This window comes from Xanthomonas sp. DAR33341 (genome assembly GCF_003992815.1).
GTDB classification, from domain to species: Bacteria; Pseudomonadota; Gammaproteobacteria; order Xanthomonadales; family Xanthomonadaceae; genus Xanthomonas; species Xanthomonas cissicola.
Genome location: NZ_QEYV01000023.1, coordinates 55,917 through 280,508 on the forward strand (window position 1 = coordinate 55,917; position 224,592 = coordinate 280,508).

Genomic DNA, 224,592 nt, shown 5'->3' on the forward strand with positions numbered 1-224,592 from the left:
CTGCGCGCCGCACTGGCGACCGCCACGCCGCTGCAACATTCCATCGATGCGCTGGACGATGCGGCACTGATGGCCCGGCTGGGAGTTGCCAGGCAGCATCCGGAAGGGCGCTTCCTGCCGGAAACCTATGTGTACCAGCGTGGCGACAGCGATATCGATGTACTCAAGCGCGCGCATGCGGCCATGGACAAGGCATTGGCGCAGGCCTGGGAGCAGCGCGCCCCGAACCTGCCACTCGCCTCGCCGGAGCAGGCATTGATCCTGGCCTCGATCATCGAAAAAGAAACGGCCCTGGCCTCCGAGCGCCCGCTCATCGCCGGGGTGTTCCTGCGCCGCTTGCAGCTGGGCATGAAGCTGCAGACCGACCCCACCGTGATCTACGGCATCGGCAGCAGCTACGACGGCAATATCCGTCGCCGCGACCTGACCACCGATACGCCGTACAACACCTACACCCGTACCGGCCTGACGCCGACGCCGATCGCCATGCCGGGCCGCGAGGCGCTGCTGGCGGCGGTGCGGCCGGCGCCCGGCGAGGCGCTGTATTTCGTGGCGGTGGGCGATGGCACCGGGGCGCACGCGTTCTCGGCCACGTTGGCCGAACATAACGCAGCGGTGGCGCGCTATCTGCAGCGCCGCCGGCTGCCGAGCACGCCGCAGACGGAGCCTATGCCATGACCGCCGCATTTTCGCCCTGGCAGCAGCGCGCCTTCGACCAGACCGTGGCTGCACTGGATGCGGGGCGCCTTGGACATGGGTTGCTGATCTGCGGCCCGGAAGGTCTGGGCAAGCGTGCCGTCGCCCTGGCCCTGGCCGAGCACGTCCTGGCCAGCTCGCCAGACCCGGCACTGGCGCAGCGCACGCGCCAGCTGATTGCCGCCGGTACCCATCCGGACCTGCAACTGGTCTCGTTCATTCCCAATCGCACCGGCGACAAGCTGCGTACCGAGATCGTCATCGAGCAGGTGCGCGAGATTTCGCAGAAGCTCGCGCTGACCCCGCAGTACGGCATTGCCCAGGTCGTGATCGTCGACCCGGCCGATGCGATCAATCGCTCGGCCTGCAACGCCTTGCTCAAGACCCTGGAAGAGCCGTCGCCGGGGCGCTACCTGTGGTTGATCAGCGCGCAGCCAGCGCGTCTACCGGCGACCATCCGTAGCCGCTGCCAGCGCCTGGAATTCAAGTTGCCGCCTGCGCACGAGGCGCTGGCCTGGTTGCTCTCGCAAGGTGTGAGCGAGCGCGCCGCACAGGAAGCGCTGGACGCCGCGCGCGGCCACCCCGGTCTGGCCGCGCAGTGGTTGCGCGAAGATGGCCTGGCCGTCCGGCGTGCGGTTGCGCAGGATCTGGAGCAGATCGCCAATGGACGCGCCGGCGCAGTCGATGTCGCGCAGCGTTGGACCAACGATGGCCAGGCCGACCAGCGCCTGCGCCATGCCGCCGATCTGGCATTGGCACAGGCATCGGCCGGCTTGACCGATCCATCGCGGTTGCACAAGCTTGCGACCTGGTTCGACGCTGCCAACCGCACCCGCGATCTGCTGCGCACCACCGTCCGCGCCGACCTGGCGGTGACGGAATTGTTGCTGTCCTGGCGCGAGGGAGAGCGCCAGCCACGTTCTAGGGGAACTCGATGAGTGCAATGAATGCACGCCAAGGCATTTTGTCGCTGGCGTTGAAAGACAAGCCAGCGCTCTACAGCGCCTACATGCCGTTCGTGAAAGGCGGCGGCATCTTCGTGCCCACGCCCAAGCGCTACATGTTGGGCGATGAAGTCTTCCTGCTGCTGACCCTGCCGGACTCCAGCGAGCGTCTGCCGGTCGCCGGCAAGGTCATCTGGACCACGCCTGCCGGCGCACAGGGCAACCGCGCCGCCGGCATCGGCGTGCAGTTCCCCGACGGCCCGGAAGGCGAGGCGGTGCGCAACAAGATCGAGACGCTGCTGGCCGGATTGACCACCTCGGACAAGCCGACGCATACGATGTAAGCGGCAGAGGCGCGGCAAGACGGCAGCGAGGCTTGCGGTGGAGCCGCTAGGTCATCGCGGCAGACCGGCGCGATGGAGGTGCCATCTCGCTGGCGTGAAAGAGGGCAAGTAAACAATTGTTGACGACCGCCGCCGCTGCCCTATAATGTGCGGCTCGCGTCACCGGGCGGTTAGCTCAGCGGTAGAGCATTGCCTTCACACGGCAAGGGTCACAGGTTCGAACCCTGTACCGCCCACCAACGCAATCAAAGTGTTGCGACCAAGCCGGCCTAAAGCCGGTTTTTTTCGTAAGTGCGTTGTAAGTGCGAAGCACGGCTCGTAGCCCTCCTTGCCTATGTGCGATAAAGTGATGTGCACAGGGGGAAGTATGAGAAAGCAGGGAAAGCGCAGTCCTCGCACGCGCTGGATCCAGGTGCGGCTGTCACGGGAGCGTGGCCGACGCCGCGCTGCGCGACGAGCCAAACTCTATAACCCTCCCCCCATTGAGCTAGCCCATTCACCGAAGCTGAATCCGAACTATCGGATGGGCGGAGGAAGAAAGTTCAAGGGCTCGAGCTTCATTGAGATTCCGTTGCGACTTGAGTGCCACACGCCGGACGATTGGGACATCCTGCTGGCCTTGCTGCGCCATATCCGCCGCGCTGCACTGGTCGATCATCTGCGCCGGGTAGTGCTGAATTTTCACGACGTGCAGTTCATTGCCCCAGAAGCTGCGGTAACTATCGTGGCTGAGATTCAGCGGTGCAAAGAATTTTGCGACAAGCGGACGACGATCACCGGCACCTATCCATCTTCGCATAACGTCGCGTCGCTGCTATGCGATGTGGGGTTCTTCAAGGCGCTGCAAATAAAGCCGCCGGCGCTGCCAAAGGCATTCCTGCGAAGAACCTACCTTCAGATTGAGCGACACAATCAGACAATCGCTGAGGTGGCAGACCAGCTCCTGGACTGCTTTTCAGAGGTCTTTGATTTTGAGGGTGGGGACCGCAAGCGACTGCATGTCGCCTTGGTTGAGTCGATGGATAACGTCTTTGAGCACGCGTATCTGCCCCACTCAACTCGTCCGGACCTGATTCGGGAATGGTGGCTTGCCGGCTATGCCGACAAGGACGAAGGCACAATCAGCTTTACGTTCTACGATCAGGGCGCAGGCATTCCTAGCACCATCCGCGCACGGCAAGGGGATAGAATTCGCAGCTACCTGAGCAACTGGACTGATGGGCGTTGGATCGAGCGGGCGTTGTCGAAGGGCGTCTCCAGGCACGGGTCTAAGCGTCGTGGACATGGCTTGTTGAAGTTGAGGGAATTTATCGACCGCATTGATGTCGAAGGTTCACTCCGCGTTATCGCGAATCGTGGTTTCGTAACGTTCAATTCTGACGGTCGGAGCGCCGTTAGTAATACGACTAAGGATCTTCATGGAACTCTCGTCAGCTGGCAGCTTCGCGGGATCACAGTTCAGGTTCCTGGCGCGACACCAGGGGAAGTCGGACATGCTACCTAGCACTCGTTACGTCATAGCAAGTCAGTTCTCCAAGTTTCCAGGAGGCCGTAGGCGTGTTCATGGGCGCCATTCTGGCGAGGAGTTCCGCGAGGACATCGTTAGGGCTTTGCTGGCCCAATACGAGCGCGTGACGTTCGATTTGAGCGGTAGCGCCGGCTATTCTTCCGGCTTCCTCGACGAGGCCTTCGGCGGGCTCCTTGCCTATTTCACGTTCGATGACCTACGCAAGCGGGTAGTCATTGAAGCTGAAGATGACCCGGATGCCATTGACATCGCTTGGAAGCGCATGCGGGAAGCGTCTCAAGAGCGAGCCTGAGAAGGATGGCGTCTGCCGGCACGCCTCTATGGGCGACGTTTGTCATCTCGTTTGGTGCAGCAACGATTACCCATTTGCTGACCCTATGGCGTGAAACGCGGAAGCGTGATGCCGATGCAATCAGTGCTTGGAAGAAAGAATGCGATGCCCTCATTACCCAAATCACTGACGAAGCCAACGCCTATTACTTTGATCCCAAGCTTGTCGACAGCACCGTACCCGCCTCACAGAGGTTGGTTGTAAAGCTCCGCCGGCTTGGGAAGAAAGTCCGAGAAGTTCACTGTGTGGAACCGCGGGACACAAAGCAATGTGGTGACCTACTGCAGGAGTTGAGGGACCTCATCACGCTGCCAGAGGATTTCCAACTCCCCAAGCGAACGATTCGGGAGCACACTGATCCACTGATGGCGCAGATCATGGATTGCGAGGAACGTCTCCGCGCTAATCTCGATCTACGTCGGAAGACGCGCAAGTAGGGATAGGATTTCTCGTTAGGGAGCCATGCCGTGTGGGACTCTCGCTGTCGCTGCGTTCGGTGAATTTAGCCAAGTCGAGTGGCGGCCACATTCTTGTTGACGCCGCTCGGCGAGATCTCATAGGACACCGCGCGGCCGCCAATCGGGGCTTGCGGATCGATGAGGTTAAACGCTGCAACTTGGGCTCTCATAACCTCAAGCATGGCGGACACGTAGAACATATCTGGGATCGACTCTGGTGACCATGCACCTGGCGCGGCGCGGACGCTCTCGATTCTCCCGATGACCACTCCAGGCTGTGCGGCGCGGAATGTCGGGCAGGTGTCTAGCATGCGTTGGAAGATATCGGACCAATCGGCCACGGTGACTTCGCACTCTGCGACCATAGTGGTGATTGGGGCCCCTTACAGGGCCGTAGCACGAAAATGCTCGATCATCGCTCCGGCGGCGACGCAGGTGGTCTCCAAGTCTCGAATGAGGATCTCCGATTCTCAGCCGCTTCGGATCTGCTTGGACCGCCCTAATGAGGTATTGCAGCATTGCGGCGTTGGGGCGCAGCGGCGCATTGACGAGATGTCGGTGCAATGGACGAACCTGGCTGACCGCAATTGCCGACGCTGTGCGCCGTGACAACGCAGTTGGGCGATCAGCACGATGCCATCGTTGGCTTTCTAGACGATCCGGTGTTCGTCATTGCTGGTGGGCGACAGGTGCATTCAAGCCGCCGATGGCTTGGTCAATCGCTTGTGTCTGCTTGTTGCGGGCTCAGCAAGGACTTGCCATCCTTCGATGCCCCGCGTTGAAGAAGGTGTAGCGATGAAGGCGCCGCTTGGAAGTGCTCTGGTTGCGATGGCGTTGCTGGCTGGCTGTGCCCGCGATGTGGGCGAGCAGTACGTGGGCAAGTGGGTCGATGTGAAGTCGGAAAAGCACGTGCTGAGCATCGAGCACAATGGCGAAAGTTTCATTATTCGCGACACCCAGCCGGAACTGTTCGGCAATGGCGTCAAGACGCGCAATCATCCGGCGCTGCTGACCAAGGGGGTGCTGCAGGTGTCCAACGGGGGCGGCACTGTCAACTACGCGATCGATGAGGCGACCGGCAAGCTGAGCACGGGCGATACCGAATACACGCGGGTGAAGTGACGGCGAGACGCTTGGTCAACGGCGTGCGATGGGCATGCGGCGCTGCGGTAGGCGAGGTGATCGATTCACCAGATAGCTGCCTCATGTCGTTTGGATTGCGGCGCATACGGCGATGAGCGTGGGCTGCGCATCCATGCGCTGAGTGCGCATACCATGTCTTCACTTACCGCCTGAGTGTGGAAGTCGTGCATGCATGCGTCGCCTGACCAGTCGTGTAAGTTCGCGCTTGCCCTATGCACGCGCCGCCGCCTGCGCCTGCATCCAGCGCCACAGCGTGGTGCGCGAGACGCCGAGCGCTTGCGCGGCAAGGGCGCGGTTGCCGTTGGCGCGGTCGAGCGCGACGCGGACTGCACTGGCAGTGAGCTGCAGGCGAGAGGTCGCTAAATCGGCATGCTCACGTGGTGCGCCGCGGTTGTCGGCAGGCGTATCGAATAATTCCGGCGCCCAGCGTTCGAGTTGCTCCAGGCTCAGGCTGTCGTGCGCTTGGGCTTTCCAGTGAATGCACAGGCGTTCGACCAGGTTGCGCAGTTCGCGCACGTTGCCGGGCCAGGGGTGTTGCTGGAGGCGTTGCAATGCAGATGGCGACAACGGCGATGGAATGCTGCCGAGTTGCTGGAAATAATGCGCAAGCAATAGGGCGATGTCGTGGTTGCGGTCTCGCAACGGCGGTAGTGCAATGCGCAGCGCGGCAAGGCGATAGAACAGGTCGCGGCGGAAGCGGCCTTGTTCGACCAACTGCTGCAGTTCCTGCAGGCTGGCGGCGACCACGCGCACGTCGATCGCGACGGGCATGGTTGCGCCGACACGCAGCACTTCGCGCTCTTCCAATACGCGCAATAGCCGCGTTTGCAACGGCATCGGTAACTCGCCGATTTCGTCGAGGAATAGCGTGCCGTCCTGCGCGGTTTCGATCAGGCCGGTGTGGCCGCCGCGGCGGGCTCCGGTGAAGGCGCCGTCGCTGTAGCCGAACAGTTCCGCCTCCAGCAACGATTCGCTGATGGCGCCACAATTGATCGCCACGAAACGGCCGCGGCGGCGACTGCCGGCATGCAGTTGTCGTGCGACCAGTTCTTTGCCGGTGCCGGTTTCGCCGCTGATCAACACGGTGCCGGCATGCGGTGCGTACAGTTGCACCAACTCGCGCACGTGCAGCATTGCGCTGTCGTCGCCCAGCAGGGCGTCGGCCCGTCGTGCGCGGCGCGTGGCGGTACGGCCGGCAACGCGATCCGTGCCTGGAGCAGTGCCCAGCGTGATGGCCTGTTCCAGCGCATGACGCACCGAATCGGCCGAATACAGCAGCACGCCAGGCAGCCCGGCCTGCTCGGCGAAGTCGATCGCCATGCCGGTGCCGACAATGACCTGGATGCCGCTGGCGCGCAGATCGGCGATGCAATCGCGTGCGTCTTCGGCGGTGACGAAACGGCGGTGTTCGATCTCCAGGTCGAAGCTGTGCTGGAAGGCGTGAAACGACGGCACATCGGTGGCATGGGTGACCACGCCGATGCGCGGCGCAATGCGGCGCGCCCGCGCCAGCGCTTCCATCAGATCGAACCCGGTGGCCTGGATGGGCGCGAAGGGCAGCGCGAGCCGGCTGCGCAGGTACGCTGCATTGGATCCGCCCGCCACCAGCGCGTCGCAGCGCTCGCGTCGCAGCCGCTGGCCGATGACCTCGACCGCTTCGGCAAAGCCGAGGTTGATCTGCTCGATGCGTGCGCGCTGGTCGAACTCGGGGATGACATCGGCCAGCAGGCCGGTCAGGCGCGAGACGCTGACGGTCCAGATGATGGGCAAGGAAGCGTCCGCGGTTTCCGGAAGGGTAGGGCTGCGCATGACGTTGTCGCGTTTCAAGAGTGTTTCAGGGTGAATCAGTCGTTGCAATTTTGCAACAATCGATGCCCTGGGTGGTATGAAAATCAACGAGTTACGCTTGGCATGGTGTTTGCGGCTACACGGTCATCCCATCCAAGGAACCGCCATGACGTTCTCGTCCGCTCCCTCTGCCGGCACGCGGTTTCGCGCCGCACTGGCTGCCGAATCGCCGCTGCAGGTAATCGGCGCGATCAATGCCAACCATGCGCTGCTGGCGCAGCGCGCAGGCTATCAGGCGATTTATCTGTCAGGCGGCGGCGTGGCGGCCGGGTCGCTGGGGTTGCCGGATCTGGGCATCAACACGCTGGAAGACGTGCTGATCGACGTGCGCCGTATCACCGACGTGTGCGAGCTGCCGCTGTTGGTGGATGTGGACACCGGTTTTGGCCCGAGCGCATTCAACATCGAGCGCACCATCAAGTCGCTGATCAAGGCGGGCGCGGGCGGTTGCCATATCGAAGACCAGGTTGGTGCCAAGCGCTGCGGTCACCGGCCGGGCAAGGAAATCGTGAGCCAGGGCGAGATGGCGGATCGGGTCAAGGCCGCAGCCGATGCCAAGACCGATGCGGCGTTCTTCCTGATTGCGCGTACCGACGCAATCCAGATGGAAGGCGTGGAGGCGGCGATCGAACGCGCCATCGCCTGCGTGGAAGCGGGTGCGGACGGCATCTTCGCCGAAGCCGCCTACGACCTGGATACCTACAAGCGTTTTGTCGATGCAGTGCGCGTGCCGGTGCTGGCCAACATCACCGAGTTCGGCAAGACCCCGCTGTTTACGCGCGACCAGCTGGCGCAAGCCGGCGTGGCGATCCAGCTGTTTCCGCTGTCGGCATTTCGCGCCGCCAACAAGGCGGCTGAGGCGGTTTATACGGCGATTCGGCGCGACGGTCATCAGCAGGGCGTGCTGGACAGCATGCAGACGCGCGAAGAGCTGTACGAACGCATCGGCTATCACGAGTACGAGCAGCGGCTGGACGCGTTGTTTGCGCGCAAAGGCGCATGATGACGCGTTGCTGATCATCTTCATTGCCACCTCGCACGCCATCCCGCGACACCACACAGTTTGGGAGCTCATCGCATGAACGACACTGCCACTCCTGGTTTCAAGCCGAAAAAGTCCGTCGCCTTGTCCGGCACTGCTGCCGGTAACACGGCCCTGTGCACGGTGGGGCGCAGCGGCAACGATCTGCATTACCGCGGTTACGACATTCTCGATCTGGCCACCACCAGCGAGTTCGAAGAGATTGCGTATCTGCTGGTGCACGGCAAGCTGCCCAACCGCGGCGAGCTGCGCGGTTACAAGGCTAAGCTGCGCTCGCTGCGCGGCGTTCCGGCTGCGGTCAAAACCGCGCTGGAACAGTTGCCTCCGTCGGCGCATCCGATGGACGTGATGCGCACCGGCGTGTCGGTGCTGGGCTGCCTGCAGCCGGAAAAAGACGACCATAACCACCCTGGTGCGCGCGACATCGCCGACAAGCTGATGGCCTCGCTCGGTTCGATGCTGCTGTACTGGTATCACTACAGCCACAACGGCAAGCGCATCGAGGTAGAGACCGAGGACGATTCCATCGGCGGGCATTTCCTGCACCTGCTGCATGGTTTCGCGCCCAAGGATTCGTGGGTGCGTGCGATGCATACCAGCCTGATCCTGTATGCCGAGCACGAATTCAATGCGTCCACCTTTGCGAGCCGCGTGATTGCCGGGACCGGCAGCGATATGTACAGCGCCATCGCCGGTGGCATCGGTGCGCTGCGTGGGCCCAAGCATGGCGGCGCCAACGAAGTGGCGTTCGAAGTGCAGAAGCGCTACGACACCCCGGACGAAGCAGAAGCCGATATCAAGGCGCGCGTGGAACGCAAGGAAGTGGTGATTGGCTTTGGGCACCCTGTGTACACGGTATCGGATCCGCGCAACAAGGTGATCAAGGAGGTGGCGCGCGAGCTGTCCGATGAACAGGGCAGCCGCAAGATGTACGACATCGCCGAGCGTTTGGAGAGCGTGATGTGGGACATCAAGAAGATGTTCCCGAACCTGGATTGGTTCAGTGCGGTGAGCTACCACATGATGGGCGTGCCGACAGCGATGTTCACCCCCTTGTTCGTGCTGGCGCGCACAGCCGGCTGGAGCGCGCACATCATCGAGCAGCGCGTGGACGGCAAGATCATTCGCCCCTCGGCCAATTACACCGGGCCGGAAGATCAGGTGTTCGTGCCGCTGGATCAGCGCAGCTAAGAGCGTGGGGGCATTGGCCCTCATCCGCCCTTCGGGCGCCTTCTCCCGCTTGCGGGAGAAGGGCGCAACCGCAAAAACCCCCGCCCGCTTCGATATCGCCAGCCATGAATAGCCAGTACCGCAAGCCCTTGCCGGGCACCTCGTTGGATTACTTCGATGCACGCGCTGCCGTCGATGCGCTGCAGCCCGGTGCGTATGCGACCTTGCCGTACACCGCACGCGTGCATGCGGAAAATCTGGTGCGGCGTGCAGAGCCACAACTGCTGGAGGCGTACCTGCGGCAGTTGATCGAGCGCAAGCGCGAGCTGGATTTTCCGTGGTTTCCGGCACGTGTGGTGTGTCACGACATCCTGGGCCAGACCGCATTGGTCGATCTTGCCGGCTTGCGCGATGCCATTGCCGAGCAGGGCGGCGACCCGGCACAAGTCAATCCGGTGGTGCCGGTGCAGTTGATCGTGGATCACTCGCTGGCAGTGGAATACGCCGGCTTCGACAAGCAGGCGTTCGCCAAGAATCGCAGCGTGGAAGATCGCCGCAACGCCGATCGCTTCCACTTCATCGAATGGACCAAGCGTGCGTTCGAGAACATGGAAGTGATTCCGCCAGGCAACGGGATCATGCATCAGATCAATCTGGAGAAGATGTCGCCAGTGATCTACACGCTCGATGGCGTGGCGTTCCCGGATACCTGTGTGGGCACCGACAGCCACACGCCGCATGTGGATGCGCTGGGCGTGATCGCGGTGGGCGTCGGCGGGTTGGAAGCGGAGAACGTGATGCTGGGCCGCGCCTCGTGGATGCGCCTGCCGGACATCATCGGCGTGGAATTGACCGGCCGGCCGGCGCCTGGCATCACCGCCACCGACATCGTGCTGGCATTGACCGAATTCCTGCGCGCGCAACGCGTGGTTGGGGCGTATCTCGAGTTTTACGGGGATGGTGCGCGGGCGCTGACCATCGGCGACCGCGCGACCATTTCCAACATGACGCCGGAATTCGGTGCGACGGCGGCGATGTTCTCTATCGACCAGCAGACCATCGACTACCTGCGGCTCACTGGTCGCGACGATGCGCAGGTCGCATTGGTGGAGACCTATGCGCGGCATACCGGCCTATGGGCAGACGATCTGGCCACCGCGCAGTACGAGCGCGTGCTGCAGTTCGATCTGGCGAGCGTGGTGCGCAACATGGCCGGGCCGTCCAATCCGCACAAACGCGTGGCCACCACCGCACTGGCGGATCGTGGCATTGCCGGTGCGTGGGAGCAGGTGCCGGGGAAGATGCCCGATGGCGCAGTAATCATCGCAGCGATCACCTCGTGCACCAATACCTCGAACCCGCGCAACGTGATCGCTGCCGGTTTGCTGGCGCGCAATGCCAATGCGCGTGGCTTGACCCGCAAGCCGTGGGTGAAAAGCTCGCTGGCGCCGGGATCCAAGGCAGTGCAACTGTACCTGGAAGAAGCCGGTTTACTGAGCGAGCTGGAACAATTGGGCTTCGGCATCGTGGCGTTTGCCTGCACCACCTGCAATGGCATGAGCGGGGCGCTGGATCCTGCGATCCAGCAGGAAGTCATCGATCGCGATCTGTATGCCACGGCGGTGCTGTCGGGCAACCGGAATTTCGATGGGCGCATCCATCCGTATGCCAAACAGGCGTTTCTTGCTTCGCCGCCGCTGGTGATTGCCTATGCCATTGCCGGCACCGTGCGCTTCGATATCGAGAAGGATGTGTTGGGCATCGACGCCGACGGCGTGCCGGTCACGCTCAAGGATCTGTGGCCGAGCGATGTCGAGATCGACGCAGTGGTGGCGCGCAGCGTCAAGCCGGAACACTTCCGCAGCGTGTACGACCCGATGTTCAAGCGCAGCGCGGGGCAGGGGATCAGCGTGAACCCGTTGTACGAGTGGCGCCCGGCCAGCACGTATATTCGGCGCCCGCCGTACTGGGAAGGCGCGTTGGCCGGCGCGCGCACGCTGCGCGGCATGCGCCCGTTGGCCGTGCTGGGCGACAACATCACCACCGATCACCTGTCGCCGTCGAACGCGATCATGGCCGGCAGTGCCGCCGGGCAATATCTGGCGCAAATGGGCGTGCCGGAGGAGGACTTCAATTCCTACGCCACCCATCGCGGCGACCACCTCACCGCCCAGCGTGCGACGTTTGCCAACCCCAAGTTGATCAACGAAATGGCAGTGGTCGATGGGCAGATCAAAGCCGGCTCGCTGGCCCGGCTGGAGCCGGAGGGCCAGGTGCTGCGCATGTGGGAGGCGATCGAAACCTATATGACGCGCAAGCAGCCGTTGATCATCATTGCCGGCGCCGATTACGGGCAGGGCTCGTCGCGCGACTGGGCAGCCAAGGGTGTGCGGCTTGCCGGTGTGGAAGTGATTGTCGCCGAAGGCTTCGAGCGGATTCACCGTACCAACTTGATCGGCATGGGCGTGCTGCCGCTGGAGTTCAAGCCGGGCACCGACCGCAGGACCTTGGGCATCGATGGCAGCGAAACTTTCGACGTGGTGGGTGAGCGCACGCCGGGCGCCACGCTGACGTTGTCGATCCATCGGCGTGATGGCGAGCAGCTGCAGGTGCCGGTGACCTGCCGACTGGATACCGCAGAGGAAGTGTCGATTTACGAAGCCGGTGGCGTGTTGCAGCGGTTTGCGCAGGATTTTCTGGAAGCCTCGGCTGCCTGAGAGCGCTGATTGAAACGCCCCAGTCGGCTTGCACCTGCCGAACGGGGCGCGCGCACTTTGGCAATCTTTGCCATCCGGAGGCGGTATGGCCACCATGAACATTTCTTTGCCTGACGAGCTCAAGCAGTTCGTCGATCAGCAGGTGGCGGAGCATGCTTACGGTTCCAGCAGCGAGTACTTACGTGAGTTGATTCGCAAGCAACGCGATATCGAACAGCTGCGTGGTGTGTTGCTTGGTGGAGCGAACTCCGGACCGGCAGTGGCGGCCGACGCCGGCTTCTTCAACGCGATGCGAGCGCGTGCCAACGCGCGTGCCAGCGAGCAGTGAAGCCTGCGCACTGGCGTCCGTTGGCGCTGCGCGATGTCGAGGCCGCAGCCGCGTGGTACGGCGAACAGGCGGGGCTGGAGGTCGAACTGGCGTTTGTTGACGCACTGGAATCGGCGGTCGACATGCTCGTGCAGCATCCTAGCGCTGGTCCAAGTCGCTATGCGGTGATGTGAAGCTGCAGGATGTGCGCGTGTGGCCGCTCGACGGATTTCCCTACCTACTTTTCTACGTTGAGCGTGATACCAGCATTGTGATCTGGCGTGTGCTGCGGATGCAGCGCGACCTCCCCGCATGGATGAGCGAAGCACAATGAACTGCATAACGCACGCGTGGTGCTGAGCGCTTGCACTGCTGCAATCGATATCCCCTTTGCTGCGACTCCATCCAGTGAGCTAACCGAGGTTCCATGCCGCATCTTCCCCAACTCCGCATCCCCGCCACCTACATGCGCGGGGGCACCAGCAAAGGCGTGTTTTTCCGTCTGCAGGATCTGCCGACCGCCGCGCAGCAGCCGGGGGCTGCACGCGATGCGCTGTTGTTGCGGGTGATCGGCAGCCCGGATCCGTATGCCAAGCAGATCGATGGCATGGGCGGGGCCACATCGAGCACCAGCAAGAGCGTGATCGTGTCGGCCAGCACGCGCGATGGGCATGATGTGGACTACCTGTTCGGGCAGGTGTCCATCGATAGCGCGTTCGTGGATTGGAGCGGTAACTGCGGCAATCTGTCGGCGGCGGTGGGGCCATTCGCCATCGCCAGCGGCTTGATCGATCCCGCACGCGTGCCACGCGATGGTGTGGCCACGGTGCGGATCTGGCAGGCCAATATCGGCAAGACCATCGTGGCGCATGTGCCGATGACCGGTGGGCTGGTGCAGGAGACCGGCGACTTTGAACTGGATGGGGTGACCTTTCCGGCGGCGGAAGTGCAGCTGGAATTTCTCGACCCGGCCGACGATGCCGAAGGCGACGGCGGGGCGATGTTTCCCACCGGCAACGTCATCGATCAACTGGAGATTCCCGGGCTGGGCACGCTCGATGCCACGCTGATCAATGCAGGCATTCCCACCATCTTCGTCAACGCGCGCGACCTGGGTTACACCGGGACCGAGCTGCAGGACGCCATCAATGGCGACCCGCGCGCCTTGACCATGTTCGAGACATTGCGCGCGCACGGTGCGGTGCGGATGGGTCTGATTGCGAAGGTGGAAGACGCCGCGACGCGGCAACACACGCCCAAGGTCGCCTTCGTGGCACCGCCGGCCGACTACACCGCGTCCAGCGGCAAGCCGGTGCACGCGGCAGAAATCGATCTGCTGGTGCGTGCGATGTCGATGGGCAAATTGCATCACGCGATGATGGGCACTGCAGCAGTTGCGATCGGCACCGCTGCGGCCGTGCCGGGCACGCTGGTCAATCTGGCTGCCGGCGGTGCGGCGCGCTCGGCGGTGCGATTCGGGCATCCGTCCGGCACCTTGCGGGTCGGCGCGCAGGCGCAGCTGGTCGAGGGCCAGTGGCAGGTGACCAAGGCGCTGATGAGTCGCAGTGCGCGGGTGTTGATGGAGGGTTGGGTCAGGGTGCCGGCGCCTGTTACCGAGGTTGGATAAGCCTGTAAAGGGGGATATGGCCAGCGCTGCTAACGGAGCTTCCCACTTGCCGTCGTATAAATCGCAAGACTGCGTTGCATTAATTCGAACACGTTTTCGAATTCCGGAAACTTTTTCGCACGCGCTCTGCCATATTTGTGTAAATCGTGTTAATTCTGTTGCACCGCGGCACGCAGGCCGGGCCGCCCCGCCACCAGAATCCGGAGTTCTTCCCATGTCCGCCAGCCGGTCGCTCAAGATCAGCGCGCTTGCCGTTGCCGTCGTTTCCCTTCTTCCGCTCCATGCCGTTGCCCAGCAGACGCCCAGCGACGACGGCGTCGTGCGTCTGGATGCGGTCAAGGTCACGGTCGAGCGGCGTTCGGAAGACTCCAAGGACGTGCCGGTATCGGCATCGGTGTTGCGTCCGGAATTCCTGGATGCCATCTCCACCAGCGGTTCGGACATCCGCGTGCTGGCCGGCAAGGCGCCCAGCCTGAACATCGAATCGTCCAACGGCCGTGTGTTCCCGCGCGTGTACATCCGCGGCTACGGCAATACCGACTTCAACACCTACGCCTCGCAGCCGGTATCGTTGATCTATGACGACGTAGTGCAGGAAAACGCGTTCCTGAAGGGCTTCCCGATCTTCGATCTGGAAGGCCTGGAAGTGCTGCGCGGCCCGCAAGGCACGCTGTTCGGCCGCAACACGCCGGCAGGCGTGGTCAAGTTCAATTCGGTCAAGCCGACCATCGGCGCCAATGACGGCTACGCCAGCCTGTCCTACGGCACCTACGGCACCATGACCCTGGAAAGCGGCCTGAGCATCGCGATGGGCGACCATTGGGCGGCGCGTCTGTCCACGCTGGGCCAGCGCCGCGACGATTGGGTGGAAAACCGCGACGGCCGCGATCTGGAAGGCTATACCGATTCGGCCGTGCGCCTGCAGCTGCTGTACCAGGCCAGCGACGACTTCAGCGCGTTGTTCAATGCGCATGCGCGCCATCTGGACGGCACCGCGCGCCTGTTCCGCGCCAACATCATCCAGCCCGGTACCAATCAGCTGGTGGATGGCTTCGATGCGGATAAGTCCTTCATCGACGGCGCCAACCGCCAGGAACTGCAGACCTACGGCGGCAGCGCCAACCTGAGCTGGGATCTGGGCGACATCGCGCTGCACTCGATCACCGCATACGAAGGCATCGGCAAGTACTACAGCCGTGGCGATATCGACGGTGGCTTCGGTGCGGTGTTCGCACCGCCGTCGGGCCCGGGCGTGATTCCGTTCCCGGTGGAAACCGCCGGCGGCATCAAGAGCCTGGATCAGTACAGCCAGGAAGTGCGCGCCGAATCGCAGTACGACGGCCCGCTCAATTGGCAGGCCGGCCTGTACTACTTCCATGACGATGTGGAAGGCGAAAATTACACCTACAACACCCTCAGCGGCGGCGATCTGGCCAGCTACCAACTGACCCGCCAGCGCAATACCTCCTGGGCGGCGTTCGGCTCGTTGAACTACGCGGCCACCGACCGTTTGAACCTGCGCGCCGGTATCCGCTACACCTACGACAAGAAGACATTCGACGTGCTGGCGCTGGACCGCGTCACCCTGGTCGAACCGTCCAGCGGGCAGACCGACAACTCCAAGGTCACCGGCGATCTGGCGGCAACCTTCTCCATCAACGACGACGTCAATGTGTATGCACGTGCCGCACGCGGTTTCCGCGGCGCCAGCTTCGGCGTGCCGTCGGGCACCGCGCCGCTGACCGTGGCCGAGCCGGAGACGGTGGATTCGTTCGAGCTCGGCATCAAGTCGGACCTGTTCGACAACCGCGCGCGCCTGAGCTTCGATATCTACGATTTCCGGGTGAAGAACCAGCAGCTCACGGCGGTGGGTGGTGCGTCCAACGACGTACGTCTGCTCAACGCCGACAAGACCAAGGCCCGCGGTGCGGAGTTCGATTTCGAAGCCTTGCTGACCCAGAACCTGCGCGTTACCGCAGGCGGCGCCTACAACTGGACCCGCATCGACGACCCGAACCTGTCGGTGGGCATCTGCCGCACCTGCACCGTCACCGACCCGATCAACGCGGCCGGCCGCGCAGTGATCGACGGCAACGATTTGCCGCAGGCGGCGAAGTGGATGGCCAACGCCACCCTGCGTTACGGCATTCCGATGGGCAACGACGGCGAGCTGTTCTTCTACACCGACTGGTCGTACCGCAGCGAGGTGAACTTCTTCCTGTACGACTCCAAGGAATTCACCGGCCAGCCGCTGGTCGAAGGTGGCGCCAAGATCGGCTACAACTGGGGCGCGGGTGCGTACGAGTTGTCGGTGTTCTGCCGCAACTGCACCAACCAGATCCGCGTGACCGGTGCGATCGACTTCAACAACCTCACCGGCTTCATCAACGACCCGCGCATCGTGGGTGCGCAGTTCCGCGCCAACTTCTGATCGGCGCTTTGGTGTAGCACTATCGAACCGCCGGCGATCATGCCGGCGGTTTTTTTATGGCAGCAGGAGTGGGCAGATGCGGCGGACCTGGCAGCGCGCGTGGGGATTGGTAGCGATGTGGTGCGTGTCCACTGCCGCGTCGGCGCAGCAGTCCGTCGCGGCCGTGCCATCCATGCCGGCATCGGTGCAGACCGAGAAAGTGGTGGTCTCCACCGACATCGGCGACGATATCGACGATGCGTTCGCGTTGGGATTGCTGCTGCGTCGTCCGCAGTTGCAGGTGCTGGGCATCGCATCGGCATGGGGCGACACCACGTTGCGCGTGCAGTTGCTGCAGCGGTTGTTGCAGCAGGCCGGGCGCAGCGAGATCCCGCTGGCGGTGGGCGCGCGTACCACCAGCAGCATTGCGTTTAGCCAGGCAGGCTGGGCGGCCAAGGGACAGATGCCGGCGGCACTGCCTGATGCGGCCGCGATGATCCTGCAGCAGGCGCGCCAGCATCCGGGCGAGGTCACCTTGCTGGTGCTGGGGCCGATGACCGATGCGGCGCTGGCGCAACAACGCGACCCGGCCGGCTTTGCCAAGCTCAAGCGTGTGGTGGCGATGGGCGGATCTGTGCGGGTGGGCTATGGCAAGTCTGCGTATCGTCCGGTCAGTACGCCGGCGCCGGAGTACAACATCCTGGCCGACGTGCCGGCAGCGCAGCGCGTGTTCTCATCTGGTGTGCCCATCGTGTTGTTGCCGCTGGATGCCACGCAGATCACGCTGGAAGAGCCCGAGCGCGTGGCCTTGTTCGCGCACGGTGATGGACTGACCGATGCGCTGACGCAGCTGTACTACCAGTGGCGCAACACCGACCAGCCCTGGGCCAGTGCCACGCCCACATTGTTCGACGTAGTGCCGGTGGCCTGGCTGCTACGCCCGGCGCTGTGCCCGACCACGCCGCTGCATCTGGACGTGGATGCGCAAGGCTATACCCGCGAAGGCGCTGGTGCGCCCAATGTGCAGGCCTGTCTGCGCGTGGATAAGCCGGCGCTGATCGAACTGTACATGCGTGCGTTGCTGGAGTTGCCCTGATAGCGGGGAACAAATGTCGTCAATGCCTGTGCCCCGCGGCGAGTGCTTTTTTTGCAGCTCTTTGTGAGCTAGTCAAAAGCCTGGCTGGTCGACAGCGCGATGCCCTCACCGCTTGCGGGACACGCCGTGAATCCAGCCTTGGAGGCCCGATGGCGGCATCCATGCCGCCAACTGTCCCGCAATCGGCGAGGTCACCGTGCCAGACAGTCAGCTGGCGACCAACTGAAAGCGGGTCATTTCGACTCGGCTAGCGTGCTGTCGCGGATCGATTGTTTGGCATTCGATGGACGCGACGACAGAACGAGCGAGGGGCGATCAAAAAAGCGCTTTGAGCACTGCCCTCAGAGACACCGGCCAATCGTCATTGGTCCTTGCCCGCTCACCGTCGCGGGACCTTTGGCGTGTCCTGCGATGAGGGGCGGGCAAGAGCCCTGCAGCCAAGTCTCAGCCCAGTTGCTCTGTAACAAAACCACTGCGCTCGCCACAGCCGAGCGCACCGTTGCCATCGCAACGCTCGCCAGCAGCGCACGCTTGCCGCCCATCGGCAAGCAGCCAGGTCGTCGCTTTGGCGCCATCAGCCAGATGCGCGGCGTCGCTATACTTGCGTTCTCACATTGCGAGTAGCACGAATGGACAGCCAGGGATCACGGATGATGCGGTCGGGCACACGGCGGATGTTGCTGTGGGCGGTGTTGCTGGCCGTGGCAATCGGCGCGGTGGCGTGCAAGCGCAACGAAAGCGGTCAGCTGCCCGCGGCAAGCGGCGAGGCGATCAAGGCCGACAAGCAGGCCATCACCGGTTTCGCGCTGGCGCGTGCCTATCCCGACCAGACCAGCGACGGCCTGTCGCTGGCACTGGAATTCTCGCGGCCGCTGGTCGGTACGCAGGATTTCGATGCGCTGGTGCGCTTCGAAGAGAAGGTCGGCACGGGCGACAGCAGCTGGACGCTGTCCGAGGACGGCAAGACGCTGCGCTACCCGTACGTCGAAGCGGCCAAGGACTACACCGTACTGGTCGACGCCAACCTGCTGGCCGCCGACGGCAGCCGCCTGGGCAAGCCGCTCAAGCAGAAGGTCTACACCGGCGAACTCAAGCCGGTGGCCGGGTTCGCTTCGCAGGGCAGCGTGCTGCCGGCGCGCGAGAGTCGTGGCCTGCCGGTGGTGTCGGTGAACGTGCCGGAGGTGGATGTCGAGTTCCTGCGCGTGCGCGAAAAATCGCTGCCGGCATTCTTCCAGCAGTTCCAGCGTGGCGGGCGCCGCGGCAGCTGGGATCTGGAGAGCGAGTACAGCGGCAACCAGCTGTTGTCCCAACTGGCCGACCCGGTGTACGTCAATCGCTTCATCCTTGGCGGCAAGCAGAACGAGCGCGTGCTGACCTACCTGCCGACGCAGGACATCAAGGAGCTGCAGGAACCGGGTCTGTATTTCGCGGTGATGAAGCGCGCCGGCAGTTTCGAAAACGAATTCGACACCGCGTTCTTTACCGTCAGCGACATCGGCCTGCATACGCGCGCCTACAAGGACAAGTTGTTCGTCCACACCGCCTCGTTGCAGAGCGGCGAGCCGATCAAGAACGTGGAGCTGCGCATCCTCGACGCCAAGGGCGAGTTGTTCCTGAAAGGTGCGACCGACGGCAACGGCAATGCGCTGCTCAACTACACGCTCGACGCCGGCCATGTGCTGACCGCACGCAGCAAGACCGACATTTCGCTACTGCCGTTCAACCAGCCGGCATTGGATCTGAGCGAGTTCGCCGTGGCCGGGCGCCAGGGCGCGTGGTTCGATGTGTTCGCCTGGGCCGGTCGCGATCTGTATCGCCCCGGCGAAACCATGCGGGTGTCGGCGATCCTGCGCGACAACGACGGCAAACCGACCAAGCCGCAACCGGTGTTCCTGCGCCTGAAGCAGCCGGACGGCAAGATCTTCCGCGAGACCAAACTGCTGCCGGGCGAGCAGGGCTATTTCGAATTCGCCCAGCAGATTCCGGCCGATGCGCCGACCGGCCGCTGGCAGGTGGAATTCCGCACCGATCCGGCCAGCAAGGACGCCGTGCAGGGCATGACCGTGCGCGTGGAAGAGTTCCTGCCCGAGCGCATGAAGCTGGACCTGGACAGCACGCAAAAGATCTTGAGCGCCGGCCAGCCGTTCAAGCTGGTGGCCAATGCCGCGTATCTTTACGGCGCACCGGCCGCTGGCAACCGTTTCACCGCCAAGCTGGCAGTCAGCGTCGAGCAGCATCCGCTTGAAACGCTGCCCGGCTGGTTCTTCGGCGACCCCACACTGGAGCTGCCGCGCGAAGCCAAGGACGTGATCGATACCGAGTTCGGTGGCGACGGCATCCTGCGCGAAGACATCGCATTGCCGGCCGAGGCCAAGCCGGTCAGCACGATTGCCGCGGTCGTCTCCGGCAGCGTGTACGAAACCGGCGGGCGCACGGTCACCCGCACCCTCAAGCGCGTGCTGTGGCCGGCCAAGGCCCTGGTCGGCGTGCGTCCGTTGTTCGACGACGAAGACGGCGCCGATGCCAATGGGACGGCGCGCTTCGAAGTCACCCGCGTGGATGCCGATGGCAAGCCGCAGCCGGCCAAGGGCCTGAAGGTCACGTTGGTGCGAGAGCTGCGCGACTACCACTGGAACTACACCGACAATCACTGGGATTACGACTTCACCCGGCGCTTCGAAAACAAGGACACGCGCACGCTCGATGTGGGCAGCGTCAATGCCAAGATCGATTTCCCGGTGGAATGGGGCGAATACCGCCTGGACGTCTTCGACCCGGCGAGCGGGCTGACCACGCGTTACCCGTTCCGCGCCGGCTGGAGCTGGAACGATGAAAACCGTGGCCTGGATGCGCGCCCGGACAAGGTCAAGCTGGCGCTGGACAAGACCGGCTACCGCGCCGGCGATACGCTCACCGTCACGCTGACCCCGCCGCATGCCGGCAAGGGCGTGCTGCTGGTGGAAAGCGACAAGCTGCTGTACGTGCAGGACATCGACGTCAAGCCGGGCAGCAGCTTCGAGATTCCGGTGACCGAGGCGTGGGAGCGCCACGATGTGTATGTCACCGCACTGGTCTTCCGCGGCGGCAGTGCGCCCAGCAAGATCACCCCGGCACGTGCGGTGGGTGTGGCTTATGTGCCCATGGACCGCAAGGCGCGGCGGGTGGCGGTGGGCGTGTCCGCACCCAAGCAGATGCGCCCCGAGCAGCCCCTGCCGGTGACGGTGAGCGTGCCCGAGCTGGCGGGCAAGGCCGCGCACGTGACCATTTCGGCAGTGGACGTGGGCATCCTCAACATCACCCGTTTCCCGGTGCCCGATGCCAACGCGCAGTTCTTCGCGCAGCGTCGTCTGGGGACCGATGCGTACGACATCTATGGGCGGGTGATCGAGAGTTTCGAAGGCGCCAGCGGCAAGCTCAAGTTCGGCGGCGACATGGCGCTGGAAGCCCTGCCGCAGGCCAAGCGCCCGACCGCGCGCGTGCAGACGGTTGACCTGTTTTCCGGCTCGGTGAAACTCGACGCCCGAGGCAACGCGCGCGTGCAACTGCCGGTGCCGGATTTCAACGGCACCTTGCGGGTGTCGGCGTTGGTGTACTCGGACACGCGTTACGGCAATCGCGACATGGAAACCATCGTGCGTGCGCCGATCCTGGCCGAAGCCAGCATGCCGCGCGTGATGGCCCCAGGCGACCGCAGTACGGTGACGCTGGACGTGCAGAACTTCACCGGCAAGCCGGGCGAGTTCAACGTGCGTGTGGAGGGCATTGGCCCGCTCGCCATCGGTGAGGCGTCGCGCAGCGTCAAGCTCGGCGTGGACGCCAAGCAGACGCTGAGCTTCCCGCTGAGCGCTACCGAAGGCTATAGCGTGGCCAAGGTGCGCGTGCGCGTGGACGGCAACGGATTCAAGGCCGACCGCAGCTACGAGTTGCCGGTGCGCGCCGGCTGGCCGCAGGTGTTGCGTGCGCAGACCCGCGTGCTCGATCCGCTGGCGCCGATCACCCTGGACAGCGGATTTGCCGATGGCCTGATGGCCGGCTCGGTGACCGCACGCATGGTGGTCAGCGCGTTGCCGCCGATTCCGTTCGCCAGCGCATTGCAGGGTGCATTGGAGTATCCGTACGGCTGCGCCGAGCAGACCACCAGCAAGGGTTATGCGGCGCTGCTGCTCGACGATGCCACCGCCAGGGCGCTCGGCACCAAGGGGCTGGAGCCGGCCAAGCGCCGCGAGCGCATGGAAGGCGCGTTCGGGCGTTTGGCGTCGATGCAGATCGCCAGCGGGCATTTTTCGATGTGGGGCGACGATGGCTACGTCAATCCGGGCCTGAGCCCATACATTGCCGAATTCCTGCTCGACGCCAAGGACGCCGGTTTTGCGGTGCCCGACAACGTGTTGCAAAAGGCGCTCAATCGCCTGAGCGAAGATCTGTTGTCCGGTGGCAACGAGTTTTACGGGCAGGACCGTCGCGACAACTTGAAGTTCGCCAATCAGGCTTGGTCCGGGTACGTGCTGGCACGCGTCAACCGCGCGCCGCTGGGCACGCTGCGCGCGCTGTACGACAACCAGCGCGACAAAGCGCTGACGGGCCTGTCGTTGGTCCATCTGGGCATCGCCTTATCGCTGCAGGGCGATACCAAGCGTGGCGAAGCGGCGATCAAGGCCGGGTTTGCCAAGGACAGCAGCGAGCGCCCGCCCTACTTCGGCGATTACGGCAGCGCGATCCGGGACGATGCCTTGATGATGGCGTTGCTGCACGAACGCGGTTTGTCCAAGCCCGAGTACGACACCCGCGCGGTGGCCCTGGGCCGCGCCCTGGATGCGCGTCGCGCGACCGGCTGGCTATGGCTGAGCACGCAGGAGCAAGTGGCGCTTGCGCGGTTGGGCAAGGCCTTGATGGTCGGGCAGGGCAAGCAGGTGTCCGGTACCTTGACGGTGGGCGACCAGGTGCAGCAGATCGCACCTGCACGTCTGTTTGGGCGTAGCTTCGACAGCGCCGCCCTGGCGCGCGGTGTGCAGTTCGCACCACAAGGCGAGGCGCCGATGTACGCCAGTCTGGAAGTGGCCGGCATTCCGCGCAGCGCACCGGAACCGGATACGCGCAATCTCAGCGTGGAGCGCAGCTGGTACACCACCGACGGCAAGCCGTGGACCCCGCGCCCACTCAAGGAAGGCGAAGCGTTGATCGTGCGCGTCAGCATCACTGCCAACAGCAGCATGCCCGACGCCTTGCTCACCGACCTGTTGCCGGCCGGCCTGGAGATCGAGAATTTCAATCTCGGCGATGCCAAGCAATGGTCCGACGTGGTGGTGGACGGCATCGGCATCAGCGAGCGGTCCAGCGCCGCCGACGTCAAGCACGAAGAGTTCCGCGACGATCGCTATGTGGCCGCGCTTGCGCTGTCATCTGGCAGCAAGGCGCAGGTGTATTACCTGGTGCGTGCCGTCACGCCGGGTACCTACACGGTTCCGCCATCGCTGGTGGAAGACATGTACCGGCCGGAGCTGCGTGGTGTGGGGCGCAGCACGCCAGCCACGATGACGGTGGTGCAGCCGTAAGGTGACGCGTTCGCCCTTCTCCCGTCGGGAGAAGGTGCCCCGCTAGGGGCGGATGAGGGTACGAGCGAAGCCTCGTGTAGTTGGCGTGGCATGAGTGGTTTCGCCCGTACCCTCATCCCAACCCCTCTCCCGCAGGGAGAGGGGCTTTGCAGGGCGCTTGCGACGTTTCCCGGTAGCCGCTGAGTGCTTGCTTCGCATACCGCGACATCGCTGCGCATTGTCTTTTCTCTGCGACGCAGGCGACACGCGAAGGTCATTTTTACGCTTTACGGTGGCGTGCTTTCTCATCGGCGCAGCGTTAGTGCTGCGCAACTCACGGGATTCCATGCAGCGCTTCGATCCGTACCGTATGCACCTGTCCGTTCTCGCCGTGGCCATTGCCGCATGCTCGCCTGCAGTGCAGGCGCAAACCGTCGGCGCGTCATCCGACGCCGTGGGTCTTGCGTCACCAATACGCCCGGACACGGCGTCATCCAATGAGAGTCAGGGTCCCACAGAGACGGCGTCGGTGGCAGAGCATCCCTCCAACACCGCCTCCACAACCTCGCGCAACGATGCAGCCGGCCGCGGGGCGCCCGCCGCAGACGCGCCTGAAAGCGGCGTAATGACCCTCGATGCCATGCACGTCACCGGCGTGCGTCGCGCCAACGCGGCTGCGGTGGAAAGCAAGCGCGCGGCGACCAATATCACCGATGTGATCAGCGCCACCGACGTGCGTGCCTTGCCCGACAGCACCATCGTCGAGGCATTGCGGCGCGTGCCTGGCTTGTCCGTCCTGCCTGCCACCGATAACGAGCATCCGCGCGATGAAGCAGCCACGCCGGTATTGCGTGGCCTGGGGCCCTCGTACAACAACGTCACCATCGACGGGCTCACCATCGCCTCGCCCGGCACACCGAACGGCACGCTCGGTTCGATCACGCGCGGCGTGCGCCTGGACCTGTTGCCGGCCTCGATGGTCAGCGAATTGCAGGTGGTCAAGACCTTCACCCCCGACCTGGATCCCAACGCCACCGGCGGTGCGATCAACCTGAAAACCCGCAGCGCCTTCGAAAACGGCGGCAAACCGTTCTTCAGCGCCGAGGCGGCGCTAGGCCACGCCAACGATGTGGGCAAGCCGCGCGATCAGGACGATCCTGGCTATCGCCTCAACGCCACCGGCAGCCGCACCTTCGGTAGCGAGCAGCAATACGGTGTCACCGTGTCTGCCAACTATCAAACGCTGAGCAGCTACACCGAAACCCATATGACCACCGACACGGTGCACTACGGGTTCTACGACAACAGCGGTGTCTTGCAGACCGGCGACAGTCTCGGCAATGGCTGGGCGGTGCCGCAGCAGGATAAATATTGGTACGTGCAGGATCAGCGCGACCGTTATGGCCTCACCGGCAAGTTCGAGATGCGGCCCAGCGCGGCGCTCGAAGCCTACGCGATGGCCGGCTACTACTATTTCAAGGACGACATGGAGCGCAACGAGGTCATCATCGATCCGCGCAACCGTGGCCGTGTCTTCAATCAAACCGCAACGTCCGGCAGTTATCCCGGTGGCGACATCGAGGTGGGCTATTCAAACCAGGTCGTCACCACGCGTACCAAGGTTGCGCAGCTGGGAACCATCTGGCGGCCCACCGATCGCCAACAGTTTTCCGCACGCGGAGCGTGGTCGGACGCGACCTACGACGAGCCGATTCGCATGATCAAGTACGCCACCGGCATCACGCGCCCGGCACCGGTGCCGGTGGGCCAGACCGGCAGTGGCGTAACCGTCAATGCCACGCCCAACTATGCGTTCAATTACGACACCTCCGGCTTCGATCAACGGTTCGGCGTGTCGCCGCAGGCATATGACAATCTCGACAATTACAGCCTGTCGTACTGGCGCCCGGACTATCAGCGCACCGCGTCCGATCGCATCCTGACCGGTCGGCTCGATTACGGTTTCAACCAAGGCGAAAGCGATCAAGGCATCGGTTTTGCGGCAGGCGTGTCGTATACCACCGACAAGCCGTCCTACGAGATCTATCGCGTCGAGTATCAGCCTAATACGACGGCGCCGGCGTTCGGCCTGGCCGACGTGGTGGGCACCGGCAGGGCGCCGATGCGCTATGCCGGTTTGAATCTGCTGAGCATCGATCCGAACAAGGCCAATCGCGTGCTGGCGGCCGCGCCGTTGAGCGCGTTCAACAGCACCGACCAGCAGGCCTTCAGCAATCAGGATAATTTCACGCATACCGAAAAGACCTTCGGTAGCTATGGCTTGATCAGCTATCGCAGCGATCGTTTGAATGTGCAGGCCGGTGTGCATTTCGACAGCACCAAGCTCGACACGGTGGGCCGCCAACGGCAGCTGGATGCGGCAACCAATCACTACGTGTACGTCGATAACCCGACCAGTGCGGACTACGACTACCTACTGCCGTCGGCGGTGATGACCTATCACCTGACCGATGCGCTGGATCTGCGCGCCGGTGCAAGCCGCACGTTGGGCCGCCCGCCGTACGATGCCTATGCGGCGCGTACCTCCATCGGCTTCGTCAATACGACAGACGCCGGCAACCCGAACGCGCAGGGCGTCACCGTCACCATCGGCAACCCAGACATCAAGCCGCGTGTGTCCAACAACCTGGATCTATCGCTGGAATGGCGCCTTCCCGGGGATTTCGATGCGTTCGCGTCCGCTGCCGTCTTCGACAAACATATCCAGGACGAGATCTTCACGCTCTCGCGCACCGACAGCTTCACCTTCGACGGCACCACGTATGCGAATGCGTTGATCAGCACGCCGGCCAATGCCGCCAAGGCGCGTATCCGCGGTGTGGAGTTCAACGGCATCGTCAACACGTTGGGGCCGATCGCGCCGTGGTTGAGTGGCGTCGGTTTCAGCGCAAACCTCGCATTGCTGGATGGCAGCCTGGATGTGCCTTACAGCGTCGGCAGCGGCAGCAGCCTGACCCAGCGCGAGCGCAAGCTCGACAATTTGGTCGGTCAGCCCGATTACACCGCCAACGCAACGCTGTTCTACAACGCCGGCGGGCTGGAACTGCGTGCGGCCTACAACCGGCAAGGCAAGGCGCTGCGTTCCATCGTCAGCAACATCGATTGGCAGGATCTGTATTGGTCGCCGCGTTCGCAACTGGATTTCACCGCCACCTATGCGGTGAGCAAGCAGTTGAGCGTGATCGGCCAGGTCAGCAATATCACCCACAGCCGCATCACCAGCGTGACCGGCCCGGGGCAGAATCTGCTCAAGGACAGTTATTCGGTGCCCACCACCTATTGGGTGGGTTTGCGGTTCACGCCGACGCTGTGAGCGCGGCCCGGGCGACAGGTGGGCAATGCCTGCCAGCCTGAAATCGATGCCTGCCGTTTACCCGCTTGATTTCACCAGCGTGTGCGAAGCGCGGCAACGCCCGTCTGCCGCGCTACCGTATTGCAAACATCTGATTGGAGCTGTTCGATGACATCACGCCCTATTACCGTCCTCGCCGCCGTGCTGTGCGCGGTCGTGGCCACTTCGGCGAGCGCCGCACCGACAGGCGTGGCCGCGATCCAGGCGCGCCTGACCAATCCGCAGGGCGGCCTCGTGGTGGTTGCGCACCGCGGGTGTCATGCCGCCGCGCCACAGCATGGCTTCACCGAGACCGCGCCGGAAAATTCGCTGGCGGCGTTGGAGCGCTGCATCGCCATCGGCGCCGATGTGATGGAAACCGATGTGCGGCGTGCCGCCGATGGCAGCCTGGTGATGCTGCATGACGCCACCGTGGACCGCACCACCGATGGCACCGGCAAGCTGTCCGAGTTGACCTTGGCCGATCTGCAGAAGCTGCGCCTGCGCAGCGACGAAGGTGGCGCACAGGCACCGTTGACCGACCAGCGCGTGGTCACGCTCGATCAGATGCTGGCCAGGGCCAAGGGGCACATCCTGCTCAACCTGGATGTCAAGGACGCGATCTACGTGCAGGTGATCGATGCGGTCGCACGCGCCGGCATGCAGCATCAGGTGATCGTCAAGGCCGAAGCCGGCATGTTCACCGCGCCACTGGCGGCGATGCCGCCGTTCGATACGGTGTACTTCTTCCCGATCCTGATCAACGCGCATGGCAAGGCCGATCTTGCTGCCATTGCAACGGCACAGACACGCAATGCACGCCCGATGGCATTCGAGTTGCCCAAGATGACCGCCGCGCAATTGCCGGCACTGGCAGCGGTAAGCAAGGCCCATAACGTGCGGCTGATGGTCAATTCGTTGTGGGAAGGCTTCATTGCCGGCTATGGCGGCGATGCGGACGCCGAGCGCGATCCCGACAAGGTCTGGGGCCGGATGTACCGCGACGGTGTGTCGATCATCCAGACCGATGCGCCGGAAGCCTTGCTGCGCTATCGCGCCACGTTGGAAAAGCGCTGAGCGGAAGCGACCAGGCCGCCGTCCCAAGCGGTGGCAACGAGGTCTAGCACGGCGCGCCGCGCACCAAACAACTCGACGGACGAGATGTCACGTCTAAACGAGTGCATTGGCGGGGTATCGCGACCACCTGCCGATGATGCGTGCTGCTGCCGAATGGTGCCGTCCGCACCTTCGGTGTGAGTGCCCTGATCATCGCAGGCACCTGCATGCGGCGACCACAGGTGGGAGTAAACGGTTGCCGCGCAAGGATGTCCGCATGTCGCTCAGGGTCTGCGCCTGTCCTTGGGCCAGTCGCTTGTCCGGCTGGCCGTGCAGTTGGTCGTGCGGCTGATCGCGCTGCAGATACGCCGGCCTGGAATCGCGCAGCGGTAGCCGAAACGCGTTTTGCCCTGCATGCTTTGCGCGATGGATGAACAGCCGCAGGCACCAACAGGGATGGATCGGACGCAGTCGCGCCCGCAAACGCCGAACCATCAGGCCCGCAACGGACGCCGCTGGCTGCGGTGGCTGCGCTTGGGTGCGGCTGCCTTGCTGAGCGTCATGCTGCTGCTCGATCTGGCCTTCCCGTTGCCGTTGCCCAAGTCCCGCGACACCTCCGCCTTGGTGGTTGCGCGCGACGGCACGCCCTTACGTACATTCGCCGACCGCAATGGCGTATGGCGCTACCCCGCCACGCCGCAGAGCGTGTCGCCGTTGTATTTGCAGGCACTGCTGAACTACGAAGATCGCTGGTTCTGGCGTCACCCCGGCGTCAATCCCTGGGGTCTGCTGCGTGCCGGTGGGCAGTGGATCGGGCAGGGCCACATCGTGTCCGGCGGCTCCACGCTGACCATGCAGGTGGCGCGCATCCTGGACCCGCATACGCGTACGCCGTGGGGCAAGGCCAAGCAGTTGTTGCGCGCATTGCAGCTGGAAGCGCACCTGAGCAAGCACGAGATTCTCATGCTGTATCTGGAGCGCGCGCCCTATGGCGGTACCATCGAAGGGGTGGAGGCGGCCAGCTGGGCGTATCTGGGCAAGCCGGCCAAGGCCTTGTCGCACGCCGAGGCCGCGTTGCTGGCGGTATTGCCGCAATCGCCCAGCCGCCTGCGCCCGGACCGGCACCCGGAAGCGGCGCAGCGCGCACGCGACAAGGTGCTCGACCGCATGGTCGAGCTGGGCGTGTGGTCGCGCGCGCAGGTGGACGATGCGCGCATCGAACCGGTGGTCACACGCTCGCTCAAGCCACCGTTGCATGCGGCCTTGCTGGCACAGCGCCTGCACAGTGCGCAGCCGCGTGCGGCGCGTATCGTCACCACGCTGGATGTGGAATTGCAGCGCACGCTGGAAGAGCGCGTGGCCACGTATTTTTCGCAGTTGCCCGAGCGCACCTCCGCGGCATTGTTGGTGGTGGACAACGCCACGATGGAGGCCCGCGCCTACGTGGGCTCGGCCAGTTTCGGCGACCGCAAGCGCCTGGGTCATGTCGACATGGTGCAGGCATGGCGCTCGCCCGGCTCCACGCTCAAGCCGTTCCTGTATGGCATGGCGCTGGACGATGGCCTGATCCATTCCGAGAGCCTGTTGGTGGATGCGCCGCAGAGTTTCGGCGACTACCGGCCCGGCAACTTCGATGCGGCGTTCAATGGTCCGGTGAGCGCGGCCACGGCGTTGCGGCTGTCGTTGAACGTGCCGGCGGTGGATCTGCTCGAGCGCATCGGCCCGGCACGCTTCGCTGCGCGGTTGTCCAATGCCGGGATCGCGCTGCATTTTCCTTCCGGCAGCACGCCATCGCTGGCGTTGATACTGGGCGGCACCGGCGCACAGTTGCAGGAGTTGGTGGGCGCGTTCGCCGCGCTCAATCGCGGCGGTATTGCCGGACGTGTGCGCTACACGCCAGACGATGCGCGCATCGATCGCCGCTTGATGTCGCCGGGTGCGGCCTGGATCGTGCGCGAAATTTTGCAAAGTAATCCGCGCCCCGGATACGGCAGCGGTACCTTCGACACCACTGCACGCCCCGGCGTGGCGTGGAAGACCGGCACAAGTTATGGCTACCGCGATGCATGGGCCATTGGCGGGACGCGGCGTTATACCGTCGGCGTCTGGGTAGGACGGCCGGATGGCACGCCGTTGCCGGGCCAATACGGTGCGGTCACCGCATTGCCGTTGATGTTCGAAGTCATCGATGCCTTGCCGCGCAGCGCCGGCGACAGCGCCCCGTTGCCGATGCCCGCCACCGTGCAGGCAATCAACATCTGCTGGCCGCTGGGCGGCGCTGCCGATCAAACGCCACCGGCTCTGTGCGCACGTCGTGCCGATGCGTATGCACTCGACGGTGCTGTGCCCCCCACCTTTGCCGAACGCGATGCGCGTCTTTGGCAAAGCGGGCAAGTGCGCTTCGAGGTCGATGCGCGCAGCGGTCAGCGGTTGTCGCAGGAATGCAGCCAACCGCATGAGCGTGTGCCGCGCGCGGTGGCGCGCTGGCCGGCGTTGGTCTCGCCCTGGCTCAGTACATCCGAACGCGCCGCCGCGCAACTTCCGCCCTTGGCTGAAGATTGTGCGCCGGACGGGCGCATGACCGGTGGCGGGATGCTACGCATCGATGGGTTGAGCGACCGCGCCACGCTTGCGCGGGCCAACGACGCCGCACGCCCGGTGCGGTTGCAGTTACGTGCGTTGGGCAGCGAGGCGCGCATCGATTGGCTGCTGGATGGCCGCTGGATTGCACAGACCAACGGAAGACAAGGATTTCAGCGCGATTTCGAAGAGGTTGGGTTGCACACGCTCACCGCACTGGCCAGCGATGGCGCATGGACGCAGGTGCGCTTTCGGGTGTTGCGTTGATCGGGTCGCCAACGAAGTGCTACCGCCCCGTGCTCAGCAGCAGACACCTGCTGCTTGCGACAACCCCTGTAGAAGCGCACCTGGGCGCGAGGAGGCGTTACCGGGGATGCTCCTCGCGCCCGGCTGCGCTCCGACATATGCGTGGGCGAGGGCGGCGGCGCGTCGGGATCTGGCCACCTCGTAGGGTCGTTGCTCCTACGGGGCGCAATCGTATACGCGCAATCTAGCGGCAAAAAAAACAGACAGGGCGCTCAAGGCGCTGCCCTGTCTGTTTCATCATCGAGTCGATTCCGATGTCAACTCGCTGCGATCTTTCATCGCAACGCATCGCTACATCGCAAAACTCAACTCACTCGCCGATCCAGCCTTCCAGCATGTCGGCGAATTCATCGGCATGCTCTTCTTCCTGGGCCAGGATGCTTTCGAGAATGCGCTTGGTGGTGGTGTCCTTGTCGCCGATGAAATCGATCATCTCCCGGTAGCTATCGATGGCGATGCGTTCGGCGATGAGATTTTCCTTGACCATGTCGCGCAGGTCGGTGCCTTCCTTGTATTCGGCATGCGAGCGCTTGGTCAGGGTGTCCGGATTGAGATCCGGTTCGCCGCCCAGCTGCACGATGCGCTCGGCCAGCTTGTGCGCGTGTTCTTGTTCCTGTTGCGCGTGCTCCAGGAACTCGCCCTTCACTGCGTCGGCAAGCATGCCCTTGGCCATGAAGTAGTGGCGGTAGTAGCGCAACGTGCACACGTATTCGGTGGCAAGCGCGGTATTGAGCAACTCGATCACCTTCTCGCGATCGGCGTGGTAGCTCTCGGTGATGGCGCCGTCTTCGATGCTCTGGCGCGCGCGGGCGCGCAAGGTGGCAGTGTCGGTGATACCGGCGGGAGTGTTGGTGGCTGGCTGATCAGACATGGCTGGCCGTCTTCCTTCTGAGTGGATGGGAGAAAGGGGTATTCAATCCGGCAGATGCTGCAGCACGTAATCGGCTGCAGAGACTTTGAATTCGCCGGGTTCTTCAACAAACAACGCCTTGACCACCGCGTCGTCTGCATACAGCGCGTAGCGGCGCGAGCGCAGGCCCATGCCCGAGCCGCTGGCGTCGATTTCAAGGCCCAGGGCGCGCGCTAGTTCGGCGTTGCCGTCGGGTAACAGGTGCAGGCCGTCGGGAATCAACTGGCTGCGTCCCCAGGCCTGCATCACGAATGGGTCGTTGACCGCGGTGCACAGCACTTCGATACCGCGCTTGCGGAATTGCTCGAAGTGTTCCACATAGCCCGGCAGGTGCTTGGCCGAGCAGGTGGGGGTAAAGGCCCCCGGCACCGCGAACAGCAGCACCTTGCGGCCTGCGAACAGGCTATGGGTGTCGACGGCCGCGATGCCGTCGCGCAGGCGCTTGAGCACGACTTCGGGAATGCGGTCACCAACGTGGATGGTCATGCGGCAGGCTCCTGTGGCTGAACGGATTCTAGAAAGGGGCAGGGGAAAAGCGCGTCAACGCGCTTGAAATCCGTCCGGTCACGCCTATCTGACGCGCATGGCCGATGCAGCTGCGCACCTTGCAGGCGCCGGTCCCGTCATCAACCTTTTTGGAGGCTTGCAATGAACATCGTTCGTTATCCCCAATTTCCCACCCACGCGCTGCAGAACGAGATCAAGCATGTGTTCGATCGCTTCTTCGAGCAGAACGGCGACACCGACGAATCGGCCGTGGTGACCGCGCAGTGGGTGCCGCGCGTTGACATCAAGGAAGAGGCGAATCACTTCGTGCTGTACGCCGACTTGCCGGGCATCGATCCGAGCCAGATCGAGGTGCAGATGGACAAGGGCATCCTGTCGATCAGGGGGGAGCGCAAGAGCGAATCCAGCACCGAGACCGAACGCTTCTCGCGCATCGAGCGCCGCTACGGCAGCTTCCATCGCCGCTTCGCGCTGCCCGACAGCGCCGACGCCGATGGCATCACGGCTGCAGGCCATAACGGCGTGCTGGAAATCCGCATTCCCAAGCGCCCGGCCGCCACGCCGCGCCGTATCCAGGTTGGCAACGGTCAGAACACCAGCGGCAGCACGGTGCAGTAAGCGCAAGAAACGTCGCGGCGGCGCGCGATGCAGGCGCGTGGTGTTCGCCTGGCCGGCCTGTACTGTGCGTGCAGGCTGGCCAGGCGACCGGCAGTTCCGACCGGCACCTCTGCCAGCCGGAACTGGCCGCCGCAGGACGCCGGACCTGGGGCGAGGCCACGGCTTCGCTCCCCGGCGACAGTCGCGCCGTAGAATAGGCGCGGTTGCCCGCCCGGCTGCGAATAGATTGGCCAACAGCTCTATGGCGTGACCGCTTGCGGACGCGGCTGGTATGCGAATTCGGCACGTACGCCCGTACGGTGCAGGGTTGCACGCCTTCCGCGCCGCACACGCGCTGTCCGCCGGAGTGCTGGCCGTTCGAACTGGCTCGTGGCCTCGGCTGCGGGCCGTTTTTTTTCCAGAGGTGATTAGATGGAATTCAAGGATTACTACGCAACGCTCGGCGTGGAGCCCAGTGCAGGCGATGCGGAGATCAAGACCGCCTACCGCCGGCTCGCGCGCAAATATCACCCCGACGTCAGCAAGGAAGCCGGCGCCGAAGACAAGTTCAAGGCGATCAACGAAGCCTACGAAGCGCTGCGCGACCCGGCCAAGCGCAAGGCCTACGACCAGTTGAAGGCGCAGGGATTCCGCCCGGGCGACGAGTTCCAGGCCCCGCCCAATTACGGCGGCGGGCAGGGCTTCGATTTCGAAGAAGTGTTCGGCAACGGCGGCGCTGGTGGCGGCTTCAGCGATTTCTTCGAGAGCCTGTTCGCCGGCCAGCGCGGTGGCCGTCCGCGCGGCCCGGGTGCCGGGCCTGGTGCAGGTGCCGGCCCGCAGGCGCGCGGCGACACCCGCGCCAAGCTTGCGGTGCCGCTGGAAGCGGTGTATTCGGGCGACAGTGTGCGCATCACCATCAACGGCAAGCAGCTGGATGTGCGCGTGCCCAAGGGCGTGCAGCCCGGCCAGGTGATCCGCTTGAGCGGGCAGGGCAACGGCGGCGGCAACCTGTTGCTGGAGATCGAATACGCGGCGCATCCGCATTTCGAGGTGGACGGGCGCAACATCCTGTACACCTTGCAGGTCATGCCCTGGCAGGCCGCGCTGGGCACGACCATCAGCGTGCCCACCCTGGGCGGCTCGGTCGAATTGAAGGTGCCGGCCGACTCGGACGCCGGGCGCAAGCTGCGGCTGCGCGGTCGCGGCCTGCCGGGCACCACCCCGGGCGACCAGATCGTGGAACTGGAAATCCTCGCCCCGGCCCCCACCGACGATGCGCAGAAGAAGGCCTACCGCAATCTGGCCAAGGCGTTCGGCGAGACCGTGAGCTGAGCAGCGCGGGCCAGATCAGCTTTGCGCGCGCAAGGGTTGGGTGAGGCCACGCGCGCTCAGCGCTGAGGCGGTTGATGTCGATCCGCATCGTCGAGTCTTGGCCGCTGGCTCAGCCGGCGCTGGAGAAGGGGGCCAGGCCCTCTCCTTTGGAAGAGGGGCTGGGGTGAGGGTTTGGCTGCCCCGCAACGTGATCATCAACTCGATCAGGATCCCACCTCCTCCAGCGCTACGCGCTCCTTCCCTGCCAAAAAAGGGAGTAGGCAGGAGAGCGAATCAACGCGGCCGCTCGGTGAGTCCTGTATTGAATCCAGTCTGTGCTATTGGACGTAATGGCTCCAGCTACTCAAAAACAGCGCGTCGCTCCATACATGTCTGGCCACGCTCGCCGACCACGAACCCTCCAGCAACTCACCTGGCCCAGCTACCGAAAGCGCGGCCGGCGCACTACACTCGCCGCGCATACTAGGGGAAACACATGGCACGTATTTTGATCGTCGACGACTCGCCGTCGCAGCTGCTGGGGATTCAGCGCATCGTCGAGAAGCTGGGGCACGAAACCATCACCGCCACCGATGGTGCCGCCGGCGTGGAAGCGGCCAAGCAATCGCTGCCGGATCTGGTGCTGATGGACGTGGTGATGCCCAACCTCAACGGATTCCAGGCCACGCGCACGCTCAAGCGCGAGCCCACCACCCAGCATATTCCGGTCATCCTGGTCACCACCAAGGATCAGGACACCGACCGCATGTGGGGCATGCGCCAGGGGGCCCGCGCCTACATCACCAAGCCGTTCTCCGAAGACGAGCTGCTGGAAGTGATGGAGCGTGTGTTCAACCAGAAAGAAGAGCCGCCGAAAGCGTAAGTGCACCGGCCAGGCGTGATCGACGTCGGATTTCGGCAACGCAGATGTGGGATTAGCGGGAGACGGTCCAACCCTCTCCCGGGGGAGGGAGTCCGATGAGGACTCTGCAATCGGGCGATGCGGACGTCGACGTCGTCTCGCGCCATCGCATCGCAGCTAGACCTTCAGCCTATGCCGAGCGCCACCTTCTGCCGATGGGCCAGGGCAGAGCAGTTGGGGTGACGCCCGCGGCGCAGCCGTCGTCGCCTTGGAACAACGTGTGGTTGAAAGGATGGGTGCCAAGGACGCAATCGCCGCTTGGCACGCACGCTTTCCGCCTCCCATCGCCTCCCGTGCCCGAAATCCTGCCAAGCAGGCACGCGCCCGGTAAACGGTCTTCAGCCGCCAAGACCAATCATGTGCCCGGCCGCGCGCATTAGACGCGTGCGCAGCGCTCGACAGGGGCAGCCCGTGCCTGCCGCCGGCACGTCGCATCCTGGTCTTCAGGTCCTCAGCGCGAAGGCCCTCGCCGGACAACCATTGCCTGTGTCCCAGCCCCGCCCGATCCGCCCCGCCGGCTAAACCAACAATGCATCGCACCGGGCCTTTCAAAACGGTGTGTCTGCCCCATCTAGTAGAATCGGCGAATCAAACAACATGGCGGCACTGCGGGACTGGCCCGCACAGCCCCTCGATCATGGAGCGTGCATGGCCTGGAACACACCCGGCAACAAGGGCGGAGACGGCCCGGATCCCAACCGTCGCAGGTCCTGGGGCCCGCGCGGTGGTGGCAACGGTGGCGGTTGGGGCAATCTGCCCGCTCCGTTGAAGGAGCTGTTCGATGGCGGCGTGGGGCGCTGGATCCTGGTCGCGGTGGTGCTGATGGTGCTGTTCTCCAGCTTCCAGCTCATCGGCGAGCAGCAGCGTGGCGTGGTGCTGCGCTTCGGCCAGTTCTCGCGCATCCTGCAGCCCGGCCCGAACTTCAAGCTGCCCTGGCCGATCGAGTCGGTGCGCAAGGTCAATGCCACCGAGATCAAGACCTTCAGCAACCAGGTGCCGGTGCTGACGCGCGACGAAAACATCGTCAACGTGTCGCTCAACGTGCAGTACCAGATCAGCGACCCGCGCAAATACCTGTTCGGTTCGCGCAATGCCGATCTGGTGCTGGAGCAGGCCGCGCAAAGTGCCGTGCGTGAGCAGGTGGGGCGTTCGGACCTCAATACCGTGCTCAACAATCGCGGCCCGCTGGCGATCGCGTCCAAGGATCGTCTGCAGGCGGCGCTGGATGCCTATAACACCGGCCTGGCGGTCACCGGCGTGACCTTGCCGGATGCGCGCCCGCCGGAAGAAGTGAAGCCGGCCTTCGACGAGGTCAATGGTGCCCAGCAGGTGCGCGAGCGCCTGATCAACGAAGCGCAGGCCTACGCCGCCAAGGTGGTGCCCGAAGCGCGCGGCCAGGGTGCACGCACCCGTACCGGTGCCGAAGGCTACAAGCAGGCCACCATTTCGAAGGCCGAGGGTGATGCCGACCGCTTCACGCTGTTGCAGGCCCAGTACGCCGGCGCGCCGGAAGTCACCCGCAAGCGGCTGTGGCTGGAAACCGTGCAGAAGGTGCTGTCGGAGAACCGCAAGGTCATCGGTAGCGATGGCCGCCAGGTCATCTACGTGCCATTGCCGGCCGATGCCAGCAAGCCGGCCGCTTCCGGCGGCACTGCCAGCATGCCGTCGATGGTGCCCCAGGACGTGCTGTTGAATCCGCCGCAAAGCGCCAGTAGCGAGGCCATCCGCAACCCGGAGCGCGGCCCGCGCCCGACCGGCCGTGAGGGAACCGAATAATGAAGAATTCGCTAGTCATCGGCCTGATCATCGCCCTGTTGCTGACCCTGATGGGCTCGGTATTCGTCGTGCGCGAAGACCAGACCGCCATGGTGCTCAACCTGGGCCGTGTGGTGCGTGCCGACCTCAAGCCCGGCCTGCATTTCAAGATTCCGGTGGTGGAATCGGTACGCGTGTTCGACCGCCGCTTCCAGGTGCTGGACACCGCTCCGGCGCGTTACTTCACTGCCGAGCAGAAAGACGTGAGCGTGGATTTCTTCGCCATCGGTTACATCTCCGACGTGCGGGCGTTCTATCGTGCGACCGGTGGCGAGGAATCGGTGGCCAACTCGCGCCTGGCCCCGATCATCACCGACTCGCTGCGCAACCAGATCAACTCGCGCACGCTGCAACAGCTGGTCTCCGGCGATCGCAGCGAGCTGATCGCCAACCAGCTCAAGGGCATCAACGGCGCCATCAAGGGCCTGGGGATGCAGATCACCGACCTGCGCATCAAGCAGATCGACCTGCCGACCGACAGCCAGGTGATCACCGACGTGTACGAGCGCATGCGCGCCCAGCGCAAGCAGGAAGCCAGCAAGCTGCGCGCCGAAGGCGAAGAGCAGGCCCTGACCATCCGCGCGCAAGCCGACCGCGAGTCCACCGTGATCGTGGCCGCCGCCGAGCGCGACGCCCAGAAGCTGCGTGGCGAAGGCGATGCCGAAGCGGCGCGCATCTACGGCCAGGCCGGTTCCAAGGACCCGTCGTTCTATGCGTTCTACCGCAGCCTGGAGGCCTACCGCAGCTCCATGACCGACGGCAACGGCGTGGTGGTGCTGGACAAGAACGACCCGTTCCTGCAATACCTCAAGAGCGATCGTTGATCGCTCTGGCTTGAAACAAGAACGCCCGCGTAATGCGGGCGTTTTTGTATCTGCCTTTCACCGCCGGGCAGACAGACGCGCGCGCCCCACCGTAGGAGCGCACCCGGGCGCGACGGGCATGCCCGGTAAGGCAGTCGCGCCCGGGCGCGCTCCTACGCGGGGTATATGTGGCCGATGGATCGGGCGCTGGCGCTTCGTGCACTGCGATGCTGATGGGTATGTCCGGAATCCGCAGCTGCCTGGAGCGCCTCTTCCGTCGCGTTGGCCAGACTCGGCCCGGTAGCAACGCGCCCGGGCGCGACGGGCCTTACCGGTCGACCCCGCTGATGGCCTCTGACAGTCGGTCGCGACATGGATCCCCTAGCGCAGAATGCGGTAACCGCCGATATCCCGCGTGGTCCAAGGCCATCAGCATCGCGGCATGGCCAACATTGACTCTCCAGGGCATCGCGCGCTGCGTCGCGGCAGGCGGTCTTCGCCCAACAGCGTGTACCTGCTGACCACCACGACCTGGCAGCGTCGCGCCGTGTTCGCAGATTTTCTGTTGGCAGCAACCGCCTGCCGGGCATTCACCGCAGCAACGCCTTACGATGCCAGGCTGCTGGCCTGGGTGTTGATGCCGGATCATGCACATTGGCTGTTGCAGCTGGGGAGCGTCACCTCGTTGGCCGACGCCGTGTCTCGCATGAAAGCGTGCGCAGCGCGTTCGGTGAACGATCAGCGGCAGCATCAGGCACCGGTCTGGAGCCGTAGCTACCATGACCACGCGTTGCGCAAAGACGATGACCTGCACGCAGCCGCGCGTTACCTCATCGCCAATCCGCTCCGGGCCGGGCTGGTCACCCACATCGGCGATTATGCGTTCTGGGATGCGATCTGGCTCTGAGCTTCGAGCCGCCAGCAGAGCGACTGCGTGTCCACCGTTTGCCGCGCTCCTAGCGGGTGGGTTTGTCTGGAGTGTTGGGTCGGGCTGCCTGTCGTGGATCGGGCGATGGTGCTTTGGGCGGTCTGCAGGTTTGCCAAGGTCCGCTACGTTGCCGCGTAGGAGCGCACCTGGGCGCGACTGATTTATCGGGAATGCCGGTCGCGCCCGGGTGCGCTCCTACGGGGTGGATTTATCGGGGTGTTGGGTCGGGCTGCCTGTCGTGGATCGGGCGATGGTGCTTTGGGCGGTCTGCAGTTTGCCAAGGTTCGCTACGTTGCCGCGTAGGAGCGCACCTGGGCGCGACGGCTTCACCGGTAATGCCTGTCGCGCCCAGGTGCGCTCCTACGACCTCATTGGGATTGTCGCTACGGTGATCTTCCAGGCTAGGGGCCCCTAGGGGCCGGCAGCGCTCGGAGCACCGCGCAAACGACAGCCAGCCGCAATCTGACCCGCCCCCCGATCCGCCGTCGCCAGGGGTAGTGCACGTCACTCGAAACCCGGATAATGCACAAAAGCCGGCCGGGCGCGCTCCAACCAGAGCACTCGGTTCGGCTTTTTCCGTGTCAGGGCTATCGCGCCACTGCAACGCTCCCCGATGGAGTCGCGCGCAGGGTGTCGCGGCCAGCCCTGCAGCGGTCCCATCCCGCGGCCCCGATGGCCGCAGCAAAACTTAGGAGTTCACCCGTCATGGGTCAGTCAGTTGTCGTGCTCGGTGCCCAGTGGGGCGATGAAGGCAAAGGCAAGATCGTCGATCTGCTCACCGAGGAAATCGGTGCGGTGGTCCGCTTCCAGGGCGGCCACAACGCCGGCCACACGCTTGTCATCAACGGCAAGAAGACCGTCTTGCATCTGATTCCGTCCGGCATCCTGCGCGACGACGCGCTGTGCCTGATCGGCAATGGCGTGGTGATCTCCCCGGCCGCGTTGATCAAGGAAATCAGCGAGCTGGAAGACGCCGGCGTGGAAGTGCGTTCGCGCCTGAAGATCTCCCCGGCTGCGCCGTTGATCATGCCCTACCACATCGCCCTGGATCAGGCGCGCGAGAAGGCGGCCGGCGGCAAGGCCATCGGCACCACCGGCCGCGGCATCGGCCCGGCCTACGAAGACAAGGTGGCGCGTCGCGGCATCCGCATCGCCGACCTGCATTACCCGCCGCAGCTGGAAGAGTTGCTGCGCACTGCGCTGGACTACCACAACTTCGTGCTGACCAAGTACCTGGGCGTGGACGCGGTCGATTTCCAGAAGACCTACGACGAGGCGCTGGCCTTCGGCGAGTACGTGCAGCCGATGAAGTCGGACGTGGCCGGCATCCTGCACGACCTGCGCAAGCAGGGTAAGCGCGTGTTGTTCGAAGGCGCGCAGGGTGCGTTGCTGGACATCGACCACGGCACCTATCCGTACGTCACCAGTTCCAACACCACCGTGGGCGGCGCATTGGCCGGTACCGGCGTTGGCGCCGATGCGATCGACTACGTACTCGGCATTGCCAAAGCATATGCCACGCGCGTCGGCGGCGGCCCGTTCCCGACCGAACTGGACGACGAAGTGGGCCAGGGTATCCGCGACCGCGGTGCCGAGTACGGCGCGTCCACCGGTCGCCCGCGTCGCTGCGGCTGGATGGACATCGTGGCGCTCAAGCGTGCGGTGGCCATCAACGGCATTTCCGGCCTGTGCATCACCAAGCTCGACGTGCTCGACGGCATGGAGAAGCTGAAGATCTGCATCGCCTACGAATATCACGGCAAGCGCACCGAGTACGCGCCGCTGGACGCGCAGGGCTGGGAAGAGTGCACCCCCGTGTACCTGGAGTTCCCGGGCTGGAGCGAGAACACTCACGGCATCACCGTGTGGGACGACCTGCCGCCGGCCGCCCGCGCCTACCTGCGCGCGCTGGAGGAACTGGCCGGCTGCCCGATCTCGATCGTTTCCACCGGCCCGGACCGCGACCACACCATGGTGCTGCAGGACCCGTTCGCCTGATCGGCTGATGCGTGATTGAACCGACGAAAGCCCTGCGAAAGCGGGGCTTTTGTTTGCAGAACGCCATTGCGTTGCCTCATCCACGCGCCCCGCACCTTCCTGACGGCTGCAGATGAAGTGGTGTTGGTCGCCCTCGCCCGATCGATGCGGGGCGGGTTCAGCATGGCCGTGTAGCATGCTCGCGCCAGCCGGGATTGCTTGCCCTGGTTCGATGCAGGCGTGCCCTGTCGTTGCCGTGGCTTCTCTTTGACGTGTGTGTCTTCGCGTCTGTCAGCAGGCGCATGACTTTCGGCCGTGTGTGGTCTTGCGTGCCGGCGCCATGATGCTGGCTGCTGTACCACTTCGTTTACTTCATTACTCTTTTTAGGAATGTCATGCGCCAGATCCTGGTGACTGCTATTGCGCTGGCCCTGGCCAGCACCTGCGCCGTTGCGCCGGCTCACGCTGCTGTCGCTGCACCGGAGGCGGTCAGCGCATCGGCCGCGCAGGTCACCAGCCAGTTGCCGCGCACGGCCAAGCCCACCCACTACGCGGTGGAGATCACACCGCATGCCGACAAGATGACCTTCGACGGCAAGGTGGCCATCGACATCGTGGTGCTACAAGCCACCGACCGCATCGTATTGCAGGCGGCCAACCTCAGCTTCGCGCGCAGTACCTTGGCGCAGCGCAAGGGGGGCACGCCGCGGACGGCCAAGGTCAGCACCGATGAGCAGGCGCAGACCGCCACCTTCGCCTTCGACAGACCGCTGGCACCGGGCAACTACGTGTTGTCCATCGAGTACAGCGGTGTGATCAATACGCAGGCCAACGGTTTATTCGCGCTGGATTACGCCACCGCGCAAGGCCAGCGCCGCGCGTTGTTCACCCAGTTCGAAAACTCCGATGCACGCCGCTTCATTCCGTCGTGGGACGAGCCTGATTTCAAGGCTACCTTCGACCTGGCAGTCAATGCGCCGGCCGCGCAGATGGCGGTGAGCAACATGCCGGTTGCCTCGTCCGGCAATGGTGCCGGCGGCATGAAGCGCGTGGCCTTCCAGACCACGCCCAAGATGTCCACGTACCTGTTGTTCCTGAGTGTCGGCGACTTCGAGCGGGCGACGCGCAAGGCCGACAATGGCACCGAGATCGGCGTGATCGCGCAGAAAGGCAAGGTGGACCAGGCGCAGTTCGCACTGGATTCCGGCCGCGATGTGCTGCACGAATACAACGCCTATTTCGGCATTCCATATCCGTTGCCGAAGCTGGACAACATCGCCGCACCCGGGCAAAGCCAGTTCTTCAGCGCAATGGAAAACTGGGGGGCCATCTTCACCTTCGAATACTCGCTGCTGCTCGACCCGGCCACCTCCAACATCGACGACAAGCAGGGCGTTTTCACCGTTGCCGCGCACGAGATCGCGCATCAATGGTTCGGTAATCTGGTGACCATGGCGTGGTGGGACGACCTGTGGCTCAACGAAGGGTTCGCCAACTGGATGGAGGCGCGCACCACGCACAAGCTGCACCCGGAGTGGGACATCGACAACACCGGCGCAGCCTTCAAAAGCCGCGCGGCGATGCAGCGCGATGCCTATGTCACCACCCACCCGGTGGTGCAGCACGTCGCCACCGTGGAGCAGGCCAGCCAGGCATTCGACCAGATCACCTACGACAAGGGCGAAGCGGTGATCGCCATGCTCGAAGACTATGTGGGCGCGGACAACTGGCGCAGCGGCGTGCGCAGCTATCTCAAGCAGCACCAATACGGCAATGCCGTCACCGATGCGCTGTGGCAGCAGATCGATGCAGTGGCACCGGGCAAGCAGTTCACCCAGGTGGCGCACGACTTCACGTTGCAGCCGGGTGTGCCGTTGATCCAGGTCAGCGCCAGCTGCACGGCCGGCACCACGACCGTGCAGCTGAAACAAGGCCAATACACCGTCGACCGCCCCGACAAACAGCCATTGCGCTGGCATGTGCCCGTCACGGTGCGCGGCGCCAATGGCACGCCGGTGCGCGTATTGGTGGATGGCAGCGCGCAGCTGCAGCTAGCCGGCTGCGATGCGCCTGTCGTGGTCAATGCCGGGCAGAAGGGTTACTTCCGTACGCTGTATGCGCCGGCGCAATTCACCGCGGTCACCAAGGGGTTCGACGCGTTGCCGGTGGTCGATCAGTTGGGCGTGCTGATGGATACCGCTGCGCTGGCACCGGTGGGGCTGCAGCCCGAAGCGGACCTGCTTGAGTTCACCGCCAAGGTGCCGGTCGGTGGCTCGCCGGATCTGTGGAAAGTGGTGTCCGAAACGTATTCCAATATCGATCGTCTGTTCGCGGGCGACCTCAAGGCACAGGCCAGCTGGCGGCGCTTCGCGCGCGTGCGGCTTGCTCCCGAGTTCGCCACGCTCGGCTGGGACGAGCGCAAGGACGACAGTGCACAGACCAAGCAGCTGCGTGCCAGCCTGCTCAACAGCCTGAGCGCGCTGGACGATGCACAGGTGATTGCCGAAGCGCAGCGTCGTTTCGCTGCGTTCCAGGCCGACCCGGGCACGTTGTCGCCGGAGTTGCGTAGCACGGTGCTGCGCATCGTCGCCCGCCACGCCGACGCGGCCACCTGGGACGCATTGCATGCCATGGCGAAGAAGGAAACCTCCTCGATGCTGCGCGACCAGTCCTACGCGTTGCTCGCCTACGCCAAGGACCCGGCATTGGCGCAGCGTGCCCTTGAACTTGCGCTCACCGCCGAGCCCGGCGCCACCACTGGCGCCAGCATGATCGGCGATGTCGCCAGCGAGCACCCGGAGCTGGCATTCGACTTCGCCTTGGCGCATCGCATCCAGGTGGACACGTTGATCGACTCCACCTCGCGCGCCCGCTACTACCCGCACCTGGCTGCAGGCTCGAACAGGCTGGAGACCATCGACAAGATCAAGGCGTACGCCGATACCTACCTGGCCCCCACCTCGCGCCGCGATGCAGAAACCGCCATCAGTACCATCCAGACGCGCGTGACGTTGCGCGAACGGCGCGTGCCACAGATTGCAGCCTGGTTGAAAAAGCGCAAAGTCTGACGCGTTGCGTGGAGCAACAAAAAGCCCGGTAGTTTCCGGGCTTTTTGTTTGGTGCAGTGGCCACCAGTGCAGGTTAGGCAGATTGGCCAGCAACAGTAGAGAAGGGATCTGGCGGGTGAATGCCCGAAAAGTGCAACGCGTGCGTAGTGATTGCCGATTCCGGTGTGGAGCGATTTCGCGCGGTGCTGCGTGCTGCAACTCTGCGCGCCGCACCTGGCTCCGGCACGCCGGCCGACCGGCTGCGTGCGTTACCCCATGCGCATCGACAGAGTCTTGCGAACCCGATGGTCCATGTCTTGCTGCTGCCTCTGCGTCAGCGCCTGTTGCCGCTCCACGCTGGCTGTTTCCAGTTGCTGCAGCGACTGCGCAACCGGTGTGCGTACCGCCACATCGGTGGGCATGGCAGCACGCAATGGGCAGGCACCGGCCGGATGACATCATGCGCATCGGTCAATCCATTGCTGGGTTCGTCGCGAACGATAGGCAGCTCAGGAGCAACAGGCTCTCCAAGGTCGAGCCAGCGATTGCAGATGCAATACGGCGCAAGACATGGGAAGACGGTCAATCACGGCCAACGGCATCATGCGCGTGGATCACGACGCTTGCGATGCAACAGCAGCTCGCCATGCATGTCGACGGAGGGCGTTTGCCGCCGTCCGTCGCGATACGTGGCGAGCTGCAGCGCCATCAATGCAGGCGTCGCCGCCTCATGCCCCAAACGCACCATCGATCGTATGCATCGCGCCGGTCACGAAGCTCGCTTCCGGGCCGGCCAGCCAGGCCACCATGCCGGCCACTTCCTCGGCGCGGCCGTGGCGTTTGATCGCCATGAAGCTGTGCATCAGGTCTTTCATCGGCCCGCTTTCCGGATTGGCGTCGGTATCGATCGGCCCCGGTTGCACCACGTTGATGGTGATGCCGCGCGGCCCGAAGTCGCGGGCCAGCCCGCGCGCCAGCCCTTGCAGCGCGGATTTGCTCAGCGCGTAGGACGCCATGCCGGGCAGCGGCATGCGGTCGCCGTTGACCGAGCCGATCACGATGATCCGCCCGCCAGGCGGCATCTGCCGCGCTGCCTCCACGGCGGCGTGGTAGGGCGCGTGCACGTTGATGCGGAACAGCCGGTCCACCGCGTCCGGATCCTGGTCCAGCGCATCGCCGAACAAGGCGATGCCGGAGTTGACCACCAGCACATCCAACGGCCCGCTGCGTCGCACCGTGTCGATGACCGCATCGCGATCGGCGCTGTCGGCCAGCACCGCGGTGCTGCCGGTGTCACCGGCCAGGCGCTGCGCCGCCTCGGCAGAACCGGCATAGGTAAACATCACCCGCGCGCCCTCGGCCACGAAGCGCCGCACGATGGCGGCCCCAATCCCCCGGCTGCCACCGAGCACCAATACCGACTTGTCTTTGAACGCTGACATGCATCACCTCGCAATTAATGTAGCGAGTAATACATAATAGTTTTCGCCTGCCGTCAAGGATTTTGTAACTATGACTACAGAAAACCCCCGGGCCCGCGGCCGGCCGCGCGCATTCGACCCGGACCAAGCGGTCGCCACCGCGCAGCAGCTGTTTCATGCACGCGGCTACGACGCATTGAGCGTGGCCGACCTCACCGCGGCGCTGGGCATCAACCCGCCCAGTTTCTACGCCGCCTTCGGCAGCAAGGCCGGCCTGTATGCGCGCATCCTCGACCGCTACGCGCAGACCGGCGCCATCCCGCTGCCGCAACTCCTGGACACCGACCGACCGCTGGCCGACGCGCTGGCCGACGTACTGGAGCAGGCCGCCCGCTGCTACGCCGCAGATCCCGCCGCCACCGGCTGCCTGGTGCTGGAAGGCACGCGCAGCAACGACGCTCAGGCGCGCGAGGCGGCCTGCAGCTTTCATGTCGCGGCCCAGGAGCTGATCCGCTCCCACATCGCCAAGCAGTGCCCGCACGACGCAGACCGGCTGGCGGATTTCGTCAGCACCACCATGGCCGGCCTGTCGGCCAGCGCCCGGCATGGGCAGAGCCTGGAGCGTCTGCTGGCGAGTGCGCGGTTGGCGGGGGAGGCGCTTCGGGTGGCGCTGCGCGGCTAGGCGGGGTGCGAGTGGGCAGAAGGCTTTCGATGTTGTGAGCTGCCGCAAAGCGGGAGTGTCAGATTCGTTCTTGCGCGAGTTGGTGATCGGTTTCAGTGCCAGTGGGTACGTGCTGCTGTTTGAGGTTGCAAGCGATCAGGTCGTCACCGCTTGGCGATCAGGTATCGGCGTGAAGACGACTATCATTAGGCGGCAAGTCAATCGATAAGTGGCGTCTGTGCTGGGCGCGTCGCCAATTACGGGAAGGTAGGGGCACAGGGGATTGAATGGACAAGTCGTCGTTAACCGAGCGCGATATCTGCACGAAATTCATCATTCCGTCGATCGCCGCTGCGGGCTGGGATCTGGATCTCCAGGTGCGCGAAGAGTTCGCTTTTACCAAGGGGCGTGTCGTCGTTCGCGGCAAGCTGCACAGCCGAGGGCTGGCGCGTCGTGCAGACTTTGTGCTTTACCACCGCGCCAATCTCCCTTTGGCCGTGATCGAGGCAAAGGACAACAAGCATACCGTTGGTTCCGGCATGCAACAGGCGCTGGGGTATGCAGATGCGCTGGATGTTCCGTTTGTGTTCTCAAGCAACGGTGATGGATTCCTTTTCCACGATAGAACCGCAACCGGCGACAAGATCGAATCTGAATTGACGTTGGATCAATTTCCCTCGCCAGAGGAACTGTGGCGTCGCTATTGCCTTTGGAAAGGGCTTGGTGAGGTCGCGCGACAGGTGGTCGAGTCCCCGTATTACGATGATGGCAGCAGTCGCTCGCCGCACTACTACCAGATCAATGCAATCAATCGAACGATCGAAGCCGTGGCCAATGGTCAAAACCGCATCCTGCTGGTGATGGCCACCGGAACCGGAAAAACCTATACCGCATTCCAGATCATCTGGCGGCTTTGGAAGTCGCGCCAGAAGAAGCGCATCCTGTTCCTGGCTGATCGCAACATCTTGGTCGATCAGACAAAAAACAACGATTTCAAGCCGTTCGGCGCGGCGATGACCAAGATCACCAAGCGCCAGATTGATACGTCCTACGAGATCTACCTGTCCCTGTACCAGGCGGTGACCGGCGTAGAGGACGTCAAGAATGTCTACAAGCAGTTCTCTCCGGAATTCTTTGACCTTGTTGTCATCGATGAATGCCATCGTGGCAGCGCGGCCGAGGATTCTGCGTGGCGGGAGATCCTGGAGTATTTCTCTGGTGCCACGCATATCGGCCTGACCGCAACGCCAAAGGAGACCAAGGAAGTCTCCAGCAGTACGTACTTTGGAGAGCCCGTCTACAGCTACACGCTCAAGCAGGGCATCGATGACGGCTTCCTGGCACCGTACAAAGTGGTGCGCATCGACTTCGATGTCGATCTGCAGGGCTGGCGGCCCCCCAAGGGAATGCGCGATAAAAACGGCGAGTTGATCGAAGATCGTATCTACAACCTGCGGGATATGGATCGCCAGCTTGTCGTCGAAGCGCGGACGTATCTGGTCGCGCAAAAAGTCACCGAATTCCTCACTGCCACCGGTCCATTCCAGAAGACCATTGTGTTCTGTGACGACATCGATCATGCCGAGCGTATGCGCCAGGCTTTGGTGAATCTCAATCCGCAGCGTGTCGCGGAAAATCGCAAGTACGTCATGCGCATCACCGGCGATGACAACGAGGGAAAGGCCGAGCTCGACAATTTCATCAATCCGGAAATGCGCTACCCCGTCATCGCCACCACCAGCAAGCTGATGACGACCGGCGTTGACGCGCAAACCTGCAAGCTCATCGTTCTGGACCAGCACATCAGGTCGATGACCGAGTTCAAGCAGATCATCGGTCGCGGGACGCGCATCAATGAGGACTACGGCAAGTACTGGTTCACCATCATGGATTTCAAGAAGGCAACCGAACTGTTCGCTGATCCATCATTCGATGGAGACCCGGAGGTGATCTACAATCCCTCGCCCAATGACAGTCCGGTACCGCCTGAGATCGGGAGCGGCGAGGGTGGCGACGGCGGTGTGGTCGGCGATCCTCCAGATGGCGGTGATGACGTCACCACCGGAGGTGACGGTGAGCCGAAGCGCATCAAATACGTCATCGACAAACTGCCGGTATCGGTCGTGGCCGAGCGCGTCCTGTATTACGGATCCGATGGCAAGCTCATCACCGAGTCGCTGCGCGATTACACCCGTGAGCGCGTCCTGCGTCAGTTCGCGTCGCTCGATGACTTCCTGCGGCGCTGGAGCGATGCCCAGCAGAAGAAGGCCATCATCGATGAGTTGGCTACGCAGGGCGTGTTATGGGAAGAGCTGGCCGGCGAGGTCGAGAAGAAGCTCGGGCAGTCGCTCGATCCGTTCGATCTGATCTGTCATGTGGCCTTCGATCAACCGCCGCTGTCGCGCAGGGAGCGGGCGGAGGGCGTGCGCAAGCGCAATTACTTCGCCAGGTATCAAGGCAAGGCGCGGCAGGTACTCGAGGGCTTGCTGGACAAGTACGCCGATACCGGGGTGGAGCACATCGAGGACATCAGGATCCTGCAGCTTGACCCGTTTCGTACCCTTGGAGCACCGATCGAACTTGTGGCGGCCTTTGGCGGCAAGACGAATTACCAGCGGGCCATCCTGGACCTGGAAAGCCAGCTATACAGTAGTGCGGACGTTGCCTGACCTGCGTTCCATAGTATTCTTGTCCTCTGTTTCAGGACGTGGGACGGACCCTTTCCGTTACTCATGAAAAGTCAAGACATCCTGCTCTTGCTGAAGCTGGTCAGCCTTGAGCGCCAGCAATCGGTCCCTGTAGGCGGCGAGAAAGCAGCGCTGGGCATTCCCGATGACTGGCGCGGCTGGGCCATGTCGGCGGCTCAGGAGGATGGGGGGGCGAGCGGCTTGGCCGAAGACGCGTTCTCCGTGCGCGGCCTTGAGGAGTCCACCGGCATCAGCAAATCGGAAGTCAGTCAGGCGCTCCGGCGTTGCGCCGACGTGGGGCTGGTCGTGGCCGAGCGCGGCAGTGGCATCCCGCGCGCCAATACGCGTGCCCTGCTGGGCTTTGTGATGAACGGGCTGAAGTATGTGTTCCCGGCGCGCCCGGGCCCGATCGTCCGTGGCATTCCCACGGCACACGCAGCGCCGGTGCTGGTTGATCGCCTGTTGTCCGCAGGCCAACACATCTACGTCTGGGAGGACGGCTACGGCAGCGCGCAGGGCCAGCGCGTGGAGCCGCTCTACAAGAGCGTGCCGCGTGCCGTACGTCGCGATGCGGAGCTGTACGCCATGCTGGCGTTGGTGGACGCGATCCGGCTGGGGCGTGAGCGTGAGGCGGCGCTTGCCGGCGGTGTGCTGACCCAATACCTGCGGGAGGTGCCGTGATGGGCACGCCTGGAAACTGGGATATCCAGCAGCACATGCTGGCACGCGTGGCCGAAGCGCTTGGGCCGGACCTGCTGCCGGAAGTCGCCTTCGTCGGCGGCTGCACCACCGGTCTGCTGATGACAGACGCGGTCAGCCGGGAAGCTGTTCGCTTTACCGAAGACGTCGACCTGATCGTGCACGTCATGGGCCTGGGCAGTTGGTACCGCCTGCAGCAGGTGCTGGCCGGTAAGGGCTTTCGCACCTCGCCCAACGACGACGTCGTCTGCCGTACCCGCTTGCGCGATCAACATGCCAGCGAGCTGATCGTCGATTTCATGCCGGATGACGCTGCCGTCCTCGGATTCAGCAATCGCTGGTACGCCGATGCGCTGCGTGAGGCGTACGATCACGCACTGCCGACAGGTGTGACCATCCGCGTGGTCGCTCCAGCCTACTTTCTGGGCACCAAGCTGGAGGCCTACCGGGGCCGCGGCAACCATGATCCATTGGCCAGCCGGGATGTCGAGGACATCCTCAATGTCGTGGATGGCCGCGCCAGCCTGTGCGATGAGGTCGCGCAGGCATCTGCGACATTGCGGCTAGATATCGCTCAGGGGATCGCCGAACTCCTGCGCCACCGCGACTTCAGCTATGCCGTTCAGGCCACTTCCAACAACAATCGCCAGCGCGAGGAGTTGATCTTCACGCGGCTGGACGCACTTGCATCATTCAACAGGTAACACGATGTCGATCAGCAGTACCATCAAATCCATCCAGGACATCATGCGCAAGGACTCCGGCGTCGACGGAGACGCCCAGCGCATCGGCCAGCTGGTGTGGATGTCGTTCCTCAAGATCCTCGATGACCGAGAGCAGGAATGGGAGCTCATCCACGAGGACTACCGTTCGCCGTTGCCGCAGCGCCTGCGTTGGCGCAACTGGGCAGCTGATCCGGAAGGGATCACCGGAGAGGAGCTGAAAACCTTCATCGATATCGAGCTGTTTCCCGGGCTGCGCGACCTGAAACCGCGCCACAGCAAGCCGCTGGGCTTTGTCGTGCGTAATGTGTTCCAGGACGCCTACAACTACATGAAGTCCGGGCAACTGATCCGCCAAGTGCTCAATAAGATGCAGGGTGGCGTGGACTTTAACAAGGCGCAGGAGCGCCATGCCTTCGGCGACATGTACGAGCAGCTGCTGCGCGACCTGCAGAGCGCCGGCAACGCAGGCGAGTTCTATACGCCGCGCCCGGTGACCGAGTTCATGGTGCGCATGGTTGATCCCAAGCTGCATGAAAAGGTGATGGACCCGGCCTGTGGCACCGGTGGTTTCCTCACCTGCGCCATCGAGCACAAGCGCCAGCGTTATGTGCGCACCGCCGAGGACGAGGCCATCCTGCAGGCCAGCATCTTCGGCGTGGAAAAGAAGCCGCTGCCGCACCTGCTGGCCACCACCAACATGGTGCTGCACGGCATCGAGGTGCCCAGCCAGATCAAGCACGACAACACCCTGGCTCGCCCCTTGATCAACTGGGGGCCGGGCGAGCGGGTCGAGTGCATCGTCGCCAACCCGCCGTTCGGCGGCATGGAAGAAGACGGCATCGAAACCAACTTCCCCGCCGCCTTCCGCACCCGAGAAACCGCCGACCTGTTTCTTGTGCTGATCATGCACCTGCTCAAGGACGGCGGCCGCGCAGCTGTGGTGCTGCCCGACGGCTTCCTCTTTGGTGAAGGCATCAAGAGCCGCATCAAGGAAAAGCTGCTGACCGAGTGCAACCTGCACACCATCGTTCGCCTGCCCAATGGCGTGTTCAACCCCTACACCGGCATCAAGACCAACCTGCTGTTCTTCACCAAGGGCACGCCCACCAAGGACGTGTGGTTCTACGAGCACCAGTACCCGGCCGGCTACAAGAGCTACTCCAAGACCAAGCCCATGCGCGTCGAGGAGTTCGCCGTCGAGGAAGCCTGGTGGGGCAGCGAGGCCGATGGCTTTGCCGCGCGGCAGGAGAACGAGTTCGCCTGGAAGGTCAGCTTCGACGAGCTGCAAAACTGCAATTGGAACTTCGACTGTAAGAACCCGCATGTGGGCGAGCAGATCAGCCACGACCCGGACGAACTGCTGCGTAACTACGCGGCCCTGCAAGGCGAGATTGGCGAGCTGCGTGACCAGCTCAAGGCTGTGCTGGCCGAAGCGCTGGAGCGCCGGGCATGATGGCGCTGCTTACCGGCAACCTGCCGCTGCTGGCGGGCTCGCCCAATGGCATCAAGAAGCTGCGCGAGCTGATTCTGGAGCTGGCGGTGCGCGGCAAGCTAGTGCCGCAAGATCCGAATGATGAGCCGGCCAGTGAGTTGCTAAAGCGCATTACCGAGGAAAAGGTGCGCTTGGTAGCTATCGGGCAGATCAAAAAGCCGAAGCCGTTAGAGGGGGTTGCAGCCGAAGAGTGGCCGTTCGAACTACCTGTTGGGTGGGAGTGGAGCCGGCTTGGCGAGGTCAGCACATATATTCAGCGTGGCAAGGGGCCGGTCTATGTAGAGCAGTCAGATTTTAGAGTCGTTTCGCAAAAATGCGTTCGCTGGGCTGGTCTTGACCTTAAGCCTGCGAGATTCGTAGCGCCAGAATCACTTGTGAAATATGAGCCGATACGTTTTCTTCGCTCTGGCGACATCCTTTGGAACTCAACTGGCACTGGAACTATTGGGCGTGCCTGCGTTGTTGAGAATTGCTCGGAGGATGAAAAACTGGTTGTGGACTCTCATGTCACCATTGTGCGGCCTACTGGTCTTTTGCCGGTGTTTTTATGGCGCTGGATTCAAAGCCCTTCAGTGCAGTCTGAACTTGAGGGGAACGCATCGGGGACGACCAACCAGATTGAGCTAAATACAAGCAAAGTCATTGCTCATCTAACCCCTATTCCCCCACTCGCCGAACAACACCGCATCGTCGCCAAAGTCGATGAGCTGATGACCCTGTGCGACCGGCTGGAAGCCCGGCAGGGCGATGCCGATAGTGCCCATGCCCAACTGGTGCAGGCGCTGCTGGACAGCCTGACCCAGGCCAGCGATGCCGAGGATTTTGCGCAAAGCTGGCAGCGCCTGGCCGATCACTTCCACACCCTGTTTAGCACTGAATCCAGCATCGGCGCCCTCAAGCAAACCCTGCTGCAACTGGCGGTGATGGGCAAGCTGGTGCCGCAAGACTCGAATGAGGAACCGGCCCATGAGGCAATAGCGAGATTTTCGGCCGAAAAAAAACGCTTGTCTAAAAATAGGAAAATAAAAGAACAGCTAGAGCCTCTGGATGGGGCCGATAAGCCATTTGGATTGCCCCCGGGATGGATGTGGCAGTGGATGCCTGATGTTTCTTTCTTTCAGGAAGGTCCCGGGATCATGGCGAAGGATTTTAGGTCATCAGGGGTCCCGTTGATTAGGATCTCAGGCATGCATGGATCCTTTGTTTCATTGGATGGATGCAATTTTCTTGAGGAGGATATGGCTGAAGGTAAATGGAGCCATTTCAGACTGGAACTTGGCGACATCGTCCTTTCTGCTAGCGCGTCACTAGGGAAGGTTGCCAAAATTGGCAGTGACACGGTTGGGAGTATTGCATATACGGGACTTGTCAGATTTAAAGTTTTTGAATTTTTATTCGATGATTATTTGGTTTTATTCCTTAGGTCTAGTGAATTTGCAAGGCAGATCGATAATAGTAAGAAGGGAGCTGCAATTTCACACTTTGGCCCAACACATTTGCGAAAGATGATAATTCCAGTTCCTCCGTTCAAAGAGCAGCAGCGCATCGTCGCCAAAGTAGATCAACTGATGGCGCTCTGTGATCAGCTCAAATCGCGCCTCAGCGAAGCCCGTCAAGTGAATGAACATTTGACCAATGCATTGATTGGCCAAGCTTTAAGTGGTGAAAAGAAGTCAGGCGCCGAGGTTGTTGACTTCAGCGCTTACCTCATTTCAAAGCTCGCGTCGCAACGTACCTTTGGGCGTGTTGCGCATATGAAGTTGCTTTTCCTTGCGGATTCCCATCTGGGCTTGGGCCTGATGGATGGATATCGTCGTCATGCTGCGGGCCCGCTCGATACGTCGATTTACCGGGTGGAGGAGCGTGCCGCTCAGGAAGGGCTGTATACGACCTCAGTCGAGGTGCTCAAATCTGGGCAGGAAAAGGTTTCCTATCACATCGGGGCGAACATCAGTCGCTCTGTCGAAATGGCGGCTGCCGCACTCGGCGCTGGTCGGAAGGAGTTGGATCGTCTTATCGCGCTATTCGAAGGGCGTAAGACGGACGATCTGGAGGCCGTCGCAACGCTATACGCATTCTGGAACGATGCGCTTGCTGAGGGGCTCCATCCCGATGACGAGTGGTTGATCAACGAGTTCCGCGGCAACTGGCATGAGGCGAAGGAGCGCTTCACGCGAGACATCTTAGGTAAGTGGCTTGGCTGGATGCGCGATCATGGACTTGTCCCGACGGGTCATAGCGCGGTGACGAAGTCACAGGCAGCTTTCTTGTTCAATTGAATCTTTGGTGTGCGGGGTACGCGCTGATGGCAACGAGTCGTTTGAGCTCCGACGAGGAAACCTCGTTGCCGTTGGCTAGGTATGCGTTTCCCTGCTCGCAGCGGCGTTCGAGATTCATGCTTGACGTATGGATTTTTCGGTAGCAGTCTTGCTGCACGGAGCCTCGAAACTCCGCACACAGCGGTACCCACCTCCGACAAACCGGTGGGTTTTTTGTGCCTGCATGTTTTGCAAGTGCAACCGACGCGATGCTCTGTGTCGGGAGGGCGGCTAATACAACACCCGCAAGGGGAATACGCCCGCCGGCTGTGTGCGGTTTCGAGCCTCCCGACTTCCCGTCCGTCGCCTTGCGGCGGGCGGGGGCGATTCCATGGAATGAGGAGCAGGCCATGTCGGACGTTGTACGCGATGTGCAGTCACACCCGGGCTACTACCTGCCAGAAGGCGCGCAATACCGTTTGCAGCAACTGCGCGACCATATGCGCTTTCTGGCGCGTTTGGCGCAGCCACGCACGCAGGCCGAAGAGCAGGCTAGGCAGCCGGCTATCTGCATGGATGAGTTGGCGTTCTGCCTGGAGCTACTGGCAGAGCAGGTGGGCCGGGTGCTGGACGATGTGGAGTGCGCTGTCATCGAAGGGGCGCATCCATTGCCATGACGAGGTGTGCCGTCTGGATCTTTTGACGTCTGGATCACCGCCGAATGGACGCATGATCGGCACGCGTATGGCAGCACGCAGCGGTGCCGATTGAATACCCGAGTCAGCGCTCAGACTGTGCGCGTACGTGCACACTTGGCTCACTTGTTTTTCAATCCCGCGCTTCTAGGCCCGGCCACTACACCCTGCGTGGTCCGTCGGCTCGCGCTCGCCTGTAGCCGTGGGCGCTGCTAAAAATAATTGCTGCTAGAAAGAAGGCAAGCGCTTCAGTTTTTCGAAGGTGCGATGCATGCGATCACGGGGCGGGAGTGGCGGTTCGGTGAAAAAGGGGGCGCGCAGCAGTCTCTCGGCCTTGGTGCGTTCGCCGGTTCCATCGTCCAGCATGCTGTTGAAGAAGCCGACCACCGTGCGCTTGTGGTCGGCGGGGAGGGCCTGCAACGCATCCATGAAGGGGAAGGTGTCTGCGGTCTTGGGGCGATTGATCCCGATCATGCCCATGTTGTAGTCGGGGCGCTTGAGCACATGCACCAGCAGTTGCGCCACGCTGTAGACGTCGCGCGTATGCCTGGCGGGGGTGCTCAAGTCGTAAAAGCCCGGTGTGCCGCCGCGGTTAGGGTCGCCTTCCTCTGAACCGAGCCCCATGTCGATCAGCCGAAAGATCTTGGTGGGTTGGTCGTACATGACGTTGTTGTGCGAGATGTCCTGATGCACGATGCCGGCGTCTTCGCAGCAGGCGATGCCCACCAGTACATCGGCCATCAGCTGCCGGGCCAGGCCGAGATACTCCATTGCGCTGATGGCGCCTTGCTGCAGCGCTGTGCGTGCGCGGCCAATCATGCTGCGCACGCTGATGCCGTCGATTTTCTCCAGCAAAATTCCGAAGGTATGTTCGATCTGCACCACGCCATGGGCGTGGACGATATACGGCACTGCATCCACCGACCTGATCATTTGATACTCCTGGAAGATCATGGCTCTGCGCTCAGCGATCCGTTCCTGCAGCGTCGGTGCGTCTGCAACGGTGGCAGGGTCGTACAGTGTCAGTGGGATCGGCCGTTGCGGGTTCGTGCACAACAAGGCCTTGAAGATGAAGTCGCGTCCGCAATGTTGCTCGCCCTGCCAGAGATCTTCGGCCAGCCGCACCGCGTAGGTTGAGGCGGATGCGCCGGTGCCGACGGTGGGCATGGCGTCCAGCGTTCCTGCAGTGCCTGCGTGCCCGGTTTCCAGCGTCACCTTGAGAAAACCAGTGTCTACATCCAGGGCGCCTGGCTTCAATGCCGATAACTTCTGGATCAAGTCCGGGCGTTCGGAGCGGCTGGTCAGCGCTTTCACAAGACGCGGGCTCAGCACGACGTGCTGCCGGGCATGACGCATCTCGCTGACCAGCCGCCGTGCGTTGCGCAAGTTCTGGAATGCGTCATTGCTGTCGGCGCCGGCAAGGGCGGATGTGCGCGCCGGTGTCTCCAGCAGGCAGGCCCATGTCGGTGAGCCGGTCTGCTGGCCGAGACGGGGGCTGCGGCCGGTGACAGGCGTCGTTGGCGAATCGCTACTGGATGAGGACCAGGTGTGCGGTGCCAACGCTGCCTGCAGGTGGCGCACCACGACCTCCAGGCGCTTACGTTCATCGGCGAGCATGCCGGTGGTGCTTCTGCGTTTTTCCAGCAGGTTGAGCGGATGGTCTGCGACGGGATGGGGCGGGGTGTGTTGCTCGGGCGCCTGTGCAGTTTCTGGCGCATCGCGCTCTGCGTCTGCACGTAGCGCCGTGGAAGGGAGAGTGAAGTTGCCGGAGATCTGTTTCATGGTCGAGGCCAGTGTGGTCAACGATCAGGGGAGGTGGGTGGGCGGTTCGCTTGCAACACGCGGCCATGCGGCAACTGGCGTGCGCCCGTTGGAACCAGGAGCCGCTCAGCGGCGATGTCGGCTGCGTCACCCGGCATCATCATTGAGGCAGTGGTGCATGCGTAGGGAGCAATGCACGAAGCGGTGCAGGCGTGTGCGAAGTTGCGCCAGTGCTGCGTGTCTTGGCATCTGGGGCGGCGGGATCGCCCCGGCGGGTGTGGCCGACGCGCAATGTCCACGCGATCGCCAGCCACTCGGCTCGTTCGCCTGCAGCGATGCGCTGGTGCCGGCTGGAACGCGTGCGCGCTTTGGTAAGCGCAGTGCCGCTTGTTTCGTGTTCGGCAATGGTTTTTCGGCCGGATGCGTCATGCCCGATCACGCTGGGGAACAATGGCGGGCATCGATCGCGGAGAGGTGACCATGCGACCTTTAGCATTGACGTCTGCCACGCGCCGAGGCGCCAGGCGCGAGCAGCAAGAGGGCGCGACCGTGGCAGACGCCGGCCCGTCTGCACCGGCCAGCGACCCGCACGCCAACACGCAATTGGCCCAGAACCTGCCGCGGCGGCGCGTGCGCGAGGCGCCGCTGAGAGCGCCTGGCACGCCGCATGGCGCCCACCTCGCCAATGTGGGACGCTCGATCGCATATGTGGGCGCCGCCGGGGCCGCACTCTGCGGAGGGTTTGCGGCGCTCCAGGCACCTGCCGCGGCGGCATACGGCTATCTCAACGATGATCTGTATTACAAGAATCTCGCTGTGGTCAGTAGCTGCCAGGCAGTAGGAGCGCTGGCCGCATTCCTGGGGATGAGGCTGGCCGATGTGATGGCCGCTCGCTACGTGGAGGTGCAAGCTCGGTGGTACGAAGTGCCGACGAAGGCGCAGCGGGCAAGCGAGTTGGGAACAACCGAGGCCTGCCTGGATGAGGCGGTCGACATGGTGACCATATTCGACGCCGACCATCCTGGGCCTGCCATGGACGGAGGCGAGCAGCTGGTATTGGCCACGGATCTGCTGCACCTCATGACGGTGGAGCGTTCTCGCTTGCCGCCGGAATTGTGGCAAGCGGCCAGCGGTGTTGGCGACGATGCGCACAGGTTGGTCACCCAGCTTTTGCAGGCAGCCAGAGCCCGTGCAGCGGGTGAAGCGTCGACGTCGTCGGCAGACTGAGTGAGCGCTGGCAAATGGCGGGAGCATGCGGCCCGCAATCGCGAGCCGGTGCTGCTTGAGGATTACAGCGGCGCCGACTTGAGGATGCCCGACAAACTCTCCCGCAGGATCAGCTGCAGATGCATGCGGTTGAGTTCCATGCCGCTGGTCATCACGCTGTGCAGGCCGCCGCACATGGCAGCGACGGCGAAGACGCGGGCCTGGAATTCGTGTTCGCTGCTGGCGGTGTCGGTGTGGCCGCGGAGCAGGCGCTTGAGCAATGCGCTGAGGTGTTCGATCAGCGATGCGCTCTGCCGGCGCATGAAGGCGGCCAGCACCGGGTCGCGCAGGGTAGCCAGGTGCAGCTCCAGGTCGATGCGGGTGCGCTTGATGTTGATTTCCTGCAGCAGCCAGTCTTCGAGCAGGCCGGCGATGAAGTCCACCACGTGCACGTTGGCCGGGCGTTCCACCAGCCACATCTGACGGATGGCGCGCATGTAGTTGCGTTCGAGCAATGCGCGCACCAGCGCGTCCTTGTCTTCGAAGCGCTGCAGCAGACTGCCGCATGACAGACGGGTGCGTTCGGCGATGAGCTCGAAGCTGGTGGCCGAAAGGCCGATCTCGTCGATGCAGCGTTCGGCGGCGTCCAGTACGTCGTCTACCAGGAGCTCTTCGCGCTGTTTTGCGGTGCGCAGCTGAAGGACGTTGGACATGGGCGAGCGGTGTGTCGGGGGCCTGCAGTATACCGAGACAGGGTTATGCATCCGTTGGAGCCGCGCTGGTCCGAGCTATGGCGCATGTTCCTTGCAGCGTGCGCGGTGTGCGGGCTCATGTATGACACCGGTAGCGCGGCGGCGCATGCCGCGCGCATGGTCGACCACTTGTTCACGGCGGCTGTGCGACACGTGGTGCCGACGTGATGCAGGAGATGGGTGTGAGTGAGCACAGTGCAGTTGCGGGGGTGTCGGCGCAGTGGCCGGCGCGCCTGTGGGTGGTGCGGCATGGGCAAAGCGCAGGCAACGTGGCGCGCGATGTGGCCGAGTCCAATGGCGCGACGTTGATCGACCTGGAGCATCGCGATGCGGACGTGCCGCTCTCGGCGCTGGGCGAGCGCCAGGCCGAGGCCTTGGGCGCGTGGATGGCTGGGCTTCCCGAACACGAGCGGCCGACCTTGATCCTGAGTTCGACCTATGTGCGCGCGCGGCAAACCGCCGCTGCGGTTGCGCGTGCGCTCGGCCAGCCGACCGATGCGGTCAGCGTGGACGAGCGGCTGCGCGAGAAGGAATTCGGCGTACTCGACCGTTACACCACGGCCGGCATCCTGGCGACGTTTCCGGAGCTGGCCGAGCAGCGCAAGCTGGTGGGCAAGTTCTATTTCCGCCCGCCTGGTGGCGAGAGCTGGTGCGATGTGATCTTTCGCTTGCGCAGCATCGTGGGCGACCTGCAGCGCAATCATGTAGGTGCGCGCGTGCTGATCGTGGGGCACCAGGTGATCGTCAATTGCTTCCGTTACCTGATCGAGCGGATGGACGAGGCCACCATCCTGGCCATCGACCGCGAAGGCGACGTGCCCAATTGTGGCGTCACCGAATATGCGGCCGCGACCGATGGGCAATCGCTGCAGTTGGTGCGCACCAAGTTCGTACCGCCAGAGCTGGCCGACGAGCCGGTGACCACCGAATCCGATCGCCCGGCTGGAGCGCGCTGATGGCTGCCGCACGGCTTCGCACGCTGACCGCTGCCGCACTGCGTGCGATGCCGCTGCCATCGCCCGGCGGCGACAAGGAGCAGCGGGGGCGCGTGTTGGTGGTGGGGGGCTCGATGCGCGTGCCCGGTGCGGCATTGCTGGCCGGGGAAGCTGCATTGCGCGCGGGCGCCGGCAAATTGCAGATCGCCACCGCTGCCAGCGTGGCGCCGGCAATGGCCCTGGCGGTGCCCGAGGCATTGGTGCTGGGGCTGGGGCAGAACGGGCAGGGCGAGATTACGCGCGGGCACCGTGCATTGGACGCGGCGCTGGCAGCCTGCGACGCGGCCGTGATCGGGCCGGGCATGGCGTCGACCACGACGACAACGGCGCTGGTCAAGCTGGCCGCTGCCAAGGCGGTCTGTACCTTGGTGCTGGACGCCGGCGCGCTGTCGCGCAGCTTGCGTGCGTCGCCTGGGCGCCCATTCGTGCTGACGCCGCATGCCGGCGAAATGGCAACGCTCGCCGGCGACGACAAGGCTGCAGTGGAAGCGGCGCCCGGCCAGTACGCAGTGACCTTCGCGCGGAAGATGCGCAGCGTGGTGATCGTCAAGGGCGCGGACAGTTTCATCGCCGGGCCTGACGGTGCGCTATGGGTGCATCGCGGTGGTGTGCCTGGGCTGGGCACGTCGGGCTCGGGCGATACCTTGGCCGGATTGATCGCAGGTTTCGCTGCGCGGGGCAGCGATGCGTTGACCGCCGCGCTGTGGGGTGTATTTGTGCACGCGGTAGCGGGTAAACAGCTGTCCAGGCGGATTGGCACGGTTGGATTTCTGGCACGCGAGATTCCACAAGAAGTGCCCGGGATTTTGGATCGTTTGTCGCGCAAGTGAGTGAGCCCCTCCCTGCGGGAGAGGGGTTGGGGTGAGGGTAAGGCTGCTGGGATTGGTGAGGATTGAAGTCTTTTACGTTGTTTTGTTCGCGACGCATTACGCGCGCGGCCGGCACCTTTAAGTGCTCACGTACCCTCATCCGGCGCTGCGCGTCACCTTCTCTCCCATGAAGGGGGGCAATGTCCCGACGGGAGAAGGAAGTCTGATGTCACACCGCACTGCGCTTGCGCTCGTTTGTCCTGCAATGCTGCGGCGCGTTGGTCGGTTAGGCTTGCGCGATCTACCTGGGAGGGTGCGCGGTGAAGCGAGCGATGACGTGGTCGGTGGTGGGGATGTTAGGGATGGGGCTGGGCACAGTGATGAGCGCGAGTGCAGCAGCGACGGCTGTTGCATCCGCAGCGACGCCAACAGCGGTAGATCAGATCTCGCCAGCGGTGAGCAGCACTGGTGCACTGCGCATCTACACCAGTTCTCAAGGCGCCACGCAGCAGATGCGCGTCAGCACGGCTGCTGCTCCTGCCAACGGGCATCCGCTGACCGAAAAAGAAAACTCCATCTTCGTCAATCCGCAACGGCAATTTCAGGAACTGTTGGGCATCGGCGGCGCGATCACCGATTCCAGCGCAGAGACCTTTGCCAAGCTGCCCAAGCGTGCGCAACGTGCGCTGCTCACGGCGTACTACGATCCGCAGCAGGGCATTGGCTACACGCTGGCGCGTACCACCATCCATAGCTCGGATTTCAGCAGCGGCAGCTACACCTACATCAAGGAGGGCGATGCGGCGCTGAAGAGTTTTTCGGTCAAGCACGATGCCAAGTACCGCATCCCGATGTTGCGCCAGGCGATTGCGGCGGCCGGCGGCAAGCTCACCACGTTTGCCAGCCCATGGAGCGCGCCTGCCTTCATGAAAGACAGCAACAACATGCTCAAGGGCGGCAAGCTATTGCCCGAGTACGCGCAGGCCTGGGCAAGCTACTACACGCGGTTTATCGCGGCATACGAAAAAGCGGGCATCCCCATCTGGGGCATCAGCCTGCAGAACGAGCCGATGGCGGTGCAGACCTGGGAGTCCATGCTGTTTTCGGCCGAGGAAGAGCGCGACTTCTTGAAGCATCATCTTGGGCCCACCATGGCCAGCGCCGGCTACGGCGAGCGCAAGATCATCGTGTGGGACCACAACCGCGACATGATGGTGCACCGCGCGCATGTGATCTTCGATGACCCGGAGGCGGCAAAATATGCATGGGGCATGGGCTTCCATTGGTATGAAACCTGGGCCGGATTCGAGCCGATGGTGGAGAACGTGGCGGCAGTGGCGCAGGCGTACCCGGACAAGCACTTGCTGTTGACCGAAGCGGCGGTGGAAAAGTTCGACCCGGCCAAATTGCAGTATTGGCCCAATGGCGAACGCTACGGCACGGCCATCATCAACGACCTCAATCATGGCGCAGTGGGCTGGACGGACTGGAACATTCTGCTCGACCAGCATGGTGGGCCGAACCACGTGGGCAATTACTGCTTTGCGCCGGTGCATGCCGATACGCGCACGGGCGCGGTGATCTATACGCCGAGCTATTGGTATATCGGCCACTTTTCCAAATTCATCCGGCCGGGCGCACGGCGGGTCAGCTCAGCCAGCAGCCGTAGCAATCTGGCGACCACGGCGTTCCTCAACACCGATGGCAGCCTGGCCATGGTGGTCATGAATGCCGGCGACGTTGCGATTGCTTACAACCTGTATGTGGGCGAGGCATCCAGTACGTTGGAGATTCCGGCGCATGCGATCCAGACCGTGGTATTGGCGCAGTAAGCGACCTGCCGCAATTGGTCGAGCTGCGATCTGGCGCAGCCGCATCCGTCTAGCGTGCTCCTTCTGCCGAGTGGAGAAGGAGTTTGCTGCGATAACAACCTCATGAAGGCGACAGGTGCTGCGCTGCGCTTATTCGCCATCCACGGCTAGCGCTGCGTGGATCAGCGCGAGGTGGCTCAAGCCTTGCGGTACGTTGCCCAGGGCGGCGCGCGTGCTCGTGTCCAGCATCTCGGGCATCAGTGCGACATCGTTGCCCAACTGCTCCAGCAACTGCTCGAACAAGCGCCTGGCTTCGGCACGCTCGCCGAGCAGGCCATAGGCTTCCACCAGCCAGAACGAGCAGGCAATAAATGCCCCTTCGCGTTGTTGCATGCCACTGTAGCGGTGCAGCAAGGCATCGCTGCCGAGTTCTGAGGCAATGGCATCGCGGGTGGCGATCATGCGCTCGCGGCGCGGCCCGCCCAACCCAAAGCGCGAGGCCAACAGCAGGCTCGCGTCCAGGTCGTCGGTGCCCGCGTAGAAAGTATAAGCCTGCTTGGTGTCGGACCAGCAGTGCACATCGATCCACGCGAGAATGCGCGCCTGTTCGCGCTCCCAGCGTGGCAGCATCGCGGTGGAGAGATGGCCGGCCTTGGCCAGCTCGCTGGCGCGGCGCAGCGCCAGCCAGCATTCCACTTTGGACATGGTGTAATGCTCGGCGGCTTCCAGTTCCCAGAAGCCGGCGTCCTTGCGCATCCAGGTGTTTGCGCATTCGTTGCCGAGCTCGAACAACTGGCGTGCGGTTTCCTGGTCCAGGATGTGGCCGGCATCGAGAAAGCGCGCGGCCATTTCGAAGATGTCGCCGTACAGGCACAGCTGCAGCTGGTTGTTGGCGGTGTTGCCGACGCGCACCGGACGCGTATTGCGATAGCCGGGAAGGTCGATCACGCGCTCGTCGGGCACCAACGCGCCCTCCAGGGTGTAGCAGGGGCGCACGCCTGGCCGATGCTGGCGGATGGTGCGCATCAACCAGCTAAACGCAGCCTTGGCATCGGCCAATGCGCCTACGCGCAGGAAGGCCTTGGTGGTGTAGGCGGCATCGCGGACCCAGGCATAGCGATAATCCCAATTGCCATTTGCGCCAATCTGCTCCGGCAATGACGTGGTGACCGCGGCGGCAATGGCGCCCGTCGGCGAAAACCATAGAAATTTGAGCGCCAGCGCAGAGCGCACGACCGCATCGTGGTAACCATTGGCGTAAGACAGGTTGCCGCTCCATTCGCGCCACTCCTGGTCGCTGCGCTCGATGCGCCCACCGATGTCTTCCAGCGCGGGCACCGGTAGCGCATCTTCTTCGGCGGCCAGCAACGCGACCACCTGTGTGTCGCCTGCGCCGATCGCCAGCGTGGCGTGCACGCCGCGGTCGTCGCACTGCAACAGCTGCGCTGCATCCTTGTCGTAGCGCAGCATGGTCATGAGCGGGCCGACGTGATGCACACGGCCGTTCGGCGTCTCGCTTTGCCAGGGTGTGGCTTCGCCGGCACGGGTGCCGGGCCGGTAGATCAGGTCGAAGACCACGCTGCCTTCGATGCCTTCGATGCGTCGCGCAAGTTCCGACCACGGCAGCCGGCCGGCTTCGCCGCTGTTGAGCGACTCGGTCAGACGTGCGCTGCCGGTTGCGGTGGCGAAGGTCGTTTCGAGAATATTGCTGCCGTCGCGGTATCGGCGTTGTACATGCTGCAGCTGTTGCGGCGTGAGGGTGAAATAGCCGCCTTCGCCTGCATCCAATAGACGATCGAACAACGGCGGCGAGTCCATTTTCGGCACGCACCACCAGTCGATGCTGCCGTCCGCACCGCATAACGCCACCGTGCGCCCGTCGCCGATCGCCGCATACGCAGCAATCGGCAAGGTGCCGGTGGCATCGCGTTGGAAGTCGGCGCCGGTGCGACTCAAGACAGCAGCAGGCCGCCGGTGGCACCGAACACTTCGCCAGTGACGTAGCTCGATTCCTGCGATGCCAGAATCACGTAAAGCGGCGCCATTTCTACCGGCTGGCCGGCGCGCTTGAGCGGCGTTTCAGAGCCGAAATCGGGAATCTTCTCCGGCGGCTGACCACCGCTGGGCTGCAGCGGCGTCCATACCGGGCCGGGCGCGACTGCGTTGACGCGGATCCCCTTCTCGGCGATCTGCTGCGCCAGCCCCTTGGTGAAGTTGACGATGGCCGCCTTCGTGGAGGCGTAGTCGAGCAGTGTAGGCGAGGGCTGATACGACTGGATCGAACCGGTGTTGATGATCGATGCGCCCGGCGGCAGATGCGGGATGGCGGCCTTGCACAACCAGAACATCGCATAGACGTTGGTCTTGTAGGTGGCGTCGAACTGCTCGGTGGTGATGTCTGCGATGTCTTTCACGGCGGTCTGTTTGCCTGCGATATTGACCAGCACGTCCAGGCCGCCAAGCTCCTTCACTGCACGGTCCACCAGTTCGGTGCAAAACGCCTCGTTCTTGAGGTCGCCCGGAACGCTGATGGCTTTGCGCCCTTCTGCCTGGATCAGTTGCACCACTTCCGCGGCGTCCTGCTTTTCTTCCGGCAGGTAATTGAGCACGATGTCCGCGCCTTCGCGCGCGAACGCGATGGCGGTGGCGCGGCCGATGCCTGAATCTGCACCAGTGATCAACGCCTTGCGGCCCTGTAAGCGACCGAAGCCCTTGTAGCTCTGTTCGCAATGGTCGGCTTTGGGTTGCAGCTCATGAACAGTGCCCGGTGCTTCTTGGGTCTGTTCCGGAAACTGCGGCTGCGGAAATTGAGTCAAGGGGTTTTGCATCTCATACTGATTCTTGGTGCTGGACATGCACGCTCTCCTGCATTGGGGGATGGACAGGCACGCAATAACGCGTACCAATGACGGCTAGTGTGGAAACCGACACGATGCGCACGGGTGAACGAATGTTGTGCATCATGTGAATGCGCTTATGCCGCAGTCCTGTATTGCATTGGTCGACAGCAGCAGGCTCTGCCATAAGCCAAGCGTCTGTCATATGATGTGAGGTACGCACCAAATCTGGCGCGGGGGATCGCCGAGCAACGGCGAATAAATCAGGGGATAGAGATGTTGAAGATGCTTGCGGCCTGTGCGGTCGCTTTGGCGTTGTGCGGCTGTGTGAGTCAGAAACTCGTAAAAGCAGATCTGGCAGATCTGGAACACCGCAAGGCAAGCAAGATCACCGTGACCCGGCACGAGATGCCCGCGTTTGTCGCCACCACCGCTACAAAGGTCACGTTTGGATTGATTGGGGCACTTGCTGCTGTCAGCGCAGGTAACGCGATCGTGCGCGATAACCAGGTCGAAGATCCCGCAGACCATATTGCTTCTCATCTTGCACAGACGCTTTCGACGCAGCTCGCGATACCCGTCGAGCAGGGACGTGTTATTAAGCCAACATCGAGTGCTGCTGAAATGTCCAAGATGTTTCCGGATGGCGGTCTTGTGCTTGATGTACAGACAACCAATTGGAGTTCTATCTACTTTCCAACCGACTGGAATAACTATCGCGTGATTTATGTCGCGAAGTTGCAGCTGATTGATACTGCAAAGAAATCCAAGGTTGCCGAGGGTCTTTGCGTCCGTGTGCCGGAATACACTGCAGATGCGCCTAGCTACAAGCAGTTACTGGCGAATCAGGCTGCCGATTTGAAGATGCGCTTGCGTCGTTCCGCCGATGGGTGCATCCAAGAATTCAGCGACAAGGTGTTAGGTGTCAGGACAGGGACTTTGACGGAAAAGGCCCAGTTGCCGATCCCCGGTTCAGTTGCCAGGACAGCAGATGCTGCACCTGTACCCGGAGCAGCGACGGCCTACGCGCTTGCAGACGAAAGCGCTGTTTCGATCAAGCCAGCGGAGACTGCGGTGGCTCCGCCATCCTCTTCGCAAGCTCCTGTGTCGTCGCCAGCAAGCGGCAGCCAATGGATTGATGGATGGAACAAGCGGCGCTCCGGTAAGACCGGAACTCCATCAGGAAAGGCTGAGCAATAGCTTCAATGAAGGGCTGCGAATGCAGCCCTTCCTTTTGTTATCGCTGCGCCGACATCGAATACGGCCGCTGCGCTGGGTCGGTCGCCCACTGCTGATTCGGTGTCGCCTGCATACGGAAACGCAGTTCGCCGCCGGCCAGGATTTGTTCGTGGGTCACGTAAGCGCGGGTCAACGGTTTGCCGTTGAGCGTGGCGCTGCCCACGTAGCTGCGTGCATCGCTCAAGCCCTCGGCAATCACCGCAAAACGCTTGCCATTGGGCAGGTTGAGCGTGGCGCGTGGCAGGAAGGGGCGGCCGATGATGTACTGGTTGCTGCCAGGCGCCACCGGGTAGAAGCCCAGCGCGGTGAACACATACCACGCCGACATCTGGCCGAGGTCGTCGTTGCCGGCCAGGCCTTCGGGGCCGGCGTGATACTGGCTGCGCATGATTTGGGTCAGGCGTGCCTGCGTGCGCCACGGTTGGCCGGCATACGCGTACAGATAGGCAACGTGGTGGCTGGGTTCGTTGCCGTGCGCGTACCAGCCGATCAGGCCGGTGATGTCTTCCATATGCTCGAAGACCTTCGGGTCCACCTTGGCATCGAACACCGCATCCAGCCGGGCAAGCAATGTGTCCTCGCCGCCATGCGCGGCGGCCAGTCCGGCCACGTCCTGCGGCACGTACCAGGAGTATTGCCACGCATTGCCTTCGGTGTAGTCGCTGCCGTAGCCGCTGGCAGATGGGTCGAACGGCTCGCGGAAGTTGCCGGCGCGGGTGCGCGCGCGCATGTAGCCGGTGGCCGGGTCGAAGGCGTGCTTCCAGTTGCCGGCGCGCTTGGTGAACTCGGCGGCAATCTCGGCCTTGCCGAGCCTGTCGGCCATGCGCGCGATGGTCCAGTCGTCGAAGGCATATTCCAGCGTCTTGGATGCGGCTTCGCCTTCTTCGTCGATGGGCACGTAGCCCAGCTCGCGGTATTGCGCAATGCCATCGTAAGGGCCGTAGTTGGCGCTGGCGACCATGGCCTGCAAGGCTTCCTCTGCATCGAAGCCGCCGATGCCTTTCATGTACGCGTCGGCAATCACCGGGACGGCGTGGTAGCCGATCATGCACCAGGTTTCCAGGCCGTGGAATGCCCATATCGGCAGGATGCCGTAGGCGCTTTCGCGACGCGAGGCGAGCAGCGAATTGACCACATCGCTGCTGCGTTGCGCCGGCTGCACCAGGGTGAGCAGCGGATGCAAGGCGCGGTAGGTGTCCCACAGCGAGAAGGTGGAATAGTTGGTCCAGCCAGTTGCTTGATGCACCGCATTGTCTGGCCCGCGGTAGCGGCCGTCGCTGTCCATGAACAGCGTTGGCCCCAGCAGGGTGTGATACAGCGCAGTGTAGAGCTGGGTGCGTTGTTGCGTGGTGCCTTGTGCATCGATCGCCGACAGCGCCTGCGTCCATTGCGCGCGTGCATCGGCGCGGACGCGATCGAAATCGAAGCCAGGCACTTCGGCATCGAGGTTGGCGATGGCACCGGCCTCGCTGACCGGCGAGAGCGCCACCTTCACCACCAGCGGTGTGCCGTCGTTGGCGACATCGAACACACCGACCAGTTGCCGGCCTTCGATCTGCGCGCGCTGCGCAGGATTCTTCTCGCCCGGCGGTGGAAAGCCCTTGTACGGGATGTCCTGTTCGGTGTCATGGAGTTGGGTGGCAGTGAGCGGGCGCGAGAAACGCATGGCGAAATACAACTGCCGGCCGGGCGCCCAACCGCGTGTTTCGCGAAAGCCGGTCACCGTGCCATCGCTGCGCACACGCAGCCGCGACCACTGCACCTTGCCAGGGTAGTCGTACAGGCTGGTGCGCAGGTCGACCAGCACATGCGCCGGCGTGCCTTTCGGGAACCGATAGCGATGCACGCCCACACGCGCGCTGGCAGTGAGTTCGGCGCGGATATTGCGGTCGTTCAAGGTCACGGCGTAATAGCCGGGCTGCGCCTGTTCGCTGGTGTGGTCGAACTGCGCGGTATAGCCGCTGCCCGGCTTGCTGGCATCCCCGCGTTCGAGTTTGATGTCGCCAGCTTGCGGCATCAGCAGGATGTCGCCCAGATCCGAATGCCCGGAACCGGAAAAATGCGTGTGCGAGAACCCGACGATGGTGGTGTCGCTATGCCGGTAGCCGGCCGCCCAGCCATAGGCGTCCTTGCGCGGCTTGATTTGCGTATCCGGGCTCAGCTGCACCATGCCGAACGGCACCGTGGCACCAGGATAGGTGTGGCCTTCGCCACCGGTGCCAATGAACGGGTCGACTGCGTCGAAGGCAATTGCAGGCGTGCGCGGCGCAGCGTTGCCGAAAACTGCGATGACGGCGGCAAGCGCTGCCAGCCAACGAGCCCGACGTGGGGCGATCAAGCGAGACGGCATGCAGAGTGCTCCAGGCGGATGCAGCGCCGGACCGTAGCACAGCCGCGTGGGCCTGCCACACCTGAGGATGTGCGATGGCCATCGCCGTCATGGTTGGGTTCGCTGAGCAGACGCGTCGTGATCTAGGTGTGGCCCATCGGCATGCACAGTGGCGCGCACGCTCGCCGCTGTCGTGTCGCATTGAGGCCGGTCTGCTTCCCACCTTGCCGCAGCGTCTGGAAATCTCTGGCAAGAGCGCGCAACTGTCGCCACCGCAATCGCGGATCTCAGCGACTCACCTGCGTCGTAAAGCCAGCACCGCCAAGCCCGTCACTGCTGCAGCGGCCGCACCGATCAACACCTTGTCGCGTGTAGAACGTGCGCGCAACCTGGGGCGCCGCCGGTAGCCACCGTCGATGCCGCCGGCAATGCCGCCGGCAATGCTGGGTGCTGCGAACACATTGCCGGTGGAACGCGCCACCCGGGGTGCCTGCGCAAAATAACGGTCGAAGAAGCGGTACATGGCGCGTGCCAGGGCCTGCGGCGCCAGCGCATGGCCTAGACGCATCGCATGGACGGCAGTGCCCAACACCACCGTGTTGCGTGGCCGGTCCAGCAGGCGCACGACAGCTGCCGCGACGGTGCGGGTGTCCAGCATCAGCGGTGGCCCGCTGATGCGGCGGCCCACGTAATTGGCACCATGGCGCAGGCCCGGCGTATCCACGAAGTACGGGTACATGTCGCACACGTGGATGTGCGGGTAGTCGCTCAACTCGGCGCGCAACGCTTCGGAAAAGCCGCGTTGCCCGAATTTGCTGGCGCCGTACGCCGCCGCAAATGGCGTGGATGCAAAGCCGCCCGACGAGATCATGTTGACGAAGATGCCGTGGCCTTGTTCGACGAAGATGGGGATCACCGCATGGGCGTCGTGCATGCGACCGAGCAGGTTGGCGTGGATCACGGCCGCGCTCGCTTCCATCGGTACCTCATGGAATTTGCCGACTGCGCCCACCCCGACATTGCCAAACCACAGGTCGATGCGCCCCAGAAAACTCTGCGCGCTGGTCGCCAGTGCCTCGACCTGTTCGGCATGTTTGACGTCGGTGGGCACCACCAAGACCTCGGCACCTCGCGCACGGCAGCGTTCGGCAACCGCATCGAGGGCGTCTTCGCCGCGTGCGGCCAGCACCAGGCGCGCGCCTTGTTCGGCGAATGCTTCTGCAGTGGCTTGGCCGATGCCGCTGGACGCGCCGGAAATCACCACGTGGGCAGGAGGGGTGCGATGCATGGGATGTCTCCACAAGAACGAGCAGGCATGCTTGATCGCCGTGCGTGAACACGGTGCGGCGCTTTGCGTACCGCAGCGTGAAGCTGAACTGGTCGGGCTGGCGCCATGCGTGATGACAGCGTGGCGCTGAAATCGGCTGCAGGCGCCCGCATATCGGGCTGATGGATTTGTTCAACGCTCCTATCGCACCGCTGCAGGTGCTGCACGACCAGCAAGGCGGCGTGCGCTATTGGCCGCACCTGCTGCCGCCTGCACTGGCGCAGGAGGCGTTCGACGCATTGCGCGATGGCGCCGATTGGCGCAGCCAGCGCCGCGAAATGTACGACCGTGTGGTGGACGTGCCGCGCCTGCTGGCCTCGTATCGGTTGGATGATGCATTGCCTGCGGGGTTGCCGCTGCAGCGCTTGCTCGATGCGGTGCAGGCGGTGCTCCCGGCGCCGTACAACGCAGTGGGCTTGAACCTGTACCGCGATGGGCGCGACAGCGTGGCAATGCATCACGACGCGCTACACACGCTGGTGGCACCGCACCCCATCGCGCTGCTGTCGCTGGGTACACCGCGCCGGATGCAACTGCGCGCCAAGGACGGCAGCACGCGGGCAGTTGCGCTGGAGCTGGCACCAGGGAGCCTGCTGGCGATGAGCCACGCCTCGCAACACACGCACGTGCACGGTATTGCCAAGAGCACGCGCGCGGTGGGCGAGCGCATCAGTGTGGTGTTTCGCGTGCGCCCGGCCCAGCGCATGGCGGCCGGGCAGCATGGCCCACATTGGGAGCCCGTGCAGTCGTAAGGCACATGCTTGGGCTCGATGGAGCGGACAGCGCACAAAACGCCCGTGCAGTTGCCGGACGCGCACGGGCGTTGCTCCGTGCGAGATGCGCTACACCTACCTTCGTTTGCCATGTACGGTTGCCCCCGGCCTGACGACTGCCCGCTCCGTTATTCGCGTGCTGGATGTCCTCACGCTGAGCGCGTGCGGTCTTCAAAGCAGCTGGGTACGTCTGACCGGCAGCAGCGTTCGCTCGCGTACGCCTGCCTGGCGTCTGCGCGCTGTCGTGGCCATCAGTGACCATTTCGGGTGATTGCCATTGCCGTCACCACTGCCCATGCTTGCATGTGATCCCCTAGCTGCGTCGTCCCTCCATGTCTTTGGACCAGACCCGTCACCATCAGATGTTTCCCGAGCTGGACGCGGGCCAGTTGTCGATCACCCGGCGCTTCGCCAGCGGGCCGGCGCAACGGTTCGGCGCGGGCGATACCGTATTTGAGGTCGGCGATGCCCATGCGCCGGTGTGGGTGGTGCTGGAGGGCGCCATCGAAGTGGTGCGCCGCGATGGATTGGGCAACGAAAAGCCGATCACCCGGCACACGCCCGGCCAGTTCACCGGCGAGGTGAGTCAGCTGGCCGGACGCGCGTCGTTGGCGGCTGGACGTGCCGGGCCGGACGGCTGCCTGGCGCTGCCATTCGATACCGCGCATCTGCGCGCGCTGATGATCAGTTCGGCCGAAGTGGGCGAAGTGGTGATGCGTGCATTGATCCTGCGCCGCGTCGGGCTGATCGAGGGCGATGCGTCGGGTTCGGTGCTGATCGGCGAGCCGGACGACCCGCATCTGACCCGGTTGCAGGGCTTTTTGACCCGCAACGGCTACCCCAACACGGTGATGGATGTCTCCGACGACGAAGGCCGCGCGTTGGTGCAGCGCCTGGGCATCCAGGAGCACGAGCTACCGGTGATGGTATGCCCGAGCGGGCGCGTGCTGCGCCAGCCCAGCGATGCCGAAGCCGCGCATTGCCTGGGCATGACGCCGGACATCGACCCGGACAAACGCTACGACGTGGCGATCGTGGGCGCCGGCCCCGCCGGCCTGGCGACGGCGGTGTATGCCGCATCCGAAGGCTTGTCGGTGCTGGTGCTGGACCAGCGCGCCATCGGCGGGCAGGCCGGTGCCTCGGCGCGTATCGAAAATTATCTCGGCTTTCCCACCGGCATTTCCGGGCAGGCGCTGGCCGGGCGCGCGTACAACCAGGCACTGAAATTCGGCGCGGAACTGGCGATTCCGATCGAAGCGGCCATGCTGGAATGCGGCCGCGACGATGGCGCGCTGAAGCTGGATCTTGCCGATGGCAAACAGTTGCTGGCCAGCACAGTGGTGATCGCGTCGGGTGCGCGTTACCGGCGCCCGGAGATCGAGGGCCTGGATCGCTTCGAAGGCTACGGTGTGTCCTACTGGGCCTCGCCGGTGGAAGCGCGCCTGTGCGAAGGCGGCGTGGTGGCGCTGGTGGGCGGCGGCAATTCTGCAGGGCAGGCGGTGGCGTTCCTGGCGCCGCGGGTCAAGGAGCTGCACCTGATCATTCGCGGCGACGGGTTGGAGAGCTCGATGTCGCAATATCTCATCGAACGTATCGCCGCGTTGCCGAACGTGCAGCTGCACACCGGCACCGAAGTGGCCGCGCTGGAAGGCGACCCCGAGCGCGGCTTGCAGGCCGCGGTGTTGCGCACCCGCAAGGACGGTGCAACCGCGCGCGTGGAGTTGCGGCACCTGTTCCTGTTCGTCGGCGCAGACCCCAACACCGGTTGGCTGCAGGACTGCGTGGACACCGACAAGCGCGGCTTTGTCATGACCGGCACCGCGCGTGGCGACGGCGTACCGGCGTGCCTGCCGCTGGAAACCAATCGCCCTGGCGTGTTCGCCATCGGCGATGTGCGTGCGGGCTCGGTCAAGCGCGTGGCCGCTGCAGTGGGCGAGGGCGCCGCCGTGGTCGCGCAGATCCATCAGTACCTCGCCCATCAGGCCAACCCGGTGCCGGTCTCCGAACTTGCCAGCGCCACCCAGGAGTCCACCAGCGCATGAGCCAACGCTGCCGCCATACCGATCAAATCCATGCGGTCACGCCCAGTGCGCGTGGCTGCGAAGAATGTCTGGCCATCGACAGCGAATGGGTGCATCTGCGCCTGTGCCGCAGTTGCGGCCATGTGGGGTGTTGCGACGACTCGCCCAACCGCCACGCCACCGCGCATCACCATGCCACCGGCCATCCCATCATCGAAGGCTACGACCCGCCCGAAGGCTGGGGCTGGTGCTATGTGGACGAAGTAGAAGTGGAGCTGCCGGATCAGACGCCGCAGCTGGGCCCGATTCCGCGGTATGCGTGAGCGGCGCTGGTGCGCCGCTGGGAATCGGGAATCGGGATTCGTAAGAGCGCATTCGGTGCGCTTTGTTTTTCCGTGAAGCCGCAGTAGGTGGTGATTGTTCGCTGATGTTCCCTCCAGAAGTGACTCAATGCCACTTCATCGGTACGCGCGCGCGCACTCACTCCGGCCAATGCACCTTCGGTAGTTCACCGATCTGCGGTCTGGCGAATAGATAACCTTGCTGCAGGTGGATGCCCAGGTCGCGCAGGGCGCGGTATTGATCGGGTTGTTCGATGCCTTCGGCAATGACGGCGATGCCGAGCTCTTCGCACATGCGCGTCACGTGGCGCACGATGGCCTGGCGGCTGCGGTCGGTGTCGATACCGCGGACCAGGGCGATGTCCAGCTTGAGCAGATCCGGCTGGAACTCGGCCAGCAGGCCGAGCCCGGCGTAGCCGGCGCCGAAGTCGTCGATGGCGGTTTTCATGCCGCGCGCCTGATAGGTGCGCAGGATGCCGAGCAGGTGCGCCGGGTCGGTAAGATGTTCCTGCTCGCTGACTTCAAAGATGATGGCGTTGAGCGGCCAGCCGTATTGCGCCGTGGCCGACAGCGTGGCGCGCAGGCAATGCTCGGGGTTATAGACGGCGTTGGGCATGAAGTTGATCGACAGCAGCGCCGGCAAGGCGATCTGCGCGGCGCATTCGATGGCCTTGATGCGGCAGGCCTGGTCGAATGCATAGCGATTGCGCTCATCCACTGCGGCCAGGATGCTGCCGGCCGACTCGCCGTCGATGCCGCGCACCAAAGCCTCGCCTGCGTAGATGCTGCGAGTGGACACGTCCACGATCGGCTGGAAGGCCATGGTGATCGCGGTGGGGAAGTCCTGGCCGTCGCGGCAGGCGTTGCAGACAGGAAGCGTGGTCATGGCGTTAGATCATCGAACGGCGTAGGTGCAGCCTAGACCTATCGGCCGCAATCGCGCAGTATTTAGCCTGAATCGCTCATGGCAGCGTCCTCACCTGTCGGCAGTCGGGCTCGGCGATACTAGGCGCATCGCTCGCATCGGATGCCCCATGACCGCTCTCACCGAACGCTACGCCCTGGCCGTGGACTACGCGCGCATCGCTCACGCCGGCCAGGTGCGCAAGGGCACGCAGGTCCCCTACCTGAGTCATTTGCTGGGCGTCTCGACGCTGGTGCTGGAATGCGGCGGCGATGAGGAGCAGGCCATCGCCGGCCTGCTGCACGATGTGGTGGAAGACTGCGGTGGCGGGCACGAGGCCTCGATCCGTGCGCAGTTCGGCGATGCGGTGGCCGATATCGTGATGGCTTGCACCGATGCCACTGCCGAAGACAAGGCCGAGGTGGACAACAACCAGCGCGCACGCAAACGCGATTGGCGCGAGCGCAAGCAGGCCTATCTTGCGCACCTGCGCAAGACGCCCGAGCGCGCGCTGCTGGTGTCCGGCTGCGACAAGCTCTATAACGCGCGCAGCATCGTGCAGGACCTGGAAAATCCTGCCGTCGGTCAGGACATCTTCAATGTGTTCACTGCCGGGCGCGAAGGCACCCTGTGGTATTACGCCGCGCTGGAAGAGGTCTTCCGTACGCGCAATGCTGCCACTGCGCGCCTGTTCAGTGGCATGGTGATGCGCATGCATGCGCTGGCCGCCACCGGTGAGCAGGTGGCGCCTGCGCATGCGCTGGGCTAAGCGCCGCTGAGGGACGGCGTACGCCGGGCAGGCGGGCGCTGGCTGCGCGCGGCAGCGCCCGGTACCGTGCGAAGAGGTGGTTGCTTCGCACTGTTCGCCCCCATCTGACGACTGCCTCTCACGCGTGGTCGCCCCGCCATAGCATCTGCAGCGCCTGGCAGGTCAGGTGTTGCCTGCGCCCGGTCACCATCGCTGACACCGGCTGCATGTCGCGCGCGCTAGGCTGGCGTCTTGTCGAACTCTGGTTTCGGTAGTCATGTCAAACGCGACGTCTTCCAGTGGCCTGGTGCGCGTACGCGGCGCGCGCGAGCACAACCTCAAGAACGTGGATGTGGATGTCCCCCGCGATGCACTGGTGGTGTTCACCGGCGTTTCCGGATCGGGCAAGTCGTCGTTGGCGTTCGGCACCATCTTTGCAGAGGCGCAGCGGCGCTATCTGGATTCGATCTCGCCGTATGCGCGGCGCCTGATCGACCAGGTAGGCGTGCCGGAGGTGGATTCCATCGATGGCCTGCCACCGGCGGTGGCCCTGCAGCAGGCCCGCGGCGCGCCTAGCGCACGCTCGTCGGTGGGCAGCGTCACCACCATCTCCAACTCATTGCGCATGCTGTATTCGCGTGCCGGCCAGTATCCGCCGGGGCAGGAGATCATCTACGCCGACGGTTTTTCGCCGAACACGCCCGCGGGGGCATGCCCCACCTGCCACGGCCTGGGGCGCATCTATGACGCCACCGAAGCGACCATGGTGCTCGACCGCAGCCTGAGCATTCGCGACCGTGCGGTCGCCGCCTGGCCGGGCGCATGGCATGGGCAGAACCAGCGCGACATCCTCACCACGCTGGGCCATGACGTGGATGTGCCATGGCACACGCTGCCGAAGAAGACCCGCGACTGGATCCTGTTTACCGACGAACAGCCGGTGGTGCCGGTATACGCCGGTTACAACGTGGCCGAGGTCAGGCGCGCCCTCAAGCGCAAGGAAGAGCCCAGCTACATGGGCACCTTCACCAGTGCGCGGCGTTATGTGCTGCACACCTTCGCCACCACGCAGAGCGCGCAGATGAAAAAGCGCGTGGCGCAGTATTTGCTCAGCACACAATGCCCGCAGTGCGATGGCAAGCGCCTGCGCCGCGAGGCCTTGTCGGTCACCTTTGCCGGGCTGGATATCGGAGAGTTGTCGCGGCGCCCCCTGGACGAGGTGGCCGAGCTGCTGCGCCCCGCCGCCGAAGCCACGCCATCCAAAGGTACGCGCAAGGGTGCGCACCAGCATCCGGAACAGGTGATCGCCGCGCAACGCATCGCTGCGGATCTGCGCGCGCGAATCGCCGTCGTACAGGCACTGGGTCTGGGCTACCTCAGCCTGGAGCGCAGCACGCCCACCTTGTCGCCGGGCGAGTTGCAACGGCTGCGGCTGGCCACGCAGATCCGCTCGCAGTTGTTCGGTGTGGTGTACGTGATGGACGAACCATCGGCCGGCTTGCATCCCGCCGATGCGCAGGCGCTGCTGGGTGCGTTGGATCAACTCAAGTCGGCGGGCAATTCGGTCTTCGTGGTCGAACACGAAGTGGACGTGATCCGCCATGCGGACTGGATCGTGGATGTAGGCCCGGCGGCCGGCGCGCAGGGCGGGCAGGTACTTTACAGCGGGCCGCCCGCAGGCTTGGAGCAGGTACAGGCCTCGTCCACACGTCGCTATCTGTTCGGCACGCCGCCGCAGGTGCATCGCCCGGCGCGCGCGGCAAACGGTTGGTTGCAGCTGCGCGGCATCACCCGCAACAACGTACGCGCGCTGGATGTGGATCTGCCGTTGGGCGTATTCACCACTGTTACCGGTGTGTCCGGCTCGGGCAAATCCTCGTTGGTGAGTCAGGCGCTGGTGGAATTGCTGGCCGCCCATCTGGGGCAAGCGCAGGCAGAGGACGAAGAAACGCTGGATGCACTGGAGCGCGGCACGCAGGTGCCGCTGGAGGGTGCGATTGTGGCCGGGCTGGATCGGGTGCGCCGGCTGGTGCGCGTGGATCAAAAACCCATCGGCCGCACCCCGCGCTCCAATCTGGCCACCTACACCGGCCTGTTCGATCCGGTGCGCAAGCTGTTTGCGGCCACGCCGGCCGCACGCCGGCGCCGCTACGACCCGGGGCAGTTCTCCTTCAACGTCGCCAAGGGCCGCTGTGCCACCTGCGAGGGCGAAGGCTCGGTGTACGTGGAATTGCTGTTCATGCCCAGCGTCTACGCACCGTGCCCGACCTGTCACGGCGCACGCTATAACGCCAAGACGTTGGAGATCGCGCTACGCGGTCGCAACATCGCGCAGGTGCTGGAGATGACGGTGGATCAGGCAGCCATCTTCTTTGCCGACGATGCCGGCGTGCTGCGACCGTTGCAGGTGTTGCGCGAAGTGGGGCTGGGCTATCTGCGTCTTGGCCAGCCGGCCACCGAACTGTCCGGCGGTGAAGCGCAGCGCATCAAGCTGGCGACCGAGCTGCAACGCGCGCAGCGACGCGACACCGTCTACGTGCTGGACGAACCGACCACCGGCCTGCATCCGTCCGACGTGGATACCTTGATGGCCCAGTTGCAAGGGCTGGTCGACGCAGGCAATACGGTGATCGTGGTCGAACACGATATGCGCGTGGCCGCCAGCAGCGACTGGGTGCTGGACATGGGGCCGGGCGCAGGCGGCGCCGGCGGTCACGTGGTGGTGGCAGGACCACCGGATGTCGTGGCACGCCATCGTGGCAGCCGCACCGCACCGTTCCTGGCGCAGGTGTTGCGCGGGGAATAAGTCGCCGACATGTTGGTCAGCCCGCGCCGCGTCGTACGAAATGCCATGCACGCCTGCGCTCCCGGTCGGCCCAGGCGGAACGCACACGGATACACCGAAAAAAGCGGTGACACGTTGCGGGATGTGTCTGGCATCGCCGTCGATTTGCCGCTGCCTGCCAGGCCGATCACCCACATGCCTGCCTAGCGATCACGACTGCTAACGCAGGTGCGTGCGGGCGGTACTGGGGCATAAGGCAGGAAAAAAGCTGCGCGCAGCTGGGTGGCAGTGGCAGGTGCTGCATGTGCGGCGCTGCGGTACGAGCGGGTTTGTCGCCGACACATGGCAGCGGGCCCAATGCAGCGATGCATTGGGCCCGACGATTGGGATCACTTCATTCACTTCACTTCACTTCACTTCACGCAGCGCCAAGCATCCCCTGCAAGCGCAACGTGCAATGCAGGTCAGTCCGCCATCACCTTGTCCGGCGTCATCGGCGTACTGCGGATGCGCTTGCCGGTGGCGTGGAAGATGGCGTTGCAGATCGCCGCCGAAACGCCGACCAAACCGATTTCGCCAACACCTTTCGCACCCAGGCTGCTCACGACGCGGTCGTCTTCGTCCGCGAAGATCACATCGATGTCGTGAATGTCGGCGTTGGCGGAGACGTGATACAGCGCCAGGTCGTGATTCATGAAGCGGCCGAAGCGATGGTCGGATTGGGTGTGCTCGTGCAGCGCCTGGCCAATGCCCCAGACCACGCCACCAACGATCTGGCTACGTGCGGTGATCGGATTGAGGATGCGCCCGGCGGCAATGGCGCTGACCACGCGGGTGACCCGCACCGTGCCCAGTTCTTCGTCCACCCGGACCTCCACAAACACGGCGCCGTGCGTGGCACGGGTGTATTTGCGTTGCTTGAGTACGTTCGGCAGCAGGAGGAATTTATCTTCGATCTGCTCCAGCCCTGCAGTGCGCAGCAGGTCGGTCAAGGCGAGGGCGCTGCTGGCATCGGCCCGCAATGCCAGCTTGCCGTCTGCAAAGACCACATCGTCAGGTCTGGCCTTGGCAAAGCGCGACTCCGGCAGGGCCTGGGCCAGGCGCAACAGGCGCGCGCGCAGCTTCGCGCACACGCCATCCACTGCCGATCCCACCGTGGTGACGTGCGAGGAGCCGCCTTCGATCGGCGCAACCGGCAAGGTGGAGTCGCCAAGTTGAAACGTCACCTGCTCCAACGGCAGGCCTAATGCTTCGGCAGCGATCATCGCCATCACCGTGTAGGTGCCGGTGCCGATATCGCTGGCCGCGCTGCTGACCACCAAACGGCCGTCGGCATGCAGCGCTGCATGAGCGCGCGCGAACATCTGCATCGCGTCCCATTGCCCGGTGGCCATGCCCCAGCCCACCCACTCGCTGCCTTCCTTGCGCGCGCGCGGTTGCAAGGGGCGTTGCGCCCAACCGAAGCGCTCTGCCCCTTGCTCGTAACACTGGCGCAGCGCCTTGGTGGAGTAGGGCTTGTCGTCGGCCGGATTGACCTCGGCGTAGTTCTTCAGGCGCAGTGCCAACGGATCGATGCCGATCTCATAGGCCAACTCGTCCATCGCCACTTCCAGCGCATGCACACCATGCGCGGCGCCGGGCGCCCGCATGTCGATCGGGCTGTATTGGTCCAGACTCACCAACTTGTAGCCCAGGTGCACGTTGTCGCAGGCATACAACTGCCCGCTCCAGTTGACCACCACCTCCACGTAGTCTTCGATGCGCGAGGTTTCGGCGATGGCTTCATGCCAGACCGAGCGCAAGGTGCCGTCGCGGTCTGCACCGAGCTTGAGCCGCTGCAGCGTTTCCGGGCGGTGGCCGAAGGTGAACATCTGTTGCCGTGTCAGCACCACACGGACCGATCGATCCAGCAGGATCGACGCCATCACCGCCAGTGGCAGTTGATACTGCGGGCGCAGCCCGGAGCCGAACGCGCCGCCCACGTACGGGTTGCGCACGGTCACCTTGCGCTTGCTGAGCCCAAACACGTGCGACACGTACCAACGGCTGTTCTGCGACCCCTGGGTTTTGTCGTAAATGGTGAAGTGGCCGTCGGCATCGCGGATGACGGTGGAAGCGAACAACTCCATCGGGTTGTGGTGCTCGACGCCGCTGTAGTAGTCGGCCCGTACCTGGCACGCGGCATTGTCGAATGCGCTCTGCGGATCGCCCTTGTCCTTGGGCGGCGGCGAAAAGCCGGCCTTCAACGGCCTGGGTTTGTGCGCACGGTCCAGGTTGGTCATCAGGTTGGTGTCGTGTGGATCCTGCAGCAACTCCACTTCCACCAGGTGCGCCGCATGGCGCGCCGCTTCGAAGGTCTCGGCAACCACCAGCGCGATGGGCTGGCCGCTGTACAAAATCTTGTTGTCGTACAACGGACGGAACGGCGAACCGGCCGGCGCCGTCATGTCCTTGTAGAACAGGTCCATGCCGCGCATATGCGGGCGGTTCTCATGGGTGACGATCTCCAGCACGCCGGGGACTGCGCGTGCTGCATCCAGATGGAAGGCAACGATCTCACCCTTGGCAATGCTGCTGTTGACCACCACGCCATAGGCCAGATCCGGCACCGGCCATTCGGCGGCATAACGTGCCTGTCCGGTGACTTTTGCGCGTCCGTCGATGCGCGTGACGCCGGTGCCGGTGGGGCGATAGCCGGTGCCGCTGTCGGCAACCGGCGGGGTCAGCTCGCTGTCGGACAGGTCGGTGCTGCGTGCGTTCATGGCGATTCCTCCAGCGCACTGGTGCGCCCGCGGTTGTCGATGGTGCCCTCGCGTGCAACGCTCAATGCGCGCACGATGGCGCGACGTGCCAGCGGCAGCTTGAAGGCGTTTTCGCCCTGCGGTTGCGCACCTTGCAGCAGCGTGTCGGCCAGGCGGCCGAAGGTGTCGGCATTGGCCGGCTGGCCGACCAGCTGTGCTTCTGCATCGGCATTGCGCCAGGGTTTGTGCGCCACGCCGCCCAGTGCAACACGCACTTCGCGGATGCTGCCGTCGTCGGCCAGGTCCAATGCGGCCGCTACCGACACCAGCGCAAACGCGTACGAAAGGCGCTCGCGGATCTTGAGATACGCACTGTGTGCGACGAAGCGCTGCGCGTCGGGGAGGTCGATATGCACGATTAACTCGTCCGGAGCCAAGGTGCTGTCCAGTTCCGGGTGATCGCCGGGCAGGCGATGGAACTGCGAGAACGCAATGTCGCGCTCGCCCTTGGCGCCCTGCACATGTATCACCGCATCCAGCGCAGCCAAGGCCACGCACATATCCGATGGATGCGTGGCGATGCAGTGCGCGCTGGTGCCGAGAATGGCGTTGTATTTGGTCAACCCGCCAATGGCCGAACAGCCGGTGCCCGGGTCGCGTTTGTTGCAAGGCGTGGCATGGTCGTAGAAATACATGCAGCGCGTGCGCTGCAGCAGGTTGCCGCCATTGCTTGCCATGTTGCGAATCTGCGGCGAAGCGCCGGCCAGAATCGCCGCGCTCAACAAGGGGTAACGCGTTTCCACCTCCGGGTGATATGCGGTGTCGGCATTGCGCGCCAGCGCACCCAGGCGCAGGCCGCCATCGGGCTGGGTGCTGATGCTGTCCAGCGGCAGCCGATTGATGTCGACCAGGCTGCTGGGGCGCATCAGCTGCAGTTTCATCAGGTCGGTGAGATTGGTGCCGCCGGCGATAAAGCGTACCGGTGCCTCGGAGGGCACCGGCTGCGTGTCGCCGCTGCGCACTGCAATCGCGCCGAGTGCGGCATCGACGGTGTCCGGGCGTGTATAGGTGAGCGGAATCATGCCGGCACCGTCCCGGGCGTCCACGGGGTGGCCGCGCTGTCGCTGCTGTCGCTGGGCTTGCCCATTACCTCCATCACGGCATCGGTGATCTGCGGATAGGCACCGCAGCGGCAGATATTGCCGCTCATCAGTTCACGCACCTGGTCGCGGTCGTGCGCCTTGCCTTCGTTGATCAAGCCCACGGCCGAGCACAGCTGCCCCGGGGTGCAGTAACCGCACTGAAATGCGTCGTTGGCGATGAAGGCGCGTTGCAGCGGATGCAGTGCGTCGCCATCGGCCAGCCCCTCGACGGTGGTGATGTCGGCACCGTCCTGCATGACGGCCAGGGTCAGGCAGCTGTTGATGCGGCGGCCATCGACCAGCACCGTGCAAGCGCCGCATTGGCCATGGTCGCAACCTTTCTTGGTGCCGGTGAGGTCGAGGCGGTCGCGCAGCAGGTCGAGCAGGCTCACCCAGGCTTCGAGCTGCAAGTGATACGGCTGACCGTTGATGCGCAGGTTGACCGGGTAGGTCGGCGCACTGGTGGTGGCAGTGGCCGGCGCCGTGTCATGGGCAGTGGCGGGTGTGGCAGTCATGCGAACCCCGTGGCGATGGCTGAGGAGAAGGACCACCACCTTGACGGCGCTGTGGTCAACGCAAAGTGACCACGGCTGCGATTGGCGGCGATACAACACGGCGTACGCGCATTCAGGAGCGGCATGCTGGTCGCTGCACGCTCGTGCCTGCATGCGGTGCGCGTAAAGTGCCATGCCATGCGCTGAATTCGTCAGCTTTCCGCGCGCGTCAGCGCGCTGGTGTCCCAGCTGTTGCGACGTGCCGCCGTAATCCTGACCGCATGAAAAAGAGGCGGCAGCAATGAGCCGGCGTGGTGGCAGTGCGGATCTTCCCTTGCATGGAGGTCGCGTCCCGCGTTGGTTGGGTGAGCGGATGACGCGGCTTGGCGCAGTGATGTGCGAGGCGATCGTGCACAGCTATGGGCGCGATGAATTGTTGCGGCGGCTTGCGCACCCGTTCTGGTTTCAGTCGTTCGGTGCGGTCATGGGCATGGACTGGCATTCGTCCGGCATTACCACCAGCGTGATCGGCGCGCTCAAGCGTGGGTTGACGCCACTGGCCGGCGAACTGGGCATCCATGTCTGTGGCGGGCGCGGCCGGCATTCGCGTGCCACGCCTTCCGAATTGCTGGCAGTGGGCGATGCGGTCGGGCTGGACGGCGCCGCTTTGGCACAGGCCAGCCGCTTGGTCGCCAAGGTGGACAGCGCTGCCGTGCAGGACGGCTTCGATCTGTACCTGCATGGTTTCATCGTCAGCGACGATGGCCGCTGGGTGGTGGTGCAGCAGGGCATGCACGGGCAGCGCAAGCAGGCGCGCCGGTATCACTGGCTCTCCGAAGGCCTGAGCAGTTTTGTGGATGCGCCGCATGCTGCCATCGAAGGCGCGCATCAAGGCGAGATCGTCAATCTCGCCGACCACCGTGCCGCTGCCTCGCGCGATGCGCAGGTGGAGCTGTTGCGCAGCACAGCGCCGGACCGGCTGGCACGCCAATGGCAACGGATTGCGGGTGTGGAGGCGCCTGCGGCGCAAGGTCCGCTCACCGGCGATCTGTTCGCCGGCCACGCCTGGGACCCGGCACAACACCCGCATCTGTCCATGCCCGATCATCATGACGTGCGCAGCGAAAACGTGATTACACGACGACTGCACGCCAGCTTGGCCGCCGCTGCCGAAGCGGGACCGCGCGATTTCACCGCGCTGCTGCAAGTGCCTGGTGTGGGTGCGCGCACGTTGCGCTCGCTGGCGATGGTGGCCGAGGTGATGCACGGCACGCCATGCCGTTTCAGCGACCCGGCGCGCTTTTCGCTTGCGCATGGGGGCAAAGATCGGCAACCGTTCCCGGTGCCCACACGCGTGCTCGATCACACCATTGGCGTACTCAAGCAAGCGATGCAGCAGGCCAAGCTGGGCAACGACGAACGCTTGCAGGCGATTGCGCGGCTGGACGCGCAGGCGCGTCGGCTCGAAGCCAGTGCGCAAGGGCCGACGGTGGACGACTACATCGCGCAGGAACGTCGCGATTCGCATCGCTATGGTGGGCGCAGCGTGTTCGGCTGGGAACCGGCGCCGGAGGATACGCACGCGGTGCAAACCCAAGCGCATGCAGGTCGCCGATGAGCGTACGCGCACGTAGCAGCACGCCAGTGGCCATCGACGGACGTTGCTTCACCTATGTGTTCCCGTGCCAGTGGGAAGACCATTGCAAGATCGGTTTCTCGCGCGACCCGCTGGGGCGCATCGCTAGCCTGCATCCGCGCTGGTTCGATTTTTTCGATCTGGAGCACGGGCTGCTGGTGGAAACCGAGCGCGAGCGCGATGCACGCGATCTTGAGCTGCAACTGCGGCGTCCGCTGCTTGCGCACAACGCACCGGCACCGATGGCGATCCGTGCAGTGGCCGGTGGGCATACCGAATGGTTTCGGGGCGTTGGCGATGCATTGCAACGTGCAGTAGTGCATTTGCAGCAGAGTGGGTATCGCGTGTTCGTGTTGCGCGAGTGGCTGCAGGCGGCGATGGCCCAGCGTATCGATCGGCTCTACGACTGGGCCGCGGTGCAGTTGAGTGCGGACGAACTGGATGGCCTGGCCGGTCCTACGCCAGCGCAACGTGCGCTGCGCGATGTACTCGATGGCTATCGCGCATTGGATTTTCCCATGCAGCACCATCTGCCCGAACACATTTGGGCTTGGTATTGCCGCAACGGCTGAGCATGTTGCCAGCACGTTGACGTGCGTCGCCTCAGCATCGCCTCAACCCTGAGGAGTGCCTGATGCAGATTGCACAACTGACATTGACCGACGCGTTCAAGGTGCTGTTTTCGGTGCGCCAGGTGCAAGCCGCTGAAATGGTGATTGCACCAGGCGAGGGCGAAGGCGGGCCAGACAATCGCCACCGAGGTGCCGATCAATGGCTGTACGTGGTGGACGGCACCGGCGAGGCGGTCGTCGAGGGGCAGAGGCATGCACTGCAGGCCGGTAGCCTGGTCGCCATCGAGCGCGGTGAAACGCACGAGATCCGCAATACCGGGAACATGCCGCTGAAGACGGTCAATTTCTATCACCCGCCCGCCTACGATGCCCAAGGCGAACCCTTGCCAGCCGGTGAGGCGTAGTGATCGCTGGCGGTGTCGCATGTCGTTGACTGGATCGGTCACTGCGCAGGTGCGTGACTTTGCAAAAGCGGCAGGCATGCTTCAACGCCAGGTGAGCGCCGCGCCCACTGCGCGTTGACGCTGCGCTTGTTACATCGAGTTGCCATCCACGACAGGGGAAGTGCCATGCCGCAGACCAAGACACGCCGCGCTGCTGCCAAGGATAAGCGCGAAGGAAAATCGGCCAGCACCCAGGCCGGCGAATATGTCAAAGAAGAAATCGACCAGGTGCGCGACGGCGCGCATGGTGTGAAAAGCACCAAGCAGGCCATTGCGATCGGCTTGTCCAAGGCGCGCCGCGATGGTGTGGATGTTGCACCGCGCAGTTCCGCGTCCAAGGCCACCAAGAAAAAAGCCGCGCAGGACAAGGCAGCTGCAACCTCCAAAAAGCCGGTGTCGCCGACGCGCTCGGCCGGTGCCAAGAAAGCCCTCAAGACCGCCAGCAAGGGCACTACCGCCAAGAAGACGGTGGGGAAGAAGGCATTGTCCAAACAGACCACGAGTGCCGCGAAAAAGCGCACAGCCAGCGACCGTTCGACGGCAGCAAAGAAGGCGGCAAAGACCAAGGGCCCGGCAGTACGCAAGGCCGCCGCAAAGAAAGCGGCGGCGACGCGGAAGCGTGCTGAATAAAGGGGGCATGCGTCAGACAGCGACGTCGATGCTGACCGAGTTGCGATATGTAGATCTGCTACTTGCGCATGCATGTGCCAGTACTGACGCGTTGCTGCCCAGGATTGCTTCAGCCGTAATGACCTTGCGGTTCGTGCACATGCGTGTCTGCACGCAATCGCATGCGCGGCCGTAGCCACTGGGCGAATGTCGCTTCGCTCCACGCGCCATCGGCCAGCCTCATCATGGCAACGTATTTTTCTTCCTGCGAGGCGATGAGCTCGGCACCGTTGAGCAGCAAGAAGACTCGGTAGCACACGTGGGCAGTTCGTTTGTTGCCATCCACGAATGGGTGATTGCGCGCGAGCCCATAAGCCAGGCTGGCCGTCAGCTCAACCAGATCGGGTGGAGGGTCGCCATACGAAAACAGCTGTTGCGGGCGTGCAAGTGCCGAATCCAGTAGCGCTTCGTCGCGCACTCCGCTTGCGCCCCCGTGCTCGCTCAATTGGCGTTCGTGGATGGCCAATGCAAGCGCATGCGTAACCCAGACCAGCATGCGCGTGTTCACTTGGCCAGCTTGTTCAGCACCTGGCGATCCTCACGCATCACCTGTTCGGCAACATCCATCTGCGCCGCCAACGTCGGGTCGAATGCGGTCAGCTTGATGCCGTCGGGTGTTTCCAGTGCATAGAGTTCGTCGCCCTTTCCAAGCCGCAGGCGGGCCAGCAGTTCCTTGGGCAGGATGACGCCAGCGGAATTGCCGATGGAAGTGATCTTGAGTTTCATGGCGGCATCTCGGGTTAGTACTAAAGTTATAACTCTGTCGTCAGCCAGTCGCAAGTGCGTGCTGAAGCCGCTCAGCAAGCCAGTCTCGCCTGCTGCGATCGATGGGTGTACAAATGTACACCTTGTCCCGTTCTGCTGCCGCGTCTCATGCCATCGCTTCCTCCCCAACGTGCCGCCGTGCTGGCGTTCCTGCAGGAGCAGGCCCAGGCAGGCGTCTCGCCCAGTCTGGCCGAGATCGCGCAGGCCTTCGGGTTTGCCTCGCGCAATGCCGCACAAAAGCACGTGCAGGCGCTGGCCGACGCCGGGTTGATCGAGCTGCTGCCCAATCAGAAACGTGGCATCCGTCTGCCGGGAGGCGCCGGTCGCGATGCATTGTTGGCCTTGCCGGTGCTGGGGCGGGTGGCAGCAGGCCTGCCGATCGGTGCGGATATCGGCCTGGAGCGTCAGCTCTGGCTGGACCGCGCGCTGTTTTCGCTGCGCCCGGATTACCTGCTGCAGGTGCAGGGGGATTCGATGATCGATGACGGCATTCTGGATGGCGACCTGGTTGGCGTGCATCGCAGCAATGAGGCGCGCGACGGACAGATCGTGGTGGCGCGGGTGGATGGCGAAATCACCATCAAGCGCCTGGAGCGCGGCGCCGAACGGATCCGCCTGCTGCCGCGCAATCGCGCGCATGCGCCGATCGTGGTGGCGGCCGATGCCGACTTCGCGATCGAAGGGCTGTACTGCGGCCTGATCCGGCAGGGCTGAGATGAGCCAGGAGCCGGCGCGCATCAGCCAGGACGGCAATGCGGCAGTGGCACTGCCGCTGGACGCCCTGCTGGCCGCGCGCACCGTCTGGCGTGCAGGCCAGGGCACGGCCACCGCCAATGGCGGCGAATCCACCGGGCATGTGGCATTGGATGCGTTGCTGCCCGATGGCGGCTGGCCGCGGCGTGCCTTGACCGAGTTGTTGTTGCCTGCGCATGGCATCGGCGAGATCGCCTTGTTGCTGCCCACGCTGGCACGCATGACCGCCAGCAGCAGCCGGGTCGTGCTGGTCGCGCCGCCGTTCATTCCTTACGCGCCGGCCTGGCAGGCGGGCGGGGTGGTGCTGGAGCATCTGGAAGTGGTGCAGGCCGAGCCGCGCGAAGCGTTATGGGCGTTCGAACAATGCTTGCGCAGCGGCGCATGCGCTGCGGTACTGGGCTGGCCGCAAACCGGCGATGCGCGTGCGCTGCGCCGGTTGCAGGTCGCGGCCGATAGCGGTAATTGCTGCGCCTTCGCACTGCGCGACCGCCGTCATGCGGTGAATGCATCGCCGGCGGCCTTGCGGCTGGAATTCCTGCCCGAGCGCGATGCCTGGCAGGTGCGCAAGTGCCGCGGCGGGCAGGTACCGTCGCAGCCGCTGCGGCTGGCGCATTGAGGCGCGCGCATGTTGTGGGCCTGCATAGTGCTGCCGCAGCTGGCGCTGGACGCCGTCCTTCGGCGTCTGGAAGCGCCGCAGGCGCCGCTGGTGCTGGTGGAAGGCCCGGCGCAGCTGCGCAGCCTGCATTCGGTCAATGCCGCCGCAGGCGCGGCTGGGTTGAAGGCCGGCATGCGGCTATCGGCGGCGCATGCCTTGATGACCCAGGTACGCACCATCGATTACGACGCGCAAAACGAAGCCCGCACGCAGCGCTTTCTTGCGGCCTGGGCGTATCGGCATAGTTCGCTGGTCAGCCAGCAGTGGTCGCGCGCCATCGTGCTGGAAGCCGGTGCCAGCTTTCGCCTGTTCGGCCCCTGGCCGCGCTTCGAGCGTCGCCTGCGCGATGAGCTGCAAGCCTTGGGCTTCCAGCACCGGCTGGCGCTGGCACCCACGCCGCGCGCCGCGCGCGTGCTGGCCGGCCTGCGCGACGGCATGGTGGTGACGCAATTGCCGGCCCTGCACAGCACGCTCGACAAGGTGCCTGTGCGCCGCGCTGCATTGCCCGACGATGCCGGCGAGCGCCTGCAGCATATGGGCGTGCGCACGCTCGCGGCGGTGCGTGGGCTGCCGCGCGACGGGTTGCGCCGGCGTTTCGGTGCGGGCCTGCTCGATCATCTGGATCGCCTCTACGGGCAGGTCGACGACCCACTGGAGTGCTACGCGCCGCCAGACCACTTCGACCACCGCGTGGAGTTGGGGTATGAGGTGGAAACGCATCCGGCGCTGCTGTTTCCGTTGCGCCGGCTGATCGGCGACCTATGCACGTATCTGTCCATTCGCGATGGCGGCGTGCAGCGGTTTTTATTACGCCTGGAGCACGAAGAAGGCGCGACCGATGTGGAGATCGGCCTGCTCACGCCGGAACGCGCGCCCACCTTGCTGTTCGAGCTGGCCCGTAACCGGCTGGAGCGGGTGGAGATTCCGCGGCCGGTGGTGGCGATGCGCTTGCTGGCACGGCAGCTGCCACCGTTCGTACCGGCCATGCGCGACTTGTTCGATCAGCGCGCGCAGCAATCGGTGGAGTGGCCGCAACTGCGCGAGCGCCTGCGTGCACGGCTGGGCGATGACGCGGTCTATCGCGTGTTGCCGGCCGACGACCCGCGCCCGGAGCGCGCGTGGCGCCGCGCCATCGGCGATGCGGTGCGCGAAGTCGCTGCGCCGCCGCGTCCGCCGCGCCCCACCTGGCTGCTGCCGCAGCCGGTGCCGCTCCACGACCCGCACCTGCGCATCGTGTCCGGCCCGGAGCGGCTGGAAAGCGGTTGGTGGGACGACGATGAAGCGCGTCGCGATTACTACGTGGTGGAGACCGCACGCGGCCGGCGTGGCTGGGCATTCGCCGCGCCCGGTCGGGTGGACGGCTGGATGCTGCATGGGTGGTTTGCGTGAGCGCAGGGATGCCATTGCAGGATCCGAGCACGGGCCGCCTGGCTGCTGGTCGCGGGTTGGGTGCAGGCTACAGGTGCCGGGCCTCCAAAAAGAACGCAGCAGGAGCTGCAGCGACGCGATCTGCCGCGTATTGCAAGGGCCGTGCGAGACAGCATGGCGCTGTTGAAGTCATCCAGCATCCATGAGCTGGGATGACGCCATCGATGGCGTAGACCGCGACACGCCCGGCGGGCGCATGCCGCGCGCCTGGAATGTGGCTGCACGCCTGCGCGCGGCCAATGACGATATCGTCCACGCGCAGCAGGCCGATGGTCTGCCTGCATATGCCGAACTGCATTGTCTGTCGGACTTTTCGTTCCTGCGCGGTGCCTCCAGTGCCGAACAATTGTTCGCACGCGCGCAGCAGTGCGGCTACAGCGCCTTGGCCATTACCGACGAATGCTCGCTGGCCGGCATCGTGCGTGGCCTGGAAGCGTCGCGCGCCACCGGCGTGCGCTTGATTGTCGGCAGCGAATTCACCCTGGTCGATGGCACCCGCTTCGTGCTGCTGGTGGAAAACGCGCACGGTTACCCGCAGCTGTGCGGGTTGATCACGACCGCGCGGCGTGCGGCCAGCAAGGGCGCCTATCGCTTGGATCGCGCCGAGGTGCAAGCGCAGTTTCGCGACGTGGCGCCGGGCGTGTTTGCGCTGTGGCTGCCCGGCGCACAGCCGCAGGCAGAGCAGGGCGCCTGGTTGCAACAGGTCTTCGGCGAGCGGGCGTTTCTGGCAGTGGAACTGCATCGCGAACAGGACGATGTCGCGCGCCTGCACGTCCTGCAAGCGCTGGCGCAGCAACTGGGCATGACCGCGTTGGCCAGCGGCGATGTGCATATGGCGCAGCGTCGCGAGCGCATCGTGCAAGACACCTTGACCGCCATCCGCCACACGCTGCCGCTGGCCGAGTGCGGCGCACACCTGTTCCGCAATGGCGAGCGGCATCTGCGCACCCGGCGCGCGTTGGGCAATATCTACCCGGATGCGTTGTTGCAGGCCACCGTGGAGTTGGCGCAGCGTTGTACCTTCGATATTTCCAAGATCAGCTATACCTATCCCAGAGAGCTGGTGCCGGAAGGCCACACGCCCACCAGCTATCTGCGCCAGCTCACCGAAGCCGGCATCCGCAGGCGCTGGCCGGGCGGCATCACGGCAAAGGTGCGCGAGGACATCGAAAAAGAGCTGGCGCTGATCGCGCTCAAGAAGTACGAAGCGTTCTTCCTCACTGTGCAAGATGTGGTGCGCTTCGCACGCGAGCAGAACATTCTCTGCCAGGGTCGTGGCTCATCGGCCAATTCGGCAGTGTGTTATGCGTTGGGCATCACCGCGGTCAACCCGGATGAAACGCGCCTGTTGATGGCGCGCTTCCTGTCCGAAAAACGCGACGAGCCGCCGGATATCGACGTGGACTTCGAGCACGAACGCCGCGAGGAGGTGCTGCAGTACGTCTACAGCAAGTACGGGCGCGAACGCGCAGCGCTGGCGGCGACGGTGATCTGCTATCGCGGCAAGAGCGCGGTGCGCGACGTGGCCAAGGCCTTCGGTCTGCCACCTGACCAGATCGCGTTGCTTGCCAATTGCTACGGTTGGGGCAATGGCGAAACGCCGATGGACCAGCGCATCGAAGAAGCCGGGTTCGATCTGGCCAACCCGCTGATCAACAAGATCCTGGCCGTTACAGAGCATTTGCGCGATCACCCACGGCATCTGTCGCAGCATGTCGGCGGCTTCGTCATCTCCGACGAGCCCTTGTCGCTGCTGGTGCCGGTGGAAAATGCCGCGATGGCCAACCGCACCATCATCCAGTGGGACAAGGACGATCTGGAAACCATGAAGCTGCTCAAGGTCGATTGCCTGGCGCTGGGCATGCTCACCTGCATCCGCAAGACGCTGGATCTGGTGCGCGGCCACCGTGGGCGCAATTACAGCATTGCCACGCTGCCAGGCGATGACGCGCCAACCTACAAGATGATCCAGCGCGCCGACACCGTCGGCGTGTTCCAGATCGAGTCGCGTGCGCAGATGGCGATGCTGCCAAGGCTCAAGCCTGCGGCGTTCTACGACCTGGTCATCGAAGTGGCGATCGTGCGCCCCGGGCCGATCCAGGGCGACATGGTGCACCCCTATCTGCGCAGGCGGCAGGGCCGCGAAGAAGTGAACTACCCGTCGCCTGCGGTTGAAGACATCCTCAAGCCCACGCTGGGCGTGCCGTTGTTTCAGGAGCAGGTGATGGAACTGCTGATGCATGCTGCCGATTACAGCGAGGACGAAGCCGACAACTTGCGTCGCTCGATGGCCGCATGGCGGCGCGGCGGCGACATGGAACAGCATCGCACGCGCGTACGCGAACGCATGCAGGGCAAAGGCTACGCCTCCAGCTTCATCGACCAGATCTTCGAACAGATCAAGGGTTTCGGTTCCTACGGTTTTCCACAGAGCCATGCCGCCTCGTTCGCCAAGCTCGTCTATGCCAGCTGCTGGCTCAAACGCCACGAACCGGCCGCATTCGCCTGCGGGCTGCTCAACGCGCAGCCGATGGGCTTTTATTCGGCCAGCCAGATCGTGCAGGATGCGCGCCGCGGCAGCCCCGAGCGCGAGCGTGTGGAGGTGCTGCCGGTGGATGTGTTGCACAGCGACTGGGACAATACCCTGGTCGGCGGCCGGCCGTGGCGCAGCGCTGCCGATCCCGGCGAACAACCGGCGATCCGGCTGGGTATGCGGCAGGTCGCCGGACTGTCGCAAGTGGTGGCGCAGCGCATCGTTGCCGCACGCACGCAGCGGGCGTTCGCCGATATCGGCGATCTGTGCCTGCGCGCCGCACTCGACGAAAAAGCACGCCTGGCATTGGCAGAAGCAGGCGCCTTGCAAGGCATGGTGGGCAACCGCAATGCCGCGCGCTGGGCAATGGCCGGCGTGGAGGCGCGTCGCCCACTGTTGCCGGGCAGCCCGGAGGAGCGCCCGGTGGAGTTCGAGGCGCCGCGCGCGGGCGAAGAAATCCTTGCCGATTACCGCTCGGTCGGCCTGAGCCTGCGCCAGCATCCAATGGCGCTGCTGCGCCCGCAGATGCGCCAGCGGCGCATCCTGGGTCTGCGCGAATTGCAGGGCCGCCGCCACGGCAGCGGCGTGCATGTGGCCGGCCTGGTCACCCAGCGCCAGCGCCCGGCCACCGCCAAGGGCACCATCTTCGTCACCCTGGAAGACGAACAGGGCATGATCAACGTCATCGTCTGGTCGCACCTTGCGCTGCGTCGCCGCCGCGCGCTGCTGGAATCGCGCCTGCTGGCCGTGCGCGGTCGCTGGGAACGCGTGGACGGCGTAGAGCATCTCATCGCCGGCGACCTGTACGACCTCAGCAACCTGCTCGGCGACATGCAGCTGCCCTCGCGCGATTTCCATTGACGCTTTTTAGGTCCATGGATTGCTGCTAGATTCCGCAATCGGTTTGCCTACAACACGGAGTCGTACATGCGGAAATGGATCATTCCTGCGGCCTTGGTGCTGCTGATGGCGGCCGGCACTGCCACGGCCCAGGTGGATGTCGGCGCCTATATCAAGAAAGACAAGTTCGCCGACATCAAGCTATCGCCCAGCGGCGCGTATTTCGCCGCGACCGTGCCCATGGAAGACAAGACCGCCCTTGCGATCATGCGGCGTTCGGACAACAGCATCGGCGCCACCTTCGTGCTGGGAAAAAACACGTACGTAAGCGATTTCGCCTGGGTCAGCGACACCCGCGTGTTGATCTCCATTGCACAGAAGTACGGCCTGCTCGACAAGCCGCTGCCGACCGGCGAGCTGTATGCCATCAACGCCGATGGCACCGGAGCCGAGTTGCTGGTGGGCTACCGCGCACGCGGCACCGGCCTTGGCACCAACATCAAGGTCAAGAAGACCGAAGCGGTGGCCGCATTCCTGACCGATCCCTTGCCCGACGACGACCGCAGCGTGATCGTGGCGATCTGGCCGATGTCGGGGCAGGATCCCTACACCCGCGCAGAAAAGCTCGACGTCACCACCGGCCGTCGCCTGCCGCTGGCGCGTGCGCCGATTCAGCGCGCCAGCTTCACCACCGACCATCATGGGCAGGTGCGCTTTGCGCAGGGGGCGGGCTCGGACAATGTCAGCAAGCTGTATTACCGCAAGGGCGCGGGCGACGAATGGGCGCTGATCAACGACGAGCAAGTCAGTGGCCATGTCGAAACACCGCTGGGTTTTTCGCAGGACGAGCGCATTGCGTACTTGCGCGTGCAAAGCGCCGACGGCCCCGATGCGATCGTCGGCTGGGACATCCAGGCCAATCGCCGTGAGCAGGTATTGCGCGACGCGGTGGCCGACCCACTGGAGATCATCTACCGCAACGGCACCACCATCCCGGTTGGCGCCATCTTCATGGCCGACCGCCCCCGCACCCGATTTTTCGACGAGCATGGTGGTGAAGCGCGGATGTATCACAGCCTGGAGGCGGCCTTCGCCGGCAACGCGGTGCGCGTGACCTCCAGCACCAAAGACGGTCGCTACGTGATGCTGGAAGCCTATTCGGGCAGCAACCCTGGCGACTTCTACGTGTTCGATACGCAACAGAACAAAGCCCAGCATGTGATCAGTCGGCGCGACTGGTTCGACCCCGAGCGCACGGCCACCGTGCAGCCGATTGCACTGCAGGCACGTGACGGGATGCCACTGCATGGGTATCTCACGCTGCCGCGCAGCGCGGGCGACCAACATCTGCCAATGGTGGTGATGCCCCATGGCGGTCCCTTCGAGATCTTCGACAGCTGGCAGTTCGACGACGATGCGCAGCTGCTGGCGCAAGCGGGTTATGCGGTGCTGCAGATCAATTTCCGTGGCTCGGGCAATTACGGGCGCCACTTCCAGCACGCCGGCGCGCGTCAGTGGGGCGGCACCATGCAGGACGATGTGACCGATGCAACGCGTTGGGCGATTGCCCAGGGGTATGCCGACGCACGCAAGATCTGCATCTTTGGCGCCAGTTACGGTGCGTACGCAGCCTTGATGGGTGCGGCCAAGGAATCGGGCCTGTATGCGTGCGCGGCCGGGTATGTGGGCGTCTACGACTTGCCGATAATGTTCACCAGCGGCGATATCCAGAAGCGCGGCTCCGGCGAGAACTATCTCAAGCAATGGTTGGGCGATCCGGCCACCCTGGCCGCACGTTCGCCGGTCAATCTAGCCAGGCAGATCAAGGTGCCGGTGTTTCTGGCCGCAGGGGGCGAGGACGAGCGCGCGCCCATCCAGCACAGCAAGCGAATGGAAGCGGCGTTGCGCCAGGCCGGCACGCCAGTGGAAACGCTGTACTTCGATACAGAAGGCCACGGCTTCTACACCGAGCCCCATCGACGCGCGTTCTACGCCCAGCTGCTGGCGTTTCTATCCAAATCGCTGGGTGGTGCCAAGGCCGACTGAGGGTCATCGAGACGGTCGCCTCGTCGAATTGTCGAGTTCGCTTGCTTCTGCGGTCAGTCGGGCCATGCGGGGAGGTGGTGCGCTGTCCAGACCCAGCCAGAAGCCTGAGTGAATCATCCTGCCGTCGGTCATTGGCAGTAAGCCGGTCCGTGCTACACCATGCAGGTCCGCGCAGCCGCGCTGGCTTGTCTTTCACCCACGAGGCGATCATGAAGTTGGAGGCGTTGTTCGACCAGTTGCACACCTTGCCCACCGTGCCCAAGGTGGCGCAAGACCTGATCCGTCAATTCGACGATCCGCAGACCGATATCGATACGCTGGCGCACAGTATCGAGCGCGATCCGGTGATCGCCGCCAAAGTGTTGCGGCTGGCCAATTCGGCGCGCTTCCATGGCTTGCGCGATTCCACCAGCGTGGAAGACGCGGCCATGCGGCTGGGCTTCAACACCCTGCGCACGCTGGTGCTGGCGTCGGCGATGACTGGCGCGTTCCGGGCTGGCCCGGGCTTCGACCTCAAGGCCTTCTGGCGGCACAGTTTCGAAGTGGCCGGCATCTGCCGCCTGCTGGCGCGCCAGCAGGGGGTGGACCCGGAGACGGCCTTCACCTGCGGGATGATGCACAACATCGGCGAGCTCTTGATCCAGTCCGGTGCGCCGGAATACGCCAGCCGCATCAATCACGAAACCTCCTCTGCCGGTCATGCGGCCGAAGAAACCCTGCAACTGGGCTTCGGCTATCCGGAAGTCGGGGCCGAGCTGGCACGGCGCTGGCAGTTGCCGGTGGTGATCCAGGAAGCCATCGGGTATCAGGTCCGGCCTGCCGCGGCCCCGGACGGTGCGCGCATGCCATTGCTGGTGGCCCAGGCGGTACTGGTCTGCGATGCGCTGCATGCGCATGGCGGCGCCACCGCGGCGGCATTGGAAGCGATACGCAGCCCGCTGATGGACGGCGTTGATCTGGACGCGTTGTTCGCCGCGTTGCCGGAGGTCATCGAGGCAGATCGCGCCTTTGCCGAGTTGCTGCACTAACCCTGGGCAGGACGCTGCGTCATTCCCCGCGTAGCGGCGCATGCGCAGTCTGTTGCGCCTTGCGTCGCACGCGCGGTGTCGGGCCGCTGCATGCGGTGATCGCCGCGCCCCGGCGCAGATCCGGACAGGCATTGGCCCGATAACGCCCCCGCTGGGCGGCAGCTGGCGCCAGGTGACAGGCGCGGCGCACTTGTATCGACGCTGGCGTGAACGTGCTTCGAAACGTGCCCGCGTCCTTAAGAGCAACGCGCCGGATACCGCCGCGCTTGGCAGATTGCAACCCAGGCAGCAGCGCGTGCGTCGGGTCGCCCCGGTGAAGCCCACCCGCCACGGCGCGCACACTGTCACGCCGCGCCGCAGCTGGACTCGCGTGGACGCAGGCGCTAGCGTGGTGCGGATTTTTTGCCTACAGGGGAATGCCCAATGAGCCACGACGCGCAGCCGCGCCAGCTCACCTTCCGTGCCGTCGCGCTGGCCATCGTGCTGGCGGTGGTGCTTTCGGCCGCCAATGCCTACCTCGGCCTGTTCGCCGGCCTGACCATCGCCACCGCCATCCCGGCAGCCGTCGTGTCGATGGGCGTGCTGCGCCTGTTGGGCGGTGGCACCATTCTGGAAAACAACATCGTCCAGACCGGTGCGTCGGCCGGCTCGTCGATCGCGGCCGGAGTGATCTTCACCATCCCCGCGCTGGTGATCATGGGCTATTGGCCGGACTTCAAGTACTGGTGGGTGCTCGGCATCGCCGGTATGGGCGGCCTGCTTGGCGTGTTGTTCTCGGTGCCGCTGCGGCGCTCGATGATCGTCGAAGATCCGCTGCCGTTCCCCGAAGGCAAGGCGGCGGCCGAAGTGCTCAAGGCCGGCGAAAATCCCGGCCCGGGCTTGAAGATCCTGGCCATCTCCGGCGCCATCGGTGCGCTGGTCAAGCTGGCTGCGGCCAGCGGCCTGCGCGTGATTCCCGACACCTGGGCGCAGGCTACCTACCTGGGCAGCAGCCGGCTGGTGGGCTATATCGGCACCAACCTGTCGCCGGCGCTGCTGGGCGTGGGCTACATCGTCGGGTTGAACGTAGGCATCGTGGTGCTGTCCGGCTCGATCCTGTCCTGGCACATCGCCATCCCGCTGTACCAGCAGTTCTTCATGGGCTCGGACCCGGCCCTGGCGCAGAGCCTGGTCGGTGCGTCGGCTGCCGATGCAGCGTTCGGCATCTGGGGCGCGAAGATTCGCTACCTCGGTGTCGGCGCGATGTTGATCGGTGGCGTGTGGACCCTGTTTTCGCTGCGTAAATCGCTGTTTTCCGGCGTCAAGAGCGGCTTTGCCGCTGCGCGCAAGAGTGGCGGCGGCGTGGTTGCAGAGACCGAGCGCGATCTGCCGATGAAGTGGATGCTGGTGGCGCTGGTGCTGTGCACGCTGCCGCTGCTGGGCCTGTATCAGGCCATCGTGCAGCAGTGGCATGTGTCGATCCCGATGACCATCATCATGATCGTGGCCGGTTTCCTGTTCGTATCGGTTTCGGGCTATCTGGCGGGTTTGATCGGTTCGTCCAACAACCCGGTGTCGGGCATCACCATCTCCACCATCCTGTTCGCTTCGGCGGTGCTGGTGTTGCTGCTCGGCAAGAGCGGCCTGGTGCCGGTGGGCATCGGCGCTGCGCCGCTGGGCGCAGTGGCCGCCATCATGATCGGTGCGGTGGTGTGCTGCGCGGCGGCGGTGGGCGGGGACAACCTGCAGGATCTCAAGGCCGGTTATCTGGTCGGTGCCACACCGTGGAAGCAGCAGCTGATGCTGGGTATCGGCGCGTTTTCGTGCGCATTGATCATGGCTCCCGTGCTGAACCTGCTGGCCCAGGCCTACGGCATCGGCCCAGCTACGCCACAGCATCCCAATTCGCTGGGCGCGCCGCAGGCGACGCTGATGGCCTCGGTGGCCAAGGGCCTGTTCGGCGGCCAGCTGCCGTGGAGCATGATCGCGATCGGTGCCGGCGTGGGTGCAGCCATCATCGCGTTGGACGAATGGTTGAAGGCCACCGGCAAGCGCTTTCGTGTACCGGTGCTGGCCGCGGCCATCGGTATCTATCTGCCGCTGGAATTGATGGTGCCGATCTTCCTCGGTGGTCTGATCGCGCATCTGGTGGAGCGCTTCCACAACATCCGTGCCGACGACGAAGACGGCCGTGATCGCGTGCATCGCCCGGGCGTGCTGTTTGCCGCCGGCCTGATCACCGGCGAGGCATTGATGGGCATCGCCATCGCCGTGCCGATCGTGCTGTCCAGCCGCGCCGATGTGCTGGCATTGCCGGCCGCGTTGCAGCTCAACCAGTGGGTCGGCCTGGCGATTCTGGCCCTGGTCGGCTGGCTGCTGTATCGCGTCGGCAAGCGCGGCGAACAGGTCGCCTGAGTGCGATGCCAGATGGCGCATGCGCCCAGCATGCGCCATCTGCAAGCCGCGCGTGGTTGTATGCGTGGCTGATCCATTGCAGGTGTGATGGATCGGGAATCAGCTGTCTGGGCCGCCGGTCTTTACCCGGCGAAGACATGCCAGCGCCGCAATGGCGCCAGGTCCTCCGTACGACGGAAGTTGATTCGCCGTTTCGATTGCATGGCTGCGACTGCGTCCGACGCACCGCATGCGAACCGTGCAGCATTACCGCATGCAGGGCATCTCTGCCTGCATAGCCATCGGCTACCGCCATCGACATTCAATGTCTTTGCGCCGGCTTTACGCCCTGCGCAGCTGCCATGCATAGCGACTTTATGCCGCTGCTGCTTATCGTGCCGTCTCCCGCACAACGGTGCGCCATGAGTGCTGCATGCCTGGACTGATCCTGATCCCAACCACGCTGTAGAACGTGGCGCGCTCACGCTGTGCATGACGCCGCAAAGCCAGGCACGTGTCTGGCAGTGCAAGCCTGCGCACTTCTCTGCAGCAGGCGTATGCATCGCATCGTGACCGACTGACGCCGCCCTGAAAAAAAACCAGTTGCGGCGCCGCCGATCAAGCGCAGCGCCGCCATGCCGCGCGTCGTAACGCTTTACTCATCCCACTCTTCAACGCTGCACGGTCATGCGATCCGTGCCGCGCTTTGCCCTGGAATCACCGCAATGCCCACCATCACCTCGCGCTCGTCCACCCGCAAGACACCCGCATCGCTGCTCGCCGTCATCGTGACTGTAGCGCTGAGCAGCCTCGCAGTTCAGGCGCAGGCGCAAGACGCCACCGAAGCGGCGCTTTGCACCGATCGGCCGACCAAGGCCAATGCCACCTGCACCGTGCCGGCTGGCGCCTGGCAGCTGGAAACCGACATCGGCAATGACACGCGCGACAGCCAGCCCGGCACACGCACAGAAACAGCGTACTTCACCAATCCCACGCTCAAGTACGGCGTCAGCGACCGCATCGATCTGCAACTCAATTGGGCGCCGCAGCTGCAGGTCAAGACCACCGACCGCGCCACCGGCGCGCGCAGCAGCCTGAGCGGCGGCGGCGATCTCTATCTGCGCATGAAGGCGCGTGTGTACGAGAGCGACACCGCCAGCGTGGCGCTGCTGCCGTTCGTCAAGGCACCCACCGCGCGCACCGGATTGGGCAACGACGAATGGGAGGGCGGCGTCGCATTGCCGATCAATTTTGCGCTGCCCAACAGCTTCTCGCTGACGTTCGGTCCGGAACTGGATTGGTTGGCCGACAGCGATGGCAGCGGCAAGCATGTCGCCATCGTCAACGTGATCAATCTGGCGCGCCCGCTGACACCGAAGGTGTCGATGGCGGTTGAGCTGTGGTCCTCGATCAACCGCGACCCTGCACGGACCGTCGAGCAGTACTCGGCCGATATTGCGGCGACGTATCTGCTCAACCCGCTATTGCAGCTGGACGTGGGCGCGAATTTCGGCCTCAACGACCGCACGCCCGACAGGCAGGTCTACGTAGGCCTGTCGCACCGCTTCTAGGAGCAGCTCACAAAACGACTGCGTAGCCGCCAGGCGGGCGCGGCCGGTGCTCGGAATCGGCATGTGCCACGCGTACACCGCGGTTCCTGTGCGCCGTCCGCACCCGCTTGACGACTGCTCGCTACGTTTTGTTAGCCGCTCTAGAGCGCCCAGCCGCCCGTGCCGCGTGCAGGCGGCATGGGCCAGGCGCATGCGTGCGCGGCGCACCACGTCGCGTGCGCATGACCTCCTGCCTTTGCGCGTGCGCCGCAGCAACGCCTACCATCGACGTTTTGCCGTTGCCGGAGAGCTCGATGAAGCTGCGTCACGCCGTATTGCCCCTGTGTCTGCTGGCTGCCCTGCCAAGCCTTGCCGCCGCGCGCGGTTTCGATGTGCGCGACATGGTGGCGCTGGACCGGGTGTCCTCGCCCACGCTGAGCCCCGATGGCAGCGTGGTGCTGTTCGCCAAGCGCCAGGCCAAGACCGCCAATGGCAAGCCGGCCACCAGCCTGTGGGTGCGCAATCTGCGCACCCGCGATTTGTCGCCGCCCAAGCGGCTCACCCCGGAAGGATGGAACGTCAACAGCCCGGCGTTGTCGCCGGACGGCAAGACGGTGTACTTCCTCAGCAGCAAATCCGGTAGCCAGCAGCTCTACGCGCAGCCGATGGCCGGCGGCACCCCGCAGCAACTCACCGCATTTGCAGTAGACGTGGACAGCTACAAGCTCTCGCCGGACGGCAAGCGCATCGCCTTCAGCGCGGGCGTGTTCCAGGACTGCGGCTCTGACCTTGGCTGCACCAAGAAGAAGCTGGGCGAGCGCAAGAACAACAAGGCCAGCGGCGTGGTCTACGACCAGTTGTTCGTGCGTCATTGGGACACCTGGAACGATGGCCGCCGCAATACCTTGTTCGTCGCCGAGTTGCCTGCGACCGGTGCCAAGGCAGTGGTCGGGGCGTCGGCGATCAGCGCCACGTTGGCCGGCGACGCGCCGTCCAAGCCGTTCGGTGGCAACGACGATTACACCTGGTCGCCGGATGGCAGCAGCGTGGTGGCCAGCGTGCGCATTCCGCAGCCGCATGGCCCGGAATCAGGCAAGAACGCCAAGGCCAGCGGCAAGCCCACCGGTAACGACGAGCCGTGGCAGACCAACTTCGATCTGTACCGCCTGGATGCGACCGGCAAGTCCGCGCCGGTCAACCTGACCGCGGCCAACCCGGCCTGGGATGCCGGCCCGGTGTTCAGTACCGACGGCAAGACCCTGTACTACCGCGCCATGAAGCGCCCGGGTTTCGAGGCCGACCGTTTCGGCCTGATGGCGATGGATGTGGCCAGCGGCAAGGCCCGCGAGATCGCGCCGAAGTGGGACCGCTCGGCCGGCGAAATCGTGCTGAGCGACGACGGCAGCAGCCTGTACACCAGTGCCGACGATCTCGGCGAGCATCCGCTGTTCAAGATCGATATCGCCAGCGGCGAGGCCACCAAGCTGGTGGGCGAGGGCAGCGTGCACGCCCCGACGCTGGCCGGCAATACGCTGGCGTTTACGCGCAGCTCGCTCAAGAGTGGCGACCAGGTCTTCGTCAGCGACACGCAAGGCCAGGGCCTGCGTGCGATCAGCCAAAGCGCCGGCGAACTGCTGCCAGAGGTGCAGTTCGGCGACTACGAACAGTTCCAGTTCAAGGGCTGGAACAACGACACCGTGCATGGCTACGTGGTCAAGCCGTACAACTACCAGGAAGGCAAGACGTACCCGGTGGCGTTCCTGATCCACGGTGGCCCGCAGGGCAGCTTCGGCAATGGCTGGAGCAACCGTTGGAATCCGCAGACCTACGCCGGCCAGGGCTATGCGGTGGTCATGATCGACTTCCACGGCTCTACCGGCTACGGCCAGGAATTCACCGACGCCATCAGCCAGCATTGGGGCGACCGCCCGCTGGAAGATCTGCAAAAAGGCTGGGCCGCCGCGCAGAAGCAATACGGCTTCCTCAACGGCGACAAGGCCTGCGCATTGGGCGCCAGCTATGGCGGCTACATGGTCTATTGGATGGCCGGCAACTGGAATCAACCATGGAAGTGCCTGGTCGACCACGACGGCGTGTTCGACAACCGCACCATGGGCTACGCCACCGAGGAATTGTGGTTCAGCGAATGGGAGAACGGCGGCACGCCGTGGCAGAACCCGGCCGGCTACGAGAAGTTCAACCCGGTGCTGCACGTAGACAACTGGAAGGTGCCGATGCTGGTCATCCACGGTCAGCAGGATTTCCGCATTCCGGTCGAACAAGGCCTGGCCGCCTTCACCGCGCTGCAGCGCAAGGGCATCGATTCCAAGTTCCTGTATTTCCCGGACGAGAACCACTGGGTGCTCAAGCCGGATAACAGCGTCTTGTGGCATGACACCGTCAACAGCTGGCTGAAGCAGCATATCGGTCAGTGACGGACGACCGACACGCCGCCAGGCGCGGCGTGTCGGTTGCGCAAGGTAAATACGCAAGGCCTTACCTGGGAGAAGCGGCCTATCGTTTTAGAGGATGCCGACTCACGCAGATCTTATGTCGCATCGATATCAAAAGAGACGCAATCCAGCATCTATTAGTTTCCCAATTCTCATATATACAAGTGAGCCGCACTGCCCAGGATTAGCGCCGGCGTATGCAGCAGCAGTCACAATCCCATACGCGGTAGATGAGCTCCAGACTGGGCCGCCGCTGTCACCGCCGAAGCAAGCTAGCTCCTTTCCAACCATGACCATGTAAGCAGAATTATCACAATTCTGGCCATTACAGGCTCCAGGCAAAAAGCCAAAACTTGTTGCCGATACAACTCCACAAGAAAACCCAGTATTTACCCCGCGATGACAAATTCGCTGCCCCACACTGGCCGTACCCGAAAATATTATAGCCTCGATACCAGCTGGATCAGTGGTCGATCCAGTAATTGACGATGATGCCTCATAACCTATGCTTGGAAAACTATGTCACTGCAAGTCGTGACTGGCATCCCACATTTCTTTTTTGAAGCCCAGAATAGCAGTTACATGTCCAGGTTGTCCGGCAGGAACCCAGTTGTAATAAACCATGGTATTTGGGCAATGGCCAGCAGTTAATACTCCCGGCATTTTTGTCGCAACATCTCTAACCATAAAGCCAGTTGTACATTGATTACCGTTCGAACCCTGAAGTATGTTGCCGCCCCGGAGGTATGCTGTATTCCGCATCGGCCCAGGCATGAAATCTATGCGGACCGGATTCCCAAGCGCTCTTGCAAGCGCAGAAACCTCCTTCTTTATACCTTCCTTTTCCGGCTCCGGAACGTAGACATACAAGACAATCTCACCTGTTTTCTCATCATAAAAATAACCCTGCAGCCCGGGTATGCTCTTGACAATGGCCTGCTTATTCTCATTAATTATTTGCTGCACTTCCTCCATAGTCTTGCCAGCCCCGGTTTTAACTACAACAGGCACATCGCCAAACGCTGTCGATAGCTTTACTGGAGGAATCGGGTTATTGCCTTTTAATCTGATAACATACCGGAAATCAGGTGAATCCTCCCAATAGGCACCTGCAAGACGATCTTTATAACGACTCGTTAAAGCTGCCAAATCTTTCGAGGAGCTTTCTTGAAGATTCACTCTTCTCGCTGCCTCAGAAGGACTTATCATAGCGCTCCTTGCGTAAGCCTTGACTTCGTCACTCTCTACATTCACGCCACGAGATTGAGCGGCCGAATTAAGAGAAACGAGAGAAAGACTTAAAAATACTATTTTTGCGCAAAATTTCATCCTAGTCTCCTTGGATTTCCCTGCAATTAATCTATAGCATGCATCAATTTGAGGATCAACCCAAATAAATAAATTACCTGATTAGCCTTTACCTTCAGCCGGCTGTCGCAGTATCTGCGTCGGGCTGGGTGGATGCTGCCGTCACCTGAAGCCAATGAGGTGGCGTGATGAGCATCAATGCCGCGCAGTTCCAGGCAAGATTGTCGATGCCTGAGTTCTTCGCGTCCTACGGCACCGAGGCTAATTGGCGTTGCTCTGGCTGGCATGTTCTTGGAAGTTGAGTCTAGGCTCCATGCTCTGCTCACGACTTCTTCCTGGGTTTTGTTAGCCGCTATAAGTGCTATCGCGCACTTTACAAGTGGCGGTGGCTGCAGGGATTTCGCTGCCCTTGCTGTGCCGGACGAGTGCGCTCGCGCTTCAAGCGTGGCGGCATCATCTACTACCAGTGCAGCGCTTGCCGGCACCAGACCAGCCTGATCGCTGGCACGATGTTCCAAGGCACCAAGCTACCGCTGCGCACCTGGTGCTGGCCTTGCAGCTGTTGACCTCGACCAAGACCAACATGGTCGCGCTGAAGCCGATGCGCCATCTGGGCATCAACGACAAAAGCGCCTGGCGGATGACGCACAAGATCATGCAGGTCATGGCCGAGCGCGAAGCCATGCGCAAACTGACCGGTTTCGTGCAGATCGATACCTATCCTGGCGGTGAGCGCAACGGCGGCAAGGCCTGACGCGGATCGGAGAACAAGCAGCCGTTCCTGATGGCGGTGCAGACTGATGCCACCTTCCCCGCACCACGCTGTGTGGTGATCGAGCCGGTGCGCAGCTTCGACAACATCTCGCTGCAGGACTGGATCGCCCGTCGCCTGGTGCCCGAATGTAAGGTCCATACCGATCCAATGACATCACGTGCGCTGGATGAGCACGCTTGGCGTGAACCGGTTGCAACGCCGCTGTCCAGATCACGGGCCAATGCATCCCAAATGCGATTGCCGCAGCGCATCACGGGCATGTCAAACTAGCGCATCTTCCTCTTCCCAGTTCCCTGCCAGGACCGCAAGGACCGTTTGCATGCGCACGTCGTTCCGCCCCGCATTGTGGGTAATCGCTCTGATCTGCAGTCCCGCGTTGGGCGCTGCGTCGCGGCCTGCCGTTGCGCCTGCGCGCGCGCCGGTGGCGCTGCCTGCGTCGTCCGAGCAAGGCGGCGACGCGAGCGTGCCATTGCCGGCCGTGCTGAAATCCGGCATGGGGTATCGCGCGTTTGCGCAGGCGGTGATGGAGCAAGGCTGGCAAGTGGTGGATCCCCTTGCGGCCGATAGCTGCATGGCCGCTGGCGACTGCGAGATCGAGTTCATTGCGCCCGGCGGCAGCGCGCGCCTGCGCGTGCAGGTAGGCTCACAGGCCGGTGCGGCGGTGGTGCAGAGCTGGCGTGCGCGACAGGTGCCGCTGGATCGCATCGGTAACCCGACCGCTGCGGCGGGAGATGCCAAGCCTGCACCGGCGGCAGTGGACGCAGGCAACAACTCGCGCTGAGTCCCCAGGCCGCAGGCAGATCGCGCATGCGGCGTATCATGGCGCGGCAGGGGCGGATTGTTTCGATCGCGCGCCTGGTTTGATGCGCCTTTCCCGGTCTCGAGCACCTTGCCCTGCATGAACCCTTTCGCATGAAGAGCATCGATCCTGCCGATCTTGAAGCGTTGTTCGATGCCGTGCCGGACGTGTTGTTCTTCGTCAAGGATCGCGAGGGCCGCTACACCCACGTCAACCAGACCATGCTGCGGCGGCTGGGGCTGAAGTCGCGCAAGGACCTGATCGGCAAGCGTGTGGCCGAGGTCTATCCCAGTGGCCTGGGCGCCAACTACGCCAATCAGGACGAGCAGGTGCTGGCCGGCGAGGTGATCGACAACCTGCTGGAGCTCCACCTGTTCGCCAACCGTGAGCCTGGCTGGTGCCTGACCTGCAAGCGGCCGTTGGTGGTGAACGGCAAGGTGCAGGGCATCATCGGCATCTCGCGCGATCTGGGCCCGCAGGATGGCCACGAATCGCAATACGAAAAGCTGCGACTTGCGCTGGCGTATCTCAACGCCAATTACGCGCAGAACGTCCGCATGCAGGCTCTGGTGGAGATCACCGGATTTTCCATGTCCAAGCTGCAACGCTCGTTCCGCAAGGTATTCCAGCTCACGCCGCAGCAAGTATTGGCCAAGCTACGCCTGCAGATGGCGATGCATCTGCTGCACGGAAACAAGAGCCTCACCGAAATCGGCCACGCTTGCGGCTTCAGCGATCAAAGCGCCTTCGCGCGGCAATTCAAGCTAGCGGTGGGTATGACGCCGCGCGAATATCGTGCGTTGGCGAATGCGCAGCAGTTTTCGACCGAAACAGTGTAGAGGGCGGGGCGATCTCAACGTGCATGCGCAAGACATGGGGTGCGCCTGAATTCTCTTGAACTGCCCGATGAGGTGTTTTTCCAACAAGCGCCCTGTGGCGGGCCGATACCGCGTCGCGCGCCTTGCCCAGGCGGCTAGCCTGGGCCGCAGCGCACGCCTTGTCTCCACGCGCCACAGGACGCTTCGCACTCGTCTCACAGTCAAAGGGCGTCGGACGTGTTAGCGGGTCTTGATAGGAGCTCAAAGTAGTTGGAGATGCCTTGATCGCCTTGTCCGGTCCTTGAATAACGGCGTGCGCAGTCGAGTCGTCTTCGTATCAGTCACCAAGCATTCGCGCCGCATGCGAACGGCGCAGCATTCGGTGGTCTACTAAGGCGGCGATGTCACGCACATCGACATGAGTGGGTCGCGCTTCTTGCGTTGAAACGGCAATACGGAGTCGCTGCAGGTCATCCCGCAATTGCATGATGAAGAATGCAGGGTGCAGCGAGCAGTGAGTGACGCAGGCGCTGCAGCATGCAACACGATGAGGCAGGTGGCTCGAGCGCCATGGCACAGGTAACGCGGTTATTGCGTCACGCAGTGGCAACACGCATTGCTGCCGGCTAGCAAGGCTGGGGTGCCGCACCACCACGTTCCACGCACATTCCCGGGCGGGGGGACACTCGGACGCCGTGCGCGAGCAAATTGAATGGCGATATCGGAGGATGCAACGTGCCTAAGATTGAATCGACCAAGCAGGCCCCACCGGATCCCGCGCAATTGATTCAAACTGCACCGACACCATCGGGCTCGGGATCAGCCGCAAGCACGTCTGCCGACAGTGCGGCGCCCTCAGCGCAACTCGGCGGGCTTTCCATCAGGCCGCGGCGGCTGGGCCGGGCTTCCAGAGCCAATCTCCCAGCGGCATCCTCTACCAACGCACAGGACGTCATGGCGGCGCTCTTTGCCGCGCCGTCAGTTCCGCAAGGGCCAGATCCTTTCGAAGTATTGAGCAAGGCCTCGTCCAGGCTGACACGCTTCAACGACCTGGCACAAAACATAGTGCCGACACAGCCAACGGATATCAGAGCCCTGGAAGCAAGACTCCGGTCCGGAACGTCTGCGATCGAATCCGCTCGACAGGCCTTGCAGGCGCTGGCCGAGTTGAGTATCCAAAAACGCATGCCGGTCGACAATATCGAAGAACACGAGGATTTCCTGGTGACGCATCTCGCCGTAGCCGCATGCCTGCACCACGACTCATGCAAGGAGATGATCGATCAGAAAGTGGCTACCGAATTGGGCCATGTGCGGACCCAAAGGGTCGAGATGGTGGTGTTTTCCCCTGAGGCCCTCCGTCTGCAGCAACCGGAACCATGGCTTGCGTTACGCGGGCATCTTCTGAATGCCCTTGCAGCGATGGAGGAGGTTTGCCAGCGCATCAAGTCGCCGATGACGGGTCAGGGGCCGCGTGAGTCGCTCAAGGCCCATCTCCCGGTCGTCAGGGCGATGATGGGATCGTGCCATGAACGGATGCAGACCGTCCGCGGAATGCTCGTCGAAATACATTCAAGGAGACTTGCCGATGAGGCCTGCAATTGCGGCCTGCCCCAGGTGCTTGACGGACTGAGGGAGCTCGAGGAAGTCGAGGATCTTGGCCACGCTGAGGTGGGTGAAGCGCTCAGGCATGTGATCCAGATCCATATCGAACGCCTGTCCTCAACCGAGCACTCACTGACGCCGCAGATGCTGGCCATGTACAAGCAAGTGCTTGTCGAATACGCCGAGCTGCGTGGCCGAGCGGCGACGCAGCTGTGTATGGATGCCGCCGCGCTCATCGAGGACGGGGGGCGTGCCACAGATCATCTATGGCCAACGATGCTCGATCTTGCCCAGGCACTTGCCGACCAACGCCAGGCAATTCTTGACGTGTGTGATTTCGCCATCCAGGACAGGCAGCTGATTGGCGCAGCAGCGGCTACGCCCGAGCAAGCACCGGCGTCGAGCACACCAAGCGTGCCGACAACGACAACGACAGCAGGCAAATCGAGCAGGTCATACAAGGCACGCACGCGCACGCCTGATGCTTCCAGCTCGGCGGCAGCGCCCGCCGCGCGACGGGTCATTGACGAGCGCAGCGCAGCGCAAAAGCAGGCCGACGAGATACTCAGAGGCACGCGCCTGGAGTCGTTACCAGTGGCAGAACTCGGGGGCGATTTCATCGCGCTCGCCAAGCGCCTCGGCAAGGACACCACCGACGTAGAGCGCCTGATCGGCGACTCCAGGCATGACGCGGCGACAGCCTTCGATTTTGCCAGGACCTGCATGCAGGGCTGGTTCGGATCGAGTGAGCGTCTGCTGCAGCTCAAAAGCAAGCTCCGTGCAGGAGACGGGCGCATCGAACAACTCGACACGCGGCTGCGGTTTCTCCAGAGGATCGAGGATGCTTTCGAACGGCGCGAAGCCGATGCGCTCAAGACCGATCCGCAACCACGGGCACCGCATCTGGAGCGCCTGTTGGCGATGAATGGAGTGGCACGCGTCACGGCGCCGAAGCGCCTTCGCTCGGCGGGCGACGGTGGCAGGCTATTCGAGGTGCGTATCGAGCACGCGCCGCAGTCAAATGGAGACATTCCCGCGCCCTGGTTCGTCCACGTACATACCGAAAAACCGGTAACCCCCGCCAGGCTGCGCGCGCTCCATTACAAGGACTTGGCCGCCGTCCACCTGAAGACCGCGAGGGAGGTCAACCTGGGCGCACGCTGGGAGGAGATGATGCGCGCCCTCGGAAATACCGAGGCCAAGGTGCACCGGGCAACCATCGGCTCCAAGCTGCTTGGCCAGCTTTGGGCGGCTGGCTCTGGCGGGCAACAATAATCACGACGCTCGGTCGGTCCTTACCAAGGAAGGAGATCGCCGGAATACATGCCCTCAGCGCACGGATCACTCAATGTGAGTGGCCAGTTGCAGCAGGCCTTTTCCCGGTTGTAGCGAAAGCCGGTCCCATCATGCTGAGGACCTTGTAGCGTGCATCTTCTCCGGGAATGGCCAGCATATTGTCAGGGCCCAGATCAGACGCTTCGCTCAGGGCCAGCCTGGCCAGCAGCCAGGCGAACAGCCCGTCCAGACCGCTGTTGCGCAGCGTATCGATCAATGCCTGTTTGCCCGAACGAAGATTGACCGGATCGTTCATTCGCGCAGCGCGTGGTCTGCGGTCAGTTCATTTACCTGCGCATCGCTGCCGGCGGCAGCTCTTTTAACACGGACAGCGGCCTGCTTGGCCTGCGCAAGCGAAACGTCAGGCGGCAGAAACGCCTTGGTCAGGAATGTATCCAGCGGCTCTGCATCATGAAGGCGTCGCGAGGCGATCAAGACGTGTTGGGCAGTGCCAGCAGTGATGAGTCCGGAATGTTTTGCCGCGAAAGATGGTGGCCCTGCAGCGCATTGACCAAGTCCTGTGCGGCCGCGACGTTGATGACGTCAAATAAGGCAGGGATACCAAGCGGGTTGCGTAATCGAGGATCAGCGGCAACCAGACTGTCGTGAATCTCGCAGACAGCGTCGATGTCCAACGCACCCGTCTTCGCTTTTCCGTCAATGTCGTCCCTGTTTCGGTATCGAGAAAGGCATGGAAGGCCAGTGTCAGCCATTGTTGCGTGGCCTCTTTGTCCATGGTGCCTTCAAGCAGCCTGGCTGCCGAGCCGACGATGTAGCCCAAGCGCTTGTTGGCCTCCGCGCCTTGCCCCTTCGCGCAACATTCCACTGCTTGCCCCAGCAGGCTTCGCGATATTCCGGTTTTGACAAGATGCTCCTGGCCATAGAGCATCCCGACCATGCCGACATCGCTGCCTCCCAACGTCGCCTTGGAGCGCGAAAAGACAACAGCGCTTCCGGACAGGCTCATCGCAGATAAACGTCGCTCACGTCAGGGTGCTATCGCGGCTTGGTGACGAACATTGCTTAGATGCGCATGCTGCTTGCGCGATCGAAGCGGTGGCTAAAGCGAAACAACTGACCCCTGCCGTGGAAATGGGGGGCGTAACCCACCGCTACCGCGCAAACGCGTGGTAGCGGCGAGAACCGGGTGGCGTGGGACCGCCAGCGCGGCGGATGTGGCGCCCCTCGGTTTTCAACCGGGTGATCGGGCCTTCCCTAGGGCGGCTACGCCAGCATGCGCACCTTCGGCTCGCGTGCCCACTGGCGGGTTTTTGCTGCGGTAATGAATGCCTTGGTATCGGCGGCGGGAACCACGCCCGCATCCTTGCCGACGTTGCCGGCCTTCAACAACAACTGCGCGCCTTCGTCGAACGCGATGGCCTTCAGATGCGCCCAGGCAAAACTCACGAAATCCAGCGCCGCCGATTCGCGTGTCAGCAGCTTGGCCGCTTCCGAGGACAGCAGCACCGCCACCGCGTCGAACACCACCGAGGGCGTCCCCGCCAGCTGCCCGTCGGCGGCCAACTGCTTGCCGTCGTTGAGCTTGGCGCCGCCGAGCTTTGGCGCAACGATCTTGACCGTCGCGCCCGCAGCTTCGGCCGCCTTGCGTACGGCCTTGATCGCCGCTGCGTCCGAGCCATCGTGAATCAGGATGCCCACCGTGCGCCCTTTCAAGGTGTCCTTCATCTTGCCGATGACCTGCAAGGCAGGCGAGAGCGGCATGTCGATCGGCGCCACGGCAGCCGGCGGAGCGGGCGGCAGGCTGGTCATACCGAGGCCATCGGCCACTCGCTGCGCCAGCTCCGGGTCGATGTGCCGCAGATGGCCCACGATGGCGTCGCGCACGTGCGCGGTTTCCACCTTGGACAGTTCGAACACCAGTGCCGACGCGATGTGCGCCTGTTCCGGTGCGGTCTGGCTGCGGAAGAACAGGCGCGCCTGGCTGTAATGATCGGCAAAGCTCTCTGCACGCACACGGCCCTTGGCGCCTTCTTCGGCCGGGGTTGCGTGGCTGGGGAAGCCACGCAGCGCTTCGCGCGGCGCATCGGCCTGCAGCGAGCTGGGCTCATAAGCGACGCGGCCCTTCGGCACACCCATCTGCATGTGGCCGTCGCGCTGGTTGTTGGCGAACGGGCACTTGGGTGCATTGATCGGAATCTGGTGGAAATTGGGCCCGCCCAGGCGGCTCAGTTGCGTGTCCAGATACGAGAACAACCGACCTTGCAGCAGCGGGTCGTTGCTGAAGTCGATGCCGGGCACGATATTGGCTGGGCAGTAGGCAACCTGTTCGGTTTCGGCGAAGAAATTGTCCGGCCAGCGGTCGAGCACCATGCGGCCGACGATCTGCAACGGTATCAACTCTTCCGGAATGACCTTGGTCGAGTCGAGATGATCGAAGGGGAAGGTTTCTGCCTGCGCTTCGGTGAACAGCTGCACGCCCAGTTCCCACTCCGGAAAGTCGCCTCTCTGGATCGCTTCGAACAGATCGCGACGGTGAAAGTCTTGATCGGCACCGGCGATCTTGACCGCCTCGTCCCAGATGGTCGATTGCAGGCCTAGCTTGGGACGCCAATGGAATTTGACGAAGGTGCTCTCGCCTTTCTCATTGAGGAAACGGAAGCTATGGATACCGAATCCTTCGATCGTGCGCAGCGAACGCGGAATGGTGCGGTCGCTCATCGCCCACATGATCATGTGCATCGATTCGGGCGTCAGCGAGATGAAATCCCAGAACGTGTCATGCGCACTGGCGGCCTGCGGGAAACCGCGATCCGGCTCCATCTTCACCGCATGAATCAGGTCCGGGAACTTCATCGCATCCTGGATGAAGAACACCGGGATGTTGTTGCCGACCAGATCCCAGTTGCCTTCCTTGGTGTAGAACTTCACCGCGAACCCGCGCACATCGCGCGGCGTATCCACCGAGCCGGCGCCGCCTGCGACAGTGGAAAAACGGGTGAATAACGGGGTTTTTTCGCCAACCTCGGTAAAGATCTTGGCGGTGGTGTACTGGCTCAGCGACTTGGTCAGCTCGAAATAGCCGTGCGCGGCACTGCCGCGCGCATGCACGATGCGCTCGGGGATGCGCTCATGATCGAAGTGGGTGATCTTTTCCCGCAGGATGAAATCTTCCAGCAACGTCGGGCCACGCGGCGTTGCGCGCAGCGAATTCTGGTTGTCGCCAACCGGAATGCCCTGGTTGGTAGTCAGTTGCGGATGCGTACCGCCGGCCTTCTGGTGCAACTCATCGCCAGTACCGCGCGACACATCGGGCGTGGCGCTTGCAGCAGGTGAGACGGCGGGAACCTGCGCGGATTTACTGGGGGACTTGGCCATGGGGACTCCACTGTAGGCGGGCTTGGGATGCGGGCTGATCAATAAAGCCTGGGAGTGGTGCTGTTAATTGCGTGTGTCTGTATGCGAACGAATACTCACATGCGCAGCGAACATTGCGCCATGTCGCAGTTGGATGTTGCATCGGTCACGCGTTGCACATAGCCATGCACTCGCGAGGCAGCGAACGCGACCATTGCGCCATTTACAGCAGATCCAAGGGCTGTTTGCGCGTAGGCGGCGCGAAGGCGCGATCGATTTCGGCAAGATCGTCTGCGTGCAATTGCAGCGTGCAGGCAGCGGCATTGGCACGCACATGCGCCGGCGTTCCGGATTCGGGAATGGCGATGACATTGCCGCTGCGGATGGCCCACGCAAGCGCCACCGCAGTGGCCGCAACGCCACGACGCTCGCCGATGGCGTGCAAGACCGGATGATCCAGCAACGCGCGGCTGCCAAGCGGCGAATACGCCATTACGGCTACCTCGTGCGCGGCGCACCAGGGCAGCAGGTCGAATTCGATGCCGCGGCTGGCAGCGTGGTACAGCACCTGGTTGACCAGGCACTGCGAGCCGCCATCGATTGCCCAGAGATCCTCCATGTCATCGACGTCGAAGTTAGACACGCCCCAATCTCGGATCTTGCCGGCATCGCGTAGTGCTTCGAACGCGTCCACCACTTCGGCCAGATCGCTGCCGCCACGCCAGTGCAACAGGTACAGGTCCAATGTGCGCACTCCCAGCCGTTGCAGGCTGGCTTCGCAGGCACGCGCAATCCCGCGCGCGCTGGCATTGCTGGGCAACACCTTGGACACCACGTAGGGCGGTTGCGTGCGGCCGATGGCCTGGCTGATCAATTGCTCCGAGCGGCCATTGCCATACATCTCGGCGGTGTCGATCAGCTGCATGCCCAATTGCTGCCCGAGTTGCAGCGCTTGGATTTCCTGCTCGGGCGCATGCCGGCCCTGGCCCAGGTTCCAGGAGCCCAGGCCCAGCACGGGCACGCGACGCCCGTTGCGCAGGCGCACCTGCGCGCAGGAAGGGGAAGACGATTCGGACATGACGGGTTCCTGCCGCGTTGGAATGAGGGTGATGACCGTTACATCGGTGGCCTTGTCACTGCGACGATGGCTGCACCGATGTTGTCGCAGTGTCTGCATGCGCATCCCAGAACGCACAACGATGACGCTGCACGAAGTCGGGCGTTGCGCCGATCCTCTGCGGCGACAGCGTCAGCGGCGTGTCGCCGTCAAAAAGCGACCACGGCGGCCGCCCGCCGCCGTTGGGGTCGCCAGTGCGTGCGAACGCACCCCAGTAATCCTGCATCGTATTGGCGAACGCCTGCTGCGCCGGACTGAACTGCGGCTTGCCACTGAGCACCCACGGGCGCTGAAACAGATACACCAGTTCAGAGGCATGGAAAGCGCCCAATGCAGGCGAAAACGGCAGGCGTAACAGACCGTAAGGCGCGTCCGGGTCGTGGAACTCGTAGACATACACCGGCGCATGCGTGCGCAAGGCCCGTCCCAGCCGGCGTGTGGGGCAGGCGAAGCCACCATCGGTCACGATGTCGGCGAACGCCTCCCAGTGCGATTGTGCGGCAACGGCTGCGTATTGCCTCAGGACCGGGGCAGGCGAGGCATGCATGCGTTGCACGCGCGCTTCATAACCGCTGCGCAGGTTGAGCTTGCCGATATAGGACAGCAATTGCGCAAACAGACGTCCTTCGTCGCGATTGGTGCCCATCAGTACCGGCACCTGCACATGCCGGCCGCTGGCGATTGCAGCGGCCGGTGGCAGCGGCAACGCCTGGCCACCGGACATCGGCGCCCACGCATCGCTGCCGGTCAGTCCGCGGCGTTGTGGTGCTGCATCGGCCAGCGTGTCGGCCGGCAGTGCGCGCAGGCATGCGGCCGCATCGGGCGCGTGCGCGCAGCCCAGGCTTTGTGCCATACGCACGCCGCCACTTTCTGCCTCGCGCTGCGGCACGCTGGAATCGCTCGCCAGGCAGCTGCCGCTTTGCAGGATGGCGCGTTGAAACAACCCCGCCGCGCCGGGCGAAGCGAGCTGATAACAGATGCTCCACGCACCGGCCGATTCGCCGAACACGGTGACGTTGTGCGCATCGCCGCCGAATGCGGCGATATTGCCTTGCACCCAGCGCAAGGCCGCCTGCTGGTCGAGCAATGCATAGGCGCCTTCGCCTTCGCCGCGCAGGCCTGGATGCGCGTAGAAACCGAATACGCCCAGCCGATAGTTGGGTGCCACCACAATCACATCCTGGCGCGCAGCCAACGCGCTCAGGTCGTAGTCGACATTGCTGCCCAGTTCCAGCGCGCCGCCATAGATCCACACCATCACCGCGCGTGGATGCGCCGGTGCGGGGCCGGGCGGTGCGTAGACATTGAGCGTGAGGCAATCTTCGGACACATGCTTCTGCCCGACGCGATAGCGCGGCAGGCAGGCCGGGCCGGCCTGGGTGGCATCGCGGACCTGCATCCACGCGGCTGGCGGTTGCGGTGCGCGAAAGCGTAGTTCACCCACGGGCGGCGCTGCGAACGGCACCCCCAGGAATGCCCGACCCTGTGCACTGGCCACACCGCGCACCGGGCCGGCCGTTGTCTGCACCACCTCGGCACGCGCATCAGGCGCGTGCACCAGCGCCGGCACCTCGCCGGGACGGCGCGGTGCGCAGCCAACCAGCAGGCAGGCTGCCACCAGAAAAGCACCAAGGGAGTTCAGTTCACGCATGCGCCAGGGTCTGCTGTGGGATGAAAGCGTCCGTCATCATCCCGATGGCACGTGTAGGCCAGGAAAACGGCCGGCCAGTGCGCTGGGATGTGCATCGCGCATTGGCATCCACACCTGGCGCAACAAAAAACCCAGCCGTGTTACCGGCTGGGTTTCGTTAACCGTCGCGGGGGCGGCGATCAGGCCTCGGCGTCTTCCTTGTACGCATCCACCGGGATGCAGGCGCACATCACGTTCTTGTCGCCGTAGACGTTGTCCACGCGTGCCACCGGCGGCCAGTACTTCTGCTGCTTGAGGCTGGGCAGCGGGAACGCGGCCAGCTCGCGCGGGTAGGCATGCGTCCACTCGCTGGCCGACACCTGCGTTGCGGTATGCGGCGCGTGCTTGAGCGGGTTGTCTTCGCGGTCCAGGCGGCCGTCTTCGATGGCGCGGATCTCCTCGCGGATCTGGATCATCGCGTCGATGAAGCGGTCCAGTTCGTGCTGCGATTCGCTTTCGGTCGGTTCCACCATCAGCGTGCCGGCGACCGGGAAGCTCAACGTCGGTGCATGGAAGCCGAAGTCGATCAGCCGCTTGGCGATGTCTTCGGCGCCGATGCCGCTGGTCTTCTCCAGCGGGCGCACGTCGAGGATGCACTCGTGCGCCACCAGCCCATTGCGGCCGGTGTAAAGCGTCTTGTAGTGCGGCGCCAGGCGCTTGGCGATGTAGTTGGCGTTGAGCAAGGCCACTTGCGTGGCCTTGCGCAGGCCGGCGCTGCCCATCATGGTCACGTACATCCAGCTGATCGGCAGGATCGAGGCAGAACCGTAGGCCGCGGCGCTGACCATGCCGCCGATGCGCGAGGAGTGTCCATTCCCGCTTTCGGAGTTGAATCCGCCGCCATGGATGGCGGCAGTTTGACCTTCGCCGGCATGGATGCCGGCACGAGGCAGGTACGGCGCCAGGTGCGACTTCACCGCGCACGGGCCCACGCCCGGGCCGCCACCGCCGTGCGGAATGCAGAAGGTCTTGTGCAGGTTGAGGTGCGACACGTCCGAGCCCCACTTGCCGGGCTTGGCGACGCCGACCAGGGCATTCATGTTGGCGCCGTCGGTGTAGACCTGGCCGCCATGCGCATGCACCGCTTCGCAGATCGCCACCACGTCTTCTTCGAACACGCCGTGGGTGGACGGGTAGGTGATCATCAGCGCCGCCAGGCGGTCGGAATATTTTTCCGCCTTGGCGCGGATGTCATCCACGTCCACATTGCCGTTGGCATCGCACTTGGTCACCACCACGGTCATGCCGCACATCTGCGCCGAAGCCGGGTTGGTGCCGTGCGCCGATTCGGGAATCAGGCAGATATCGCGATGCGCTTGCCCGCGCGAACGGTGATAGGCGCGGATCGCCAGCAGGCCGGCGTATTCGCCTTGCGCGCCAGAATTGGGTTGCAGGCTCACCGCATCGTAGCCGGTGCATTCGACCAGCATCGCTTCGAGTTCGTCGATCAACTGCGCGTAGCCGGCGGACTGCTCGGCCGGAGCGAGCGGATGGATGGCGCCGAATTCCGGCCAGGTCACCGGGATCATCTCGGCGGTGGCGTTGAGCTTCATGGTGCAGCTGCCCAGCGGGATCATGGTGCGATCCATCGCCAGGTCCTTGTCGGCCAGCGAGCGCATGTAGCGCAGCAGTTCGTGCTCGCTGTGGTGGGTGTTGAAGACCGGGTGGGTCAGGAACGGGGTGGTGCGCAGCAGGCCTTGCGGCAGCGCATCGGCCGTGGCCGCATCCAGCGCGTCCACATCGGCCGTGGCACCGAACAGCTGCGCCAGCGCAACCACATCGGCGCGCGTGGTGGTTTCGTCCAGGCTGATGCCCACCGCCTCGCTGTCGATGGCGCGCAGGTTGATGCCAGCCGCGCGCGCACGGGCGTGGATGGCATCGGCATCGATCGCCTTGACGTGCAAGGTGTCGAAGAAGCGATCGCCGACGGAAACGCCAGCGCTGCGCAGTGCCGCCGCCAGGATCGCCGCCAGACGATGGGTGCGGCGCGCGATGCGCACCAGGCCGTCGGGGCCGTGGTAGACCGCATACATCGACGCCATCACCGCCAGCAGCACCTGCGCGGTGCAGATGTTGGAGGTGGCCTTTTCGCGGCGGATATGTTGCTCGCGGGTCTGCAGGGTCAAGCGATACGCCGGGTTGCCGGCGGCATCGATCGACACGCCGATCAAACGGCCGGGCATCGAGCGCTTGTAGGCATCGCGGCACGCCATGAACGCTGCATGCGGGCCGCCAAAGCCGAACGGCACGCCGAAGCGCTGCGAGTTGCCGACCACGATGTCCGCGCCCCATTCGCCCGGAGCGGCGATCAGGGTCAGCGCCAGCAGATCGGTGGCCACCGCGACCAGGCCGCCTTGCGCGTGCACGGCATCGGCCAGTGCAGCGTGATCGCCGATATGACCGAAGCTGTCCGGGTACTGCAGCAGCACCCCGAAGCACTCGGCCTGCAGCGCTTCTTCCGGCGTGCCGACACGCAGCACGATGTCCAGCGGCTCGGCGCGCGTGCGCAGCAGTTCCAGCGTCTGGGGATGCACTGCGTCGTGCACGAAGAACGTGTTGGACTTGGACTTGGCCGAACGCTTGGCCAGGGTCATCGCCTCGGCCGCGGCGGTGGCTTCGTCCAGCAGCGAGGCGTTGGCGATCTGCATGCCGGTGAGGTCGGCGCACAGGGTCTGGAAGTTGATCAGCGCTTCCATGCGGCCTTGCGAAATCTCAGCCTGGTATGGCGTGTAGGCGGTGTACCAGGCGGGGTTTTCCAGGATGTTGCGCAGGATGACCTTCGGCGTGTGGGTGCCGTAATAGCCCTGGCCGATAAAATTACGCTGCACCTGATTCTTGCTGGCGATGGCGCGGATCTTGGCCAGCGCTTCTTCTTCGGTGATCGCCTCGGGCAGCGCCAGCGGCGCCGGCGACTTGATGTTGCCCGGCACGATGGCATCGGTCAGCGCATCCAGCGAAGCGTGGCCGACCACGTCCAGCATCTGGGCGATTTCCGCGTCGTTGGGGCCGATATGGCGCTCGACGAACGCGCTGTGGTGTTCGAGGTCGCGCAGGGAAGACGGGGTCTGGGACATGGCGGGCATCCGGGGTAGGGGCAGACGAATGGTCGACCCGCACCACGGCCGGTATGACGCGCATGCGCGCACCACGACCTGCCGCAGCAGCGGTCTTCCTCGCGCCCCTCTGTCCTTTTGCCTGAGAGTTTAAAAACGCGGCCTGGCGCGTGGCCTGCCTGCGTTTCGTGCCCCTTCGGCGCCGGCATCGGCCGGTCTCTCCAGAGTTGTACTGCGGATGGTATCGGGCCTGAGCGATTACGGGCTGTTGCGCCTTCGGCAGCGGCAGTGCCGCTTCTCCCACCGTGTTGCGGGCCGATTATAGCGTGGCTGCAGGTTGCCCGGCGCGCCCGCGCGCACTAGTCTGCCTGCCGGCTGCACTTGGGTTTGCTTAACCTTGCCGGCGCAAGCGCCTATCATCGGCGGCCGTGTGCGCATGCCGGTGCCGCAACAAGCGGACGCCGGCGCGCACTCCATGCACTACCGCCGCGGACCCCTGAATGCCCCCCACCACGCCTTCCACCCGTCGCATGGCGCTGCTGCTGGCCGGGCTGGCGATGTTCGGCCCGTTTTCGATCGACACCATCTTCCCGGCGTTCTCGCAGCTTAGCCGCAGCCTGGCGGTGGACCAGGTGGCGATCCAGCAGACCATCAGCGTCTATCTGCTGGCGTATGGCCTGATGAGCATCGCGCACGGGCCATTGTCCGACGCCTGGGGCCGCAAGCGGGTGATCCTGGGCGGGCTGGCTTTGTTTATCGCCGGCTCGATCGGATGTGCACTGTCGCAAGACTTGCCCACGCTGCTGGCATTCCGCGCGCTGCAGGGCCTGTCGGCCGGCGTGGGCATGATCGTCGGGCGGGCGGTGATCCGCGACCTGTTCCATGGTCCGGACGCGCAGCGGCTGATGAGCCAGGTATCGATGATCTTCGGGATTGCGCCGGCCATCGCGCCGATCATCGGCGGCTGGATCCTGCTCAGTGGCGGCGGCTGGCCGTTGATCTTCTGGTTTCTGGTGGTGTTCGGTCTGGTGCTGCTCATCGCAACTCTGACCTGGCTGCCGGAGACCCATCCGGTTGAGGCGCGTACGCCGCTGCAGTTCAGGCGCCTGTTGCAGGATTACGTGCGCATCGGCTTCAACCCGCGCTTCCAGCGCCTGGCCGCGGCCGGGTCGTTCAACTTCGCCGGCATCTTCCTGTACATCGCCTCGGCGCCGGTGCTGATCATGCAGCACCTGAAGCTGGGCGAAGGCGATTTCGCCTGGCTGTTCATTCCCACTATCGGTGGCATGACGCTGGGCTCGTTCCTGTCCGGGCGCATGGCCGGGCGCATGCAGCCGGTGCGGCAGATCCGCATCGGCTTCGTTTGCTGCGGGGTGGCGGCGCTGGTCAATCTGGCCTATACCTTTGCGGTGACGCAGATCGCGCTGCCGTGGGCGGTGCTGCCGATCTTCCTGGCCGGCGTGGGCATGGCGCTGATCTTCCCGATCCTGGCGCTGGCGGTGCTGGACATGTACCCGCAGCAGCGCGGCCTGGCGTCTTCGCTGCAGGCCTTCACCCAGTTGATGACCAATACGGTGGTGGCCGGGGTGCTGTCGCCGCTGCTGAGTGAACATCCGCGGCATCTGGCGATCGGCATGACCGGTTTTTTCTTGCTGGGCTGGCTATTCTGGCGCTGGGAGCGCCGCAGCGGCCGCCGTCTACGGCACCGCCAGGCCACCGAGGCAGTGCCTCTGGAGCCGGCCGACCACCTCTGACCTCACAGGAGCCTGCATGTCCACCGATTCCAAGTTGCGCCGTGATGCCCGCAAGCGCGCCGCCGAGCGCCAGCGCAACCAGGCCGCCGCCAATCCAGCGCCGGTGTCCCCGATCGAACCGCATGCCGAACTCCGCGACCAGCAACGCACCCTCTTGGCCGGCATCGTCCGCCGCGACGGCGAATGGGTGCTGGGCATGGACGGCCGCATCGCCGGCGAAAGCACCAGCGCCGCCCAGGTGCTGGCGCTGATCATGCGTGCGGCCGAGTTGCACGAACGCCAGGGCACCCCGGTGCGGCTGACCTATTCGGATGCGCTCAAGGATGCCGCGCATGCGGAGGCCCGTGCCGACGGCATGGAGTTCGAGCAGTTCAAGACCAGGTTGAGCGAGCGGTTGCAGGGCGGCACCAAGCTCAATTGAGCCTGCTCGCAGAAGCGCGTTCAGCGACAAGGCGTCATGTCATTGCCGCGATCCGGCAATGACAAGGCAATGTGTGTCAACGAGCTGCAGCAGGCGCAGTTTTCGTTGTAACCGGAGCGGCAGCCGTTGCCTGCCACCCGCACATCTGCCCTTGATTCTGCTGCTTCAGCCAGTCGCTCATCGGCGCGAAGTATTCCAGCATCGGGCCGGCATCGAGTTTGTCGTTGCCGGTCAGTTCCTTGAGTGTGGTTTGCCAGGGTTGGCTGGAACCACGCTGCAGCATCGACCAGTACTTCTGCCCGGCGTCCTTGTTGCCGTAGAAGCTGCACTCGTACAGCGGCCCCTGATGGCCGGCGGCCTGGCACAGGCCTTTGTAGAACTGGAATTGCAGGATATGCGCCAGAAAATAACGCGTGTACGGCGTGTTGCCCGGCACGTGGTACTTGGCGCCAGGGTCGAAGAATTCTTCGCCGCGCGCGCTGACCGGCGCCACGCCCTGGTACTTGGCTTTGAGTTCCCACCAGGCCTGGTTGTAATGTTCGGGCGTGATGGAGCCGTCGAACACGCCCCAGCGCCAGCGGTCGATCATCAAACCGAACGGTAGGAACGCCACCTTGCTCAGCGCCATGCGCATCTGCGAATTGATCAACGACTCGCGGCCGGTCTGTTGCTCGCCCACCATGCCGATCGATTGCAGGTATTTGGGCGTCATCGCCAGCACGATGGTGTCGCCGATCGCTTCGTGGAAGCCATCGTTGGCGCCGTTCTGGAACAGCGGCGGTAACGGGTTGTAGGCCAGGTCGTAATAGATGTGGCCCAGCTCGTGGTAGATGGTGGTGAAGTCTTCTTCGGTCGGTTTGATGCACATCTTGGTGCGCACATCCGCGCCGATGTTCTGGCTCGCCTCGCCGCCCATGTTCATGTCCCAGGCGCTGGCGTGGCACACCACGTCGCGGTCCAGCGGCTTGATGAACTGCGAGCGCTGCCAATAGGTGTCCGGCAGCTTGGGCATGCCCAACGATGTGTAGAAATCCTGCGCGCGTTCGGTCATCTGCTTGGCGGTGCGCAGCTGCGCTTCGCGTTCGGCGTTGAAGCGTGCGGCCGCGCCACCATCGCCACCGGTGTTGCGTGCCAGCACTGCGGTGAGGTTGCCCTGGTACTGCTTTTCCAGCGCGGAGGTGATGTCCAGATCGCCGGCCCCCGGGTAGGGCTGCAGCAGATCCCACAGATTGCTCCAGTCCTGCTGCCACATATTGCCCATCAGATGTGCCGGCAACAGGCCGCCGGCGACCTCGCCCTTGTCTTTGCCGTATTGCGTGTCGAGTTTGCCGCGCGCATAGCACTGCAACTGCGCATACAACGGTTTGACCTGTTCCCATAGGCGGTCGGTTTCGCTGGCCAGTTGCGCCGGCGGCATGTCGTAGCCGCTGCGCCATAGCACCCCGACGTCGGCGAAACCCAGCCCGCGTGCGCCCTCATTGGCCAGCTCGACGAAGCGTTGGTAGTCCTTGCGCATGGGTTGCGCAGTGCTGTGCCAGCCCTGCCATGCGTCGAGTTGCTCGTTGTAGTCGCGGCTGCTGGCCAGCACTTGCTCCAACTCGCCCAGCTGGCGGCAGCGGCGCTGCTCGCCTTCGCCCACGCAATAGCTGCCGGCGCCGTAATCGCCTTCCATCTTGGCGGCGATGCGGGTGAGTTCGGCCAGCTTGGCCGGGTCGCGCGGTGCGGGCAGGGCGCTCATCAATTTGAGCAACTGCAGCGCACGCGCACTGTCGGCCGACATCGGTGTGCCGGCGTACTGCCTGGATTGTTCGATCCACCGATCCAGCTGCGCCAGCGAGCGTTCGTTGGCCTTGGCCGCCAGCAACTGCGAATCGCCGTTGATATAGGTCGACGACAGCCACTGCGCAGCCGTGGTTTCCGGATAGGCCGCCTTGTATTCGGCGCTGATGCGCGCAACGAACTGGTCGGCGCTTTCGGCCGGCGCGGTCTTGGTCGCGACAGGTTTGTCCGGTGGTGCCGCATCCCGGCGGCAGGCCGACAAGCTCAGGGTGCCGGCAGCCACAGCCAATGCCAGCAACAGCAAACGAGGATTCACGGGTGGTCCTTGCAGTGAAGTCCGGCGAAGGCTAGAGCGCGCCGGGTTTCAGGGCAAGGGGCAGCGCCCGCCACGCATGCGATGGGGCGGGCAGGGGCAGGGGCAGGCGTTGGCGATCAGCGCAGCGTGGTGCCGGTGCATTTGGCGAACAGGTCGCGCTCGGGCACATAGACGCTGGTCTTGACCTGCATCAACCCAAGCACGGATGGGAACAGCGCATCCTGATCGGTGTATTGCCCTGCACGGTGGCGCAGGCAGGCTTCATCCAGGCCGCGATCGCGCGCGAACTCGGGCGAGAACCACATCACCATCGGCACATGGGTCTGCTCCTTGGGCGCGATGGCGTACGGGACGCCGTGCAGGTACAGGCCTTTTTCACCGAGCGATTCGCCATGATCGGAGAGATAGATCATCGCTGTGTCGTAGTCCGGCAGGCCGCGCAGCGCATGGATGGCCTGATTGAGGAAATGGTCGGTGTACAGGATCGAATTGTCGTAGGCGTTGACGATGTCCTGGCGGCCGCAGCTGCCCAGATCCGCGGTCTTGCACACCGGTTTGAAGCGTTCGAGTTGCGCCGGGTACCGCTCGAAGTAGCTCGGGCCATGGCTGCCCAGTTGATGCAGCACCACCACGCGGTCGCCAGGTTTTGCGCGCACCTGTGCAGCCAGATCGCTCAGCAGGATCTCGTCCATGCAGCGGCCATCGGCGCACAGGCCCGGTGTGGTGGCTTCGTCCAGCTTCTGGATCTCCAACCCGTCGCACACGCCCTTGCAGCCGGACTGGTTGTCGCGCCACAACGTCGAAATGCCAGCGTGCTCCAGTACATGCAGGAACGACTGATGGCCACGGATCATGTCTTCGTTGTAATCGCGACGGCCGTAGGGGGAGAACATGCAGGGCACCGAGACCTCGGTGCTGGTCCCGCACGAATGCATGTCGGGGAAATTGATCACCCCTGCCTGCGCCAGCTCCGGCGTGGTCTGGCGGCCATAGCCGTTGAGACCCCAGTTCTGCGCGCGTGCGGTTTCGCCCAGCACCACCAGCAACAGGCGCGGGCGGCTACCCGGCGCGCGCGGTGTTGCCGTGGCGTCGTGTTCGATCGGCTGTTTGGGCGCGCGCTTGATCGGCGATTCGGATTTGAGGTTTTGCCGCAACGCCACGATGTAATTGATCGGCGTGGCCAAATAACGCACTTCGCGGTGATTGCGCATCAATGCCGAAATATCCTGCGAGGAGAGCATGGCGCCGGCAGCGCCGACCACCGCCACCACCAGCAGGAAACCCGATCGCGCCAGCACCGTCTTGCCCACGCTGCGTGCGCGCAAACGCGTGCGCCACAGCAATGCGGTCGGAATCAGGAAATAGCACACCAGCGGCAGGATCAGGCCCGGCGTGAGCAACTCGCGCGATTCCTTGTGATCGGTATGCAGCACGTTGCGCAGCATGTCCGCATCCAGATAGACGTTGTAGCTGTCCATGTAGTGCGCGGCCAGGGCGGTGGTGAACAGCAACAGCGTCAGCAGCGGCTTTGCATTCCAGCGCCAGACCAAAACGCCCAGGAGCAGCGCATGCACGGCCACCAGCAGCGCCATCAACGAGATCGCAAACCCGATGCTGCCCGGATGCGTGGCCATGGCCGTGCGCCAGAACAACTGATTGCACGCCAACGCAAAAAACAGGCTCGACAGCAGCACCAGCGCTTCGGTCGACACCGTCGGCCGCGTACTCCATGTCAGCGCGCGCAGGCCACTACGCTTGCGCGGTTCCGGCAACCAGGTACTCATGCTGCATCCCCCAAGGGCAACATCAATCCAAGCGCGCGACGCGGCTTTTGCAGCATCACGCAGTACAGCGCCAGTGCGCTCACCCAGCACACCGCCAGCGACCATAGGTCGTGCGAGAGAAAATGCGCGCCGCGCAGTTGTTGCGCAACACCGAAAATGAGACCTGCTGCCAAGCCTATGAACAGACCTGCAGACCGCCATGCAGGACGGAGCGCCAGCGCACAAAAATACAGCGCCACCCACGCATAGCCGGCACTGGCATGGCCGGCGGGAAAGCAACCTGACGCGGCAATACCGTGGCGCGATTCGAATAGCCCGATCATCGCTTGCGTACCGCCATAGCGGCTCAGATCCCACGGGCAATCCATCGCCGTCCACGACTTGAGCAGCGACACCAGCGAGGTCGACAGTGCGATAGAGGCGGCCAGGTAGGTCAGCGGCCAGCGCAACACCTTCAGGCGTGGCCTGCACCACGCAACAATGGCCAGCACCAGCACGCCGACTCCGGCTGCCGTGCTCAACCATTTACCCACGCGGTGGATCACGCCACTGGTGAACCAGTGGTCCTTGAGTAGCCAGTGCCCGCCTTCCAGCCGATACAGCGTATCGGCAACCCATTGGTCGCCACCGGCGCCCATCAGCAGCGCGCTCGCCAACAGAACGCAGGCCAGGGGCAGCCACAGATGGCGCACAAGGAAGTGCGTCTGCATGCCGCTGGCGGTATGCGCCATGGTCGGCGCACGGATGGGAAGCGTTGTCATCGAGATGGCGGCCTGTGTCAATGCCCGACATCTTCGAAACCCGGATGTCGGAAAGCGGTCGGACCGGGGTTGCTCGGCCGTTAACCCGACACCAAGCGTTCAGTCTGCATCGCCTTCGCTACCGGTTTGTTCGGCATCGGACGCGGTGGCGATGCAACCGGCATGCCATGCCGTGCCCGGCAGCAACTGCCATTGATTGCGATTGGACTCGCCGATATCGATGCGTTGGGCCGGATCGATACACGCCGGCACCGCCTGCTTGAGCACGAACAGCCAGCGGGTGTGCGGCGCTTGCGCAAGCCATGGGCCGGCCTTGGCCCACTGGTCCTGCCAGCTCGCCTTGAAGCCGAAATCGGTCACCGGGCGATCGGCCTGCAGCAGGTTCTGCTCGCGCCAGGCCAGCATGCCCAGCTCTGCGTCCGCGCCGATGCGCTGGCCCACGCGCTGCATCAGACGTGCGGACGAACTGTAGGGATCCAGCGCCGGCATCAACCCCAGTCCGAACACCGTCCATAGCGTTGCGGTCATTACCACCAGCGCGGCGCCCGCGCGTTTACCGCGCGACCATGCAATCGCGGCCAGGCCGACCACGCCCAGGCCGATCAACCAGAAACCCACCGACTGCAGCGAGGCAAGCTCCATGCCGCGCTTCACTGCAGTGTTTTCGGCCCAGTGCAGATGCAGCGCAATGCCGCCACCCAGCACCAGCCCGGCAACGGCAAGCAGCAGCACATATCCGGTCAGCAGCATTCGCACGCCGCGCCGGCGCAACAACCCGGCCAGCAACGGCGCCGCGGCAATGCACAGCGCCGGCAGCATCGGGAAGATATAGACCTCGCGCTTGCCCGGGCTGGCGCTGAAGAACAGCAGCACCAGCACGCTCCAGGCCAGCAGCAGCACATAGCGTGGGTCGCCGCGGCGCAGTCGCCGCCACCAGGCCGGCAGTAGCCACGGCAACAACAGGCAGCCGGGCAGCCACAAGGTGGCGATCACCTGGAGGTAGTACCAGAACGGTTTGACGTGATGCCAGGCGTGCGCATAACGCGTGCCGGTCTGCTTGAACAACAGCTCGTGCGCGTAGGCATGCAGCTGCGGGTCGTCGCTGTGCCATAGCGCGATGCCCAGCGGCCCCAGCCACACCGCGGTACCGGCCACGAAAGCCGGCAGCACCAGTCCCCAGCTGCGTCCTGCCAGCGCGCGCGCCGGCAACACGCTCCAATGCGTACGCCGCAGCGCCATCCACGGCAACAACAGCAGCAGCGGCAGAAAACCGACGCCCTTGGTCACCGTCCCGACCCCGGCAGCGAACAGGCCCAGCATCCAGGCGCGCCAGTCCGGCCCGCGCAGCAGGTGCCGCAGCATTCCCCACAACGACAGTGTGGTCAGCGCCACCAGCACCATATCGATCTGCGCACGCTTGGCCATCAGGCCGAACTGCAGCACCGTGAACAAGGCCAGCACCGCATAGCCCGCCACGCGCCGAGTCCATAGCCGGCGCGCGATATCCCAGGTCAGCCACAACGTGGCCAGCGCAGCCAGCAGCGACGGCAGCAGGAAGGCCACCGGCCAGTGCGGTATCAGTTCGTAGGTTGCCGCCTGCAGCCACATGAAGACCGGTGGTTTTTCTGCGTACAACTCGCTGCCACGGTGCGGCAGCAGCCACTGACCGGTCTCGACCATGGTGCGCGCGGCCAGCACGAAGCGCGGCTCGTCCGGCGGATTGGGTTGGCGCATGCCCAGCCCGGCCAGCAGGCTGACAACGATCAACAGCAACGCCACCAGCAGCGCGCGCTGGCGGGATGAGGAGGCAGCGATGGCAGGCGACACGCGCACGCCCTGAGTAAATGCGGGCAGACACTATCTGGCAAGTGGGTCGGAAATTTGTCGGAGCCGAGCCGCGTGATCGCGCATCGCAGCGCAGGCATCGCCGTGCGCGGGTGCTGGAGCGCAACCGATTGGAAGGCCGTACCGGCGATACCGGTCGCGTTTGGCCAGCCTCGGTTAGGATGCGCACACCGTGCCTGCCGGGCCGTCCTGGAAACCCGCTCATGCGGCTGCTGGTCATTGAAGACAACCGCAATATGGTTGCCAACCTGTTCGACTATTTCGAAGCGCGCGGGCATACCTTGGACGCTGCGCCCGATGGCGTCACCGGCCTGCATCTGGCGACCACCCAGCATTACGACGCGCTGATCCTGGACTGGATGATGCCGCGCATGGATGGACCGGAAGTGCTGCGCCGGCTGCGTGAGCAGCACCAGTCCGAACTGCCGGTGATCATGCTCACCGCACGCGACGAACTGCCGGACAAGATCGCCGGTTTCCGCGCCGGCGCCGACGACTACCTGACCAAACCCTTCGCGTTGCCCGAGCTGGAGGTGCGCATCGAAGCCCTGCTGGCGCGTGCGCACGGCCGTCGCCGCGGCAAACTGCTGCAAGTGGCCGACCTGCGCCTGGATCTGGCCACCCTGGAAGCGACACGCGCCGGACAGGTGCTGCATCTGTATCCGGCCTGCCGCAAGTTGCTGGAAGTGCTCATGCAGGCCAGCCCGGCCGCGGTGACGCGGCAACGCCTGGAGCAATCGTTGTGGGGCGACGACCCGCCCGACGGCGACATGCTGCGCTCGCATATCTACGAGTTGCGCCGCAGTGTGGACGGCCCGTTCGCGCAAAAACTGATCCATACCTTGCCGCGGCTCGGCTACCGGCTGGCGCAGCTGGATGCGGCCGATGCGCCTGGCGCTGGCGACTGCAGCGATGTCTAAACAGCGCCCGTTGGGTCGCCGCGTGCTGGTGTGGTTGTTCGGCTACACGCTGTTGATGACCCTGGCGGTGTTCGGCACCGCGCAGTACCTGCACGAACGTGCCGAACACGGCGTGTGGCGCTCGCTGCTGAATTCCGAACTGGACAGCATCCTCGAGCGCAGCCTGCAGGATCCGGATTACCGCTGGCAGGACTCGGACACCTTGCGGCTGTACCGGGTCGACGACGTCGCGCACACACCGCCGGTCTTGCGCACCCTGCATCCCGGCTTGCACGACGGTCTGGAGATCGCCGGCCGCCAGAGTGCCGTGATGGTGCGCGACACCGCGCATGCCGGCCGCCTGGCCCTGGTGCTGGACATCACCGATTTCGAAGCGTTGGAAAAATTTCTGACCCGCTGGATGCTGGCCGCTGGCATCGCGCTGATCGGCATCACCTTGCTGATGGGCACATATGCGATGGCGCGGCTGGTGCGCCCGCTGGTGGAACTTGCGCGCGACATCGGCGCGTTGCGTCCAGAGCAGCGCGCGCAGCAGATTGCGGTCGGGCCACAGGGCAGCGCCGAGCTGTACGTGATTGCCGATGCGCTCAACGATTATCTGGAGCGCAATAGCCAGTTCGTCGACCGTGAGCGGGCTTTCATCGACAGCGCCAGCCATGAATTACGCACGCCCATCGCGGTGATCGGCAATGCGGTGGAGCTGGCGCTGGACCAACCCGGCACGCCGCCGGCGGTGCGCCACCAGCTGCAGCGCATCGCGCAGACCAGCACCTCGGTCGAGCAGTTGATCACCTTGCTGCTGGTGCTGGCCAAAGATCCTGGCCGGCTGGTGCGCAGCAGCGATGCGTTGCGGCTGGATCAGTTGCTGCCGGACATCGTGGCCGACCACACGCACCTGTGCGCCGACAAGGATCTGCAACTGGTCGTGGCCCCGCTGCCGCCATGCAGCGTGGTCGCCCCGGTCGCCATCGTGCAGACGGCCATCGGCAACCTGCTGCGCAACGCCATCGAAAACAGCGACCGCGGCATCATTCGCATCTCGCTGTCGGCGCCCGGCGTGGTCTGCATTGCCGACCCCGGCCATGGCATGACGCCCGAAGAGATCAGCGCCATCTACACGCGCCTGGCGCGCGGCAACGTCCGCCAGGGGAGCGGTATCGGGCTGGAACTGATCGGACGCTTGTGCGAACACCTAGGCTGGCATCTGCAGCTGGATTCCAATGCCGGGCAGGGCACGGTGGCCACGCTGGATCTCTCCGGCGCCACGGCAACGGAATCCTGAGGAGATCACGTAACCGACTGCACTCACGCCAGGCGGTGCGTCCGCTATTCGATACTGCAGGTGCCACACGCCCGCTGCGGGTCCTGCGAAGGCGCCACACCGGCCTGATGCCTATTCGCTGCTGACGCTGCTCGCTGCGGTTGAGCCGCCGCTTGAACGCGCCGCGCAAGCTCAGGCAGGCAACAAGCCGCGTGCGTCCAGCCAGCTGCGCGCGTTCTCCGCGTCCTGCTCGAACCAGGCGCGCGTGGAGCCCAGCCGATACGTATAGCCCCAGCTGTCCATGTCCGCCATCAGGCGCGCGCTGCCCACACCAGGCAGTTGCTCGGCCAGCAGGATCTGCAGGTAACAGGTGGCGTCTTCTTCTTCCACCGAATCGGTCGCGTCGGTATGCACCGCAGCGCGTTTTTCCGCAGGCAGCACGATCAGATGCCCGGCTTCGTGCAGAAGCGAATGCACCGGTGTGTCGTCGCGCACGTACACATCGCAGCCGATGATGCCGGCTTCCGGTTCGCCCCAGAAACTGCCTGGAATCGCCGCGTCCGATTCCACGCGGTGCAGGCGCAAGCCATAACGCGCGAGCAGGGCGGCAGGTGCGTCCAGGCCGATATCGGCCACGCGCAGAACATCGGCAGCGGTGGGTATGGCGGCAGTGGGAGTGGTCACGCGCAATGGCTCGCGGTCGGGTCACATGCAACAACGGCACCGTGCGAACGCGGTGCCGTTGTTGGCGCTACTTGTCGCCGTCTTCCGGTAGGGCGACCGAAATATCCAGCACGTCGTGTTCGCCATCCTTGACCAGATCCACACGGACCGCATCGGCATCGATGTTGACGTATTTCTTGATCACTTCCAGCAACTCGCGCTGCATCAGCGGCAGGTAATCCGGCCCGCCGCGGTGGTTGCGCTCCTGCGCAATGATGATCTGCAGGCGGTTCTTGGCCGTCTCGGCGGTGTTCTTCTTGCTCTTGAGAAAATCGAGCAGGCCCATGCTTACCCTCCGAACAGCTTGCTGAAGAAGCCTTTCTTCTCCACGGATGTGAATCGCATCGGGCGCTCCTCGCCCATGATGCGGGCGACTGCGTCGTCGTACGCCTGGCCGGCCGGGGATTCGGCATCCAGGATCACCGGCTCGCCCTTGTTGGAAGCGTTGAGCACGTCGCCGGATTCGGGAATCACGCCGATCGCCTTCAGGCCCAGCACTTCTTCCACATCGGTGATGCTGAGCATCTCGCCGCCTTCCACGCGGCCCGGGCTGTAGCGGGTCAGCAGCAGGAACGCCGGCACGGCCTTGCCTTCTTCGGCCTTGCGGGTCTTGGAATCGAGCAGGCCGATGATGCGGTCCGAGTCGCGCACCGAAGACACTTCCGGATTGACCACCACCACCGCGCGGTCGGCGAAGTACATCGCCAGGAACGCGCCTTTTTCGATACCGGCCGGCGAATCGCAGACGATGTAGTCGAAGCCGTCGGCGGCCAGGTCCTTGAGCACCTTTTCCACGCCTTCCTGAGTCAGCGCGTCCTTGTCGCGGGTCTGCGAGGCGGCCAGCACGTACAGGTTCTCGAACCGCTTGTCCTTGATCAGCGACTGCTTGAGCGTGGCTTCGCCGTGCACGACATTGACGAAGTCGTACACCACGCGCCGCTCGCAGCCCATGATCAGGTCCAGGTTGCGCAAGCCGACGTCGAAGTCGATGACCGCCACCTTCTTGCCGCGCTTGGCCAGCCCGCAAGCCAGGCTTGCGCTGGTGGTGGTCTTGCCGACGCCGCCCTTGCCGGAGGTGACTACGATGATTTCAGCCAAAGGATTTCTCCGAATATTTCTGTGGTTGGGCCGCGTCAATCAAGCGCAGCGATCTTGATCTGATCCTGCTCCAGCCAGACCTGGACGGCCTTGCCACGCAGGTCCATGGGAACATCGTCCAGCACCTTGTAGTGGCCAGCGATGGCAACCAGTTCGGCGTGGAAGTCGCGGCAGAAGATGCGCGCGTCGGGGTTGCCCTGCGCGCCGGCCAGAGCGCGGCCACGCAGGGTACCGTAGATATGGATGCTGCCGTCGGCGATGACCTCGGCCCCGGCACCGACCGTACTGAGTACGGTCAGGTCGCAGTTCTCCGCGTACAGCTGCTGACCGGAACGCACCGCGGTGCGCTGCATCCGGCCCGGAGCCGGTCGCGCGGCCGGCGGTGCCGGTTCGGCACGTGCGGGCGGCGGTGGCGGTGGCGGGCTGACCGCGGTCGGCTCGTACTGCGCGCGAAATTTGGCCAGCAGCGGCACGCCCAACTGCTGGGACAGCAGGTCGATCTCGCTGGTGCCGTAGGCCAGCGCCACCGGCAGCACGCCGGCATCGCGCAGACCTTCCAGCAGGGCCTTGGCCGTGGCCAGGTCCGGCACCTGCGACAGCCCGCCGAAATCCAGGATCACCGCCGCACGGCCGAACAACTTGGGCGCGCGGGTCACGCGCTCGCGCATTTCCTGCACCAGCCGCGACACATCCAGGGTGCGCACGCGCAGGTTGGCAATCCCTACTTGGCCGATCTTCAGCTCGCCGGCCTGTTCAAAATCCACATTCACACTTGCCACAACTCAGCTCCCCGTCGATGGGCTAGCGGCGGTGGCGGCATGACGCGGCCGGCCCACCCACGGCAAGTCTTCGGGCAACTTGCCGCCATAGGTCTCTTTGACCCACCGATAGCTGCACATGTCTTTCATCAGCATGCTGGCGCGCACGTCCACATCGGGCATGGTGTTCTGGCCAACCTCGCGGAAGCCGAAACTGCCATGGAACAGCAAGGCCGCGTCGGCGCCATGGTCCAGAAACACCTCGCACGCCAGCTGCGGGTAGCGCAGCTCGGTATAGCTCTGCACATCGGCATAGAACGCCCGCCCGACGCCACCGCCGCGGCGGCGGCTGGCGACCACGATGCGGTCGATATAGAAGAATTCCGGGTAACGGTCCCGGAACCAGGCGAAATTGCTGCTGTCGTGCGCACTGCCGCTTCCGAAACCGACCAGAAACCCGGCCAGGTTGCCGTCGCGCTCGGCGACGCGGAAATACTCGGCCTGCTCGTAGAAACGTTGCAGCTTGGTTGAATCCAGCGGCAGGATCGCCAGTCCGGCATTGTTGTTCAGGGCCAGGACGGAATCGAGCTCGTGCTCGCGCACGTCGCGGATGACGATCGACATTGGGACTCCGTGAGGTAACGCGTCGACCCGAAATCGGATCTGCGTCGGATTATTACATGCGTGGCCTGAAGCGGCGACCCAGCGCATGCGATCGGCCGGCGCGCGGCAGGTGCCGGCGTGCAATGGCGCGCCAGCATAGGCGCTGTGCGGGCCCGACATCCGCAACCCGTGCGTGCGCGCCGGCATGCATGACTTCCGGCAAGAGGGCAGCGCGCTCGCTTCCGCCTAAGATGCGGACATGTTGGGATACCTCAGTCATACGCGCGTCCTGCGCTTCGCCGGCCTGTTCACCTGGGCGATGATCGTCATGCCCTTGGTGTACACCTACTGGCCGCCGGCCGAAGAGGGCGACCACCGCAGCGTGGCCGAGGCGGTGATGATGTCGGCATTCTTCATCGGCTTCGGCGCCAGCTACTTCTGGTTGACCCGCGGCTTGAACAGCGGCGGCCACGCGCACTGGTACGACCGGCTGATCCTGTTGCTGCTCACCATCTGCGCGCTGGCGGTGAGCTATCTGAGCGGAACCGGGCTCGGCAGCATTTTGATGATGGTGGCGGCGGGGGTGATCCCGTGGCTGCTGCCGCTGCGCGTGGGCGTGCTGTGGCTGGTGCTGAGCCAGCTGGCGGTGCTGCCGGTGTTCTACTACCTGCGCCCGGACTTCACCCTGTTCGCGGCGCTGATGCAGTCGCTGTTGTACGGCGGCTTTTCGATGTTCATCTTCGTCACCAGCCTGGTGGCCCGCCAGCAGACCGATGCGCGCGAAGAGCAGCGCCGGCTCAACGCCGAACTGCGCGCCACCCGCGCACTGCTGGCCGAGAGCGCGCGCATCAACGAGCGCACCCGCATCTCGCGCGAGCTGCACGACCTGCTCGGCCACCACCTCACTGCGCTCAGTCTCAACCTGGAAGTGGCAGGCCACATCACCGAGGGCCAGGCCCAGGAGCACGTGCGCCAGGCGCACACGCTGGCCAAACTGTTGCTCACCGATGTGCGCGAGGCGGTCAGCCATCTGCGCGACAGCGGCGCGATCGACCTGGAAGCGGCGCTGCGCCCGCTGGTGACCCAGGTGCCGTCGCTGGATATCCACCTGGATATCGCCCAGCCGCTGACCCTGGACGACCCCGAGCGCGCCCACGTGCTGCTGCGCTGTACCCAGGAAATCATCACCAATGCGGTGCGCCATGCCGGCGCGCGCAACCTGTGGATCCAGGTGCGCCGCGATGCCGATACGGTGCTGATCGACGCCCGCGACGACGGCCACGGCGCCGATGCGGTCGCGCCCGGCAACGGGCTGCGCGGCATGCGTGAGCGGCTGAACCAGTATGGTGGGCAGCTTGAGATTCAAACCCGGCGGGGTGACGGCTTCGGCCTGCGCATCGCCGTTCCAGGCGCGCCGGCACTGATGCCTGCGGCCGTGACCCAAGGAGTGTTGTGATGATCCGTGTGTGCCTGGTCGACGATCAAACTCTGGTGCGCCAGGGGATCCGCTCGCTGTTGGCGCTGGACGACGGCATCGAGGTGGTGGCCGAGGCCTCCGACGGCAAGCAGGCGGTGGAGCAGATTCCGCAAATCCAGCCGGACGTGGTGCTGATGGACATGCGCATGCCGGTGATGTCCGGGCTGGAAGCGCTGCAGATGCTCTCGCGCAACGGCGCCCTGCCGCCGACGATCATCCTGACCACCTTCGACGACGACCAACTGGTGCTGGCCGGGCTCAAGGCCGGTGCCAAGGGCTATCTGCTCAAGGACGTCTCGCTGGAACAACTGGTCGGCGCCATCCGCACCGTCGCCGACGGCGGCTCGCTGGTGCAGCCGGCGGTGACCCAGCGCCTGCTGTCGGGCCTGGAGCACATGCGTAACGAGTTCGTCAGCCTGGACCGACCCGATCCGCTCACCGACCGCGAGACCGAGATCCTGCGGCTGATGGCGAGCGGGTTTTCCAACAAGGAAATCGCCAACTCGCTGGGCGTGGCCGAAGGCACCATCAAGAATCACGTCTCCAACATCCTCTCCAAGCTCGGCGTACGCGACCGCACCCGCGCGGTGCTGAAAGCGTTCGAGCTGCAGCTGGTGTGATCCCGGCGCCCGCGCCCGCCTGCAGCAGGGGCGGGACTCGCATTCAGGCCGCTGCAGCGTCGGTCGGACCGTGAGACGGGCGGCCCAATGCCGCCTGGCAGCCGCAACATCACACGCACGCAGCGCGTGATGTGCATGATAGCGGCGCGCAATCGCCCAAACCCTTGTGCAGGCTGGGATTGCGCATCCCCCAGGCGCCGCGTTGCGCGGTGAATGACACCGCAAGACCGCGCTACCCGTCGCACAACTGAACATCTTTCTCGAAGCCTGCTAGGATGGTGGCTTCGCTTCACTCAACCCGGCCGTGGGATCGGCCCCGGAGACCTCCTGAATGACCCGTATTATCGAGTTCCTGATCGCCTTGGGGATCGTGGCTGGCTTGTTTGTCGTGGTGGGCTTGGTGTTGCCCTCGGAGCGGCAGATGTCCGAGAGTGTTGAGACCAACCGCAGGATGACGATTGTTTACGACACCGTGAACAGCTTCCGTCGTTTCAAGGATTGGAACCCGCTTGTGCTGCGTGACCCGAAGATCCAGCTGAAGCTGGCCGGCCCGGAAGAGGGCAAGGGTGCACGCGTTGAATACAGCTCCAACGAGGGCTATATCGGCAACGGCAGCTGGGAGATCACCAACAGCGTCAAGAACGAGCGTGTTGAGATCGCAATCGAAGATCCCACCAAGGGCTACGACAAGGTCACCAATTTCACCCTGGTGCCGACCGGCAAGAACAACAAGAACGTCAAGATCACCCAGGATTACAGCGTCAAGTACGGCTGGAACCTGTTTGGTCGCTATGCCGGTCTGTACGTCAGCCGCCACGTGGGCGACGACCTGAAGTTGGGTCTGTCGCGTCTGGCGACCGCACTGGCCACCGTGCCGAACTTCGACTACCGCGCCGAGCTTGACGGCAAGCCGGTGTTGAGCGACCTCAAGATCGTCGATGTGCCGGCCGAGGACCTGTTGGTCGTCACCGCGGGCAACATCGATCGTGACAACGAGACGATCAAGAAGTCGATCAAGGACAACCAGGAGTGGATCAAGCGCGTGATGGATTCCAACGGCCTTGAGGCGGTTGGTCCAGTGCGCATCGTCACCACCGACTTCGCTTCCGACAAGTACGCCTTCGACGTGGTGCAGCCGGTGCGCAAGCGCGCTGGTGGTGCTCCGAAGACCGACGCCAAGGCCGACGCCAAGAAGGACGACGCGGCTGCCGCGGCACCCGCCGATGCAACCCCGGTGGCTGCAACGGGCGAAGAGCTGAAGCTCAACATCCCGTCCGAAGCACCGGTGAAGTACCAGCGGGTTCCGGCGCACCGCTCGGCATTTGCGACCTACGCAGGCCATATGGCCGGCCTGGATGCAGTGCGTAACTCGCTGCGTGCCTGGGCTGCCACCAGCGGCATGGACGTGACCGATCGTCCGTACGAATCCTGGAAGGGTGGCGTGGACAAGTCGTTTACCCAGGACGGCACGTACGACGTCTACTGGGCCATCAAGTAATCGTCTCACCACGATGAGCTGATCCAGACGAAAACGCGCCGCAGTCTTGCGGCGCGTTTTTTTTTGCGCTCCGGCGCTGTCACGGAAGTTGCCTGCATGTCTTTGCTTGATCGTCGCAAGAAACATCCCTCGCTGCTGGCCTTCTGCGGCGGTTTGCTGGCGGCCATTGCCGTCGGTCTATCGGCCTATGCCTCGCACGGCGTTGCCGATGCGGTGATGCAGTCGCGGCTGCAGGTGGCGTCGTTGTATGCGTTCGGGCATGGCGCGGTCCTCACCGTGCTGGGCGCCACCGAAACGCGCGCGCTGGGCCGGGCGGGCTTGTACCTGCTGTTGCTCGGCACCTTGCTGTTTGCCGGCAGCCTGGTCGGGGGTGCGTTGCTGCAGTGGCCGACCACCCTGGCGCCGGTCGGCGGAGTTGGGCTGATGCTGGGCTGGGTGGTGCTGGCCATTGGTGCGTTGAGGCGCTGAGCATGCCGCGCCATGCCCGCGGATTCGATGTGGAGGCTGCGTTCGCGCACGTGTCCCGGCGCGATCGCGCGCTGGGTGCGTGGATGAAGCGCATCGGCCCGATCGCCCCGCAACCGGGGTGGCACAAACCCTTCGACCCGGTGGATGCGCTGGCACGCGCCATCCTGTTTCAGCAACTCAGCGGCAAGGCGGCTTCGACCATCGTGGCGCGTGTGGAAGTGGCGATCGGCGCGCAGCGTCTGCATGCGGACACCCTCGGTCGTATCGACGATGCGGCGCTGCGTGCCTGCGGCGTTTCGGGTAACAAGGCGCTGGCCCTGCGCGATCTGGCACGCCGCGAAAGCGAAGGCGAGATTCCCTCGCTGCGCAGGCTTGCCTTCATGGACGAGGAAGCCATCGTGCAGGCACTGGTGCCGGTGCGCGGCATCGGCCGCTGGACTGTGGAAATGATGCTGATGTTCCGCCTGGGCCGCCCGGATCTGCTGCCCATCGACGACCTGGGCGTGCGCAAAGGGGCGCAGCGCGTGGACAAGCAGGAGCAGATGCCCACCCCCAAGGAACTGGCCGTACGCGGTGAACGCTGGGGCCCGTACCGCACCTATGCCGCGTTCTATCTGTGGAAGATTGCCGACTTCAGCGTGGCGACCAAGGTGCCGACACCGCGTTCGCAGGAGTAGGACGCTCGCACGCGGGGCAGATGCGACGGGCGGTCGGGTCCAGCCGGGTTGCGTGGCGCATGAAGTTCGGCCGGCTCATCCCGCCGACCAACACCAATGCCACGGTTCGTAGACGATGCCGTGCGGGTTGTTGCGTGGGTAACTCAGGCGGTAGCCGAATGCGAGCGCGTTGCTGCACAACCAGGCGAATGCAGGCGTGGCTTCGAAGGACTCTTCGGCCGGCGGCTCGCCCGGTGTGCCCAGATCCAGTGCGTCGCCGCTGTGATGTTCGCTGAAACCCGGCGCTGCGTTGACCGTCAGGATCTGCTCCAGGGTGAGCCCGCGCGCGAACTTGCGCTCGAAGATGCCCAGTTGGTAGTCGTGGCTGCGGTAGCCGGAAATCGCATCGAGAACCACGCCGTCGCGCGCGGCTGCGCGCCGCAGGGACTGCCAGGCGCGCGCGGCGCCGCGGCTCAGCCACAGCGGACGCCGGTAGCGGTCGCGGCCAGCGGCGTGCAGGGTGGCCGGTTCGGCCTGCAGCGCTAGCCTGGTGCTGCGTGCGTAGTCCTCTCCATCCAGGCCGAGGCGGGCAAGGCGTTGCTGCAAGGCGCCCAGCGGCAGTAGCGTGGCGCTGTCGGTGGACCCGCGGGTGGGCAGGGCATCGAGGCGGTCCAGCGCCGCGTCGATGCCTGGTTCGTGCATCAGTCGCGGTACCAGCGCATGCAGGCCGCGCGTGGCGGCGACGGCGAGGTAGCGGCCGTCGCACTTGCGCCGCAGTAGCCAGGTCGCCTGTGCGAGCAGCCGTGCATCGGCATTGCTGCGCGCGCGCAGCAATGCTGTTGGCAGCAGTTCGATGCATTCGGTGTTGAGCAGCACGGTGGGAGCGGAGCGCATCCATACAGGGTAGGGCCAACTGCGGTGCGCGGCCAGCCGTGCATCTCCGCGGATGCCAGCGGCGGCCAGGCGCATGCAGGCGATCAGAATGCGTCGGGTCAGCAAGATCGCGCGAATTTCCAGCAAATCTCGCGCAGCAGGAGTTTGCCGCCGCGCATGCGTGACGGTGCCGGCCAGCCCGATCAGCAGCAACAGGCCGATGTGGAGCGCGTCGGCGCCCGGGTGGGCGGCGCGGGCGCACCCGGGCTAACGGCCGGCAATCGGCGGCGCACACGCATGTCAGAGTTCCCGCTTGAAGATCAGCAGCGGCTTGGTGCCCGGCATGGTGAGGATTTTGACCAGCTCCCAGCCCAGCTTGCCTTGCTTGCTCAGCTCGGCCTGCAGGTCCTCTTGCTTAAGGCCCAGAAGCAGATTGGTCTTGGCCTCGAGGGTGAGGTATTCCCAGCGCTTGCTCATGTGTCCCGCTCCTTATCGTCTCGCGGCTTCGGTAGCCGGCCAGCCTTGCGTAACGCATCACGCAGCACGTATTCGATCTGCGCATTGAGGCTGCGCAATTCGTCGTCGGCCCAGCGCTGCACGGCGGCCAACACATCGGCGTTGATACGCAGCGGGTAGGCTTTTTTTTCGCTCATTTGCCGTCTCTGCGGCCGCCATGACGGCGCAGGTGCATCACCATCGACACGATCAACGCGTTGACGCCGACGAGCATGCCGATCACCACCGCATAGATGCCGGCGCGGTTGTCGCCAGCCCAGTACAGGCATGCGGCGCCGACCAGAATCACCAGGCTGATCAACGCCCAGCGCAGGCCCAGCCCGCGTGCGCGGTCGTCATCGTCGGCGCCAATGGACGCGGCGATGGCCAGCGCGGGCAAGCCGGAAAGCGCAACCACCAGGGGCACCATGATATTCATCGGATCGATCTCGGAGTGGCTGACGCAACGCAAGCGAGTGGTCGCCAGGTGGACGTGGAGGGCGCGCCCACAAGCGCAGTGTACGAGTGGCGTATGCCGATGCCGAGCAGTGGCTGCGCCCGTCTGGCGGTGAGAGCAGGCGTCCTGTTGGCTGCCCTCAGTACAACGAACCGGCGTTGACTACCGGTTGGGTGCCGCGATCCGAGCACAACACGGTAAGCAGGTTGCTGACCATATGCGCCTTGCGCTCTTCGTCCAGCTGCACCACGCCATTCTTCTGCAACTCCGACAGCGCCATTTCGACCATCCCCACTGCGCCGGCAACGATGCGCGAGCGTGCGGCAATCACGGCATTGGCCTGCTGGCGCTGCAGCATCGCCTGGGCGATTTCCGGCGCGTAGGCGAGGTGGCTGATGCGCGCCTCGATCACGTCCACGCCGGCCTGGGTCAGGCGCTCGTCCAGATGCCGCTTGAGCTGCTCGCTGATTTCGGCCGGATGGCTGCGCAGCGAGATCTGGCCGTCTTCGTGCTGGTCGTACGGATAGCTGGTCGCCATCGCGCGCAGCGCCGCTTCGGACTGGATATGCACGAAGCTCTCGTAGTCGTCGACGTTGTAGACCGCTTCGGAGGCATCCAGCACCTGCCATACGATCACCGCAGCGATTTCGATCGGGCTGCCATCCAGCTCGTTGACCTTGAGTCGTCCGCTTTCGAAATTGCGTACGCGCTGGCTGACGCGACGCTTGGCGTAGAACGGCACATTCCAGCGCAGGCCAGCGTCCTTGACGGTACCGACGTACTTGCCGAACAGGCTCAGCACCGCTGCCTGGTTGGGCTCCAACGTATACAGGCCGGCCAACATGAAAATACATGCCGCCACGACCAGCACCGCGGCGATGAACGCCCCTGGCGTGACGCTGGTGCCGGCCATCATCGTCAGTACGTACCAGGCGGCACCGAGGAGGCCGGCGCCTGCGACGAGGACGACAGGAATGCCGGGCAACGAACCGATCGGCTTCTCTTTCATGAGCGCGAGTCCTTGTGGAGTGGTAAAAAGATATCAATGTGATATCGGTTAAACAATGGCCGTTCGTCGGAGTGGGAGCGGGCAACCGTTAGAATGGCGGCCCCTCTCGCTCTGGACCGCGCTCATGACCACTCTCGGCACGCCGTTATCGCCTTCCGCCACCCGCGTGCTGTTGTTGGGCTCGGGCGAACTGGGCAAGGAAGTGGCGATCGAGCTGCAGCGTTTCGGTGTGGAAGTGATCGCGGCCGACCGCTATGCCAATGCACCGGCGATGCAGGTGACGCACCGCTCGCACGTGCTGGACATGCTCGACCCCATTGCGTTGCGCACGCTGATCGCCAATGAGCGGCCGCATCTGATCGTGCCGGAGATCGAAGCGATCCATACCGAAACCCTGGTGGCGCTGGAACGCGAGCAAGGCCAGAAGGTCATCCCGACGGCGCGTGCCGCGCGCCTGACCATGGACCGCGAAGGCATTCGCCGCCTGGCAGCCGAAACGCTGGGCCTGCCGACCTCGCCGTATCGCTTTGTCGATACCGTCGAGGAGTATCGCGATGCAATTGCCGCGGTGGGCTTGCCATGCGTGGTCAAGCCGGTGATGTCGTCCTCGGGCAAGGGCCAGAGCACCCTGCGCAGCGAGGCCGATATCGATGCGGCATGGGAGTATGCGCAGACCGGCGGACGTGCCGGTGCCGGTCGCTGCATCGTCGAAGGCTTCATCGATTTCGATTACGAAATTACCTTGCTCACCGTGCGCCATGCCGGCGGCACCTCGTACTGCGATCCCATCGGACATTGGCAACAGGACGGCGACTACCGCGAAAGCTGGCAGCCGCAGCCGATGTCGGCCGCTGCGTTGCGCCGCTCGCAGCAGATCGCCAAGGCCATCACCGACGATCTCGGCGGCCGGGGTCTGTTCGGTGTGGAGTTGTTCGTCAAGGGCGACGAGGTGTGGTTCAGCGAAGTCTCGCCGCGCCCGCACGACACCGGCCTGGTCACGCTGGTCTCGCAGGAACTGAGCGAATTCGCGCTGCATGCCCGCGCCATTCTCGGCCTGCCGGTGGGCGCGCAGGACGGCGGCGTGATCCGTCAGGCCGGCCCTTCGGCATCGTGCGCGTTGCTGGCGCACGGCAATGGCGTGCCGGTGTTCGACAACGTGGCCGAAGCACTGCGGGACCCTGACACCGCACTGCGCCTGTTCGGCAAGCCCCGCGTGGACGGCCATCGCCGCGTCGGCGTCACCCTGGCGCGCGCGGACAGCGTCGATGCTGCGCGTGAGAAGGCGCGCGTCGCCGCCGCGGCGTTGACGATCCAGCTGCAGGCCTGAGCGGCGTACGGCAGACGCAGTGCAGCGCATCGCTGCATTGCGTCGACGCGCCAGGGGCGCTCGGGATTTATGCGCACGTCTTCTCGACGCTGCCCGACGCGGGTGATTGATCAGACCTGGTGACGCCACGCCATCCGTCACCGCAAGCAGCACTGCGCCTGGCTAGCTGCTCGTGCGCGGATCTTTTTCCGAGCCAGGTGTCGATACCGCAAACGGGCAAGGACCTCGCTGTTCCGACGCCCCAACCCAACTCCTCAATCCCCCGCTACTCAGTCAGGTCGACCCACACCGCATGATGGTCGCTGCCATCGGCGATCACCGCTTCCGGCGCGTTGCTGGCCGGCCAGAAAATGCCGCTGCCGATCAGGGTGAACTGGCGCGACGGCAGCACGTAGTCCAGGCGCATGGTGCCTGCCTGCGGGCCGAAGTCGCCGGTGACCTGATGCGGGTCGCCGCTGTGGGCGATGCCCAGCGCGGCGTATTCGGCGGTTTTTTCCGGGCCGCCATCGCTGTGCGGCGTGGGGTACTGCAGCACGCGCGGGTGATGGATCAAGGCGCGGATCGCCTCATGGCGGCCGGCACCATCGACCGGGTCGTTGTTCAGATCGCCCAGGATGACGAAGCGCGCATCGGCAGCCAGGCCGCCGCAACCGCCCTTGTCGTCGCAGAGCCAGCGTTGGCTGTCGGGTGCGTTGTCCAGGTACGCGCGCCACAGCTGCAGTTCGTCGTGGTTGCGCGCGGCGTTGCGTTTCTCGGCACCGTCGAATACGGGCGGGGTAGGGTGCGACACCAGCGCATGCACCACACCCAACGGCGTGCGCACCGGCACATCCCAATGCGATTTGGACGACAGCCGCAGCTGCGCCCAGATGGCATCGCTGTAGTACGACGTCTTGCTGGCCGGATCGATCGGCCGCAGTGCGCCAGGTAGCGCGCTCCACTTCAGCAGCTGGAAGCTCCGCACTGCCTGCGCATCGATCGGGTAACGCGACAACACCAGCATGCCGTACTGGCCGGGATGCAGCCCATAGCCCCACGCGTCGTTGCCACGCGCGCGTCCTTCGCCTCCGGCGCTGCCGTTGTTGTCCAGATCCAGGCCGCTCGGCACGCCGGTATTGACCGATGCCAGATAGCGGTACGGATACCGCAACGCCTCGCCGCCGCCCGGCTGGGCCACCTGCAGATAACGTTGCTGGAACAGGTCGGCAGCGCGGTGTTCCGGGTCGAAGTCGAATTCGTTCAGCAGCACCAGATCCGGGCGCACGCGCTGCAGTACCGCAGCGATCTTGCGCGCATGCGCGCTATCGCCCTGCAGCTCGCGAATCAGGCCGCCGGCCTCGTCCGAATACAGCGAGGTGTTGTAGGTGGCGATGCGCAGCCGTGCCGCGGCCGGCCGGGCGGCGAGGGTGTCGGTCTGCATCTTGGGCGAGGGCGCGGGGTGGGCGCAGGCCGCGCACAAGGCGGTCAGCGCGAGCAGCAGGAGAGGTTTGATCATTGCCAGATTCTCGCATGCGGCATGCGACATGCCGATGTCGCAATCCGGCGGTTCAGTCGACCGATGCGTGGGCGGGCAAGCCGCGCCAGTGGCGACCATCGTAGGCTTCAAGTGCGCTGAAGCGGCGCTTGTAGTTCATCTTCGCGTGGCCATCGATCCAGTACCCCAGATACAGGTGCGCGCGTCGCTCGCGTTGCGCCCACTGGATCTGCTGCAGGATCGCGAACGTGCCCAGGCTGCGCGCTGCCGCCTCCGGCGCGTAGAACGTGTACACCGCCGACAACGCATGCTCGGTGACATCGGTCACTGCGACCGCCAGCAGCCGGCCGGGCAGGTGCGCGATGGCCGGTTCGCGAATCTCCAGAAAGCGTCCGTGCGACCAGCCGCCGATCAGGAACTGGTCGAATTCGGTGGCGCCATGTTGGTCCATGCCGCCGCCGGCATGCCGGTGCTTGAGGTACTGGCGATAGAGCGCCAGTTGTTCGTCGGTGCGCTCGGCGGCTACCACGCGCACCACCAGATCCCGGTTACGCGCCAGGCAACGGCGTTGGCTGCGGTCGGGGTGAAACGCATCCACCGCGATGCGTACAGGCACACAGGCACGGCACCGTTCGCAGTGCGGCCGGTAGACCAGATCGCCGGAGCGACGGAAGCCCCATGCCAGCGCTTGCGGATAGATCGCCCCCAGGCGCGGATCGTGCGGATCCAGCACCAGATCGCGCGCCTGCCGGTCGGACCAATAGCCACAGGCATGCTCGCCGGTCTGGAACAGGCGCAGGTCGTCGTGGGTGTCGGCATGGATGGCCATGGCCGAAGGATAGCGCCTGCGCGTCGCATCAGCGGCGACTGTCCGCCGGATGAATACGTCCGGCCTGGACGTCAACGCGCGCATCGATGGCTCGTTGATGGGGGTGTTGGTGGCAGCGCACGGGCGATCCGAACGCACCACCCACGCGATGCGGCCCATGCAGGTGCCGCGTGTGGTTCCTATCTTCCAGGAGTGTCTCATGACGTCACGCAAACCCTTTCTCGCCCTGGCCGTGCTGGCCGCGCTGTCCACCGGCACCGCGTTCGCCGCCACCGTGCCGGCTCCCGGCGATGCGCCGCGGCCTGCCAAACTCGACAAGAACGGCGATGGCGTGATCGACCGCAGCGAAGCGGCCGCCGATCCGACGCTGGCCGCGCAGTTCGATACGCTGGACACCAACAAGGACGGCAAGCTGTCGCGCGACGAGCGCCCGCATCATCGTGGCCCGGGTCGCGATGGGCGCGGCGGACGCGGCGAATGGATCGCCAAGCTCGATACCAACAAGGATGGCCGTATCAGCCGCGAAGAAGCCAAGGCCGACCCCAAATTCGCTGCGCGCTTCGACCAGATGGATCTCAACAAGGACGGCTTCGTCGACCGTGCCGACCGTGAATTGCGCATGCAGCAGCATCGCGATGCGTGGTTCGCCAAGGCCGACACCGACAAGGACGGCAAGTTGAGCAAGGCCGAGTTCGATGCCGCATCCAAGTGGCGTGGCGGGCACGGGCCGGGCGGGATGGGCAGGCACGGCGACGATGGCAAGCCGTCACCGGCAACCGCGCCTGCGACCAACCGCTGAGGCATCGCCGACCGCGGCGCTCGTTGCGCATTGGCGAGTGCCGCTCGGGTGAGCGGTGAGTTCACCCAGCTGTTTGCAGTACGTAACAAGGCGCCGATCGACCGCGCCCTTCCGCCTGGCGGGAGGGCGCTTGCGTTTGGAACAGACGCTGAGTGCGGGTACAACGCTCAGTCGTGCTTCCAGGACGTAGGAACCGGATTGGAGACGGTGTTCTTCTCCAGTGTGTACGTGCCGTTCTGCTGCGCGATCGCTTCGCCGGTGTCGACGATGGCGTTCTGGATAAAGACATTCTGCTTGTCGCCGCGCACGAAGGTCAGCTGGTGGAACGCAGTCTTGTTGCCCCAATCTTCTGAGGGCAGGGAGATGAACCGGATGGTGTAGCTCTGGTCGTCGAATGTTCCCTGCAGCACATAGACGCCGTAATGGTTTTCGCCCTGGGAAATGATTTTGTACATGCCGTTGCTGAAATAATAGATTTCCGCATCGGGGAATGGCTTCTTGTCGTAGAGCTTGCGGTAGTGAAGCACCTGCTTGAAGGTCGGTGCTCCGAAACTCACCGATAGCGTCTTGCCATCGGCGGACTTGGTGAGTCCGTCCGCATGCGCGCTCATGCTGACCATCATCAGCAGACTGGTGAACAGACTTGCCTTCACGTCATGACTCCGGGGTCTGGTTGAATCCTGACCGCTTATAGCAGCGCGGGCGCTGCCCGATGACTGCGACAGTCGGATACGAACCCATCACTTCGGATCGCGCGAGGTTGCTCGCTAGGCGCCTGCCTTCGCATGCCATGCGACGCAGGCCGGCAACGGATGTGACCGCGCCGACGAACATGCCTGTGGTACCAGCGGGTGGCCGCGCCGGGGAGCTGGGGTCAGCGGGTCGGCTGGATCCGCACGCGCACTTCGTCGTCTTCTGCTGCCGGTTGTACGGCATCTGGCGCCGGCGCCTGTTGCGATGCCGGCTGGGCCGCTGGTGCCAGTTGCGTCGGCGCGTTGCGATGGCGCATCACCACCGCCATCGCCACGGCGCCGATCACCAGCAGCAACACCAGGCGGATACGCCAGGCCCAGCTGCGCGCACTGGAGCTGGAGCCGTTTTCGCCTTCGCGGAAGGTGTATTCCACGTTCGGCAGGTCGCGGCGGGTGGTGTCCAGCAGGCGGGCGTCGCGCAGCAGCTCGCGTGCGCGCGGCTGGTCGTTGGCATGCACGATCCAGACGGTGGGCTGCGCCTGGGCGTTGCTCTGTTCCAGGTAGCTGAACTGGCCGCCGCGCTTGCTTTGATAAGAGCGACCGTTGCTGATGCGGATCTCGATTCCCGCATCGCGCAAGAGATTGGCCACGCCTTCGGCGGTTTCGATACGTTGACTGCTGAAGATCTTGCGCATGGTGGAAAACGCCGTTGGGTCCGGAACAGATGGCGCCGTTGAGGCGCCAGTTCAAGATGAAAGATCAAGGTGGGGGTGATGCGGTCAGGGGATCGCATGCGGTGTCTGCAGTGCGCGGGAAGCGGTGCTCGGCTGCCTTCACCCAGCCAGAGTGCGCACTGGCCATCAAGCAGGGTGCCGTGCTGTCGCGATGTGAGATCTATTCCTTGGCCGGCACGGCAATCGCGCTGCCGTCAGGCACCACTCGGATCAGGCCTTCCTGCGTGGTGCTGGCCACCAGCACGCCGTCGCGGGTGAAAAACTGCCCGCGAGCCAGACCGCGCGCGCCCTGCGCGGTGGGGCTGTCGAGCGAGTACAGCAGCCAGTCGTCGGTACGGAATGGACGATGGAACCACAGGGCATGATCGAGCGAGGCCATCTGCACGTTCGGCGTGTAATAGCTGATGCCGTGCGGAAATGTCGAGGTGCCCAGCAACTGAAAATCCGACGCGTACGCAAGCAGCGCTTGATGCAGGCCCACATCGTCTCCGATGGGATCGTTCAAGCGCAGCCACATCTGCTGGAACGGCGGGCGCTTGGGCGGCTTGAGTTCGTCGCGCGGAAAGACATGGCGAAACTCGAACGGGCCACCGCGCGACAGCCAACGCTGCACCTTGGCCGGCAGCTTGGCCAACACGTCCGGTGCCAGCGGTGCGGCCGGTTCGATGTCTTCCGGTGGCGGCACCACCGGCATCGCCGACTGATGCTCGGCGCCTTCTTCGTGCTCCTGAAACGAGGCCGCGCAAAAAAAGATCACCTTGCCGTGCTGGATCGCGGTGACCCGGCGCACCGAGAAACTGCCGCCATCGCGGGTGCGGTCGACGTCGTAGACGATGGGGTGGTCGATATTGCCGGCACGCAGGAAATACGCATGCAGCGAATGCGCCTGGCGGCCGTTTTCCACCGTCGCCTGCGCTGCCGCCAACGCCTGGCCCAGCACCTGCCCACCGAACACGTATTTGGTGCCGATGTCGCGGCTCTGGCCACGGAACAGGTTGTCTTCCAGGCGCTCCAGCGACAGCAGGCTGATCAGTTCGGAGACGACGGGTTCGGCGGTGGCGGACAAGAGGCTGGCCTGGGCATGCGACGGACAGCGAGTATACCGGCCCGCCCGAGGGGCGCCGCGACGGCAGGGCTCAGGCCTTTTGCAGGCGCGCCACCAGGCCATGCAGCGCGGTCTGCGCATCCGGCGCGTACCAGCCATCGATGAAGCGCTCCAGCTGGATCAACTCCGGCGCCAATGCCGCGCGCAGGTCGGCACGCGCAATCGCGCGCGTGGTCAACATCGGTTGGCGGGGAAGCTGCTGCAGCTCCTGCAGCCACGCCACCGCGCGCGCGGTGACCAGCTCGCCATCGACCAGTTCGTCCACCAGCCCGATCGCGACCGCCTGTTCGGCCGGCAGCAGTTGCCCGGAGATCAGCAGGCGTTCGGCGCGGTGCGCACCCACCACGCGGCGCAACAGACGTTGGATACCCTCCGGCGCAGCAAGGCCAACCTGCACTTCGTTGAGGCCAATCGTATAGGGTCTTGCGGTATCGGCACTGCGCGCCATCACCCGGTAGTCGCAGCACAGCGCCAGCACGCAGCCGCCGGCCGGCGCATGCCCGCCGATGGCCGCGACCACCGGCACGCGGCTGTTGGCCAGCGCCTGCGCCGCATCGAAGAACGCGGTCCAACTGGCCAGCAGCGCAGCGCGGTCGGCGCCATGGGCCAGCAGATGCGGCACATCCATGCCGCCGGAAAAAATCCGCTCGCTGCCCGACAGTACGATGCCGTCGACCTCCTCGCCGGCCTGCTGCACCGCAACGCTCAACGCCTGGCACAACGCGCTGTCCAGCGCATTGACCGGCGGACGCGCCAGACGGATTTCGCGAAGACGGCCATGGTCTAAGATCTGGATGCTCATTCGGGGCTCCTGGAGGTCGGGTCATGATAGACGGCAGTCGAAGCAGGCGGGTTAGGTATGCCGGCGTGTTGCTCGCGGCGTTTGGGCTGGCGGCAAGTGCGGGCGTGCCGGCGCAATGCCTGCCCGAATTCAAGAATGGCTGGATCCGCATTCCGCCGCCCGGTGGCATGGGCATGGCGGCCGGGTTCGGGCAATTTCATAACGGCTGTGCGCAGCCGCTGACGATCACTGCTGCCAACAGCAGCGTATTTGCCGATGTCTCCTTGCACGAAACCACACAGGTCAATGGCGTCAGCCGCATGCGCGCGGTGCCCGAACTGGCATTGCCGGCCGGCAAATCTGTGCCGTTGGCGCCGGGCGGCCTGCACCTGATGTTGATGGACGCCAGTGCGCCGTTGCAGGAAGGCGCGCAGGTGCCGGTGAGCTTTACCCTGCAGGACGGTCGCCAAATCAAGGCTACCTTGGAAGCACGCAAGCGCGCGCCCGGGTCTTGAGTGTTTGATGGCTGTTGCGCACTTGCGCCAGCATTGAAATGAAAGCGGCGGCTCCACACGGAGCCGCCGCCGATCTTTCGCGTTGCTGCAACCTCAGCGAATGGGTCGATGGGAATTCAGCTGCTGGCCGCGCGCACCGCATCCGGTAGCGCGGCGCTCTTGCCGGTCTGCGTATCGATCCACACCACCACCACGTTGCCATCGGAGTACAGCTTGCTGTCGTCCTTCTGGTCGAAGATGCGGTGGCCGATGGTCACGCTGCTGGTGCCCAGGCGTTCGACGAACAACTCGACGGTGATGTCGTTGGGCCAGATCAACGGCTGCTTGTAGTTGACATTGGTGGCGGCAACCACCGGCGCGATGCGGTCGGTCATCGCCACGCCTTGCACGCCCAGCATCCAGCGCACGCGCGCTTCTTCCAGATAGGAAACGTACTTGGCGTTGTTGACATGGCCCATGCTGTCCATATCGCGCCAGCGCACGCTGATCGGGATGCGTGCCAGAATCTTGTGTTCGCTCATCAGCTTGCCTTCTTCTTCGCAGTCTTCTTGGTGGCGGATTTGGCAGCCTTGGCCACCTTCTCCGGTTTGACCTTGCGCGGCGGACGCGCATCAGGCTTGTTGGCCATTGCCGCCGGACGCGTCTCGCGCGCCTTCACCGACGGCAGCATCTTGGCCAGGAACTGCCCGGTGTAGGACGCCTTGTGTGCAGCCACTTCTTCCGGCGTACCGGAGACCAGGATGGTGCCGCCACGATGGCCGCCTTCCGGGCCCAGATCCACGATCCAGTCGGCGGTCTTGATCACGTCCAGATTGTGTTCGATCACCACCACCGTGTTGCCTTCGTCGCGCAGCTTGTGCAGCACGCCGAGCAACGCTTCGATATCGTGGAAGTGCAGCCCGGTGGTCGGCTCGTCGAGGATGTACAGGGTGCGCCCGGTATCGCGCCGCGACAGCTCCTTGGACAGCTTGACGCGCTGCGCCTCGCCGCCGGAGAGCGTGGTCGCGCTCTGGCCCAGCTTGATGTAGCTCAATCCCACATCGACCAGCGTTTCCAGCTTGCGCGCGATCGACGGCACCGGCTCGAACAGGCGCAGCGCATCTTCCACGGTCATCTGCAGCACGTCGCTGATGTTGAAGCCCTTGTAGCGGATCTCCAGCGTTTCGCGGTTGTAGCGCTTGCCGTGGCAGACGTCGCAGGGCACGTAGACATCGGGCAGGAAGTGCATCTCCACCTTGATCATGCCGTCGCCCTGGCAGGCCTCGCAGCGGCCGCCACGCACGTTGAAGCTGAAGCGGCCCGGCGAATAGCCGCGTGCACGCGCCTCGGGCACCTGCGCGAACAGCTCGCGCAAGGGCGTGAACATGCCGGTATAGGTCGCCGGATTGGAACGGGGCGTGCGTCCGATCGGCGACTGGTCGATATCCACCACCTTGTCGAACAGGTCCAGGTTCTCGACTTCGCGATGCGGCGCCACCGTGTGCGAGGCGCCATTGATCTCGTTGGCCGCCAGGGTGAACAAGGTATCGTTGATCAGCGTCGACTTGCCCGAGCCGGACACGCCGGTGATGCAGGTCAGCAGGCCGGCGGGAATATCCAGGTCGACATTCTTCAGGTTGTTGCCAGTGGCCCCGCGCAGATGCAGCATCATCTTCGGGTTGGGCTTGTGGCGCTGCTTGGGAATCTCGATGCGGCGCTTGCCCGACAGGTATTGGCCGGTCAACGAACGTGGCGATTTCAGGATGTCGTCCAGCGTGCCTTGCGCGCAGATTTCGCCGCCATGCACGCCCGCACCGGGGCCGATGTCCAGCACATGGTCGGCCAGGCGGATCGCATCTTCGTCATGCTCGACCACGATCACGGTGTTGCCCAGATCGCGCAACCGCGTCAGCGTGCCGAGCAGGCGTTCGTTGTCGCGTTGGTGCAGGCCGATCGAGGGCTCGTCCAGCACGTACATCACCCCGACCAGGCCGGCGCCGATCTGGCTGGCCAGGCGAATGCGCTGCGCCTCACCGCCGGACAAGGTGTCGGCCTTGCGCTCCAGGGTGAGGTAATCCAGACCCACATCGACCAGGAAGCCCAGTCGCTCGCCGATTTCCTTGACGATCTTGGCCGCGATCTCGCCGCGCCAACCCGGCAGCGACAGGCCACGGAAAAAGCTCAACGCCTCGTTGACCGGCAGCACCACCAATTCCGGTAGTGGGCGATCGGCCACGAACACGTTGCGCGCAGCGCGATTCAAGCGCGTGCCGTTGCAGGCGGGGCAGGGTTGCTGGCTGACGTACTTGGTCAGTTCTTCGCGCACCGCCGGCGATTCGGTTTCGCGATAACGGCGTTCCAGGTTCGGCAGGATGCCCTCGAAGCGATGCTTGCGCGTGGTGCGCCCGCCCGCATCGGTGAAGTAGGTGAAGCTGATCACCTCATCGCCGCTGCCGAACAGCACCGCCTGCCGCACCTTGGCCGGCAGCGTATTCCACACCGCATCCACGTCGAACTTGTAGTGCTTGGCCAGCGAAGCAATCAGCTGGAAATAATAGGCATTGCGTCGGTCCCAGCCGCGCACCGCGCCGGCCGACAGCGACAGTTCGGGATGCACGACCACGCGATCGGGGTCGAAGAATTCGGCCACGCCCAGGCCATCGCAGCTCGGGCAGGCGCCCACCGGTGCGTTGAACGAAAACAGTCGCGGTTCCAGCTCCGGCAGCGAGTAGTCGCACACCGGGCAGCTGTATTTGGACGAGAACAGGTGCGGCGCGGCCGCCGGGTCGTCCAGCGACTGCACCGCCACCATGCCTTCGCCGAGCTTGAGCGCGGTTTCGAAACTTTCCGCAAGACGCTGCTTGATGTCTTCGCGCGGACGAAAGCGGTCGATCACCGCTTCGATGGTGTGTTTCTGGCGCAATGCCAGCGGCGGCACCGCATCGATTTCGTAGAGTTCGCCGTCCACGCGCACGCGCACGAAGCCTTGCGCACGCAATTGTTCGAACACCTGCGCATGCTCGCCCTTGCGGTCGCGGATCACCGGGGCCAGCAACATGTAGCGCTGCTCCTGATCCTGGGCGAGCATGTGGTCGACCATCTGGCTGACGGTCTGCGCTTCCAGCGGGAAGCCATGGTCGGGGCAGCGCGGCTGGCCCACGCGTGCGTACAGCAGGCGCAGGTAGTCGTAGATCTCGGTGATCGTGCCGACGGTGGAGCGCGGGTTATGCGAGGTGGATTTCTGTTCGATCGAAATCGCTGGCGACAAGCCTTCGATGTGGTCCAGGTCCGGTTTTTCCATCACGCTGAGGAACTGGCGCGCATACGCCGACAGCGACTCGACGTAGCGGCGCTGGCCTTCTGCATAGATGGTGTCGAATGCCAGCGACGACTTCCCCGAGCCGGACAAGCCGGTGATCACGATCAGTTTGTCGCGGGGCAGGTCGAGGTCGATGTTCTTGAGGTTGTGCGTCCGCGCGCCGCGGATGCGGATGAAATCCATCGCCATGGGGGATCCGATGTCGGGCCGGCGAACCGGCAGTGGTGCGAGCGTGCTCAGCAGGAATGAGTGGCAGTCGATCAGCCTACCCGCCGACCTAGGTGAGGGCAATTGCCCCAAATGCCAGTCTGCCGGGGCCGTTGTGGCGGCCGGATGATGCGTTCTACCCGCCCAAGGCGGGCGGGTCGCGGCCAGACTGCTTGCGACTTGACCCGAAACCGGCTAGGCCAGTAGAATTCCGCTCCTGTCTGCCCCATGGGCAAGTCAGGCGACCATAATAACTACAGAGGAACACCTGGTCATGTACGCAGTTCTGGTAACCGGCGGTAAGCAATACCGCGTCGCGCAGGGCGAAACGCTCCGCGTGGAAAAGCTCGAAGTCGAAGCTGGCAACGAGATCAAGTTCGACACCATCCTGATGCTGGGCGATAGCGATGGCATCAAGCTGGGCGATGCGCTGAAGGGCGCCTCGGTCACCGCCAAGGTCGTGGCCCACGGCCGCGCCGACAAGGTGCGCATCATCAAGTTCCGTCGTCGCAAGCACCACATGAAGCGTCAGGGACACCGTCAGCACTACACCGAAATCGAGATCACCGGCATTGCCGGTGGCGACAAGAAGTAAGGAGAACCAGTCATGGCACATAAAAAGGGCGTAGGTTCCTCGCGCAACGGTCGCGATTCCAACCCGAAATACCTCGGCGTGAAGATCTTCGGTGGCCAGGCCATCGATGCCGGCAACATCATCGTGCGTCAGCGCGGCACCCAGTTCCATCCGGGCGCCGGCGTCGGCCTGGGTCGTGACCACACGCTGTTTGCGCTGGTCGACGGCAAGGTGGAGTTCTCCACCAAGGGTCCGAAGAAGCGTCGTACCGTCAGCGTGGTTGCCGAGGCGTAATCGCCCGCTCCATGCAGGCCAGTTCGCATGTGCCGCAAGGCTCTGCGAACGAGACGGAAAGCCCCGCTTCGGCGGGGTTTTTCGTTTGACGGCTGGGAATCGGGGGTAGGGAATCGGGAATCGGAAAAGCCGGTCCTGCATCCCGTCGCGTTTTTCTACAGCCGTGCTGGCGGGTGTTTTCGCCGGCAGGAATCGGCCGCTTTTGCTGGCCGATTCCCTATTCCCTATTCTCAATTCCCGGTTGTCATCCCATGAAGCTAGTCGACGAAGCAGAAATCCTGGTCACCGCCGGTAATGGCGGCAATGGCTGTGTCGGCTTTCGCCGCGAGAAGTTCATTCCGCTGGGCGGGCCCGATGGGGGCGATGGCGGTGCGGGCGGTAGTGTCTGGATCGTGGCCGACGAGAACGTCAACACACTGGTCGATTTCCGCCATGAGCGCACCTTCAAGGCGCAGCGCGGCGAGAACGGCATGGGGCGTCAGGCCTACGGCAAGGGCGGCGAAGACCGCATCATCGTGGTGCCGGTCGGTACCGTGGTGATCAACGTGCAGACCGATGAAGTGATCGGCGACCTGACCCAGCACGGCGACCGCTTGCTGGTGGCCAAGGGCGGCAAGGGCGGCCTGGGCAACATGCATTTCAAGAGCTCGGTCAACCGCGCGCCGCGCCAGGCGACCACCGGTGAGGAGGGCGAAGAGCGTCTGCTCAAGCTGGAACTGAAGCTGCTGGCCGATGTCGGCCTGCTGGGTTTCCCTAATGCCGGCAAGAGCACCCTGATCCGTGCGGTGTCCGCGGCGACCCCGAAGGTGGCCGACTACCCGTTCACGACCCTGTATCCGAATCTGGGCGTGGTCAGTGTCGAGGCGTACCGCAGTTTCGTCATCGCCGACGTGCCGGGCCTGATCGAAGGCGCGGCCGACGGCGCTGGGCTGGGCACGCAGTTCCTGCGCCATTTGCAACGCACCCGCCTGCTGCTGCATCTGGTGGATATTTCGCCTGCTCTGGGCGTGTATGGCGAGGGCGGTGTGGATGGCGTATCGCCGGCCGATCAGGTGCGCACCATCGAGCGCGAGCTGGAACGGCACGATCCCGGGTTGCTGAAGAAGCCGCGCTGGCTGGTGCTCAACAAGGCCGACCTGATGTTCGAAGACGAGGCGCGTGCCGCTGCAGAAACCATCGTGGCCGAGTTGGGCTGGACGGCGCCGTGGTACCTGGTTTCCGCTCTCGGGCGCGATGGCACCTTCCCGATCATGAAAGACGTGATGGCATTCTTCGATCGCCAGCGCGAAGACGAGCTCGAAGCGCGCAATGCGGGCTGAGTGCAGGCGCAGGCGCACAAAAAACCCGGCCAAGGCCGGGTTTTTCTGTATTGCCGGAAGCCAGGCTGCCGGCAATGCGCCAACTGGTCGCTTACGCGGCCTTGATGGCCTTGATGCGCGCGGTCAGGCGGCTCTTGTGGCGTGCAGCCTTGTTCTTGTGGATCAGGCCGCGGGCGCTGAAACGGTCGAGGATGGGCTGAGCAACGGCGAAAGCAGCTTCGGCGCCTGCAGCATCGTTGGCGTCAAGGGCCTTGATCACCTTCTTGACGGCGGTGCGCAGCATCGAGCGCTGACCGGTGTTGCGCTCATTGCGCACAATGGTCTGCTTGGCGCGCTTCTTGGCGGACTTGATATTGGCCACGGTGGTGGGTTCCTGAAAAATCGGTATGGTGGAAAAAGCAAGCGCGAAAGTATGATGGGCCCGGATATGTACGTCAAGTCAGTTGTCAAGAGGGATGCAGCGTGAGCAAGCCCGGCATGTTGAGAGGCCTGCTCTCATTCAGCAGCATGACCATGATCTCGCGGGTGCTGGGCCTGATCCGCGACCAGGCGATTTCCACCACCTTCGGCGCCAATGCGGTGACCGACGCGTTCTGGGTGGCCTTTCGCATTCCCAATTTCCTGCGCCGGCTGTTCGCCGAGGGCTCGTTCGCCACCGCCTTCGTGCCAGTGTTCACCGAGGTCAAGGAGACCCGCCCGCATGCCGATCTGCGCGAGCTGATGGCGCGCGTGTCCGGCACCTTGGGCGGGATGTTGTTGCTGATCACCGCACTGGGGTTGATCTTCACCCCGCAACTGGCCGCGGTATTTTCCGATGGCGCGGCCACCGATCCGGAAAAATACGGTTTGTTGGTCGATCTGTTGCGGCTGACCTTTCCATTCCTGCTGTTCGTCTCGTTGACGGCGCTGGCCGGTGGCGCGCTCAACAGCTTCCAGCGTTTTGCCATTCCGGCGCTGACGCCGGTCATCCTCAATCTGTGCATGATTGCCGGCGCGCTGTGGTTGGCGCCGCGGTTGGACGTCCCGATCCTGGCGCTGGGCTGGGCGGTCCTGGTGGCCGGTGCGCTGCAGCTGCTGTTCCAGCTGCCGGCGCTGAAGGGCATCGACCTGCTGACGCTGCCGCGCTGGGGCTGGAATCACCCGGATGTGCGCAAGGTGCTGACCTTGATGATCCCGACCTTGTTCGGCTCGTCGATTGCGCAGATCAACCTGATGCTGGATACGGTGATCGCTGCGCGCCTGGCCGATGGGTCCCAATCGTGGCTGTCGCTGGCCGATCGCTTTCTGGAACTGCCGCTGGGTGTGTTCGGCGTGGCGCTGGGCACGGTGATCCTGCCGGCGCTGGCCCGCCATCATGTCAAGACCGATCGCACTGCCTTCTCCGGCGCGCTGGACTGGGGCTTCCGCACCACCCTGCTGATCGCGATGCCGGCCATGCTGGGCTTGCTGCTGCTGGCCGAACCGCTGGTGGCGACGTTGTTCCAGTACCGCCAGTTCACCGCGTTCGATACCCGCATGACCGCGATGTCGGTCTACGGCCTGAGCTTCGGTTTGCCGGCCTACGCCATGCTGAAGGTGCTGTTGCCTGCCTTCTACGCGCGCCAGGACACCCGCACGCCCGTGCGTGCAGGCGTGGCGGCGCTGATTGCCAACATGGTGTTCAACTTCGCGCTGCTGGCGGTCGTGTACCAGATCATGGTGCCGCCCGAACTCAAGGCGCAGGGTGTGATGCAGGCGCTGGGCAAGCAGCCGGGCCTGCATCTGGCGTTGGGTATCGCCAGCGCACTGTCGAGTTATCTCAATCTGGGTTTGCTGTGGTACTGGCTGGGCAAGTCCGGTGTGTACCAGCGCCGGCCGGGCTGGGGCGGCTATGCGCTGCGTCTGCTGCTGGCATGTGCGGCGATGGCGGCAGTGCTGTTGAGCTTGCTGTGGTGGCTGCCGTCGTTTACGCAGATGGACAAATGGAACCGCATCGGTTGGCTGGCGGTGCTGGTGGGCAGCGGCGGGGCGACGTATCTGGTTGCGCAGTTGGCGCTGGGGCTGCGGCCGCGGCATCTGCGCGAAGGCTGAGGCGACTACCGAACCAGTGCGCTGCAGGTCGCCCGCACTGTCCAGAGATCGCCCATCCCTGCGCAACCGCAGGCGGTGCGCGCCGCCCGCCCGGGTACGCTCATGCGGCTTGACAGGCACGGCTATACTTGCAGGTTATGTATCAACGAGGGCCGGCCGGCCGGCATCTGTTTGGATCGAGGAATGAGCAGGCTGTTTAGAGACGTCGAGGGCGGGACGCTGTTCCCGCGCGGAAGCGTGGTCTGCATCGGCGCCTTCGATGGCCTGCATCTGGGGCATCGAACGCTGGTGCAACACGCTGTGGCACGTGCCCGCGCACTCGGTGTGCCGGCAGTGGCGGTGAGCTTCGAGCCGCTGCCGCGCGAGTTCTTCGCACCCGCCGCGCCGCCGCCGCGTCTGACCCTGGCACGCGCCAAGATCGAAGGCCTGTACGGGTTCGGCGCCGACAGCGTGGGCATGATCCGTTTCGACGGTCGCCTGTCCAAGCTGCGTGCGGAAGATTTCGTGCGGCTGGCGCTGGTTGCCCGGCTGCGCGCGCGCGAAGTCTGGATTGGCCCGGAATTCCGTTTCGGCCATCGACGCAGCGGCGACATCGGCCTGTTGCGTACGCTTGGCGAGCAGCATGGCTTTGTGGCGGGCGAGATTGCGCCGGTGCATCTGCATGGGGAGCGGATTTCGGCAACGCGGATTCGCGAACTGCTCGGCGCCGGCGAATTCGCCCACGCTGGCGACTTGCTCGGTCGCCCGTACGCCATCGGTGGCCGGGTCGTGCGCGGCAAGCAGCTTGGTCGTACCTTGGGCTATCCCACCGCCAACCTGCGCTTTCCGCGCACGCCGGCGTTGTCGGGTATCTATGCGACCTGGGTGCATGGCGTGGCCGAGCGGCCGTGGCCGTCGGTCTCCAGCTTCGGCACGCGTCCCACCGTGGCGGGCGTGGAGCCGCTGCTGGAAGCGCACTTGTTCGACTTCCAGTGCGATCTGTATGGCCGGCACATTGCCGTCGAATTCGTTGCCAAGTTGCGCGACGAAGAAAAGTTCGATGGCCTGGAGGCGCTGACCGTGCAGATGCACCGCGATGCCGAGCAGGCACGTGAGGTACTGGCGGCGCATATGCGTTCTGGGCAACAACCCTCGACTACGGCGAGTCCCTCGCAAGAGCCCGCACGTCCATGTGCGGACTTCTCAAGCAATCCAGCGCAACGGTAGGTTCCTGTGACCCAAGATTACAAAGCCACTCTTCATCTGCCTGCGACGGAATTTCCGATGCGCGGCGACCTGCCCAAGCGCGAGCCGGCGATGCTGGAGCGCTGGGAGCGCGAGGGCTTCTACGCGCAACTGCGTGCCAATGCCGCGGGGCGGCCGCTGTTCGTGCTGCATGACGGCCCGCCGTATGCGAACGGCCAGATCCACCTCGGCCATGCGGTCAACAAGATCCTCAAGGACATCATCGTCAAGTCGAAATATCTGGCCGGCTTCGATGCACCGTATATCCCGGGCTGGGATTGCCATGGCCTGCCGATCGAGATCGCGATCGAAAAAAAATACGGCAAGGTCGGCGTCAAGCTCGATGCGGCCGAATTTCGGCAGAAGTGCCGCGAATACGCCACCGAGCAGATCGATCTGCAGCGGCGCGATTTCAAGCGCCTGGGCGTGATCGGCGATTGGGACAACCCGTACAAGACGCTGGATTTCCGCTTCGAAGCCAACGAAATCCGCGCGCTGGCCAAGGTGGTCGATAACGGCCACCTGACCCGCGGCGTCAAGCCGGTGCACTGGTGCTTCGATTGCGGTTCGGCGCTGGCCGAGGCCGAGATCGAATACGCCGACAAGGTGTCGCCGACCGTGGATATCGCCTATCCGGCGCGCGACCCGGCTGCGGTCGCTGCTGCGTTCGGCGCGAGCCTGCCGGCGGGCGTGGGCGTGGCGGTGCCGATCTGGACCACCACGCCGTGGACGCTGCCGGCGTCGCTGGCGGTGAGCCTGGGCGCGGAGCTGGACTATGTGCTGGTCGAAGGTCCGGCCGATCGCGGCCAGCCGCGCTGGCTGGTGATCGCCGAAGCGTTGGCTGCCAAGGCGCTGGCGCGGTACGGCGTGGGCGAAGTCGTGGTGCATGGGCACGCCAAGGGCGCGGCGCTGGAGCACATGCTGCTGAATCACCCGTTCTATGCCGAACGCGAGATCCCGCTGCTGCTGGGCGACCACGTGTCGGCCGAGGATGGTACCGGCGCGGTGCATACGGCACCCGGCCACGGCCAGGAGGACTATCAGGTCTCCAAGCAATACGGGCTGCTGGAGCGCTACGGCGCTGCGCAGATCAATCCGGTGGACGGGCGCGGCGTGTATCTGCCGTCGACCCCGCCGCTGCGCGACACCGTGCTGGCCGGGCTGCATATCTGGAAGGCGAACGACGTCATCATCGAAGCGCTGCGCGAGACCGGCGTGCTGCTGGCGGCCAGCAAGATGGAGCACAGCTACCCGCATTGCTGGCGCCACAAGACGCCGATTGCGTTCCGTGCCACGCCGCAGTGGTTCATCTCGATGGAGCAGGCCAACCTGCGTGCCGATGCGCTCAAGGCCATCGAAAACGTGCATTGGTATCCGTCCTGGGGCCAGGCGCGTATCGCCGGCATGGTCGACGGGCGCCCGGACTGGACCATCTCGCGGCAGCGCACCTGGGGCGTGCCGATCGCCTTGTTCGTGCATCGCGAAACCGGCGAGCCGCATCCGCGCAGCACCGAGTTGCTGCGCCAGGTCGCCGACCGCGTGGAGCAGGGCGGCGTGGATGTCTGGTACACGCTGGACGCGTCCGAGCTGCTGAGTAGCGAGGCCGCAGATTACGAGAAGATCACCGACATCCTGGATGTGTGGTTCGACTCCGGCGTGACGCACGAAGCGGTGCTTCCGGATCGTGGGCTGCCCAAGCCGGCCGACCTATATCTGGAGGGTTCCGATCAGCATCGCGGCTGGTTCCAGTCGTCGCTGCTGAGCGGCGTGGCGATGGACAAGGCGGCGCCCTACAAGCAGTGCCTGACCCACGGTTTTACCGTGGACGAGCACGGCCGCAAGATGTCCAAGTCGCTGGGCAACGGCATCGAGCCGCAGGACATCATGAAGACGCTGGGCGCGGACATCCTGCGCCTGTGGATCGCCTCGGCCGACTACAGCAACGAGATGTCGCTGTCGCAGGAGATCCTCAAGCGCAACGCCGATGCCTACCGCCGCCTGCGCAACACCGCGCGCTTCCTGCTCGGTAACCTGCATGGCTTCGATCCGCTGCAGCACCTGGTGGCGCTGGACGAGATGGTGCTGCTGGACCGCTGGATCGTGCATCGCGCGCACGAGCTGCAGGAAAAGATCGTGGCCGCCTACGCGCGCTACGACTTCGCCGAGATCGTGCAGGCACTGCTGAACTTCTGCAGCGTGGACCTGGGCTCGCTGTACCTGGATGTCACCAAGGACCGCCTGTACACGATGGCCGAAGACGCGCGCGGCCGCCGTTCGGCGCAGAGCGCGATGTACCACGTGGCCGAGGCGTTCGTGCGCTGGATCGCGCCGGTACTGAGCTTCACTGCCGAGGAACTGTGGGGCTACCTGCCGGGGAAGCATGTCGACAACGTGCTCTTCGCCACCTGGTACGACGGCCTTGCGCCGTTGCCGGCCGACGCTGCGTTGACCGGTGCGGATTTCGACAAGTTGCTGGTCCTGCGCGAGCAGGTGGCCAAGGTGCTGGAGCCGATGCGTGCCAATGGCGCGATCGGTGCGGCGCTGGAAGCGGAAATCACCGTGGCCGCCGATGCGCAGACCGCTGCGCGCTGGCAGCCGCTGGCCGAGGAACTGCGCTTCTTGTTCATCAGTGGCGACGTCACCGTGACCGCGGCCAGTACCGACGACATCTTCGTCAGTGCGCAGCCCACGACCAAGGCCAAGTGCGTGCGCTGCTGGCACCACCAGGCCAGCGTGGGCAGCGACCCGCGTCACCCGGAACTGTGCAGCCGTTGCGTCAGCAATATCGAAGGTCCGGGCGAGCGGCGTCGCTGGTTCTGAGGCCGCCTCGCCGGCGGCGCGTGGCAAGGACCTGGCCACGCACTGCCGGCGTCTGGCGCTGGCGCAGTCCGCGTCAGACGCCGGGGTAGCCCTGGTTGCTCTGCAGCGACGCGGCCGGTCCCGCCATGCGCCTGGCTTGCTGAAGCTTGGGGCACGCATTGGGGCAGGGCGGCGCGGCTGGTCGAGCTGCCCGTGCCATCCTTGTCCGCCTGCAAGCCAGCATCTGTCGTTTTCTGCCGCTGCCGTCACTCTACCTCCCACCCAGGCGTCTTCTCCAGCATCGGAGCAGCGGCCACCAACTGCGATCTTTCGACATGAGTCAACGCCCCAACCCCTCGGCCCTGATCTGGCTGCTGCTCTCTGCGCTGGTGGTCGGCCTGGATCAGTGGAGCAAGGCCTGGGTGCTGTCCAGCCTGCCCGAGTACACCCCGGTGCCGGTGATCGACGGCTTCTGGAATTGGTACCGCACCTACAACACCGGCGCAGCTTTCAGCTTTCTGAGCGATGCCGGCGGCTGGCAGCTGTGGTTCTTCACTGCGTTGGCGGTGGGTATCAGCGGCCTGCTGGCGTTCTGGCTCTCGCGCACCGCGCGGGGGCAGTGGCGCAGCGCGCTGCCATATGCGCTGGTGATCGGCGGGGCGGTCGGCAACGTGATCGACCGGCTGATGCATGGCCACGTGGTGGATTTCATCCAGTGGTACATCGGCAGCCACACCTGGCCGTCCTTCAATATCGCCGACTCGGCGATCGTGGGCGGCGCGATCGGAATTGCCGTGTTCGGCTTGTTCGACAAATCCGACAAGCAGCAGCCGGGAACCGGGAATCTGCGCTGAAGCCTGCCTGCAGGCGCGTGCCGCCCGGTCCGACCCCGCATCCCTCATTCCCGTAGAATGCCCGCCATGGATGTCCTGCTCGCCAATCCCCGTGGTTTTTGTGCCGGTGTCGACCGTGCGATCGAAATCGTCAAGCGTGCGATCGAAACGCTGGGCGCGCCGATCTATGTGCGGCACGAGGTCGTGCACAACCGCTTCGTGGTCGACGACCTCAAGCAGCGCGGCGCGATCTTCGTCGAAGAACTCGACGAGGTGCCCGACGATGCCACGGTGATCTTCAGCGCGCACGGCGTCTCGCAGGCGGTGCGTCAGGAAGCCGAGCGGCGTGGACTGAAGGTGTTCGACGCCACCTGCCCACTGGTGACCAAGGTGCATTTCGAGGTGGCGCGGCACTGCCGGGCAGGGCGCGACGTGGTGCTGATCGGCCATGCCGGGCACCCGGAAGTGGAAGGCACGATGGGGCAGTGGAGCCGCGAGCGCGGGGCGGGCACGATCTATCTGGTCGAAGACATCGAGCAGGTCGCCACGCTGGATGTCCGCCAACCCGATAACCTTGCCTATACCACCCAGACCACCCTGTCGGTGGACGACACCATGGGCATCATCGAGGCCTTGCGTGCGCGCTACCCGGCGATGCAGGGCCCGCGCCACGACGATATTTGCTACGCCACCCAGAACCGCCAGGACGCGGTGCGCGATCTGGCGCGCCAGTGCGATCTGGTGCTGGTGGTCGGTTCGCCCAACAGCTCCAATTCCAACCGGTTGAGCGAGCTGGCCCGGCGCGACGGGGTGGAGTCCTACCTGATCGACAATGCCAGCGAGATCGACCCGGCCTGGATCGTCGGCAAGCAGCATATCGGCCTGACCGCCGGCGCCTCCGCGCCGCAGGTGCTGGTCGATGGCGTGCTGGAGCGCTTGCGCGAACTGGGCGCGGCCGGCGTTTCCGAGCTGGAAGGCGAGCCGGAATCGATGGTCTTCGCGCTGCCCAAGGAGCTGCGCTTGCGTCTGGTCAGCTAAGACGACGCCCTCCGGCAAGGCGAGCACGTTCGGCGATTGACCCAGGGGGCGCTGCGCTCCTACAATTCACGGCTCGCCGGAATAGCTCAGTTGGTAGAGCGGCGCATTCGTAATGCGTAGGTCGTAGGTTCGATTCCTATTTCCGGCACCACGCTCCAAGACTGGGTCGGCTCATGCCGGCCCAGTTGCGTTTTGAGGCGTCGAGAACCCGGCGTTTCACGTAGCTCTCGCATGCATTGCACGCGCGCAAACCTGCCCCATTCGCGAACGCAACGGCGCAATTCTTGCCTCGCCCTGCGCTGCGACAACATGTCGCACAAATTGGCGCGCTTTTATTGCGTCAGATCATTGCCAATGGGTTTCGTGCAGGTGCAGCAAAGACTAAAATTAGCGCGCTAACCCGTGTCTTCGGTCTGCGCAGTTCATCTCCTCCAGGAAGACGGCTGCGTCGGGAACATCCCAGGACCGATACGACGAACGAGGCTGGCGTTCCTTCGCACTTGGATCGACCGATGATTCCGCTGAAACAGCTCGGGCGTTTACTTCGTCCAGGTCTGATGTTGCCCTTCCTGCTGCTGGCAGGCTGCAACTCGGCCATCCTCAATCCGAAAGGCCAGATCGGCCACGACGAAAAGCAACTGCTGATCACCTCGGTGGTGCTGATGCTGATCGTGGTCATCCCGGTGATCGTGATGACGATTGCGTTCGCGTGGAAATATCGCGCCTCCAACACCAAGGCGCGCTACGAGCCGGACTGGTCGCACTCCACCGCCATCGAAGTGGTGGTTTGGTCGATCCCGTGCGTGATCATCCTGGTGCTTGCGGTGCTGACCTGGCGCTCGTCGCACGCGCTGGACCCGTACCGGCCGCTGGATTCGGACGTCAAGCCGATCACCATCGAAGCGGTATCGCTGGACTGGAAGTGGATGTTCATCTATCCCGACCAGAACATCGCCACCGTCAACGAGATCGCGTTCCCGGTGCACACGCCGCTGAACTTCAAGATCACCTCCGACACGGTGATGAACTCGTTCTTCATCCCGCACCTGGGCACCATGATCTACGCCATGGCGGGCATGGAAACCAAGCTGCACCTGGTGGCCAACGAGCCGGGCGAATACTTCGGCCTGTCGACCAACTACAGCGGTCATGGCTTTTCGAAGATGAGCTTCAAGGCGCACGCCGTCGATCAGGCCGGCTTCGAGGCCTGGGTGGCCAAGGTCAAGGCATCGCCGACCGCGTTGAACGCTGCCGAGTACCAGGTGCTGGCAGCCAATCGCAACGACAAGGAACAGTACCCGGTCACCTACTACTCGTCGGTGCAGGACGGCATGTTCCGCTCGCTGGTCGACAAATACATGAATGGTCCGGGCCACAGTAAAGGCCACGGCGACCATCAGGCATCGGCTACGGAGCCGGTCGCCATGTGCACTTCTGGAGACAAGTGATGCTAGGCAAACTCACCATCGAGGCAGTTCCGTACCACGAGCCGATCATCATGGTCGCGCTGGGTGGTGCCGGCCTGCTCGGCCTGCTCATCGCGGGCGCCATCACCAAGTACAAGCTGTGGGGCTATCTCTGGAAAGAGTGGTTCACCTCGGTGGATCACAAGCGCATCGGCGTGATGTACATCATCGTGGCGCTGGTCATGCTGCTGCGCGGCTTTGCCGACGCGGCGATGATGCGCACCCAGCAGGCGCTGGCCGGCGGCGGTGGCGAGGGCGTGCTGCCCCCGCATCACTACGACCAGATCTTTACCGCGCACGGCGTGATCATGATCTTCTTCATGGCCATGCCGTTCATGACCGGCCTGTTGAACCTGATCGTGCCGCTGCAGATCGGTGCGCGCGACGTGGCGTTCCCGTTCCTGAACTCGCTGAGCTTCTGGCTGTTCGTGGCCGGTGCGGCGCTGATCAACATCTCGCTGGGCGTGGGTGAATTCGCGCAGACCGGTTGGCTGGCGTATCCGCCGTTGTCGGGGCTGGAATACAGTCCGGGGGTCGGTGTCGATTACTACATCTGGGCATTGCAGGTGTCCGGCTTAGGCACATTGCTGACCGGCATCAACTTCTTCGTGACGATCATGCGCATGCGCGCGCCGGGCATGACCCTGATGCGCATGCCGATCTTCACCTGGACCGCGCTGATCACCAACATCCTGATCATCGCCGCGTTCCCGATCCTGACCGTGGCGTTGGCGCTGCTGGGTGCCGACCGTTACCTGGGCACGCACTTCTTCACCAATGACGGTGGCGGCAACGCCATGATGTACGTCAACCTGATCTGGATCTGGGGTCACCCGGAGGTCTACATCCTGATCCTGCCGGCATTCGGCATCTTCTCCGAGTTGATCGCGACCTACAGCCGCAAGCGCCTGTTCGGCTACACCTCGATGGTGTACGCCACCTCCTGCATCGGCGTGCTGTCGTTCGTGGTGTGGTTGCACCACTTCTTCACCATGGGCTCGGGCGCCAACGTCAATGCCTTCTTCGGCATCACGACGATGATCATCTCGATCCCGACTGGCGTGAAGATCTTCAACTGGCTATTCACCATGTTCCGCGGTCGCGTGCACATGACCTCGCCGGTGCTGTGGACGATCGGCTTCATCATCACCTTCACCATCGGCGGCATGACCGGCGTGATGCTGGCGATTCCGGCGGTGGACTTCGTGCTGCACAATAGCCTGTTCCTGATCGCGCACTTCCATAACGTGATCATCGGCGGCGTGGTGTTCGGTTACCTGGCGGGCCTGACCTACTGGTTCCCGAAGGCGTTCGGCTTCAAGCTCAACGAAAAGATCGGCAAGGCCTCGTTCTGGTGCTGGATCATCGGCTTCTTCGTGGCCTTCATGCCGCTGTACGTGCTCGGCTTCATGGGCATGACCCGTCGCATGAACACCTACAACCACCCCGAATGGGCGCCGTGGCTGTACGTTGCCGCCGTGGGTGCTGCGATCATCGGCATGGGCATCTTCTTGAACCTGGTGCAGATCGGTTACAGCGTGTGGAAGCGCAAGGAGCACATGGACTACACGGGCGACCCGTGGGATGGCCGTACGCTGGAATGGGCAACTTCCTCGCCGCCGCCGTTCTACAACTTCGCCGTGCTGCCGCACATCGACGACCGCGATCAGTTCTGGGCCGACAAGCAGAACGGCAAGGGCTGGGTGCGTCCGTCCAAGTACGAAGCGATCCACATGCCGCGTAACACCGGCGCCGGCGTCTACATCGGTGCCTTCAGCGTGCTGCTGGGCTTCGGTCTGATCTGGCACATCTGGTGGCTGGCCATCATTGGCCTGGTGGGCATGATCGGCAGCTTCATCGCACGCACCTTCGATGACGACATCGATTACTGGGTGCCGGCCGACGAAGTGGAGCGCATCGAAAACGCACGTTTCGCCCTGCTCGAACAGCAACAAGCGGCGCAGGCCGCGAAGGTGGTATGACCATGGCTTCCTCGACCACGCTTGACCACGCCGCCCACGTGGGCGGCCACGATCACGACCACGAGCATCACGACGGCGGTGGCAACACCGTTTTCGGGTTCTGGGTCTACCTGATGAGCGACTGCCTGCTGTTTGCCGGTCTGTTCGCCACCTATGCGGTGCTCTCCGGCGCCACGGTGGACGGGCCGACTGCCAAGGAGCTGTTCGATCTGAAGTTCGTGCTGGTGGAAACCTTCCTGCTGTTGTTCAGCAGCCTGAGCTTCGGCTTTGCGATGATTGCCGCGCACAAGCGCAAGATGGGCGGCCTGTACGGCTGGCTGGCGGTGACCGCGCTGCTGGGTATCGGCTTCCTGTGCATGGAAGTGTGGGAGTTCAACCATCTGATCCATGAAGGTGCCGGCCCGGGGCGCAGCGCGTTCCTGTCGGCGTTCTTCACCCTGGTGGGCACGCACGGCCTGCACGTGGCCTCCGGCCTGCTGTGGATGGCCGTGCTGGTGATCCAGATTTCCAAGAACGGCCTGACCGCGCGCAACAGCACGCGTCTGGCCTGTCTGAGCCTGTTCTGGCACTTCCTGGACATCATCTGGATCGGTGTGTTCACCGTCGTCTATCTGCTGGGAGCGCTGTAATGGCCAATCATCACCACACCGATACCGCTGCCGACGCGCATGCCGGCGGCCTGAAGTCCTACCTGATCGGCTTTGTGATGGCCGTGATCCTCACCGTCATCCCGTTTGCGATGGTGATGAGCGGCGCATTCTCCAAAGGCGTCACCATCGTGGTGATCTCGGTCATGGCCGCGGTGCAGATGCTGGTGCACATGGTGTACTTCCTGCATATGGACCGCACGCCCGAGCAGCGTTCCAACGTGCAGGTGGGCCTGTTCTCGCTGCTGATCATCGGCATCGTGATCGTGGGTTCGCTGTGGGTGCTGCACAACATGAACGTCAACATGATGCATTGAGACGGCCGCTAGCCGGGTCGATGTCCCGTTGAAGAAGAAGCCGCCAAGCAATTGGCGGCTTTTTTTTCGCCCGCAGCATGACCAATGGCATACGGGGAAGCACAGGCAGGCGCTTAGCATCGTGGACTTGCCTGTTTCAGGTCACCTGCGGAGTTGCGATGAAAATGCCCACCCTGTTGTCCGTGTCGTTGCTGGCGGCGTTGTCGCTGCCCGCGGCCGCGCAAACCGCACCGCCGCAGGACGTGCCGTTCGACGGCACCTTGAAGATCGACGTGGATGCCACCGATCTGGCGCACCGCATCTTCAAGGTCAAGACCACCATGCCGGCCAAGCCGGGCCCGATGACGCTGCTATACCCGCAGTGGATTCCCGGCAACCATTCGCCGACCGGACCGATCGATAAGCTTGCCGGTCTGGTGATCAAGGTCGATGGCAAGGTGGTGCCATGGAAGCGCGACCAGTTCGACGTCTATGCGTTCAAGGTGGATGTGCCACAAGGCGCCACCGAGCTGACGGCCGAGTTCAAGTTCCTCTCGCCGCAGGCCGGCAACCAGGGCCGGGTGATGATGACCCCGGAAATGCTCAACCTGCAGTGGAACACCACGGCGCTGTACCCGGCCGGTTATTTCGCGCGCAACATCAAGGCGCAGGCCAGCGTCACGCTGCCGGCCGGCTGGAGCTATGCCACGGCACTGGAAACCGATCGCCGCGTCGGCGACACGGTGAGCTTCAAGCCGATCGATTTCGACGACCTGGTCGATTCGCCGATGTTCGCCGGCAAGTACTACAAGCGCGTGGAACTGAGCACCGGCAAGCAGCCGGTCTATCTCAACGTGTTCGCCGATGAAGCCAAATCGTTGGAGGCCAAGCCCGAGCAGATCAAGGCGCATGCTGCGTTGGTGCAGCAGATGGACAAGCTGTACGGCGCGCGTCATTTCGACCATTACGAATTCCTGCTGGCGCTGACCAAGAAGCTGGGCGGCATCGGCCTGGAGCATCACCGTTCCAGCGAAAACAGCGGCCCGCCGAATTACTTCACCGAGTGGGACAAGAGCTGGACCATGCGCGACCTGCTGGCGCACGAGTTCAACCACTCCTGGAACGGCAAGTACCGCCGTGGCGCCGACCTGGCAACGCCGAACTTCAACGTGCCGATGGGCGACAGCCTGTTGTGGCTGTACGAAGGCCAGACCCAGTTCTGGGGCGAAGTGGTGGCGGCCCGTTCGGGCCTGTGGACGCAGGACCAGGCGCGCGACATGCTGGCAGGCGTCGCGGCAACCTACGAGCGCGGCCGCCCCGGCATGGCCTGGCGCACGGTGCAGGACACCACCAACGACCCGACCATGTCGATGCGGCGTCCGAAGGCGTACCGCAGCTATCAGATGAGCGAGGACTATTACTCCGGCGGCCAGATGATGTGGCTGGAAGTGGATAGCAAGCTGCGCGCGCTCACCAACAACAAGCGCTCCATCGACGATTTCGCCAAGGCGTTCTTCGGCATGAAGAACGGCGATTGGGACGTCAATCCGTACACCTTCGACGACATCGTGAGCACGCTCAACGGCGTGGCCGCATACGACTGGGCCAGCCTGTTGCGCGAGCGCATGGACGGGCACGGTTCGTTGAACGGCGGCATCGAAGCCAACGGCTGGAAGCTGGTCTACAACGACGAGCCGAACCTGGCGATCAAGACCTACGAGAGCAACGAGAACGACGTCAGCCTAACCTATTCGCTGGGCCTGTCGCTGGAAGGCTCGGGTGAAGTCAACGAGGTGTTATGGGACAGCCCGGCGTTCAATGCCGGCATCATCAACGGCAACACCCTGGTGGCCGTCAACGGCCGCGCCTTCAGCGCCGATGTGATCAAGGATGCGATCAAGGCGGCCAAGGGCACCACTGCGCCGATCGAACTGCTGGTCAAGCGCGGCGACCGCTACGAAACCGTCCGCATCGATTACCACGGCGGTCTGCTGTATCCGCATCTGGAACGCGTCGCCGGCAAGCCGGATCGCCTGAGCGACTTGTACAAGGCGCGCTAAGTGGCGCACGCCCACGTCGTTGACCGGCGTGGATCGGTGGAATCCAAGCGGCATGGCCGGTCTTCACCGGTCATGCCGCTGTTGTGTGAGCGCAGCTGGTCAATCGCTTGCACTACACAACAGTAAGTCGTCGAATTGCCCGATTCCCGATTCCCGATTCCCGATTCCCGATTCCCGATTCCCGATTCCCGATTCCCGATTCCGCAAAGCCCTGCGTCGCGCACACTGAGACCGTCAGCCACTATCCTGCTGCTTCAGCAACGATGGGCAAGAACGATGGCGAAGGCGAAAACGGCCTATGTCTGCGGCGAGTGCGGTGCCGAGTACACCAAGTGGCAGGGGCAGTGCACCGAATGCGGTGTCTGGAACACGCTGAGCGAAATCGTGCTCGAAAGCGCCACCCCGGGCGGCAAGACATCGCCAGCGGCATCGCGGCGTAGCGGCTGGGCCGGCAAGGCCGAGGCACCCAAGATCACTGCGCTCAAGGACGTGCAGCAGTCCGAGCAGGCGCGCGTCTCCACCGGTATCGGCGAGTTCGATCGGGTGCTGGGTGGCGGGCTGGTGGAAGGGGCGGTGGTGCTGATCGGCGGCGACCCCGGGATCGGCAAGTCGACGTTGCTGCTGCAGGCGCTGGCGAGCATGGCCTCCACGTTGCCGGTGTTGTATGTGACCGGCGAGGAATCGCTGGCCCAGGTGGCCGGGCGCGCGGTGCGCCTGGATCTGCCGCTGGAAGGCCTGAACGCCCTGGCCGAAACCGGCATCGAAAACATCCTGCAGCACGCCAGCGTGGCCCGGCCGAAGCTGATCGTGGCCGATTCGGTACAAACCTTGTGGACCGAGTCGTTGACCGCAGCGCCGGGCTCGGTGAGCCAGGTGCGCGAGAGCGCAGCGCGGCTGGTGCGCTATGCCAAGGAAACCGGCACCGCGGTGTTTCTGGTCGGCCATGTGACCAAGGAAGGCGGCATCGCCGGGCCACGCGTGCTCGAGCACATGGTCGATGCGGTGCTGTATTTCGAAGGCGAGAGCGGCAGCCGGTTCCGCCTGCTGCGTGCGTTCAAGAACCGCTTCGGTGCGGTCAACGAACTGGGCGTGTTCGCCATGGGCGAGAAGGGCCTCAAGGAGGTCTCCAACCCGTCGGCGATCTTCCTGTCCGGCGGTAGCACCCAGCAGCCGGGCAGTTGCGTGATGGTCACCCGCGAAGGCACCCGCCCGCTGATGGTGGAGGTACAGGCGCTGGTGGATGCATCGCCGTTGTCCAACCCACGCCGGGTTGCGGTGGGTCTGGAGCAGAACCGGCTGGCGATGTTGCTGGCGGTACTGCATCGCCATGGCGGTATCGTGGTGGGCGACCAGGACGTGTTCGTCAATGTGGTGGGCGGCATCCGCGTGCAGGAAACCGCGGCCGATTTGCCGGTGCTGCTGGCAGTGCTGTCGTCGCTGCGCGACCGGCCGCTGTCCGAAAAGACCATCGCGTTCGGCGAAGTGGGGCTGTCTGGCGAAATCCGCCCGGTGCCCAATGGCGAGGACCGCCTGAAGGAAGCAGCGACGCATGGTTTCAAGCGTGCCATCGTGCCCCGCGCCAATGCGCCCAAGACCACCAGCATCAAGGGCATGGAAATCATTGCGGTGGAGCGCTTGAGCCAGGCATTGGAAGCGGCGGCGGACTGAAGCCGCGCGGCGCGCGCATGTTGCAATAGGCCAGGCCAGCGACCTGCCGACGCGACGCAAGCACCGCATTGGCCATGTTCGGGAGCAGCATGCAGCCATCGTTCCGACCGACTGCCGGACGACCATCGATGGTCGTCCGGCTTGGTCACTACAGGTGCGGCCGTGCTGCCACCCTCAAAAAACGCTGAGCGCAGAGGCGTCGCGCGCTTTTTAGGCCTGTTCCGAGAGGCGGGCACGGCATGCGCCGCGGGGCAACCGGACGCCTGCAAACCGTTTGTCGGACAAACGCCGGGATTTGCATTTGGTTGTCGAGAAAGCGTTTTCAGAAAGAGTGCGGCTATGGCAACATGCGCGGCCCGTTGCACTGTGCACCGGATCACAGACACCGCTCACTGCCGTTTTCAGGAGAATCACGATGGAATGGATGTTGCTGCCGCTCAAGCGCTACGCCGACTTCAACGGTCGCTCGCGTCGCAAGGAATACTGGATGTTCGCGCTGATGCAGTTCCTGGTGCTGTTCGTGTTTGGCGGCCTGTTTGCCGTTGCCGCAGTGGCGATGGGGAACGAGAACGGCCCTGGCGCGCTGGCTTGGCTGATCTGTGCGGTCATGGTGATCGCTTGTCTGGCGTTGATCGTGCCCGGCATTGCAGTCACGGTGCGCCGCCTGCACGACCAGGACAAGTCCGGCTGGTTTTACCTGATCAGCCTGGTGCCGTATGTTGGCGCTTTCGTGTTGCTGGTCTTCATGTGCATCGAAGGCACGCCCGGCCCGAACCAATACGGCGAAAATCCCAAGCAGTAACTCGCGCGTTATGAAAGCGGACAACGGAGCAGGGGTCTCCCTGCGCCGTTGTCGTTTGTGAGTGCGCCAACGGTGCCATTGCGCGTCGCCCATAGGCGGAACGTCACTGCTCCGCAGACGGGTGTCCGGATCCGGACACCCAGACATGGACGGTGGCGACACAGCGACATGCTTGGGGCGTCTTTCGCTCAGCAGTCCCGGGGCAGCTGACAGTGCCTCATTCGTCGCTGCCACACCGCTGTAGAGATGCAGCGATATCGCTCAACGCTGATCAGCATGTACCCCGCGCTGTGCAGTGAGCGATGCAGTTGCAGTCGTATGGCCCGCACCTGCAGAACTCGAATTGCGACACAGTCTGCGGGCCAGGTGCGCGTGTAGACCGCTCTGCCTTTGAGAGCGTGCCGACGCTCATCGTGTCATCAAACACCCTTCGCTTTAACGCAAGCGAGAGTGCGCAATGCAGATCGCAGATCGGCAGCGGTGCGCTTGCTCAGCAGGCGGCTGCGTGATGTGCAGGGCCAAGGCTTGGGCTCACGGCCTTGCTCATTGTCGTTGCCTCCGTATCGTGCAGCGCGAGCTCCAACTTGTAGCCGTGCGAATAGACGGTTCTGATGCGCACTGCGCTGCTGTCACTGCTCAGCTGCAGTTTCTTGCGCAACTTGTAGATGTGCTGCTCCATGGTGCGGTCGGTGAATTCGGTGTGGCTGCCCCAGACGGCTTTGGCCAGTTGGCAACGCCGGAAACACACGCCTGGGCTGGAAAAGAGCAGCCAGGCAATCGAGAACTCGCGTGCGGTCAATACGATCGGCTTGCCGTCCAGATAGACGGTATTTTCATCGCGGATCAACCGGTATGGACCAACGCTCAGGTGCTGCGTCTCCGGGCAGGCATGCGCCACCGGCGATATCGCCAGCGCCGCGCGCACGTGTAACTCGTGCGAATTGAAAGGCAGCGCAAGGACTTCCTGCGCGCCTGCGCGATACCAGGCCAGAATGTTGTCTGCGCAATCGAAACGTCCAAGCACGATCAACGGGGTGGGCTGGCCGCTATGGCAGCGCTGCCATGCCAGCAGTGAACTGTCATCGGCGGCGACATAGCTGGCATCGAAGATCAGCAGCTCGCACGGCGAATGCCGCAGCGTACGCAAAAGCTCCAGTTCATCGGAAAACGTCGAGACATTGCGCGCAAGCGGTGCGAGGCTGGCGTTGACCTGCGAGACCAGGCGCGCATCCTGCGTCAACAGGAACACCGATCCGGCGTTGGGGGGAGAGTGGTCGTTCATTTAGGCGGCCTTCGCGTGTCGGCGTACAAGCCACGCATGGGGCGGGCGCCGGTGCTGGTCGGCCAATACCAGGACAAAATCCATCTTCAAAGATCGCTGCATCGTCGGACCAGTCGGTTGGCGGGGGAGAGTCCAGCGGAGCTGGACGAATGGTATGTACCATTGCCGGGACCAAAAGTTTCACACTTGCGTACGCGGCTTCGGATTTGTCGCCAGCGGCTTTAGCTCGCGCTCATTTAGACGTAACAGAGCTCTTACATAGCGGGCATGTCTGGTCCGAATGCAATCGCTACATGCAGTCATGCAGCAAGGCATGGACCGACACGCGTGACCAGAGACATCGGTCCGCCGAGGTCTAGACCAACCTATTGCGATTGGTCGTGTGATCGCGCGTGACTGGAATAGGTCGGCAGCGATCTGCCCTCGTGTCATGTCTGCTTCTCTCGATCAAATGCGCTTGGGCATACGTGTCCGTACAGTCATCGGGCATCGCCTTGGTCATCGCCGATAGCCATCAATGCGCATGGACGCAGCGCGTTCGCAGACGTTGTCCGACTGTGCCTTGGATATTGGCGTAGACCGGCGACATCAATACTCAACCGGATGGCGCGAAATATCTGGCGTACGGCGACGTCGACGGTGTGCAACTGCGCTTTGCACCGCGAAAAAACGCATCACATGGATGTTTGACAGAGTGAGCTTTTTTGATTTTTTCGATGGCTTTCAGAGAGAAATTCTATTGGATCCGCTGCATACAATCGTTTGCGCCAGCGAGTTAGGCGCCTGTTGTCTTTTGCTCCGCCCCCCAAAGAGAGAGACCGGCATGATCCTTTCCACTTACTTTGCAGCGATCTCTGCGTTGTCCTACGCAGAACGTCTTCCTACGTATACGAGCAGGATGCTGGTTGGTGCTTGGCCACAGGGACTGCAACATCTCCAACAGCGACGCGACGGACAGGGCGCTGTGGATGGCGCCGATGATGAGGTCAGTTTGTTCGGTGCCAGCGGCGATGCGTTGCTGATCCTGGAATATCAGGAAGAGGCCGAAGATGCGTATCGGCAGGCCTTGAAGGCAATGCGCGGGCATCAGCGCCAATTGCGCCTGCTGTCGTGCAGGAACACCGCCTGGTTGATGCTGAGCCAGCGGCGCCTGAGCGCGGCATTGAATTGCTTTGCGCAGTTGGCAATGGACCGCGAAACGTCGCCCAGCCTGTGCGGCGAGAGCCTGCTGGGCAAGTCGCTGACCCACTTCCATCTGGGCCAGAGTACGTTGGCCTTGCAGACCCTGGAGCGCGCCAGCGAGGTGCTGGCCGAACTGGAGAGCGGGGCGTCGGAATGGCTGCGGATCGCCACTGCGCTGCGTCTGGACATGATTGCGCAGCTGCGTATCCGTCGCTCCGATCGCATGAGCGACCATGTGTTCTGGCAAGCCACGCTGCGCCAGGAAGATGCCGCGCATGCCTTCGAGCCCAGCGACCTGCGCGCCTGCATCGCCGATCTGGCAGAAAGCATGCCGGTGCTGGCGCAGCGCATGCGGCATGTGCGCAGCCTGCTGCGTATTGCCGGTGGCGACACCTTCGGCTTCGACGCGCAGATCTACGCATTGCCGGCCGCGGCCACCGGCTGCCCGCCGTGCGCGCGTCAGGACGCGCAGGTGGAGCTGGCGCTGGCGGCATTGGCGGTGGGCCGTGCCGATCTTGCCGAGCGTGCGCTGGCCGGCGCCGGTCGGCATCATGCGCCGCGCTGGAATCTGGAGTTCGAGTACTGCCAGGCCAAGATCAGCCAGGCGATGGGGCGCACCGAACAAGCGTTACTGCTCTACAACCGCTACGCGCTGGACGCGGTGCAGTGTCTGCGCAGCGAAGTGCAAGCGCCGCGCTTGCTGGAAAGCGGCACACCGGCCCACGTCAGCGACGATATCTCCGCCCGGTTGCCGGCCAAGTATCGACGCGCCTACAGCTACATGATCACCAATGTGCATCGTTCGGATCTGTCGATCAACGAAGTGGCCGCACAGATCGGAGTCACCGGGCGCGCGCTGCAGCAAGCCTTCAAGTCGGCTACCGGGCTATCGCCGACGCAGGTGCTGCGCCGTTACCGGATGCAAAGCATCCGCGACGAACTGCTGGCCGAAGGCGGCTGCGGCAGTGTGTTGCAGGCGGCCAGTCGTTGGGGCGTCGGTAGTCGTTCGGCGTTGGCCAAGGGCTATCGCCAGCACTTCAATGAAGCGCCGATGGAGACCTTGCAGCGGTAATTTCCGCAACCCACGGATTGGTAGCGCTACCGATCCGTGGTGGGTCAACCCGACGCGGTGCAGTGCGCGTCGCTGTGCGCAACGGAGGACAGGGGCCAAACTGAGACGTGCGTGCAATGTGGGTTCCGGCTATCCTTTCCGGCTGGCACTGGCACCCAGGGGGACGCGTCCGAGGATGGGCGTCGTCGCCGAGGAAACGACGACCGATCATGCAAGATCCCACTCCCGGGGCGACCGACGCCTCGCAGATCCGCCGGGCAGGCGTCGATCTCAATGGACTGATGTCGGTCCTCAGCAAGCACCTGTATTCCACCCCGGTGGTGGCGCTGCGCGAGCTGGTGCAGAACGCGCACGATTCCATCCTGCGTCGTCGTCTGGAACAACCCGATTGGCAGGGCGAATCGCGCATCGAGGTGCATGCCGATACCGCGCAGGGCATCGTGCGCATCGTCGATACCGGTGCCGGACTGACCCAGCAGGAGATCCACGACTACCTGGCTACCGTGGGCGTGGGATATACGCGCGGGCTGCGCCAGGGCGGCCACGAGGACAGCGGCCTGATCGGCATGTTCGGGCTGGGCTTCTTGTCCGCCTTCGTGCTGGCGCGGCGGGTGACCGTGCGCACCACCTCCTACCAGTCCCCCACGCTGGGCCATTGCTACATCTCCAGCAACGCCGAGCAGTACACGGTCAGCCCGATTCCTGCGCGTGCGCAGGTGGGCACCGAGGTGGTGCTGGAGTTGCACAGCGATTATCTGTCGTTGGCTCAGGAAGGACGGCTGCGCGAGATTCTGTCGCGCTATTGCGCGCTGTTGCGCGAGCCGATCTGGATCGGGGCTGCGACGCAGCCGATCAATCCCGAGCCGCCGCCGTGGCGCGTGCAGGACGCCGCACCGCTGCATCCGGTGCAGGCCTGGCGCCGTCAACGCGAGTTCGCCGCGCGCTTCGAGCGCAATTTCGAGCCGTTGTGCTGCATGCCGGTACGTGCGGAAGAGGGCAGCGATGCGGTCGGCCTGCTGTGGGTGCATGACGGTGCGACCTACGGCACCAGCGACAACCGCAATCTCTCGGTCTTCCTGCGCGGTATGTTGCTGGATGACAACGCGCGCGAACTGCTGCCGCCGTGGGCGGGCTTCATCGGTGGGGTGATCGAATCCAATCGGTTGACGCCTACCGCAAGCCGCGAAGATCTGCAGCGCGATACGGTCTATAGCGCGGTGCAGCACGCCTTGTCCGAAGCCTTGGTGCAGGGCCTGGCCGATGTGGCGCGTCAGCAACCGGAGGCATGGCGACGCATCCTGCTGCGGCATAACGAAGCCCTGCTGGGCGCAGCGTTGTGCGATGAGCGCCTGTTCGAATTACTGCTGGAACACGTGCGGGTACCGACATCGCAAGGCGATCTGCCGGCGCAGCAATTGCCATCGCGCGGCGCGGTGCACGTGATCCTCGATAGCGACAGCGGTTTCGAAGAAATGCTGTTCCGCGCGATGGGCGTGCCGGTCGCCTATGGCAACCGGTATGCGGTGGTGCCGTTTCTGCGGCGCTGGGCGCAGGCCAAGGGTGTGCGTCTGGTCGAGCTGGGCACCGAGCAGGGCAACCGCCAGCTGTTCCACCTGGATACGCTGCCGGCCGACGAACTGGCCTGGCTGGAACAGCATTTGGGCGATGGCGAAGCGCTGGTGCCTGCGCGTTTCAGTCCGCAGGAACTGCCGTTGGTGGTAGTGCCCGACCGCGAGGCCGAGCTCAAACGCCGCCTGGAGCAGGACGAGAGCGACAAGCGCGTGTCCACCGCCGCGTTGCGCCTGGCGCGGCAGTTCACCGCGCGCATCGAAGCGCGGCAGACTCAGCGGCTGTATCTGAATCTGGATAATCCCGCGCTGCAGGCCTTGCTGGACGCGCAGCGCGCAGGCAACCCACAGGCAGCGGTGGCGGCGCGCTTGCTGCGCGCGCTCAAGGTGATCGTCTCGGCGCAAGGGCGCACGCAGCCGCAGGCGGGCAGCACCGAATCGGGCGTTTCCGATCTCAACAAGGCCTTCGGCGATTTCGCTGGGACCGTGACCCAATTGCTGGCGCGCTGAGCGCCGCATCGCAGGAGCGACACGATGGAAATCTGGAACTGGGTAGAAAAGCTGCAGGACGATCTGGGCGAAGCCGGCCAGCCGCAAAATGCGCAGCTGCTGACGCGGCTGACCGACCACATCTGCGATCTGCAGATCGACCGCGCCGAGGCCTTGTTGCCGGAGGCGCGTGCGCTGGGCAAGACGTTGGCCAACCCGTGGCTGGAGGTGTTCGTCGGGCATTGGGAAATGCGTAACCGGGTCGGCAATCTGTGCGAAGGCGAGCGTGCGCTGGGCGATGCGGTGGCGCTGTTCGAGCGTGCGCATCGCGCCGACGCAGTGGAGTGCCCGCAATCGGTCTGCGTGACCCAGGATCTGGCCGCGTGTTACGCCAACATCGATGGCCCGGGCTGGGTGGAAGAACGCATCGAGGTGTGCGACGAAACCCTGGGGCGCATCGACCCGAGCTGGTCGTGTTACCAGTGCCTGAGCTGCGAAAAAGCCGACGCATTGCTCGACGACGGGCGCGGTGACGCGGCGCTGCAGTATCTGGAGCAGCAGTCGCAGACCATCCTGGCCCATGGCGGTGAAATCTACGACGGCGTGCCGGACATGCGCATCTCGATCCTGCTTGCGCTTGGGCGTGCGCAGGACGCGCTGGCGCTGGTGGAACAGCGCGAACGCGACGCCGCGCGCGAAGGCGCCGAGTGGGCCAATTGCAGCCAGCCGCGCCGCCTGCAGAAAGCGCGCGCGTTGGCCCTGTTGCAGCGCGATGACGAGGCCATGGAAGCGCTGCTGCCATGGCGCGAGATTGCGCCGCGTTATCGCCTGCACTGGCTGCGTGCGGTGGCGGCGCTGGTGGCGCGCGCGCCCGAGCGCAATAGCTGGGACCTGGGCAGCCGCGTGCAGCAGATGCTCGACCATTACGCGCAGGTTGGCGCGCATCGCATCCTGATCGAGGCAGCCGAGCTTGCGATCGGGCTGGCACTGCAACGCGGCGCGATGTGGACCGCGCGCCGGCATCTGGCGCTTGCGCGTGCGCATCTGCCCAAGCTGCGTCACGACCGCGGCGCAACGCAGTTGCTGGATGGTCTGGCCGCGCGCATCGATGCAGCGCCTGCGGGTGAGGCCGCGCCGGCGCCGGCCACACACCTGCTGGAATGGTTGAACGCGCAAGGCGACGATGTCGTGCGCAATCCCGAGCGCGAAGCGCAGTGGCTGCTGCAGGCCGTTGCGCAGTGTCCGGACGATGCCGAGCTTGTCGACACCACCGCATCGGCCTTGAGCGCCTGTGCGGCCGACGAAGAAGCCATCGCACTGTTGTGGTCATTCGTGCAGCGGCATGCCGATCGCGAAACCAGCCCCACGTTCCGTCTGATGAATCTGTTGCTCGGCCGCGGCGACGAAGCAGGTCTGCGCCGGTTGACGCAGCTGTATCGCCCACAGGCGCCGGTGGCGGCGTTGTGGTGCGAGGCGCAGCTGGCGCAGCGGCTGGCCGATTGGCCGGCGCTGGAGCAGGCCTGCACCGCACTGCTGGAACTGTCACCCGGCTCGCATGGTGCGCGTGGGCTGCTGGCGCGCATGTATCTCAACGCCGGCCGGTTTGCCGAGGCCGCCGCGGTCTATCGGCAACTCACCGAGCTGCTGGAAGAGCCGCGCTCTGCGCATTGGGACCACATGACGGCGGCCAGCGCGGCGCAGGATTGGGACGCGGTGCGTGCCTCTGCGCAGGCCATTGGCATGGAGCTGAGCAGCACCAGCGGCGTAGTCGAAGAGACCTGGGGCTGGGTGATCATTCGTTGCATGGATGATGGCGAAGTGGCCGAGTACTACGCGCGCCGCACCGGCCCGGTGACTGCGCGTATCGTCGAAAACGCGCCTGCGCATCGGCGCCAGCATGTCGGTGACTGGGTGGTGTTCGATGCCGAATTGCTGTATCCGCCGCCGGAAGACGAAGCCGAACGCGAGCGTTTCGTGCCGACCTACGCGCAGGTGCATGTGCTGCAAGCCGGTGGCTATGCCAATAGCTGGCTGGTGGACGGCGTGCATCCTGGCGACGAGGTCATCGAGGCGATGCGTGCAGACATGGAAATGCGCGGCTGGAAGATGTGGCTGCACAGTCGCGACGACTACCGCGTGGTCGACCCGGACCATCCGGATGCGTTCGACCCGGAGGATGCAACATCCGGACTGCCGGGCGTGTTGTTCACCGTGGCGCTTCCGGAAAACCTCGCCCCGCAGGAACTGCATCGCGTCCTGCGATGCACGACCTCGCGCTGGTCGCATCCGATGTGCTGGCTGCGGCTTGCCGAGGCCTGCGGCCAGGATCCGCAGCCGCATCTGGATGCGGTGGAGCGTTACGGGTTGTAGGGCGGCGATTCGCGTTATCCGGCGGCGGCCGGTCATGCGATCGCCGCCGGGATTGGGCATTCGGGGTTTGTGGCGTGCGTTCTGGCGTCACTTTTGATGCATTGCGATGCATCTGGTGTCGAGGATTCTGCCAATCCATTCATGGGCTTGCTGGCGGCGTTCGCTATACGGCGCCACCCTGGATGCAACACCGCGCTTTCAGCGTGCCTTCTGAATTGAGCGTATTGCGTTCGAGCGCAGCGCGCAGGCAGATCGCCTCGTCACTGCCGTAGCGCTTCGGCCGGTGTGCGTACACCGGCGGCGGCCGCAATGTGCGCATGCCCGGCCCGGTGACAACACGCAACCGGTGGCACCACGCACTGCAGGTGATGCGGGGCAGGGATTGGCGGCTGTCCGCGGGTATTTCCCGTTTCGCCAGGCACTTGCAGCGGAACAGTGCATGTCCGCAGGCGTGGACCGGCGCACGTTCGGCATGTGCGCGGCAATGTCACACTGCGCTCTTGGGCCCGGATGACTGCTACAGGTTGGCTCGCTGGTTGGCCAATCTGAATTGCTTTATTCTGCTACGCATCGGCGTGGGGGCGCCGCGTCGGTCAGGGCGCAGTCCAGCCCGCATGCCCAACCTCTTTTCTTTTGGTGGGTGATCTCATGGTGGCATTGCAGCAGCGCTCGATCGATGCGATTGGTGACCAGGAACACGCGTTGTTGGCCGCATGGTTGGAGTCCAGCCTGGGCAGCGATGCGCGTCTGTCGCGGCAGGAATTCGAAGCGCAGGCCGGCGAATTCCTGCGCTTGCTGGTGGCGTCGTTGAAGCACGACGGTAGCAGCCTGGACAGTGCCGAATGGAGCGAGGTGCGCCGCTTCCTGGAAAATCTCTCGCGCGACCGCGCCACGCGTGGTTTCGATTCGCAGGAAACCGCCAACTTCATCTTTTCGCTCAAGCGCGTGTTGTTTGCGCTGGTGCAGCGCCAATACGCCAGTCGCCCGGAAGAACTGGGGCAGCAGTTGTGGGCGTTGTCGGAATTGCTGGACCGCCTGGGCTTGTACACCGTGAAGGTTTTCCAGAAGACCCGCGAAGACATCATCGTGCGTCAGCAGGAAGAGATGCTGGAGCTGTCCACCCCGGTGGTGAAGCTGTGGGAGGGCGTGCTGGCGCTGCCGATGATCGGCACGCTGGATTCGCAGCGCACCCAGGTGGTGATGGAATCGCTACTGCAGCGCATTGTCGACACCGGCTCGGAAATCGCCATCATCGACATCACTGGCGTGCCAACCGTGGACACCCTGGTGGCGCAGCATCTGCTCAAGACCGTGACCGCGATCCGGCTGATGGGGGCCGACGCCATCATCAGCGGCGTGCGCCCGCAGATTGCGCAGACCATCGTGCATCTGGGCCTGGACCTGCAGGGGATCGTGACCAAGGCCAACCTGGCCGATGCGTTGGCGCTGGCGCTCAAGCGCACCGGCGTGGCCGTCAGCAGGGCGGACTGACATGGAGCGTATTCCGATCCTGCGGATGGGCCATCTGTTGTTGGTCACCATCCAGGTGGACATGCACGACCAGCTGGCGCTGCAACTGCAAGACGATCTGTCCGAGAAGATCAGCGCCACCTCTGCGCGCGGCCTGTTGATCGACATTTCCGCGCTGGATATCGTCGATTCGTTCATCGGGCGCATGATCAGCACCATCTCCGGGCTGGCGACGCTGATGGGCGCACAAACCGTGGTGGTGGGCATGCAGCCGGCGGTGGCGATTACCCTGGTGGAGTTGGGGCTGACCCTGCCGTCGGTGCGCACCGCGCTCGATGTCGAGCGCGGCATGCGCCTGCTGCAGCAACCCGATGCGGCTCCATGACGGCCGGCTCGCAACCGGTGCGCACCGAGCAGGATGTGGTGCTGGCGCGGCAGACCGTGCGCAAACTGGTGGTGCAATGCGGGCTGCGGCTGGTCGATCAAACCAAGCTGGTCACCGCGGCCAGCGAACTGGCGCGCAATACCGTGATCTACGGCGGTGGCGGCGACATGGACTGGGCACTGGTTGAAAGCGGCATTCGCAAGGGAGTGCAGCTGACGTTCCGCGACCAGGGACCGGGCATTGCAGACCTGGAACTCGCCTTGACCGACGGCTGGACCTCCGGCGGTGGCCTGGGGCTGGGACTGTCCGGCAGCCGGCGGCTGGTGGACGATTTCGTGCTCGACACAGCGCCGGGCGAAGGCACGCGAATCACCATCACCAAATGGAAGTGAACGTTACCGGCTTGGTGACCCGTTCGTTTCGTGTCGACGAAACCAGCCAGGTCGGACAGTCGCGCCGTGAGGCTACCGCCTTGGCGCAGATGCTCGCCTTCGATGAAGCCAGCTGTGGCCGGGTGGCACTGGTTGCCACCGAACTTGCCACCAACATGGTCAAGCACGGGCGTGGCGGCTGCCTGCAGTTGTCCACGGTGGCCGCGCGCGACGGCGGCATGGGTGTGGAGCTGTGCGCCATCGATGACGGCCCGGGCTTCGCGCTTACAGACGGCCTGCGCGATGGCTATTCCACCGCCGGAACGCCGGGCACCGGTTTGGGTGCGATCAAGCGCCAGGCGCAGCTGCTGGATGCGTATTCCGATGCCAAGGGTGCGATCGTGTTGGCACGCGTGTTCGCCCAGCCACGCGCCGAGCTTGATCTGCCCTACGGCGCGCTACGCGTACCGCTGCATAACGAAGTGGTGTGCGGCGATGGCTGGCATTTGGCGATCGATGCGCAACGGGTGACCGTCAGCGTGATCGACGGCCTGGGCCACGGGCCAGACGCGGCCGATGCCGCCGATGCCGGCACGCGCGCGGCGGCGCTGGCCAGTGGCGAGCCCGGCGAGCGCATCGCGCGCCTGCATGCCGGCATGAGCGGCACGCGCGGTGGCGCGGCGGCGGTCATGCAGTTCGATGCCGGCAGCGGCCAGGTGCGCTTTGCCGGGGTGGGCAATATCGTCGCCTCGCTGTGCGATGGCGATGGGGTGCGCGGCATGCCCTCGCACCCTGGCATCGTCGGGGTTCAGTTCCGCAAGGCGCAACCGTTCGACTTTCCACACGCGGCCGGCAAGTTGCTGGTCATGCACAGCGACGGCCTGCAATCGCGCTGGACCCTGCGCGATCACCCGGGCCTGCTGTCGCGCCATCCACGCATCATTGCCGCAGTGCTGGCACGCGATTACGCGCGCGGCCGCGACGATTGCTGCGTGTTCGTCATGCGCTTGGGAGGCATGCAATGAATTCAACCACCGATCTGCCGGCAGCCGAGATGGCTGAACTTGAAAGCCTGCGCCAGCAGAACCAGGCCTTGCGCGAAGAGCTGGAAGAAACCAACCAAGGCGTGCTGGCCTTGTATGCCGAGCTCGACCAGCAGGCCGAACAGCTGCGCGACGTGTCCGAACTCAAGAGCCGCTTTCTGTCGTACATGAGCCACGAGTTCCGTACCCCGCTAGGCTCGATCCTGAGCATCACCCGGCTGCTGGAGGACGGCATGGACGGGCCGCTCAACGCCGAGCAGCTCAAGCAGGTGCGCTTTGTCAGCGGTTCGGCGCGTGAGCTCACCGAGATGGTGGACGACCTGCTGGACCTGGCCAAGATCGAGGCCGGGCGCATCACCATCTCGCCGGGCTGGTTCGACCTGATGGACCTGTTCGCGGCGCTGCGCGGCATGTTCCGGCCGCTCACCGATATGGGCAGTACCACGCTGATCTTCGAGGATCCGCCGGTACTGCCGATGCTCTACACCGACGACAAGAAGCTGGCGCAGATCCTGCGCAATTTCATATCCAATGCGCTCAAGTTCACCCCGCAGGGACAGGTGCGCGTGTTTGCGCAGCTGGAAGGCGACAGCCATGTACGCTTTGGCGTGCAGGACACTGGCATCGGCATTCCGGCCGAGCTTCACGAGGCCTTGTTCGAAGATTTCGTACAGGTGGACTCGCCGCTGCAAAAACGCCTGACCGGCACCGGCCTGGGGTTGTCGATCTGCAAACGGTTCGCCGAATTGCTGGGCGGCCGGGTGGGGATCAACAGCGTGGTCGGGCAGGGTTCTGAATTTTACGTGGTGCTGCCGGTGACCCTGGCAGCGGAGGAGACACGTGGGCAGTAAGCACCACATTCTGGTCGTCGACGACAACGCGGTGACGCGTTATTCGGTGCGGCGCGTGCTCGAACACCATCAGTTCGTGATCGAAGAAGCCGGCACCGGGACCGAGGGGCTTGCGAAACTGGCCACGCAGACGTTTTCTGCGGTGGTGCTGGACGTCAACCTGCCGGACATGAGTGGCTTCGACATCGTGCGGACGCTGCGTGTCGAGCCGCGCACCGCATTGCTCCCGGTGGTGCATGTCTCGGCGGCCTCGATCGCCACCGGCGACATGATCACCGGGCTGGATGCCGGCGCCGACGCCTACCTGATCCATCCGGTCGACCCCAACGTATTGCTGGCCACGTTGCGCACCCTACTGCGCGCACGCCGCGCCGAGGAGGCGCTGCGGATCAGCGAGGCGCGTTTCCGCGAAATCTTCGAACACATCAGCGCGCCGATTGCGGTGGTGGATGCCAACCTGCACATGCACGAGGCCAATGCCGCGTTCCAGCGTTTGATCGGGAGCGCCACGCCCGGCGCCGCGATCCACGCCGCCGGGTTGGATCAGGCCGCCGCTGTGCATGCCCTGACCACTGCGTTGGCACAGCGCGAGCGCTGGAGCGGCACCTTGTCGCTGCTGCGCGATGGCAAGCTCTGCGAAACCGAATGGCGGGTGTCGCCCTACCGCGAGCCGGATCTGGGGCTGTTGCTGGTGGAAGACGTCACCGAGCAGCGCCTGCGCGAGCGCGAGCAGCGCCAGGAACTGGATACCGCCACCAGCGAGCTCGCGCATCAGATCGCGCAGCGCCAGCACACCGAAATCCAGCTGCTGCAGGCGCAAAAGATGGAAGCGCTGGGCAAGCTCACCGGTGGCATCGCGCACGACTTCAACAACCTGCTGACCAGCATCATCTCCGGGCTGGACATGATCCAGCTCGCAGTGGAATCCAACCGCATCGAACGGGTGCCGCGCCTGGCCGAGATCGCCACCGGCTCTGCGCACCGCGCCGCCGCGCTGACCCAGCGCATGCTGGCGTTCGCACGCAAGCAATCGCTGGACGCGCAACCGTTCGACGTCAACATCCGCGTGCGTTCGCTGGAAGACATGCTGCAGCGCTCGATCGGCGAAAACATTGCGCTGGAGCTGGAGCTTGCATCCACGCCGCTGGTGGCCATAGCCGATGCCAACCAGCTCGAAAACGTGGTGCTCAACCTGGTCATCAATGCGCGCGACGCATTGAAAGGGCAGGGCACCATCCGCATCCAGAGCGCGGCCTACACTGCGCACAACGATCCGGAACTGGACGACGGCGACTATGTCGCGGTGAAGGTGATCGACAACGGGAGTGGGATCGAGCCGGCCATTCTCGACCAGGTGTTCGAACCGTTTTTCACCACCAAACCCATCGGCGAAGGCACCGGCCTGGGTCTGTCGATGACCTACGGGTTCGCACGTCAATCCGGCGGCACCGCGCGCATCACCAGCACCGTGGGCCGTGGCACCACGGTGGCGTTGTTGCTGCCGCGTGGGCTCTCGGCCAACGAGCTGTTGCCGCCACCGGCGCCCAGCGTGCCACGCACGCGCAACGAGCGCATCTTGCTGGTAGACGACACCGACGTGGTGCGCATTATGGTGAGTGAAGTGCTCAGCGATGCCGGCTACCAGGTCATCGAAGCCGAGGATGCCAACGGCGCGCTGGAACAATTGCGCACCGAGGTGCATATCGACCTGGTGGTCTCCGATGTCGGCCTGCCCGGCATGAACGGGCGCGACATGGCCGATGTGGCGCGCATGCTACGCCCGGGTCTGCCGGTCCTGTTCATTACCGGCTACGCCGAAAACGCGGCCACGCGGCAAGAATTTCTCGCAGAAGGCATGGCCTTGCTGCCCAAGCCTTTCAGCCTCAACGATCTGCTCAACACGGTGGGGCAGATGCTCGACAGCAGCGTCCTGGCGCGGGCGTAGGGCGTTAAAGCGGCTGCTGAAATGCATGCGTAGCTGCGGCGCGGGCGCGGCCGGCGTTGGGACCCTGCATGCACCACGCGTGCAGCCCCGTTCCTGCACGCCGCTCAGCGCGCATACGCGTACGGCCCGAATGTGGCGCCAAGAAAACCGCCGGCCGACTCGGTGCTGAGCACACTTGCATCGCCCTGTTCGAGCAGCGTCTGCCACTGCCCCTGGCCGACGGCGTAATCCACGTGCACGCGGGCGGCATCCAGCGCAAAGCGCAGTCTCACCGGTTGCGTGGCATCGGGCAGGGGGGCGCGTGCCAGTTCGGTGCCGGTGCCGGGCTGTTGCGATCCGGCGCGGCGATACAGCACCACCGCAGCGCCGCTGTCCTCGCGCACCAGCATCGCTGCCAGGAAGTTGCTCTCCTTGGCCACGATCGCCAGACCGGCCTGTTCGCCTGGCGCCAGCGCGCTGCCATCCACGCTGGCGACCAAGGTGGCGTGATGGTGCTGCAGGCGATGACCTAGATAGGCCGGCGGACCACGGCCGAGATCGCCTAGCGCAACCTTTGCCGGGGTCACGCGCAAACCTTGCGCGCCGGGCTGATACCACGGCCTCGCGGGTGGGTGGATGGTCATCCATTGCATCGGCACGCGCGCATCCTGGAAGCGTTCGCTCCACTGCATCGGCCCGGTGGTCGGCAGGGTCTGCACGCCCGCCGGCAAAGGTGGGCGCGCGGCCACTGCAGGGACCGCGGCGCCATGCGGCAGCACCACCGGCCAGCCATCGCGCCATTGCACCGGCAACAAGAAGGTTTCCCGGCCCAGGTTGTAGTGATTGCCGCGATAAGGGCGCGTCGCGAGGAACACCGCCCACCATGCGCCGTCCTTGAGTTCGATGAACTGCGCATGCCCGGCCGAGGTGATCGGCGCAGTGCGAGACGGGTCCAGGTCGCGTTGGGTGAGCACCGGATTGCCGCTCCAGGTCTCGTATGGCCCGGCGATCTGGCGGCTGCGGTAGATCATCTGCGCATGCTGCTCGCCGGTGCCGCCTTCGGCCGCGGTAAGGTAGTAGTAGCCATCGCGGCGGAACAGATGCGGGCCTTCGATGTGTTCGGGATTGGTCGCCGGCTTGAAGCCGGAATCCACGATCACCTGACGGGTGCCGACCAACTTCATGCTGGCCAGATCCAGCTGCTGCAGCCAGATGGCGCGGTGCCCGTCGTAGCGCATCTTGCCGGCCGGCACGTCGTTGTTGACCAGCCAGGCGCTGCCATCGTCATCGAAAAACAGCGAGGGGTCGATGCCCTTGGCGTCCAACCAGATCGGATCGGACCATGGCCCGGCAGGATCGGTGGCGGTGATCAGGAAATTGCCGCCATCGCAGTAAAAACAGGTGTTGGCGATATAGAAGGTGCCAGCGTGGTGGCTGATGCTGGCGGCAAACAGGCCGCGGGTCAGTTCGTCGTTGCCGTAGTTGATCTGGGTTGGACGGTCGATCGCGTTGCCGATCTGGTTCCAGTGCACCAGGTCGCTGCTCTTGAAGACCGGCAGGCCGGGGAAGTAGCCGAAACTGGAATTCACCAGATAAAAATCGTCGCCGACGCGCACCGCCGACGGGTCCGGATGAAAGCCGGCCACGACCGGATTGCGGTATTGCGCGGCAGTTGGCACGGGGCCACTATCGTCGCCTTGGTAATCGATCTGCGTGATCAACGCGGTGCCGGCTTGTGCCAGCTGACAGCTCAATGCGGCCAGCAGGCCGGCCATCCATGTGAGTCGTTTCAAGAGATCCCCGTGTGCCATGCCCTGGCGCAACGCCAGTACGACACCAGCATGACAGCACGCAGGGCGGCGTGGCATGACGTTTTGCGATGCCAGCGCTGCGTGATGGCATGCCTGCACGCGCGTGGCGGCGTGTGATGATCGGGCGCTGCCACTTCGCTGCAACATTGCTGACATATCGTGCGCGCGGCGCCACGCGGCGCCACGCGGCGCCGCCAGCAGGCATGCCATGCCGAATGGCTTCGACGCTGTGTCATCACCTCGCATCACTTTCTAGGATCAGTCCGCATGCCGTTGTACTCGCCTGTCTTTTCGTTGCCGGTGTCCGCTATTGCACAGGTCGCTGCGCGCCGCCGCGCCGCCTTGCAGCGCACGCCGCTCGCGCGTGCCTGCGCGTGCCTGTTGCTAGCCTCGTTGGCGGCAACCGCGTCTGCGCAGCAAGCGCCGGCGGCCCAGGGCGAAGCCAGCCCCACCGCGCTGGACACGGTCACCGTCACTGCCGAGCACCGCGAGCAGAACCTGCAGGACGTGCCGGTCTCGGTCGGCGTGGTGCAGGGCGCAGCGATGCGCGACTACACCGCCGGTGGCGACGACACGCTGCTGGCGCTTTCCGGCCGCGTACCGGGCTTCTACGCCGAAACCACCACCGGGCGCATCTTCCCGCGCTTCTATATCCGTGGCCTGGGCAATATCGATTTCTACCTGGGTGCCTCGCAGCCGGTGTCCATCATCCAGGACGATGTGGTGCTGGAGCATGTCGTGCTCAAATCCAATCCGGTCTATGACGTGGACCAGGTCGAAGTGCTGCGCGGCCCGCAAGGCACGCTGTTCGGGCGCAACACCACCGCCGGCATCGTCAAGTTCGATACGGTCAAGCCCAGCGACACCTACACCGGTCGCGTCAACGCCAGCTACGGCAGCTACAACACCCTCTCGCTGGATGGCGGCTTCGGTGGCCCCATCAACGATGTGCTGTCGTTCCGTGTGTCCGCGTTGTACCAGCACCGCGACGATTGGGTGGACAACACCTTTGCCGGTAGCAGCGCCGACGGCACGCGCACGCCGCGCAAGGACGCGATGGGCGGTTACAACGACCGCAATGCGCGCTTGCAGGTCTTGCTCAAGCCCAACGATGCGTTCTCGCTGCTGGGCTCGGTGCACACGCGCGATTACGACGGCACCTCCACCTTGTTCCTGCGCAATGCGATCACGCGTGGCAGCGACAAGGTGGACGTGCCGCGCGACCGCGTAGCCTACGACGAAGGTCACGACAACCATCAGGCATATCAAACCGATGGCGGCTCGCTCAAGGCGATTTACGACTTCGGTGGCGTGTCGCTGACCTCCATCACCGCCTACGAAACCACCTCCGGCTACAGCCGTGGCGACACCGATGGCGGTGCTGCCGCCAATTACCCGGTCAATGGCGTGCCGAACGGCTTTGGCCAGTCGATGGGACAGATCCGCGACCTGGACCAGTACACGCAGGAATTGCGCCTGGCCAGCGAAGGCGACGATGCCCTGCAGTGGCAGGTGGGCGCGTTCTATTTCGATGGCCGCGACACCACCGATTTCTATCAGCGTGCCTTCTTCCTGCAGACCGCCGCGCGCAACCCCAACAACTGGGTGCGCCTGCGCAATACCAATACCTCGTGGGCCGGCTTCGGTCAGCTCAGCTATAAGGCGACCGACGCGCTGACGCTGACTGCCGGCATCCGCCAGACCAAGGACACCAAGGAAACCCGACTGTTGAAGACCGCCGACACCGCGGCCGGTGTGGTGACCTACCGCGGCCGGCGCGATGTGCGCATGTCCGATACCCAGCCCAGCTGGGATCTGAGCGCGATGTATGAGATCGATCCGCAGTTGAGCGTGTATGCGCGTGTGGCGCGCGGTTTCCGTGGCCCCACCATCCAGGGCCGCAGCGCGGTGTTCAATTCCGATTTCACCACTGCCGATTCGGAAACCATCCTGTCCTGGGAAGCCGGCATCAAGAGCAGCCTGTTCGAGAACCGTCTGCGCCTGAATGTCAGCGGCTTCACCTACACGGTCGACGATATCCAGCTCAACGGCAACGACTCGGACGGCAATGGGGTGCTGTTCAATGCCGACAAGGCCAAGGCCTATGGCATGGAAGCGGATCTGGACTGGCGCCCGATCTCCAACCTGTCGATCACCGCCGGCCTGAGCCTGTTGCATAGCCAAATCCACGACGAGCGCGTCTATGCGCAGGTCTGCGCGCTCAATGGCGTGGTGGTGTGCACGGTCAACGACCCGACCATTCGCGTAGGTGCCAACACCTTCGCCCAGATCGACGGCAATCCGCTGCCCAACGCGCCCAAGTACAACCTCAACCTGGCCGCGCGCTACGACATCCCGGTCGGCAACGACGGCGCGTTCTTCGTGTCCACCGACTGGAACAAGCAGGGCCAGACCAGCTTCGTGCTGTACGACTCCACCGAATTCCGCTCCGACGGTAATTTCGAAGGTGGCCTCAAGCTGGGCTACACCGGTGGCTACGGTGCGTGGGAAGTGGCGGCGTTCGCGCGCAATATCACCAACGAAAAGAACCTCAAGGGCGTGATCGAAAACTACATGGCCGCGGTCTACAACGAGCCGCGTGTCGTCGGGGTGTCGGTCAACGTCAACTGGCAGTGACGGGTTGATCGCCTGATTGCAGTCACTGCGGCGTCTGTGCCGCAGTGATATTTCCTGCAGGTGGGCAGGCCAGCTGCGTGCATGCGCAGCTGACCTTCGTATTGCGTCACCGCTTGCTCAGGACAGAGCGCACCCAGTTGACGATTTGCGTGCTGCTCACCGCGCCGGAATGACGGCCCAGTTCCTGGCCACCCTGGATGACCAGCAAGGTGGGAATGCTGCGGATGCCAAAGCGCGTGCCCAGCGCCGGATGCAGGTCGGTATCCACCTTGGCCAGGCGCACCTGCGGTTCCAATGCTGCGGCGGCTGCGGCAAATTGCGGCGCCATGCTCAGGCATGGCCCGCACCAGGGCGCCCAGAAATCCACCACTAACGGCAATGCGCTGCGCACCGCATGCTTGTCGAAATCTGCAGCCGACAAGGCCACCGGCGTCCCCAGGAACAGCGGCTTGTGGCAGCTGCCGCAGTTGGGTGCATCGCGCAGGCGCGTGGGCGCAATACGGTTCATCGCAGCGCAACTCGGACAGGCGATCAGTAGCGGTGCGTCGGTCATGTGGGTCTCCGGTCGGCGGCGCTGCCTGCGCTATCTCCGGCCATCGCTGGCGGCGCATGCTGCATGCCGCCAGTGTAGCGATCACCACAAACGATTCCGTGCCGAACGTCAGCGGCAGTACCAGCCTGCGCATGCCTGATCAACGTCCCGCGGGCCATCGCGCGCTGCATCGCTCAAGCCGATTGGCCCAGCGCCACGATCGGTACGAAGCCACCGTAGACCATGCGCTTGCCATCGAACGGCATCGGATTGACCGACGGGTCCATGCGTGGGTCTTCCATCATCTTGCGCATGCCTTCATCCCGGGTGGCCTTGTCCGGCCATTCGATCCAGGAAAACACCACGGTCTCTTCGGCGGTGGCATCCACTGCGCGATAGAAGTCGGTCCATTGCCCCGCTTGGACATCGTCACCCCAACACTCCACCACCCGCAGGGCACCGTACTCCATGATGACCGCATCGCCCATGCGGGCATGCGCGATAAAGGCTTCTTTGTTGGCCGTGGGGACGGCAAGCACGAAACCATCGATATACGACATAACCACCTCCGCAGATGGGCTGCACGGCGTGCACGTGAGGATGACCAAGAAGGGATATTTGGTGCGACCAACAACTGGAGAGCAGTGGGGCAGGAGCGTGCATCCAGCGCGCTGGCCGCACGAGCAAACTGTGCATGGGGTGCAACGGCACTGCTTGAGCTGGCTGTCGCCTGGGCTATCAGGCGCACTGCCGAGGTCCTGCCTGTCGGGCTCGCTGGCGCGGCGGCCGCGGATCTGTCGTGCCTCGATCGACGGCAGCGCCCTGCAAGCACTTTTGCTGGAGGCCGCGGCAGTGCATCGGCGAAGATGCGCTGGTCGCAAAGCTGCGCGAGCAACGGCACTGCGGTCGTCGCCACAGTACGGCGGTCAGGCTGCCAGGTTGTGGCGGCGTAATCTTGCCTCGAACACCACGTCGCCGTCCTCGTTGCGCGCCTGCAGCGTACCGCCGTGTGCCTTGACGAACTGGTCGGCGATGAACAGGCCAAGTCCCAGCCCCTGGCTTGCATGGAAGCTGGCCTTGAACGGTTCGAACAGACGCGGCATCAGGCTGTCGGGAATGCTGCCGGCGTTGCGCACCGACAGGCGCAGGGTGTCGTGTTCGCGGCCATCCAGATGCACCTGCACCGGATGGCGTCCGCCATGCAGGACCGCGTTGCCGACCAGATTGGACACGACCTGCGCCAACCGGTCGCCGTCGCCATCGCCATCCAGGTCGCCCTCGGTGCGCAGGTCGATCGTGGTGTGCGGATTGGCCTGCGCCACTTCGCCCACCACGCTGTGCACCACCTCGCCCAGGTTGCATGGGCCGAACTGCATCGGCAAACCATCGGTGCGCAGGCGCGAAAAATCCAGTAATTGCTCGACCATGCGGGACATGCGGTGCGCGCTGTTTTCCAGGTGTTCCAGCGTGCGCGCAGCCGAACTGTCGGCATCGACATCCAGGCCGAGTTTGTCGGCGCACAGCAGGATCACCGACAGCGGTGTGCGCAGGTCGTGGGTGAGCACGGCCATCATGGTCTCGTTGAGCTTGAGCGCGCGTTCGAGCGAAGCATTTCTCGCCTTGAGCAGCCGCCGCTGCTGATACAACTCGATGAATACGTTGACCTTGCTCAGGATGATGTGCGGCTCGATCGGCTTGTGCAGAAAATCCACGGCGCCGGTTTCGTAACCCTGGAAGGCGCGCATCGGATCGTTCGGCGATGCGGTCAGGAAAATGATCGGCACATGCCGGGTGCGCTGCGAACCGCGCATCAATTCCGCCAGCGAAAACCCGTCCATCTCCGGCATGTGCACGTCCAGCAGCGCCAATGCCACGTCGTGTTCGAGCAGTAGTTCCAGCGCCTGCGCACCGGAGGCGGCGCACAGCACGCGGATGCCGTCGCGTTGCAGCAGCGCTTCCATGGCCACCAGATTCTGCGGCACATCGTCCACGATCAGGATCTTGGTCGATTCGGTGTCGTCGCTGCTTGCAGCCAGGCCGGTCGCGGTAAGGTTCATGCGTGAAAAGCTTCCAGTCGGGTGCAGATGGCTTGCAAGGTCAGCACCGCATCGGCGCCGGCGTGGGCGAGAGCGGAGGCGGGCATCAGCGACGCGGCGGCGTCATCGGGGCGCTGGATCCAGGCAATGCCGCCCATCGCACGCACCGCGGCCACACCGGCGCTGCCGTCGCTGCTGGCACCGGTGAGCAGGATTGCCAGCAGGCGTTCGCCGAAGACATCGGCAGCCGATTCGAACAGCAGGTCGATCGCCGGGCGCGAAAACAACACCGGGGCATCCATCGACAACGCCAGGCTGTCGCGGTCTTCCACCAGCAGGTGGTAGTCGGGCGGGGCGATGGTGACGGTGCCGGGCAACAGCGGCTGCTTGTCTTCGGCCTCGCGCACCGGCAGCGCGCAGCGCGCGTCCATCAGCTCGGCGATGTGGCTGGGGCGGTCGCGCGGCAGATGCAGCACGACCAACACCGGCATCGGCAAGTCTGCCGGCAGCCCGGACAACAACGCCTGCAGGGCCATCACGCCACCGGCGGATGCACCGATCACGATCGCATCGAAACGCTGGGCTGCAGACGCGCAGCTCATGCGGCTTTCCGATACAGCCGCTGCTCGCGCGCACAGGCTTCGAACGCCTGCGCGTGCGCGCCGAACTGCAGCGACTCCTTGCTGCCCAACCCGAGAAAGCCGCGATGCACCAATGCGTCGTAGAACAACCCCACCGCACGATCCTGCAAGCTGCGGTTGAAATAGATCAGCACGTTGCGGCAGGACACCAGGTGGACTTCGGAAAACACCGTGTCGGTCGCCAGGCTGTGGTCGGCGAAAACGATATTGCGTTTCAGGCGCCGGTCGAACACCGCACCGTCGTAAGCGGTGGTGTAGTAGTCCGACAGCGAGGTGCGGCCACCGGCGTCCAGATAGTTACGGCTGAACTGCGCGATACGATCGATGCCATAGGCGCCGGCTTCGGCCATGCTCAGCGCTTCGGGGTTGATGTCGGTGGCGTAGATCACCGCCTTTTCCAACAGGCCTTCTTCGTGCAGCAGGATGGCCAGGGACCAGACTTCTTCGCCGGTACTGCAGCCTGCCACCCAGAGCTTGATCGAGGGATAGGTGCGCAACACCGGTACCGCATGCTCGCGCAGGACGCGGAAATATGCCGGGTCGCGGAACATCTCCGAGACCTGCACGGTGAAGAACTGCATCGCCTGCGCAAAGGTGTCCGGCTCGTGCAGCAGACGGTGCTGCAGATCGGCCACTCGCGCGCAGTCGAAACGCGCCATTGCGTGGCGCATGCGCCGTCGCAACGAGGACACCGCATAGTCGCGGAAGTCGTAGTGATAGCGCTGGAACACCGCTTCCAGCAGCACGCGCAGTTCCAGGTCGAACAGCTCTACCGGGTTCATTGCCGCGAGCACCATACGCGGCAGAGCGAGACCAGCTTGTCCACGTCGATGGGCTTGGCGATGTAGTCGTTGGCGCCGGCTTCCAGGCAACGTTCGCGGTCGTCGGCCATGGCCTTGGCGGTCAGCGCGATGATGGGCAGATCCTGCCATTGACGATTGGCACGGATCTGCCGCATCGCGGTGATGCCATCCATCTCCGGCATCATGATGTCCATCAGGACCAGGTCCACCTCGTGCTTGGCCAGGTGCTCCAGCGCCTCGCGGCCATTGCGTGCGATCTGCAGCGTGACGCCCAGCGGTTCGAGCACGCTGGACAGCGCAAAGATGTTGCGCACATCGTCTTCGGCCAGCAGCACGGTGGCGCCGTCCAGCACCGCGTCGCGGCGGCGTGCTTCGCGCAGCAGGCGCTGCTGATCGCTGGGCAACGAGGCTTCCACGCTGTGCAGGAACAGCGTTACCTCATCGAGCAGACGCTCCGGCGAGCGCACGCCCTTGATGATGATGCTCTTGGAATACCGGCGCAGGCCTTGCTCTTCGTCGCGGGTCAGTGCGCGCCCGGTGTAGACGATCACGGGAGGGAAGGCGACCGCATCGTTGCCGGCCATGCGTTCGAGCAGGTCGTAGCCGCTGCCGTCGGGCAAGGCCAGATCGGTGACCATGCAATCGAAGGTGGAACTTGCCAGCTGGTCCATCGCCTCGGCAATGCTGCCGACCGCCACGATGTCCAGCTGGTCGCGCGCCAGCAGCAATTGCAGATTCGCGCGCAAGGCGCTGTCGTCTTCGACGATCAACAAACGACGCACTGCGCGTGCGTTGGTTTCTTCCAGCTGGCGGATCGCACCGGCCAGCAGTTCGCGTGTTGCAGGCTTGATCAGGTAGCCAACCGCACCAAGCTCCAGCGCAATCTGGCTGCGTTCCAACGCGGACACCACGTGGACAGGCACATGGCGTGTGGCCGGATCGCGCTTGAGGCGTTCGAGCACGCTCAGACCGGACGCATCCGGCAAGCCGATGTCGAGCAGGATGCCGCTGGGGCGCAGTTCGGCGGCCAGGCGCAGGGCTTCTTCTGCGTTGGGGGCCACCACGCAATCGAAATCCAGTTCGTGGGCCAGTTCCACCAGCGCTTGCGCAAAGCGGGTGTCGTCTTCCACCGCCAGGATCAGCCGGCCTGGGCGGCTGCGTTGGTCGCGATCGTCGTCGGCCCGCTGGATCGGTGCGGCATTGGGCGATGCGATCGGCACTGGCGCCATGTGGGCCGCCGCAAGAGCAGGTGCGCCGGATGGCGCACCTAGCGTGCTGCCAGTGCGTTGTTGCACGTGGGCTCCAGACGCCGGGGCTGCGACCGCGGCGACGTTCGCAGCTGCATCGGCAGGGCCGATCACCTCCGCAGGTGCGCCATCGGTCGGCAATTCCAGCGTAAAGCAGCTGCCGCGCCCCGGCTCGCTGTCCACACTGATGCTGCCGCCCATGCGTTGCGCCAGGTCGCGCGAAATCGACAAACCCAACCCGGTACCGCCATAGCGGCGGCGCGTGCTGCCATCGGCCTGACGGAACGCTTCGAAGATCACCTCGCTCTGTTCGCGCGCGATGCCGATGCCGGTGTCGGTTACCGCGAAGCGCACGCGGCCCGGCGCAGATGCCTGGACCAGCAGGCCGACCTTGCCGTGTTCGGTGAACTTGATGGCGTTGGCCAACAGGTTCTTGAGGATCTGCTGCAGGCGCTGGTTGTCGACGACCAACTGTGCCGGCGCACCGGCAGCTGCCGTGATCTCCAATGCCAGGCCCTTCTGTCGCGCCAGCGGTTCGAAGGTGTCGCGCAGGCGTTGCAGCACCGAACCGGTGACGACCGTTTCGTCGGCCAACTCCACGTGCCCGGCTTCGATTTTGGACAGGTCCAGAATGTCGTTGATCAGCGCCAGCAGGTCGTTGTTGGACGACAGGATCGCCTGCGCATACTTCACCTGCTCGGCGCTGAGCGTGCCGTCCTTGTTGTCGGCCAGCAGCTTGGCCAGGATCAAGGCGCTGTTGAGCGGCGTGCGCAACTCGTGCGACATGTTGGCCAGGAATTCCGACTTGTAGCGCGAGGCAGTGGACAACTCGTTGCTATTGCGCACCAGCTGATTCTGCGCGATCAACAAGGCCTGCTTCTGCGCTTCCAGTGCCTGGGTGCGCTCTTCCAGCTGCACGTTGGTCTGTTCTAGTTCTGCCTGCTGCACTTCCAGGTCGCTTTGCGACTGCTGCAGGCTACGGCTCTGTTCTTCAAGTTCCTCGTTGGCCACGCGCAGCTCTTCCTGCTGGGTCTGCAGTTCCTCGCTCTGTCGCTGGGTTTCTTCCAGCAGGGCCACCAGCTGCGCGCGCAGCAATGCGGTGCGCAGTGCCAGGCCGATGTTCTCGCCGCAGCGTGCCAGCAGTTCTTCTTCGCGCGAGCTGGCGGTGCGTGGGTCGGTCACGCGCCCGAGCTCGATGATGCCGATCACCCGGTCGTCGGCGGTGATCGGCGCCAGCAGCAACTCCTGGCAGCTGCTCTGGCCCAGCCCGGAGGCAATCTGCAGATGACCGGCGTCCATGCCGCGGATGCGACGCACTGTGCCACGTTGCAGCACCTCGCCGAGCTGGCCGGCAGCGGTCGGCAGCGTCTGCGGCAGATCGGGCGGCAACGCCGCACCACCGGTGAGTCGCAGACGGTCGCCCTCGATGCGATAGAGCGCACCGACCTGCGCATCCAGCGTCTGGCACAGTGCGCGCACCGCGGCGTCGGCCAGCTCCTGCGGCGCCTGATCGCCGCGCAAACTGGCCTCGACCGTGTTTTCTGCCAGCTGCAGCCACAGTGCGAATTCGGCCTGCCGGCGTGCGCGGATCGCCTGCATCACCACCAACGCCATCGCCAGGAACGACACGCCGCCAATGCTGCGATTGACCGAGGAAAAACTCGAATTCGTGCTCGGTGGCGCAAGCTGAAAACCAATCGCCAGCAAGATACACGACAGCACGCCCACGATGAGCGGCACCTGCGGGCGGTTCTGAAACACCGTCACGCCTACTGCTACGAAGTAAGTCAGCCACACCGCATAACCCAGCGGAGTCACCAGTTCCATGCCCAGCGTTCCCGCCATCAAGGCCCCCGCGATGACCCAAGTCCAGCGGTCGCGTGTGGTCGAGATGGTTTGCATAAGGTGCGTGGACCGAACTGGAAGGGCAGTCATGGTAGCCGATAACTTTCACGCACAAATCGCCGGAAATTTGACGCTTTTTGCTGCCGCGTTGGCTTGCACGCAGCCTTCACGCAGCTATCAATATGGTCCCGCGCTTTTCTGGGGGAATCATCGCGCGATGGATGCGGAAACGGCCGTCGACAGCGCAGGGCCGCTTTCTTACGACAGCCGGCAGTGTCAGCTGTTGGTGCAGAGCGTGTCCGATCATGCGATCTACATGCTCGATATCGGTGGGCATATTCGCAGCTGGAACCCCGGCGGCGAGCGCATCAAGGGCTACAGCGCAAGCGAGGTATTAGGCACGCATTTCTCGCGGTTCTACCTGCCCGAGGATGCGCAACGCGACGAACCCAGCCGCAATCTGGAAATCGCCAAGCGGGAAGGGCGCTTCGCTGCCGAAGGTTGGCGCTTGCGCAAGGACGGCAGCCGGTTCTGGGCCAGCGTGGTGATCGAACCGGTGCTGGAATTCGGCGTGCTGGTGGGGTTTGCAAAAGTCACTCGCGATCTGACCGAGCGCCGTGAGGCGCAGCATTTGCTGCAACAGGCGCAGCAGGCGTTGCTGCAATCGCAGAAGGTCGAAGCCTTGGGTCGGTTGACGCTGGGCATGGCCCACGATTTCAACAACCTGCTCACGGTGATGGTGACCAGCCTGGATCTGATTGCGCTGCGCGCAGGCGAGGACGCGCGCACCCGCATGTTGATCGAAGTGGCGCAAACTGCGGTCGATCGCGGCACCTTGCTGACGCGGCAACTGCTCGCTTTCGCGCGCGGTCAACAACTGAACCCTGAGCGCCACCCGGTCAACGACATCGTGACGCGTTCGTTGGAACTGTTGCGGCGTGCCTGTCCGCCGGGCGTGAGCTTGTCGTTGCAGTTTGCCGACGCACTGCCGCATGTGCGCGTAGACCCCGGTCAGCTGGAGGCGGCGTTGCTCAATCTGGTCTTCAATAGTTGCGATGCGATGCCCTCTGGCGGCAGCATCGCGTTGCTCACTTCTGCTGCGCAGCGATCCGAACCGTCAAGCCCACAAGGCGTCCGTCGCCCATACGTCGCCCTTGCCGTACGCGACGACGGTCCGGGCATGTCCGCGCACGTTGCACAACGCGCCAGCGAGCCATTTTTCACCACCAAGGATGTCGGCAAGGGCTCCGGCCTGGGCTTGAGCCAGGTCTATGGCTTCGCATCCCAGTCCGGTGGCTTCGTCGAGCTTGAGACCGCACCTGGACGCGGCACTACCGTCACCGTGTTTCTCCCGGCCGTCGAGGAGGCCGAGCATGACTGAATTCCTTCGCCTGCTGATGGTGGAAGACCAAGAAGAACTGCGCGAATTGATCGGCGAAGCGCTGCGCGATGCCGGCATCAGCGTCGACACCGCCGATGATGGTCACAGCGCGTTGCGCATGGTGCGCGACAGTGGCCCGTACGACGTGGTGTTCAGCGATATCCGCATGCCCAACGGCATGTCGGGCATCGAACTGAGCGAGCAGGTGGCGCAACTGCTGCCGCAGGCGCGCGTGATTCTGGCCTCGGGGTTTGCCAAGGCGCAGTTGCCGCCGTTGCCGGCGCAGGTCGATTTCCTGCCCAAACCGTACCGCCTGCGTCAACTCATCGACATGCTCAAGGCCACCCCAGCCAACGCGTAGACGTTGGCTGGGCGTGCGGCCTCAACGGCTCTGGTAGTACACCTTGTCGATGGCGATCTCCACCGGTGCAGCCGGTGGATCGGCCACCAGCATGAAGGGCTGTTTGACCGCCTGCAGATCCAGATCGTAGAAGGCGCTGAACGGGATGCTCACCTCGTGCCAGGCGCCATCGCGCACCAGTCCGTACTGGTTGCCGCCAGCGACAAAATCCACCCAGCTATCGCCGAAGCTGGTGTTGATGCCGATCTTGAATGTCGACGGCGTGGTGGTCTTGACGTGCAGCTTCAATGCACCGCCGGCATACGCAGCGAGATTGCGGTAGTCGCTCTGGATGCCCAATCCAAACCATGCCCCGGCGTTGGCGCGGTAGGCCATGACACTGCCGCCCTCGAAAGGCGCCTGCGCAATCGGCGTGAGATTGTTCCACAGATACAACTCGGCATCCTGGCCGAAGGTCAGCCGTGCACTGGTATCGGTCTGTTCGGTAAACACCCCGAACCGGCCCGCGGGCACGGCATGTTGCGTGCCCACGTACAACTGCGACCCTGGGTTCTGATACAGGCGGATGTAATCGACCTCCATTTTGCCAGGGAGCGGGGCCGTCACCGCAGCAGGCGAGGTCACACCAGTGAAGGTGCCGCCCACCGCCAGGTTGAGCAACAGATACTGCTGCTGATGGAATTCATGCAAGGAAGCGCCTTCGATATTGGAAATCGCAAATTCGAAGTATTGCTGCCCGTCGATCGAGACGCGGATGAATTGCGGGTCCCAGGTCAATCGGTACACATGAAAATCGTCATGCAGATTCACCGGGCTGGTATAGCTGGTGTCGTAATCGGCCTGCGACCCGTTGTAGTCCCAGTGCACCGCCGCGCCGATGCGACGGTTCGCGGTGCCATTGGCGATCGCGGCGGCCATGCAGGCTTCCATGAGGTCGATTTCCCCGCGGCCCGGCCACACGCCGATGGTGCCGAGCATCCAGTACGCCGGCCACAAACCGTTGCCCACCACCGGCGTTTTGATGCGCGCCTCCAGCGTGCCGTACGTGAAATGCATGCGGCCCTCGGTCTTGAGCCGTGCTGAAGTGAACGGCATGCCGCCGAAGGCTTCGCGGCGTGCTTCGATCACCAACCTGCCGTTTTCGATCCGCGCATTCTCGGTGCGGCTGGTGTAGTACTGCATCTCGCCGTTGCCCCAGCCGCACAAGCCGATCTGGCATCCGTTGCCGACGTCGTAGGTCCATTTGGTGCCGTCGATGGCAGGCCCGTTGAAGTTGTCTTCCCATACCAGCGTCTGCGCACTCGCGCTCGTTGTAAGCGCGACGCCAAGCAGAACAGCGAACTGCACAGTCACAGCGCGTAGTGTGTTCATTGCGAGCCTCTCCTGGTACGGAATCAAATCCGTGGAGGGGCGACGCTGCGTAGCGGCTGCCTGCGTGTCAAAGAAAATGTCGTGCGTGCTTCAGATTCGTGGTGTTCATTCCGGAATAATCAATCATTGGCATGATGCCGGTCGCAAACCCTGTCGGCGACATGTTGCGCGGCAGCAGCCAGTGGCGCGGCGGATCGGTGATGTGTGCTTTCCCCAATGCTGATTGCACGTCCGGATACGCGACGCCCCGGCCGCCTCAGCCGAACTCGCTTGCAAGCGGTTGCAAGACCGTGGCCTGTGGTGCGCGTGCCCAGTGCGCATCGACGTGGTCTGTGCACGATAGATGCCGCGTACTGCCGATGCCGGCACACGTCTTGGCGAGTGATTGCAGTCCAGTGTTTTCAACTCCGAAACCCGGGCCTCAACAACAGCGCCATCTGCCTTTAGAAACGGCGCATCGCCTGCAATGCGATACGCCTCCGGTACGCGCCTTGAACCTGTGGTCGCGACGGCATGGCGACGTGATCACCAGGCACATGCGAAATGCAACGATCGCGCCCCCTTGCAAGGCGCGTCCGAACGAGGCAACCCGGTGCCCACATGGCTGGCCGTGTCCGGCACGTAGGCCCTGTGCATTGCATCCGATCGCTCATTGCAGCTTGAGCATCACGATCGAATGCGCCGGCAGCGCCACGTTCACTGTCTTGCCTTGGACACGTGCGCCCTTGAATGCCACTGGCGCAACGGCCTGTGGCTGCGCATAGGTGTTGTACGTGGCGATCGCCGGTGCCGTCAGGATCTGTCCCTCCACCGCACGCAGCGGCAACCCTTCCACCTGCACGCTCACAGTCGCCGACGCGCTCGCGTCCAGATTGGTCAGTGCGACATACACATGACCATCCTTCGCCTTGACCGCCGAGCCGTGCACTGCCGGCACCTGCGTGTCGCCATGACGGTATTGCGGTGTCTGCAATTGCAGCGGCAGGTGGGTGGCGTCCTGGTAGGGCTTGTAAAGCGCAAACACGTGGTAGGTGGGCGTCAGCACCATCTTGTCGCCATCGGTGAGGATCATCGCCTGCAGCACATTGACCATCTGCGCGATGTTGGCCATGCGCACGCGCTCGGCATGCTGGCTGAAGATGTCGAAGTTGAGGGACGCCACCAGCGCGTCGCGCAGGCTGTTTTGCTGCTGCAGGAAACCGGGGTTGGTGCCTGGCAATGGCGCATACCAGGTGCCCCATTCGTCCACGACCAGAGCCACTTTCTTGGCTGGGTCGTACTTGTCCATGATCGCGCTGTGCTTGGTGATCAGCTCGTCCATCACCAAGGTGCGCGACAAGGTCTGGATCCATGCGGCTTCGTCGAACGTGGTCGACGACGCGCGCGGCGGCCAGCCACCGGGAATGGTGTAGTAGTGCATGCTCAGCCCGTCCATGAACTTGGTGGCCTCGCGCATCATCACTTCGGTCCAGTGATAGTCGTCGTCGCTTGGGCCAGGCGCGATCTTGAGGATCTTCTGGCTGGCCGGCGACTTGACGAAGGTCTGGTAGCGGCGAAACACATCGGCTGCGTACTCCACGCGCATATTGCCGCCGCAGCCCCACAACTCGTTACCCACACCGAAGTAGGGAACCTGCCAGGGCGCATCGCGGCCATTGGCGCGGCGCTCGTTGGCCAGGCTCGAGCGTGTGGGCGCGGTCATGTATTCGGCCCACTGCGCGATCTCCTCCGGCGCAGCATCGCCCACGTTCCCGGCGATATAGGCCTGGGTGCCGAGCAGTTCGGTAAAGTCCATGAACTCGTGCGTGCCGAAACGGTTGGACTCTTCCACACCGCCCCAGTGCGTATTGACCCGGATCGGGCGCTTGGCCGGCGTGCCGACGCCATCGCGCCAGTGGTATTCGTCGGCGAAGCAACCTCCGGGCCAGCGGATGTTGGGGACGGCAATGGCTTTCAGTGCGGCGACCACGTCGTTGCGATAGCCGTACGTGTTGGGAATCGGCGACTCTTCGCCCACCCACACGCCACCATAGATGCCGGTACCCAGATGCTCGGCGAATTGGCCGAACAGTTGCCGCGACACCTGCGCGCCGGGCTGGTCCACGCGCAACGTGCCGTTGACCTTGACCTCGGCAGCGAAGCTGGCCGGCACGCTGGCAATCGAGGCGGCGACGAAAACGGCGTTCAACAGCTGCCTGCGCGATGCCTGCAACGCGGGGGAAATCCACTGCATCGGGTCGGTGCTCCTGTGCTGGTCGATGGTCGGGTGGGTGCTGCTGCGATGGGAAACGCGCTGCTAGCGTAGTGCCGGTGGCCGCCCTTTGTATTGCTGCAGCGCGGCCGTTGCAGGCGGGCGCGGCAGTCGCTTCGCCGCAATCGCCTCGCCGGCCAGGATGTGCGCAGCAGCATGGTCGGCAGCCACCGCATGCGGCTATGCTCGCGGGCTACCTCATCGGCAGGACGATCCATGCAGCGAGTGTTCGGGCAGTTGCCAGACGATGTCGAGATCCACGCGCTCACGCTACGCAGCGAGGCTGGTCTGGAAGCGGAGGTGCTTACCTACGGCGGCATCCTGCATACGCTGCAGTTGATCACCGCACAGGGTGTGGTGCCGCTGGTGCTGAACCTGCCGGATCTACCCGCCTATGCTGCCGACGGCGACAGCCTCAACATTCTGGTGGGCCGCTTCGGCAACCGCATCGCCGGTGCGCGTTACACCCTGGAGGGCGTCACCCACGTGCTGGTCGCCAATGAAGGGCGCAACCAGTTGCACGGCGGGCTGCGCGGCTTCGGACGACGGGTGTGGAGCGTGCTGGAGCAGGCGCCGGACCAGGTGCTGCTGGGCTACGACTCACCCGATGGCGAAGAGGGCTACCCCGGCAATCTGCACGTGCGTGCGCGCCTGCAGCTTCAGGGGTTGAGCCTGCAGCTGGAGTTCGAAGCGCACTGCGATGCCGCGACTGCGTTGAATCTTACCCATCACCCGTATTTCAATCTGTCCGGCGACCCGCAGTTGCGGGCCGCAGCGCAGGTGCTGCGCGTGCCAGCCGATCGCTACCTGCCGGTGGATGCCGAGTCGATCCCCACGGGCGAGATCGCATCGGTGACCGGTACGCCATTCGATTTCCGCCAACCTGCCGCGCTGGCAGACAACACCGACACGGCGCATCCCCAGATCATCCTCGGCAAGGGCTATGACCAGTGTCTGGTGCTGGCCGCCGACGCGGACTGCGTTGCCGAGCTGTACTCCCCGCACAGTGGCGTGGCGCTGCGTATCAGCAGCGATGCCCCGGCGGTGCAGGTGTACGAGGGCCAACATCTGGACGCCCACCATCCCGGACTGGGCCGTGGCGTATGCCTGGAGCCGCAGGATTATCCGGACGCCCCCAATCACCCCAACTTTCCTTCGACCATCCTGCGGCCGGGCGACACCTATCGCCGCCGTATCAGCTATCGCTTTGCCAACGCGGGGCCGGGCCAGCCCTGGGACGCCGTGCGTGCCGCGCTGGATGCGTGAGAGATTTCAGAGCTGAGGAGTTAGCTGGGCTGCGTCGTGCGGGCGCGACCCAGTGCAGCTGATCGCAGTGTCAGTCTGGCGCGGGTCTATGCCCGTCGCAGGCTGCACAAGATCGATCCATGCGCGCCCGCCCAGCGCACGCGTACGCCCAAGGCGCTCAACGCGGCCCCAGCACCAGCTCGATGACGAACTTGCTGCCGAAGAACGATAGCACCAGCAGCGCCATCGCGGTCAGCGTCCAGTGCACCGCCTTGGTGCCGCGCCAGCCATTGCGCCAGCGGCCGATCAGCAGCGCACCGAACACGATCCACGACAGGATGCTGAGCACGGTCTTTTGCAATAGCCGCTGCGCCAGGAAGTCCTGCACGAACAACAGGCCGGTCAGCAGGGTCAGGCTCAACAGCACAAAGCCCACCGTGATCGTGCGGAACAGCAGCGTTTCCAGCTCGGTCAGCGGTGGCAGTGCGCGTAGCCAGCTATGGAAATCGCGCCGCCGCAGCGCGCGTTCCTGCAGCCATAGCATGATTGCCAGCAGCGCTGCGATGCCCAGCGTGGCGTAGGCCAGCAAGGCCAGCCACGCGTGCAATTCGAGTCGCCAGCCCAGATCCGAGCTGGGCTCGTGGCCGTAGGCGTGGTAGCTGGCCAACAGGATCGCCGAAAGCGGGAACACCACCACACCCACTGCCGCCATCCGCCCGCGGCCACCGAACACCGCCGTCAGCGCAGCCATGCCCAGCCCGCATAACGACAGTGCCGCGAAGAAGTGCATGTCCGGCCCGCCCGCGGTGCGCACCGCCACCAGCACGTGGTAACCGGCGTGCAACGCCACTGCAGCCAATGCGGGCGCCAGCCAGCGCGCAGGCGACTGGTTGCCATCGCGCAACACCGCCCAGGTGAGCAGCGCCGTGGCCAGCAGATACAGGGCGAACGCGATGAGAACGATTGTCATCGTGGAAGTTTCGCATGGTGGGGCGGGGATTGGGGATTGGCGAGTCGGGAATCGGGAATCGGGAATCGGGAATCGGGAATCGGGAATCGGGAATCGGAGAAGCCTGGGCCGCGGGTCGCTTGGGTTTTTGCTGGCAGGCAGGGGGGGCGGTACATCGCAGCGAGGGAGCGCCTGATCAAGCGGGGTGCGCCGGGCGCCGGGGCAGGCCGCCAGCCGGTGCCGCTATAATCGGCACCCGTTTCCCCTCCGCGGTCCTTTGCGCATGTTCGAGTCTCTTACCCAACGTCTCTCCGGCACCATGGAGCGCCTGCGCGGCCGCGGCCGCCTGACCGAGGAGAACATCCGCGAAGCCACCCGCGAAGTACGCATCGCCCTGCTCGAGGCCGACGTGGCGCTGCCGGTGGTGCAGGCGCTGATCGAGCGCATCAAGGTGCGCGCAGTCGGTCAGGAAGTGCTCAAGTCGCTGACCCCGGGCCAGGCGCTGATCAAGGTGGTACGCGACGAGCTCACCGCCGTCATGGGCGCGGCCGCCACCGACCTCAACCTCAACGTGCCGGCGCCGGCCATCGTCCTGATGGCGGGCCTGCAGGGTGCAGGCAAGACCACCACGGTCGGCAAGCTCGCCAAGCACCTGAAAGAAAAGCGCAAGAAGAAGGTCATGGTGGTCTCGGCCGACGTCTACCGCCCGGCCGCGATCGAGCAGCTCAAGACCTTGGCCGAACAGGTTGGGGTGCTGTTCTTCGCCGCAGATGCGTCGCAGAAGCCGGTCGACATCGTGCGTGCCGCCATCAGCGATGCGCGCAAGTCCTTCGTCGACGTACTGCTGGTCGATACCGCCGGCCGCCTGGCGATCGATGCGGCGATGATGGACGAGATCAAGGCGCTGCACGCCGCGGTCAACCCCACCGAAACCCTGTTCGTGGTCGATGCCATGACCGGTCAGGACGCGGCCAACACCGCCAAGGCCTTCGGCGAGGCGCTGCCGCTGACCGGCGTGGTGCTGACCAAGACCGACGGCGACGCCCGCGGCGGTGCCGCACTGAGCGTGCGCTACATCACCGGCAAGCCGATCAAGTTCGTCGGTACCGGCGAAAAGACCGACGGCCTGGATGTTTTCCATCCCGACCGCGTCGCCAGCCGCATCCTGGACATGGGCGACGTGCTGTCGCTGGTGGAGCAGGTCGAGCACAGCGTCGACCAGGAAAAGGCCGCCAAGCTTGCGGCCAAGGTCGCCAAGGGCAAGAAGTTCGACCTCAACGACATGAAGGAACAGCTCGAGCAGATGCAGAACATGGGCGGTATCCATGGGCTGATGGACAAGCTGCCTGGCATGGGCCAGATCCCGGACAACGTCAAACAGCAGGTCACCGGCAAGGAAGTGCCGCGCATGATCGCCATCATCAATTCGATGACCAAGAAAGAGCGGCGCAACCCGGCGCTGCTCAACGGCTCGCGCCGTGCCCGCATCGCACGCGGCTCGGGCATGCAGCCGGCCGACGTCAACAAGCTGATGAAGCAGTACCAGCAGATGGAAAAGATGATGGGCAAGCTGGCCGGCGGCGGCATGAAGGGCCTGATGCGCAACATGAAGGGCATGATGGGCGCCATGGGGGGCCGCGGCGGCATGCCGTTCCGCTGAGCAACCTGCGCACGCCGCGCTGCGAAGCCATTCGCAGGCGCCCAGTGCGTGCATCTTGCGCTGGCCTGGTGCTTGCGTGGCAGGCCACATCAAAGTGGGCGGCCGTTACGTCAGGTCTCGTCCTCTGGCGGTGCAACGTACGGGTTGTCGCGGATATCGCCGCCTGTTTGCGTGGCGCCTGCGGACGTGCGCACGTGCGGACTGCACTGTTCACTGCTGAAGACGCGGGCGACGCCAGCGGTGCCGCGCAGGCGATCGCTCGTCTGGCAAAGCTCGACGCAACAGCTCCATCATCCGTTGCCATTGCCCGGTCAATGCGCCGGTCGCATGCGAGGCGAGGGACGTCTGCTCAAGCTGTTCCGTGGGCCGGAGCTGGGCCATGTGTGGGTGAGCGCAATGCCGGCTAGTTGCAGGCAGCGTATCTGCCCTTTCGATGGCGATTAGTGCCTGGACTTGCGGCTATTCGGGCCACCGGCACGTCGCACCCAACCGGCTTCGGCGTTTATCGATTTAGCGCTTCTGAGGCGCTTATCTACAGCGTCGCAGCGCCGGCGTGCTCCGCGTTGGAGAATGTCTGGGTCCAAGAGTGGTGCCGGCAACGCATGCCGATGCCGGCGCATCAAGCGCAGCGACCATCTGCTGCGCAGCCGCCAGACCGGCGCGGCAGGTGCGCGTGTCCGTGCCGGCATCAGCGTCTGCCCATCGCGGTTACCATGCGCCATCTCATGGTGTGCGAAGTGATTGATGACCAGATTTTCCAACGTCGATGCCTTCCAGCAGCGCTTTGGGCTGCGCTTGCCGATCCTGCTCAGTCCCATGGCCGGCGCCTGCCCGGTGCCGTTGTCGGCGGCGGTTGCCAACGCCGGTGGCATGGGCGCGATGGGGGCCGTGTTATCGCAGCCGCACGACATCGTGGCGTGGATGGCAGCATTCCGTGAGGCCAGCGCAGGGCCTGCGCAGATCAATCTGTGGATTCCCGACCCGGCACCTGCGCGCGATGCGGCCGCCGAAGCGCGCCTGCGCGCGTTTCTTGCGCAGTGGGGGCCACCGGTGCCGGAGACAGCGGGCGATGCGACACCTGCCGATTTCGACGCGCAATTGGATGCCTTGCTCGCCGCGCGGCCAGCAGTCGCCTCATCGATCATGGGCATCTTCCGGCCCGATCAGGTGGCACGTCTCACGAATGCCGGGATCGCCTGGTTCGCCTGCGCCACCACATTGGACGAAGCGCTTGCGGCGCAGTCAGCAGGCGCCGATGCAGTGATTGCGCAAGGGGCCGAAGCCGGTGGCCATCGCGGTGCGTTCGAGGCCGGTCGCGCCGCGCAGCAGATGACCGGGCTATTGGCGTTGTTGCCGCGTCTGGTCGATCGTCTCGATATCCCGGTGATCGCGGCCGGCGGCATCGCCGATGCGCGCGGCATTGCGGCAGCGCTGACGTTGGGCGCAAGCGCCGTGCAGATCGGCACCGGCTTGCTACGCACGCCCGAAGCTGCATTGCCGAGCGCCTGGGCCGACGCGTTATCTCAGGCAGAGCCGGAGCACACCCAGCCAACCCGTGCGTTCTCGGGCCGGTTGGGGCGCGCGCTGACCACACCATATGTCGGTGCAGCAAACGCTGCAGACGCACCGCCACCCGCCCCATACCCGGTGCAGCGCGGGCTCACCGCACCGATGCGCCAGGCCGCTGCGCGCGACAACCGTCTGGATGCGATGCAGGCCTGGGCCGGCCAATCCGCCTGGATGGCGCCCGCACAACCGGCTGCGCAGGCCGTGACGCAATGGTGGGAACAGGCGCAGGCGTTGTTGTGCCGTTGATCTTCTGTAATGGCATCGCCGCTACCGCGCAGCAGCTCGGTGCTGCGGCGTTGAACAATTACGGTCACTTCACCACGCTGCAGGTGCGCGATAACGCTGTACTTGGTCTGGACCTGCATCTGCAACGTCTGCAGCACGACAGCGCAGCGCTGTTTGGTGCTGCTGCCGATTCCGACGCCATTCGCGCGCAGTTGCGCGTTGCGTTGTCGGCTGCCGGCAGCACCGATGCGAGCGTGCGCATCACGGTGTTTTCGCAGGATTTCGACATGCGCGATCCATCGCGCGCTGTCGCACTGGATGTGCTGATCTCGCTCTCGCCCGCCGCGCAGATGCCAGCGACCGCTGTGCGCGTGCAGCCGGCCGATTACGTGCGCGAACAGCCGCTGTGCAAGCACGTCGGCACCTTCGCGCTGCTGCAGCTGCGCCGTCAGGCAATGCTTGCCGGGTTCGACGATGCGCTGCTGATCGATCCGCAAGGCCGGCTCGTGGAGGGTGCGTTCTGGAATCTGGGCCTGTGGCAGCAGGGCAGGGTCGTGTGGCCGCAGGGGCCGGCCTTGCCCGGCACCCGGCAGCGTCTGCTGCAGGCCGGGCTGCAAGCGCTTGGCATCGAGCAGGAGGCGCGCCCGGTCACGCTGGGCGAACTCCAGGCATTCGATGGCGGCTTCAGCTGCAATGCGCGCGGGCAACAAGCGTTGGCGGCAGTCGGGTCTGTGCAGTGGCCGGACGCCGCCGCCCAGCTGGCGATTCTGGAGCAGGCGCTGCAAACGCAGGCCTGGCAAGCGATCTGAGCGGCTCAGGGGTGACTTGGCTTCGCCGCCGGGGGGCGCTATAATCGCCGGCTTACCGCGCCACTCTGGCGACTGGGCAACTCAGGAAAACAACACCATGGTCAAGATCCGACTGACCCGCGGCGGCGCCAAGAAGCGTCCGTTCTACCACATCATCGTGACCGACGTACGCAGCGCGCGCGACGGCCGCAACATCGAGCGCCTGGGTTACTACAACCCGGTTGCCCAGGGCGCAGAACCGCGCATCGTGCTGGACGTCGCACGCGTCGACCATTGGGTCGGCAACGGTGCGCAGCTGACCGACAAGGTGCGTAACCTGTATCGCGAAGCCAAGTCCCAGGCCGCTGCGGCCTGATCTTGAGGGCCGGGTATCGCTACCTGGCCCAGAGTCGACGCAGATGAAGCAGAACGAGCGCCGCATCCTGTTAGGCAGGATTGTCGGCGCTTTTGGTGTCAAGGGTGAGCTGAAGCTCGAATCCTGGACCGAGCCACGGACCGCCATCTTCCGCTATCAGCCGTGGATCGTGCGCGCGCCGTCCGGACAGGAGTCGGTGGTCAGCGGCGTGCGTGGGCGCGATCAGGGCAAGAATCTGATTGCGGTGTTCCCCGGCGTCACCGACCGCGACACGGTCGAAGCCATGCACGGGACCGAAATCTACGTCGCGCGCAGTGCGTTGCCGCCGCCCAAGCCCGACGAATATTACTGGGTGGATCTGGAAGAATTGCAGGTGGAAACCGTCGAAGGCGTTAAGCTGGGCACGGTGTCGCACCTGTTCTCCACCGGCTCCAACGACGTGGTGGTGGTGCGTGGCGATCGCGAACGGATGATTCCGTTTGTGTTCCCGGATTTCGTCAAGTCGGTCGACTTCGAAGCCAACCTGATCGTGGTGGACTGGGATCCGGATTTCTGATCAAAGCGGTGCCTCGGTGCTGCTCTTGCTCTCCCATTCCCTAACTCGACTCCCGATTCTCCCGTGCGCATCGACGTCATCAGCCTGTTCCCCGAGTTCATCGCGCAATGCGCGGCGTTCGGCGTGGTCGGGCGGGCGCAGGAGCGCGGCTTGCTGGAATTGCAGGGCTGGAACCCGCGCGAGCATGCGCAGGGCAACTATCGCCGCGTGGACGACCGTCCGTTCGGTGGCGGGCCCGGCATGGTGATGCTGATCGAGCCGCTGCGGGCCTGCCTGGATGCCGTGCAGGCCGCAGACGCGCGGTCAGCGCCGGTGATCTATCTCAGCCCGCAGGGGCGGCCGCTCACGCAGGTGCTCGCACGCGAGTTGGCGCAGTTGCCGCGCATGGTGTTGGTGTGTGGCCGCTATGAGGGCGTGGACGAGCGCTTTCTGGCGCAGGCGGTCGATATGGAAATTTCCATCGGCGACTACGTATTGTCCGGCGGTGAATTGGGTGCAGCGGTTGTCGTGGACGTGGTGGCGCGGTTGCAGGACGGCGTATTGAACGACGCCGAATCTGCCGCCCAGGACAGTTTTGAAGGCCCGCAAGGCCTGCTCGATTGCCCGCATTACAGCCATCCGGCGACCCATGCATGGGGCGATGTGCCGGATGTGCTGCGATCAGGCAACCATGCGGCAATTGCGCGCTGGCGCCGGAAGCAGTCGCTGGGCCGGACCTGGTTGCGCCGCCCGGACCTGCTCGACGAGGCGGGGCTGGAGAAGAACGATCGCCGTCTGCTGGACGAGTTTCGCCGCGAACTCGCCCCGGGCGACGAGAAATAAAGGCTCACCCCTAGCTCTTGCAAGATGGATTGGGGTACAATATGCGGCTTGCTGGCCAGCCTTGCGTCTGGCCCTCCTACGAACCTCGAGCAATCGCCGTGCGGCGACTGCCGGTCCAATATCACCAGACACGCGGTGCCCACCATGAGCAAACTCAACAAGACCATCCTGGCTGACTTCGAAGCCGCCCAGATCCAGCGCAAGCTGCCGGAATTCAACCAGGGCGACACCGTTGTGGTGAACGTCAAGGTGAAGGAAGGCAACCGCGAGCGCGTGCAGGCCTATGAGGGCGTGGTGATCGGTACCAAGAATGCCGGCCTGAACTCCTCCTTCACCGTGCGCAAGATCTCGCACGGCTTCGGTGTCGAGCGCGTGTTCCAGACCCACAGCGCCATCATCGACTCGGTCGAAGTGAAGCGTCGCGGTAAGGTGCGCGCCGGTAAGCTGTACTACCTGCGTGGTCTGGAAGGCAAGGCTGCCCGCATCAAGGAAGATCTGGCCGCCGCTGCGCAGGCCAAGGCCGCTCGCCAGGCTGCTGCCAAGGCGGAGTAAGCCGTATCGGCGGGCCGGTCCCGCCACTGCCAGACAGCCGCCTTCGGGCGGCTGTTTGCGTTTGTGGGAATGCACGTTCGGTTGCGGCATCCACGCATGAGGCACGCCGCACCTTGCGGGAATGCCTGCAGTAACCACGCGCTCTCGATCGGGAGTGGGCGGCGTGCGGAGGGTTAGTACCCATGGTCCCATGACGGTTCCAAGCGAACGCGCCTGGAATGGCTGCGGACCCGGCGGTACGCGTGCCGCAAACGCGACTCGAAAACGCGACTAACGCTGCGGTGCCCGAGGCCCGCCTGGCGCGTCGGTGAGCGGGGCTGGGTCGGCGACCGGCGAGGCCGGATGCGCCGGCACTTCCGCTGCAGCCGCAAGTTCCGCCGGATGCGTGGGTGTTGTCAGCATGCGCGCCTTGCGCCAGCCGCCCCAGCGGTAATACGCCAGCGACAGCAGCATCGAACAGGCCGAACTGATCGGAAAGCTCCACCACACCGCATCGGCGCCCAGATGCGGCAGCAGCACGTTGGCCAACGGCACGCGCACGCCCCACAACGAAAAGGCCAGGATCAACAACGGCGGAATCACCGCACCGGTGGCGCGGACCACACCCGAAACCACGAAGCTGACACCGAACAGCAGGAACGACCAGATCGCGATGTGGTTGAGGTGTCGCGCAACCTCCAGCGTGGCGCTGCCTTCGGGCAGAAACAGGGCCAGGGTCCAGCGATCGAACACGATCAGCAGCACGATCAGCAGGCCCGTCATCAGGAAATTGGCGGCGATGCCGGTACGCGCGACCGCATCCACGCGCGACCACAGACCGGCGCCCACATTCTGCGCGGCCATCGACGAACAAGCGGCGCCCACCGCCATGGCCGGCATCTGTACATAGTTCCATAGCTGCAATCCTGCGCCGAACGCAGCAGCGGTTTCGGTGCCGAAGCCATTGACCAGCGACAACATGGCGATCATCGACAGCGAGATCATCACCATCTGCAGGCCCATCGGCACGCCTTTGACGATCAACGCGCGCAGGATGGCTGGGTCGATGCGAAACAGCCGCAGGTCGCTCCGGCCCAGCCACAAGACATGGCGTTTTTTACGCAAATACACCAGCAATCCGGCCAGTGCGACGACCTGCGCGATCAACGTGGCCCAGGCCGCACCGGCAATGCCCAACGCCGGAAACGGGCCGATACCGAACAACAGCAGCGGGTTGAACACGATGTCCAGCAGCACCGACAGCAACAGAAAACGGAACGGCGTGCGCGCATCGCCGGTGCCACGCAATGCAGCCGACAGGAAGGCGAACAGGTACAGCGTGGGCATCGCCAGGAAGATCACCCGCAGATAGTCTTCGGCCAGCGCTTGCGAGGCGGCGGGCGTGCCCATGGCGATCAGCAAATGCGGTGCCAGGTACCAGCCGAGCACGGCGATCACGGCCGACAGCCCGCCGAAGAAGCTCGCGCTGGTGCCCATCACCTTGCGCGCCTGGGCGATATCGCGCGCGCCCATCGCCTGGCCGATCAGGATGGTCGAGGCCATGCCGATGCCGAACACCGAGCCGATCAGGAAGAACATGATGCTGTTGGCATTGGCCGCCGCGGTCAGCGCTTCTTCGCCGAGATAGCGGCCGATCCAGATCGCGTTGATCGATCCGTTGAGCGACTGGGCGATGTTGCCAGCCATGATCGGCAGTGCGAACAACAGCAGGTTCTTGCCGATCGGGCCTTCGGTCAGGACAGCGGATTTGGGCATCGCAGTCGTATCGTCGCGCGGAAGGTGCGCACACTAGCATTGCCCGGGTGAGCCCGGATGCAGCGCACTTGCGGCTATGTGGCGTGGGGCGCGCCGATCGTGGAGCGCGCTGCGCGCCTTGTCTGGCAGCGGCATGCGAAGCTGCCTAGGGTTTGTGCATGCATCGCAACGCGGCAGGTGGGCCTGGCGAGGATGGGGAAGCGTGTATCGGCTGGGCCGCAGCCATGGTCGGACGTGTTCGACAGCTGGCCTGCTGATGCGCCGGCCGAGCGCTGCATCGCGGTTGGATTCCTATGGATGCGCCCATTCGTCTATGACCCGGATGCCGGATCGCTGTGCGGCCCAAAGCAGCAAGGACGCAAAGCCCACTATGCTGTCGCGATGGTGATCCGTGCGACCCGTTTACTGCATCTGCTCGACGCCCTGCGCGGACGACGTCGGCCCGTGGCCGGTGCCCAGCTCGCCGCTGCGCTGGGCGTCAGCCTGCGTACGCTGTACCGCGATATCGCCACCTTGCGCGCGCAGGGCGCCGATATCCTCGGCGATCCCGGCGTCGGTTACGTGTTGCGTCCAGGCTTCCTGCTGCCGGCATTGAATTTCACCGAGGACGAACTGGAGGCCTTGACCCTGGGCGCGCGCTGGGTGGGGCGCCAGGCCGATCCGGAACTTGCGCAGGCGGCGCAGCGCGCGGTGGCGCGCATCACCGCCACGCTGCCCGGCACCCTGCGCGCATCGATCGAGACCAGCGGGCTGCTGGTGCCCGCGGCCGATGTTGCGCAACCGCCCGCACCGTGGCTGCCGATCCTGCGTCGCGGCATCCGGCTCGAACACGTGCTGCGGATGGACTACGCCGATGCCGAAGGCGCTGCCTCGCAACGGCGGGTCTGGCCGTTCGCGATGGCCTTTCTCGGCGGCTACGGCATGATCGCCACGTGGTGCGAACTGCGCGGCGACTTCCGCCACTTCCGTGCCGACCGGGTGCTGGCCCTGGCCGACGACGGCGAACGCTATCCCTCGCGCCGGCATCTACTGATCAAGCGCTGGCGCGCGGCGACCGGCTACGGAGCCGACTGCTGACAGCACCTGTCAGCAGGGCAGGACCAGACTGCAGGCTGTCCACCAGGGAAGTCTGCCCATGTCCACCGAGATCGTGCTCTACACCCACCCGCTGTCACGCGGCCGTGTCGCCCGCTGGATGCTGGAGGAAACCGGCCTGCCGTACAGGGCGGTCATCCTCGAGTACGGCACCACGATGAAGGCGTCGGACTATCTGGCGATCAACCCGATGGGCAAGGTGCCTGCGCTGCGCCATGGCGACACGGTCGTCACCGAGAACGCGGCGATCTGTGCCTACCTGGCCGACCTGGTGCCGGAGCGGCACCTGGCGCCGCCGCCGGGATCGCCGGCGCGCGCCGATTATTACCGCTGGTTGTTTTTCCTGGCCGGCCCAGTGGAGGCGCTGCTGACCGCGAAGGAAAGCGGCGTGCTGGCACCGGCACGCAGCGCCGGCTACGGCCACGAAGCGGACCTTCTGCAGACCCTGGAACAGGCGGTCGCGGGCCGCGAACACCTGGCCGGCGACCGCTTCAGCGCGGCCGACCTATACATGGCGGCGGTGGTGGGTTTCTACACGCGTACCGGCATGCTGGAGCCGCGTCCTGCGTTTACCGCCTTCGCGCTACGGCATGCCGCCCGACCTGCGGCACTGCGTGCCAACGCCACCGATGATGCGTTGATCGCGGCGCATCCGAACCCGGATATGCCGCGCACCGTGGACATAACGAACAGCTAGCGGAGACGGCGGTCCACCGGCGGTACTGCCCTGCGGTGCGGACCAAGCCGCACCTGGTCCTGCCCGCTTGAGTTTCGCAGCCGTGGCCCAAACATCGGGTGTGGCGCACGCCATCGTCGCCGAAGACGCCGGCAACCGAGCCGGCGTTTGCGCAAGATCGCAGCGCGCGCATGCACAGCGCAATGCGCGAGCCAACGCACGACACGAGACCGCGAAACGAATGAATCTAGAGCTGGAACAGGCGATAACGGTCAGGCTGGATGTCTGGCTGTGGGCAGCGCGCTTTTTCAAGACGCGCAGCCTGGCCAAGAACGCAGTGGACACCGGTAAGGTAGACGTGGCCGGGCAGCGTCCCAAACCGTCGCGCGCGTTGCGCAGCGGCGAACAACTGCGTATCGACCGCGGCGGCGAAATCTTCGAGATCACCGTTGCCGCGCTCAGCGATGTGCGCGGCCCGGCGCCGGTCGCGCAGGCGCTGTACATCGAAAGCGACAGCTCGCGCGAGGCCCGCGCGCAATGGCGCCAGCAGCGCGCTGCCGAGCGCACCGGCTACCGGGCGCCCGAGGGTAAACCGGACAAGCGTGCGCGACGTCTGATCACGGCATTGGGCGATATCGACGCGTTGTAGCGCACTGTCGCAACAGGCTGTCATGCAATAGACCCGCAAACGCAAACGCCCCGGTGATTCGGGGCGTTTGCGTTACCAGGCACACGCACCTGCATGTTGGCAGGTGGGTGCGAGTGAGGACGCCTAGGCCAGATCGAAGCGATCCAGCTGCATCACCTTGGTCCAGGCGGCGACGAAGTCGTGCACGAACTTCTCCTGCGCATCGGCGCTGGCGTAGACCTCGGCCACCGCACGCAGGATGGAGTTGGAGCCGAACACCAGGTCCACGCGCGTGCCGGTCCAGCGAAGTTCGCCGGTGCTGCGGTCTCGGCCTTCGAACACCTCCTTCGCCTCCGAGGTGGCCTTCCACTCGGTGCGCATGTCGAGCAGGTTGGCGAAGAAGTCGTTGCTCAACACACCGGGACGGCTGGTGAACACACCATGCTTCGAGTCGCCGACATTGGCGCCCAGCACGCGCAGGCCGCCGACCAGCACGGTCAACTCCGGCGCGGTGAGGGTGAGCAGCTGGGCCTTGTCGATCAACAGCGCTTCGGCCGGCACTGCGTAGCGGCGCTTGGCGAAGTTGCGGAAGCCATCGGCCACCGGTTCGAGCACGGCGAAGGATTCCACATCGGTCTGTTGCTGCGACGCATCGGTGCGGCCGGGTGCGAACGGCACGGTCACCTGGTGGCCAGCGGCTTGCGCTGCGTGTTCCACTGCGGCGTTACCGGCCAGCACGATCAGGTCGGCCAGCGAGATCTTCTTGCCACCCGATTGCGCAGCGTTGAAGTCGGCCTGGATGCGTTCCAGCGTTGCGAGCACCTTGGCCAGTTGCTCGGGCTGATTGGCCTGCCACTCCTTCTGCGGGGCCAGGCGGATACGCGCACCGTTGGCGCCGCCACGCTTGTCCGAGCCGCGGAACGTGGAGGCCGACGCCCATGCAGTGGACACCAGGTGCGCCACGCTCAGGCCCGAGGCCAGGATGGTCTGCTTGAGCGCGGCGGCGTCCTGCGCATCGACCAGTGCGTGATCGACCGCCGGCACCGGGTCCTGCCACACCAACTCTTCGGCAGGCACATCAGCGCCGAGGTAGCGTGCGCGTGGGCCCATGTCGCGGTGGGTGAGCTTGAACCAGGCGCGAGCGAAGGCATCGGCGAATTGTTCGGGATGCTGCTGGAAGCGCCGCGAGATGGCTTCGTACGCGGGGTCGAAGCGCAGCGCCAGATCGGTAGTCAGCATCGTCGGGCGATGCTTCCTGGAGGCGTCGTGCGCGTCGGGAATGATGGCGTCGGCGTTCTTGGCCACCCACTGATGCGCGCCGGCCGGGCTTTTGCTCAGCTCCCACTCGAAACCGAACAGATGGTCGAAGTAATCGTTGCTCCATTGCGCAGGCGTGGTGGTCCAGGTGACTTCCAGGCCGCTGGTGATGGTGTCGGCGCCCTTGCCGCTACCGTAGCGGTTATGCCAGCCGAAGCCCTGGCTTTCCAGCTCGCCGGCTTCGGGTTCGGCGCCCACGTTGTCGGCCGGGCCGGCGCCGTGGGTCTTGCCGAAGGTGTGGCCGCCAGCGATCAGCGCCACGGTCTCTTCGTCGTTCATGGCCATGCGCGCGAAGGTGTCGCGGATGTCGCGCGCGGAGGCGATCGGGTCGGGGTTGCCGTCCGGGCCTTCCGGATTGACGTAGATCAGGCCCATCTGCACGGCGGCCAACGGGTTTTCCAGGTCGCGGGTATGCGGCACCTGGCTGTCGTCGTCCTTCACCAGCACCCCGTGCGCTTCGTCCACGCCGGGCGAACCGCGCGAATAGCGCTCGTCACCACCCAGCCACTTGGTTTCGCGGCCCCAGTACAGATCCTGATCCGGCTCCCAGGTATCTTCGCGGCCGCCGGCAAAACCGAAGGTCTTCAAGCCCATCGATTCCAGCGCGACGTTGCCGGTGAGAATCATCAGATCGGCCCAGGAAATGGCCTGGCCGTACTTTTGCTTGATCGGCCACAGCAGGCGGCGCGCCTTGTCCAGGCTGACGTTGTCCGGCCAGCTGTTGAGCGGGGCGAAGCGCTGCTGCCCACGTCCGCCGCCGCCACGTCCGTCGCCAATGCGATACGTGCCGGCGCTATGCCAGGCCATGCGCACGAACAGCGGGCCGTAATGGCCGAAGTCGGCCGGCCACCAGTCCTGCGAATCGGTCATCAACGCATGCAGGTCCTGCTTGAGCGCCTGCAGGTCCAGGCGCTTGAACGCGTCGGCATAGTTGAACGACGGGGCCAGCGGGTTGGATTTGCTCGAATGCTGGCTGAGCAGATCCACGCGCAGTTGCTTGGGCCACCAATCGCGATTGGTGGTTCCGGTGCCGACGACGGCGTGGTTGAACGGGCACTTTGCTTCGGTGGTCATGGCAATACCTGTGTGCAGGAGCACTTGGGGAGCTGCGTGCCGAAGGTGCCGGCACGTGCTGGTGGAATCGAAATCGCGGGCGGTGCTTAAGGCTGGGTCATCAGGAATGGGGGAGTTGCGTGCGATGCGGGCTGCGCATGGTCGCCTCGGTTGCCGATGCTAGCGCCTGCCTGGGTAGCCCGGAATGCATCGACGGGCAGTTTGGTGAGCGGCGCAAGCAAGCGCATCAGGCGGACTTATCGTGGAGGCGTTCGCACACGATAAAGAGCATCGATCATTTGGTGAATTCGAATTATTCAACCATATCGATAGTGTGCTGCTATGGATAGCACGCGAGTGCCGACCAGCGTGCCGGATGGTGATCGCGGCGCAGTTGCAGGCAATCAAGGCGTTCCCGCAACGGATGCACGCAACGGATGCAGGTGACGATGCGTCGGAGACTCAGCGTCTCAGCGTTTGCCGAACAGGCTGCCGCCCAGCTTCATGACATCGCCCAGGCCCAGCTGCCCGTCGCCGTCCTGGTCCAGCACGCTGGTCAGTAACCCGCCGGCGGCGGGATGGCTGCGCACCTGCTGATGCTCCTGGGCCAGCGCAGGCCCGAGCTGGCTGCTGGATGCGGCTTCGCCGCTCAAAAAGCGCTTGGCCAGATACGCCATCACGATCGGGGCAAGCAGTTGCAGCAACTGACTGGCCTTGCTGGTCTCCAGCCCGGTGGCCTGGCCCAGGCCGGCAGCGGCCTGCGGCGCCTTGTCGCCGAACAGATGGCCGACGATGCCGGCACCGTTGCCCTGCGCACCGGTGGCCGAGCCACCCAACAGCGAGCCGAGCAAGCTGCCGAGGTCCGGGCTGGCAGCATGGTCGCGTTGCAATGCGACCAGCAACGCATCGGCGCCACCGGCCTGCTGGCTATTGCGGCCCAGCGCGCCCATCAGCAGCGGCAGCGCGGCCTGCACTGCCGACCGCGCCTGCTCTGGCGCGATGCCCAGGCGGCCGGCGAGCTGCTGCAGCTGCGGGCCCTGCAATTGCGCAGCAAGTTGATCGGTCAACGAAGCGGATTTGGTCATCGGAAGGTTTCCTGTCTGGCGAAGCCTTGCGGCAGGGTGCGCCCGTCGCGCCGACAGATCAATCCAGCGACCTGCACACGCCAAGCCTGACGCGACACGATGCAGGACTGGGCAACCACGCAATCATGCGATCACGACTTCCAACCTGAGCGAACAAAACCCGCAAAGCAGGATCAAATCGATCCCCGAGTCCTGCAAGGCAATGCGTCCGAAAGCGCAGCTCACGCAGCTACGCTCTTACGATTCCCGATTCCCGATTCCCGATTCCCAGCCCTCAAAGCAACGCCTTCAACCGATACAGCGCCTCCAGCGCCTGCTTGGGCGTGAGCTCATCCGGGTCGAGCGCCTGCAAGGCTTCCTGCGCAGCGGAGGAGGGTGCGGTGAACAGTCCGAATTGTTGCGGCGCATCCAGTGCGGTGGGCGCCATCTGCGCGCTGTGGCTTTCGCCGCCGCGTTGTTCCAGTTCCGCCAGGCGCCGGCGCGCCTGCGTTACCGCCGCCTTGGGCAGCCCGGCAAGTGCGGCCACCTGCAGGCCGAAACTGCGATTGGCCGGGCCATCTTTCACTGCGTGCATGAACACCAGACGCTCGCCGTGTTCGACCGCGTCCAGATGCACGTTGGCGATACCGCTGGCGCCACCGGCATGCGATGCGTCGGCCAGTGCGGTGAGCTCGAAATAATGCGTGGCAAACAGCGTGTAGCAGCGATTGGTCTGCGCCAGATGGCGCGCGACTGCATCGGCCAGTGCCAGGCCATCGTAGGTGGAGGTGCCGCGGCCGATCTCGTCCATCAGCACCAGCGATTGCGGGGTGGCGTGATGCAGGATGTAGCTGGTTTCGGCCATTTCCACCATGAAGGTGGACTGCCCGCGCGCCAGGTCGTCGCCGGCGCCGATGCGGGTGAGGATGCGGTCGATCGGCCCGATCACCGCACGGCTGGCCGGCACGTAGCTGCCGATATGCGCCAACAGCACGATCAGGGCGTTCTGCCGCATGTAGGTCGATTTACCGCCCATGTTCGGGCCGGTGATCACCAGCATGCGGCGATCGCTGTGCAGGTCCAGATCGTTGGGCTCGAACGGTTGCTCGCGTACCGCCTCCACCACCGGGTGACGGCCGCGTTCGATGCGCAGGCAGGGGGCGCTGTCCAGTTCCGGCTGCGACCAATCCAGTGCCTGCGCGCGCTCGGCAAAGCCGGCCAGGACATCCAGTTCGCTGAGTGCACCTGCGCAGCGCTTGAGACCTTCCAGCTCGGTGCCAAGCGCATCGAGCAGGCCTTCGTACAACAGTTTTTCGCGCGACAGCGAACGCTCGCGCGCGGACAGCACCTTGTCTTCGAAACTCTTGAGTTCTTCGGTGATGTAGCGCTCGGCGTTGGTCAACGTCTGCCGGCGGCTGTAGTGCAACGGGGCTTTCTCCGCCTGGCCCTTGCTGATCTCGATGTAGTAGCCGTGCACGCGGTTGTAGCCGACCTTGAGCGTGGCGATGCCGCTGCTGGCGCGCTCGCGTTGTTCCAGGTCGATCAAGAATTGATCGGCATTGGTGGACAACCGACGCAGCTCATCCAGATCGGCGTCGTAGCCGGTGGCGATGACGCCGCCGTCGCTGAGCTTGAGCGGCGGCGTCTCGGCCACTGCGCTGATCAACAGATGCGCGGTGGCATCGTGCTCGCCAAGTTCGGCATGCAGCGCCTGCAGGCGCGGCGAATCCAACGGTGCCAGGATTGCGCGCACCTTCGGCAGCAGCGCCAGGCCATCGCGCAAGGTGGAAAAATCGCGCGGCCGCGCCGAGCGCAAGGCCACGCGGGTGAGGATGCGTTCCAGATCGCCGAGCGCACGGAAGGCTTCGCGCAGATCGGCATCGGCGCCGGCATCGATCAAGGTGCCGACCGCATGGTGGCGCTGCACCAGCACATCGCGCAGGCGCAGCGGACGGTGCAGCCAGCGCCGGAGCAGACGCCCACCCATCGGCGTGACGGTGCTGTCCAGTACGCCGAGCAAGGTGTTGCGGGTATCGCCATCGACGCGGGTGTCCAACTCCAGATGCCGGCGCGTGGCCGCGTTCATCGAGATGGCCTCGCTGGCCACTTCCATCGCGATCGAGGTCAGGTGCGGCAAGCGCTGTTTCTGGGTCTCCTCGACATACCCGAGCAATGCGCCGGCGGCCGCCGTGGCGCAAGGTTTGTCGTCGATGCCGAAGCCGGACAGATCGTGCAGTTTGAAGAACGCCAGCAACTGGCGGCGCCCGCTGTCGGCATCGAACAACCACGGCGGCCGGCGCCGCACGCCGATGCGCCCGCGCAGGAATTCGGGCCAGTTGTCTTCGTCGGGCACCAACAGTTCGGCCGGTTCCAGACGCGCGATTTCCGCTTCCAGCGCATCGGCGCTGTCCACTTCATTGACCAAAAAGCGGCCGCCGGCCAGATCGGCCCAGGCCAGGCCGTAACCTTGCTTGCTGCGCGAGATCGCCATCAACAAGGTGTCGCGACGTTCGTCCAGCAGCGCCTCGTCGGTGACCGTGCCGGGCGTGACGATGCGCACGACCTTGCGCTCGACCAGTCCCTTGGCCAGCGCCGGGTCGCCGATCTGCTCGCAGATCGCCACCGACTCGCCCAGTGCCACCAAGCGCGCCAGATAGCCTTCATACGCATGCACCGGCACCCCGGCCATGGGAATCGGCGCACCGCCGGAGCTGCCGCGCTGGGTCAGGGTGATGTCGAGCAGCCGCGCAGCCTTGCGCGCGTCGTCGTAGAACAGCTCGTAGAAATCGCCCATGCGGAAGAACAGCAGCAGATCGGGGTAGTCCGATTTGGCTGCGAAGAATTGCTTCATGAGGGGGGTGTGCTCTACAGCCCCACCGGCGTTCTTGGTTTTTTCTTTGGGATCAGTGCTTTGCAAGAAATGTTCTTCCGGGATGTGGCAGTCAATCAGGGCCGATTTCGACGATTCGCCATGCCTTGTTGCACGGCGATTGCGACGACCCACTCAGCGGGACGAAATCCGTGTCGCGGCCAAACGGGCGGGTGGCTGAGGTCACGCAGCAGGTGGTGAGGGACCATGACCCGCCCGTGTCAGCGGGGGCTCCAAGTTTAAGCCCACATGCCGAAAAATCCTTGGCTGTCCGGTCCAGGGGAGGGTCGGACATGCGTCTCGGTGGACGATCGGCTGCCATGTCCAAGCCTCCGGGCGGAGAACGAAAGACCGGCGGGCTTCTGGACGACGAGCGGAAGTCCTCGCTGAGGTTTGCTTCTACATGGAAAAGCGGACTACAACCTACGAACCGGTGCGGCGCCTCCGGCAACGTGTGCGTCGCTTCGAACCGGGGCAGGGTCACCATGATCAGCCTGGCGCAGGCTCGTGTCGCAGCGCTGCAGCGGCTTGCGCTAATGCGAGAACCGCTGACGATTTACCCATCAGCAAGTTTAGAATGCCAAGCGAACAAGCTGAGGGCGGTCACAGTGATGCACCTCCGCAGGCAGCTTAGGGCGATTGGTCGTTCGGATTGCCGCGCATCCGGCGCTCATCGCGTACGGCCTCAGCGGGAGACTGCCAGCTCCGCTTGTCTGAAAAGCACTAATGGCTTCGTCAGAATTATCTGATTGCAATGTAGGCCAAGCTCTCTAGTTCTCGGTTATGCGAACCCGAACGCTTTCGCCGTCAGTATCTTGGCATTGCCGTGGTCGTCTGAGAGCGCACTTTCGTGCGTGACAGCGCGTTGACAAGCCCATGGCTCTGAGCAACCTTCGTCAGCGCGAGAGCATTGGGGAATGACTGCTGGTCGCGCTTCGCGCGCTCTCGAAACCTTCTACCTAGGGCTGGCCATTGCCTGCGTGGGCGAGCGCTGCTGCTTGCTGTGCGCAGCATTGGCTTGCCCATGGACACCGATGAGCTTCGTGCTGGCCTTGGTCAGTCGTCAACTTGGAAGATGCTATGGAATCGGGCGGGACCTCGCGTCAGAGACGCGTGTTTGGATTGGCGCTGGCCGCTTTGGTCGGACTGTCGCCTGCACTGGGTGCGGCCGAGGATGTCTACGACGACTATGGCAAGTTGATCCAATCGGGCGCAGTGGTGAAGAGCCCCGGCGACAAGCTCTTCGGGGACAGCATCAACCTCTATACGGGATCGATGGAGATCGTCCAGACCGATGTGGATCTGAAAGGCAACAATGCGCTCCAAGTCCGTGTAGGTCGTCGGTTCACGGTGGGCAGCCCGACGAAGGGCCACTTCAAGCTTTGGGATTTGGATATTCCCTACATGCATGGTGTCTTCGGCTTTCCGGGTGGGAACATCGCGCCCGATGGCTGGGTGGTCAACGGGACTAGGGAGACGGCTTACAGCCGCTGTAGCCGTTATGAGGTTCCCCCTGCCTTTGAAAATCAAGGTGGCTACTTTGACCCTTCGGAGTTTTGGAGGGGAAGCTTTCTTTATCGGCCAGAGAGCGGGGACCAAGAGCTTTTGCAGACATCCGCTCAGGCGCTGCGGCCGAACGATGGCAGAACCTATCCCATCGTCTTGAAGGATGGTTCTGCCGTCCGCTGCCTGGCGTCGCTCGATGGCGCCAGCGAGTCGGGTGCTCGTGGCGAAGGGTTCGAACTGGTCGACACGCAGGGCAGCGTGTATGCGTTCAACCACATGGTTTCGCGCACGTATCCAGCCTTGAGCAAGTCGTCGCCTGTTCCCCAAGCCAATTCGGTGGGCACGGCATCTGCTGGCGGGGCGAGCATGACGACAGCAGGTATCGGGAACATTGTTCCCATGGTGGCCAACAACTACATTTTGGTTCGCAAAGAGGTCTTGATCTATCCCACGCGAGTGACCGATCGCTTCGGCAACACGGTGACGTACAACTGGAATCCTGGCGCCCCTTGGCAGCTGCTAAGCATCGTTGCCAGTGACGGCCGTCGAATCGACTTGTCGTATGCCGGGGGAGACGGCAACACCATCACGTCAGTGACCACTGGCGGGCGGACATGGTCTTACGGCTACAGCGACACCCTGGACACGGTGACGTTGCCTGACGGCAGCAGCTGGACCTTCGATTTGCTCGCTTTGTCCCGTGCACGTGTGACTTACGGCCAGCCACCAGGCTGCGACAACATCCGCCCGTGGTCACGCACCAACGTGGTCGGAAGCATCACGGCGCCCACGGGCGCTCGCAGCGATTACACGGTCAACTCGATGCTCATGGGACGGTCGTGGGTGCCCAGGGTGTGCCGGATCCAGGAGGCCTACTCGGACATCCCCTACCAGTTCTACGTCATGGCCGTCACCAGTCGTCGGATCTCTGGCCCCGGGTTGCCCGCACAGGGACTCACGTGGACGTATGACTACGGCACGCCCAATAACTGCTGGCAGCCAAGCCCCTACCCAAATCCCAGCGACCCTGCCAAATACGTCGAATGCAATGCCGGTTCCCCCATCACGCGGGACATCACGGTCAAAGATCCCGCTGGGCAGGTCACGCGCTACCGGTTTGGCAATCGCTACTGGTCCAACGAGGGTCTGCTTTTGCAGCAGGACTTCGGATGGAACGGGACGACGGCCAAGCGCACAAAAATGAGCGACTACGCAGCGTTCGATGCAGCACCTTACGCGGCGAGGACCATGTATCCAGCCGGCAACTACGGGGACAACACCGTGGCTGCCAGGCAGCGGCCTGTGCGCCAGGTGATCACGATCGACAACGGCGACCAATTCGTTTGGCGCATCGCGGACTGCAATGGGCAGCCGTGCTTCGATGAGTTCGCGAGGCCAACGCGCACTGAGCGGTTCAGTCCTTGGCACAGCCGCACCGACGAAACCGCGTATCACGACGAACGCGGGGCGTGGGTGTTGGGACAGACCGCCATGGCTCGCAACGTCAACACAGGCATCGCGATCTCTCAGATTGACTATGGTGCCAATGCATTGCCTCAGACGGAGCGGCGCAACGGAAAGGTGGTTGCGACTTATACCTACAATCCCGATGGGACCCTGGCCCAGGTCAAGGATGGCCTGGGAAATGCAACGACCCTGTCCGGTTGGAAGCGTGGCATCCCCCAGACGGTTGCAAATCCCGATGGCACGGCCAAGTCCGCCTCGGTGGATGACAACGGGTGGATCCGCCAGACCACCGACGAGAATGGATTTGCGACCACGTATGGTTACGACGCGATGGGCCGGCTGAATGCTACGAACTACCCATCGGGCGACAGCACAGCGTGGAACTCGAGCGCACAGACGTTCGAGCGGGTGGGTAGCGACGAATATGGCATCGGTGCCGGCCATTGGCGCCAGACCGTGACCACTGGTAACGCCCAGAAGATCACTTACTTTGATGCACTGTGGCAGCCGCTCTTGACGCGGGAATACGACGCGGCAAACTTGGCGGGAACGCTGCGGACCAAGCGCTTCGCCTACGACCATGAGGGAAGGGCCGTCTTTGCGTCTTACCCGAGCAGCACCGAAGCGGCGAGCACTGGGATCTGGACCGAATTCGACGTGGTGGGCAGGCCCACAGCGATATCCCAGGACAGCGAGCAGGGATTGCTGACCACGATCACGCAGTATCTGCCTGGCGCACAAACCCTGGTCACCAACCCGCGAGGTGCTCAGACGCGTACGGGTTACCAGGTGTTCGATCAACCGGTCTACGACGCGCCTGTGTGGGTGCAGCTTCCCGAATCTGCACGAACATCGATTGCTCGGGACGTCTTTGGTAAGGCAATCAGGATAGAGCGAGGCGCGCAATGATCGGTCGAAAGGAATCTTCGATGAGAGCGTCGGAAATAAATGTTTTTAGACGACAGAGCGGTAGGCTAAAGGTGCGCTGGACCATTGCCGCTCTGCTAATGCTCAGCGTCTTGGCTGGGCCGTCCGAAGCTGCACGGAAATGTCCTGATGGCTCGACCGCAGGATCGGCCAATGAGTGCCCTTCACCGGTGGAGCTCAAGGAGAACGACTCAAAATACATCGGCGGGTCAGTTCCAACGACAATGGTGGTTGGCCAGTCGTATACGGCGAGCATCACTTTTCAGAACACCGGATGGAAGACGTGGACGCCGCAAGAAGGATATCGGTTGGGTAGTCTAGGGCCGACAGATAACACGACGTGGGGAACCTCACGTGTTGAACTGGCCTCAAGTGTGGCCTATCCATCAAGCACTACTTTTAACTTCACGGTCCGTGCGCCTCTCACGGCGGGATCCACCCTGTTCCAATGGCGGATGGTGAGGGATGGGGTTGCCTGGTTCGGTGGAGTGGGTTCTCCGACTTACGTGAACGTTCTCCCCTCAGTAGTGAAGGGGGCAATCGATGGGGTCGGATATGCGGCTATTTCAGGCTGGGCGTGTTCGACAAATCTAAACCGTTCCATTGACGTGCATATGTATTTGGGCGGTTCCGCTGGTTCTGGCACCTTCGCGGGGGCCACTGCAGCCACATTGCCAAGTGATGCCGGTATCGCTAGCGCTTGTAGTGCTTCGGGCAGCAACTACCGATTCTCGTTCCCCCTCGATGAGAACTTCATCATCCAGAACGGCGGTAAGTCCATCTATATCCATGGTCTGTCTCCTGTAGGCGCATCGAACGACACCATTTCTGGCTCGGGCGCAGTGGCCGTGCCTGCATCGGTGATCAAAGGGCGGATCGAGGGTATCCAGGACAACAAGGCGATTGTCGGTTGGGCGTGTTCTGCAGGACTACGCCGATCGATTGACGTCCATATGTATGCGGGCGGGCCCGCTGGCAGCGGCACGATTGCGGCCATCGCCAGTGCAAACCTTGCAAGCGAACCGGGCGTTGCCAGCGCTTGCTCATCGTCAGGAAGCAACTACCGCTTCTCAATTCCAGTTACCGAAGATCTAATTCGAAGCCAAGGCGGCAAGCCGTTCTATATCCATGGCATTTCTCCGGTCGGTCGGGACAACTCCCTCATTGATGGGTCGGGTGCACTCTCGATTCCTGCCATGCAGCGTAATGCTGCTTTCGTATCTCAGAACATGCCTGCGCAGCTCCCAACCGGACGTTCTGTCACCGGGTCAGTGCGGTTCACGAACACGGGAAATGTCACCTGGCGCCAGGGGCAGGGCTATCGGGCTGTGTTGGTTGGCGATACGCGAGGATGGTCGCCAGGCGAAGTGGGCCTGCCATCCGATGTTCCGCCTGGCGGCAGTGTGGACTTCAACTTCAGCCTCCGCGCTCCCCTTGGTGCGGGCGGCTACAACCTGCGTTGGCGAATGCGCGATGGTGCCGGTGATTTCGGGAATGAATCCAGCAACCAGGTCGTGCAGGTGGTGGCGCCGCCACCGGTGGAGCATGGCGTTGGCCTGGCGGCCCGTAGCTACGTCTACGATGCGAACCAGCAGCTGTGCAAAGTGATTGAGCCCGAGAGCGGGTCGACCGTCATGGCCTATGAC

175 protein-coding genes, 2 tRNA genes, 1 other RNA gene, 4 pseudogenes and 1 riboswitch (1 of these 183 cut by a window edge) are annotated in these 224,592 nt (G+C 64.2%); of the genes and pseudogenes, 118 read left to right on the plus strand and 64 right to left on the minus strand.

Annotated features, from left to right (window positions below):
- The 7 genes from mltG to EO156_RS08945 form a co-directional block, all read left to right on the plus strand.
- Positions 1-678 carry the 3' portion of an endolytic transglycosylase MltG gene (gene mltG / locus EO156_RS08915; protein WP_005928095.1) on the plus strand. 396 nt of this gene lie to the left of the window's left edge, so 678 of the gene's 1,074 nt are visible here — the last part of the coding sequence; the start codon falls outside the window, past its left edge; it ends in the stop codon at positions 676-678.
- Entirely contained in the window at positions 675-1,634 is a 960-nt protein-coding gene (locus tag EO156_RS08920; RefSeq protein ID WP_007969013.1) for a DNA polymerase III subunit delta', read from the plus strand. Before mltG ends, EO156_RS08920 begins: the two co-directional genes overlap by 4 nt.
- Positions 1,631-1,984, plus strand: coding sequence for a PilZ domain-containing protein (locus tag EO156_RS08925; RefSeq protein WP_003483889.1), 354 nt, complete (start codon positions 1,631-1,633; stop codon positions 1,982-1,984). The genes EO156_RS08920 and EO156_RS08925 overlap by 4 nt, the downstream gene beginning before the upstream one ends.
- Before the next feature lie 164 nt (positions 1,985-2,148).
- A tRNA-Val gene (locus EO156_RS08930) sits at positions 2,149-2,223 on the plus strand.
- 284 nt (positions 2,224-2,507) lie between these two features.
- Entirely contained in the window at positions 2,508-3,488 is a 981-nt protein-coding gene (locus EO156_RS08935; RefSeq protein ID WP_016849827.1) for an ATP-binding protein, read from the plus strand.
- Positions 3,478-3,804 carry an STAS-like domain-containing protein gene (locus EO156_RS24565; RefSeq protein WP_016849828.1) on the plus strand — a complete coding sequence of 109 codons (327 nt, stop codon included), beginning with the start codon at positions 3,478-3,480 and terminating at the stop codon, positions 3,802-3,804. Before EO156_RS08935 ends, EO156_RS24565 begins: the two co-directional genes overlap by 11 nt.
- 5 nt (positions 3,805-3,809) lie before the next feature.
- The gene (locus EO156_RS08945) at positions 3,810-4,280 is read left to right on the plus strand and encodes a hypothetical protein (RefSeq protein ID WP_016849829.1); all 471 of its coding nucleotides are present in this window, start codon (positions 3,810-3,812) and stop codon (positions 4,278-4,280) included.
- A gap of 65 nt (positions 4,281-4,345) precedes the next feature.
- Here the strand turns inward: EO156_RS08945 and EO156_RS08950 are convergent, their stop codons facing one another.
- Positions 4,346-4,642, minus strand: a complete 297-nt coding sequence (locus tag EO156_RS08950; protein WP_124632044.1) for a hypothetical protein — start codon at positions 4,640-4,642, stop codon at positions 4,346-4,348.
- Positions 4,643-5,096: 454 nt separating this feature from the next.
- Between EO156_RS08950 and EO156_RS08955 the strand changes: the two genes are divergently transcribed.
- Entirely contained in the window at positions 5,097-5,423 is a 327-nt protein-coding gene (locus EO156_RS08955) for a hypothetical protein (RefSeq protein WP_016849831.1), read from the plus strand.
- 231 nt (positions 5,424-5,654) lie between these two features.
- Here the strand turns inward: EO156_RS08955 and prpR are convergent, their stop codons facing one another.
- Positions 5,655-7,271, minus strand: a complete 1,617-nt coding sequence (gene prpR / locus EO156_RS08960) for a propionate catabolism operon regulatory protein PrpR (protein WP_016849832.1) — start codon at positions 7,269-7,271, stop codon at positions 5,655-5,657.
- A gap of 127 nt (positions 7,272-7,398) precedes the next feature.
- Here prpR and prpB point away from each other — a divergent pair, with 127 nt between their 5' ends.
- From prpB to pbpC, 12 genes are all read left to right on the plus strand, one after another.
- Positions 7,399-8,295: a methylisocitrate lyase gene (prpB, locus tag EO156_RS08965; protein WP_005913929.1), complete on the plus strand. Its 897-nt coding sequence runs from the start codon at positions 7,399-7,401 to the stop codon at positions 8,293-8,295.
- 75 nt (positions 8,296-8,370) lie between these two features.
- Entirely contained in the window at positions 8,371-9,525 is a 1,155-nt protein-coding gene (prpC, locus tag EO156_RS08970) for a 2-methylcitrate synthase (protein ID WP_005913931.1), read from the plus strand.
- A 104-nt stretch (positions 9,526-9,629) separates the two neighbouring features.
- A complete protein-coding gene (acnD, locus tag EO156_RS08975) occupies positions 9,630-12,221 on the plus strand; it encodes a Fe/S-dependent 2-methylisocitrate dehydratase AcnD (protein WP_016849833.1) in 2,592 nt (863 codons plus the stop codon).
- 85 nt (positions 12,222-12,306) lie between these two features.
- Positions 12,307-12,549, plus strand: coding sequence for a type II toxin-antitoxin system ParD family antitoxin (locus EO156_RS08980; RefSeq protein WP_016849834.1), 243 nt, complete (start codon positions 12,307-12,309; stop codon positions 12,547-12,549).
- Positions 12,550-12,569: 20 nt separating this feature from the next.
- A complete protein-coding gene (locus tag EO156_RS08985) occupies positions 12,570-12,722 on the plus strand; it encodes a type II toxin-antitoxin system RelE/ParE family toxin (protein ID WP_235801476.1) in 153 nt (50 codons plus the stop codon).
- A gap of 233 nt (positions 12,723-12,955) precedes the next feature.
- Positions 12,956-14,155: a 2-methylaconitate cis-trans isomerase PrpF gene (prpF, locus tag EO156_RS08995; protein ID WP_016849837.1), complete on the plus strand. Its 1,200-nt coding sequence runs from the start codon at positions 12,956-12,958 to the stop codon at positions 14,153-14,155.
- Positions 14,156-14,369: 214 nt separating this feature from the next.
- Complete coding sequence (locus EO156_RS09000; RefSeq protein WP_003483908.1) at positions 14,370-16,586, plus strand: TonB-dependent receptor; 2,217 nt, start codon at positions 14,370-14,372, stop codon at positions 16,584-16,586.
- A 76-nt stretch (positions 16,587-16,662) separates the two neighbouring features.
- Positions 16,663-17,661, plus strand: coding sequence for a nucleoside hydrolase (locus tag EO156_RS09005; RefSeq protein ID WP_016849838.1), 999 nt, complete (start codon positions 16,663-16,665; stop codon positions 17,659-17,661).
- Between the two features lie 650 nt (positions 17,662-18,311).
- Positions 18,312-23,213, plus strand: a complete 4,902-nt coding sequence (locus EO156_RS09015; RefSeq protein WP_026006979.1) for an alpha-2-macroglobulin — start codon at positions 18,312-18,314, stop codon at positions 23,211-23,213.
- A 325-nt stretch (positions 23,214-23,538) separates the two neighbouring features.
- A complete protein-coding gene (locus EO156_RS09020; RefSeq protein ID WP_016849841.1) occupies positions 23,539-26,526 on the plus strand; it encodes a TonB-dependent receptor in 2,988 nt (995 codons plus the stop codon).
- Positions 26,527-26,673: 147 nt separating this feature from the next.
- Positions 26,674-27,621 (plus strand): glycerophosphodiester phosphodiesterase family protein, encoded by a 948-nt coding sequence (locus tag EO156_RS09025; protein ID WP_026006980.1) that lies wholly within the window; start codon positions 26,674-26,676, stop codon positions 27,619-27,621.
- A gap of 435 nt (positions 27,622-28,056) precedes the next feature.
- Positions 28,057-30,447, plus strand: coding sequence for a penicillin-binding protein 1C (gene pbpC, locus EO156_RS09035; protein WP_161632291.1), 2,391 nt, complete (start codon positions 28,057-28,059; stop codon positions 30,445-30,447).
- A 349-nt stretch (positions 30,448-30,796) separates the two neighbouring features.
- Here pbpC and EO156_RS09040 read toward each other — a convergent pair whose 3' ends face one another.
- The gene (locus tag EO156_RS09040) at positions 30,797-31,357 is read right to left on the minus strand and encodes a ferritin-like domain-containing protein (RefSeq protein ID WP_003483923.1); all 561 of its coding nucleotides are present in this window, start codon (positions 31,355-31,357) and stop codon (positions 30,797-30,799) included.
- A gap of 42 nt (positions 31,358-31,399) precedes the next feature.
- Entirely contained in the window at positions 31,400-31,882 is a 483-nt protein-coding gene (locus EO156_RS09045) for a peroxiredoxin (protein ID WP_016849844.1), read from the minus strand.
- A 162-nt stretch (positions 31,883-32,044) separates the two neighbouring features.
- On the opposite strand from EO156_RS09045, the gene EO156_RS09050 reads away from it, so the two are divergent.
- The 8 genes from EO156_RS09050 to EO156_RS09085 all read left to right on the plus strand — a co-directional run bounded on the left by EO156_RS09050 (position 32,045) and on the right by EO156_RS09085 (position 43,324).
- The gene (locus EO156_RS09050) at positions 32,045-32,521 is read left to right on the plus strand and encodes an Hsp20/alpha crystallin family protein (RefSeq protein WP_005913951.1); all 477 of its coding nucleotides are present in this window, start codon (positions 32,045-32,047) and stop codon (positions 32,519-32,521) included.
- 411 nt (positions 32,522-32,932) lie between these two features.
- On the plus strand, positions 32,933-33,832 hold the full coding sequence (locus EO156_RS09055) for a DnaJ C-terminal domain-containing protein (RefSeq protein ID WP_003483926.1): 900 nt from the start codon (positions 32,933-32,935) through the stop codon (positions 33,830-33,832).
- 475 nt (positions 33,833-34,307) lie between these two features.
- Positions 34,308-34,694: a twitching motility response regulator PilH gene (gene pilH / locus EO156_RS09060; RefSeq protein ID WP_003483927.1), complete on the plus strand. Its 387-nt coding sequence runs from the start codon at positions 34,308-34,310 to the stop codon at positions 34,692-34,694.
- A gap of 687 nt (positions 34,695-35,381) precedes the next feature.
- Positions 35,382-36,509, plus strand: coding sequence for an FtsH protease activity modulator HflK (gene hflK / locus EO156_RS09065; RefSeq protein ID WP_007962455.1), 1,128 nt, complete (start codon positions 35,382-35,384; stop codon positions 36,507-36,509).
- On the plus strand, positions 36,509-37,372 hold the full coding sequence (locus EO156_RS09070) for a protease modulator HflC (protein ID WP_016849845.1): 864 nt from the start codon (positions 36,509-36,511) through the stop codon (positions 37,370-37,372). The genes hflK and EO156_RS09070 overlap by 1 nt, the downstream gene beginning before the upstream one ends.
- Before the next feature lie 421 nt (positions 37,373-37,793).
- The gene (locus tag EO156_RS09075) at positions 37,794-38,258 is read left to right on the plus strand and encodes a transposase (RefSeq protein ID WP_026006981.1); all 465 of its coding nucleotides are present in this window, start codon (positions 37,794-37,796) and stop codon (positions 38,256-38,258) included.
- A 726-nt stretch (positions 38,259-38,984) separates the two neighbouring features.
- Positions 38,985-40,277 (plus strand): adenylosuccinate synthase, encoded by a 1,293-nt coding sequence (locus EO156_RS09080; RefSeq protein ID WP_003483934.1) that lies wholly within the window; start codon positions 38,985-38,987, stop codon positions 40,275-40,277.
- Positions 40,278-40,651: 374 nt separating this feature from the next.
- Positions 40,652-43,324, plus strand: coding sequence for a M1 family metallopeptidase (locus EO156_RS09085; protein WP_016851310.1), 2,673 nt, complete (start codon positions 40,652-40,654; stop codon positions 43,322-43,324).
- A gap of 248 nt (positions 43,325-43,572) precedes the next feature.
- On the opposite strand, the gene EO156_RS23930 is transcribed toward EO156_RS09085, so the two are convergent.
- Complete coding sequence (locus EO156_RS23930) at positions 43,573-43,725, minus strand: hypothetical protein (protein WP_003483938.1); 153 nt, start codon at positions 43,723-43,725, stop codon at positions 43,573-43,575.
- A 306-nt stretch (positions 43,726-44,031) separates the two neighbouring features.
- Entirely contained in the window at positions 44,032-44,745 is a 714-nt protein-coding gene (bdcA, locus tag EO156_RS09090; RefSeq protein ID WP_016851308.1) for an SDR family oxidoreductase, read from the minus strand.
- A gap of 70 nt (positions 44,746-44,815) precedes the next feature.
- Here bdcA and EO156_RS09095 point away from each other — a divergent pair, with 70 nt between their 5' ends.
- From EO156_RS09095 to EO156_RS09130, 8 genes and pseudogenes are all read left to right on the plus strand, one after another.
- Complete coding sequence (locus EO156_RS09095; protein ID WP_016851307.1) at positions 44,816-45,406, plus strand: TetR/AcrR family transcriptional regulator; 591 nt, start codon at positions 44,816-44,818, stop codon at positions 45,404-45,406.
- A gap of 28 nt (positions 45,407-45,434) precedes the next feature.
- Positions 45,435-45,595 (plus strand): annotated as a pseudogene (locus EO156_RS24350) (type II toxin-antitoxin system RelE/ParE family toxin); the annotation flags it as partial.
- A 77-nt stretch (positions 45,596-45,672) separates the two neighbouring features.
- Positions 45,673-48,054, plus strand: coding sequence for a DEAD/DEAH box helicase family protein (locus tag EO156_RS09105; protein ID WP_016851306.1), 2,382 nt, complete (start codon positions 45,673-45,675; stop codon positions 48,052-48,054).
- 63 nt (positions 48,055-48,117) lie between these two features.
- Entirely contained in the window at positions 48,118-48,753 is a 636-nt protein-coding gene (locus EO156_RS09110) for a helix-turn-helix domain-containing protein (protein ID WP_016851305.1), read from the plus strand.
- Positions 48,753-49,475, plus strand: coding sequence for a hypothetical protein (locus tag EO156_RS09115; RefSeq protein ID WP_016851304.1), 723 nt, complete (start codon positions 48,753-48,755; stop codon positions 49,473-49,475). Before EO156_RS09110 ends, EO156_RS09115 begins: the two co-directional genes overlap by 1 nt.
- A gap of 4 nt (positions 49,476-49,479) precedes the next feature.
- Positions 49,480-50,949 (plus strand): class I SAM-dependent DNA methyltransferase, encoded by a 1,470-nt coding sequence (locus EO156_RS09120; RefSeq protein ID WP_016851303.1) that lies wholly within the window; start codon positions 49,480-49,482, stop codon positions 50,947-50,949.
- The gene (locus EO156_RS09125) at positions 50,946-53,267 is read left to right on the plus strand and encodes a restriction endonuclease subunit S (RefSeq protein ID WP_126936746.1); all 2,322 of its coding nucleotides are present in this window, start codon (positions 50,946-50,948) and stop codon (positions 53,265-53,267) included. Before EO156_RS09120 ends, EO156_RS09125 begins: the two co-directional genes overlap by 4 nt.
- 389 nt (positions 53,268-53,656) lie before the next feature.
- Positions 53,657-53,923 carry a hypothetical protein gene (locus EO156_RS09130; RefSeq protein WP_016851301.1) on the plus strand — a complete coding sequence of 89 codons (267 nt, stop codon included), beginning with the start codon at positions 53,657-53,659 and terminating at the stop codon, positions 53,921-53,923.
- Between the two features lie 246 nt (positions 53,924-54,169).
- Here the strand turns inward: EO156_RS09130 and EO156_RS09135 are convergent, their stop codons facing one another.
- The gene (locus EO156_RS09135; protein ID WP_016851300.1) at positions 54,170-55,744 is read right to left on the minus strand and encodes a serine/threonine-protein kinase; all 1,575 of its coding nucleotides are present in this window, start codon (positions 55,742-55,744) and stop codon (positions 54,170-54,172) included.
- 408 nt (positions 55,745-56,152) lie between these two features.
- Here EO156_RS09135 and xopAV point away from each other — a divergent pair, with 408 nt between their 5' ends.
- Complete coding sequence (gene xopAV, locus EO156_RS09145; RefSeq protein WP_029828301.1) at positions 56,153-56,929, plus strand: type III secretion system effector XopAV; 777 nt, start codon at positions 56,153-56,155, stop codon at positions 56,927-56,929.
- 62 nt (positions 56,930-56,991) lie between these two features.
- On the opposite strand, the gene EO156_RS09150 is transcribed toward xopAV, so the two are convergent.
- Positions 56,992-57,621 carry a TetR/AcrR family transcriptional regulator gene (locus EO156_RS09150; RefSeq protein WP_011050748.1) on the minus strand — a complete coding sequence of 210 codons (630 nt, stop codon included), beginning with the start codon at positions 57,619-57,621 and terminating at the stop codon, positions 56,992-56,994.
- Between the two features lie 215 nt (positions 57,622-57,836).
- On the opposite strand from EO156_RS09150, the gene EO156_RS09155 reads away from it, so the two are divergent.
- From EO156_RS09155 to EO156_RS09165, 3 genes are all read left to right on the plus strand, one after another.
- On the plus strand, positions 57,837-58,616 hold the full coding sequence (locus EO156_RS09155) for a histidine phosphatase family protein (protein ID WP_016849373.1): 780 nt from the start codon (positions 57,837-57,839) through the stop codon (positions 58,614-58,616).
- On the plus strand, positions 58,616-59,485 hold the full coding sequence (locus tag EO156_RS09160; protein ID WP_016849374.1) for an NAD(P)H-hydrate dehydratase: 870 nt from the start codon (positions 58,616-58,618) through the stop codon (positions 59,483-59,485). The genes EO156_RS09155 and EO156_RS09160 overlap by 1 nt, the downstream gene beginning before the upstream one ends.
- 332 nt (positions 59,486-59,817) lie before the next feature.
- Complete coding sequence (locus tag EO156_RS09165) at positions 59,818-61,296, plus strand: glycoside hydrolase family 30 protein (RefSeq protein ID WP_026006895.1); 1,479 nt, start codon at positions 59,818-59,820, stop codon at positions 61,294-61,296.
- A gap of 129 nt (positions 61,297-61,425) precedes the next feature.
- Here the strand turns inward: EO156_RS09165 and EO156_RS09170 are convergent, their stop codons facing one another.
- Together EO156_RS09170 and EO156_RS09175 are read right to left on the minus strand one after the other, a co-directional pair.
- Positions 61,426-63,231 carry a glycoside hydrolase family 15 protein gene (locus tag EO156_RS09170; protein ID WP_016849376.1) on the minus strand — a complete coding sequence of 602 codons (1,806 nt, stop codon included), beginning with the start codon at positions 63,229-63,231 and terminating at the stop codon, positions 61,426-61,428.
- Complete coding sequence (locus tag EO156_RS09175) at positions 63,228-64,130, minus strand: SDR family oxidoreductase (protein WP_016849377.1); 903 nt, start codon at positions 64,128-64,130, stop codon at positions 63,228-63,230. The genes EO156_RS09170 and EO156_RS09175 overlap by 4 nt, the downstream gene beginning before the upstream one ends.
- Before the next feature lie 258 nt (positions 64,131-64,388).
- On the opposite strand from EO156_RS09175, the gene EO156_RS09180 reads away from it, so the two are divergent.
- A complete protein-coding gene (locus EO156_RS09180) occupies positions 64,389-65,312 on the plus strand; it encodes a hypothetical protein (RefSeq protein ID WP_016849378.1) in 924 nt (307 codons plus the stop codon).
- A gap of 37 nt (positions 65,313-65,349) precedes the next feature.
- Here EO156_RS09180 and EO156_RS09185 read toward each other — a convergent pair whose 3' ends face one another.
- Together EO156_RS09185 and EO156_RS09190 are read right to left on the minus strand one after the other, a co-directional pair.
- Positions 65,350-67,701: a GH92 family glycosyl hydrolase gene (locus EO156_RS09185; protein WP_016849379.1), complete on the minus strand. Its 2,352-nt coding sequence runs from the start codon at positions 67,699-67,701 to the stop codon at positions 65,350-65,352.
- Between the two features lie 274 nt (positions 67,702-67,975).
- Positions 67,976-68,968 carry an SDR family oxidoreductase gene (locus EO156_RS09190; RefSeq protein WP_016849380.1) on the minus strand — a complete coding sequence of 331 codons (993 nt, stop codon included), beginning with the start codon at positions 68,966-68,968 and terminating at the stop codon, positions 67,976-67,978.
- On the opposite strand from EO156_RS09190, the gene EO156_RS09195 reads away from it, so the two are divergent.
- The 4 genes from EO156_RS09195 (at position 68,916) to EO156_RS09215 (ending at position 72,124) form a co-directional block, all read left to right on the plus strand.
- Positions 68,916-69,098: a hypothetical protein gene (locus tag EO156_RS09195; protein WP_026006896.1), complete on the plus strand. Its 183-nt coding sequence runs from the start codon at positions 68,916-68,918 to the stop codon at positions 69,096-69,098. The genes EO156_RS09190 and EO156_RS09195 overlap by 53 nt on opposite strands.
- Before the next feature lie 31 nt (positions 69,099-69,129).
- Positions 69,130-69,759: an alpha-ketoglutarate-dependent dioxygenase AlkB gene (locus EO156_RS09200; RefSeq protein WP_016849381.1), complete on the plus strand. Its 630-nt coding sequence runs from the start codon at positions 69,130-69,132 to the stop codon at positions 69,757-69,759.
- Between the two features lie 353 nt (positions 69,760-70,112).
- Positions 70,113-71,822 (plus strand): FAD-dependent oxidoreductase, encoded by a 1,710-nt coding sequence (locus EO156_RS09210; RefSeq protein ID WP_016849382.1) that lies wholly within the window; start codon positions 70,113-70,115, stop codon positions 71,820-71,822.
- Complete coding sequence (locus EO156_RS09215) at positions 71,819-72,124, plus strand: UBP-type zinc finger domain-containing protein (RefSeq protein WP_005920568.1); 306 nt, start codon at positions 71,819-71,821, stop codon at positions 72,122-72,124. The genes EO156_RS09210 and EO156_RS09215 overlap by 4 nt, the downstream gene beginning before the upstream one ends.
- A gap of 157 nt (positions 72,125-72,281) precedes the next feature.
- On the opposite strand, the gene EO156_RS09220 is transcribed toward EO156_RS09215, so the two are convergent.
- On the minus strand, positions 72,282-73,028 hold the full coding sequence (locus tag EO156_RS09220; RefSeq protein ID WP_003490090.1) for an EAL domain-containing protein: 747 nt from the start codon (positions 73,026-73,028) through the stop codon (positions 72,282-72,284).
- A 148-nt stretch (positions 73,029-73,176) separates the two neighbouring features.
- On the opposite strand from EO156_RS09220, the gene EO156_RS09225 reads away from it, so the two are divergent.
- Positions 73,177-73,815 carry an HD domain-containing protein gene (locus tag EO156_RS09225; protein ID WP_003490089.1) on the plus strand — a complete coding sequence of 213 codons (639 nt, stop codon included), beginning with the start codon at positions 73,177-73,179 and terminating at the stop codon, positions 73,813-73,815.
- A gap of 256 nt (positions 73,816-74,071) precedes the next feature.
- Positions 74,072-76,600: an excinuclease ABC subunit UvrA gene (locus EO156_RS09230; RefSeq protein WP_016849383.1), complete on the plus strand. Its 2,529-nt coding sequence runs from the start codon at positions 74,072-74,074 to the stop codon at positions 76,598-76,600.
- A 443-nt stretch (positions 76,601-77,043) separates the two neighbouring features.
- Here EO156_RS09230 and EO156_RS09235 read toward each other — a convergent pair whose 3' ends face one another.
- Genes EO156_RS09235 through EO156_RS09245 form a run of 3 tightly spaced genes read right to left on the minus strand, consistent with a single transcriptional unit; the run spans position 77,044 to position 80,977 of the window.
- Positions 77,044-79,341, minus strand: coding sequence for a xanthine dehydrogenase family protein molybdopterin-binding subunit (locus EO156_RS09235; RefSeq protein ID WP_016849384.1), 2,298 nt, complete (start codon positions 79,339-79,341; stop codon positions 77,044-77,046).
- Entirely contained in the window at positions 79,338-80,426 is a 1,089-nt protein-coding gene (locus tag EO156_RS09240; RefSeq protein ID WP_016849385.1) for a xanthine dehydrogenase family protein subunit M, read from the minus strand. The genes EO156_RS09235 and EO156_RS09240 overlap by 4 nt, the downstream gene beginning before the upstream one ends.
- Positions 80,399-80,977 carry a 2Fe-2S iron-sulfur cluster-binding protein gene (locus EO156_RS09245; protein WP_005920580.1) on the minus strand — a complete coding sequence of 193 codons (579 nt, stop codon included), beginning with the start codon at positions 80,975-80,977 and terminating at the stop codon, positions 80,399-80,401. The genes EO156_RS09240 and EO156_RS09245 overlap by 28 nt, the downstream gene beginning before the upstream one ends.
- A gap of 280 nt (positions 80,978-81,257) precedes the next feature.
- Here EO156_RS09245 and EO156_RS09250 point away from each other — a divergent pair, with 280 nt between their 5' ends.
- The 4 genes from EO156_RS09250 to EO156_RS09265 all read left to right on the plus strand — a co-directional run bounded on the left by EO156_RS09250 (position 81,258) and on the right by EO156_RS09265 (position 84,237).
- Positions 81,258-82,574, plus strand: coding sequence for a DUF763 domain-containing protein (locus tag EO156_RS09250; protein ID WP_016849386.1), 1,317 nt, complete (start codon positions 81,258-81,260; stop codon positions 82,572-82,574).
- Positions 82,571-83,164, plus strand: a complete 594-nt coding sequence (locus EO156_RS09255) for a GIY-YIG nuclease family protein (protein ID WP_016849387.1) — start codon at positions 82,571-82,573, stop codon at positions 83,162-83,164. Before EO156_RS09250 ends, EO156_RS09255 begins: the two co-directional genes overlap by 4 nt.
- A gap of 62 nt (positions 83,165-83,226) precedes the next feature.
- Positions 83,227-83,568, plus strand: a complete 342-nt coding sequence (locus tag EO156_RS09260; RefSeq protein ID WP_016849388.1) for a cupin domain-containing protein — start codon at positions 83,227-83,229, stop codon at positions 83,566-83,568.
- A 165-nt stretch (positions 83,569-83,733) separates the two neighbouring features.
- Entirely contained in the window at positions 83,734-84,237 is a 504-nt protein-coding gene (locus tag EO156_RS09265; RefSeq protein WP_003490238.1) for a DUF6496 domain-containing protein, read from the plus strand.
- A gap of 109 nt (positions 84,238-84,346) precedes the next feature.
- On the opposite strand, the gene EO156_RS09270 is transcribed toward EO156_RS09265, so the two are convergent.
- A complete protein-coding gene (locus tag EO156_RS09270; RefSeq protein WP_026006897.1) occupies positions 84,347-84,772 on the minus strand; it encodes a type II toxin-antitoxin system death-on-curing family toxin in 426 nt (141 codons plus the stop codon).
- 8 nt (positions 84,773-84,780) lie between these two features.
- Entirely contained in the window at positions 84,781-85,002 is a 222-nt protein-coding gene (locus tag EO156_RS09275) for an AbrB/MazE/SpoVT family DNA-binding domain-containing protein (protein WP_016849390.1), read from the minus strand.
- 147 nt (positions 85,003-85,149) lie between these two features.
- On the opposite strand from EO156_RS09275, the gene lexA reads away from it, so the two are divergent.
- From lexA to EO156_RS09295, 4 genes are all read left to right on the plus strand, one after another.
- Entirely contained in the window at positions 85,150-85,755 is a 606-nt protein-coding gene (lexA, locus tag EO156_RS09280; protein ID WP_003490243.1) for a transcriptional repressor LexA, read from the plus strand.
- A gap of 1 nt (position 85,756) precedes the next feature.
- Positions 85,757-86,410 (plus strand): translesion DNA synthesis-associated protein ImuA, encoded by a 654-nt coding sequence (gene imuA, locus EO156_RS09285; protein ID WP_003490245.1) that lies wholly within the window; start codon positions 85,757-85,759, stop codon positions 86,408-86,410.
- A 9-nt stretch (positions 86,411-86,419) separates the two neighbouring features.
- The gene (locus EO156_RS09290) at positions 86,420-87,838 is read left to right on the plus strand and encodes a DNA polymerase Y family protein (protein WP_005916336.1); all 1,419 of its coding nucleotides are present in this window, start codon (positions 86,420-86,422) and stop codon (positions 87,836-87,838) included.
- A gap of 181 nt (positions 87,839-88,019) precedes the next feature.
- Positions 88,020-91,271: an error-prone DNA polymerase gene (locus EO156_RS09295; protein WP_016848820.1), complete on the plus strand. Its 3,252-nt coding sequence runs from the start codon at positions 88,020-88,022 to the stop codon at positions 91,269-91,271.
- Between the two features lie 146 nt (positions 91,272-91,417).
- Here the strand turns inward: EO156_RS09295 and EO156_RS09300 are convergent, their stop codons facing one another.
- Positions 91,418-91,603: a hypothetical protein gene (locus EO156_RS09300; protein WP_078585592.1), complete on the minus strand. Its 186-nt coding sequence runs from the start codon at positions 91,601-91,603 to the stop codon at positions 91,418-91,420.
- 100 nt (positions 91,604-91,703) lie between these two features.
- Here EO156_RS09300 and EO156_RS09305 point away from each other — a divergent pair, with 100 nt between their 5' ends.
- The 6 genes from EO156_RS09305 (at position 91,704) to EO156_RS09330 (ending at position 100,682) form a co-directional block, all read left to right on the plus strand.
- Entirely contained in the window at positions 91,704-93,296 is a 1,593-nt protein-coding gene (locus EO156_RS09305; RefSeq protein WP_026006789.1) for a S9 family peptidase, read from the plus strand.
- A gap of 209 nt (positions 93,297-93,505) precedes the next feature.
- Positions 93,506-94,324, plus strand: a complete 819-nt coding sequence (locus EO156_RS09310; protein ID WP_016848822.1) for an HDOD domain-containing protein — start codon at positions 93,506-93,508, stop codon at positions 94,322-94,324.
- Between the two features lie 423 nt (positions 94,325-94,747).
- A complete protein-coding gene (locus EO156_RS09315; protein WP_011050771.1) occupies positions 94,748-96,718 on the plus strand; it encodes an oligopeptide transporter, OPT family in 1,971 nt (656 codons plus the stop codon).
- 704 nt (positions 96,719-97,422) lie between these two features.
- Positions 97,423-98,268, plus strand: coding sequence for a transporter (locus EO156_RS09320; protein WP_016848823.1), 846 nt, complete (start codon positions 97,423-97,425; stop codon positions 98,266-98,268).
- 61 nt (positions 98,269-98,329) lie between these two features.
- Positions 98,330-98,405, plus strand: a non-coding RNA gene (locus EO156_RS09325) — sX9 sRNA.
- Between the two features lie 135 nt (positions 98,406-98,540).
- Positions 98,541-100,682, plus strand: a complete 2,142-nt coding sequence (locus EO156_RS09330) for a S9 family peptidase (protein ID WP_313905352.1) — start codon at positions 98,541-98,543, stop codon at positions 100,680-100,682.
- 540 nt (positions 100,683-101,222) lie between these two features.
- On the opposite strand, the gene EO156_RS24355 is transcribed toward EO156_RS09330, so the two are convergent.
- Entirely contained in the window at positions 101,223-102,029 is an 807-nt protein-coding gene (locus EO156_RS24355) for a S1 family peptidase (RefSeq protein ID WP_230577996.1), read from the minus strand.
- A gap of 314 nt (positions 102,030-102,343) precedes the next feature.
- On the opposite strand from EO156_RS24355, the pseudogene EO156_RS09340 reads away from it, so the two are divergent.
- From EO156_RS09340 to xopP, 4 genes and pseudogenes are all read left to right on the plus strand, one after another.
- A pseudogene (locus tag EO156_RS09340) lies at positions 102,344-102,960 on the plus strand (IS1595 family transposase); the annotation flags it as partial.
- Between the two features lie 142 nt (positions 102,961-103,102).
- The gene (locus EO156_RS09345; RefSeq protein WP_005934556.1) at positions 103,103-103,564 is read left to right on the plus strand and encodes a hypothetical protein; all 462 of its coding nucleotides are present in this window, start codon (positions 103,103-103,105) and stop codon (positions 103,562-103,564) included.
- A 131-nt stretch (positions 103,565-103,695) separates the two neighbouring features.
- The gene (locus EO156_RS09350) at positions 103,696-104,421 is read left to right on the plus strand and encodes an AraC family transcriptional regulator (protein ID WP_016848825.1); all 726 of its coding nucleotides are present in this window, start codon (positions 103,696-103,698) and stop codon (positions 104,419-104,421) included.
- Between the two features lie 714 nt (positions 104,422-105,135).
- Complete coding sequence (gene xopP / locus EO156_RS09360; RefSeq protein ID WP_026006792.1) at positions 105,136-107,280, plus strand: type III secretion system effector XopP; 2,145 nt, start codon at positions 105,136-105,138, stop codon at positions 107,278-107,280.
- Positions 107,281-107,378: 98 nt separating this feature from the next.
- On the opposite strand, the pseudogene EO156_RS09365 reads toward xopP, so the two are convergent.
- The 5 genes and pseudogenes from EO156_RS09365 to gcvP all read right to left on the minus strand — a co-directional run.
- Positions 107,379-108,229, minus strand: a pseudogene (locus tag EO156_RS09365) (hypothetical protein); the annotation flags it as partial.
- A gap of 335 nt (positions 108,230-108,564) precedes the next feature.
- On the minus strand, positions 108,565-110,676 hold the full coding sequence (locus tag EO156_RS09370; RefSeq protein ID WP_016848827.1) for a catalase: 2,112 nt from the start codon (positions 110,674-110,676) through the stop codon (positions 108,565-108,567).
- Between the two features lie 202 nt (positions 110,677-110,878).
- Positions 110,879-111,733, minus strand: a complete 855-nt coding sequence (locus EO156_RS09375) for an aldo/keto reductase (protein WP_016848829.1) — start codon at positions 111,731-111,733, stop codon at positions 110,879-110,881.
- Positions 111,734-111,788: 55 nt separating this feature from the next.
- The gene (locus EO156_RS09380; protein ID WP_029828314.1) at positions 111,789-113,423 is read right to left on the minus strand and encodes a carboxylesterase family protein; all 1,635 of its coding nucleotides are present in this window, start codon (positions 113,421-113,423) and stop codon (positions 111,789-111,791) included.
- 179 nt (positions 113,424-113,602) lie between these two features.
- Positions 113,603-116,545 carry an aminomethyl-transferring glycine dehydrogenase gene (gene gcvP / locus EO156_RS09385; protein ID WP_026006927.1) on the minus strand — a complete coding sequence of 981 codons (2,943 nt, stop codon included), beginning with the start codon at positions 116,543-116,545 and terminating at the stop codon, positions 113,603-113,605.
- A 90-nt stretch (positions 116,546-116,635) separates the two neighbouring features.
- A riboswitch (glycine riboswitch) is annotated at positions 116,636-116,750 on the minus strand.
- Positions 116,751-117,015: 265 nt separating this feature from the next.
- Between gcvP and EO156_RS09390 the strand changes: the two genes are divergently transcribed.
- A complete protein-coding gene (locus EO156_RS09390) occupies positions 117,016-118,269 on the plus strand; it encodes a multidrug effflux MFS transporter (RefSeq protein ID WP_005915613.1) in 1,254 nt (417 codons plus the stop codon).
- A 16-nt stretch (positions 118,270-118,285) separates the two neighbouring features.
- Positions 118,286-118,690, plus strand: a complete 405-nt coding sequence (locus EO156_RS09395) for a hypothetical protein (RefSeq protein ID WP_003484384.1) — start codon at positions 118,286-118,288, stop codon at positions 118,688-118,690.
- A gap of 76 nt (positions 118,691-118,766) precedes the next feature.
- Here the strand turns inward: EO156_RS09395 and EO156_RS09400 are convergent, their stop codons facing one another.
- From EO156_RS09400 to EO156_RS09415, 4 genes are all read right to left on the minus strand, one after another.
- Complete coding sequence (locus tag EO156_RS09400) at positions 118,767-120,785, minus strand: M2 family metallopeptidase (RefSeq protein ID WP_016849555.1); 2,019 nt, start codon at positions 120,783-120,785, stop codon at positions 118,767-118,769.
- Positions 120,786-120,901: 116 nt separating this feature from the next.
- Positions 120,902-122,569, minus strand: coding sequence for a phosphoethanolamine--lipid A transferase (locus tag EO156_RS09405; protein ID WP_016849554.1), 1,668 nt, complete (start codon positions 122,567-122,569; stop codon positions 120,902-120,904).
- Positions 122,566-123,330: a phosphatase PAP2 family protein gene (locus EO156_RS09410; RefSeq protein ID WP_026006926.1), complete on the minus strand. Its 765-nt coding sequence runs from the start codon at positions 123,328-123,330 to the stop codon at positions 122,566-122,568. Before EO156_RS09410 ends, EO156_RS09405 begins: the two co-directional genes overlap by 4 nt.
- Before the next feature lie 99 nt (positions 123,331-123,429).
- On the minus strand, positions 123,430-125,163 hold the full coding sequence (locus tag EO156_RS09415) for a glycosyltransferase family 39 protein (protein WP_016849552.1): 1,734 nt from the start codon (positions 125,161-125,163) through the stop codon (positions 123,430-123,432).
- A gap of 215 nt (positions 125,164-125,378) precedes the next feature.
- On the opposite strand from EO156_RS09415, the gene EO156_RS09420 reads away from it, so the two are divergent.
- Both EO156_RS09420 and EO156_RS09425 read left to right on the plus strand, forming a co-directional pair.
- Positions 125,379-126,095, plus strand: coding sequence for a response regulator transcription factor (locus tag EO156_RS09420; protein WP_003484375.1), 717 nt, complete (start codon positions 125,379-125,381; stop codon positions 126,093-126,095).
- Positions 126,061-127,377, plus strand: coding sequence for a HAMP domain-containing sensor histidine kinase (locus EO156_RS09425; protein ID WP_016849551.1), 1,317 nt, complete (start codon positions 126,061-126,063; stop codon positions 127,375-127,377). The genes EO156_RS09420 and EO156_RS09425 overlap by 35 nt, the downstream gene beginning before the upstream one ends.
- Before the next feature lie 171 nt (positions 127,378-127,548).
- Here EO156_RS09425 and EO156_RS09430 read toward each other — a convergent pair whose 3' ends face one another.
- The 5 genes from EO156_RS09430 to EO156_RS09450 all read right to left on the minus strand — a co-directional run bounded on the left by EO156_RS09430 (position 127,549) and on the right by EO156_RS09450 (position 130,559).
- Positions 127,549-128,040 (minus strand): hypothetical protein, encoded by a 492-nt coding sequence (locus tag EO156_RS09430; protein WP_003484372.1) that lies wholly within the window; start codon positions 128,038-128,040, stop codon positions 127,549-127,551.
- 67 nt (positions 128,041-128,107) lie between these two features.
- Positions 128,108-128,365, minus strand: a complete 258-nt coding sequence (gene minE / locus EO156_RS09435; RefSeq protein ID WP_003484370.1) for a cell division topological specificity factor MinE — start codon at positions 128,363-128,365, stop codon at positions 128,108-128,110.
- 2 nt (positions 128,366-128,367) lie between these two features.
- Positions 128,368-129,177 (minus strand): septum site-determining protein MinD, encoded by an 810-nt coding sequence (gene minD, locus EO156_RS09440; RefSeq protein WP_005930297.1) that lies wholly within the window; start codon positions 129,175-129,177, stop codon positions 128,368-128,370.
- A 35-nt stretch (positions 129,178-129,212) separates the two neighbouring features.
- Positions 129,213-129,956: a septum site-determining protein MinC gene (gene minC, locus EO156_RS09445; protein ID WP_015472406.1), complete on the minus strand. Its 744-nt coding sequence runs from the start codon at positions 129,954-129,956 to the stop codon at positions 129,213-129,215.
- A gap of 3 nt (positions 129,957-129,959) precedes the next feature.
- Complete coding sequence (locus EO156_RS09450) at positions 129,960-130,559, minus strand: GNAT family N-acetyltransferase (protein ID WP_016850433.1); 600 nt, start codon at positions 130,557-130,559, stop codon at positions 129,960-129,962.
- Between the two features lie 238 nt (positions 130,560-130,797).
- On the opposite strand from EO156_RS09450, the gene EO156_RS09460 reads away from it, so the two are divergent.
- From EO156_RS09460 to EO156_RS09480, 5 genes are all read left to right on the plus strand, one after another.
- On the plus strand, positions 130,798-131,994 hold the full coding sequence (locus EO156_RS09460) for a sensor histidine kinase (RefSeq protein ID WP_005915636.1): 1,197 nt from the start codon (positions 130,798-130,800) through the stop codon (positions 131,992-131,994).
- Positions 131,994-132,635, plus strand: coding sequence for a response regulator transcription factor (locus tag EO156_RS09465; protein ID WP_005915638.1), 642 nt, complete (start codon positions 131,994-131,996; stop codon positions 132,633-132,635). The genes EO156_RS09460 and EO156_RS09465 overlap by 1 nt, the downstream gene beginning before the upstream one ends.
- A 331-nt stretch (positions 132,636-132,966) precedes the next feature.
- Positions 132,967-134,133: an SRPBCC family protein gene (locus EO156_RS09470; RefSeq protein ID WP_005915640.1), complete on the plus strand. Its 1,167-nt coding sequence runs from the start codon at positions 132,967-132,969 to the stop codon at positions 134,131-134,133.
- A gap of 96 nt (positions 134,134-134,229) precedes the next feature.
- Complete coding sequence (locus EO156_RS09475) at positions 134,230-134,601, plus strand: DUF423 domain-containing protein (protein ID WP_003484359.1); 372 nt, start codon at positions 134,230-134,232, stop codon at positions 134,599-134,601.
- A 2-nt stretch (positions 134,602-134,603) separates the two neighbouring features.
- Positions 134,604-135,278, plus strand: coding sequence for a DNA-3-methyladenine glycosylase (locus EO156_RS09480; protein ID WP_003484357.1), 675 nt, complete (start codon positions 134,604-134,606; stop codon positions 135,276-135,278).
- Positions 135,279-135,353: 75 nt separating this feature from the next.
- Here the strand turns inward: EO156_RS09480 and EO156_RS09485 are convergent, their stop codons facing one another.
- From EO156_RS09485 to EO156_RS09510, 5 genes are all read right to left on the minus strand, one after another.
- Positions 135,354-136,151 (minus strand): M15 family metallopeptidase, encoded by a 798-nt coding sequence (locus EO156_RS09485; RefSeq protein WP_029828319.1) that lies wholly within the window; start codon positions 136,149-136,151, stop codon positions 135,354-135,356.
- A gap of 279 nt (positions 136,152-136,430) precedes the next feature.
- Entirely contained in the window at positions 136,431-136,607 is a 177-nt protein-coding gene (locus EO156_RS09490) for a DUF4177 domain-containing protein (protein WP_005915646.1), read from the minus strand.
- Positions 136,604-136,783, minus strand: coding sequence for a hypothetical protein (locus tag EO156_RS09495; protein ID WP_016850295.1), 180 nt, complete (start codon positions 136,781-136,783; stop codon positions 136,604-136,606). The genes EO156_RS09490 and EO156_RS09495 overlap by 4 nt, the downstream gene beginning before the upstream one ends.
- Positions 136,780-137,064, minus strand: coding sequence for a hypothetical protein (locus EO156_RS09500; RefSeq protein ID WP_005920636.1), 285 nt, complete (start codon positions 137,062-137,064; stop codon positions 136,780-136,782). The genes EO156_RS09495 and EO156_RS09500 overlap by 4 nt, the downstream gene beginning before the upstream one ends.
- Positions 137,065-137,221: 157 nt before the next feature.
- The gene (locus EO156_RS09510) at positions 137,222-138,091 is read right to left on the minus strand and encodes an SPFH domain-containing protein (protein WP_003484350.1); all 870 of its coding nucleotides are present in this window, start codon (positions 138,089-138,091) and stop codon (positions 137,222-137,224) included.
- Positions 138,092-138,215: 124 nt separating this feature from the next.
- Between EO156_RS09510 and purT the strand changes: the two genes are divergently transcribed.
- The gene (purT, locus tag EO156_RS09515; RefSeq protein ID WP_016850294.1) at positions 138,216-139,418 is read left to right on the plus strand and encodes a formate-dependent phosphoribosylglycinamide formyltransferase; all 1,203 of its coding nucleotides are present in this window, start codon (positions 138,216-138,218) and stop codon (positions 139,416-139,418) included.
- A 265-nt stretch (positions 139,419-139,683) separates the two neighbouring features.
- Here the strand turns inward: purT and EO156_RS09520 are convergent, their stop codons facing one another.
- A complete protein-coding gene (locus EO156_RS09520; RefSeq protein WP_016850293.1) occupies positions 139,684-141,012 on the minus strand; it encodes an endonuclease/exonuclease/phosphatase family protein in 1,329 nt (442 codons plus the stop codon).
- Positions 140,966-141,880 (minus strand): arginyltransferase, encoded by a 915-nt coding sequence (locus EO156_RS09525; RefSeq protein WP_026007056.1) that lies wholly within the window; start codon positions 141,878-141,880, stop codon positions 140,966-140,968. The genes EO156_RS09520 and EO156_RS09525 overlap by 47 nt, the downstream gene beginning before the upstream one ends.
- 40 nt (positions 141,881-141,920) lie before the next feature.
- Here EO156_RS09525 and EO156_RS09530 point away from each other — a divergent pair, with 40 nt between their 5' ends.
- The gene (locus EO156_RS09530) at positions 141,921-142,520 is read left to right on the plus strand and encodes an EF-hand domain-containing protein (RefSeq protein WP_026007055.1); all 600 of its coding nucleotides are present in this window, start codon (positions 141,921-141,923) and stop codon (positions 142,518-142,520) included.
- Between the two features lie 167 nt (positions 142,521-142,687).
- Here EO156_RS09530 and EO156_RS09535 read toward each other — a convergent pair whose 3' ends face one another.
- The 4 genes from EO156_RS09535 to EO156_RS09550 all read right to left on the minus strand — a co-directional run bounded on the left by EO156_RS09535 (position 142,688) and on the right by EO156_RS09550 (position 145,853).
- A complete protein-coding gene (locus EO156_RS09535) occupies positions 142,688-143,173 on the minus strand; it encodes a hypothetical protein (RefSeq protein WP_003484342.1) in 486 nt (161 codons plus the stop codon).
- A gap of 221 nt (positions 143,174-143,394) precedes the next feature.
- Entirely contained in the window at positions 143,395-143,907 is a 513-nt protein-coding gene (locus EO156_RS09540) for a DUF2007 domain-containing protein (RefSeq protein ID WP_016850290.1), read from the minus strand.
- A 199-nt stretch (positions 143,908-144,106) separates the two neighbouring features.
- Complete coding sequence (tesB, locus tag EO156_RS09545; protein ID WP_016850289.1) at positions 144,107-145,012, minus strand: acyl-CoA thioesterase II; 906 nt, start codon at positions 145,010-145,012, stop codon at positions 144,107-144,109.
- Between the two features lie 70 nt (positions 145,013-145,082).
- Entirely contained in the window at positions 145,083-145,853 is a 771-nt protein-coding gene (locus EO156_RS09550; protein WP_005928828.1) for an enoyl-CoA hydratase/isomerase family protein, read from the minus strand.
- A gap of 65 nt (positions 145,854-145,918) precedes the next feature.
- Between EO156_RS09550 and EO156_RS09555 the strand changes: the two genes are divergently transcribed.
- The gene (locus tag EO156_RS09555) at positions 145,919-146,347 is read left to right on the plus strand and encodes a copper chaperone PCu(A)C (protein ID WP_003484333.1); all 429 of its coding nucleotides are present in this window, start codon (positions 145,919-145,921) and stop codon (positions 146,345-146,347) included.
- 116 nt (positions 146,348-146,463) lie between these two features.
- Here EO156_RS09555 and EO156_RS09560 read toward each other — a convergent pair whose 3' ends face one another.
- Both EO156_RS09560 and uvrA read right to left on the minus strand, forming a co-directional pair.
- Positions 146,464-146,868, minus strand: coding sequence for a thioesterase family protein (locus EO156_RS09560; protein WP_003484331.1), 405 nt, complete (start codon positions 146,866-146,868; stop codon positions 146,464-146,466).
- Positions 146,868-149,834, minus strand: a complete 2,967-nt coding sequence (uvrA, locus tag EO156_RS09565; protein ID WP_016849413.1) for an excinuclease ABC subunit UvrA — start codon at positions 149,832-149,834, stop codon at positions 146,868-146,870. The genes EO156_RS09560 and uvrA overlap by 1 nt, the downstream gene beginning before the upstream one ends.
- A gap of 292 nt (positions 149,835-150,126) precedes the next feature.
- On the opposite strand from uvrA, the gene rplU reads away from it, so the two are divergent.
- The 3 genes from rplU (at position 150,127) to obgE (ending at position 152,039) form a co-directional block, all read left to right on the plus strand.
- The gene (gene rplU, locus EO156_RS09570) at positions 150,127-150,447 is read left to right on the plus strand and encodes a 50S ribosomal protein L21 (protein ID WP_003484328.1); all 321 of its coding nucleotides are present in this window, start codon (positions 150,127-150,129) and stop codon (positions 150,445-150,447) included.
- A 12-nt stretch (positions 150,448-150,459) separates the two neighbouring features.
- A complete protein-coding gene (gene rpmA / locus EO156_RS09575; RefSeq protein ID WP_003484326.1) occupies positions 150,460-150,720 on the plus strand; it encodes a 50S ribosomal protein L27 in 261 nt (86 codons plus the stop codon).
- Positions 150,721-150,971: 251 nt separating this feature from the next.
- Entirely contained in the window at positions 150,972-152,039 is a 1,068-nt protein-coding gene (obgE, locus tag EO156_RS09580; protein ID WP_016849414.1) for a GTPase ObgE, read from the plus strand.
- Positions 152,040-152,130: 91 nt separating this feature from the next.
- On the opposite strand, the gene rpsT is transcribed toward obgE, so the two are convergent.
- Complete coding sequence (gene rpsT / locus EO156_RS09585; RefSeq protein WP_003484323.1) at positions 152,131-152,400, minus strand: 30S ribosomal protein S20; 270 nt, start codon at positions 152,398-152,400, stop codon at positions 152,131-152,133.
- 116 nt (positions 152,401-152,516) lie between these two features.
- Between rpsT and murJ the strand changes: the two genes are divergently transcribed.
- From murJ to EO156_RS09650, 13 genes are all read left to right on the plus strand, one after another.
- Positions 152,517-154,109, plus strand: coding sequence for a murein biosynthesis integral membrane protein MurJ (gene murJ / locus EO156_RS09590; protein WP_016849415.1), 1,593 nt, complete (start codon positions 152,517-152,519; stop codon positions 154,107-154,109).
- 183 nt (positions 154,110-154,292) lie between these two features.
- A complete protein-coding gene (locus EO156_RS09595; RefSeq protein WP_016849416.1) occupies positions 154,293-155,315 on the plus strand; it encodes a bifunctional riboflavin kinase/FAD synthetase in 1,023 nt (340 codons plus the stop codon).
- 6 nt (positions 155,316-155,321) lie between these two features.
- On the plus strand, positions 155,322-158,153 hold the full coding sequence (ileS, locus tag EO156_RS09600) for an isoleucine--tRNA ligase (RefSeq protein WP_029828324.1): 2,832 nt from the start codon (positions 155,322-155,324) through the stop codon (positions 158,151-158,153).
- Between the two features lie 314 nt (positions 158,154-158,467).
- Positions 158,468-158,986, plus strand: coding sequence for a signal peptidase II (gene lspA / locus EO156_RS09605; protein WP_016851534.1), 519 nt, complete (start codon positions 158,468-158,470; stop codon positions 158,984-158,986).
- A 66-nt stretch (positions 158,987-159,052) separates the two neighbouring features.
- Positions 159,053-160,003 (plus strand): 4-hydroxy-3-methylbut-2-enyl diphosphate reductase, encoded by a 951-nt coding sequence (gene ispH / locus EO156_RS09610; RefSeq protein ID WP_003484303.1) that lies wholly within the window; start codon positions 159,053-159,055, stop codon positions 160,001-160,003.
- Positions 160,004-160,078: 75 nt separating this feature from the next.
- Positions 160,079-160,154, plus strand: a tRNA-Thr gene (locus EO156_RS09615).
- 361 nt (positions 160,155-160,515) lie between these two features.
- Positions 160,516-161,451, plus strand: a complete 936-nt coding sequence (gene cyoA, locus EO156_RS09620) for a ubiquinol oxidase subunit II (RefSeq protein WP_003484300.1) — start codon at positions 160,516-160,518, stop codon at positions 161,449-161,451.
- Positions 161,451-163,451 carry a cytochrome o ubiquinol oxidase subunit I gene (gene cyoB, locus EO156_RS09625; protein ID WP_003484298.1) on the plus strand — a complete coding sequence of 667 codons (2,001 nt, stop codon included), beginning with the start codon at positions 161,451-161,453 and terminating at the stop codon, positions 163,449-163,451. Before cyoA ends, cyoB begins: the two co-directional genes overlap by 1 nt.
- Positions 163,448-164,080, plus strand: coding sequence for a cytochrome o ubiquinol oxidase subunit III (cyoC, locus tag EO156_RS09630; protein WP_016851535.1), 633 nt, complete (start codon positions 163,448-163,450; stop codon positions 164,078-164,080). The genes cyoB and cyoC overlap by 4 nt, the downstream gene beginning before the upstream one ends.
- Positions 164,080-164,415, plus strand: a complete 336-nt coding sequence (gene cyoD / locus EO156_RS09635) for a cytochrome o ubiquinol oxidase subunit IV (protein ID WP_003484294.1) — start codon at positions 164,080-164,082, stop codon at positions 164,413-164,415. The genes cyoC and cyoD overlap by 1 nt, the downstream gene beginning before the upstream one ends.
- Before the next feature lie 158 nt (positions 164,416-164,573).
- The gene (locus tag EO156_RS09640) at positions 164,574-166,454 is read left to right on the plus strand and encodes a tetratricopeptide repeat protein (protein WP_016851536.1); all 1,881 of its coding nucleotides are present in this window, start codon (positions 164,574-164,576) and stop codon (positions 166,452-166,454) included.
- A 276-nt stretch (positions 166,455-166,730) separates the two neighbouring features.
- A complete protein-coding gene (radA, locus tag EO156_RS09645; protein ID WP_003484290.1) occupies positions 166,731-168,122 on the plus strand; it encodes a DNA repair protein RadA in 1,392 nt (463 codons plus the stop codon).
- A 415-nt stretch (positions 168,123-168,537) separates the two neighbouring features.
- Positions 168,538-168,924, plus strand: coding sequence for a DUF805 domain-containing protein (locus tag EO156_RS09650; RefSeq protein WP_003484288.1), 387 nt, complete (start codon positions 168,538-168,540; stop codon positions 168,922-168,924).
- 490 nt (positions 168,925-169,414) lie between these two features.
- On the opposite strand, the gene EO156_RS09655 is transcribed toward EO156_RS09650, so the two are convergent.
- Positions 169,415-170,206: a response regulator transcription factor gene (locus EO156_RS09655; protein WP_011050804.1), complete on the minus strand. Its 792-nt coding sequence runs from the start codon at positions 170,204-170,206 to the stop codon at positions 169,415-169,417.
- Between the two features lie 898 nt (positions 170,207-171,104).
- On the opposite strand from EO156_RS09655, the gene EO156_RS09660 reads away from it, so the two are divergent.
- The 9 genes from EO156_RS09660 (at position 171,105) to EO156_RS09705 (ending at position 182,952) form a co-directional block, all read left to right on the plus strand.
- Positions 171,105-172,460: a helix-turn-helix transcriptional regulator gene (locus tag EO156_RS09660; RefSeq protein ID WP_186295542.1), complete on the plus strand. Its 1,356-nt coding sequence runs from the start codon at positions 171,105-171,107 to the stop codon at positions 172,458-172,460.
- 209 nt (positions 172,461-172,669) lie between these two features.
- Entirely contained in the window at positions 172,670-174,538 is a 1,869-nt protein-coding gene (locus EO156_RS09665; protein ID WP_016850157.1) for an ATP-binding protein, read from the plus strand.
- Positions 174,539-174,562: 24 nt separating this feature from the next.
- Positions 174,563-176,887 carry a tetratricopeptide repeat protein gene (locus tag EO156_RS09670; RefSeq protein ID WP_016850158.1) on the plus strand — a complete coding sequence of 775 codons (2,325 nt, stop codon included), beginning with the start codon at positions 174,563-174,565 and terminating at the stop codon, positions 176,885-176,887.
- A gap of 648 nt (positions 176,888-177,535) precedes the next feature.
- Entirely contained in the window at positions 177,536-178,378 is an 843-nt protein-coding gene (locus tag EO156_RS09680; RefSeq protein WP_005914660.1) for an STAS domain-containing protein, read from the plus strand.
- A 1-nt stretch (position 178,379) separates the two neighbouring features.
- Positions 178,380-178,742 (plus strand): STAS domain-containing protein, encoded by a 363-nt coding sequence (locus tag EO156_RS09685; RefSeq protein ID WP_005928774.1) that lies wholly within the window; start codon positions 178,380-178,382, stop codon positions 178,740-178,742.
- The gene (locus tag EO156_RS09690; RefSeq protein ID WP_003484271.1) at positions 178,739-179,134 is read left to right on the plus strand and encodes an anti-sigma regulatory factor; all 396 of its coding nucleotides are present in this window, start codon (positions 178,739-178,741) and stop codon (positions 179,132-179,134) included. The genes EO156_RS09685 and EO156_RS09690 overlap by 4 nt, the downstream gene beginning before the upstream one ends.
- Positions 179,125-180,138, plus strand: a complete 1,014-nt coding sequence (locus EO156_RS09695) for an ATP-binding protein (protein ID WP_029828331.1) — start codon at positions 179,125-179,127, stop codon at positions 180,136-180,138. The genes EO156_RS09690 and EO156_RS09695 overlap by 10 nt, the downstream gene beginning before the upstream one ends.
- A complete protein-coding gene (locus EO156_RS09700) occupies positions 180,135-181,007 on the plus strand; it encodes an ATP-binding protein (RefSeq protein ID WP_011050810.1) in 873 nt (290 codons plus the stop codon). The genes EO156_RS09695 and EO156_RS09700 overlap by 4 nt, the downstream gene beginning before the upstream one ends.
- Positions 180,997-182,952 carry a response regulator gene (locus tag EO156_RS09705; protein ID WP_016850487.1) on the plus strand — a complete coding sequence of 652 codons (1,956 nt, stop codon included), beginning with the start codon at positions 180,997-180,999 and terminating at the stop codon, positions 182,950-182,952. The genes EO156_RS09700 and EO156_RS09705 overlap by 11 nt, the downstream gene beginning before the upstream one ends.
- Before the next feature lie 104 nt (positions 182,953-183,056).
- On the opposite strand, the gene EO156_RS09710 is transcribed toward EO156_RS09705, so the two are convergent.
- Complete coding sequence (locus EO156_RS09710; RefSeq protein ID WP_016850486.1) at positions 183,057-184,706, minus strand: glycoside hydrolase family 43 protein; 1,650 nt, start codon at positions 184,704-184,706, stop codon at positions 183,057-183,059.
- A gap of 303 nt (positions 184,707-185,009) precedes the next feature.
- Here EO156_RS09710 and EO156_RS09715 point away from each other — a divergent pair, with 303 nt between their 5' ends.
- Entirely contained in the window at positions 185,010-187,379 is a 2,370-nt protein-coding gene (locus EO156_RS09715) for a TonB-dependent receptor (RefSeq protein WP_029828334.1), read from the plus strand.
- Positions 187,380-187,485: 106 nt separating this feature from the next.
- Here EO156_RS09715 and trxC read toward each other — a convergent pair whose 3' ends face one another.
- The 6 genes from trxC to EO156_RS09745 all read right to left on the minus strand — a co-directional run bounded on the left by trxC (position 187,486) and on the right by EO156_RS09745 (position 194,540).
- A complete protein-coding gene (gene trxC, locus EO156_RS09720) occupies positions 187,486-187,932 on the minus strand; it encodes a thioredoxin TrxC (RefSeq protein ID WP_005923549.1) in 447 nt (148 codons plus the stop codon).
- Between the two features lie 173 nt (positions 187,933-188,105).
- The gene (locus tag EO156_RS09725) at positions 188,106-188,471 is read right to left on the minus strand and encodes a DUF1428 domain-containing protein (RefSeq protein WP_005923552.1); all 366 of its coding nucleotides are present in this window, start codon (positions 188,469-188,471) and stop codon (positions 188,106-188,108) included.
- Between the two features lie 366 nt (positions 188,472-188,837).
- On the minus strand, positions 188,838-189,968 hold the full coding sequence (locus EO156_RS09730; RefSeq protein ID WP_003484256.1) for a hybrid sensor histidine kinase/response regulator: 1,131 nt from the start codon (positions 189,966-189,968) through the stop codon (positions 188,838-188,840).
- The gene (locus tag EO156_RS09735; RefSeq protein ID WP_003484254.1) at positions 189,965-190,549 is read right to left on the minus strand and encodes a chemotaxis protein CheB; all 585 of its coding nucleotides are present in this window, start codon (positions 190,547-190,549) and stop codon (positions 189,965-189,967) included. Before EO156_RS09735 ends, EO156_RS09730 begins: the two co-directional genes overlap by 4 nt.
- On the minus strand, positions 190,546-191,394 hold the full coding sequence (locus EO156_RS09740; RefSeq protein WP_026006954.1) for a CheR family methyltransferase: 849 nt from the start codon (positions 191,392-191,394) through the stop codon (positions 190,546-190,548). Before EO156_RS09740 ends, EO156_RS09735 begins: the two co-directional genes overlap by 4 nt.
- Positions 191,367-194,540 (minus strand): response regulator, encoded by a 3,174-nt coding sequence (locus tag EO156_RS09745; RefSeq protein WP_016849696.1) that lies wholly within the window; start codon positions 194,538-194,540, stop codon positions 191,367-191,369. The genes EO156_RS09740 and EO156_RS09745 overlap by 28 nt, the downstream gene beginning before the upstream one ends.
- Positions 194,541-194,700: 160 nt before the next feature.
- Here EO156_RS09745 and EO156_RS09750 point away from each other — a divergent pair, with 160 nt between their 5' ends.
- Complete coding sequence (locus EO156_RS09750; protein ID WP_003484249.1) at positions 194,701-195,864, plus strand: PAS domain-containing sensor histidine kinase; 1,164 nt, start codon at positions 194,701-194,703, stop codon at positions 195,862-195,864.
- The gene (locus EO156_RS09755) at positions 195,857-196,225 is read left to right on the plus strand and encodes a response regulator (RefSeq protein WP_016849698.1); all 369 of its coding nucleotides are present in this window, start codon (positions 195,857-195,859) and stop codon (positions 196,223-196,225) included. The genes EO156_RS09750 and EO156_RS09755 overlap by 8 nt, the downstream gene beginning before the upstream one ends.
- A 21-nt stretch (positions 196,226-196,246) precedes the next feature.
- On the opposite strand, the gene EO156_RS09760 is transcribed toward EO156_RS09755, so the two are convergent.
- The 3 genes from EO156_RS09760 to EO156_RS09765 form a co-directional block, all read right to left on the minus strand.
- The gene (locus tag EO156_RS09760; protein ID WP_016849699.1) at positions 196,247-197,596 is read right to left on the minus strand and encodes a glycoside hydrolase family 16 protein; all 1,350 of its coding nucleotides are present in this window, start codon (positions 197,594-197,596) and stop codon (positions 196,247-196,249) included.
- Between the two features lie 67 nt (positions 197,597-197,663).
- Positions 197,664-197,825, minus strand: coding sequence for a hypothetical protein (locus EO156_RS23935; RefSeq protein ID WP_164517435.1), 162 nt, complete (start codon positions 197,823-197,825; stop codon positions 197,664-197,666).
- A gap of 420 nt (positions 197,826-198,245) precedes the next feature.
- On the minus strand, positions 198,246-199,829 hold the full coding sequence (locus EO156_RS09765; RefSeq protein ID WP_016849701.1) for an alpha-L-arabinofuranosidase C-terminal domain-containing protein: 1,584 nt from the start codon (positions 199,827-199,829) through the stop codon (positions 198,246-198,248).
- A gap of 234 nt (positions 199,830-200,063) precedes the next feature.
- Between EO156_RS09765 and EO156_RS09770 the strand changes: the two genes are divergently transcribed.
- Entirely contained in the window at positions 200,064-201,113 is a 1,050-nt protein-coding gene (locus EO156_RS09770; protein ID WP_016849703.1) for an aldose epimerase family protein, read from the plus strand.
- 157 nt (positions 201,114-201,270) lie between these two features.
- Here the strand turns inward: EO156_RS09770 and ccsA are convergent, their stop codons facing one another.
- Positions 201,271-202,062 carry a cytochrome c biogenesis protein CcsA gene (gene ccsA / locus EO156_RS09775; RefSeq protein ID WP_003484236.1) on the minus strand — a complete coding sequence of 264 codons (792 nt, stop codon included), beginning with the start codon at positions 202,060-202,062 and terminating at the stop codon, positions 201,271-201,273.
- 262 nt (positions 202,063-202,324) lie between these two features.
- On the opposite strand from ccsA, the gene ffh reads away from it, so the two are divergent.
- The 7 genes from ffh to rplS all read left to right on the plus strand — a co-directional run bounded on the left by ffh (position 202,325) and on the right by rplS (position 208,589).
- Entirely contained in the window at positions 202,325-203,701 is a 1,377-nt protein-coding gene (ffh, locus tag EO156_RS09785) for a signal recognition particle protein (RefSeq protein ID WP_016849704.1), read from the plus strand.
- 744 nt (positions 203,702-204,445) lie between these two features.
- Positions 204,446-205,516 carry a nitronate monooxygenase gene (locus tag EO156_RS09790; RefSeq protein WP_016849705.1) on the plus strand — a complete coding sequence of 357 codons (1,071 nt, stop codon included), beginning with the start codon at positions 204,446-204,448 and terminating at the stop codon, positions 205,514-205,516.
- Positions 205,507-206,304 (plus strand): aminotransferase class IV family protein, encoded by a 798-nt coding sequence (locus tag EO156_RS09795; protein ID WP_016849706.1) that lies wholly within the window; start codon positions 205,507-205,509, stop codon positions 206,302-206,304. The genes EO156_RS09790 and EO156_RS09795 overlap by 10 nt, the downstream gene beginning before the upstream one ends.
- 97 nt (positions 206,305-206,401) lie before the next feature.
- Positions 206,402-206,659 (plus strand): 30S ribosomal protein S16, encoded by a 258-nt coding sequence (rpsP, locus tag EO156_RS09800; protein ID WP_003484223.1) that lies wholly within the window; start codon positions 206,402-206,404, stop codon positions 206,657-206,659.
- Between the two features lie 43 nt (positions 206,660-206,702).
- A complete protein-coding gene (gene rimM, locus EO156_RS09805; protein WP_003484220.1) occupies positions 206,703-207,215 on the plus strand; it encodes a ribosome maturation factor RimM in 513 nt (170 codons plus the stop codon).
- Positions 207,216-207,278: 63 nt separating this feature from the next.
- Positions 207,279-208,037: a tRNA (guanosine(37)-N1)-methyltransferase TrmD gene (gene trmD / locus EO156_RS09810; RefSeq protein ID WP_016849707.1), complete on the plus strand. Its 759-nt coding sequence runs from the start codon at positions 207,279-207,281 to the stop codon at positions 208,035-208,037.
- A 144-nt stretch (positions 208,038-208,181) separates the two neighbouring features.
- On the plus strand, positions 208,182-208,589 hold the full coding sequence (gene rplS / locus EO156_RS09815; RefSeq protein WP_003484215.1) for a 50S ribosomal protein L19: 408 nt from the start codon (positions 208,182-208,184) through the stop codon (positions 208,587-208,589).
- Positions 208,590-208,859: 270 nt separating this feature from the next.
- On the opposite strand, the gene EO156_RS09820 is transcribed toward rplS, so the two are convergent.
- Complete coding sequence (locus EO156_RS09820; RefSeq protein WP_015472385.1) at positions 208,860-210,344, minus strand: MATE family efflux transporter; 1,485 nt, start codon at positions 210,342-210,344, stop codon at positions 208,860-208,862.
- A 381-nt stretch (positions 210,345-210,725) separates the two neighbouring features.
- Here EO156_RS09820 and EO156_RS09825 point away from each other — a divergent pair, with 381 nt between their 5' ends.
- The 3 genes from EO156_RS09825 (at position 210,726) to EO156_RS09835 (ending at position 212,764) form a co-directional block, all read left to right on the plus strand.
- Entirely contained in the window at positions 210,726-211,421 is a 696-nt protein-coding gene (locus tag EO156_RS09825; RefSeq protein WP_029829732.1) for a YafY family protein, read from the plus strand.
- A 58-nt stretch (positions 211,422-211,479) separates the two neighbouring features.
- Positions 211,480-212,136 carry a glutathione S-transferase family protein gene (locus EO156_RS09830; protein WP_016850229.1) on the plus strand — a complete coding sequence of 219 codons (657 nt, stop codon included), beginning with the start codon at positions 211,480-211,482 and terminating at the stop codon, positions 212,134-212,136.
- Between the two features lie 220 nt (positions 212,137-212,356).
- A complete protein-coding gene (locus EO156_RS09835; protein WP_003484207.1) occupies positions 212,357-212,764 on the plus strand; it encodes an RNA-binding S4 domain-containing protein in 408 nt (135 codons plus the stop codon).
- Between the two features lie 123 nt (positions 212,765-212,887).
- Here the strand turns inward: EO156_RS09835 and katG are convergent, their stop codons facing one another.
- From katG to mutS, 3 genes are all read right to left on the minus strand, one after another.
- Positions 212,888-215,134, minus strand: coding sequence for a catalase/peroxidase HPI (katG, locus tag EO156_RS09840; protein WP_016850228.1), 2,247 nt, complete (start codon positions 215,132-215,134; stop codon positions 212,888-212,890).
- 449 nt (positions 215,135-215,583) lie between these two features.
- On the minus strand, positions 215,584-216,198 hold the full coding sequence (locus EO156_RS09845) for a DUF937 domain-containing protein (protein WP_016850227.1): 615 nt from the start codon (positions 216,196-216,198) through the stop codon (positions 215,584-215,586).
- 274 nt (positions 216,199-216,472) lie between these two features.
- Positions 216,473-219,094, minus strand: a complete 2,622-nt coding sequence (mutS, locus tag EO156_RS09850; RefSeq protein WP_016850226.1) for a DNA mismatch repair protein MutS — start codon at positions 219,092-219,094, stop codon at positions 216,473-216,475.
- Positions 219,095-220,114: 1,020 nt separating this feature from the next.
- Here mutS and EO156_RS09855 point away from each other — a divergent pair.
- Together EO156_RS09855 and EO156_RS24360 are read left to right on the plus strand one after the other, a co-directional pair.
- A complete protein-coding gene (locus EO156_RS09855) occupies positions 220,115-222,928 on the plus strand; it encodes an RHS repeat domain-containing protein (protein WP_070996144.1) in 2,814 nt (937 codons plus the stop codon).
- A 20-nt stretch (positions 222,929-222,948) separates the two neighbouring features.
- Positions 222,949-224,592, plus strand: a pseudogene (locus tag EO156_RS24360) (NBR1-Ig-like domain-containing protein); the annotation flags it as partial.

Excerpts from the sequence above, each read along its gene's own strand:
- EO156_RS08920 (WP_007969013.1), top strand. The coding sequence starts at position 675 with ATGACCGCCGCATTTTCGCCCTGGCAGCAGCGCGCCTTCGACCAGACC.
- EO156_RS08925 (WP_003483889.1), top strand. The coding sequence starts at position 1,631 with ATGAGTGCAATGAATGCACGCCAAGGCATTTTGTCGCTGGCGTTGAAA.
- EO156_RS08935 (WP_016849827.1), top strand. The coding sequence starts at position 2,508 with ATGGGCGGAGGAAGAAAGTTCAAGGGCTCGAGCTTCATTGAGATTCCG.
- EO156_RS24565 (WP_016849828.1), top strand. The coding sequence starts at position 3,478 with ATGCTACCTAGCACTCGTTACGTCATAGCAAGTCAGTTCTCCAAGTTT.
- EO156_RS08945 (WP_016849829.1), top strand. The coding sequence starts at position 3,810 with ATGGCGTCTGCCGGCACGCCTCTATGGGCGACGTTTGTCATCTCGTTT.
- EO156_RS08955 (WP_016849831.1), top strand. The coding sequence starts at position 5,097 with ATGAAGGCGCCGCTTGGAAGTGCTCTGGTTGCGATGGCGTTGCTGGCT.
- prpB (WP_005913929.1), top strand. The coding sequence starts at position 7,399 with ATGACGTTCTCGTCCGCTCCCTCTGCCGGCACGCGGTTTCGCGCCGCA.
- prpC (WP_005913931.1), top strand. The coding sequence starts at position 8,371 with ATGAACGACACTGCCACTCCTGGTTTCAAGCCGAAAAAGTCCGTCGCC.
- acnD (WP_016849833.1), top strand. The coding sequence starts at position 9,630 with ATGAATAGCCAGTACCGCAAGCCCTTGCCGGGCACCTCGTTGGATTAC.
- EO156_RS08980 (WP_016849834.1), top strand. The coding sequence starts at position 12,307 with ATGGCCACCATGAACATTTCTTTGCCTGACGAGCTCAAGCAGTTCGTC.
- prpF (WP_016849837.1), top strand. The coding sequence starts at position 12,956 with ATGCCGCATCTTCCCCAACTCCGCATCCCCGCCACCTACATGCGCGGG.
- EO156_RS09000 (WP_003483908.1), top strand. The coding sequence starts at position 14,370 with ATGTCCGCCAGCCGGTCGCTCAAGATCAGCGCGCTTGCCGTTGCCGTC.
- EO156_RS09005 (WP_016849838.1), top strand. The coding sequence starts at position 16,663 with ATGCGGCGGACCTGGCAGCGCGCGTGGGGATTGGTAGCGATGTGGTGC.
- EO156_RS09015 (WP_026006979.1), top strand. The coding sequence starts at position 18,312 with ATGATGCGGTCGGGCACACGGCGGATGTTGCTGTGGGCGGTGTTGCTG.
- EO156_RS09020 (WP_016849841.1), top strand. The coding sequence starts at position 23,539 with ATGCAGCGCTTCGATCCGTACCGTATGCACCTGTCCGTTCTCGCCGTG.
- EO156_RS09025 (WP_026006980.1), top strand. The coding sequence starts at position 26,674 with ATGACATCACGCCCTATTACCGTCCTCGCCGCCGTGCTGTGCGCGGTC.
- pbpC (WP_161632291.1), top strand. The coding sequence starts at position 28,057 with ATGGATCGGACGCAGTCGCGCCCGCAAACGCCGAACCATCAGGCCCGC.
- EO156_RS09040 (WP_003483923.1), bottom strand. The coding sequence starts at position 31,357 with ATGTCTGATCAGCCAGCCACCAACACTCCCGCCGGTATCACCGACACT.
- EO156_RS09045 (WP_016849844.1), bottom strand. The coding sequence starts at position 31,882 with ATGACCATCCACGTTGGTGACCGCATTCCCGAAGTCGTGCTCAAGCGC.
- EO156_RS09050 (WP_005913951.1), top strand. The coding sequence starts at position 32,045 with ATGAACATCGTTCGTTATCCCCAATTTCCCACCCACGCGCTGCAGAAC.
- EO156_RS09055 (WP_003483926.1), top strand. The coding sequence starts at position 32,933 with ATGGAATTCAAGGATTACTACGCAACGCTCGGCGTGGAGCCCAGTGCA.
- pilH (WP_003483927.1), top strand. The coding sequence starts at position 34,308 with ATGGCACGTATTTTGATCGTCGACGACTCGCCGTCGCAGCTGCTGGGG.
- hflK (WP_007962455.1), top strand. The coding sequence starts at position 35,382 with ATGGCCTGGAACACACCCGGCAACAAGGGCGGAGACGGCCCGGATCCC.
- EO156_RS09070 (WP_016849845.1), top strand. The coding sequence starts at position 36,509 with ATGAAGAATTCGCTAGTCATCGGCCTGATCATCGCCCTGTTGCTGACC.
- EO156_RS09075 (WP_026006981.1), top strand. The coding sequence starts at position 37,794 with ATGGCCAACATTGACTCTCCAGGGCATCGCGCGCTGCGTCGCGGCAGG.
- EO156_RS09080 (WP_003483934.1), top strand. The coding sequence starts at position 38,985 with ATGGGTCAGTCAGTTGTCGTGCTCGGTGCCCAGTGGGGCGATGAAGGC.
- EO156_RS09085 (WP_016851310.1), top strand. The coding sequence starts at position 40,652 with ATGCGCCAGATCCTGGTGACTGCTATTGCGCTGGCCCTGGCCAGCACC.
- EO156_RS23930 (WP_003483938.1), bottom strand. The coding sequence starts at position 43,725 with ATGCCCACCGATGTGGCGGTACGCACACCGGTTGCGCAGTCGCTGCAG.
- bdcA (WP_016851308.1), bottom strand. The coding sequence starts at position 44,745 with ATGTCAGCGTTCAAAGACAAGTCGGTATTGGTGCTCGGTGGCAGCCGG.
- EO156_RS09095 (WP_016851307.1), top strand. The coding sequence starts at position 44,816 with ATGACTACAGAAAACCCCCGGGCCCGCGGCCGGCCGCGCGCATTCGAC.
- EO156_RS09105 (WP_016851306.1), top strand. The coding sequence starts at position 45,673 with ATGGACAAGTCGTCGTTAACCGAGCGCGATATCTGCACGAAATTCATC.
- EO156_RS09110 (WP_016851305.1), top strand. The coding sequence starts at position 48,118 with ATGAAAAGTCAAGACATCCTGCTCTTGCTGAAGCTGGTCAGCCTTGAG.
- EO156_RS09115 (WP_016851304.1), top strand. The coding sequence starts at position 48,753 with ATGGGCACGCCTGGAAACTGGGATATCCAGCAGCACATGCTGGCACGC.
- EO156_RS09120 (WP_016851303.1), top strand. The coding sequence starts at position 49,480 with ATGTCGATCAGCAGTACCATCAAATCCATCCAGGACATCATGCGCAAG.
- EO156_RS09125 (WP_126936746.1), top strand. The coding sequence starts at position 50,946 with ATGATGGCGCTGCTTACCGGCAACCTGCCGCTGCTGGCGGGCTCGCCC.
- EO156_RS09130 (WP_016851301.1), top strand. The coding sequence starts at position 53,657 with ATGTCGGACGTTGTACGCGATGTGCAGTCACACCCGGGCTACTACCTG.
- xopAV (WP_029828301.1), top strand. The coding sequence starts at position 56,153 with ATGGCGGGCATCGATCGCGGAGAGGTGACCATGCGACCTTTAGCATTG.
- EO156_RS09150 (WP_011050748.1), bottom strand. The coding sequence starts at position 57,621 with ATGTCCAACGTCCTTCAGCTGCGCACCGCAAAACAGCGCGAAGAGCTC.
- EO156_RS09155 (WP_016849373.1), top strand. The coding sequence starts at position 57,837 with ATGGGTGTGAGTGAGCACAGTGCAGTTGCGGGGGTGTCGGCGCAGTGG.
- EO156_RS09160 (WP_016849374.1), top strand. The coding sequence starts at position 58,616 with ATGGCTGCCGCACGGCTTCGCACGCTGACCGCTGCCGCACTGCGTGCG.
- EO156_RS09165 (WP_026006895.1), top strand. The coding sequence starts at position 59,818 with ATGTTAGGGATGGGGCTGGGCACAGTGATGAGCGCGAGTGCAGCAGCG.
- EO156_RS09175 (WP_016849377.1), bottom strand. The coding sequence starts at position 64,130 with ATGTCCAGCACCAAGAATCAGTATGAGATGCAAAACCCCTTGACTCAA.
- EO156_RS09180 (WP_016849378.1), top strand. The coding sequence starts at position 64,389 with ATGTTGAAGATGCTTGCGGCCTGTGCGGTCGCTTTGGCGTTGTGCGGC.
- EO156_RS09185 (WP_016849379.1), bottom strand. The coding sequence starts at position 67,701 with ATGCCGTCTCGCTTGATCGCCCCACGTCGGGCTCGTTGGCTGGCAGCG.
- EO156_RS09195 (WP_026006896.1), top strand. The coding sequence starts at position 68,916 with ATGCCGCTGGACGCGCCGGAAATCACCACGTGGGCAGGAGGGGTGCGA.
- EO156_RS09190 (WP_016849380.1), bottom strand. The coding sequence starts at position 68,968 with ATGCATCGCACCCCTCCTGCCCACGTGGTGATTTCCGGCGCGTCCAGC.
- EO156_RS09200 (WP_016849381.1), top strand. The coding sequence starts at position 69,130 with ATGGATTTGTTCAACGCTCCTATCGCACCGCTGCAGGTGCTGCACGAC.
- EO156_RS09210 (WP_016849382.1), top strand. The coding sequence starts at position 70,113 with ATGTCTTTGGACCAGACCCGTCACCATCAGATGTTTCCCGAGCTGGAC.
- EO156_RS09215 (WP_005920568.1), top strand. The coding sequence starts at position 71,819 with ATGAGCCAACGCTGCCGCCATACCGATCAAATCCATGCGGTCACGCCC.
- EO156_RS09220 (WP_003490090.1), bottom strand. The coding sequence starts at position 73,028 with ATGACCACGCTTCCTGTCTGCAACGCCTGCCGCGACGGCCAGGACTTC.
- EO156_RS09225 (WP_003490089.1), top strand. The coding sequence starts at position 73,177 with ATGACCGCTCTCACCGAACGCTACGCCCTGGCCGTGGACTACGCGCGC.
- EO156_RS09230 (WP_016849383.1), top strand. The coding sequence starts at position 74,072 with ATGTCAAACGCGACGTCTTCCAGTGGCCTGGTGCGCGTACGCGGCGCG.
- EO156_RS09235 (WP_016849384.1), bottom strand. The coding sequence starts at position 79,341 with ATGAACGCACGCAGCACCGACCTGTCCGACAGCGAGCTGACCCCGCCG.
- EO156_RS09245 (WP_005920580.1), bottom strand. The coding sequence starts at position 80,977 with ATGACTGCCACACCCGCCACTGCCCATGACACGGCGCCGGCCACTGCC.
- EO156_RS09250 (WP_016849386.1), top strand. The coding sequence starts at position 81,258 with ATGAGCCGGCGTGGTGGCAGTGCGGATCTTCCCTTGCATGGAGGTCGC.
- EO156_RS09255 (WP_016849387.1), top strand. The coding sequence starts at position 82,571 with ATGAGCGTACGCGCACGTAGCAGCACGCCAGTGGCCATCGACGGACGT.
- EO156_RS09260 (WP_016849388.1), top strand. The coding sequence starts at position 83,227 with ATGCAGATTGCACAACTGACATTGACCGACGCGTTCAAGGTGCTGTTT.
- EO156_RS09265 (WP_003490238.1), top strand. The coding sequence starts at position 83,734 with ATGCCGCAGACCAAGACACGCCGCGCTGCTGCCAAGGATAAGCGCGAA.
- EO156_RS09270 (WP_026006897.1), bottom strand. The coding sequence starts at position 84,772 with ATGCTGGTCTGGGTTACGCATGCGCTTGCATTGGCCATCCACGAACGC.
- EO156_RS09275 (WP_016849390.1), bottom strand. The coding sequence starts at position 85,002 with ATGAAACTCAAGATCACTTCCATCGGCAATTCCGCTGGCGTCATCCTG.
- lexA (WP_003490243.1), top strand. The coding sequence starts at position 85,150 with ATGCCATCGCTTCCTCCCCAACGTGCCGCCGTGCTGGCGTTCCTGCAG.
- imuA (WP_003490245.1), top strand. The coding sequence starts at position 85,757 with ATGAGCCAGGAGCCGGCGCGCATCAGCCAGGACGGCAATGCGGCAGTG.
- EO156_RS09290 (WP_005916336.1), top strand. The coding sequence starts at position 86,420 with ATGTTGTGGGCCTGCATAGTGCTGCCGCAGCTGGCGCTGGACGCCGTC.
- EO156_RS09295 (WP_016848820.1), top strand. The coding sequence starts at position 88,020 with ATGAGCTGGGATGACGCCATCGATGGCGTAGACCGCGACACGCCCGGC.
- EO156_RS09310 (WP_016848822.1), top strand. The coding sequence starts at position 93,506 with ATGAAGTTGGAGGCGTTGTTCGACCAGTTGCACACCTTGCCCACCGTG.
- EO156_RS09315 (WP_011050771.1), top strand. The coding sequence starts at position 94,748 with ATGAGCCACGACGCGCAGCCGCGCCAGCTCACCTTCCGTGCCGTCGCG.
- EO156_RS09320 (WP_016848823.1), top strand. The coding sequence starts at position 97,423 with ATGCCCACCATCACCTCGCGCTCGTCCACCCGCAAGACACCCGCATCG.
- EO156_RS24355 (WP_230577996.1), bottom strand. The coding sequence starts at position 102,029 with ATGAAATTTTGCGCAAAAATAGTATTTTTAAGTCTTTCTCTCGTTTCT.
- EO156_RS09345 (WP_005934556.1), top strand. The coding sequence starts at position 103,103 with ATGCGCACGTCGTTCCGCCCCGCATTGTGGGTAATCGCTCTGATCTGC.
- EO156_RS09350 (WP_016848825.1), top strand. The coding sequence starts at position 103,696 with ATGAAGAGCATCGATCCTGCCGATCTTGAAGCGTTGTTCGATGCCGTG.
- EO156_RS09370 (WP_016848827.1), bottom strand. The coding sequence starts at position 110,676 with ATGGCCAAGTCCCCCAGTAAATCCGCGCAGGTTCCCGCCGTCTCACCT.
- EO156_RS09375 (WP_016848829.1), bottom strand. The coding sequence starts at position 111,733 with ATGTCCGAATCGTCTTCCCCTTCCTGCGCGCAGGTGCGCCTGCGCAAC.
- EO156_RS09380 (WP_029828314.1), bottom strand. The coding sequence starts at position 113,423 with ATGCGTGAACTGAACTCCCTTGGTGCTTTTCTGGTGGCAGCCTGCCTG.
- gcvP (WP_026006927.1), bottom strand. The coding sequence starts at position 116,545 with ATGCCCGCCATGTCCCAGACCCCGTCTTCCCTGCGCGACCTCGAACAC.
- EO156_RS09390 (WP_005915613.1), top strand. The coding sequence starts at position 117,016 with ATGCCCCCCACCACGCCTTCCACCCGTCGCATGGCGCTGCTGCTGGCC.
- EO156_RS09395 (WP_003484384.1), top strand. The coding sequence starts at position 118,286 with ATGTCCACCGATTCCAAGTTGCGCCGTGATGCCCGCAAGCGCGCCGCC.
- EO156_RS09405 (WP_016849554.1), bottom strand. The coding sequence starts at position 122,569 with ATGAGTACCTGGTTGCCGGAACCGCGCAAGCGTAGTGGCCTGCGCGCG.
- EO156_RS09410 (WP_026006926.1), bottom strand. The coding sequence starts at position 123,330 with ATGACAACGCTTCCCATCCGTGCGCCGACCATGGCGCATACCGCCAGC.
- EO156_RS09420 (WP_003484375.1), top strand. The coding sequence starts at position 125,379 with ATGCGGCTGCTGGTCATTGAAGACAACCGCAATATGGTTGCCAACCTG.
- EO156_RS09425 (WP_016849551.1), top strand. The coding sequence starts at position 126,061 with ATGCGCCTGGCGCTGGCGACTGCAGCGATGTCTAAACAGCGCCCGTTG.
- minE (WP_003484370.1), bottom strand. The coding sequence starts at position 128,365 with ATGGGCCTGCTCGATTTTCTCAAGAGCAAGAAGAACACCGCCGAGACG.
- EO156_RS09450 (WP_016850433.1), bottom strand. The coding sequence starts at position 130,559 with ATGTCGATCGTCATCCGCGACGTGCGCGAGCACGAGCTCGATTCCGTC.
- EO156_RS09460 (WP_005915636.1), top strand. The coding sequence starts at position 130,798 with ATGTTGGGATACCTCAGTCATACGCGCGTCCTGCGCTTCGCCGGCCTG.
- EO156_RS09465 (WP_005915638.1), top strand. The coding sequence starts at position 131,994 with ATGATCCGTGTGTGCCTGGTCGACGATCAAACTCTGGTGCGCCAGGGG.
- EO156_RS09470 (WP_005915640.1), top strand. The coding sequence starts at position 132,967 with ATGACCCGTATTATCGAGTTCCTGATCGCCTTGGGGATCGTGGCTGGC.
- EO156_RS09475 (WP_003484359.1), top strand. The coding sequence starts at position 134,230 with ATGTCTTTGCTTGATCGTCGCAAGAAACATCCCTCGCTGCTGGCCTTC.
- EO156_RS09480 (WP_003484357.1), top strand. The coding sequence starts at position 134,604 with ATGCCGCGCCATGCCCGCGGATTCGATGTGGAGGCTGCGTTCGCGCAC.
- EO156_RS09485 (WP_029828319.1), bottom strand. The coding sequence starts at position 136,151 with ATGCGCTCCGCTCCCACCGTGCTGCTCAACACCGAATGCATCGAACTG.
- EO156_RS09490 (WP_005915646.1), bottom strand. The coding sequence starts at position 136,607 with ATGAGCAAGCGCTGGGAATACCTCACCCTCGAGGCCAAGACCAATCTG.
- EO156_RS09495 (WP_016850295.1), bottom strand. The coding sequence starts at position 136,783 with ATGAGCGAAAAAAAAGCCTACCCGCTGCGTATCAACGCCGATGTGTTG.
- EO156_RS09500 (WP_005920636.1), bottom strand. The coding sequence starts at position 137,064 with ATGAATATCATGGTGCCCCTGGTGGTTGCGCTTTCCGGCTTGCCCGCG.
- EO156_RS09510 (WP_003484350.1), bottom strand. The coding sequence starts at position 138,091 with ATGAAAGAGAAGCCGATCGGTTCGTTGCCCGGCATTCCTGTCGTCCTC.
- purT (WP_016850294.1), top strand. The coding sequence starts at position 138,216 with ATGACCACTCTCGGCACGCCGTTATCGCCTTCCGCCACCCGCGTGCTG.
- EO156_RS09520 (WP_016850293.1), bottom strand. The coding sequence starts at position 141,012 with ATGGTCGCCACTGGCGCGGCTTGCCCGCCCACGCATCGGTCGACTGAA.
- EO156_RS09525 (WP_026007056.1), bottom strand. The coding sequence starts at position 141,880 with ATGGGCCGCATCGCGTGGGTGGTGCGTTCGGATCGCCCGTGCGCTGCC.
- EO156_RS09530 (WP_026007055.1), top strand. The coding sequence starts at position 141,921 with ATGACGTCACGCAAACCCTTTCTCGCCCTGGCCGTGCTGGCCGCGCTG.
- EO156_RS09540 (WP_016850290.1), bottom strand. The coding sequence starts at position 143,907 with ATGCGCAAGATCTTCAGCAGTCAACGTATCGAAACCGCCGAAGGCGTG.
- EO156_RS09550 (WP_005928828.1), bottom strand. The coding sequence starts at position 145,853 with ATGAGCATCCAGATCTTAGACCATGGCCGTCTTCGCGAAATCCGTCTG.
- EO156_RS09560 (WP_003484331.1), bottom strand. The coding sequence starts at position 146,868 with ATGAGCGAACACAAGATTCTGGCACGCATCCCGATCAGCGTGCGCTGG.
- uvrA (WP_016849413.1), bottom strand. The coding sequence starts at position 149,834 with ATGGCGATGGATTTCATCCGCATCCGCGGCGCGCGGACGCACAACCTC.
- rplU (WP_003484328.1), top strand. The coding sequence starts at position 150,127 with ATGTACGCAGTTCTGGTAACCGGCGGTAAGCAATACCGCGTCGCGCAG.
- rpmA (WP_003484326.1), top strand. The coding sequence starts at position 150,460 with ATGGCACATAAAAAGGGCGTAGGTTCCTCGCGCAACGGTCGCGATTCC.
- obgE (WP_016849414.1), top strand. The coding sequence starts at position 150,972 with ATGAAGCTAGTCGACGAAGCAGAAATCCTGGTCACCGCCGGTAATGGC.
- murJ (WP_016849415.1), top strand. The coding sequence starts at position 152,517 with ATGTTGAGAGGCCTGCTCTCATTCAGCAGCATGACCATGATCTCGCGG.
- EO156_RS09595 (WP_016849416.1), top strand. The coding sequence starts at position 154,293 with ATGAGCAGGCTGTTTAGAGACGTCGAGGGCGGGACGCTGTTCCCGCGC.
- lspA (WP_016851534.1), top strand. The coding sequence starts at position 158,468 with ATGAGTCAACGCCCCAACCCCTCGGCCCTGATCTGGCTGCTGCTCTCT.
- ispH (WP_003484303.1), top strand. The coding sequence starts at position 159,053 with ATGGATGTCCTGCTCGCCAATCCCCGTGGTTTTTGTGCCGGTGTCGAC.
- cyoA (WP_003484300.1), top strand. The coding sequence starts at position 160,516 with ATGATTCCGCTGAAACAGCTCGGGCGTTTACTTCGTCCAGGTCTGATG.
- cyoB (WP_003484298.1), top strand. The coding sequence starts at position 161,451 with ATGCTAGGCAAACTCACCATCGAGGCAGTTCCGTACCACGAGCCGATC.
- cyoC (WP_016851535.1), top strand. The coding sequence starts at position 163,448 with ATGACCATGGCTTCCTCGACCACGCTTGACCACGCCGCCCACGTGGGC.
- cyoD (WP_003484294.1), top strand. The coding sequence starts at position 164,080 with ATGGCCAATCATCACCACACCGATACCGCTGCCGACGCGCATGCCGGC.
- EO156_RS09640 (WP_016851536.1), top strand. The coding sequence starts at position 164,574 with ATGAAAATGCCCACCCTGTTGTCCGTGTCGTTGCTGGCGGCGTTGTCG.
- radA (WP_003484290.1), top strand. The coding sequence starts at position 166,731 with ATGGCGAAGGCGAAAACGGCCTATGTCTGCGGCGAGTGCGGTGCCGAG.
- EO156_RS09650 (WP_003484288.1), top strand. The coding sequence starts at position 168,538 with ATGGAATGGATGTTGCTGCCGCTCAAGCGCTACGCCGACTTCAACGGT.
- EO156_RS09655 (WP_011050804.1), bottom strand. The coding sequence starts at position 170,206 with ATGAACGACCACTCTCCCCCCAACGCCGGATCGGTGTTCCTGTTGACG.
- EO156_RS09660 (WP_186295542.1), top strand. The coding sequence starts at position 171,105 with ATGCTGGTTGGTGCTTGGCCACAGGGACTGCAACATCTCCAACAGCGA.
- EO156_RS09665 (WP_016850157.1), top strand. The coding sequence starts at position 172,670 with ATGCAAGATCCCACTCCCGGGGCGACCGACGCCTCGCAGATCCGCCGG.
- EO156_RS09670 (WP_016850158.1), top strand. The coding sequence starts at position 174,563 with ATGGAAATCTGGAACTGGGTAGAAAAGCTGCAGGACGATCTGGGCGAA.
- EO156_RS09680 (WP_005914660.1), top strand. The coding sequence starts at position 177,536 with ATGGTGGCATTGCAGCAGCGCTCGATCGATGCGATTGGTGACCAGGAA.
- EO156_RS09685 (WP_005928774.1), top strand. The coding sequence starts at position 178,380 with ATGGAGCGTATTCCGATCCTGCGGATGGGCCATCTGTTGTTGGTCACC.
- EO156_RS09690 (WP_003484271.1), top strand. The coding sequence starts at position 178,739 with ATGACGGCCGGCTCGCAACCGGTGCGCACCGAGCAGGATGTGGTGCTG.
- EO156_RS09695 (WP_029828331.1), top strand. The coding sequence starts at position 179,125 with ATGGAAGTGAACGTTACCGGCTTGGTGACCCGTTCGTTTCGTGTCGAC.
- EO156_RS09700 (WP_011050810.1), top strand. The coding sequence starts at position 180,135 with ATGAATTCAACCACCGATCTGCCGGCAGCCGAGATGGCTGAACTTGAA.
- EO156_RS09710 (WP_016850486.1), bottom strand. The coding sequence starts at position 184,706 with ATGGCCGGCCTGCTGGCCGCATTGAGCTGTCAGCTGGCACAAGCCGGC.
- EO156_RS09715 (WP_029828334.1), top strand. The coding sequence starts at position 185,010 with ATGCCGTTGTACTCGCCTGTCTTTTCGTTGCCGGTGTCCGCTATTGCA.
- trxC (WP_005923549.1), bottom strand. The coding sequence starts at position 187,932 with ATGACCGACGCACCGCTACTGATCGCCTGTCCGAGTTGCGCTGCGATG.
- EO156_RS09725 (WP_005923552.1), bottom strand. The coding sequence starts at position 188,471 with ATGTCGTATATCGATGGTTTCGTGCTTGCCGTCCCCACGGCCAACAAA.
- EO156_RS09730 (WP_003484256.1), bottom strand. The coding sequence starts at position 189,968 with ATGAACCTTACCGCGACCGGCCTGGCTGCAAGCAGCGACGACACCGAA.
- EO156_RS09735 (WP_003484254.1), bottom strand. The coding sequence starts at position 190,549 with ATGAGCTGCGCGTCTGCAGCCCAGCGTTTCGATGCGATCGTGATCGGT.
- EO156_RS09745 (WP_016849696.1), bottom strand. The coding sequence starts at position 194,540 with ATGCAAACCATCTCGACCACACGCGACCGCTGGACTTGGGTCATCGCG.
- EO156_RS09750 (WP_003484249.1), top strand. The coding sequence starts at position 194,701 with ATGGATGCGGAAACGGCCGTCGACAGCGCAGGGCCGCTTTCTTACGAC.
- EO156_RS09755 (WP_016849698.1), top strand. The coding sequence starts at position 195,857 with ATGACTGAATTCCTTCGCCTGCTGATGGTGGAAGACCAAGAAGAACTG.
- EO156_RS09760 (WP_016849699.1), bottom strand. The coding sequence starts at position 197,596 with ATGAACACACTACGCGCTGTGACTGTGCAGTTCGCTGTTCTGCTTGGC.
- EO156_RS09765 (WP_016849701.1), bottom strand. The coding sequence starts at position 199,829 with ATGCAGTGGATTTCCCCCGCGTTGCAGGCATCGCGCAGGCAGCTGTTG.
- EO156_RS09770 (WP_016849703.1), top strand. The coding sequence starts at position 200,064 with ATGCAGCGAGTGTTCGGGCAGTTGCCAGACGATGTCGAGATCCACGCG.
- ccsA (WP_003484236.1), bottom strand. The coding sequence starts at position 202,062 with ATGACAATCGTTCTCATCGCGTTCGCCCTGTATCTGCTGGCCACGGCG.
- ffh (WP_016849704.1), top strand. The coding sequence starts at position 202,325 with ATGTTCGAGTCTCTTACCCAACGTCTCTCCGGCACCATGGAGCGCCTG.
- EO156_RS09790 (WP_016849705.1), top strand. The coding sequence starts at position 204,446 with ATGACCAGATTTTCCAACGTCGATGCCTTCCAGCAGCGCTTTGGGCTG.
- rpsP (WP_003484223.1), top strand. The coding sequence starts at position 206,402 with ATGGTCAAGATCCGACTGACCCGCGGCGGCGCCAAGAAGCGTCCGTTC.
- rimM (WP_003484220.1), top strand. The coding sequence starts at position 206,703 with ATGAAGCAGAACGAGCGCCGCATCCTGTTAGGCAGGATTGTCGGCGCT.
- rplS (WP_003484215.1), top strand. The coding sequence starts at position 208,182 with ATGAGCAAACTCAACAAGACCATCCTGGCTGACTTCGAAGCCGCCCAG.
- EO156_RS09820 (WP_015472385.1), bottom strand. The coding sequence starts at position 210,344 with ATGCCCAAATCCGCTGTCCTGACCGAAGGCCCGATCGGCAAGAACCTG.
- EO156_RS09825 (WP_029829732.1), top strand. The coding sequence starts at position 210,726 with ATGGTGATCCGTGCGACCCGTTTACTGCATCTGCTCGACGCCCTGCGC.
- EO156_RS09830 (WP_016850229.1), top strand. The coding sequence starts at position 211,480 with ATGTCCACCGAGATCGTGCTCTACACCCACCCGCTGTCACGCGGCCGT.
- EO156_RS09835 (WP_003484207.1), top strand. The coding sequence starts at position 212,357 with ATGAATCTAGAGCTGGAACAGGCGATAACGGTCAGGCTGGATGTCTGG.
- katG (WP_016850228.1), bottom strand. The coding sequence starts at position 215,134 with ATGACCACCGAAGCAAAGTGCCCGTTCAACCACGCCGTCGTCGGCACC.
- EO156_RS09845 (WP_016850227.1), bottom strand. The coding sequence starts at position 216,198 with ATGACCAAATCCGCTTCGTTGACCGATCAACTTGCTGCGCAATTGCAG.